Raw genomic sequence first — 222,109 nt, 5'->3', positions numbered from 1 at the left:
GTTGGTGTAGTTCCCTCCTGCGCCACGGTATTGCTGCGCTTCTGCTGCTGAGCTGCTGTGGTGTCCAGGCCGCCGAAACGGCGTCATGGATGTCGATGAACCTGCTGGCCCGGTCGGTCGACGAGTCGGTCAAGGTCCAGTTGGACGAGTCTGACTGGCAGTGGCTCAGAGGCAAGCGCACCCTGGTGCTGGGGATTACCGCGCCGGACTATGCACCATTCGACATCACCTTCAGCGGCACTGACCTTGAGGGCGTCACCGCGGACTACATCGGTTTGGTCGCCAACGCGCTCAATCTGCAAATCGAGGTGAGACGCTATGTTGACAGGGCATCTGCGGTCGAGGCTCTCCAGCGGGGGGAAATCGACCTGCTGAGCCGCTCTACGTTCTATGAGTCGAGCTTCCCCGGGGTTGTGCTGTCGTTGCCGTACTTTGCGAACCAGCCCATCGTGATCGGTCCCCAGGGCGTGCGCATGGACAGTAGCGACCAATTGGCCGGCAAGCGAATTTCGGTAGTCAGCGACTATTTTTCCAGCGATGAACTCGCCAAGCACTTTCCCAAGTCGTCGATCATGCCGTTCCAGTCCGTGCGGCAAGCGCTCGAGTCGGTTGCATTCGGGCAAGTGGACATATATGTCGGCGACTCGTTCAGTGCGCAGTACCTGATCAGCCAGGGTTATCTGGCGAATCTCAAGCCGCTCAATTTCGTTGGTTTCAATGGCGCCGGGTTCAGCTTTGCACTGAGAGATTCCGACAGCCCGCTGCTCAAGATCCTCAATAGCGTGCTGAGTGTCATTCCGCGGCAAACGGAAAATGCCATCCAGAGACGCTGGAGTTCCGGTGGCGCCTATGCCGTGGCCAACAAGCGGTTGATTCTCACGCCCCAGGAGCAGCGCTGGATGGAGCGCAATCCGCACCCGGTACTTGTCGTCGACCAGGCGCTGGCGCCGGTTTCCTTCTTCGATGCTCAAGGAAATTTCCGTGGGATCACGGCCGATCTGATGGACCTCATTCATGCCCGGACCGGCCTTGATTTCGAGGTTCGACCGAAGGCAAGCCTTGGCGAGATGTTCGACGAGGTGAAGAGTGGCAAGGCCAAGGCGATTGCGGCGCTGACACCGACGATGGGACGCGAGGAGTGGCTGGAGTTCACCCGCCCCTACATGACCGCCTCCTTCGTAGTAGTTGCCGGCAAGACAGACTGGTTTCACTCCCTTGCCGATCTTCGCGGCCGCCGGGTTGCGGTCACGAAGGACTCGGCTCTTGAGTCGTTCATGCGCGAGCACCATCCGGATGTCGATCTGGTTCCAGTAAAAAGCAGCGTCGACGATTTCTCGATGATCAGCGAGGGCAAAGTGGATGCCGGTATCCACCTATTGTCTTCGGCGAGCTATCTGATTCCGCGTTACTACCAGGGCCTGCATGTCATCGCCGCGCTGGACCGCGAGCCAGGACGCTTTTCGATCGCGGTATCACAAGCCGATCCCGAACTGCTGAGCATCCTGAACAAGGCGATTCTCGCGATCTCACCGGATGAAATGGCCAACATCGTCAGCCGCTGGTCGGCGAGCGCCGAGGCGCCCGACAGCATCTGGGAAGGATACCGCAGCCAGATACTGCAACTGATCTGGGGCGGATTGCTGTCGCTATGCGCCGTGCTGCTGTGGAACTGGCGGTTGCAGGTGAAAGTGCGTCGTCGTCGCCTCTCGGAGAAGGAGCTCAACTATCGGCTCGAGTTCAAGCGAGCCATGATCGACGGGATTCCACACCCGATTGCGGTCCGGGACCGGAAAGGACGTCTGCTGACGTGCAATCGAGCCCTGCTGGACGTCATGGAGACAACCCGGGAGGCAGTGCAGGGGAGTCGCGTTGTGGATTGCGACTGGTTACCGCCCAGCGAGGCGGCGGCGCTTCATGATGAATATCTTCGGATCATGGATCAGGGCATTCCGCTGGCTTCGGATCGTGTTCTCCAACTGCGTGGGCGAATGCTGGAGGTGTACCACTGGGCGACGCCGTACCGCGGCACCAACGGGGAAGTGCGTGGCATGGTCTGTGGATGGATCGACGTCACCGAGCGCGAGCGGCTGCACCACCAGTTGCAGGCAGCGAAGGACCTGGCTGAAGAAGCCAACCGGGCCAAGAGCACCTTCCTGGCTACGATGAGCCACGAAATTCGCACTCCGATGAACGCCGTTATCGGGATGCTCGAGCTGGCGCTTACCCGTGCCGGTCAGGGACATTGGGACCGCGAGCCGGTGGAGGTTGCCTATGAGTCCGCCAAGTCACTGCTGTTGCTGATCGGCGATATTCTGGACGTAGCAAAGATCGAGTCCGGACGTCTGACGCTGATGCCGGAGCGCGCTCAGTTGCGTGAGCTGGTGGAGTCCGTTGCCCGTGTCTTCGATGGGCTGGCGCGGCAGAAGGGACTGGAGTTGAAGCTGGGGATCGAGGCTGAAGCTGCCTGCGATGTATTCATCGATCCTCTGCGCTTCAAGCAGGTCCTGTCGAATCTGGTCAGCAATGCCATCAAGTTCACGGACAAGGGGCAGGTGTGGATCAGGATATCCGGGAAGCACTTGCCAGGGGACCGGATCGCACTGGATTTGGTGGTCGAAGACAGCGGCATCGGGATCTCCGCAAGCGACCAGGCCCAGTTGTTCGAGCCATTCAGCCAGGTCGCCAGGAACAGCCACGCCTCACGGGGCGGGACCGGCCTGGGGCTCACCATTTGCCGCAAGCTGGCAGCGATGATGGGCGGGACCGTGTGCCTGGAAAGCCAGCCAGGGAGCGGGACCCGTGTGGCGGTGAGTCTGTTGCTGCAGGCCCTGGAGCCATTGCCAGCCGAGCCGGTTGTGCCCAGGGTGGAAGTGGTGACCGATGCTCATGTGCTGAAGGTATTGGTCGTGGATGACCATGCCGCCAACCGAATGCTGTTGAGCCAGCAGCTCCAGCACCTCGGACATACCGTCGAAGTGGCAAGCGATGGCGCGCAAGCCCTGCAGAAATGGCATCCGGGTGATTTCGATCTGGTTATCACGGACTGCAACATGCCGGTACTTACCGGGTACGGGCTGGCTGGACGCATTCGGGAGCTGGAGAGCGAAATGGCTGTGAAGCCCTGTGTGATTTTCGGGTTCACTGCCAATGCGCAGCCTGACGAAGTGGAGAACTGTCGCCGTGCCGGCATGGACGATTGCCTGTTCAAACCCATCGGGCTGGAGAACCTGCGTATCCGTCTGGCGTCGGTGCCCTCGATTACCGCCGTGCCCGACAGTACTGATCGGCAAGTACTCGATATCCAGATGCTGGAGGAAATGATCGGGGGAAACCCAGCCTTGATTCGGCGATTGCTGGAGGAGCTGTATAGCAGCAACGACATCGATATCGGGCAGTTCGAGGCCTACTTGGTGGCTCAGGATTGGAATCAATTGTCGGAACTGGCGCACCGCATCAAGGGCGCCGCCCGCCTGGTCAATGCCGCCGCACTGCAGAGCGCCTGTTGCGAGCTGGAGGCCGCGAGTCGCGACAGTGCGGACGTGGACGAATTGCATTCCAAGGCTCGGGCCGTGATCGCGCAAATGGTGGAGTTGCAGCGCAGGCTGCAGGAAAGGCTGGCTGCCTCCGAGTGTGCGGTATGAGACTCATACAGGGCTTGAGCGCCCCGTCATCTCGCGGGCCATTTCCGTGGCGTAGCTGTCGGTCATACCGGCGATGAAGTCGATGACTCGCAGGAAGGAGCGATACAACGGCCAGCCTGGGTCGGGGGCGTTCTGCCCGAGCAGGTCGAGGATGCGTTGGTGCTTGAACGATGGTATCCGTCCTCCGTGTTGCTCCAGAGCAGCACCACAGAAAGAGTTCAGCAGGATTTCCAGCGTAGTGTAGGCACCTATCTCGTGAAGGGTCTTGCGCTTGTCCTGAAATATCTTCTCTCGTGCCATCGCTTTGGCTCTTTGCACACAGCGCTTGGCAGGTCCGTGCATGTGCTCCACGAGATCGCCCGTCAGTTGCCCGGCCAGCAGCGCTGGCTCCTGTTCCACGAAGGCGCGGGCGGCTGCGTTGGTCAGGTGCTCGATCGCTTTGCCGCGCAGGATCGCCAGCTTACGCCGCCGAGAGTCGAGCGGGCCTAGCTGGCGATAGGTTTCCGGAAGGTCATCGCCGACCAGGTCCAGAAGCAGAGCTTCGACCTCGGCGTAGTCGAGCAGCTCCATTTCCAGGCCGTCCTCGAGGTCGATCAGGCCGTAGCAGATATCGTCGGCTGCCTCCATCAGGTAGACCAGCGGGTGACGAGCCCAACGCTCCTGTTCGATCTGTGGCATTTCCAGCTTCTGGGCTATCTGCTCAAGTAGCGGCAGTTCGCTGCGATAACAGCCGAACTTGTGTTTCTTGTAGCCCAGGGAGTCGGCATGCCGTGCCGTCCACGGGTACTTGAGGTAGGTGCCCAGGGTTGCGTAGGTCAACCGAGTTCCGCCGTCGAACTGGTGGTACTCCAACTGAGTCAACACTCGGAACCCTTGCGCATTGCCTTCGAAGTGCAGGAAATCCGAGCGCTCGTCGTCGCTCATGGCATCCAGCCAGCCCCGCGATGCAGCCTGCTGGAACCAGTGTCGAATGGCGTCCTCCCCCGAATGGCCGAACGGTGGGTTGCCGATGTCGTGGGCCAGGCAGGCTGACTGCACGATCACGCCCAGGTCGGCCGGGTCGCACCACTCCGGAAGCTGGCTGCGAAGTATCTCCCCGACGCGCATGCCCAGCGACCTGCCGACGCAGCCCACTTCCAGAGAGTGTGTCAGGCGCGTGTGAATGTGGTCGTTACTGGAGACCGGGTGCACTTGAGTCTTGCGGCCCAGGCGCCGGAACGCTCCGGAGAAAATGATTCGGTCATGATCTTTGTGGAAGGCACTACGCCCGAGTTCGGCGTTGCTGTGCACTGATTTTCCAAGGCGCTCGCGGGGGAGCAGGGTGTGCCAGTCCATTCGCTCTCTAGCCATCGGCTCATGTTCAGACAACGCTAGCCTTTCGATGCGGCAATCTCAATCGGCAGTTGCCTGGGCCACATGCGAGATAGGTTGGAGCCCGCCCCGCTTCTACAGGCCTTCTGCGTCGATATCGATCAGCAGAAGCCGACGCCCCTGGTCGATGAATTGCCCGGCGGTCATGCAGTACTGGTTGGTGGTGGCGTCGCGATAGGTGTTGGAGAGCGTCAGCCGACGCTCCTCCCAGCCCTCGGCGAGCAGTTGGTAGAAATATGGTCGCCACGACCAGTTGTGGCCCAGGTAACGGCGGTCTTCCTTCCAGAACAGGCCGTTCCACTCCAGGTTTGGGGATGTCTGGGTTCCGTGGCGATCGCACTGGTAGATGCGCAGAAGTCGAGTGAACGATTCCGGCGCCGATGGCAAGCTGTTGAGAATCGCCCCTCCCTCCGCCCAGGGACGAAGCATGCTCATCAGTTCTGACAACTGCTGGCGCAGTTGAATGAGATCGGCGCGTTCCTGCAGCTTGCGTTTGACGTAGTGGTCGCGGCGCTGCGCAAAGGCATCGCGGAATGCATCGCTGGCGGGGAACTCCAGCGAGGGTTTGGCGAACAGGTAGCCCTGCACGTAGCGCGCTCCGCATTCGAGGGCGAAATCCATCTCCGCATTGGTTTCCACACCCTCGGCAATGATCCAGCAACCGGTCTTTTCTGCCATTTGTGCCAGGGCCTTCACCACCTCGCCGCTGGGTCCGCCACGGGCCGCTTCCTGGAACAGGCGCATGTCCAGCTTGAGGATGTCCGGTTGCAGGGCCAGCACGCGATCGAGCTGCGAATAGCCGGCGCCAAAGTCATCAATGGCAATGCGTGCGCCAGCTTCGCGATAGCGCGCCACGACGTCCGGCAGGCGTTGTTGTGCGCCACCCAATTCGGTGATTTCGAAGACGACCCGCTTGGGCGGTACGCCTTGCCGTTGCAATTGCTTGAGGCTCGGCAGCGGTTGGTTGGGGCGCAGGCGGCTGATCCAGCGCGGAGAGATGTTCAGGCTGAGGAACCATTCCGGCGGCGCTTCGTGGATACGCGCCAGCGCCGCATCGCGAATCTGTCGATCGAGTCTGCGCAGCTCGGAGAGGCGGACTTTCGGATTGAAGAACAGCGGTCCGACCGAGCGCAGCTCGCCGTCTGCCTGCCGCAGGCGCCCCAGGGCCTCGACGCCGGCGATCAGGCCAGTCGCGGTGTCGATGAAGGGCTGGAAGCAGGCGATCGGTTGTCCGTCGGTCACGGGGCACATCCTTGGTAGCGTGGCAGTGGGCGCCTTGGGCGCGGATGGCTGTCACGCTGCAAGAATGTGGCCAGGACTCAGAGGTGCGGCGAAGGCGGCGGTGGCGTCTTGTTGCGTGGCTTGCGCAGATGCAGCAGCAATGGGGCGAGCGCTAGGCCCAGGCGCAGCAGGCGTATCCAGCGCCGCTTGCGGCCGAAGAGCATTGCCAATGCGGCGGCACTGCCGGCTCCCGCCCACAATGGCGTGCTGCCGCGCAGGCCCTGGCTGAAGCTCTGGCCCAGGCTGCGTGCCTGCCTCAATGGTTGCAGGAGAAGCTCGCTTTCCCGCTTGAGTTGCTGGCGCTGCATTTCCAGACGCAGACGCACGATGGCCTTGCGCAGTTCAGCCCGCGACAGGTTGCGTGAAGGTTCCGGCAGTTCACTCATGGCAGCAGTCGCTCCCGGTCACGTGCCAGTTCGTCGAGCGTCGCGCTGAAGGGCGAGCCTTCATCGCTGGTCAGCAGGTACAGGCGCCACGCGCAGAACGCGCTGCCGGCAACGTAGAACAGGCACAGTCCAATGGCTGCCGATAGCCGATGGCTGTCCCAGAACAGCAGCAGGACCAACACCGACAGGCCGATCAGCAACAGTAGCGCGAACACCAGCGCAAGCCCCGCCAGCAGCAGGATCTGCAGCGTGCGCGATTTCTGTTCCTGCAACTCGATGCCGAACAGTTCGACATGCCCGTGCAGCAACCCGAGGAAGGCGGCGCCCAGGCGCCGCATGGAGGGAGAGTTGGCCTTGTCGGCGTCCATTCCGTCGCTCATCGATCAGCGCCGACTCACCAGCAGGCCCAGCAGGAAGCCGATGCCGGCGGCGATGCCGACGGCTTGCCAGGGGTGATCGCCCACGTAGTCCTCGGTGGCGTCTACTGCGGCCTTGCTCTGGTCGCGCAGGGCGTCCTTGGTCGAGTAGATCGCTTCGCGGGCACGCTTGAGGCTGGAGTGGATCTGTTCGCGCATCTCGTCGGCTTCGGCGCCAGCCAGGTCGGCGGAGCTTTGCAGGAGTTTCTCGGTATCGCTGACGAGAGCCTGGAATTCGGCCAGGAGTTCATCCTTGGCGGCGTTCACTGCGGTCTTGCGAGGCATGTGATGCTCCTTGATCGGGTTGAGGTTCCTAGAGTTCGAGCCCCATTGGCCTAGGAAGTTTCTCATAAGTTTCGCCCTGGCGATGGCAAAGGCGCGGGCTAAAGCCTAGTCGCGGATTGCCAAAGCGGCTGGTATGCCGCTTGCATTTCGCTGGTGCGCATGGAGAGCGAGATGCCCTATGGCAGGGCGCTTCCAGGTTGGAGAAACACCGGAGAAATCCGCTCAACTCACTGAAAAACCAAAAGAAGCATGGAAGGACTTCGAACCGTTCCGCTCGCCTGTGGGCGAATCTGGTTCGGGGTATGGCCCTCGCGTGGTGCATCGCCGCTTCAGAGTGGTGCGAATGCCGGGGCGTGCGAGCCTTTTTGGTGCTTCTCATTCGACGTTCGGGGCTGCCTGTAGCGATGGAAAACCTCAATAGCGCCGTGGATACCTTGGTCCACGGCTCCAATACGCTGTTCATCCTGATGGGCGCTGTCATGGTTCTGGCCATGCACGCCGGCTTCGCATTCCTGGAGGTCGGCACGGTTCGCCTGAAGAACCAGGTCAATGCGCTGTCGAAGATTCTTTCGGACTTCGCTATCTCGGCCCTGGCCTACTTCTTCGTCGGCTACTGGATCGCCTATGGCGTGAACTTCCTGCAGCCGGCTGCGGACCTGGCGACCGAGAACGGCTATGCACTGGTGAAGTTCTTCTTCCTGCTGACGTTCGCCGCGGCCATTCCCGCGATCATCTCCGGCGGTATTGCCGAGCGCGCCAGGTTCGGCCCGCAACTGTGCGCCACGGCTCTGATTGTGGCTTTCGTCTATCCGTTCTTCGAAGGCTTGGTGTGGAACGCCAACTTCGGCTTCCAGGACTGGCTGAAGGCCCAGTTCGGTGCAACCTTCCATGATTTTGCCGGCTCCGTCGTGGTGCATGCCTTCGGTGGTTGGCTGGCGCTGGCGGCGGTGTTGCTGCTGGGGCGCCGCAATGGGCGCTATCGCGACGGGCGCCTGGTGGCCTTCGCGCCCTCCAACATTCCGTTCCTGGCAGCCGGTTCCTGGACGCTAATCGTCGGCTGGTTCGGCTTCAACGTAATGAGTGCGCAAACGCTGGCAGGCGCCAGCGGGCTGGTGGCGGTGAATTCGCTGCTGGCGATGGTCGGCGGTACCGTGGCCGCGCTGCTGGTGGGGCGCAATGACCCAGGTTTCCTGCACAACGGCCCGCTGGCGGGGCTGGTGGCGATTTGCGCCGGATCCGACCTGATGCACCCGATCGGTGCGCTGGTGACTGGGATGGTTGCCGGGGCTCTGTTCGTCTGGGCGTTTACCGCTACTCAGGTGCGCTGGAAGATCGACGATGTCCTCGGCGTGTGGCCGCTGCATGGCCTTTGTGGCGCCTGGGGTGGTATCGCTTGCGGAATATTCGGCCAGCAGGCGATGGGCGGCATTGGTGGCGTGAGCCTCGCCAGCCAGGCGATCGGCACGTTGCTCGGTGTTGTGCTGGCGTTCGCTGGCGGCCTGCTGGTCTACGGGGCGATCAAGGCGGCGGTCGGTATTCGCCTGACCCAGGAGCAGGAGTACTACGGCGCCGATCTGTCGATCCACAAGATTGGCGCGATGAGCCACGACTGAGTTCGTCCGGGCAGAAAAAAGCCCGGCACATGCCGGGCTTCTTCATTGCGTTGATCGGTTACCAGAGCGGCATGGTATAGCTGACGATCAGACGGTTCTCGTCATAATCGTTGGTGTAGTTGGTGCGCATGGTTGCGTTACGCCACTTCACGCCCAGGTTCTTCAGCGGGCCGTCCTGGAAGACATAAGCGATGTCGGTGTCGCGCTCCCACTCCTTGCCTTCCTTGTCGCTGGTGAGCAGGTCGATGTTGTCGCCGTTCACGTAGCGGGTCATGAAGGTCAGGCCGGGGATGCCGAGGCCAGCGAAGTTGTAGTCGTAGCGCGCCTGCCAGGATTTCTCGTCCTTCATGGCGAAGTCGCCGATCTGGACGTAGTTCACCAGGTAGGGGTCGGTACCGTTGATGTAGGCGAAGCCGGTGTCGCCGCTCATCTTCTGGTAACCCAGGCCGAAGGCGTGGTAGCCCAGGGCGTAGGTGAACATGGCGTTGAACGCTTTGTTGTCGACGTTGCTGCCGCCATCGTCATTGGATTTGGCCCAGCGGATGTCGGACTTCAGCGACTGCTTGTCGGCGATCGGCAGCACGTGCACCAGGCCGAGATAGTGCTGCTTGTAGATGTTGTCCAGGCCGCCGTAGTGGTAGCTGGTGCTGAGCGAGTCGGTCCACTTGTAGGTCAGGCCGCCGAACAGGAATTCGTTGGTCTTGGTGGTATCGCCGAGCTTGATGTTGCGCTTGGCGCCGCTGGTGATGGTCATGTCCTCGTAGTCCGAGGAGTCGCGCTGGTTCACCTGGTAGAGGCGGCCGGCGTCGACGGTCAGGCCATCGATCTCCATCGAGTTCAGCGCCGCGCCGCTGAAGGTCTGCGGCAGCAGGCGGGTGTCGTTGTACTGTACGACCGGCATCTTCGGCAGCAGGGTGCCGGCCTTCAGGGTGCTCTTGGAAGCGCGCAGCTTGGCGGTGACGCCGAGGTCGCCATAGCTGTCCTCGGCGCGCTTGTCGCTGCTGGAGCGCTGCAGCAGGCCTGTACCGCTGCGGTCTGGCGACGAGTCGAGCTTCAGGCCCAGGGTGCCGAGCGCGTCGACACCGAAGCCGATGGTGCCGTCGGTGAAGCCGGATTCGTACTTGAGGATGAAGCCTTGAGCCCATTCCTCGGCCTTGTTCTGGGCCGGGGCAGGGGAATCCTGGCGGAAGTCGCGGTTGAAATAGAAGTTGCGCAGTTCAACGCTGGCTTTGCTGTCCTTGATGAAGTCAGCTTGGGCAATGGTCGGAACGGTAACACTGGTACCCAGCGCGGCCAAGGCCACGGCACGGGCGATCGGGGTGTTGCTCATTGTTATTGTCTCCTCGAGCGCTTGGGGCAGGTCGGTGATGCCGGATTGAGCCGGCATGTCGAACTGTTACAGCCTATCTACTAAATCATTACCGAATATTTACGACTCTTAGACATTAGTAGTTGATTCGTAAGCTGGCTATTGAACTGCCCGTTGGTTTATGCGCTTCGATCGAGGAAGGATTGGTAGCTGAAACAATGCTCTGCCCCGGCACTTATGCGCGAGACTACCCCTGCAAGCAGCGGAGATGCCTTATCAATTCATGCTTGGCAGGAATGGCGAGTACTGCAGTTGGGAGAATTCCAGCGGCAGGCGTGAACGGCGCAACTGCCAGATGCCCGGCTGCAGACTTAGCATTCGCTGTGCGCCGGTCGACCAGATGGGCGTTTCGTCACGGGGCCAGTGGATACGCGCGATGGCCTCCAGGTGCAGCAGGTCGCCACGTGCGAAATCGATGAACAGCAGTGCGCAGCGTGGTTCCAGCATCAGGTTGCCAAGAGTGTTGAATAGGTTGTTGCCGGAGTAGTCCGGCAGCCAGAGCTGGCCGTCGGCCAGTTGCAGGAACCCAGGTGGTCCTCCGCGATGGGAGATGTCGACACCACCGTTTTCCCCGGCGTAGCGGCTGGCGATGAACAGCGTGTCGCTTCGGGTCGCCAGTTCCAGCCACCGAACATCCGCCCCTGTGCCGCTCGTGCTCGGGCCGGCCGTACGCGGGTTGAATCGCCAGTGACGCGACTGGATGTACTTCGGGCAATTGCCAAAGGACTGCCGTGCGCGGATGCCAAAGCCTCCAGCGTCCATGCCTTCTACCACGCCATTGAGACGATTGCGTCGGCGCGTAGGCAGTTCGAGGCCGAGCAGCCCCAGTTGCGCGCCGTCGCGCAGGTTGGCGCGCAGTGGGTCGTCGGCTTCGGCCAGCGCGTCGACGCGCAGCAGATCCCGCTCCGGCGAGTGCGCGAACCCCGGCGTGCCCCAGAGCACCGATGCCTGGGGTTGGCCGTCCGCATCGACGCTGCCGACCAGCAGCCACGGCAACAGCGCGAAGAACTCGCGGTGCTGGTCTGGCATGAACGTGCGGATCGCGCGGCCACCGAAGTCGGCAACCTGTTCGCGCACTCCAGCCCGCTCCTGGATCTCCAGCTCACCGGGGTGGAAGGGCATGTCCATCGGTCATCTCCCTGCCTTACAGCCGAGGTTGCGGGACGTAGCCCGGCAGGGCGCGAATGCGGGCCAGCCAGGCCTGCACGTAGGGGTAGCCCGAAAGCTCCAGCCCACCTTCCTCTGCGAGCGTCACATAGGGATAGACGGCAACGTCGGCGATGGTCGGTTCGCTGGTCTGCGCCAGCCAGCGGTGTTCGGCGAGCGTGGTGTCGAGCAGCTCCAGTGCGTGGCGGCCCTTGGCCTGGGCGGAGGGCAGATCGCCGGGGCGCTTGAACAGCACGATGACCCGGGCCAGCGCGAGACCATGCTGTACTTCGTTGGCGGAAAAACTCAGCCAACTGGCGATGCGTCCCTGGGTTGCCGCGCCCAGGGGATTCCACTGCGGCGCGGCGTATTGCCGGGCGAGGTAGGTGAGGATGGCGTGAGAGTCGCCCAGTCGCAGTTCCCCGTCCTCCAGCGCCGGCACCTGGCCGCGCGGGTTGATCGCCAGGAAGGCTGGGCGTTTGTGCGCGCCGGCCAGCAGATCGACCGGAACCAGTTCGGCCGACCGGCCGATCAGCCCGAGGAACAGGCGAACCTTGTAGCAGTTACCGGAGAGCGGTACGTCGTGCAGCTTCATGGCGGTTTCCTTGGTTTTGTTCTGATGGCTGTGAATTGGATATTAGACAGACAGGTCTGTATAGTTCAAGCGAAAAGATCGCCCGCTGATCGCTCCCACCGCGGGTATGGCTCGCGCATAATGTCGGGTCAGGAGGTAACTTCATGGCATCCAGCAAACGCGAGCTATTGCTCAGCACCGCCCAGGACCTGTTCTACCGCGAGGGATACCACGCCACCGGCATTGATCGAATCCTCGCGGAGTCCGGCGTGGCGAAGATGACTCTGTACAAGCACTTCAAGTCGAAGGACGAGCTCATCATGGCCGCGTTGGAAGAGCGCCACGGCCGGATGGTCGCGCGCATGGAGGCCGCCGAACGGCACGTGGAGCCTCGCGCGGCGATCCTGGGGACTTTCGATGCCTTGCAGGAGTTTCTCCGTGCGGAAGACTTTTCCGGCTGTGCCTTCATTCACGCCGCCGCCGAGTTCCATGACCGCAACCACCCGATCCACGCCCAGGCCGCTGCGCACAAGGCCTACATCGAGCGCCACTACCTTTGCCAATTGCAGCGCCTCGGCGTCGCTCAGCCGGAGGTGCTGGCGCGGCAGTTGCAGTACCTGTTGGAAGGCGTGCTGGTGATGGCCCACATGCAGGGCCCGGCGCAGCAGGCACAGGAAGCTCGTGCGGCAGCCGATGTGCTGCTGCAACACGCCGGAGTCTGACTGATGGAGTCGAACATGCCCCCCCCATGCCAACTCTTCGGCACCCTCGGCTGTCACCTCTGCGAAGTGGCTGAAGGCGTGCTGATGCCCTTCGTCGAGCATGGCCTGCTGGTCGAGTTGGTGGATATCGTCGAGCGGGAAGAGTGGGTCGAGCGCTATGGCCTGAGCATCCCGGTGCTGCGCCGCTGCGATACCGGTGCGGAGCTCGACTGGCCCTTCGATCTGGATCAGGTCGCCCACTTCCTCAGTTGCTGACACCTTGGGTGGCGGTATCTGCGCGCTTTAACCGTAGCGGGGCTGCCACCTGCGAAGATCGGCATTCTCGGCTTGGGCGGCGCGGGCATCGCATCGAGCGATGTTTCGATCCGATGGCGATGCGCAGATCCGGGCAGCCTTGAGCCGGACATGAAAAAGCCCGTCGTGAGGACGGGCCTTCTGTGCACTGCCGGTAAACGCTGGCAATAAAAAACCCGCCGTTAGGCGGGTTTTTCGGGATTTGGTCGGAGCGACTGGATTCGAACCAGCGACCTTCTCGTCCCGAACGAGACGCGCTACCAAGCTGCGCTACGCTCCGTTTGATGGCGCGCATTCTACCGAAAAAGTTTTGGCGCACAAGGGGTTAGCGAAAAAAAATTCAGAATATCTTTTCTTCCCTCCTGAAAAGCGAACGCCCCGCAGACCCGATCGGGGCCTGCAGGGCGTCATCGCGCAGGAGGGACTTAGAGGTCTTTGACGGTCCGCACCTGATCCTTGTTCACGCGGGCCGTTTTGCCGTCCAGCTGTTCGAACTCATAGAAGCCCGACTCCTCGTCGTACTTTGGCTTGTCGACGGACTGAATCTCGCGGCCGTCGTTCAGCGTGATGACGGACGGTGTGGAACAACCTGCAAGCACTCCGAAGCCGAGGGCGAGCAGGAAGGCGGGAAGCATCCGTTTGGTCATTGGCAAATCTCCTAATGAGCGAACAAAAAGTTTTGTACGAAATTTCCGACCTGACGCTTTCCTGCAAAGTTCCCGAAATTTTTTTCAAAGCGACCGCTATCTGGCGCCGCAGAGCAGCTCCGGCGTATTCAGGTTGGCCAGCCTCGGATCATTGGCAGGACAGTCCACCGCTTGCAGCCCCAAGTGCGAGAAGACATGCCGCGGGCTACGCTCGCCGCGCCGCCAGGCATCCTCTATCGGGGAACGCAGGGCAACGGGGATCACGCTGAACAGCGGTTCCCACTGGTCGCCGCTGCGCAGCATCTGTACATCGTCGGGCGAAGCTGCCGCAGCACGCAGCAGACGCTCCAGCAGTTCGCCGTCGAGCATCGGAGCATCGCAGGGGAGCACCAGCAAATGCGAGTGGCGCGCAACGGAGAGGCCTGCACGGATGCCGGCCAGCGGACCGGGATAGTCCGGGCTGTCGTCATGCACCAGGCGGTCGGCGAAAAGTGCGTATTCGTCCGGATTGCGGTTGCAGGAAATGATCAGGTCGTCGCTCAGTGGACGGACTAGGGCGGCGGCGTAGCTCACCAGCGGTTGGCCGCGCCAGGGGATCAACCCCTTGTCCTGTCCGCCCATGCGTTGCCCGCGGCCTCCAGCGAGAATCAGCACGGAACAGGCGGGCAATGGGGCTTGTGGCATGTCAGGGGTCTCCGGGGCGGGCCTGTGATATAACACCGCGCATTCCAACCTCACAAGCAAGGGCCCTCATCATGAGCCACAAGGCCGAGCAGGCATTCGTCCCGCTGAACATCGCCGTCCTTACCGTCAGCGATACCCGTACCCTTGAAACCGACACCTCCGGCCAACTGTTCGTCGACCGCCTGAAGGCCGCCGGCCACACCCTCGCGGCCCGGGTCCTGCTCAAGGACGACCTCTACCGCATTCGTGCCCAGGTCGCGACCTGGATCGCTGAAGATGAGGTGCAGGTAGTGCTGATCACCGGCGGCACCGGCTTCACCGGCCGTGATAGCACGCCGGAGGCGGTGACCTGTCTGCTGGACAAGCAGGTCGACGGTTTCGGCGAGCTGTTCCGGCAGATTTCCGTAGCCGACATCGGCACCTCTACGATCCAGTCACGCGCGTTGGCCGGCATCTCCAACGGCACGCTGGTCTGCTGTCTGCCCGGCTCCACCAACGCCTGCCGCACGGCCTGGGACGGCATTCTCGGCGAGCAGCTCGATGCCCGTCATCGTCCGTGCAACTTCGTTCCGCACCTGAAGCAGGCCGCTCCCTGCGAGAGCCGCGGATGAGCTGCTGCGACAAGCCTGGCCTGCTGCCGGTCGAGGACGCCCTGGCGCGTCTGCTGACGCTGGCCGAGCAATCCCCCATCGACGAAACCGAGGTCCTGCCGCTGGGGGCGGTGGATGGCCGGGTTCTGGCCGAACCGCTGCTCGCCGGGCTGGACTTGCCGCCGTGGCCGAACAGCGCGATGGATGGCTATGCGCTGCGCCATGCCGACTGGCAGGGCGAGCCGCTGCCGGTGAGCCAGAAGATCTTCGCCGGCCAGGCCGGCGAGGCGCTTCAGCCGGGCACCTGCGCGCGCATTTTCACCGGCGCACCCGTGCCGGACTGCGCCGATTGCGTCGAGATGCAGGAAAACGCCGAAGTGCTTGCCGATGGCCGCGTGCGCTTCCTCGAACCCTTGCGCGTGGGGCAGCACGTCCGTCCGCGTGGCCAGGAAACCCGCCAGGGCGACTGCGTGCTGCCGGCGGGATCCCGCCTGGGGCCGATCGAGATCGGTCTGGCCGCGTCGCTGGGGCAGGCCGAGCTTAAGGTCCGCCGCCGTCCGCGCGTGGCTTTGCTTTCCACTGGCGACGAGTTGGTGGAGCCGGGCGCGCCTCTTGCCGCCGGGCAGATCTACAACAGCAATCGGCATCTGTTGCATGCCTGGTTGCAGCGCTTCGGTTGCGACGTGGTGGACGCCGGTATTCTGCCGGACGATCTGCCGCGTACCCGTGAGGCGCTGGCCGGGCTTTCCGGTGTCGACCTGATTCTCTCCACCGGCGGCGTGTCCGTCGGCGAGGCGGACTTCCTCGGCGCCGCGCTGCGCGAAGCCGGTGAGCTGGCGCTGTGGAAGCTGGCGATCAAGCCGGGCAAGCCGCTCACCGTCGGCCATTACCGGCAGGTGCCGGTGATCGGGCTGCCGGGCAATCCCGCGTCGACTCTGGTGACCTTCGCGCTGCTGGCGCGTCCCTATCTGATGCGCCGCCTCGGCATGCAGAACGTCGAGCCCTTGCGCATGCAGGTGCCAGCCGGGTTCGACTGGAGCAAGCCGGGCAACCGCCGCGAGTACTTGCGCGCGCGGCTGGAGAATGGTCGCGCGGTGCCCTACGCCAATCAGAGCTCCGGCGTGCTGCGCAGCGCGGCCTGGGCCGAAGGCTTGGCGGAAGTGCGTGAAGGTACGACGCTGAAAGAGGGTGACTGGCTGACCTTCATCCCATTCAGCGAACTGCTCGACTGAGGCTCACGGGCTGCCCCGGCTGGTCCGCAGGATGGCTCGGAGAGCGTCATGCGAGCCCGCTGACGTGGCCGCTCAGCCCAGGCTCGTCATCGGCCATTGCGCCGATGCCAGCCCTGGGAGTATGGGGCTCTCCACGATCCCGCATGAAAAACACCGGTCTCAGACCGGCGTTTTCTTGTGCTGCTGGCGGTACTCGCCGGGTGTCTGTCCGGTCCAGCCCTTGAAACTGCGGTGGAATGAGCGCGACTCGGTGAAGCCCAGGTACTGCGCGATGTCCTGAATCGGCAGGTCGCTATGCACCAGATAGTGCTCGGCCAGCTCCTGGCGCAGTTCGTCGAGGATCTGCTGGTAGCTGGTGCCGGCCTGCTGCAGGTGGCGCTGCAGGGTGCGCACGGTCATCTCGAAACGCTCCGCGACACGCTCCTTGCGCGGCAGCCCGTCCTTGAGCAGCAGGCGCAGTGCGTTCTTCACTCGCAGCGGCAAGGGCTCGTCGTCGTCCAGCTCGGCCATCATTGCCAGGGCGTGTTCTTCCAGGGTCCGCAACAGGTTGGCGTCGGCCTGGCGCAGCGGGTAGGCGAGCAGGGGCAGCGGCACCAGCAGCGCGCTGCATGGCTGTTCGAAACGTACTGGGCAGCCGAACAGTTGCTCGTATTCGGCGATGTCGGTGCCCTCGGGCTGCGCATGCTGGAACCAGACTTCCTTCGGCGAGCCATTGGTGTCGGCGATCCAGCGTGCGTAGAGCAGCCAGGAGGCCAGCACGTTCTCCACCATGTGCCGGCGGATCGGTTCGGCGTCGTGGCGGCAGTTCCAGATCAGCTTCACATGGTCGGCGGAGGTCTCGAGCTGGCTGGTGCCCATGTCGCCGACCAGCTTCTCGTAGGGAATGATGCGCCCCATCGCCTCGCCCAGGTTGGCGCAGTTCATGGTGATGTAACCCAGCACGCTCCACGAGCCCGGCTGCACGAAGCGCGCCGAGTGCAGGCCGAACAGTGGATCGTTGGAGTGCGCACAAAGGTGCTGCAGCAGGCGCTCGTGGGCCTCGCTGGGCAGGCGCTGGCTGTTGTCGTTCAACTGCGAGCGCTCAAGGCCGGCGGCCTGCAGGGCGACGTTGACATCCATGCCGAGATGTTCGGCATGGCGCAGGTACTTCAGTAGCGCGGGGACGGATGTATAGCCGAGGGAATGCATGGCGCTCGTTCTTGTTCTGGTGTCTCGATCGGCAACTGCGCCTGTCTTCATTCGACAGTGACAGGGCAGGGCGGCTGGCTAGTATAGGCAGCCATTACGCGGCATCGAAATAGCCAGGTGCCACGGGAGAAGTCTCGACGCATCGACGAGTCTGGTTGGCGGGGTAGCGGCTCATGTCGTTGCCCGCGTCTGTCTTGCCTCTGCTGCGTTCGATGGCACTTGAACTGACCCTGATTAAAAGGAACGGGCATGCGACGCTGGAACGGCTGGGGTGAGGAAACGACAGTAGTGGAACTGCCGGAAAATGGGCGCGGCTTTCTCGCCGAACTGGTCGGCCCGGGCCAGACGCTGCCGGACGCGACACTGGAGCAGGTGCTGGCGAAAGTCCCGGCATCGCGCTTGCCGGAACATCCGCTGGTAGTGCGCGAAGCGCGCGACCGCCTGCTGCATGCCCGTGGCCAGAGCCTGCCAGACTGGCTGGCGATGCGCGAAGGTGAGTTCGGCGTGTTCCCCGATGGCGTGGCCTACCCGCAGACCGCCGAGCAGATCCGTGAGCTGCTGCGCTTCGCCGAACTCTGGGACTGCCTGGTGATCCCTTATGGCGGCGGCACGTCGGTTGCCGGCCACATCAATCCGCCGGAGTCGGACAAGGCGGTGCTCACGGTTTCCCTGGAGCACATGAATCGCCTGCTGGACCTGGACGAACAGAGCCTGATCGCCACCTTCGGCCCCGGCGCCAACGGCCCGCAGGTGGAAAGCCAGCTTCGGGCCCGAGGCTACACCCTTGGGCATTTCCCCCAGTCCTGGGAGCTATCCACCCTCGGTGGCTGGGTCGCCAGTCGCTCCAGCGGCCAGCAGTCGCTGCGCTATGGGCGCATCGAGCAACTGTTCGCCGGCGGCACCCTGGAAACCTTCGCCGGCAGCCTGGAGATCCCGACCTTCCCGGCATCCTCCGCCGGCCCGGACCTGCGCGAAGTAGTAATGGGCTCCGAGGGGCGCTTCGGCATCCTGTCGTCGGTGAAGGTGCGCGTTTCGCGGATCGCCGCTGACGAGCGTTTCTACGCGGTGTTCCTCCCGTCCTGGGAGCAGGCGCTGGAAGGCATCCGCACGTTGGCCCAGGCACGGGTGCCGCTGTCTATGCTGCGCCTGTCCAACGCCGTCGAAACCCAGACCCAACTGGCGCTCGCCGGCCATCCGGGGCAGATCGCCTGGCTGGAGCGTTACCTGAAGATGCGTGGCGCGGGCGAGGGCAAGTGCATGCTGACCTTCGGCGTCACTGGCGATCGTGCGCAGAACGCCACCTCGCTGCGCGCGGCGCGGCGTCTGCTTAAGGGCTTTGGTGGCGTGTTCACCGGTACCCTGCTGGGCAGGAAGTGGGCGCAGAATCGCTTCCGCTTCCCCTATCTGCGCGAGGCGCTGTGGGAGAACGGCTATGTGGTCGACACGCTGGAGACTGCCACCGACTGGTCCAACGTCGACAATCTGCTGAACCGCATCGAAGCCAGCCTGCGCGACGGCCTGGCCGCGGAGGGCGAGCGCGTACACGTATTTACCCACCTGTCCCACGTCTATGGCGAAGGGTCGAGTATCTACACCACCTATGTGTTCCGTCCGGCCGGCAGCTACGCGGAAACCTTGGAACGCTGGAGCAAGCTCAAGCATGCCGCCAGCCAGACCATCGCCCAGAACCGCGGCACCATCAGCCACCAGCACGGTGTCGGCAAGGACCACGCGCCCTACCTGACGTTGGAAAAAGGCCCTCTGGGCATGGCGGCGATCAAGGCGCTGGCCGGGCATTTCGATCCCTCCGGCCGGCTCAACCCCGGCACCTTGCTGCAGGACTGAGCCCATGCCCGCATGGAACGCCGATTGGCGCGCCCGGGCGCTGCCGGAACTGGCGGCGCGCGACTGGGACCTGATCGTGGTAGGCGGCGGCATCAGCGGCGCCGGCATCCTGCGGGAAGCCGCGCGGCGCGGTTGGCGCTGCTTGCTGATCGAACAGCGCGATTTCGCCTGGGGCACTTCCAGTCGTTCGTCGAAGATGGTCCACGGTGGCTTGCGCTACATCGCCAAGGGCCAGTTCGGCCTGACCCGCGATTCGGTGCGCGAACGCCAGCGCCTGCTGGGCGAGGCGCCCGGGCTGGTCGATCCGCTTAGTTTCATCATGCCGCATTACCAGGGCGGCTTCCCCGGCCCGCGGGTGTTCGGTACGCTGCTGTCGCTGTACGACGCGCTGGCGGGGCGACGCAACCATCTCTTCTATCGCCTGGAGGAGCTGCGTTATCTGGCTCCGGGCTTGAAGGAGAATCGCCTGCTGGGTGGCACCCGCTTCCAGGATGCGGTAACCGACGATGCGCGGCTGGTCATGCGGGTGCTCGGCGAAGCGCGGGCCGAAGGCGGCGAAGCGCTGAACGGCTTGCGCGTGGTCGAGCTCGACCGCCGCGACGGCCGGGTGTGCGGGCTGGTCGCCGAGGACCGCGAAAGTGGTGCGCGTCTCACATTCCGCAGTCGCGCGGTGGCGCTGGCGACTGGCGCCTGGGCCGATGCGTTGCGCCACAAGCAGGGCAGCGAGCACATCCGCCCGTTGCGCGGCAGCCATCTGCTGCTGCCGGCCTGGCGCCTGCCGGTGGCCCACGCCTTCAGCTTCATGCACGGCGAAGACAAGCGCCCGGTGTTCGTTTTTCCCTGGGAAGGCGCCACAGTGGTCGGCACGACCGATCTGGACCACCGCGAGACGCTGGATGACGACGCGGCGATCAGTCGCGAGGAACTGGACTACCTGCTGGCCGCCTGCGCGCAGCAGTTCCCGTCGGCGCGGATCACCGCCGCCGACGTGCGCTCTACCTGGGCCGGTGTGCGGCCGGTGGTCAGCGATGGCGAGGCGTCGCTCAAGCCGTCGGACGAAAAGCGCGAACACGCACTATGGGTCGAGCCCGGCTGCGTGACGCTGGCCGGTGGCAAGCTCACCACCTTCCGCCTGCTGGCACTGGAGGTACTCGCAGCCTGTGCGCCGATGCTGCAGCGGCCGCTGGATGCGGCGGCGGAGAACGTCTTCAGTCCGGCTCCGGATGCCGCCTTGCCGGGGCTGACGCAAGGCCAGTCGCGCCGCCTGAGCGGTCGCTATGGCCGGGCTGTGCCGGAGTTGGCGCGGCTGCTGCGGACGGTGGGCGCCGCTCGCGTCGGCGATACCGATTGCCTCTGGGCGGAGCTGGCCTGGGCGGCGGAAGGCGAGCTGGTACTGCATCTGGACGACCTGCTGTTGCGCCGGACCCGCGTCGGCCTGCTGTTGGCCGACGGCGCCCGCGCCGAGCTACCGAAGATCCGCGCGCTGTGCCAGCCACGCCTGGGCTGGGACGACGCGCGCTGGAAGCGCGAAGAACAGGACTATCTGGCGCTCTGGCGGCGCAGCTACAGCCTGCCGGCAGCCGAATAACAACAAGAAGGATCGCACCTTGAGCGAACAGAACTATCTGCTGGCCATTGACAACGGCACCCAGAGCGTGCGAGCGCTGCTTTTCGACCTCGACGGCAATCTGCTGGGCAAGGGCAAGGTGGAGCTGGAAGCCTACTTCTCCGATAACCCCGGCTGGGCCGAACAGCACCCGGAGTACTACTGGGAGCAACTGGGCGAAGCCTGCCGTCGCCTGTGGGCGAGCGTCGATATCGACCGCAGCCGCATCCGCGGCGTGTCCCTGACCACCCAGCGTGGCACGGTGATCCATGTCGACGAAGCCGGGCAGGCACTGCGTCCGGCGATCATCTGGCTGGACCAGCGCCGCGCAGAGCTGGGCGACCCGATCCGCGGGCCGTGGGGCTGGCTGTTCAAGTTGGTGGGCGCGCAGGGCGCGGTGGACTACTTCCGCACCCAGGCCGAAGTGAACTGGGTCGCGCAGCAGCAGCCGGATATCCATCGACGCACCCACAAGGTGCTGCTGCTGTCCGGCTTCCTGACTCATCGCCTGTGCGGCCGCTATGTGGATTCGGTGGCATGCAGCGTTGCCTACCTGCCATTCGACTACAAGAAACTGCAATGGGCCGCGCCGCGCGACTGGAAATGGCAGGCGCTGGAGGTTCGCCGCGAGCAACTGCCGGAGCTGTACAAGCCCGGCGAGCGCCTGGGTGAGATCACCGCCGAGGCCAGCCGTCTCACGGGTATTCCCGAAGGGCTGCCGCTGATTGCCGCGGGGGCGGACAAGGCGTGCGAGGTGCTCGGTGCGGGCGCAATCGATCCCACGGTGGCCTGCCTGTCCTATGGCACCACCGCGACCATCAACACCACCCGCTCGCGCTACCTGGAGACCATCCCTCTGATCCCGCCCTATCCGGCGGCGATTCCCGACCACTTCAATACCGAGGTGATGATCTACCGCGGCTTCTGGATGGTCAGTTGGTTCAAGCGCGAGTTCGGCCTGCGCGAGATGCAGCGCGCCGCCGAGCTTGGGGTGGAACCGGAGAAGCTGTTCGACGACCTGGTCAACAGCGTTCCGGCCGGTTCGATGGGGCTGATGCTGCAGCCGTACTGGACGCCAGGCATCCGCGAGCCGGGCCTGGAAGCCAAGGGGTCGATCATCGGCTTTGGCGACGTGCACACCCGCGCGCACATCTACCGCGCGATTCTCGAAGGTCTGGCCTATGCGTTGCGCCAGGGCAAGGAGCGCATCGAGAAACGCTCGGGCACCCGCATCGAGCGCCTGCGGGTGGCGGGCGGCGGTTCGCAGAGTGACGCGGCGATGCAGCTTACCGCCGACATCTTCGGCCTGCCGGCAGAGCGCCCGCACGTCTACGAAGCGTCCGGGCTGGGCGCAGCCATCGATTGCGCGGTGGGGCTGAAACTGTATCCGGACTTCGCCAGCGCCATCTCCCGCATGACCCGCGTCGGCGATGTCTTCCATCCGCGCGCGGAAGCGCAGCGTACCTATGAGCGGCTCTACAACGAGGTCTACCAGCGCATGTACCGGCAGTTGAAACCGCTGTACCAGAGCATTCGTGAGATCACCGGATACCCGGCCTGAGTACTGGATCGAGGCTGGTGCAATTTCCGCCCGTTAATCTGGGTCCATCATAGTGAGTGGAACCATCGGGAGGAGACCGATCATGACGCGACCCAGGGCCATGCTGATTCTGCATGGCAAGCAGGCAGCCAACGACGAGGTGCGCGAGGCGGTGAAGGCTGCGCGCGCCTCGGGGCGCACGCTGGATGTTCGGGTTACCTGGGAGGGCGGTGACGCGCGGCGCATCGTCGGCGAGGCGCTGGCCACCGGCTACACCACGCTGCTAGCCGGGGGCGGCGACGGCACCGTGCGCGAGGTTGCCCAGGCATTGGTGCGCTCCGGCCAACCGGCCAGCCTGGCTATCCTGCCGCTGGGCACCGCCAACGACTTCGCCCGGGCTGCCGGAGTGCCGCTGGAGCCCGCAGCGGCGCTGGCTTTGCTGGATAAGCCGCCGCGCGCGGTCGATATCGGTGAGGTGAACGATCAGTTGTTCCTCAACATGGCCACCGGCGGGTTCGGTTCGAAGGTAACGGCCAATACCCCGGAGGACCTGAAGAAGTTGCTGGGCGGCGCGGCCTACCTGCTGACCGGCCTGACGCGCTTCTCCGAAGTGCACGCCGCGCGCGGGCGATTCCGGGGGCCGGATTTCCAGTGGGAAGGAGAGTTTCTTGCGCTGGGTATCGGCAATGGCCGTCAGGCGGGTGGCGGTCATGTGCTCTGTCCGGGGGCGCGAATCGACGATGGGCTGCTGGATGTCAGCATCCTGCCTGCCCCGCAGGACATGGTTGGCGCGCTCGGTGCGCTGCTGGGCAGTGGGCTTGGTGGCCAGGAGCCGTTCATCCGCGCACGCCTGCCGTGGCTGGAGGTCGATGCGGTCGAAGGGTTGGATGTGAATCTCGATGGCGAGCCGCTGGAGGGGCGGCACCTGCGCTTCGAGGTGCTACCGGCGGCTCTGTCCATGCACCTGCCCCAGGGGTCGCCGTTGCTTGGTAAGCCGCCTGCGACCCGCTGACCTGCACTGGTGGCGAGCGAGAGAGTCGGGCATGATGGCTCTCGGCCAGTATCTCGTTTGGCGATTTCCGGCCGATAGCGTTCCCGCACGACTCATTTCGAACCAGGAGCAGGCATGGCCGGCATTCTCGACAGCGTCGATTCACGTACTCAGCTGGTGGGACAGAACCGCCTGGAAATCCTCGTGTTCCGCCTCGCCGGGCGCCAGCAGTTCGCGATCAACGTGTTCAAGGTGCAGGAAGTCCTGCAGTTGCCGCGCCTGACGCTGATCCCGCAGCGGCACCCGATGATCTGCGGGGTGATCAACCTGCGCGGGCAGACGCTGCCGGTAATCGATCTGTCGCGGGCCATCGGTATGCGCGCGCTGACCCCGGATGCGAACAGCACCATCATCGTCACCGAGTACAACCGTTCGGTGCAGGCATTCCTGGTGGGGGGCGTGGAGCGCATCCTCAACCTCAACTGGGAAGCCGTGCAGCCGCCGCCCGGTGGGGCCGGACGCCAGCACTACCTGACAGCGATCACCAAGGTGGACGACCGCCTGGTGGAGATCATCGATGTCGAGAAGGTGCTGGCCGAGATCGTGCCGATGAACACCCGCGTATCCGCCGATCGCCTGGACGACCAGTTGCTTGAGCAGACCCGTGGGCGTGAGGTGCTTGTGGTGGACGACTCCAGCGTTGCCATCGCGCAGTTGCGCGACACCCTGGGCCAGCTCGGGCTGCGCCTGCATGTCGCTACCGATGGCCTGCGCGCCCTACAGCAGCTCAAGCGCTGGGCTGACGAGGGGCAGGACATGGAGCAGAAGCTGCTGATGATCTTCACCGATGCCGAGATGCCGGAAATGGACGGCTACCGGCTGACCACCGAGATCCGCAACGACCCGCGTCTGCGCGACCTCTACGTGGTGCTGCACACCTCGCTGTCGGGGAGCTTCAACGACGCGATGGTGCGCAAGGTCGGCTGCGACGATTTCCTTTCCAAGTTCCAGCCGGACCAGTTGGTGGAAGTGGTGCGCCGGCGACTGGAGAAAGTCCCCGCGTAACGTGATTCCGATTCTGTGGGGCGCGAACAGCGCGGCTCGCAGGGGCGGTGATCTCCATCCAGTCGCCATCCGGCCAGGCACGGCCCTGCACTCGTCTGCATCGCGCGGCTGCTTTGGCATTGCGAGCAGGGTGGCCCGCGCCGTATAAGGTCGCTTTGGCCTGAACGAAGAAAGGATGCCCCCCCGATGCTCACCCTTAGCGAGCTGTACCGCTACCCGGTCAAGTCCACCGCCAACGAGCCGTTGCAGTCGATCCGTCTGGATGCGCTAGGGCTGGAGGGTGACCGTCGCTGGATGGTGGTCGAGGCTGCCAACGGGCGCTTCCTGACTCAGCGTCTGCTGCCGCAGATGGGCCGCATCGAGGCGCGCTGGGAGGATGGCTTCGGCGCCCTGCGCCTGAGTGCGCCGGGGATGGACGATCTGGTCGTCGAGGTGCCGGGTCGCGACGACAATCTGCGTGGCGTGATCATCTGGCGCGATATGCTGCAGGTGCCGGACGCCGGTGATGCCGCCGCGCAGTGGTTGAGCACCTTCCTGGCACGCCCGGTGCGCCTGGTGCAGATGCCCGAGCAGCGCGCCCGGCAGGTCGACACCGCCTACGCGCAACCCGGCGAGCACGTGCACTTCGCCGATGGTTTTCCCTTGCTGCTGATCGGTCAGGGGTCGCTGGATGACCTGTCCGCCAAGGTTGGCCGGCCACTGGAAATGCTGCGTTTCCGCCCGAACCTGGTGGTGGCCGGTGCCGAGCCGTTCGCCGAGGACGGCTGGAAGCGCATCCGCATCGGCGATGTCATCTTCAAAGTGGCCAAGCCATGCTCGCGCTGCATCCTTACCACCATCGATCCGCGGACTGGCGAGCGAGACCCGGGCCGCGAGCCACTGGCTACCTTGCTGCAGTATCGCAATGTCGACGGTGAGGCGTTGTTCGGCCAGAACCTGCTGCCCGAGGGGGTAGGGGAACTGCGCGTCGGGATGCCGGTGGAAGTGCTGGAATAAGGCTGGCGCGCCTGGATGGCGTGGAATCTATAGCTTGCTGTCCACGCAGCCGGTGCTCTGGCACTCGCGCTCACGTTCGCGCAACACGCCCAGGCGCTCCTGGGTCTTGTCCACCGCGCATTGCAGGTTGACGAAGTAGCCGCCGTCGCGCTCGTAGCTGCACTGGGCATCGCGGTCCTTGATCCACGCGAGCTGGCTCTTCTTCAGCGCCGCTTTCTGGCTGTCGTTCAGCAGCTTGCGCAGGGTGCCGAACTCCTGGTTCAGCTCGCGATCGACCTGGGCGTACTCGGTACTCAGGCAGTACACGCTGTCGAAGGCATTGCGCGGCTTTTCGCAGGCGGCCAGGGTGAGGTCGGCGCAGAGCAGGCCGGCGGCCAGGGTGGCGCAGGCGAGGGGTGTCTTGAGCATGGGAATGTCCTTTTCCGAAGGGTGATGAAGAACCGCCCGGCGTAGGCCGGGCGGTGGGTTGGTCAGAGTTCGTCGAAGAAACGTTCGTGCCAGTCGACGATGGGTTGCGGGGCGTTGAGCTTCTGCCCGTAGATCACCGCGTAGGACAGCACGTTCTGCACGTAGGTGCGGGTCTCGTCGAACGGAATGGTCTCCACCCAGACGTCGAAGGCCAGATGGCGTGCATCCTTCAGCCAGGAGCGCACGCGGCCGGGGCCGGCGTTGTAGGCAGCGGTGGCGAGCACGCGGTTGCCGTTGAACTGGGCGTGTACCTGGCTCAGGTAGGCGGCGCCGAGCTGGATGTTGAGGTCCGGCACGATCAATTGCTGCGGCGAGGCCAGCGGAATACCAAACTTCTTCGAGGTTTCCTTGGCGGTGGCTGGCATCAGTTGCATGAGGCCGGTTGCGCCGACGCCCGAGCGTGCGTCGGACATGAAGGCGCTTTCCTGGCGGGTGATGGCGAACACCCAACTGGAGTGCAGGCCGCGGTTGCGCGCCTCACGTACCAGGGTATTGCGGTGCGCCATCGGGAAGCGGATGTCGAGGTCGTCCCAGTACTTGGCCTGGCTGATCGCGCGGATCGCGGGGAAGTACCACTGCATGTCGTAGGCGATCTTCGCCTGGGCCAGCAGTTCGTCATGGCTGAGCAGGCGTGCGGCGTGATACCACTCGCGGCGTGCATTGATGACTTCGCCTCGGGCGTAGAACTCCAGCGCGCGACGGGTGCTTGCGGCATTGCGCACGCGCTGCAGGGTGCGCGGGTCGGGCGATACCGGGCGGTTGTTCAACTGGTACGGCGCGTTTATCCGGTCTGCAGCGAGGAAGCCATAGAAATCACGCTCGCGGGCCACCGGCTGGTACAGGTTGAGCGCTTGCTTGTTCTGCGGTTCGGCCAGTTGCAGGGCGCGGGCCTGCCAGTACTTCCAGCGGTTGGTTTCCGCCAGTTCCGGCGGCAGGGCGCGGGTCAGCTGGTAGGCGTCCTCCCAGCGACCAAGGCGCAGCAGCAGGCGCAGCCGCCATTCGGTGACGGTGTTGTCGCGCAGTTGCGGGTCGTACTTTTCCATCAGCGGCAGCGCGCGCGAATCGTAGCGGCGCGCCAGGCTAAGGCCGATCTCTCGAGCGATGGAAACTTTCTCGTCGGTGGAGAAGGGCAGCACCGATTCGTAGTAGTCGAGCAGGCCGATGGCCTTTTCCGGATCCTGTCTGGCCAGGCGCCGCAGGCCCAGGCCGACCACGTCGGCGGTGGCGTGATCGCGTGAGGTGAAGCGGGTGGTCTGGCTGAGTTGCGTGGGATTCTGCGCCACGTTGACCATCAGCATGCCCTGGTTGCCGAGTGTCGGCAGGCGCTTCGACAGGGTCGTGGCGAGGCCATAGTTGCGCGCCTCGGCGGCGAGCTTAAGGCGTTTCCATACTTTTTCTTCGGTGAGCTGGCCGTCGGCCTGCCAGACCGAGAACAGCGTGTCGCAGGCGTCCGGCTGGGACTTGCCGACCAGCCAGAGCTTCTCGGTGGTGGCGTAGCCCTCGGCCTTCTTGCCGTGGCCGAGCTGGTACTGGCCGTAGAGGCAGTCCAGTTCGGTGAAGTTCATCTTCGGGTCGTAGTAATTGACGAAGGTATTCCAGTCGCCGCGATCGGCCAGTTGGCGCAGCCAGCGCAGTTTCAGCCAGTTGATCTGCGGGAGGTCGCCGTGATCGGTGATGAAGCGCTCGATCTCGCCGTTGCTGGCGCTCTTGAGGCGGTTGGTCAGCTCGTCGTAGGCCAGGTAGGGTTCCAGCGGATAATCGGCGAGCGCCGACTGGTAGCGGAAGTACGGGCCGCTGTCGCCACGGGCGAGGGCCTTCTGCGCCTCGTCGTACATCTGGCGCTGCTGGGGCAGGGACGCTGAATGGGCCGTCTGGGCAGACAGGCTGAGGAACAGGCAGGAAAGCAGTGTGAAAAGGCGACCGCGCATGGCACTTCCGGAAATATGAACGGAGGGCGCCCGATGGCTCGCGCCCGCTGCCGGTAGCTTAGCCGTTGCAGGGGAGTGGTGAAAGCGCCGCTGGTAGCCGTTGCGGCAAAGCACGACCGCCTTCTCGGCAGGCCCGATGACTTGCGAGGCTCTGACTTTTTCGCGCTTTCCCGTAAACTGCGCGCCCTGTTTGTGGAGATGGCTCATGACCCTGCTGAAGTTCACCGATGTGTCCCTTGCCTTTGGCACCACGCCGTTGCTGGACAAGGTGTCCTGGCAGATTGCCCGTGGCGAGCGGGTTTGCGTCATCGGCCGCAACGGCACGGGCAAGTCGAGCATGCTCAAGCTGGTCAAGGGTGAGCAGAAACCTGACGACGGCGACATCTGGCGCGCGCCTTCGCTGAAGATCGGCGAGTTGCCGCAGGAGCTGCCGCGAGCTGATGATCGCACCGTCTATGACGTGGTCGCCGAGGGGCTGGCTGAGGTGGGCGAGCTGCTGGCTCGCTATCACCACCTGAGCATGCACATCGAGTCCGAGGACGATCTGGCCAAGCTCGCCCGCGTCCAGCAGGAGCTGGAAGCCCGCGACGGCTGGCGCCTCGGCCAACTGGTGGACACCACGCTGAGCCGCCTGCAACTGCCGGCCGACAAGACCCTCGCCGAGCTCTCCGGTGGCTGGCGCCGCCGCGTGCTGCTGGCCCAGGCGCTGGTCGCCGAGCCCGACCTGCTGCTGCTGGACGAGCCGACCAACCACCTGGACATCGGCGCCATCGCCTGGCTGGAAAACGCCCTGGCGGACTTCCCCGGCGCCGTGCTGTTCATCACCCACGACCGCGCTTTCCTGCAGGCCGTGGCCACCCGCATTCTCGAACTGGACCGCGGCCACCTGATCGACTGGAATGGCGACTACGCCAGCTTCCTCGTTCATAAAGAGCAGGAACTGGCGGCGGAAGAGGCAGCCAACGCGCTGTTCGACAAGCGCCTGGCCCAGGAAGAAGTGTGGATCCGCCAGGGCATCAAGGCGCGCCGTACCCGTAACGAAGGCCGAGTGCGCGCGCTCAAGGCCATGCGCAACGAGCGCGCCGAGCGCCGCGAGCGCCAGGGCAAGGCCAGCTTCCAGCTGGAGACGGCGGAGAAGTCCGGCAAGCAGGTGATAGTCGTCGAGAACGCCAGCTTCGCCCATCCGGGAGGTCCAGCGCTGATCCGTGATTTTTCCCTGGTGCTACAGCGCGGCGACCGTATCGGCCTGCTGGGTGCCAACGGCACCGGCAAGACCACGCTGCTCAAGTTGCTGCTGGGCGACCTGCAGCCGACCTCCGGCAGCGTCAAGGAGGGTACCCGGCTTGAAGTGGCTTACTTCGACCAGTTGCGTCACCAACTGGAGCCGGAGAAGACCGTCATCGACAATATTTCCGAAGGTCGCGAATTCATCACGATCAACGGGCAGAATCGCCACGTCCTCAGCTACCTGGGCGACTTCCTGTTCTCCCCGCAGCGCGCCCGCACTCCGGTGAAGGCGCTCTCCGGCGGCGAGCGGGCACGCCTGTTGCTGGCAAAGCTGTTCAGCAAGCCGGCCAACCTGCTGGTGCTCGACGAGCCGACCAACGATCTGGACGTGGAAACCCTGGAGCTGCTGGAAGAGGTGCTGCTGAGCTTCGACGGCACCGTGCTGATGGTCAGCCACGACCGAGCCTTCCTCGATAACGTGGTCACCAGCACTCTGGTGTTCGAAGGCGAAGGGCGCGTGCGCGAATTCGTCGGCGGTTATCAGGACTGGCTGCGCCAGGGCGGTTCGCCCAAGTTGCTCGGCGTGGGGGAGGAGAAGGGCGACAAACCCGCTGCTGCGCCCGCTACCGAGCAGCCGTCGGCGGTGAGTGCACCAGTGGAGACGGCGCCGAAGAAGAAGCTGAGCTACAAGCTGCAACGCGAACTGGAAGCCATCCCCGGGCAGATCGACGCCCTGGAAGGCGAACTGGCAGCGCTGCAGGAAGAAACCGCATCGCCGGACTTCTACCAGCGCCCGCAGGGCGAAACCCAGGCTGCCCTGGCGCGCCTGGGTTCCCTGCAGGAAGAGCTGGACCGGTTGATCGAACGCTGGGCCGAACTGGAAGAATGATCCGTTCGGTTCTGTGATGTGTCTGTGAGTGCGTATCGCTGATCAAAGACTGCTAGAGCCTGTCCAGCTTCCCGCGAGTTGGAGCAGAACAAGGCAGAAGCAGCCGAGGAAGCGGATTTTGCGTGCTGTAATTGAGCACACCGAGCGTGTTTTCAACGCCGTTATGCCGACGCACAGCATATTTCGAACAGGTTCTTAGGGATGGCCGAATGGCAATCGAATACCGCATCACCCTGGATGATGAACACGAGTTCAATTACCGCATCGAGCTGGAGCGCGACTATGACCCGGATACCGCCGGACAGGCGCCGCGCTGGACGCGACTGGAGTACAACCAGTGCAGCAATTGCCCGCTGAGTCCGCAGCAACGCAGTCATTGCCCCGCTGCGGTGGACCTGCACCGCGTGATCGAGGACTTCCGCGGGCTGCCGGCCTTCAAGAAGGTCGAGGTTCAGGTACGTACGCCTGAGCGCGAGTACACCAAGCGAGCCGGTCTGGAAGAGGGTTTGCGCGCGCTGCTCGGGGTGATCATGGCTACCAGCGCCTGCCCGCTGCTGGGCAAGCTCAAGCCGATGGCGCAGCAACACCTGCCCTTTGCCAGCAACCAGGAGTTCATCCTGCGCGCGGTGTCGCTGTACCTGATGCGGCAGTATTTCAACTTCCGCGAAGGCCGGCATGCGGATTGGGAGCTGAAGGGGCTGGTGAGGCAGTTCCAGCAATTGCAACTGGTGAATCAGGCATTCTGGCAGCGCATCCACGAAACCTGCGACGGCGATTCCAACCTGAAGGCGTTCCTCAGTTTCTTCTCGATGGCGTCGAGCATGAGTTATTCGCTGGAGGCGCAGTTGCAGAAGGTGCGTCCGCTGCTGATGAGCGGCGACATGATCTGAGACTGTGACCGGCGGGCCCCTGGGGCCCGCCGGCCGCTTCAGGTGGTTTTCTGCAGGCGTACGGCGAGCACGTCGCAGGGCGCACCGTGCAGTACGTCATTGGCGGTCGAGCCGAGCAGCAGGGCGAGACCGTGTCGGCCGTGGCTGCCGACGACGATCAGGTCGCAGCCCTGCTCGTCGGCAAGGCGGTGAATTTCCTGGCGTGGCTGGCCGTAGACCAGATGGCACTGGGAGCCGGTGATCTGCGGGTAGGTCAGGGTGAACTGGTGAAGGCGCTCCTTGGCCTGGTCGAACTGCTGCTGCTGGAGCATCGAGAGGTCCATCGGCACGTCGCCGCCGAACGCCATCGCCATCGGTTCGACGACGTGCACCGCCGAGAGCCTGGCCTGGTTGGCGGTGGCCAGGGCGACGGCCCGTTTCATCACCGGATCGCATTCTTCGGTAAGGTCGACGGCGACCAGAATGTGTTGGTAGGGCATGAGCGTCTCCTCCGGGGGACTCGTTGATTATCAGTATGGCCCCAATGGCCGTGCTTGACCTGTTTGACCGGTATAACCGATATGACCACGTGGATGGTGATCCTGCTCATCGCATTGGTGCTGAGCCCCCTGACCTGGCTGATCCCCTCCCGAGGGCAGCGCGGCCAGATGGAGCTGCGCCTGCAGGCACGGCGCCTTGGCCTGGCCATGCAGATCGCGCGCCAGGAATGGCCGCACTGGATGGAGCGGCAGCCGCCACGCCAGTGCGCGCAGTACCATCGCGCGCGCGGCCGGAATCGTGACGTCTGGTGCTATTGGCAGAGCGCCCCGGGCGTCTGGCTCGATCGCTGGCGTGAGGCGAGCGCTCCGCAGGAGCTGGCCGATGCGCTTGCCAGTCTGCCGAGGGACGTCTACATGGTCGAGGCAACGCCCCAGTTCCTGGCGCTGTACTGGGGCGAGCGCGGCAATGGCGACGACCTGCAACGGGTTGCCGAATTCCTGAAGCGACATGCCTGAGCGCGCGCCGGCCGTCAGCTCTGTTGGGCGGCGTAGAGACCGGAGACTTCTTCCAGATCTTCGATGATGCGATCGGAGTATTTGTTTATCAGGAACGGCACGCTGTTCTGGTTGTAGTTCTGCAGCGATTTCTCGATGTAGTGCCACTTGATGGCTACCGAACGCAGCGCCTTGCCGATCTCGGGAGTGGTCTGCGGCGCCTGCTGCAGCTTCACCAGATTGATCGCGAAGCGGTTGGCCAGATCGTCCAGCGGGCGCTCTTCGCCGCCGCCGAAGAAGCTTGCTCCCACCGAAGCGTTGCGCGAGGCGTAGTCCACGGCGATGTCCTGCATCAACAGGCTTTGCTCGCGGGTCTGCTGGGTCAATGGTGGAACCTTGCTGCCACTTTCATCCTGGATTCTGGTGTAGAGCTGCTCGGCGGTGTTCAGCAGCTTGCGGTTCTGCGCGGCCAGGTCGGCCACGGGCTGGAGGTCGGTGTAGCCGCTCTTGTCGAGGGTCCCGGTCAGAGTTTGCAGTTGCGTCGCATAGCCTTTCCATTGCTCCTGCAGTTGGGCTTTCAGCTTCGCGGATTCGGTACCCGGCATCTCGCCGATCTTGCCCAGGGCATCACCGGCATTCTGAGACGAGGCGGCGACCAGCTTGGCGTACTTCTGGTCGCCCTCCATCGCATTGAACATGAAGAAATCGCCGAGGCTGCGTTGTGCGGCCAGGCGCATCTGGTGGAGGTTGAGCAAGTCCCCGGCGGTGTCGGCCGAAGCGAAGAGGGGGTAGACAGCAGTGAACGTGAGCGCAGCGAACGCAGACAGCAGACGTACAAGCGGACGGCTTGTCATCGTTCCATCTCCTTGGAGCCAGGGGCTTCTTGTTGTTGTGTTCCGCAGGTTCCAGGCGACCCGATAGGCTAACGGGCGGAATCCTTCCGTCCGATGGCTGGAGGCAGATCGCCATTGTCGTCGGACTCTAGCGCGCGTCCTGGCGTTTGAGAAGTTGCCGGTGCATTTTTCCGGTACGCAGGTCCCAGGTGGCAACCGTCATGATATGAGCGATGAATGGTGCATCAGGGATGTGCTGAATGCTCCGGCCCAGACGCCTCGGCCGCTTCGCGACTGTTACGTCTCGCCGATTGACAAGCATTGGCTTTTGCTAGAAGGTGGGCGCACCCAAATCAAACGGGCGTATGAATCGAGCGTTTGCCGTGTGTGAAGGCTCGAACATAACGCCCCGGCTATCGCGTCGGCGGGTGTGCCGCAAGCTTTGGGACTATCCTCGGCGACTGCCGGGCGGTCCTGATACACGGCGTCCGATGTGTGATTTCAAGCTTCCCTAGCGTGGAGATCAGTTGATGATTTACCAAGGTAAAGCCATCACGGTTAAGGCTCTTGAGAGCGGCATCGTCGAGCTGAATTTCGACCTCAAGGGCGAGTCCGTCAACAAGTTCAACCGACTCACCCTGAATGAGCTGCGTCAAGCAGTCGATACCATCAAGGCCGATGCGTCCGTCAAGGGCGTGATCGTGACCAGCGGCAAGGGCGTGTTCATCGTCGGCGCCGACATCACCGAGTTCGTCGACAACTTCAAACTGCCCGACGAAGAGCTGCTGGCCGGCAACCTCGAAGCCAACAAGATCTTCAGTGACTTCGAAGACCTGAACGTTCCGACCGTTGCCGCGATCAACGGCATCGCCCTGGGCGGCGGTCTGGAAATGTGCCTGGCCGCGGACTTCCGCGTAATGAGCGCTACCGCCAAGATCGGCCTGCCGGAAGTGAAGCTGGGCATCTACCCGGGCTTCGGCGGTACCGTGCGTCTGCCGCGCATCATCGGCTGCGACAACGCTGTCGAGTGGATCGCCTCGGGCAAGGAAAACAAGGCTGAGGACGCGCTGAAAGTAGGTGCCGTCGACGCTGTCGTGGCTCCTGAGCAACTGCAAGCCGCCGCTCTCGACCTGGTCAAGCGCGCCATCGCCGGTGAGCTGGATCACAAGGCCCGCCGCCAGCCGAAGCTGGAAAAGCTCAAGCTGAACGCCATCGAGCAGATGATGGCCTTCGAAACCGCCAAGGGCTTCGTTGCCGGCCAGGCTGGCCCGAACTACCCGGCACCGGTCGAAGCCATCAAGTCGATCCAGAAAGCCGCCAACTTCGGTCGCGACAAGGCGCTGGAAATCGAAGCCCAGGGCTTCGTGAAACTGGCCAAGACCTCGGTTGCGCAGAGCCTGATCGGCCTGTTCCTCAACGACCAGGACCTGAAGAAGAAGGCCAAGCAGCACGACGAAATCGCCAAGGACGTGAAACTGGCCGCCGTACTGGGCGCCGGCATCATGGGGGGCGGCATCGCCTACCAGTCCGCTTCCAAGGGCACTCCGATCCTGATGAAGGATATCCGCGAAGAGGGTATCCAGATGGGTCTGAACGAAGCCGCGAAGCTGCTGGGCAAGCGCGTCGAAAAAGGCCGCATGACCCCGGCCAAGATGGCCGAGGCGCTGAACGCCATTCGCCCAACCATGTCCTACGGCGACTTCGGCAACGTCGACATCGTTGTCGAGGCCGTGGTCGAGAATCCGAAGGTCAAGCAGATCGTTCTGGCAGAAGTTGAAGGCGTCGTGAAGGAAGATGCGGTCCTCGCATCCAACACCTCCACCATCTCCATCAACCTGCTGGCCAAGGCGCTCAAGCGTCCGCAGAACTTTGTCGGCATGCACTTCTTCAACCCGGTGCACATGATGCCGCTGGTGGAAGTGATCCGTGGCGAGAAGTCCAGCGACGTAGCCGTTGCTACCACCGTGGCCTACGCCAAGAAGATGGGCAAGAACCCGATCGTGGTGAATGACTGCCCCGGCTTCCTGGTCAACCGCGTGCTGTTCCCGTACTTCGGCGGTTTCTCCAAGCTGCTGGGCTTCGGTGTGGACTTCGTGCGCATCGACAAGATCATGGAGAAGTTCGGCTGGCCCATGGGCCCGGCCTATCTCTCCGACGTCGTCGGTATCGACACCGGCCACCACGGCCGTGATGTGATGGCCGAAGGCTTCCCGGATCGCATGGCAGTGGAAGGCAGGACCGCCGTTGACGTGATGTACGACGCCAACCGCCTGGGCCAGAAGAACGGCAAGGGCTTCTACGCCTACGAGACCGACAAGCGCGGCAAGCCGAAAAAGGTTTCCGATCCGGCCGCCTACGAACTGCTGAAGTCCATTGTGACCGAGCAGCGCGAGCTGACCGACGAAGACATCATCAACTACATGATGATCCCGCTGTGCCTGGAAACCGTACGCTGCCTGGAAGACGGCATCGTCGAGACCGCTGCCGAGGCTGACATGGGCCTGATCTATGGCATCGGCTTCCCTCCCTTCCGTGGCGGTGCCCTGCGTTACATCGACTCCATCGGTGTGGCCGAGTTCGTCGCCCTGGCCGACAAGTACGCCGATCTGGGTGCGCTGTACCACCCGACCGCGAAGCTGCGTGAAATGGCCAAGAACGGCCAGAAGTTCTTCGGTTGAGTGCGCAACGAATAGAGCGAGAGTGAATTTATGAGCCTGAATCCGAGAGATGCCGTCATTGTCGACTTCGGCCGCACCCCGATGGGCCGTTCGAAAGGTGGCATGCACCGCAACACCCGCGCGGAGAACATGTCCGCGCACCTGATCAGCAAGCTGCTCGAGCGCAATCCGAAGATCGACCCGGCGGAAGTCGAAGACGTGATCTGGGGCTGCGTGAACCAGACTCTGGAGCAGGGCTGGAACATCGCGCGCATGGCGTCGCTGATGACCCAGATCCCGCACACCAGCGCCGGCCAGACCGTCAGCCGTCTGTGCGGCTCGTCCATGAGCGCCCTGCACACTGCCGTACAGGCGATCCAGACCGGCAACGGTGACGTCTTCGTCATCGGCGGTGTGGAGCACATGGGCCACGTAGGCATGATGCACGGCGTCGATCCGAACCCGCACCTGTCGCTTTATGCCGCCAAGGCTTCCGGCATGATGGGCCTGACCGCCGAGATGCTGGGCAAGATGCACGGCATCACCCGCGAGGCGCAGGACAAGTTCGGCGTGCGTTCGCACCAACTGGCGTGGAAGGCTACCCAGGAAGGCAAGTTCAAGGACGAAATCATCCCGATGGAAGGGTATGACGAGAACGGCTTCCTGAAGGTCTTCGACTTCGACGAAACCATTCGTCCGGACACCACCCTGGAAAGCCTGGCCGCTCTGAAGCCGGCGTTCAACCCTAAAGGTGGCACCGTGACTGCGGGCACTTCCTCGCAGATCACCGACGGCGCTTCCTGCATGATCGTGATGAGCGCTCAGCGCGCCCAGGATCTGGGCATCCAGCCCATGGCCGTGGTTCGCGCCATGGCCGTGGCTGGCGTAGATCCGGCGATCATGGGTTACGGTCCGGTTCCCTCGACCAACAAGGCGCTCAAGCGAGCTGGTCTGACCATCAACGATATCGACTTCGTGGAGCTGAACGAAGCCTTCGCCGCACAGGCCCTGCCGGTGCTGAAGGACCTCAAGCTGCTCGACAAGATGGAGGAGAAGGTCAACCTGCACGGCGGCGCGATCGCTCTGGGCCACCCGTTCGGCTGCTCCGGTGCGCGTATCTCCGGCACCCTGCTGAATGTGATGAAGCAGAACGGCGGCACCCTGGGCGTGTCCACCATGTGCGTGGGCCTCGGTCAAGGCATCACCACCATCTTCGAACGCGTCTAAGCTTTCGCTGATGGACGAGCCGGGGCCTTGTGCCCCGGCTTTCGTTTTTCTGCCATGCCCAATGGGGATTGCCCCAGAGGGGGGCAACATGGACAATCGCGGCCTTTTTTCTGCCAGCGCAAGAGGGCGAGCCATGCAACTGCAGACCGGACTGTATCGGCACTACAAGGGGCAACAGTATCGTGTGCTCGGTGTGGCGCGACATTCCGAAACCGAAGAGGTGCTGGTCATCTACCAGGCGCTGTACGGTGAATTCGGCCTTTGGGTGCGCCCATTGAGCATGTTCACCGAGGCGGTGGAAGTGAATGGCGAGAATGTGCCGCGCTTCGCGCTGGTCGTTGCGGAAAACGATCCTCTGGGCCTCGACAGCGGCCCATCTGACGAATCCCAAGCTTGACCTTGGCGCGACCGCCACTATATATAGCGGTGCCGCTCCAAGCGCCTCCCTCCTTATAAATTCATATTTTCGACGCAGGAATCTTCTGATCCATGGGTAAATCGCTGGTCATCGTGGAATCACCGGCCAAGGCCAAGACCATCAACAAGTACCTGGGCAACCAGTACGTGGTGAAGTCGAGCATCGGCCACATCCGCGACCTGCCTACCAGTGGCTCCAGCGCATCGAAGGAGCCTGCGGCCAAAGGACGCAAGACCGCTGCCGAGTCACCGGCGCTGTCACCGAAGGAGAAGGCCAAGCGTCAGCTCTTCACTCGCATGGGTGTCGATCCGGAACATGGCTGGAAGGCCAAGTACGAGATCCTGCCCGGCAAGGAAAAGGTGATCGAGGAACTGCGCCGCCTGGCCAAGGATGCCGATACCATCTATCTCGCAACCGACTTGGATCGCGAAGGGGAGGCCATTGCCTGGCACCTGCGCGAGGCCATTGGCGGCGACGACTCGCGCTACAAGCGCGTGGTCTTCAACGAAATCACCAAGAAGGCCATCCAGGAAGCCTTCTCCCAGCCCGGCGAACTGGATATCAACCGCGTGAATGCGCAGCAGGCACGCCGCTTCCTCGACCGCGTGGTGGGCTACATGGTCTCGCCGCTGCTGTGGGCGAAGATCGCCCGCGGCCTGTCCGCCGGCCGCGTGCAATCGGTGGCGGTGAAGCTGGTGGTCGAGCGTGAGCGCGAAATCCGCGCCTTCATCCCGGAAGAATACTGGGAAGTGCACGCCGACCTGGCCACGCCAAAGAACGACAAGGTCCGCTTCGAAGTGGTCCGCGAGAAGGGCGAAGCCTTCAAGCCGCTGAACGAAGCCCAGGCCACCGCGGCGCTGGAGAAGCTCAAGGCTTCCAGCTACAGCATCGCCAAGCGCGAGGACAAGCCGACTTCCAGCAAGCCCTCTGCGCCCTTTATCACCTCCACCCTGCAGCAGGCCGCGAGCAACCGCCTGGGCTTCGGGGTGAAGAAGACCATGATGATGGCCCAGCGTCTCTACGAGGCGGGTTACATCACCTATATGCGTACCGACTCGACCAACCTGTCGGCCGACGCCATTGACATGGTGCGCGGCTTCATCGATAGCGAGTTCGGCAAGAAGTACCTGCCGGCCAAGCCGAACTTCTATTCCAGCAAGGAAGGCGCCCAGGAAGCGCACGAAGCGATTCGTCCGTCCGACGTCAATCTGCGTCCGGCCCAGCTATCGGGCATGGAACGCGATGCCGAGCGCTTGTACGACCTCATCTGGCGCCAGTTCGTGGCCTGCCAGATGCCGCCGGCCGAGTACCTGTCCACCACCGTCAGCGTTGCCGCGGGTGACTTCGAGTTGCGCGCCAAGGGCCGTATCCTCAAGTTTGACGGTTACACCAGGGTCCTGCCGCAGCAGAGCAAGCCGGGCGAGGATGACGTCCTGCCGGAAATGAATCAGGGTGAGGCGATGAAGCTGCTCAAGCTCGATCCGAGCCAGCACTTCACCAAGCCGCCGGCGCGCTTCTCCGAAGCCAGCCTGGTCAAGGAGCTGGAAAAGCGCGGCATTGGCCGTCCGTCCACCTATGCGGCAATCATCTCCACCATTCAGGAGCGCGGCTACGTCACGACCCATAACCGCCGCTTCTATGCGGAGAAAATGGGCGACATCGTCACCGACCGCCTCAACGAAAGCTTCTCCAACCTGATGGACTACGGCTTCACTGCCGGCATGGAGGAGCATCTCGACGACGTGGCACAGGGTGAGCGTGACTGGAAGAACCTGCTCGACGAGTTCTACGGCGATTTCCGCAAGAAGCTTGATCTGGCTGAGGCCGCCAACGACGGCATGCGGGCCAACCAGCCGACCCTGACTGACATCCCGTGCCGAGAATGCGGTCGGCCGATGATGATCCGTACTGCCTCCACCGGCGTGTTCCTCGGGTGCTCGGGGTACAGTCTGCCGCCGAAAGAGCGCTGCAAGGCGACCGTGAACCTGATTCCAGGCGATGAAATCGCCGCGGATGACGAAGGCGAATCCGAATCCCGGGTGCTGCGCGGCAAGCATCGTTGCCCGATCTGCAGTACAGCGATGGACGCCTACCTGGTCGACGATAAACGCAAGCTGCACATCTGTGGCAATAACCCGGATTGCGCCGGCTACGAGATCGAAGAAGGTCAGTACCGTATCAAGGGTTACGAAGGTCCAAGCCTGGAGTGCGACAAGTGCGGCAGTGAGATGCAGCTCAAGACTGGCCGCTTCGGCAAGTTCTTCGGTTGCACCAACCCGACCTGCAAGAATACCCGTAAGCTGCTGAAGAACGGCGAGCCCGCTCCGCCGAAGATGGACGCCATCCGCATGCCTGAGCTCAAGTGCGAGAAGGTGGACGACGTGTATGTGCTGCGTGACGGTGCGTCCGGCCTGTTCCTGGCCGCCAGCCAGTTCCCGAAGAATCGCGAGACTCGTGCTCCGTTGGTCAGTGAGCTGGTGCCGCACAAGGACGAGTTGGATCCGAAGTATCACTTCCTGCTTTCTGCGCCTCAGAAGGACTCGGAAGGTCGCCCGGCGGTGATTCGCTTCAGTCGCAAGACCAAGGAGCAGTACGTGCAGTCTGAGGTCGATGGCAAACCTACTGGATGGCGCGCGTTTTTCGACGGCGGCAAGTGGAAAGTAGAAGACAAGCAGCGCTGATGGACGGCGCGCCCCTGCTGACGCCGGGCGCGCATATACTGCCGACGTCGATTGCTGGAGGGCCTGGTCATGGCGAACGAACTCTATACCCGTACCAACCAGAAGCTGTTCTTCGCCGGCCTTGCCCTGGAGGCCTGGCGCAGCGCCGAGAGCACGCGAGCGATGAATGCCCAGGCGCGCATTCAGGCCGAGCGTGAAGCGGCACTGTTCCATCTCTATGGCGCGGTGCTGGGCATAGCCCATGAAATTGCCGGTTACTACCGGTTGCCCCAGGCCGGTGCGCCGCGTGTCGACATGCTGCTCAATGCGGATGTACTGGCCGCGGCACCGAGCCCGGAGCTCGCGGAAATGGTCGAACTCGCACAGTCTCCCGAGGCTTGGCTGGCCCGTTTGTTGGCTGCATACGCCGCGCTGTTCCAGCCGCCGAGCGAGCCGAAGAAGGCCAAGGTAGACCCGACGCAGCCGCTGATCCAGACGGTCAATGTAGGCGATGAAGTGCCTGTCGAGCTCGGCAATGACGAGCTGGAAGCCTGGCGTAAATCCTTGAAAGAACTGGTGCTGCGTTTCCGTGCGTCTTTGACCGAGCTCTGATTCATAATTCCGACCAACAGGCTGCCTAGGGGAACGTTGGGCTAGGGTGTAGCGGATGTGGCTGTTACACTACGCGTTCTGCTGTGGAGAACGTTCGCTATGCCAACCTCATTTCTGGAAATCGTAGAGCTGCCTGACGGGCGTATTGTGCTGCGTCGCGCGGACGAGGAAGAGGCATTGGTGACTCTGGAATTCTCCGCCGACGCGAAAGGCTTCCTGCAGGGGCAGCACATCGAGATCGCCAAAGCGATGTTCAACGTGGGTGTGCAGATGGCAGGTCGTCTCGCCGAGGGCGGTGATGTCGGCATGGACGAAGACCCTCGCGTCCTGCATTAAGCGCATGCCCCTGCTTCGCCGCATTCGCGACGAAGCTTTCATTACCCCAGACGAATATTCAGACTTTGCGCCTGACCGGTAACGGCTGCGCGGGATAGCTGCGCGCGCGCCTGGGAGCTGAGATTCAACCAGCTCACGACAGTGTGGCTGTTGCCCAGCCGGAGTGCTTCACAGGCGAGTGCCTGGGCGGCGGCTTGATCCTTGGCCGGCAGGAGCAGGATGCGCTCCCGATTCAGGCCGGCTTTGCGCAGCCAGTCTGGCGTAAGGCTGGAGGGCGGAGCGATCAAGGTCAGCCAGCGGGAATCGCTTTCCTCGCTAAGTTCACGCAGCATCGGTGCCAGAAGTGTCAGACATTGGCCGTGCAGGCCGCGAAGGACAATCTCGCTGAAGGCGCTGTCGGGGGTAGCAGGCTCTTCATCCATCAGCTCCGGGAGCAGGGAAGCAGTACCGCTTGCCCAGAGTGCCTCCTGGAACAGCGGAAGTTGCGGCAGGTTCAATGGCTGCGGGTACTGCATGGGTGCCTCCTGTTCAGCGGCGGATCACGCCGACACTCAAGCCTTCGATGACCAGTTCCTGTTCCTTGAGATCGACCTCGATGGGGGCGAACTCCGGGTTTTCGGCGATCAGCCAGACCTTGCTGCCCTCGCGCTTGAAGCGCTTCACGGTTACTTCCTCACCCAGGCGCGCAACCACGATCTGGCCGTTGCGGGCCTCGCGAGTGACGTGCACGGCCAGCAGGTCGCCGTCGAGGATGCCGACATCCTTCATGCTCTGGCCGCGCACGCGCAGCAGGTAGTTGGCCGGCGGATTGAAGAAGGTGGGATTGATGCGGCAGGTATCGTCGACGTTCTGTTCGGCAAGGATCGGTGCGCCGGCGGCGACACGGCCGATGATCGGCAGTTCGTCATCGTTTGCGGCAGCCTTGGGCTCGAAACCGGGGATGCGGATGCCGCGCGAGGCGCCAGGGGTCATTTCGATGGCGCCCTTGCGAGCAAGGGCCTTGAGATGTTCCTCGGCGGCATTGGGCGATTTGAAGCCGAGTTCCTGGGCGATTTCGGCGCGGGTGGGCGGGTAGCCGTTGTCTTCCAGGCAGCGTTTGATGAAGGAGAGGATCTCGGCTTGGCGCGGCGTCAGCTTCAGCATGTCCATACTCTGGCTTTTTATACAGTGACTGGAATTATATACAGTGATGGCCGCCTGGCAATGCTTTATTTCTGGTGGCTGTTGGCCGGGTATTCATCCATGTAACCTTTGCGTTCTGGGAAGCGTCTTGCTTTCAGGTGGGCTGTTCGTCGTATTGCCTACGTTTTTGTAAACAATTCTTCGCTTCCGGCTTGACAATGCGCGAGGCTGAAACGTATGTTTCAAACAAGTGTTTGTCAGGCGCGGAGTAGCCATGGCCCAGTCGGAAACCGTCGAACGCATCCTGGATGCTGCGGAACAGCTGTTCGCGGAGAAGGGCTTCGCCGAGACCTCGTTGCGTCTGATCACCAGCAAGGCTGGGGTGAACCTCGCGGCGGTGAATTATCACTTCGGCTCGAAGAAGGCGTTGATCCAGGCTGTCTTTTCGCGCTTCCTCGGCCCGTTCTGCGCCAGCCTCGAAAAGGAACTGGATCGTCGCCAGGCCAAGCCCGATTCGCCGCGTGCCTCGCTTGAGGAACTCCTCGAGTTGCTGGTCGTCCAGGCGATGGCGGTGAAGCCGCGCAGCGGCAATGACCTTTCTATCTTCATGCGCTTGCTCGGCCTTGCGTTCAGTCAGAGCCAGGGGCACTTGCGCAAGTATCTCGAAGAGGTCTACGGAAAGGTATTCCGCCGCTTCATGCTGTTGGTGAACGAGGCAGCGCCGCGTCTTCCGCCGCTTGAACTGTTCTGGCGCGTGCATTTCATGCTTGGCGCCGCGGCGTTCAGTATGTCCGGTATCAAGGCGCTGCGAGCGATGGCCGAAAACGATTTCGGCGTGAACACTTCCATCGAGCAGGTAATGCGTCTGATGGTGCCGTTCCTCGCCGCTGGCATGCGCGCGGACAGCGGTCTCAGCGATCCTTCGCTGGCTGGCGCGCAGCCCAAGCCTCGGGCCAAGACGTCTGCTTCGGCGCCTGCCAAGGTCTGACCCAGGCTGGGCTGCACTGGCTTGATCGGCTAAAGTAGCCGGTCATGGCTGACCTCGATCTCCTGCATGTTTCCCTTGCCGATCAGATGCTCTACGGCTTTGCCGCAGGGCGTCTGGTGCTGCGCCTGCAGATATCCTCGGCTGCAAAAGGGGCCGGGGAGCGCAATGGTTCTGGCTGCACGCCGCGTGGCGAGCATCAGGTACGCGCACGTATCGGGGATGGCCTGCCCCGGGGGGCGGTACTGAAGGGGCGGCGCTGGACCGGCGAAGTCTGGTCCGCGGAGCTGCACGAGGCATTTCCCAGGCGCGACTGGATCCTGTCTCGTATCCTCTGGCTCTGTGGGTCCGAGCCAGGGCGCAATCGAATGGGCGAGGTCGATACGTTCCGCCGCTACATCTATCTGCACGGTGCGCCGGACTGCGAGCCGGTGGGCGTGCCGGTCTCCCACGGTTGCATTCGCTTGCGCAATGATGACCTGCTGGAACTCTTTCCTCGCGTGCCTCTCCATTGCCGGGTTCGTATCGATGAAGCCGCCTGCCCTTATTGGCGGGCGGCGGGACTGAATTAAGGAAATGACATGCAAGGCTCTCTGATGCTCGATATCGGCGGTACCTGGCTGACCGCCGAGGACCGCCAGATCCTGCGCCACCCTGAAGTGGGCGGCCTGATCATCTTCGCTCGCAACATCGAATCGCCCCGTCAGGTGCGTGAGCTGTGCACGGCGGTCCGTGCCGTGCGTCCGGATCTTCTGCTTGCCGTCGATCAGGAAGGCGGGCGTGTTCAGCGACTGCGCCAGGGGTTCCTGCGGTTGCCGGCAATGCGTGCCTTGGGGGACAGTTCGAACGCCGAGCGTCTGGCCGAGCAGTGCGGCTGGCTGATGGCGACCGAAGTGCTGGCAGTGGGGTTGGATCTCAGCTTCGCTCCGGTGCTCGATCTTGATCACCAGCGCAGCGCTGTGGTCGGTAGCCGCGCCTTCGAGGGTGACGCCGAGCGCGCCACTGCGCTCGCTGGCGCATTCATTCGCGGCATGCACGATGCCGGCATGGCTGCGACTGGCAAGCACTTCCCTGGTCACGGCTGGGCCGAGGCGGACTCCCATGTAGCGATTCCCGAGGATGAGCGCAGTCTCGAGCAGATTCGCGCCAGCGATCTGCTCCCGTTCCAGCGCCTGTCTTCCGAACTGGATGCGTTGATGCCCGCCCATGTGATCTACCCGCAGGTCGACCCGAATCCCGCCGGCTTCTCGCGCCGCTGGCTGCAGGACATCCTGCGTGGCGAGCTGGGCTTCGACGGCGTGATCTTCAGTGATGATCTGTCGATGGCCGGCGCTCATGTGGTGGGAGATGCCGCAAACCGTATCGAGGCCGCGCTGAGTGCCGGTTGTGACATGGGGCTGGTATGCAATGATCGCGGTTCCGCCGAACTGGCCCTGGGCGCCCTCCAGCGTCTTAAGGTCAAGGTGCCCAAGCGCTTGCAACGCATGCGGGGCAGGGCTTGGCCGGGCGTCGAATACAAACAGTTGCCGCGCTGGCAGCAGGCCGTTGGCGAGTTGCGTGGCGCTCAACTGATCGACTGATTGCCGAGGCATTGCGGAGCGAGCCAGTCCGGCGCTCGTCGCGAGGGGATTGCAGATTCCGAAGTGCCGCCGGTGTTCTGCGCTGGGTCGCGAGATCGCAGCGGTCTACGAGGATGGAAAAATGACTGTCTACGCCATCATTGGCGGTACCGGCCTGACCCAACTGGAAGGCCTGACTCTGAAGGATGCCGTTGATCTGGACACCCCCTACGGCATGCCGTCGACTGCTGTGCAGCGTGGCGAGTTCGCCGGGCGCGAGGTGTTGTTCCTCGCCCGTCACGGACATCCGCATCGCATTCCACCGCATCAGGTGAACTATCGGGCCAATATATGGGCGCTGCAGCAGGCTGGTGCCGAGGCGGTCCTGGCGGTGAATGCAGTGGGTGGCATCCATGCGGCTATGGGCAGCGGGCATCTGTGCGTGCCGCACCAGATAGTCGATTACACCTGGGGGCGCGAGCACACCTATTTCGCTGACGATATCGAGCATGTCACGCATATCGACTTCAGCCATCCCTATGACGAAGCGCTGCGCCAGAAGCTGGTCGTGGCGCTGCAGGCACTCGGCTATCCGCATAGCAGTCATGGCGTATATGCCGCGACCCAGGGCCCGCGCCTGGAGACCGTGGCTGAAATCGCCAGGCTGGAGCGCGATGGTTGCGATATCGTCGGCATGACTGGCATGCCCGAAGCGGCGCTGGCTCGCGAGCTTGAGCTGCCGTATGCCTGCCTGTCGCTTGTGGTGAATCCGGCGGCCGGCAAGTCCAGCGGCATCATTACTATGGCTGAGATCGAAGAGGCGCTGCGCGACGGTATCGGTAAGGTGCGCGAAGTGCTGGGGCGCGTATTGATGAGCTGAATTCCAGCTCCAGGAAAACGAAAAAGGCCGCAGTGATGCGGCCTTTTTTCATTACTGCGCGGGTTGTGCCGGCGGAGGGGCGTCGAAGCCGCCGTCGCTCGGTGCGGCCGGTGCGGGTTGCTGCAGCGCGCCAGGGCCGGTGGGGGCCTCGTCTTCCATTCCGGGCGGCGGTGGTGAGGCCGGGCGGGCATTGAGCGGGCTGACTTTGATCAACATGCCCAGGCTTGGGTGGTCGAGGTAGGTCAGCACGCTGTTTTTAAGGCTGGCTTCCTGGACCATGTGCTGGCTGGCGGCGAGCAGGCCGTCATTGCCGAACTGGTTGATCCAGAAGTTGGTCTGGGTGTTCACAAAACGCTGCTGGCTGAGGGTGATCGTTCCTTCCACCGGGTAGTGTCCGTCACGTTTTTCGCCTTCGTTGAGGGCGATCTTCACCGGGTTGGCGTCGATGTCCTGGCGCCAGGCTTTGTGCATCAGTACCTGGAAGCCTTCATTCTGCCGCAGCTTCGCCACCTGCGCGTCGAGGGCGGTGGGGCGCTGGCTGTCCGCGCTTGGCGGCTGAGCGCCTTTGGCCCAGTCGTCGGGGGCGGACTGGCTGGCGAATACGGCATCGCCGGACTGCTGGAACAGAATCAGCTCCACCTGGTAGGGCTCGGCGAGGGCAGCCGGCGACAGCAGGGCCAGCGACAGCAGCAAGGGTTGGAACAGGCGCATTGCACGGGGTCCTTAGTGAGTCTGTGGCTTGAGGCGCTCGAGCAGCGCTTCCAGCGTGTTGAAGCGTTCTTCCGGGCGCTCCATCGGAACCTGGAACTTGAAGAGGGTCGCCCCTTCGAATTTGTACCGATTGGGTTGGCTCTGGATCATCTTGATCAGGACCAGCGGGTCGACGCAGGTATCGGCGGCGAATTCTACCCGTCCTCCCTGCGGCCCGGCATCAACCTTCACGATGCCAAGCTTTTCTGCCTGCAGTTTCAGTAAAGTCAGGCGCATGAGGTTCTTGGCCGGTTCAGGAAGCAGGCCGAAGCGGTCGATCATTTCCACCTGCAGTTCGCGCAGCCCGTCCTCGTCGACCGCGTTGGCGATACGCTTGTAGAGGATCAGGCGGCCGTGGACGTCCGGCAGGTAGTCTTCGGGGATCAGCGCCGGCACCCGCAGGTTGATGTCCGGACCGCCGCCCAGCGGTTGTTCCAGGTTCGGCTGCTCGCCTTTGCGGATGGCCTTCACCGCGCGTTCGAGCATTTCCATATAGAGGGTGAAGCCCACTGCCTGGATCTGTCCGCTCTGACCTTCGCCGAGCAGTTCGCCGGCGCCGCGGATTTCCAGGTCGTGGGTCGCCAGCACGAAGCCGGCGCCCAGGTCCTGGGCGTTGGCGATGGCTTCCAGGCGCTTTTCGGCGTCCGGGGTCATCTGCTTGCGAGGTGGGGTGAGCAGGTAGGCATAGGCCTGGTGGTGGCTGCGGCCTACGCGGCCGCGCAACTGGTGCAGTTGGGCCAGGCCGAACTTGTCGGCGCGCTCGATGAGGATGGTGTTGGCGCTGGGCACGTCGATGCCGGTTTCGATGATGGTCGAGGCTACTAGCACGTTGAAGCGCTTGTGGTAGAAGTCGCTCATCACCCGCTCCAGTTCGCGCTCGTTCATCTGCCCGTGGCCGATGCCGATGCGCGCTTCCGGGACCAGCTCCGCCAAGTCGCGGGCGCACTTCTCGATGGTCTTCACCTCATTGTGCAGGTAGTACACCTGGCCGCCGCGCAGCAGTTCGCGCAACAGGGCTTCCTTGATCACCGACTTCTGTTCTTCCATTACGAAGGTGCGCACGGAGAGGCGGCGCGCTGGCGGTGTGGCGATGATCGACAGGTCGCGCATGCCTGCCACGGCCATATTGAGCGTGCGGGGGATCGGCGTTGCGGTGAGGGTGAGGATGTCTACCTCGCTGCGCAGTGCCTTGAGTTGTTCCTTCTGGCGCACGCCGAAGCGGTGTTCCTCGTCGATGATGACCAGGCCGAGATTCTTGAACTTGACGTCGTCCTGCAGCAGCTTGTGGGTGCCGATGACGATATCCACCTTGCCTTCGGCCAGTTGTGCCACAGCGCCTTCGACCTCTTTGGTCGACTTGAAGCGGCTCATGACCTCGACTGTCACCGGCCAGTCCGCGAAGCGGTCGCGGAAGCTGTTGTAGTGCTGCTGGGCGAGGAGGGTGGTCGGTACGAGCACAGCGACCTGCTTGCCGCTGTGCACCGCGACGAACGCGGCGCGCATTGCCACCTCGGTTTTGCCGAAGCCCACGTCGCCGCAGACCAGGCGATCCATCGGCTTGTCGGCGAGCATGTCGGCCACGACGGCCTCGATGGCAGTCTGCTGGTCCGGGGTTTCCTCGAAGGGGAAGCCAGCGGAGAAGGTCGCGTAGTCCGCCTGCGGGTCTTTGAACGCGTAGCCCTTGCGCGCCGCACGGCGTGCATAGATGTCGAGCAGTTCGGCGGCGACGTCGCGGACCTGTTCGGCGGCCTTGCGCTTGGCCTTCTGCCAGGTTTCCGAGCCCAGCTTGTGCAGCGGCGCCAGGGCGTCGTCGCTGCCGGTGTAGCGGGCGATCAGGTGCAGGTTGGCCACTGGCACGTAGAGCTTGGCTTCGTCTGCGTATTCCAGGGCCAGGAACTCGGCGTTCTGGCCGTCGATCTCCAGGGTGATCAGGCCCATGTAGCGACCGACACCGTGGTCGATGTGCACCACCGGCGCACCCTCGCGCAGCTCGGTGAGGTTCTTGATGACATTCTCGCCGCCGTCGCGGGTCTTCTCCCGGCGGCGTCGTTGCATGACGCGCTGGCCGAACAGCGGGCTCTCGGCGACCAGGGCGATGCCGGGGCGGTGCTTCCCGGCCTCCAGCAGCAGGCCCTCGTCCATCGGAGCGATGGTGATCGCCAGGCGATCCTGATGATTGAGAAAGCCCGGCCATCCGTCGACTTCCACCGGGCGCAGCTTCAGCCGCGCCAGCAGTTCCAGCAGCACTTCGCGGCGTCCGGCGGATTCGGCGGCGAACAGGATGCGGCCGTCGAACTGTTCGATGAACTGGCGCAGGCGCGCCAGCGGTTCGCTGGCCTTGGCCTCGATGGCGAGTTCCGGCAGCGGCTCGGCGGAGAAGCGTTCGCGGCCGACGCCCGGCTCGATCGGTTCCGGGCTGACCACTACACGCGGCCAGTTCTTCAGGCGGGCGAAGCAGTCTTCCACCGGCAGGAATACTTCGGCGGGTGGCAGCAACGGACGTTCCGGGTCGTAGCGACGGTCCTCGTAGCGGTTGCGCACATCGGTCCAGAACTGCTCGGCGGCTGTCTCGATGCCCGGCAGGGAGAACACCTGGGTGTCCTGCGGCAGATAGTCGAACAGTGTGGAAGTCTCGCCCTCTTCGAAGAACAGCGGGATGTAGTACTCGATGCCGGCCGGTGTCAGGCCGCTGGCCAGGTCCTGGTAGATCGGGCAGCGCCGGTAGTCGACATCGAAGCGCTCGCGGAAGCGGCCACGGAAACCGGTCACCGCCTCCTTGCGCAGCGGGAACTCGCGAGCCGGCAGCAGGCGGATGCTGTCGACCTTGTCGATGGAACGCTGGGTTTCCGGGTCGAAGGTGCGCAGCGTCTCGATTTCATCGTCGAACAGGTCGATGCGGTAGGGCAGTTCGCTGCCCATCGGGAACAGGTCGATCAGCGCGCCGCGAACGGCGAACTCGCCATGCTCGTAGACGGTGTCAACGCAGCGGTAGCCGGCGGCCTCGAAGCGGCTGCGCATCTGCTCGACATCGAGCTTCTGGCCGACATCCAGGACCAGGCTGCTGCCTAGCAGGAACTTGGCTGGCGCCAGGCGGTGCAGGGCGGTAGTGATCGGTACTACCAGCACGCCGCGGCGCAGTTCGGGCAATTGATAAAGTGTGGCGACGCGCTGGGAAATGATGTCCTGGTGCGGCGAGAACACGTCGTAGGGGAGGGTTTCCCAGTCCGGTAGCTGCAGTACCGGCAGGTCCGGCGCAAAGAAGCGCAGTTCCTGCTCCAGGCGCTCGGCGCTCTGGCTGTCGGCGGTCAGCAACAGGGTGAAACGCTTTGCCGCTGTCGAGGCTTCGGCAACGGCAAGGCTCAGGGCGGCACCTGGCAGGTTGCCCCAGGATTGCTTGCCGGCGGCGGTCGGCAGCGTAGGAGTGCGCAATACGGACACGGGCGATCGTGGCTCCGGTCGAAGAAATGGACCGGTTGGATTGTAACTATCCCGATTGATGGATGTCAGTCATGCGACGGCTGCGGATTGCCGCCGGTTGTTCACGCCGTCATAATGTAGCCCCTTTTTTCTTCTCCTACATGTGGAAGGTATTGCCCGTGACCCAGAAGCCCGACCAGTGTCTCGGTGAGTGGATTGATCGTGAAGCCCTCGCGGAAGCCATGATTCCGCTGATCGGCCAGCTCTACCGTAACAACAACGTGGTGACCTCGATCTACGGCCGTGGCCTGATCAACCGTTCGGTGATCGCGATCCTCAAAGCGCACCGTTTCGCCCGTCACCGCCTGGCCGACGAAGCCGAGCTGTCGGTACACGACACCTTCCCGATCCTCAAGGCGATGAGCGAGCTCAAGGTGGGCGCCGCCTCCGTCGACCTGGGCAAGATGGTCGCCAAGTTCAAGGCTGAAGGTAACGGCCGCAGCATCGAGCAGTTCACCAAGGACGAACTGGCCGACGTGGTTGGCAAGCAGAACGGCGGCAAGCGCGAAGGCACCGACGTTGTCCTGTACGGTTTCGGTCGTATCGGTCGCCTGCTGGCACGCATCCTCATCGAGAAAACCGGTGGCGGTGACGGCCTGCGCCTGCGTGCCATCGTCGTCCGCAAGGGTGCCGAGAACGATCTGGTCAAGCGTGCCAGCCTGCTGCGCCGCGACTCCGTGCATGGTCCGTTCGATGGCACCATCACCATCGACGAAGAAAACAATACCATTACCGCCAACGGCAACCTGATCCAGGTTATCTACTCCAACGACCCGGCGTCGATCGACTACACCCAGTACGGCGTCAAGAACGCCCTGCTGGTCGACAACACCGGCAAGTGGCGTGATGCCGAGGGCCTGGGCCAGCACCTCAAGTGCGCCGGCATCTCCCGCGTGATCCTCACCGCTCCGGGCAAAGGCGCGCTGAAGAACATCGTGCACGGCATCAACCACGGCGAAATCAGCGCTGACGACAAGATCGTCTCCGCTGCTTCCTGCACTACTAACGCCATCGTTCCGGTGCTGAAGGCTGTCAACGACCAGTACGGTATCGTCAACGGCCACGTCGAAACCGTTCACTCGTACACCAACGACCAGAACCTGATCGACAACTTCCACAAGGGCAGCCGCCGTGGCCGCAGCGCTCCGCTGAACATGGTGATCACCGAGACCGGCGCCGCTACCGCCGCCGCCAAGGCCCTGCCGGTTCTGAAGGGCAAGCTGACCGGCAATGCGATCCGCGTTCCGACGCCGAACGTCTCGATGGCGATCCTGAACCTGAATCTGGAAAAATCCACCTCCCGCGAAGAGATCAACGAGTACCTGCGCCAGATGGCCATGCACTCGGACCTGCAGAAGCAGATCGATTTCGTCTCCTCGCAGGAAGTGGTTTCCACCGACTTCGTCGGCTCCCGCCATGCTGGCGTGGTCGATGCCGAGGCTACCATCTGCAACGACAATCGCGTCGTTCTGTACGTGTGGTACGACAACGAGTTCGGCTACAGCTGCCAGGTCGTGCGCGTGATGGAAGACATGGCTGGCGTGAATCCGCCGGCTTTCCCGCGCTGATAGAGGCGGTATAGAGAAACGGGAGCTCTCGGGCTCCCGTTTTTCGTTAGTGGCGTTTCCATACCAACGATAAAATCTGCCAATTCCCGAACCTGGAAAGACTTCAAATGGATGGACAACATCTGCATGAAGGCGAGCTGAAGCGCGGTCTCAAGAACCGCCATATCCAGCTTATCGCCCTCGGCGGCGCCATCGGCACCGGCCTGTTCCTCGGTTCTGCCGGGGTGCTGCAATCAGCCGGCCCGTCGATGATCCTCGGCTACGCCATCGGCGGCTTCATCGCCTTCCTGATCATGCGCCAGCTCGGCGAAATGATCGTCGAGGAGCCGGTGGCCGGTTCCTTCAGTCATTTTGCGCACAAGTACTGGGGCGGCTTTGCCGGCTTCATGTCGGGCTGGAACTATTGGGTGCTGTACATCCTGGTGGGGATGTCCGAGCTGACGGCGGTTGGAAAGTACATCCAGTTCTGGTGGCCCGACTTCCCGACCTGGGCCACGGCGGCGGTGTTCTTCGTCCTGATCAACACCATCAATCTGTTCAACGTGAAAGCGTTCGGCGAGACCGAGTTCTGGTTCGCGATCATCAAGGTTGTGGCCATCATCGGCATGATCCTGCTGGGCGTCTGGCTGCTGGTCAGCGGCACCGGCGGCCCGCAAGCCTCGGTGAGCAACCTGTGGGCCCACGGCGGCTTCTTCCCCAATGGCCTGAAGGGCCTGGTGATGGTCCTGGCGATCATCATGTTCTCCTTCGGCGGTCTGGAGCTGGTGGGTATTACCGCCGCCGAAGCCTCCGAGCCGAAGAAGGTGATCCCCAAGGCGATCAACCAGGTGATCTACCGCATCCTGATCTTCTACATCGGCGCCCTGGCGGTGTTGCTCTCGCTGTACCCGTGGGATGCCCTGCTGGAGAGCATCAACAGCGCCGGCGATGCCTATAGCGGCAGCCCGTTCGTGAAAGTCTTCTCGCTGCTGGGCAGCGATATGGCCGCCAACGTGCTGAATTTTGTGGTGCTCACTGCCGCGCTGTCGGTCTACAACAGCTGCGTGTACTGCAACAGCCGCATGCTCTACGGCCTGGCCGAACAGGGCGATGCCCCGCGTGCCTTCGCCAAGGTGGATAGCCGTGGTGTACCGCTGCTGGCCATTGGCGTATCGGCGTTCATCACCCTGGCCTGCGTAGTGGTCAACTATGTGATTCCGCACCAGGCTCTGGAGCTGCTGATGTCTCTGGTGGTTGCCGCTCTGGTAATCAACTGGGCAATGATCAGCCTGGCCCACATGAAGTTCCGCAAGGCCATGCAGGCCAAGGGCGTGCAGCCGTTCTTCCGCGCGCTGTGGTACCCCTTCGGCAACTGGCTGTGCCTGGCGTTCGTAGTGTTCATCCTCGGCATCATGCTGCAGATTCCGGGCATCGACGTCTCGGTGTACGCAATCCCGGTGTGGATCGTACTGATGGGGGGCTGCTACCTGATCAAGCAGTCCCGGGCCAGGGCCTGAGCAAGATGAAACGGGAGCTTCGGCTCCCGTTTTCTTTTGGTAACGCACCTTTGCCACAGCGGAAACAGTGGCACGGCGCGCTTGCGGTAGAATGCCCGGCGCCGCGCGCCTGGCGGCGAAGGAGTGAACCGGTGTCCTGTGCAAGATTGCTGATCGTACCGCTGATGGTCCTGCTTTCCATGACCGGACTGGGTGGTTGCGGGCAGTCGGTCGAGCGTTTCGGCGGGCCGACGATGGGCAGCAGCTACACCGTGCAGTTCGTGCCAGCCAACAACGTGCCGGACGCCGCGAAGCTCAAGGCTGAGGTCGATGCCATCCTGGCCGATCTGGATCAGCAGTTCTCCACGTATCGCGACGATTCCATCGTGTCACGCTTCAATGCTCTGCCGGCTGGTTCCTGCATGGCGTTGCCGGCGGACATGCTCAAGCTCTGGCGCTTCGGCGAGGCGCTGGCGCAGCAGAGCGACGGCGCGTTCGATCTCACTGTCGAGCCGTTGATGAACCTCTGGGGCTTCGGCCCGCAGTCGCGCCGCGAGCAGGTGCCGGACGCAGCGGCGCTGGAGCGCGAGCGTGCGCGCGTCGGTCACCGGCATCTGCGCCTGGAGGACGGGCGCCTTTGCAAGTCGGTGGACACGCAGCTCGATTTCGACAGCATTGTCGCTGGCTACGCGGTGGACAAGGTCAGTACGCGCCTGGCCGCGTTGGGGCTGAAGAATTTCCTGGTAGAGATCACCGGCGAGCTCAAGGCTGTTGGCCACAAGCCGGACGGCACGTCCTGGCGCGTGGCGCTGGAGGTACCCAGCGGCGAACGCGAGCGGCAGGTGGAGCGCTCGGTGGCGGTGGATGGCTTCGGATTGTCCACTTCCGGCGACTACCGCAACTATTTCGAGGAAGGTGGGCAGCGCTACTCGCACACCTTCGACCCGCGCAGCGGCATGCCGGTCAGGCATGCGCTGGCGGCGGTCACGGTGGCCGATGCGCAGGCGTTGCGGGCCGATGGCCTGTCGACCCTGCTGATGGTGCTGGGGCCGGAGGAGGGCTATACCTTTGCCGAGCGCAATGGTCTGGCGGCGTTCTTCATCGTGCGCCAGGGCGAGGGGTTCAGCACTCGCGCCACATCGCGCTTCGAGGAACTGTTCCCGGTGCCTGAGTGAAAGGTTCACCGGGCAAAATGAGCGTTGGAGCCGGCATGTAGTGATGGCAATGCTCGCCTACCTGCCGACCAAGCGCTAATGTGCAGCCTTTTGCCGCAGGGCTAAGCTGCGCCAATGTTTCGATCCGTCCCGGTGCATGTGGTGCCGGGGCTTTGCCGGGAGCGTCAGATGGGCGTCCCGGCCTGTTCTGAAGGAGTACGCATGGCTGTCTACAACTACGACGTGGTGATTCTCGGCACGGGCCCGGCAGGCGAGGGGGCAGCTATGAATGCCTCCAAGTACGGGCGCAAGCTGGCGGTGGTGGACAGCCGGCGCGTGGTCGGCGGCAACTGCACGCACCTGGGTACCATCCCGTCCAAGGCACTGCGTCACTCGGTGAAGCAGATCATCGAATTCAACACCAATCCGATGTTCCGCCAGATCGGCGAGCCGCGCTGGTTCTCCTTCCCTGACGTGCTGAAAAGCGCCGAGAAGGTCATCTCCAAGCAGGTCGCATCGCGCACCGGCTACTACGCGCGCAATCGAATCGACATGTTCAACGGCACCGCCAGCTTCGTCGATGAGCGCACCGTTGAGGTCGTGACTCCTAGCGGCGCCGTCGAGCGCCTGGTGGCCGACCAGTTCGTGATCGCCACCGGCTCGCGCCCGTATCGTCCGTCGGACATCAACTTCAACCACCCGCGTGTTTACGATAGCGACACCATCCTGTCGCTGAGCCATACCCCGCGCCGCCTGATCATCTACGGAGCTGGCGTGATCGGCTGCGAGTACGCCTCGATCTTCAGTGGCCTGGGCGTGCTGGTGGATCTGATCGATACCCGCGACCAGTTGCTGAGCTTCCTCGACGACGAAATCTCCGATGCCCTGAGCTACCACCTGCGCAACAACAACGTGCTGATTCGTCACAACGAAGAGTACGAACGCGTGGAAGGCCTGGATAACGGCGTGGTGCTGCACCTGAAGTCGGGCAAGAAGATCAAGGCCGACGCCCTGCTGTGGTGTAACGGCCGTACCGGCAACACCGACCGGCTGGGCCTGGAGAATATCGGCATCAAGGTCAACAGCCGTGGCCAGGTCGAGGTGGACGAGAACTATCGCACCTCGGTGTCGAACATCTATGCAGCGGGCGACGTGATCGGCTGGCCGAGCCTTGCCAGCGCTGCCTACGACCAGGGCCGTTCCGCTGCCGGCAACATCGTCGAGCACGATGGCTGGCGCTTCGTCAATGACGTGCCGACCGGCATCTACACGATTCCGGAGATCAGCTCCATCGGCAAGAACGAGCACGAACTGACCGCCGCGAAGATTCCCTATGAAGTGGGTAAGGCTTTCTTCAAGGGCATGGCGCGTGCGCAGATTTCCAACGAGCCGGTAGGGATGCTGAAGATCCTGTTCCACCGCGACACCCTGGAAATACTCGGTGTGCACTGTTTCGGCGACCAGGCTTCGGAGATCGTTCACATCGGCCAGGCAATCATGAATCAGCCGGGCGAACTGAACACCCTGAAGTACTTCGTCAACACCACCTTCAATTACCCTACGATGGCCGAAGCCTACCGCGTGGCGGCATTCGACGGCCTGAACCGGCTTTTTTGAAGTACTCCGACCGGCGGCCTGAGCCGGTCGGGGGGAATCTGCTCAGCGATTCCCGATCGTGGCAGTGGCCAAACCGGGAAAGTCTGTAATCAGGCTATCCACGCCAAAATCAGCGAGCCGGCGCATCAGTGCCGGCTCGTTGACCGTCCACACCGAGACATGCAGACCCTGCTTCTGCGCCTTGAGCAGCCGCTCCGGGGTGCACAGCATCCAGTTCAGTGCCAGCAGATCGCAGCCATAGTGCGCTGCCACCTTCAGCGGATCGAGCCAGGCGTATTCGGCGACCAGCCCGCGCGAAAGGTCCGGTGCCAGTTCTTCAAGTGCGCGCAATACGGTGCGTGAACTCGACGTCACCGTGACCCTCTTGTGAATCCCGAAGCGGCCGACCAGTTGGTGGATCGCCTGTACTGTGCGTGCGGCGCGGTCCTTCGAGGCGCTTTTCACCTCCAGTTGCCAGTGCTCGAACTCGCAGCGCTCGAACAGCTCCGACAGCCGCGGAATAGGACAGGGCCGCACCCAGCCCGGGCCGCCTTCGCGTGCGTCGAAGGTCACCAGGTCGTCCGCCAGTTGTTCGGAAACCTTGCCGCGCCGGCCGGTGGTGCGCTTGAGCGTCGGATCGTGAATGACCATCAGTTCGCCGTCGCGAGACAAGTGCAGATCCAGCTCGCAGCGCGTCACGCCGTGTTCCAGGCAGCGCTGGAAACTGGGCAGGGTGTTTTCCGGTACCTCGCCTTTGGCACCGCGATGTCCATAGATCAGAGTCACTTGGGCTCCTTGGGAGACTGATTCTGGGGAGGGAGGGTTCGGGAATGGTGCTGGCGTACCGCGTCCACGACGTGGCCGCTCTCGAAATAGACGCTGAACTCCCGATAGTCCCAGCGAGTGATTGGTGGCTTGCCTACCGGTGAGTGCTCATCGTCCGGCAGACCGAAGCGCTCCAGCACGGCTTTCTGGCTCTCGCCGTGAGTTGGCAGGGCGATGTGTGGATCGCCCTGGTCGCCAATCGGGATTTCGATGGTTTCGGCCAGAAGCGGCAGCGGTGCGGCCAGGCAGAGTAATAGAAGCAGGTGGCGCATGTATTTCCCTTTGCTCATTCGCTGCGGGCCTTGGCCAGGCGTCGTTCCAGGGCCTGGCGTTGGAGGATATGACGGGCCAGCAACTGACGCTGGGTATCGCTGAGAGTCTCGAATTCGGTACCGATCGCGTAGTCGCCTCCGTCCTGCTGCCGGCAGTGTGTGACCCGGGCGCGCAGCAGCAGGCCCAGGCCTTGCGGAAGCAGCACGATCTTCAGCGCGAGCCCCTGGCCTACCGGCATTGGCTGCGGGTCGCAGAAATCGATACCGCCCTCGGAGAGCGTGACTTTGCGCGACGGGCCGATCTCCCGCAGCACGCTCTGGGTCAGAGCCTGGGCGATCAGGTCGATGCGCTTGTTGATTACCTTCAGGTAGCTGGCCAGCGGCCGGTCGCGCTCGTTGATGTGGCGCAGCAGGTGCTGCGACTCGAAGTCCGCCAGGTGCAGATCGCTGAGCAGGTTGAATAGCGCGGAATCATCCTGAAGCACTTCTTCGGATCGGATTTCATCCCCACGCAGGGGGCGAAATTCCAATGCGAGCGTATCTTCAATACGATAGTATTCGCGGCGGTCATCCGCGTCTGGACTGGACATGGCGAACCCACGGCGGTAGTGATGGTCTGAGTGTAAAGCCGCCTGCCAAGCCTCGCCACACGGAAGTCAGCCTCCGGAAGGATTCAGTCATCAGGCGCACTTTTCATCTTCTCGATCGGTCCCCCATGTTCAGACCACTCTCCGTCTACATCGGAACGCGTTACACACGCGCCAAACGCCGCAGCCACTTCGTCTCCTTCATCTCCCTCACCTCCATGATCGGCCTCGCGCTGGGCGTGGTGGTGATGATCGTTGTGCTGTCGGTCATGAACGGCTTCGATCACGAGATGCGTACTCGCGTGCTGGGCATGGTGCCCCACGCCACGGTCGAGTCGTACCAGCCCATCAACGACTGGCGCGGCATCGCCGGGCAGATCAAGACACAGCATCCCAACGTCCTGGAGGTCGCGCCCTTCATCCAGATGCAGGGGTTGCTGAGCGCCGGCGGCGTGGTGCAGAAGGTGTTGATAAACGCGGTCGATCCGAATGAGGAGAGCAAGGTCTCGATCATTGGCGACTTCTTCAAGGAAGGCTCGCTGCAGAGCCTCAAGTCAGGCGAATTCGGCATCCTGATCGGCGACAAGGCCGCCGCCAACCTCGGCGTGAAGATCGGCGACAAGATCACCTTCATCGCCCCTGAAGTCTCGGTGACACCGGCGGGCATGTTCCCGCGCATGAAGCGCTTCACCGTGGCTGGCACCTTCCACGTCGGAGCCGGCGAGCTGGACGGCTATGTGGCGATGGTTCATATCGATGACGCCGCGCGCATGCGCCGCCTCAAGGAAGGCCAGGTCGAAGGCCTGCGCCTGAAGCTTGACGATCTGTTCCAGGCACCTCGCACCGCGTGGGAAATCGCCCGCACCCTGAAAGGCAACGACTACTTCGCCCGCGACTGGACTCGCAGCCACGGCAACCTGTACCAGGCGATCCGCATGGAGAAATCCATGATCGGCCTGCTGTTGTTGCTGATCGTCGCGGTCGCCGCGTTCAACATCATTTCCACCCTGGTGATGGTCGTGACCGACAAGAAGGCCGACATCGCCATCCTGCGCACGCTGGGGGCCACGCCCGGCCAGATCATGGCGACCTTCATGGTCCAGGGCACGGTGATCGGCGTCATTGGCACCTTCATCGGCGGTGTACTCGGCATCCTCGCGGCGCTCAACGTCAGCTCCGCCATCGCTCTGCTGGAGCGCCTGCTTGGCCACAAATTCCTCAACGCGGACGTGTACTTCATCGATTACCTGCCCTCGCAACTGATGAGCGAGGACGTGATCCTGGTGTGCAGCGCCGCGCTGATCCTGAGTTTCTTCGCCACCCTGTATCCGGCCTGGCGTGCGGCGCGCACCCAGCCCGCGGAGGCATTGCGTTATGAGTAAGCCGACCCCCCACGACCAGGCTGTCCTGAGCTGCCGCGACCTCGGCAAGCGCTATGAGGAAGGCCCGCAGTCGGTCGAGGTCCTCGCCGGCGTGCAACTGGAGCTGATGCCGGGCGAGCGTGTTGCCATCATCGGCAGCTCCGGTTCGGGCAAGAGCACCCTGCTGAACATGCTGGGCGGTCTGGACACGCCCAGCACCGGCAGCGTCTGGCTGGCCGGCGAGCAGTTGTCGGCGCTGAATGAAAAGCAGCGCGGCCTGCTGCGCAATCGCGCGCTGGGCTTCGTCTACCAGTTCCACCACCTGCTGCCGGAGTTCACTGCGCTGGAGAATGTCTGCATGCCATTGCTGATCGGCAAGACACCGATCCCGGAGGCACGCCAGCGCGCCACCGCGCTCCTCGAACGCGTGGGCCTGGGGCATCGTCTGAGCCACAAGCCGGCGGAGCTTTCCGGTGGTGAGCGTCAGCGTGTGGCCATCGCACGCGCCCTGGTGAACACGCCGCAACTGGTGCTGCTCGACGAGCCCACCGGCAACCTCGACCAGCACACCGCCCACGGTATCCAGGAACTGATGCTGGAGCTGTCGCAGTCTCTGCGTACCGCCTTCCTGGTGGTGACTCACGACACTCACCTCGCCCAGCAGATGGATCGCGTGCTGCGCCTGGAGGAGGGTCGGCTGGTCGCCGCCTGAGGGATACCCGAATGTTCAGACCCCTCTCTGTCTTCATCGGCACTCGCTACACCAGGGCCAAGAGACGCAATCACTACATCTCCTTCATCTCCCTGACTTCGATGATCGGCCTCGCCCTGGGTGTGCTGGCGATGATCGTGGTGCTCTCGGTAATGAACGGGTTCCAGAAGGAAATGCGTGCGCGCATCCTGGGCATGGTGCCGCACGCCGTGCTGCAGCCTGTCAGCGGCCCGCTGGATGACTGGCGCACGGTGGCCGATACGGCGAAGAAGAATCCGCAGGTGGTCGGCGCGGTGCCTTACACCGAAATCGACGGCATGCTTTCCTACAAGGGCATGATGCAGCCGATCGAGGTGGACGGTGTCGATCCGGCGCTGGAAACCCAGGTATCGATCATCGGCCAGCACATGATCCAGGGGCGCTTCGATGCGCTCAAGGCGGGCGAATTCGGCGTGGTCGTCGGCGATATCACCGCGCGGCGCTTCCATGTCGGTGTCGGGGACAGTCTGCTGCTGATCGTTCCGGAGCCCAGTTCCGCTCCGGGAGGCATCACACCGCGGATGCAGCGCCTGAATGTCGTTGGCGTGTTCAAGGTTGGCGCCGAGTTGGACAGTACCCTGGCGCTCATCCACGTTGACGACGCCGCGAGCCTGATGCGTTGGCAGCCGGGGCAGGTGCAAAGCGTGCGCATTGCCCTTAAGGATCTGTTCCAGGCACCGGATATCGGTGAGCGTATCGCCAGGCAACTGGGCGAAGGCTACCGTTCGGTGGACTGGACCCACACCCAGGGCAGCCTGTTCAGCGCGATGAAGATGGAAAAGACCATGATCGGCCTGCTGCTGCTGCTGATCGTCGCAGTCGCCGCCTTCAACATCATCGCGACCCTGATTATGGTGGTTGCAGACAAGCGCGCGGACATCGCCATCCTCCGTACCCTGGGCGCCACGCCGAAGCAGATCATGGCCATCTTCATGGTCCAGGGCACGGTGATCGGCCTGATCGGCACCGTCATTGGCTGCGTGCTCGGTGTGCTGGCGGCGTACAACGTAACGGCGATCGTTTCGACGCTGGAGCGAATTGCCGGTACCCACGTGTTCAACTCGGATATCTACTTCATCAACTACCTGCCGTCCGATCCGCAGATCGCCGATATCGTCCTGATCTGCGTGGCGGCGCTGTCAATGAGCTTCCTCGCCACGCTGTATCCGGCCTGGCGCGCGGCCTCGACCCAGCCTGCGGAGTCACTGCGCTACGAGTGATTCCCCGGCCCATGAAAAAAGCCGCCCTTGGGGCGGCTTTTTTGTGTTTGGGATTCATGGCATTGCAGGAACTGTACTTCAATGCTCGCGCTGCACATTGCGCAGTGCCTGGCGGCGGCGCCAGCTACGGCCGATCCACCAGCGCCAGTAGCCTTCGGTCAGGGCGAAGCCGATAGCTCCCACCACGACTCCGCAGATCACCGAGCCGAGCAGGAACGGCTGCCAGAGCAGTGACAGCTCGCTGCTGATCCACTCCCAGGTCAGGTGGTCGGGGAGTACGCGCGCCGGGATGTTCATGACCCAGGCGCCCATCTTGTAGGTGCAATAGAACACCGGTGGCATGGTGATCGGGTTGGTCAGCCAGACCAGGCCGACGGAGATCGGCAGGTTGGCCCGCACCCACACGGCCAGAGAGGCGGCCAACAGCATCTGCAGCGGGATGGGGATGAAAGCGGCGAACAGTCCCATGCCCATCGCCCGCGACACCGAGCGGCGGTTGAGATGCCAGAGGTTGGGCGAATGAACCAGTGGCCCCAGGAAGCGCAAGCCCTTGTGGTTCCGGATGGTTTCCGGATCAGGCATGTAGCGCTTGAAAATTCTGCGCGGCATGGGGGAAATCTCTGACAGACAGACGACGTCCCATTATGCCTAGCTAGGTGACAGTCTTTCGTTGCCAAGTATGTCCATGTGTAACCGTCACCCTTCGTACGTTGATGGTTGCGCGGGGCTTCAGGGAGGAGTCGATTGCCTCGTTCAGGGATGATCGCGCTGGCGTTGGGGATGCTGGCGCTACGGTGGGTGCCGACGCTGCCGCCGATCTGGCTGCTGCTGGTGCTGGTGTTTCTCGCCTTGCCGCTGCTATTGAGTCGCTTCTGTTTCGTCAGTCTGTGCCTGTTGGGGTTCGTCTGGGCCTGCCATTCGGCCCAGGGAGCGTTGGATGACCGGCTGCCCAGGGCGCTGGATGGGCGCACCCTCTGGCTGGAGGGGACGGTTGAGGGCTTGCCGGACCGTAGCGGACCGTCGGTGCGCTTCATTCTCGCCAACGTGTCCAGCCCGCGCATGAAGCTGCCGCAGCGCATGCGTTTGTCTTGGTTCGCGGGCCCTCCAGTGACGGGCGGCGAACGCTGGCGGCTGGCGGTCAAGCTCAAGCTGCCGCATGGTATGGCCAACGAGGCCGGGTTTGACTACGAGGCCTGGCTGACTGCGCAACGCATCGGGGCGACCGGCAGCGTAAAGGCCGGCGAGCGTCTGGCTGCGGCCAGCGGGCCGGCCGGCTGGCGAGAAGCCTGGCGACAGCGCTTGCTGTCGGTCGATGCCGACGGGAGATCCGGTGCCCTGGTGGCTCTCGTTCTGGGCGACGCGTCCGGACTGAGCAGCGTGGATTGGCAGGTGCTACAGGATACGGGGACCCTGCATCTGATGGTGATCTCCGGATCGCACGTCTCGCTGCTGGCCGGTCTGCTGTACCTGTTGGTCGCGGGGATGGCCAGGCGTGGAATCTGGCCGTCCCGGATTCCCTGGTTGCCCTGTGCGTGTCTGCTGGCGGCGGCTGTCGCCTGGTCGTATGGCCTGATGGCGGGTTTCGACGTTCCGGTGCGGCGCGCCTGTGTCATGGTCTCGATGGTGCTGCTCTGGCGTTTGTGCTATCGCCGTGCGGGCTTGTGGACGCCATTGCTCGGTGCGCTGCTGCTGGTGTTGTCGAGTGAGCCGTTGGTGGTCCTGTCGGCGGGGTTCTGGCTGTCATATTCGGCCGTTGCACTGCTCATCTTCGGTTTTGCCGGTCGTCTGGGCCGGTGGATGGCCTGGCTGACGTGGCTGCGGGCGCAGTGGGTCATGGCTCTCGGGTTGCTGCCGGCGTCGATGGCGCTGGGGTTGCCGCTCAGCATCAGTGGGATGCTGGCAAATCTTATCGCTGTGCCCTGGGTGGAACTGGCGGTGGTTCCGCTGGCGTTGATCGGCAGTCTGACGCTATGGGTGCCCTGGCTCGGCGAGTCGCTGCTGTGGCTGGCTGGTGCAGCGCTGGATGTACTGTTCCGATCGCTGGAGTGGATGGCTTCGCTCGCTCCAGCCTGGCAGCCGACCGCGGCGCCGGCCTGGGCTTTGCTGCTGGCTCTGGTCGGCGTCCTGCTGATACTGGCGCCTGCCGGTGTGCCGGGGCGGGCGCTGGGCGTCGCCATGTTGTTGCCCATGTTCTTTCCCCCATTGTCGGTGCCGGCGCCAGGGCTCGCCGAGGTGCGCGTGCTCGATGTGGGGCAGGGCTTGTCGGTACTGATTCGAACGCACTCGAGCGCCTGGCTCTACGACGCAGGACCACGCAGTGGCGACTTCGACGCAGGCGCCCGCGTGGTGGTGCCGGTCATGCGCAGCCTGGGGGTACGGCGCCTCGACATGCTGATGCTCAGCCACGCCGACAGCGATCATGCGGGCGGGGCGCTGGCGGTCAGCATGGCCATGCGGCCGCGAGAGACCGTCGGCGGCGAGGTGGAGCGCCTGCCCGCGGGGCTTGCTGCGAAGCCTTGCAGCGCTCGGGAGTGGATAGTCGACGGGGTACGACTTTCCAGTTGGGCGTGGTTGGCGGCACAGGACAGCAACGGACGATCCTGCGTGCTCAGGATCGAGGCGAATGGCGAGGTGTTGCTGCTGACGGGCGATCTGCCGCTGGTTGCGGAGTCGGCATGGTTGGCTGCGCACCCTCAGGCTCATGTCGATTGGTTGCTGGCAGGTCATCATGGCAGCCGGAGTTCTTCGGGCGCCTCGTTTCTGCGGGCGTTGAAACCCTCCGCGGCGTTGATATCCCGTGGTGCCAGCAATCCCTATGGGCATCCGCATCCGTCGGTCGTGCAGCGCTTTCGCGCACAGGGCATCGAGATTCACGATACGGCGGAGGAGGGCGCGCTACTGGTAATGCTGGGTGCACGTGAGCCGCTCCAGGGAGTGCGGCAGAGCGCACATTTCTGGCAGGAAAAATGAGAACGGTGGCGGTCGGCGCGGATCGGACCCTGTGCTAGAGTGGCGCCACTTTTTTCAGGGGGATTCACCACTGTGTGGGAACTGGTCAAAGCTGGCGGCTGGATGATGCTGCCGATCTTGCTGAGCTCCGTCGCTGCCATGGCGATCATCGCCGAACGTCTGTGGACTTTGCGCAAGAGCCGCGTGGCTCCGCCGCAACTGCTCGGCCAGGTGTGGAAGCAGATCAAGGACAAGAAGATGAACAGCCAGGCGCTCAAGGACCTGCGTGCATCGTCCCCTCTGGGTGAAATCCTGGCCGCCGGCCTGGCCAACTCCAAGCACGGTCGCGAGATCATGAAGGAGTGCATCGAAGAGGCCGCTTCCCGGGTCATCCATGAGCTCGAACGCTACCTCAACGCGCTGGGCACCATCGCCGCGATGGCGCCGCTGCTCGGCCTGCTGGGTACGGTGTTCGGAATGATCCAGATTTTCAGTGCCTTCATGGGCGATGGCATGGCCAATGCCCCGATGCTCGCTGGCGGTATCTCCAAGGCTCTGATCACCACCGCATCTGGCCTGGTCGTCGCTATTCCCGCCGTATTCTTCCACCGCTATCTGCTGCGTCGCGTCGACGAGCTGGTGATCGCTATGGAGCAGGAGGCGATCAAGCTGGTTGAAGTGGTCCAGGGCGACCGCGAAGTCGACTTCGTCGAGGAAGGCAAAGCGTGAAGTTCCGCCGTAGAGCGGGCGGCGCGGCTCGCGAGGACGTCTTCATCAACCTGGCGTCGCTGATCGACGTGATCTTTGTGCTGCTGCTGTTCTTCGTGGTCAGCACGTCGTTCACCAAGCCGTCGCAGCTCAAGGTCGAATTGCCCGAGGCGGTCAGCGGCACGCCGCCCGAGGCCACTGAAGTCAAGCAACTGGAGCTGGCCATCAGCGTCGAGGGCCACTATGCCCTGAACGGCCAGAGCCTGGCGCGGGACGACCTGGACAACCTGATGGCGGCCATGCAGCGGGAGTCCGGTGGGGACAATAGCCTTCCGGTGGTGATCACCGCCGATGGCAAGGTCAACTACCAATCCGTGGTCACCGCGATGGACGCGGCGGGCAAGCTGGGCTTCACCCACCTGCGCATCACCACCATCGAGGCCCATTCGGCCAAGCCCTGATGGCGTTCTCCGACCGTCTGCTCGAGGCCTGGTACAAGGGGCATCCGGCCCTGGTACTGTTGCGTCCGTTCGAGCTGCTGTACCGGCGCGTTGCCCGTGGCCGCCGTAAGGCCTTTCTTTCCGGCGCCAAGCCTGCCTACCGTGCTCCGGTCCCGGTCATCGTGGTTGGCAATATCACGGTGGGCGGCACCGGCAAGACGCCGATGATTCTCTGGCTGATCGAACATTGCCGCGCCCGTGGCCTCGAGGTCGGCGTGGTCAGCCGCGGCTATGGCGCCAAGCCACCACAGACGCCCTGGCGCGTCCGCGCCGAGCAGTCCGCGGCGGAGGCGGGAGACGAGCCGTTGATGATCGTCCGACGCAGTGGCGTTCCTCTGATGATCGACCCCGACCGTTCCAACGCCGTGCGTACGCTGCTTGCCGAAGAATCGCTGGACCTGATCCTCTGCGATGATGGACTGCAGCATTACCGTCTGGCCCGCGATCTGGAGCTGGTGCTGATCGACGCCGCACGTGGCCTGGGTAATCGCCGTTGCCTGCCAGCCGGTCCGTTGCGCGAGCCCGCCGAGCGCCTGGCCGATGTCGATGCTGTGCTGCACAACGGCGCGGCATCCGATCCGGCTGGTGCATTCTCCTTTGTCCTGCAGCCATCCGCCCTGGTCAACCTTGCCAGCGGCGAGCGTCGTGGCATCGAGCATTTTCCCGCCGGTCAGGCGCTCCACGCCCTGGCGGGGATCGGCAACCCCCAGCGTTTCTTCGCAACGCTCGAGGCGCTAAACTGGCGCCCGATTCCGCATCCCTTCCCCGACCATGCGGCCTACACCGCCGACCAGCTTCGGTTCAGCCCCGAACTGCCGCTGGTCATGACCGAGAAGGACGCGGTGAAATGCCGGGCCTTCGCTGCGCCAGACTGGTGGTATCTCGCCGTCGAGGCACAGCCTTCGCCGGCCTTCGTCGCCTGGTTCGACGCCCAGCTCGAGCGCTTGGTCGCCCGCTGATCCTTCGTCCTGCGCGACGTATGCACTCTATTCAAGTTCAAGGAACGCATCATGGACCCGAAACTCCTCGATATCCTCGCCTGTCCGCTGTGCAAGGGCCCGCTCAAGCTCACTGACGACAAGTCCGAGCTGATCTGCAAGGCCGACGGCCTGGCCTATCCGGTGCGCGATGGCATCCCGGTGATGCTCGAAGGCGAGGCACGTACCCTGAACGTCGACGAGCGTCTGGATAAGTAATCCCATGAGCCAGGCCGCCTATACCGTCGTCATTCCCGCCCGCTACGCATCCACCCGCCTGCCCGGCAAGCCGCTGCAGGTCATTGCCGGCAAGCCCATGATCCAGCATGTCTGGGCACAGGCGTGCAAGAGTTCCGCCACCCAGGTGGTGGTTGCTACCGACGATGCGCGTATCCTCGATGCCTGCCAGGGCTTCGGTGCCCAGGCGGTGCTGACTCGCGCCGATCACAACTCTGGCACCGACCGTCTGGCGGAGGTCGCGGACGCACTGGGACTCGCCGACGACGCCATCGTGGTCAACGTGCAGGGCGACGAGCCGCTGGTGCCGCCATCGATCATCGATCAGGTGGCGGCCAACCTCGCGGCTCATCCGGAAGCGGGTATCGCCACGCTATGCGAAGAGATCCACGATCCGGCGGCGCTGTTCAACCCGAACATCGTCAAGGTGGTCAGCGACAAGAATGGCTTGGCGCTGACGTTCAGCCGCGCCACGTTGCCCTGGGCGCGCGATGCCTTCGCAGTCGACCGCGAAAGCCTGCCGGCCAATGTGCCTTACCGTCGCCACATCGGCATCTATGCCTACCGCGCGCGCTTCCTCCGCGATTTCGTGGCGTGGGGGCCATGCTGGCTGGAAGACACCGAGTGCCTGGAACAGTTGCGCGCGCTCTGGCACGGCGTGCGCATTCACGTCGCGGATGCTCTGGAGGCACCGCAGGCTGGTGTCGATACGCCGGAGGATCTGGAGCGCGTTCGGCGCATCCTGGGGGCCTGATGCGGGTTCTGTTCGTATGTCTCGGCAATATCTGCCGTTCGCCGACGGCGGAAGGGATCTTCCGCCATAAGGTTCGCGAAGCGGGATTGGATGAGCATGTCGAGATCGATTCCGCCGGCACTGGCGACTGGCATGTTGGCAAGGCGCCGGACGCGCGCTCCCGCGCTGCCGCGTTGCGCCGGGGATATGACCTGTCGAGCTTGAGGGCTCGACAGGTGAGCGTGACGGATTTTTCCCGCTATGATCTGATCCTCGCGATGGATCACGCCAATTTGCGTGATCTGAAGCATTTGCGGGCGGGGAGTGGCACGGCGGAGCTGGACCTTTTCCTGCGCCGCTACGAACTGGAGGTCGACGAGGTTCCCGATCCGTACAGTGGTGGCGAAGATGGCTTCGAGCATGTGCTGGACCTGGTCGAGCAGGCCTGCGAAAGGCTGCTGGTGGAAGTGAAGGGGCGCTTGTGACGCTGCAATTGCAAGAAAATCTGTCCCTCAAGCCCTACAACACCTTCGGTGTGGAAGTATCTGCGCGCTGGTTCGCCCAGGCTCACGACGATGCCGAGGTGCGCGAGGGGCTCGCCACCGCTGCCGGCAAGGGCTTGCCGTTGATGGTGATCGGTGGTGGCAGCAATCTGTTGCTTACTCGTGATGTCGAGGCGCTGGTGCTGCGCATGGCCTCCCGCGGAGCCCGAATCCTGAGCGACGACGGTGTGCGCGTGGTGGTCGAGGCGGAGGCTGGCGAGGTCTGGGACGACTTCGTGCGCTGGACGCTCGAGCAGGGGTTGGGGGGGCTGGAAAACCTGAGTCTGATTCCCGGTACAGTGGGTGCTGCGCCCATGCAGAACATTGGCGCCTACGGCGTCGAAATCAAGGATGTGTTCGTCAGCCTCACCGCGCTTGACCGGCAGAGCGGCGAACTGCGCGAGTTCGACCTGGGTGAGTGCGCTTTCGCCTATCGTGAAAGCCGTTTCAAGCGTGAGCCGGAGCGCTGGCTGATCCTGCGAGTGCGTTTCAGCTTGAGTCGCGCGCCGCAGTTGCGCCTGGATTACGGTCCGGTGCGCCAACGGCTGGCGGAGGAGGGGGGCGATACTCCAACTCCAGCAGACGTCTCTCGTGTGATCCGTGCGATTCGTCGTGAGAAGCTGCCTGATCCCGCGATTCTCGGAAATGCCGGCAGCTTCTTCAAGAATCCCGTCGTTACCGCTGGGGAGGCGGATGCGCTGCGCGCGCGCTTCAGCGATCTGGTGGCCTATCCGCAGGGCGACGGCCAGGTAAAGCTGGCCGCGGGCTGGCTGATCGACCGGGCGGGTTGGAAGGGCTTCCGTGACGGTGCGGTGGGTGTGCACGCGCAGCAGGCTTTGGTGCTGGTGAACTACGGTGGTGCTACAGGCGCTCAGTTGTACGCGTTGGCAGGACGTATCCGCGAGGATATTCGGCAGCGCTTTGGTGTCGATCTGGAGATGGAGCCGAATCTCTACTGACACTTGCTGGATCGACAGAAAAGGGATGCTTTGGCATCCCTTTTTTGTGCCTCTCGTTTCGCTATGCGTGCGAGCAGTCTGCGTTGAGGTTGGTGGGGCGACTTTCCGCAGGCAATAAAAAAGGGGATGCAGAGGCATCCCCTTCTTCAAGTCAGGAAGCTATCAGTTGTGGTGTTTTTCCACCACAGTACCTTCCGTTTCCTCGGTCTTCTCAGCCAGATCGTCAGCCGGTTGCTTGGCTTGCTCTGCAACTTCGGCTTCGTTCACCACTTCAGTTGCGGCGGCTTCCGCAGCCGGCTCGACCACAACTTCGGCCTCAGCGGCTTTTTCGACCGCGACTTCGGCGACCGGAGCTTGCTCTACCTGCGGAGCGGCTGCGGCTGCGGCAGCTGCTTCACGGGCCAGACGCTCCTGGCGACGACGTTCACGCGGGTCGTTGGAGGCGCGGCCAGTAGCGTTGGCCGGGATGGCAGGTGCTGCTGCCTCTTCGGCAGCAGCGGCTGGTGCTTCGACTTCTGCAGGGGCTTCTACCTTGGGCTCTTCGACCGGCTGAGCGACGACGGTTTCGAGCACGGTTTCGGCGGCCGGGGCAGGTTCTTCAGCGGCAGCGGAAACTGCTTCAACCACGGTTTCGCTGGCCTCGACCTGCGCTACCGGCTCTACAGTCTCGGGCTTGGCCAGGAACTCGATGGTCTGTTCCAGGGCGCTCTCGGTGCGAACGGCTTCGACGACGCCCGACTCCAGCGGCTGGGCTTCAACCGCAGCTTCGACAGCAGGCTGCTGCTCGACGGTAGCTTCAGCAGCAACGGCGGCGGTTGCGGCAACGACTGCTACGGCGGCGGCCGTACCCTCGGTGCTCTGCTCGGTCTCGCTGCCTTCTTCGCCAGCTACGCCATCTACACCAGCCTCACGCTGACGTTCACGACGGTTGCTGCGGCGGCGCTGGCCACGGGAACGGCGGCGCGGACGCTCGCCATCGGCGCCTTCCTGCTCGTCCTGCTGGTCCAGCAGTTCCTCGTTCGGCAGTTCTTCGGCTTCCAAGGCGGCAGCATCGCGGGCCTGACGGTCCTCGCGCGGCTGGCGCTCTTCACGCGGCTGACGTTCGGCGCGCTCGCGGCGCTCCTCACGCGGCTGGCGCTCTTCGCGGGCAGGGCGCTCGCCACGCTCTTCACGCGGCTGGCGTTCTTCACGCGGTTGACGCTCGGCACGTTCTTCACGCGGCTGGCGCTCCTCGCGGGGCTGACGCTCGGCGCGCTCTTCACGCGGCTGGCGTTCTTCGCGCGGTTGACGCTCTGCACGCTCCTCGCGGGGCTGACGTTCTTCACGCGGTTGACGTTCTGCACGATCTTCACGCGGCTGGCGCTCTTCGCGGGCGGGACGCTCAGTACGTTCGCCACGCTCGTCACGGCGACGTTCGCCACGCTCCTTGCGCTCGTCATCGCGGCGACCACCGTCGCGACGACGGTTCTGCTGGCGGCCGTTGCGACGCTCGCCCTGGCCTTCGCTACGCTCGGTGGCGGGCTTCTCGGCGGCGGCTTGCGGCTGCTCCGGCTTGCTACCAGCGAACAAGCTGACCAGCGACTTCACCAAGCCCTGGAACAGGCTCGGTTCCGGCATCGGCTTGGGCGGCTCGACAGGCGCCGGAGCGGTCTGCTGGGGAGCGGGGGCTTGCGGAGAAACGGTCTTCACTGCCGCTTCCTGGCGAACCAGGGTTCGGGTGGAGCTGATCGGCTGGACTTCCTCGTGCTCGATGTGGGCCATCTCGTAGCTGGACTGGCCAGCCAGCAGCTCGGGGCTGTCGTCACGCAGGCGCTGTACTTCGAAGTGCGGAGTTTCCAGATGGTCGTCCGGCAGGATGAAGATGCGCGCGCGGGTGCGCAGCTCGATCTTGGTGATGGCGTTGCGCTTCTCGTTGAGCAGGAAGGCTGCCACCTGGAAAGGTACGCGGGCGCGAACTTCGGCGGTGCGATCCTTCAGGGCTTCTTCTTCGATCAGGCGCAGGATTGCCAGCGACAGGGATTCGACGTCGCGGATGATGCCTTGGCCGTTGCAGCGCGGGCAGACAATGCCGCTGGTCTCGCCGAGGGACGGACGCAGGCGCTGGCGGGACATTTCCAGCAGGCCGAAGCGAGAGATGCGGCCGACCTGGACGCGGGCGCGGTCAGCCTCGAGGGCTTCGCGAACGCGCTCTTCCACGGCGCGTTGGTTCTTCGCCGGGGTCATGTCGATGAAATCGATGACGATCAGGCCGCCGATGTCACGCAGGCGCAGTTGGCGGGCGATTTCCTCGGCCGCCTCCAGGTTGGTCTGCAGCGCGGTTTCCTCGATGTCGCCGCCTTTGGTGGCGCGGGCCGAGTTGATGTCGATGGAAACCAGGGCTTCGGTCGGGTCGATCACGATGGAGCCGCCGGACGGCAGCTTCACTTCGCGCTGGAAGGCGGTCTCGATCTGGCTCTCGATCTGGAAGCGATTGAACAGCGGCACGCTGTCCTGATAGAGCTTCACCTTGCTCGCGTATTGCGGCATGACCTGACGGATGAAGTTAAGGGCTTCTTCCTGGGCGTCGAGGCTGTCGATCAGTACTTCGCCGATGTCCTGGCGCAGGTAGTCGCGGATGGCGCGGATGATGACGTTGCTTTCCTGGTAGATCAGGAACGGACCGCTACGCTCGCCGGAGGCTTCCTTGATGGCGCCCCACAACTGCAGCAGGTAGTCCAGGTCCCATTGCAGCTCTTCGGAGCTGCGGCCCAGGCCGGCGGTGCGGACGATAAGGCCCATGTCGCCGGGAACGTTCAGGCCGTTGAGGGCCTCACGCAGTTCGTTACGCTCCTCGCCCTCGATGCGGCGGGAAATGCCGCCGGCACGAGGATTGTTCGGCATCAGCACCAGGTAACGGCCGGCGAGGCTGATGAAGGTGGTCAGGGCCGCGCCCTTATTGCCACGCTCCTCTTTCTCGACCTGGACGATGACTTCCTGTCCCTCGCTGAGCACATCCTTGATATTGATGCGGCCTTCGGGGTTCTTCTTGAAGTATTCGCGGGAGATTTCTTTGAGGGGGAGGAAGCCGTGGCGTTCGGCGCCGAAGTCGACGAACGCGGCTTCGAGGCTGGGTTCGATGCGGGTGATGCGGCCCTTGTAGATATTGGCCTTCTTCTGCTCGCGCGCGCCGGACTCGATGTCCAGGTCGAACAGGCGTTGGCCGTCTACCAGCGCTACACGCAACTCCTCGGGTTGAGTTGCGTTGATCAGCATTCTTTTCATGTAGTACCAATGGTTTCCGGGGCCGCCGGAAACGGCAATCGGCACACACGACTCTCACGGTCGGTGCTCAGGCACGTACTCAGAGATGGCGGACCATCCCCGTGTCCAGCGACAAACGGCGAAATCTGCCGTGCCGCGACTACGTTTCCTGCTTGTCGAGTTAAGAACAAGCACTCATCAGGAGGAGGAATCGACTGTCAGATGCGGACGATGAAGTGCGTCTACGTTCAAGGCATGAAAGCAACGCAATCTGACAGTTGTGCATCTCCGCCCTGCACATTTCCCTAAGAGCCGGGTGCCGCTCGCTGAATCCGGAAGCGGGGTTGGCTTTTATCACGACTACCTTGGTGGCCGTGGTCATGTCTCAAGGCCTGGGTTTCGAGGCGCTGTCGGCGGGAGAATCGCTCATGCCGTTGCAACGCTTCAGGGGACTGCCTCGTGTCCGTTCAATGTGTTTGCAGGCGGTTGGGGACGGCGATTACGCGATCATCCGCGGACCTGGCCACTTTTGGCGGCCTCCCGAATATAGCAGCAATGATTAAGTGCTTCAATTGAATGAAAAATTGTTATTATATTGGGATGACGAATCCCACCCCTCCGACTTCCGGCGTTCAACTGCTTGAGGTCGCGCCGGAGTATGCCGGCCAACGTATCGACAACTTCCTCCGCACCCAGCTCAAGGGGGCGCCCAAAACCCTGATTTACCGCATTCTTCGCAAAGGTGAGGTGCGGGTGAATAAAGGCCGCATCAAACCCGAGTACAAGCTGCAGGCCGGTGACGTGGTGCGTGTGCCGCCGCTGCGCCTGGCTGAGCGCGACGAGCCGGTGCCGCTGGCTCAGGGGTTGCTGGAGCGCCTTGAGGCGGCGATTGTCTTCGAGGACAAGGCGCTGATCGTGGTGAACAAGCCCGCCGGTATTGCCGTGCATGGTGGAAGTGGTCTGAACTACGGTGTCATCGAGGCATTCCGGCAGCTGCGCCCGGAATGCAAGGATCTGGAGCTGGTGCATCGTCTGGATCGCGACACTTCTGGTCTGCTGATGATCGCCAAGAAGCGCAGCATGCTGCGACACCTGCACGATGCCCTGCGTAGTGAGCGGGTGGTGGACAAGCGCTACCATGCGTTGGTGCGCGGCAATTGGCCTGCGGCGAAGAAGCAGGTTGCCGTTCCGTTGCTGAAGAACAACCTGCGCTCTGGCGAGCGTATGGTGGAAGTAAATCCCGAAGGCAAGGAGGCGCTGACCGAGTTCAAGGTGCTGCGCCGTTTCGGTGATTTCGCCACGCTGGTAGAGGCTCGGCCGATTACTGGTCGCACCCATCAGATTCGAGTGCATGCCAAGCATGCCGGTCACTCCATTGCCGGTGATCCGAAGTACGGCGACGAGGAGTTCTCTCGCGAGATTCGCGAGCTGGGCGGCAAGCGCCTGTTCCTGCATTCGGCGCACCTGCGCGTGCCGATGCCCGATGGCTCGGTGCTGGAGTTGGATGCGCAGGTCGATGAAGTCTGGCTGCGCACCCTGGAGCGTCTGGATGCGTGAGTACTCCCTGCTGATCTTCGATTGGGACGGCACGCTGGTGGATTCCATTGGCCGCATCGTCGAGGCGATGCGTGTCGCCGCGGCCAACTCCGGTCTTCCTGAGCGCAGCGATGCGGCCATCAAGGGCATAATCGGGCTTGGCTTGCCTGAGGCAATCCAGACCCTCTATCCCGAAGTGGAGGAAGGAGATCCGCTGGATCGCTTCCGGCGAGATTACGGGGAGCATTATCTGAGTCTGGAGGTGCGCCCCTCGCCGCTATTCCCTGGTGTTGCCGAGGCGATGGCTGAGTTCCGTGATGCTGGCTATCGGCTGGCGGTCGCTACCGGCAAGAACCGCCGAGGGCTTGACCGCGTGCTGGCCGGGCAGGGATGGACGGACTTCTTCGATATCACTCGTGCTGCTGATGAGTCGGCTAGCAAGCCGGATCCTCGAATGTTGCACGAGATACTCGGGCACTGTCGGGTCGATGCGCGAAACGCGCTGATGGTTGGGGATTCGCCATTCGATCTGGAAATGGCTCGTCGCGCCGGCATGGATTCGGTGGCGGTGGGTTATGGTGCGCAGTCTCTGGATGTGTTGCGAGATTATGCTCCGGCTCTGGAGGTCGAACATTTCAATGAGTTGCGCGCCTGGCTGGCTGCCGGTCGTGCTTCCGGGTCCTTGCTCGAGGTAGGTAACGATGTCGGATGAATGGAAGGCTGAGGAATCCAGGGTGGGTGACGACAAGAGCTGGAAGTTGCTGGAAAAGGCCGTGCTGGCTGGAGTTCAGGAGCAGCGTCGTGCGCGGCGCTGGGGGATTTTCTTCAAGCTGTTGACATTCCTTTACCTGTTCGTGGCGCTGGCGCTTTTCAGCCCGCTGAGCGGTTTGTCCAAGTCGGCGTCTCGTAGTGCCAGCCATACCGCGCTCATCGAGGTCAAAGGCATGATTGCCGATGATGAGCCGGCGAGTGCCGATAATGTGGTCGGCGCTTTGCGCAAGGCGTTCGAGGATGCGGGAACCAAGGGTATCGTGCTGCGAATCAATAGCCCTGGTGGCAGTCCTGTACAATCCGGCTATATCTACGATGAAATCAAGCGTCTGCGTGCTGAGCATCCGGATATCAAGGTTTATGCCGTAATTAGCGATCTGGGGGCTTCGGGGGCTTACTATATCGCCAGCGCTGCCGATCAGATCTACGCGGACAAGGCCAGTCTGGTCGGCTCCATTGGTGTCACTGCTGCGACCTTCGGGTTCGTCGGTACGATGGAGAAGCTGGGTGTGGATCGCCGTGTCTATACCTCGGGGGAGCACAAGGCTTTTCTCGATCCCTTCCAGCCGCAGAAGGCGGATGAGACCGCCTTCTGGCAGAACGTCTTGGATACGACTCACAAGCAGTTCATCGATAGCGTGAAGAAGGGGCGTGGTGATCGCCTGAAGGACAAGGATCACCCGGAATTGTTCTCCGGCTTGATCTGGTCTGGCGAGCAGGCTCTGCAGCTTGGGTTGATCGATGGGCTGGGTAGCTCCAGCTATGTGGCTCGTGAGGTGATCAAGGAGAAGGAGTTGGTGGATTACACCGTCCAGGAGACTCCGTTCGATCGCTTCGCCAAAAAGCTGGGGGCTAGTGTTGCCGAGCGCCTGGCGCTTTGGATGGGCTGGCAGGGGCCGGCACTGCGCTGAGCTCTCCCTCCTTTATATATCAAGAAAGCCCGGCAAACGCTGTCGGGCTTTTCTTTTCAGGGGATCAGTATCTGCTCGGCGAGCAGCATGTCGACCAGGCGTATCAGTGGGAGGCCTACCAGGCTGGTGGCGTCCTCGCCTTCGGTGGAGCGGAACAGGCTGACGCCCAGGCCTTCGGCCTTGAAACTGCCTGCGCAGTCGAAGGGTTGTTCTGCTTCCAGGTAGCGGCGGATGCGAGCGTCGTCCAGGGGGCGAAAATGTACGGTGAACGGCACATGATCGACCTGGCAGTGTCCGCTGCGGCTGTTCAGGACGCAGAGTCCAGTGAGGAAGCTGACGCTGCTGCCGCTGGCGGCTTTAAGTTGCTCGGTGGCGCGTTCTATGGTGTGTGGTTTTCCGAGAATCAGGCTTCCGTTCACTGCGGCTTGATCGGAGCCGATGATCAGGTGGTTGGGGTAGCGCCGGCTAAGTGCGCGAGCTTTGCTTTCTGCCAGACGGCAAACCAGTTGCTGGGCGCTCTCGCCGTCGAGCGGGCTTTCGTCGATGTCAGGGCTGGCGCATTCGAATGGCAGGCGCAGGCGCTGCAATAATTCTCGGCGGTAGGGTGAGCTGGATGCAAGGATCAGTGGCAGCATGGCGAACTCCTTCGGAAGGTCGCCGCGATTCTAGCGAAAAGGGCTGTCCATACAGCGGTTTATGGCTAATTTCCTTTGACAGCTTCGGGTGCATCCCTATAATGGCGCGCTTATGTTGAATGGACCGATACCACCTCACGTTGATCCGCGCAAACTTGTAGAGCGCGCCGCCACCCTCGAGGGTGAGCTGCCGATCGCCAGGATGCCCCGTCTCAACGAGCAACTGACCAGCAGTGATGGCGGCGTGCACGCGAAGTTTTCTTTCTTCCGTGACGAGCAGAAGCTGGCGGTCATGCACGTCGAACTCGACGCCGAGGTGAGCATGGTATGCCAGCGCTGCCTGGAGCCGGCCAACTTCCATGTGGGTGGTGAGTATGATTACGTCATCATCCCGGAAGGCAAGTCGATCGAGGACCTGCCCAGTGGCTACGATGCGCTGGAGGTGGGGGATGACCCCATCGACCTGACCTCGCTGGTCGAGGACGAGTTGCTGCTCGCCTTGCCCATCGTGCCGGTCCATGACCCTGAGGATTGCCAGCAGCCGGTGGGATACGCAACAGCGCCCGAACCGAGCGAGAACGTTGAAGAGCGGCCAAACCCCTTCAGTGTACTGGCGCAGTTGAAGCGTGACCCAAACGTTTAGGAGTTAATCAATCATGGCTGTTCAGCAGAACAAAAAATCCCGTTCCGCTCGTGACATGCGTCGTTCCCACGATGCTCTGGACGCAAGCGCTCTGTCCGTGGAAAAGAGCACCGGTGAAGTTCACCTGCGTCACCACGTCTCCCCGGACGGTTTCTATCGCGGCCGTAAGGTCGTAGACAAGGGCTCCGACGAGTAATCCTTGTCCGCGCCAATCATCGCGATTGATGCAATGGGTGGGGACTACGGTCCCCACTGCATTGTTCCGGCCTGTATTTCTTTTCTGGCCGAGTACTCCTCTCTTCAGCTGGTCCTTGTCGGCCAAGCTCCTCTGATCGAAGAACACCTGCGCGAACTGTCTCCAGTCGAGCGTCAGCGCGTACATGTTCACCATGCCAGCGAACTCATCACGATGGATGAGCGACCTTCACAGGCGCTGCGTGGCAAACCCGATTCGTCCATGCGCGTAGCCCTCGAACTGGTTCGGGATGGCAAGGCTGATGCCTGCGTCAGTGCTGGTAACACTGGTGCGCTGATGGCGCTTTCCCGTTATCTATTGAAGACATTGCCGGGGATCGATCGCCCTGCGATGGTTACGGCCGTGCCTACCCAGGCTGGCCATTGCCATCTGCTCGATCTGGGGGCGAATGTTGATTGCAGTGCCGAACACCTTTATCAGTTCGCCATCATGGGGGCCGTCGCTGCGGAGGCGCTCGGCAAGGAGCGGCCGCGAGTTGCCCTGTTGAATGTCGGAACCGAAGATGTCAAGGGTAACCAGCAGGTCAAGTTGGCGGCGAGTCTTCTTCAGCAGGCGCGTGGCGTGAACTACATCGGTTACATAGAGGGCGACGGCCTCTATCGCGGATTGGCGGATGTTGTTGTGTGCGACGGTTTTGTCGGCAATATCCTGCTCAAGTCCAGCGAGGGTCTGGCGGCTATGGTGGCGTCCCGTCTGGAGGAGCTTTTCTCGTCCAGCTTGCCGGCACGGGCGGTGGGGTTGATGGCGATGCCATTCCTTCGCCGCTTGCGTGCCGACCTTACGCCTTCGCAGCACAATGGTGCGAGTTTCCTGGGTTTGCAGGGGATCGTAGTGAAGAGTCACGGCAGTGCGAAGGAGGATGGAATCCAGAGCGCATTGCGCCGGGCGCTGCTTGAGGTTCGCGAAAATCTGCCCCAGCGGCTGCATGGCCGGCTGGAATATCTGCTCTGATAGGGGCGTCGATGTTGCGCATTGCGCGTAGCAATGCGCGAAGAAGACGTATTGGATAGACAGCATTCAATGTGTCTTGATGTGAAACGCCGCCGGATCCTGATGTGACCGCGGCTGTTGGGCCGTCATCCAACTGTCAGTTCAATGCGCCAGGCTCTCGCCGGCGTTATCCATTTGACGAAACAGACAAAAGGGACCTGTTGCAATGTCCGCATCCCTCGCCTTCGTATTTCCCGGTCAAGGTTCGCAATCCCTCGGCATGCTTGCCGAGCTGGGTGCGCAGCACGCCATCGTGCGTGAAACCTTTGCCGAAGCTTCCTCCGCCCTGGGGTATGACCTCTGGGTGCTGGTCCAGGATGGCCCTGAAGGGCGCCTGAACCAGACCGACAAGACCCAGCCGGCCATTCTGACCGCGTCCATCGCCTTGTGGCGTCTGTGGCAGGCGGAGGGTGGTGCGCAGCCAGCCTTTGTTGCGGGTCATAGCCTGGGCGAGTATTCCGCTCTTGTGGCTGCCGGCAGCCTTGCTTTCGTCGATGCGGTGAAGTTGGTGGAGCGCCGTGGCCAGTTGATGCAGGAAGCCGTCCCGGCCGGGACTGGTGGTATGGCGGCGATTCTTGGGCTGGAAGACGCCGATGTTCTGGCGGCCTGTGCCGAGGCTGCCCTGGGTGAAGTGGTGAGTGCCGTGAATTTCAACGCGCCGGGCCAGGTCGTTATCGCTGGCGCAGCCAAGGCGGTCGAGCGTGCGATCGAGGGCTGCAAGGCGCGTGGCGCCAAGCGTGCCGTGGCGCTGCCGGTTAGCGTGCCGTCGCACTGCGATCTGATGCGTCCAGCCGCCGAGCGGTTTGCCGAGGCTATCGACGCCGTGGAGTGGCACATACCGAAAATCGCCCTGGTGCAGAACGTGTCTGCCCAGGTTCCTGCCGATCTGGCAGCGCTGAAGCGTGACCTGCTGGCCCAGTTGTACAGCCCGGTTCGTTGGGTCGAGAGTGTCCAGCTGCTGGCCGAAAAGGGCGTCACCGATCTGGTTGAGTGCGGCCCGGGCAAGGTTCTTGCCGGTTTGAACAAGCGTTGCGCCAAGGGCGTGACCACCCACAATCTGGATTCCGCCGATGCCCTTGCGGCCACTCGCGCGGCGCTGGCTTGAACAGGAGATAACACATGAGTCTGCAAGGTAAGGTCGCACTGGTTACCGGTGCTAGCCGCGGCATCGGCCAGGCTATCGCCCTGGAGCTGGGTCGCATGGGGGCCACCGTGATCGGCACCGCCACCAGCGAATCCGGCGCGCAGAAGATTTCCGAGTATCTCAAGGCCAACGGCATTCAAGGATCGGGCATGGTGCTCGATGTATCCAATGACGAATCCGTGGCCAATACCCTTGAGGCCATTCAGAAAGAGGCTGGTGCTCCGCTGATCGTCGTCAATAATGCTGGTATCACTCGCGATAATCTGCTGATGCGGATGAAAGATGACGAGTGGTTCGATGTAGTGAACACCAACCTGAACAGCCTGTACCGTCTGTCGAAAGCAGTGCTGCGCGGCATGACCAAGGCTCGTTGGGGCCGCATCATCAGCATTGGATCGGTGGTCGGTGCGATGGGCAACGCCGGACAGACCAATTACGCCGCTGCGAAGGCCGGTCTTGAAGGCTTCACCCGCGCTCTGGCGCGCGAAGTAGGTTCCCGTGCTATCACTGTCAACGCGGTCGCTCCGGGCTTCATCGATACCGATATGACCCGTGAACTTCCGGAGGCTCAACGTGAAGCATTGCTCGGTCAGATTCCGCTGGGTCGACTGGGGCAAGCCGAAGAGATCGCCAAAGTGGTAGCATTCCTCGCTTCCGAGGGCGCAGCTTATGTAACGGGTGCCACGGTACCGGTGAATGGCGGAATGTACATGAGCTGATGTGACGTGATCCTTCGTGGCGATGTCATATGCGCTGTCTGAAGTTCTCCAAGCGTTGTGATGCTGGAATAGACAGAGCATCTGGATTGCCGGGATGGGGCGTCAGCGTTCAGCTTGAAATGCAGAAAACCCTTTCTATACACTTACCCGCAGCCCAGCTGTACGGATTGTCCATAGGAGTGAAAACAAGGTATGAGCACCATCGAAGAACGCGTCAAGAAGATCGTTGCTGAGCAACTCGGCGTTAAGGAAGAAGAAGTCACCAACAGCGCTTCCTTCGTCGAAGACCTGGGCGCCGACTCCCTTGACACCGTTGAGCTGGTGATGGCTCTGGAAGAGGAATTCGAGACCGAAATCCCCGACGAGCAAGCCGAAAAGATCACCACCGTTCAGGAAGCCATCGACTACATCGTTGCCCACCAGGCATAAGATGTAGTCGTCGGTTCCCCGACGAAAGAAGCCGCACGGCCTGCAAAGGCGTGCGGCTTTTCTTTAACGCCGGCCCCGAGCCGGCGTTATTGCCGTGAAACCGTTAAAGAGGAAGTCACAGTGTCGCGTAGACGCGTAGTCATCACCGGCATGGGCATGCTGTCGCCCTTGGGTGTGGATGTGCCGAGCAGTTGGGAGGGCATTCTCGCCGGGCGCAGTGGTATCGCCCCGATCGAACATATGGATTTGTCCGCCTTCTCTACCCGCTTCGGCGGCTCGGTGAAGGGGTTCGACGTCGAGCAGTACATGTCCGCCAAGGAAGCTCGCAAACTCGACCTGTTCATCCAGTATGGCCTGGCTGCCAGCTACCAGGCTGTGCGCGACTCCGGCCTGGAAGTCACCGACGCCAACCGTGAGCGCATTGGCGTAGCCATCGGCTCGGGCATCGGTGGTCTGACCAACATCGAAAACACCTGCCGTTCGCTGTTCGAGCAGGGCCCGCGGCGCATTTCGCCGTTCTTCGTGCCAGGCTCGGTCATCAACATGGTTTCCGGGTTCCTGTCGATCAACCTCGGTCTGCAGGGCCCTAACTACGCTATTACCACTGCCTGCACCACCGGCACCCACAATATCGGCATGGCTGCGCGCAATATCGCCTACGGCGATGCTGACGTGATGGTGGCCGGCGGGTCTGAAATGGCGGCTTGTGGTCTTGGTCTGGGCGGCTTCGGTGCCGCTCGTGCGCTATCCACCCGCAACGACGAGCCGACCAAGGCCAGTCGTCCGTGGGACCAGGATCGCGATGGCTTCGTGCTCTCCGACGGTGCCGGCGCACTGGTGCTGGAAGAATTGGAGCACGCCAAGGCTCGTGGCGCGCACATCTATGCGGAAATCGTGGGTTTCGGCATGAGCGGCGATGCGTTCCACATGACCGCTCCGCCGGAAGACGGTGCTGGTGCCGCGCGCTGCATGAAAGCTGCGCTGCGTGACGCGGGGCTGAATCCTGAGCAGGTCGACTACATCAATGCCCACGGTACTTCGACTCCAGCCGGCGACATCGCGGAGATATCCGCGGTGAAGTCGATCTTCGGCGACCACGCCTACAAGCTGTCGATGAGCTCCACCAAGTCCATGACCGGCCACCTGCTGGGCGCCGCCGGTGCGGTCGAGGCGATCTTCAGCGTGCTCGCGCTGCGCGATCAAGTGGCGCCGCCGACCATCAACCTGGATAACCCAAGTGAGGGCTGCGACCTCGACCTGGTCGCTCATCAGGCCAAGGAGCGTCCGATCGACGTCGCCCTGTCCAACTCCTTCGGCTTTGGTGGCACCAACGGTTCCCTGGTGTTCCGCCGGTTCCACGGCTGATGCTGAGCTGGATCGACGGCCAGAGCGCCGAGGCCCTGTCCGCGCGCGATCGCGGGCTGGCCTACGGCGATGGGCTGTTCGAGACCATCCGCGTGTCCGCAGGCCGTCCGCGTCTGCTGGCACGCCATCTTGCGAGGCTGGGGGAGGGTGTCCGGCGTCTCTGCTTGCCAGTATCTCTTGATCTCGTCGAAGACGAACTCCTTCGCTTCTCTGCTGCGCTCGGTGACGGCGTCGCCAAGCTGATGCTGACCCGTGGCGACGGCGCGCGCGGCTACGCGCCGCAGGCTGATGCCCGAGTGCGCCGCGTGCTGCTGGCCTCGCCGGTGCCGGCTTACCCAGATAAGAACCGCGAGGAGGGCGTCAAGCTTTTCCCCTGTGCCTCGCGGCTGGCCGAGCAACCCTTGCTTGCCGGCCTCAAGCACCTCAATCGCTTGGAGCAGGTCCTCGCGCGCGCCGAATGGAGCGACCCCGCGTTCGCGGAAGGATTGATGCGCGATGTTTCCGGTCGTGTCATCGAGGGCGTGTTCAGCAACCTGTTCCTTGTTCGTGGCGGCCAATTGATCACCGCCGAACTGACTCGTTGCGGCGTTGCCGGGGTAATGCGGGCTGAGCTGCTCGACCGCGCGCCGGAGCTGGGCATGCCGGTCATCGTTCGCGACATTGACTTCGCCGAACTGCAGCAGGCCGATGAGGTCTTTCTCTGCAACAGCCTCTACGGTATCTGGCCGGTGCGCAGTGCCGCTGGACATGCTTGGCCGGTCGGCCCGCTGACCCGTAAACTGCAAGGCCAACTTCGCGAACTTCTGGATTCCTGACACGTGATGCGCAAATTGCTGGTGCTGCTGGAAGGCGGCCTGCTGCTGGCCGGGCTCATGCTTGGCCTGGCTGCCTGGGAGCAGTATCGTGCGCTGCAACAGCCGCTCCAGCTCACCGAGGAACGCCTGCTCGACGCTCCTTCCGGCGCCACGCCGGGAGGTCTGCTGACTCGACTGCAGGACGAGGATGTACTGCACGGTGCCTTCTGGCTGCGCCTTTACTGGCGCTTCAATCTCTCCGGCGAAGCGCTGCACAGTGGCGAGTACCGTTTGAAACCGGGCATGACCGCATACGAGATGCTTGAGCTGTGGCGCGATGGCGAAGTCGTGCAGTACGGTCTGACTCTGGTGGAAGGCTGGACTTTCCGCCAGGTGCGCGAACTGCTCGCCCGCCAGCCCAAGCTCGACCAGACCCTGAACGGCCTCAGTGACGCCGATGTCATGGCCCGCCTGGGCAAGCCCGGCGTATTCCCGGAAGGCCGCTTCTTCCCCGATACCTATCGCTTCGTCCGTGGCACCAAGGACATCGATATCCTCAAGCATGCCTACCAGCGCATGGACAGCATTCTTGCGGAGGAGTGGAACAGGCGTGGCGACGATCTTCCGTACAAGGACTCCTATCAGGCGTTGATCATGGCCTCGCTGGTCGAGAAGGAAACCGGCGTACCGCAGGAGCGTGGGCAGATTGCCGGTGTCTTCGTCCGGCGCCTGCAGAAAAACATGCTGCTGCAGACCGACCCTACCGTCATCTACGGCATGGGCGAGCGGTATAGCGGCAAGATCACTCGCGCCGACCTGCGCGAGGCTACGCCCTACAACACCTACGTGGTTGCCGGCCTGCCGCCTACGCCCATCGCTCTGCCGGGACGTGAGGCGATCCACGCGGCGCTTAACCCGGTGCCGGGACAGAGCCTGTATTTCGTGGCGCGTGGTGACGGCAGCCATACATTCTCCGACAACCTCGACGACCATAACCGGGCTGTCCAACAGTTCCAGATCAAGCGCCGTGCCGATTACCGCTCCAGTCCGGCGCCAACTCCTACGCCGGCAGCGGATGCGCCCGCCGCGCAGTAGTCGTAACGACCAAGGAGAGCCGATTGACCGCTCCGTTCATCACCTGCGCTATCGCGCGTCGCCGTAAGCTGGAGCCTCTGCATGGCTGATATCTACCCCTGGCAGAAGGGCGTGTGGGCGCAGCTCAGCGGTCGCGCGCGGCACGCACACGCCTATCTTCTGCATGGTCCGGCTGGCATCGGCAAGCGCGTGCTGGCGGAAAACCTGGCGCATTTCCTGCTCTGCCAGAAGCCTTCGTCCGGTGTCGCCTGCGGTCAGTGCAAGGCTTGCCAATTACTCAGCGCAGGTACCCACCCGGACTATTTCCTGCTCGAACCGGAGGAGCCGGAGAAGCCCATTCGGGTCGACCAGGTTCGTGAGTTGGTCGATTTCGTGGTGCAGACTGCGCAGTTGGGGGGGCGCAAGGTGGTATTGCTGGAACCGGCGGAGGCGATGAACCTGAATGCCGCCAACGCGCTGCTCAAGAGCCTTGAGGAGCCGTCCGGCGACACCGTGCTGCTGCTGATCAGTCATCAGCCAAGCCGACTTCTGCCGACCATCAAGAGCCGCTGCGTCCAGCAGGCTTGTCCGCAGCCAAACGCCCAGCAGAGTCGCGACTGGCTGGCGAAGGCGCTGCCGGATGAGTCCGCGGAAATTCTTGATGAGTTGTTGGTTCTGGCTGGCGGCTCGCCGCTCACCGCGATGCGCCTGCACGGGCAGGGTGTGCGCGAACAGCGCGCGCAGGTGGTGGATGGGGTGAAAAAGCTGCTAAAGCAGCAGATTGCGCCAAGTCAGTTGGCCGAAAGCTGGAACGCGATACCTTTGCCCCTGTTGTTCGACTGGTTCTGTGACTGGGCGTTGTTGACCCTACGCTTCCAGTTGTCGCGTGACGAAGCTGGCCTCGGGCTGGTCGATATGCGCAAAGTGGTGCAGTACCTCGCCGAAAAATCCTCACAGCGCAAGGTGCTGGCCATCCAGGACTGGCTGCTCGCCCAGCGACAGAAAGTTCTAAACAAGGCCAATCTCAATCGTGGCTTGCTTCTCGAAGCCTTGCTCGTGCAGTGGGCAAGCCTCCCCGGGCCGGGCTAGAATCCGCCCATCGGATAACTGCTAGGACAGCTGAATGAGCTTGCCACCGAATCTGGGTCCGCGTAACGGAATTCTGTCCCTGACCATCAAGGACAAATCCGTGCTGTATGCCGCCTACATGCCGTTCATTCGCAACGGTGGGCTGTTCATTCCTACCAACAAGACCTACAAGCTGGGCGATGAAGTCTTCATGCTGCTCAATCTGATGGATGAGCCGGAGAAGATTCCTGTCGCCGGTAAGGTGGTCTGGATCACGCCAAAGGGCGCTCAGGGCAACCGTGCCGCGGGTATCGGCGTGCAGTTCAACGATGGCGACAACACCGCACGCAACAAGATAGAAACCTATCTGGCCGGTGCGCTGAAGTCGGATCGACCGACCCACACCATGTAGAATTCGCAAGCTGTAAAGGCTGCACGCACGAAGCGCCCGAAAGGGCGCTTCGTCATTTTCCGGAGAACGTTTCATGCTGGTCGATTCCCACTGCCACCTTGATCGCCTTGATCTCGCTGCCCACGACGGGTCGCTGGACGCCGCGCTGGACGCCGCCCGGGCGCGAGGTGTGAGCCAGTTCCTGTGCATCGGCGTCAGTGCGGACAATGCCAGGGCTGTGAAAGACCTGGCCGACCGTTATGCCGACGTTCACTGTTCGGTTGGCGTCCATCCGCTGGACCTCGAGCCGGGCAGTGCGCCCGCCCTGGACTGGCTGCTGAGCGAACTGAACCATCCGCGCGTGGTCGCCATTGGCGAAACTGGCCTGGACTATCACTACGAGCCGGAGGCCGCCGAGTTGCAGCAAGATGCATTCCGTCTGCATCTGGAGGCGGCGAAGGTCACCGGCAAACCGGTCATCGTGCACACTCGCGAGGCACGTACCGATACGCTGGCGCTGCTGCGTGAGGCCGCGTTGCCGCAGGCGGGCGTGCTGCACTGCTTCACCGAGGATTGGGAAATGGCCAAGGCTGCGCTGGATATCGGTTTCTACATCTCGCTGTCTGGTATCGTCACCTTCCGCAATGCCGAGCAATTGCGCGAGGTGGCCCGCCAGGTACCGGCGGATCGCCTGCTGGTGGAAACCGATTCTCCATACCTCGCGCCGGTGCCGCACCGTGGCAAGCCAAACCTGCCCGAGTACGTGCGCGATGTCGCCGAGTACCTGGCTGTGCTGCGTGGCGTGACGTTCGACACCCTGGCCGAGCAGACCACCGCAAACTTCCGCCGCCTGTTCCCACTGGCCAGTTGATTGCACTTGTCGACGGATTACAAAAATCACGCGCAAAAAAAACCCGGGTTCTGGGGGATGAATCCGGGTCAAGACCATTAGGAGTGTAACAATAAGGTACGCGATCCTCGGTACCTTCACCGGCAGGGCACTTGGGGGGAGATGCCGCGCACCGGTATCTACAAGTATTGGTCAAGATGCCGCGGCTGCCACAGAGCGCCGAGTGTTTTTTAAACGGATTTGGAATACATCACAGCTGGCTGAGCACCTGGGTTCATTCCCGCGCCAGATTGGCGATCAGCGCCAGGGTTTCGTCTATCACCGACGCCGGCGTGTAGAAATGGGGTGAGATGCGAATGCCGGCGCCACGCTGGATGCACACCACCTGCTCACGGCGCAGTCTTTCCAGGAGCCGCGCATTGTCCCATCCGTCGAGGCTGAAGGTCAGGATACCGGCTCGCCGTTCGGGATTCTGCGGGCTGTGCAGGCGGGCGGCGGAGATTCGGGTCAGGCCGTCCTGGAACTGCTGGACACGTTCCTCCACCAGGGTGCCGACCCTGTCCATGCCGACTTCTTCCAGCAGGCTCAGGCTGGCGTTCAGCGCTACGGCACCCAGCATGTTCGGACTGCCGCATTCGAAGCGGCGTGCGCTGCGCGCCGGCTGCCACTCGGCCAGGTCGTAGTTGCCGGCGTTTTCCAGCATGTGCCAGCCATATTCGTGCAGCGCCAGTTGCTCCCTTTCGGCGGCTCGGCAATAGAAGACTCCCAGGCCTTCCGGACCGAGCAACCACTTGTGACCGTCGGCCATTGCGAATGCGCAGTCGTAAGCCTGCACATCGAAGGGCTGGGCGCCGAGCTGCTGGATCGCGTCGATGCAGAACAGCACTCCACGCTTGCGACAGCCAGCGCCCAGGCGCTCAAGGTCCATGCGCAGGCCGCTGGCGTATTGCACGGCGCTGATAGATAGCAGGCGGGTACGCGGCGTGCAGGCGGCGAGCAGGTCGCCTTCAGGATTCTCGCCGTCCAGATTCACCTGCAGGATTTCGACTCCCCGCGGTTTCAGAGCCTCCCACACGACTCGGTTGGAGGGAAATTCCTGATCGCTGATTACTACTTGGTCTCCGGCTCGCCAGTCCAGACCAAAGGCCACGAAAGACAGGGCTTCAGAAGTGTTCTTTACCAGCGCGATGTCGCCAGTGGTCTGCGCGTTGAGCAGATGAGCCAGGCGTTCGCGCAGGCTCTTCTCTATGTTCAGCCATTGCGGGTAGTCGCGAGCGCCGATCTGGATGTTCTCCCTGGCGAATGCCGCAACGGCGTCCGCCGCGCGTTTCGGCCAGGGCGCCACGGCAGCGTGGTTGAGATAGCGCAGGCCGGTTTCGTGGGGAAATTCGTGAGAAAAGCTAATCATGTCGGATGATCCGTGCAATTTGGCGCTGAATAGGCATAATACGCGGCTTCGAATTTTGACTATTTTTGACCGAACAGTCTTTTTATGCAGAAAGAGCCGCGCAAGGTTCGCGAATTCCGCCGTCGCGAACAGGAAATCCTCGACACCGCCCTCAAACTGTTCCTGGAGCAGGGCGAAGACAGTGTCACGGTCGAAATGATCGCCGATGCCGTGGGCATCGGCAAAGGCACCATCTATAAGCATTTCAAGTCCAAGGCCGAGATCTACCTGCGGCTGATGCTGGACTACGAGCGCGACCTCGCCGCGCTGTTCCACTCCGAGGACGTCGCGCGAGACAAGGAACGCCTGTCGCGTGCGTATTTCGAGTTCCGCATGCGCGATCCGCAGCGCTACCGCCTGTTCGACCGTCTGGAGGAGAAGGTCGTGAAGACCAGTCAGGTCCCAGAGATGGTCGAGGAGCTGCACAAGATCCGCGAATCCAACTTCGAGCGCCTGAGCCAGTTGATCAAGGAGCGCATCGCGGCGGGCAAGTTGGAAGACGTCCCGGCGTATTTCCACTATTGCGCAGCCTGGGCGCTCGTGCATGGCGCCGTGGCCCTCTACCATTCGCCATTCTGGCGCGAGGTGCTCGAAGATCAGGAAGGCTTCTTCCAGTTCCTCATGGATATCGGCGTACGCATGGGCAACAAGCGCAAGCGCGAAGGCGATACCCCGGCGGGCTGAGCCCCGTTGTCATCGTCGCGGCGGGGCGTCAGCCGCAGGCGGAGATATACTTGCCAAGTAAACTCCGCCGGAGCCGCACATGATTGTCGACCGCCAAGGCAGGCGCTTCCGCAACCTGCGGGTCAGCCTGACCGCCGCTTGCAACTATGCCTGCACCTACTGCGTGCCGGACGGCAAGCGTTTGGTCGCCGCGCAGGATGAGCTGTCGGCCGACGCCTTGGTGCGCGGCGTCGCCTACCTGATTGAGGCCGCAGGTATCGAGCGGCTCCGCATTACCGGTGGCGAGCCGCTGGTCAGTCCCAAGCTGGATTCTTTCCTCCACGGCGTCAGTCGCCTGGGGCTGCGCGATATCAGCCTTACCTCCAACGGCCAACTGCTCTCGTGCAAGCTACCTCTATTGCTGGATTGCGGCATTCGCCGGCTGAACGTCTCGCTCGATACCCTGGATGCCGATGCATTCCGCAGAATTGCCCGTGGCGGTGATCTGGCGACGGTACTCAAAGGGCTAGACGAAGCGCGTTCCGCCGGCCTGAAGGTCAAGCTGAACATGGTGCCGTTGCGTGGGCAGAACCTTGATCAGGTCGTGCCGCTACTCGACTACTGCCTTGAGCACGGCTTCGAGCTGCGCTTCATCGAGTTGATGCGCATGGGGCACCTTGCCCGCGATCCGAATGGCTTCAGCCAGCAGTTCGTCAGTATGCCGGAGCTGCTCGAATTGATCGGCGAAGGGCACTCCTACGTGCAGGCCGATGCGCCGGTGGATGCCACCGCTTTGCGCTACGAGGTGCCTGGGCGGGGATTCTTCGGGATAATCGCCAACGAAAGCGTGCCGTTCTGCCGTACCTGTTCGAGGCTGCGCCTGTCGTCGACCGGCTGGCTGCACGGCTGTCTGTCGTCGAGCAACCGCCACTACGTCGGCGACCTGCTGGACAAGCCGCGCCATCAGGCGCTCCCGGCGCTGCAGCGGCTGCTGGTACGCGCACTGGCGGACAAGCAGGAGGTTGCCTTCTCCGGCGGCGTTACCATTATGAAGATCATCGGCGGCTGAGATTGCCCCCTAACCTGATTAGCCCATGCCCAACGAATTCCCCATTTCCTATATCGAGCCGGTATTCCGGCCGCCGAGCGAAGCGCATTCGCTGATTCTGCCGGTAACCAACGGTTGCTCCTGGAATCACTGCGGTTTCTGCGAGATGTACACGCAGCCGCAGAAGAAATTCCGGGCACGTGATGAGGCGCAAGTATTGGAGGAAATCCGTCGCTGTGGCGAGCAACTGATCGTTCAGCGGGTATTCCTGGCCGATGGCGATGCGCTGGTACTGCCGACGCGCAGGCTGCTTGACATCCTGTGCGCCATCCGCGAGCACATGCCAGGGGTAGAGCGGGTTTCCAGCTATTGTTTGCCACGCAATCTGCGCAGGAAGTCCGTCGAGGAGCTACGCGAGCTTGCGGATGCCGGTTTGCGGATGGCCTATGTAGGTGCCGAGTCCGGTGACGATGAAGTCCTGATGCGGGTGAACAAGGGCGAGACCTACGCTTCCACCCTCGATGCGCTGCAAAAATTGGGCGAGGCGGGGATCAAGCGCTCTGTGATGATTCTCAACGGCCTGGGTGGCAGCACATTGAGCGAACAGCATGCGGATAACTCGGCGCGCCTGATGAACGAGGCGCAGCCGGAATTCCTGTCGACGCTGGTAGTGAGTTTCCCGACTGGCGAGGCGCGCTTTCGTGAGGGCTTCCCTGACTTCCAGCCGTTGTCGCAGACCCAGCTATTCGTCGAGATCGAGCGCCTGTTGAGCGCGCTGGAACTGCGCGATACCGTGTTCCGCAGCGATCATGCCTCCAACTACCTTGTTCTCAAGGGGGTTCTGGGGGCGGACAAGGAGCGGCTGTTGGGCCAGGTTCGCCAGGCTATCGAGCAGCCGCAGCGCGCGCATCTGCGCCAGGAATGGCAGCGCGGCCTGTGATGGCGCGGAAGCTGCATTGCACGTCCGAATGCCGGTTTTTCGTCACCGGTCGTGGAGATTTTGCATGCGCTACCTGCTGTTGATCCTCGCAGCCGCCGCATTGGGCGGCTGCATGAACCCCAGCGATATGGCCAGCGGGACCGATTACTACCTGCGTGATTCGGGCTTCCTCGATCACAGCCAGACCCGCAGGACGGGGAACTGGCGCCTGCAGCCAGACTCATTCATCTATATCGCCCAAGGGCCGTTCGTGCCGCCAGGGCATCCTTATGCGCGACCCAACGTTGTCGCGGAAGAGGCCTTCAAGGGCTTCGTCGAGTACTTCCCGATGGTGCGCCGCGCCAAAACCCCGCTAGGGTTGGAGGGCGCCATGAAGGAGGCGAGGGCGGTGGGGGCCAATTATCTGCTCTACACCCGCTTTGCGCGCGGCGAGGACAACGTCGGCAACTACGAAGAGTACGAGGACACCGACAACGCTGTGGGGCGCGACCGTAGCGTGATACAGGTGATGCTCATCGAGACCGGCACCCGTTATCTGGTGGATAGCGCAACCGTCCGCAGCCGCGGCGGTTTTCTGACATTCTATGATGCCAGTCCCGACGACCTGATCGGGCCACCGCTGGAAGACTACGCCCGCAGCCTGCTGGGTGTGAAGACGCGTGAGGAGTACCAATGACCGATCCAGGCAAGGCCGGCGACCTGCTGGCGCAGATACCCGCCAGCAAGGACAAGGGGTTGCCGCCGGTGCACCTGTGGAACCCGGAATGTTGCGGTGACATCGACATGCGCATTGCCCGCGACGGCACCTGGTATTACCTGGGCACGCCGATCGGGCGCAAGCCAATGGTGCGGCTGTTCTCCACCATCATCCGCCGCGATGGCGACGACTATTTCCTGGTGACTCCTGTGGAGAAGTGCGGGATCACCGTCGATGACGCGCCCTTCGTCGCGGTGACCCTGGCAGTCGAAGGGAAGGGCGAGCAGCAGGTGCTGCGCTTTACCACTAACGTCGATGATGAAGTAGTGGCTGATGCCGGGCATCCGATTCGCGTCGAACTTGACCCGCAGACCCAGGAGCCGTCGCCTTACCTGTTGGTGCGAGTGAACCTGGAGGCGCTGATCCACCGCAATGTGTTCTACCAGTTGGTGGAACTGGCGGTTTCCCGTGAAATCGACGGGGTCGAGTGGCTGGGGGTCTGGAGTTCGGGAGAGTTCTTCCCCATCGCTCCGCAGCCGTGACTTGTGGGTCTGAACGCGTCCGGTAGTTCCTGTCTGGATTCGCTACAACTTTTTCGAACGTGCAAAAAAGGCTCCCGAGGGAGCCTTTTTCGTTACCGCCAATGTATTACATGTTGGGGTAGTTCGGACCGCCGGTACCTTCCGGTGCTACCCAGGTGATGTTCTGGGCCGGGTCCTTGATGTCGCAGGTCTTGCAGTGCACGCAGTTCTGCGCGTTGATCTGGAAGCGCTTGCTGCCGTCGTCGTTGCTCACTACTTCGTACACGCCGGCCGGGCAATAACGCTGCGCGGGCTCGTCGTAGAGCGGCAGGTTCTTGGCGATCGGGGTGCTCGGGTCGGTCAGCTTCAGGTGAATCGGCTGGTCTTCCTCGTGGTTGGTGTTGGAGAGGAACACCGAGGAGAGCTTGTCGAAGCTGATTTTGCCGTCCGGCTTCGGGTAGTCGATCTTCGGTGCTTCGCTGGCCTTCTTCAGGGTCGCGTAGTCCGGCGTCGTATCGTGCAGGGTGAACGGAATCTTGCCGCCGAAGATGTTCTGGTCGATGAAGTTGAAGGCACCGCCACCGATGGCGCCGAACTTGTGCATCGCCGGGCCGAAATTGCGGCTGCGGAACAGCTCGTCGTACAGCCAGCTGCCCTTGAACGCATCGACATAGTTGGTCAGCTCGTCACCGCCTTCACGGCCAGCGAACAGCGCTTCGGCAACCGAATCGGCGGCCAGCATGCCGGACTTCATGGCGGTGTGGCTGCCCTTGATCTTGGCGAAGTTCAGGGTGCCCAGGTCGCAACCGATCAGCGCGCCGCCAGGGAAGACCATCTTCGGCAGCGAATTCAGGCCGCCCTTGCAGATGGCGCGGGCGCCATAAGCGACGCGCTTGCCGCCTTCCAGGTATTGCTTGATCACCGGGTGGTGCTTGTAGCGCTGGAACTCGTCGAACGGCGACAGGTGCGGGTTGGTGTAGGACAGGTCGATGATCAGGCCAACCACCACCTGGTTATTTTCCAGGTGATAGAGGAAGGAACCGCCCGGGTTCTCGTCGTTCAGTGGCCAGCCGGCGGTGTGCACCACCAGGCCCTGCTCGTGCTTGGCCGGGTCGATGTCCCAGATTTCCTTGATGCCGATGCCGTAGTGCTGGGCGTCGGCTTCGCTGTCGAGCTTGTACTTTTTGATCAGCTGCTTGCCGATGTGGCCACGGCAGCCTTCGGCGAACAGGGTGTACTTGGCGCGCAGTTCCATGCCTGGGGTGTAGTAACCCTCTTTCGGATTGCCTTCGCGGTCGACGCCCAAATCACCGGTGACGATGCCGCGCACCACGCCATTTTCGTCGATCAGCGCTTCCTGGGCGGCGAAGCCCGGGTAGATCTCGACGCCCAGGCCTTCGGCCTGCTGGGCCAGCCAGCGGCACAGGTTGCCCAGGGAGATGATGTAGTTGCCTTCGTTGTGCATGGTCTTGGGCACGAAGAAGTTCGGCACCTTGGCCGCCGCTTCCGGGCTCTTCAGCACATAGATGTCGTCACGCTTGACCGGGGTGTTCAGCGGCGCTTCGAGCTCTTTCCAGTTGGGGAACAGCTCGTTGAGCGCGCGGGGCTCGAACACGGCGCCGGAGAGGATGTGGGCGCCCACTTCGGAACCCTTCTCGACCACACAGACGCTGATTTCCTGACCGGCGTCGGCGGCCTTCTGTTTCAGTCGGCAAGCGGCGGACAGACCGGCAGGGCCGGCGCCGACGATGACGACGTCGAATTCCATAAATTCGCGTTCCACTATCGATCTCTCCTGAATCAAGGCTCTGGGCATTTTGTAGGTATTGGGTTGGGCGTGCCCCCACCCAGTAAGAGCGGGGCGCATTATAGCTAGACCTGTTGCGATATCTAAACCCTTTATCGGTTGCAATACAAACGTTTGTTTGAAATGCGCGCAAGCCTGATAGAATCGGGGTCCGCGGCTTATGAAGGGGTATTTTCGTGTATTGACCAGCCAAGGCGATGCGGTCAAGATACCTGCGGTTTTGCGGTCGCGGTCTCGCTGGATGTAGTTGCAGATGGCGTGCACTACCGGCCAGGCCTGTCTGGCGACATTCCTATTCACCGGAGAATAACGAGGAATCCATGAAGGTTCTTGTAGCTGTCAAACGAGTGGTTGACTATAACGTCAAGGTCCGCGTCAAGGCGGATAACTCCGGCGTCGATCTCGCCAACGTCAAGATGTCCATGAACCCCTTCTGCGAAATCGCCGTGGAAGAAGCCGTTCGCCTGAAAGAGAAAGGCATCGCCACCGAGATCGTTGCGGTCTCCGTCGGCCCGAACGCCGCTCAGGAGCAACTGCGTACCGCGCTGGCGCTGGGTGCTGATCGCGCCATCCTCGTCGAGTCCAACGACGAACTGAATTCCCTGGCTGTCGCCAAGGCCCTGAAAGCCATCGTCGATAAAGAGCAACCGCAACTGGTCATTCTCGGCAAGCAGGCCATCGACAGCGACAACAACCAGACCGGCCAGATGCTGGCTGCGCTGACCGGCTACGCGCAGGGCACCTTCGCTTCCAAGGTGGAAGTGGCTGGCGACAAGGTCAACGTCACCCGTGAAATCGACGGCGGCCTGCAGACCGTTGCCCTGAACCTGCCGGCGATCGTCACCACCGACCTGCGCCTGAACGAGCCGCGCTACGCATCGCTGCCGAACATCATGAAGGCGAAGAAGAAGCCGCTGGACGTGGTGACCCCGGACGCCCTTGGCGTTTCCACCGCTTCCACCGTGAAGACCGTGAAAGTCGAAGCTCCGGCTGCCCGTAGCGCCGGCATCAAGGTCAAGTCCGTTGCTGAACTGGTCGAGAAACTGAAGAACGAGGCGAAAGTAATCTGATGGCTATCCTGGTAATCGCTGAGCACAACAACGGCGCACTGGGCGCTGCCACCCTGAACACCGTCGCTGCTGCGCAGAAGATCGGTGGCGACATCGTTGTTCTGGTCGCTGGCCAGAACGTTGGCAGTGTGGCCGAAGCCGCTGCCAAGATCGCAGGCGTTTCCAAGGTGCTGGTCGCCGACAACGCCGCTTACGCTCATCAACTGCCGGAGAACGTTGCTCCGCTGATCGCTGAGCTTGTGAAAGAGGAGGGGGGCAAGGGCTACAGCCACGTGCTGGCCGCCGCCACAACCAACGGCAAGAACTTCCTGCCGCGCGTCGCTGCTCTGCTGGACGTCGACCAGATCTCCGAGATCATCGAAGTCGTCAGCGCCGACACCTTCAAGCGCCCGATCTATGCCGGTAACGCCATCGCTACCGTGCAGTCCTCGGCTGCCGTCAAGGTCATCACCGTGCGTGGCACCGGCTTCGACGCCGCTGCCGCCGAAGGTGGCTCCGCCGCTGTCGAAGCGGTTTCCGGCCCGGCCGATGCCGGCAAGTCCGCCTTCGTTGGTGAAGAGCTGGCCAAGTCCGACCGTCCGGAGCTGACCGCTGCCAAGATCGTCGTTTCCGGCGGCCGCGGCATGGGCAATGGCGACAACTTCAAGATCCTCTACTCCCTGGCCGACAAGCTGGGCGCTGCCGTCGGCGCTTCTCGCGCTGCCGTTGACGCCGGCTTCGTGCCGAACGACATGCAGGTCGGCCAGACCGGCAAGATCGTCGCGCCGCAACTGTACGTGGCCGTTGGCATCTCCGGTGCCATCCAGCACCTGGCGGGCATGAAGGATTCGAAAGTGATCGTCGCGATCAACAAGGACGAAGAGGCGCCGATCTTCCAGGTTGCCGACTACGGCCTGGTCGCCGACCTGTTCGAAGCCGTACCGGAGCTGGAAAAGGCCGTCTAAGCCTGATCCGCTTGTTGAAGGAACCCGCTCCCGTAGCGGGTTCTTTCATTTCAGGCCCTTGATTTTCTTCTGGAAATGGCATTTTGCAGCGTTGCTGACCCATTGGTCACGAATCTTCGCCGATTAGTCCCTGGGCGAAGGTGTCTCATCTACAATGCGCGACGTCTCCAGTTCCTGAATGTGTTAATCGACACCTGGCTACCGAGGTTTTCATGATCATCAAACCGCGCGTGCGTGGCTTCATCTGCGTCACTACCCACCCGACCGGCTGTGAGGCCAACGTCAAGGAACAGATCGAATACGTCGAGGCGCACGGCCCCATCGCCAATGGTCCGAAAAAGGTCCTGGTGATCGGTTCGTCCACTGGCTACGGCCTGGCTGCGCGCATCAGTGCCGCCTTTGGCGCCGGCGCCGACACCCTGGGCGTGTTCTTCGAGCGTCCGGGGAGCGAGACCAAGGCAGGTACCGCCGGTTGGTACAACTCCGCCGCCTTCGAGAAGTTCGCCAAGGCCAAAGGCCTGTATGCGCGCAGCATCAATGGCGACGCCTTCTCCGATGAAGTGAAGAAAGTCACCATCGAGACCATCAAGCAGGACCTGGGCAAGGTCGATCTGGTGGTCTACAGTCTGGCTGCTCCGCGCCGTACCCATCCGAAGACCGGCGAGGTCTTCAACTCCGTGCTCAAACCGGTCGGCAAGACCGTCAACTTCCGCGGCCTGGACACCGACAAGGAAGTGATCAAGGAAAGCGTGATGGAGCCGGCCACCGAGGACGAGATTGCCAACACCGTGGCGGTGATGGGCGGCGAAGACTGGCAGATGTGGATCGATGCATTGCAGGACGCCGGTGTCCTGGCCGACGGTGCCAAGACCACCGCCTTCACCTATCTGGGCGAAGAGATTACCCACGATCTATACTGGAACGGCTCCATTGGCGCGGCAAAGAAGGACCTGGATCAGAAAGTCCTGGGTATTCGCGAGAAGCTGGCCGCCACCGGTGGTGACGCCCGCGTCTCAGTGCTCAAGGCGGTCGTGACCCAGGCCAGCTCGGCCATCCCGATGATGCCTTTGTACCTGTCGCTGCTATTCAAGGTGATGAAGGAGAAGGGTACCCACGAAGGTTGCATCGAGCAGGTGGACGGCCTGTTCCGCGACAGCCTGTACGGCGCCGAGCCGCATCTGGATGCCGACGGCCGTCTGCGCGCCGATTACAAGGAACTGCAGCCGGACGTGCAGAACCAGGTGAAGGACCTGTGGGACAAGGTGACAAACGAGAACCTTTACCAGCTTACCGATTTCACCGGCTACAAGACCGAGTTCCTGCGCCTGTTCGGTTTCGAGATCGCCGGCGTGGACTACGAGCAGGACGTCAATCCGGACGTGCGGATTCCGAATCTGATCCAGCTCTGAGTTTGCACAAACAGAAACGGCGCCTTCGGGCGCCGTTTCTGTTTTCCAGCCTGGGCTCAGTTCGACGCGGTCGCGGGGGCGTGGTTCTGCTGCAGGAAATCCAGGTAGAGGCGAGCGGTTTCTTCCGGGCGTTCGATCATCGGCACATGCCCGCAGTCGCGCAGAATGGCGACGCTGGGTTTCTTCAGCAGCGGTTTCATGACCTCGATACTGGAAACATCCAGTACCCGGTCCCGGTCACCCCACAGTAGCAGTGTGGGTGCGGTGATCTTCGGCAGCTCCGGCTCCAGCGGGATATAGCGCTCGCGCAACTGCTGGAAGACCATGCTGTTGAACGCGCTGCGCTCCAGCGAGCGTTCCGCCAGATAGTGCTGCAGCCGCGATGGCAGCGGTGGCGCCTGCACGAACACAAAGTCGATCAGGGCCGGGAAATCCTCAACCGAGCGCAACACCAGCGGGTTCTCTCCCTTGCTCAGCCGCTGGAACAGTTCACTCGGATGCGGCGCCACGACTCCCGCGTTGTCGAACAGGCCGACCGACAGTACTTCGTTCGGATGGCGCGCGGCGAGAAGAGCAGCGATGTGCCCGCCCATCGAGTTGCCGACTACATGGAAGCGGCCGATGCCCAGTTCGCCCATGAAGTCCGCCAGGCGCTCGGCCTGGGTACCCACGTCATAGCTGATGTTTTCGGGCCGGCTGCTGTCGCCGAAGCCCGGCAAGTCGACGGCGATGACATGGTAGCGGTCGGTGAGGAAGCGCGCGAAGCGCGGCCAGTTGCTCTTGTCCGCGCCGAAACCGTGGATCAGCAGGATGGTCTGCGCCTTGTCCGGGCCGCCTTCGTAATAGCGGATGTCCAGGTTGTCGACCCGCAGCGTGTTCACGCTCAGGCCAGCGCGGCTGCGCTCGACGAACTGGGCGCTGGCCAGCAGCGTAGAGGGGAAGGCATAGAGCGCGCCCGCCGTTGCGGCGAGCAGCAGGACGAGGACCAGAAGGGCTTTCTTCATGAGAAGTCCTTATTACCAAATGAGGGCTGTGTGCTTTACGCTAGCATTTTGCAGCTCTAAGCATGACCGTTCTTTCTTCTGGCGAGCGAGACTACCAATGCCCCAACGCCCCGCGATACTGCGCGCAACTCTTTTGCTGGTGACCCTTGCCGCGCCTCTTGCCAGCCTCGCAGCCGGCAAGTGCGAGCAACTGGTCGCCACCGGCAATCCGGAGTACCCGCCGTACCTGTGGCGAGATCCGGTCCACCCCGAGCGACTGATCGGCGCCAATGCCGACCTGCTGGAGCAGGTCGGCAAATCCATTGGCGTGAATATCCGCGTGCTCTACACCGGTTCCTGGGCGCGGGCCCAGGAAGAGGCGCGGCTGGGACGCGTCGATCTGCTCGCAGGCGCTTTCCTCACGCCCGAGCGGCTGGAGAGTATGGACTACATCCACCCGGCATTCCTCACCACGCAAGCCGTGGTCTGGGTGCGCAAGGATGCGCAATTTCCCTATGCGAGCCGCGACGACCTCAAGGGGCTGAAGGGCGGTACCCTGGTGAATAACAGCTTCGGCCAGGACTTCGACGCTTTCGCCGAACAGCAACTGACCCTGGAAGAAGTCCCCAGCCTGACCCAGGCCTTCCAGAAGCTGATGCTCAAGCGCTCCGACTACGTGCTCTACGAGCACTATCCCGGTCTGGCAGTGGCCGATACCCTCGGCCTGGCCGATGACCTGCAGCCGCTTGAGCCGTCGGTTTCCAGCGAAGGTCTGTACCTGACGCTGGCGCATAACTCAGCCTGCAACGATCCCTGGCTGCGCGGACAACTGGCGAAAAAAATGACAGAATTGTCGGCCGCCGGAGTCCCGCAGCACCTGCTGCAGGACAACCTGGCCCGCTGGAAGGCGCAGCAACTGCAGCCCGCCGGCACTTCCACCCAGTAGGACAACAGATTTCGTGATCAATCGACGGATGATGGCCGCCGGCCTGGCCATGTTTGCATTGGCTGGCTGTGCGACGAACGACCCGGCACCCACCGAGCAGATGCGTCTTGCCGAGCAGGCTCTGGAACAGGCCAAGGCCGTGGGCGCGACGGATGAAGTGGCCGAGCTGAAGCTGGCCGAGGACAAGTTCCAGGCCGCCAAGGGTGCCCTGGCAGTGGACTCGAACAAGAAGGCGCGGCAGCTTGCCGAGCAGGCCGAGCTCGACGCGCGCCTCGCCGAAGCCAAGGTGCTGACGCGCAAGAGCGCGGCGCAGTTGGCCGAGCAGGGCAAGAGCATCAATCGCCTGCGCAAACAGTTGGGGGAAGTGCAATGACTTCCCGGCAACTGTTGCGCTTCATGGTGCTGGGAACCGTCGTCGTGCTCGGCGGATGTGCCAACAGCCAGCTCAGCGAAAAATCCCTGGAACAGGCACGTACCCAGTTCCAGTCGGTTAAGGAAGATTCCGCTGTGCTGCGCAGCGCGCCCAAGGACGTCATCCGTGCCGGCGAGTCGCTGGCGCGCGCCGAGCGTCTGTCCAGCTACTGGGGCAGCAGCGACGACGTACTGCAGTACTCCTACCTGAGCCAGCGCTACAGCGAGATCGCCCGCGAGCACAGCAACTACGCGCTGAATCAGGAGCGTCTGGCCAAGCAGCAGATGGAGCGCGAGCGACTGCAACTGGCGATGCGCGAAGCGCGCCTGCTCAACGTGCAGGAGCAGAGCAAATGGCTGGAGCAGCAGATGGTCAGCCTGGCCACCAACGAAACCGAGCGTGGTCTTGTGCTGACGCTGGGCGACGTCCTGTTCGACAGCGGCGAGGCCGACCTGAAGCCGGCCGCCAATCGCACGGTGCTCAAGGTGGTGCAGTTCCTCCAGCTCAACCCGCGGCGCGTGCTGCGCATCGAGGGCTATACCGACAGCGAAGGCGACCAACAGCAGAACCTGAAGCTGTCCAGAGACCGCGCACAGGCGGTAGCCGACGCACTGACCGATTTGGGCGTGGATGACGAACGTATCCAGGTGAAGGGCTACGGCGAGGCTTTCCCTGTCTCGGACAACGCATCTTCCCTGGGGCGGGCGCAGAACCGCCGGGTCGAGATCGTCTTCTCCGATGAGAAAGGCCAATTGGGCGCCGAACGCTGAGCCTGAGCGACGTACTGGCAATACCCTCAAAACCCCGGGTCATCTGGCCCGGGGTTTTGTACTCAGGGATCTCGAAAATATTCGAGGGCTGCGTTGGCGAAAATATCCCGATGCAACTAATCCCCATGGTGGGGAGCCACCACCGAGAGAAATCAATGCCGTCCGAAGAGAAAACTCTGAACGTGATCGTGGCCGATGCCCAGCCGATGATCGGCTGGGGGCTGGAGCACTACCTGGCCGAACACTGCGACGCTCAGGTGAAAGCCTATGTCAGTGACACGGAGAACCTGCTGACCGCTTTGAGCGAATGGACCGATACCGACCTGCTGATCATGGAGATGGCCCTGCCGGGCGAACGGGGACGTGACGGGGTGCATCTCATTGAATGGCTGCGCCGCCACTACCCCAATGTACAGATCCTGGTTTACTCGCTGCTCGGGGCCCCGCTGATGGCGGCGTCCGTGGTGAAGTGCGGCGCTCTGGGCTACGTCTGCAAGCGCAGCGCCCTGAGCGTGCTCACCGATGCCATACAGCGCGTGCGCCACGGCGAAACCTACATCGACCCGAGCCTGCGCCAGCCACGCCACACCGGGCGGCCGCTGAGCCCGACCGAAATGGACATCATCCGTCGCCTGGCCCACGGAGCCACTGTTGGCGAGATCGCCGAGCGTACCAACCGCAGCGTTTCTACCATCAGTACCCACAAGCGCAACGCCATGCAGAAACTTGGCGTGACCAGTGATGCACAACTGGTCGCCTTCGGCGTGCTGGACTGGCTCGGCGAGTTCTGAAACCGATACAGCGCTGGTCGGAAGCAACTGTAACGGGCACAATCCCTGCTACTGTTCTGGAACAGTTTCGGCTTTTTAGCTACTGTTTCGGTCCAATGACCGAGGGATGGCCGTCATGACCAATCTGCTTCTGTACCAGCGTATCGCCCAGCAACTGGCCGAAGACATTCGGCGCGGTGTCTACCAGCCAGGCGAGCGCGTGCCATCCGTGCGCAAGTTGAGCACCCAGCTCAACGTCAGCCATGCGACGGTATTGCAGGCCTACGCCACCCTCGAGGATCAGGGGTTGATCCGCGCCAGGCCGCAGTCCGGCTACTACGTACACCGCACCCCGGCACTGACCGCCTCGACCCCGGAAATCGCCCGCGTCGAGCGCCCGGGCCTGGTCACCCGCAGCAGCATCATCAACCAGGTGCTTGCCGAGGCGCGCCGCGAGGGCGTATTCCCGCTGGGGGCTGCCGTGCCGCACGTGGATTACCTCCCGGTCCGCGCGTTGCACCAGCAACTGGCCAAGGTCACGCGTTTCTCCAGCCCGCGCGCCTTCAGCTACATGTTCAGCCCCGGCTACGAGCCGCTGCGCCGCCAGGTGGCGATTCGCATGCGCGACGCTGGCGTTGTGGTCGACCCAACCCAGGTGACAATCACCCACGGCTGCGTCGACGCCATCCATATGGCCCTGCGCGTGATGACTCGTCCGGGCGACCTGATCGCCACCGAATCGCCGAGCTATTACGGCCTGCTGCAACTGGCCGATATCCTCGGCCTGAAGGTCATCGAGATTCCCAGTGATCCGCTCACCGGCATCAGCCTGGAAGCCCTGCAACTGGCGGCCAACCAGTGGCCGATCAAGGCGCTGGTGCTGACCCCGCGCCTGAGCAACCCGCTGGGCGGCACCATTCCGGAAGACCGCCAGAAGCAACTGCTCAAGCTCACCGCCGACCACAACATCGGTGTGATCGAAGACGATATCTACGGCGAACTGATGTTCGACCAGGGGCAGACCAAGGCACTCAAGGCCCATGACCGCGATGGCCGCGTGGTGTACTGCTCCAGCTTCTCCAAGACCATTTCTCCCGGCGTGCGTATCGGCTGGATCATCGCCGAGCGCTACCAGGAGGAAATCCGCCGCCTGCAGACCTTCACCACCCACTCGGCGTGCACCGTCACCCAGATGGGCGTGGCGGCGTACCTGGAAAATGGTGGCTACGACCGACACCTGCGCTACATCCGCCAGGAGTACCGCAAGAACATGACGGCCTACCAACTGGCGGTGCAGCAGTACTTCCCCGAAGGCACGCAGATGACCCGGCCCAAGGGCGGCTTCATTCTCTGGGTCAGCCTGCCGGCCAAGGTCAATACCAAGGAGCTGCACGTACGCGCGCTGGAGCAAGGCATCAGCATCGCGCCAGGGCTGATCTTCAGTAACACCGAGCAGTTCAACAACTGCCTGCGCCTGACCTGCGGCATCCCCTGGGACCGCGAGGCGGAGCGGGCGATCATGACGCTCGGGATGCTGGCCTGCCAGCTCTGCCAGGAAGGGTTGATCGCCGCCTGACGAACGGTTCAACCCGTTTCCCCGTGTGGCCTCGTCCGAGGAGTCGAACTCCTCGACGAGACCTCCGCCATGCCGCTCCCCACTTGCCTTCTTCTTCCAGCCGCCCGGCGCATCGAGTGCCTGGCGTTTGGCGGGAGGCCGCCACATCGGCTGCTTCGATATCGGCGATACTGTGCCGCTGGCCAGGGCGGAGCGGGGCGATGATCGCGGCAGGCCGCTCGTCAGGCTGGCGCGGAGCCCGCGCACGCCAGTTACCGAACAGGCACGGATCGAATGACGTGAATACACCCTTCAGGGACGACAGCGACGCCGCCTTGCTGCGGCGCTACCGGAGCGGCGACGCCGATGCCTTCACCGAGCTCTACGCCCGCCATCGCCTCGGGTTGCACCGTTTTCTCTGCGGCCTGTGCGGCGATAGCGCGCAGGCCGAAGAGGTTTTCCAGGAGACCTGGCTGAGCTTGATCCGCAGCGATAGCCAGCCGTTCGGCCAGGCGAGCTTCAAGACCTGGCTGTACCAGATCGGCCGCAATCGGTTGATCGACCACTGGCGCAAGCATGGCCGGCGCCAGGACATCTATGACAGCTTCGACGAGCAGTTGCACGCAGACGCACTGCCGTCACCGGGCAACGAGCCTGAGCGCGAGTTGGCGCTGAGCCGCGACCGGCAGCGCCTGCAAGGTGCGTTGGAGCGGCTGCCCGAGGAACAGCGCGAAGTGTTCCTGCTGCGCGCCCACGGCGACCTGGATCTCACTGAAATTGCCGAGCTGACGCACACACCCGCGGAGACGGTGAAAAGCCGGCTGCGCTATGCGTTGCAGAAATTGCGTCGGTTGCTGTCCGATCCGGCGGCGACCGAGGAGGTAAGCCCATGAACCGCGATCCGCACGAGCAAACGCTGACCGAGCATTACCGCCGGCACAGCGACGAGCAGCCGTCGGCGCAAGTGGACGCGCGCATCCTGGCCGCCGCCCGCGCGGCGGTTCAGCCAAACGCTGGAAAGGCCGGCTGGGCAGGACGCCTGCGCCACTGGCTGCTGGGCGTTGGCGCTCCGCAGCGCTGGGGCGTGGCATTGGCGGGCCTGGCGACCCTTGGTGTCGGCCTGAGCCTTACCCTGCACACGTTCGAGCAGGCCCCACAGCAATTCGAAACGGCTGCCGCGCCGGCCATGATGCGTTCGGCACCGGCACCGGCACCGGCACCGGCACCGGCACCGGCACCGGCACCGGCACCGGCACCGGCACCGGCTGCCGCGATGGCGCCGCCCGTCGGATATGCCGAAGCCAAGCGCAAGGCCGAGGTCTCCGTGGCCGCTGTGGCCAGCAAGCCGCTCGCCGTCTCGCCCACGGCCCAGGCTGCCGGGGAGGAGGCCACCCAATCGGAAGCGCTGGCCGATGCAGTGGCGCCGCAAGAGCCTCAGGCCAGCCTGCTGCGGTTGCGGAACTTGCAGGAGCAGGGCGAGGACAAGGCCGCCCGCGATCTGCGCGAGGCTTTGCGCAAGCAGTATCCGAAGCTGGACATCGATGCCGCGCTCCGGGAGCTACCCGTCAAGCCTTGACTGATGACAGGCCTGGTTCAGGCAATCTCTGGCAGGCTGTCTGACGAATGTAGAGGCTTGTTACGGTAAGCCTCTTGCCCTGCAATGAGACTCGCGCCAGCATTGCGCGTTTTTTCCGCCGGCCTGCCCATGACTACCTGCCGAATTCTCATCGCTACCTGCCTGGCCCTGCTGCTCACCGCCTGTGGTGAGGAGCACAAGGACAAGGCGCCCGCCGCGTCGCCGGCGCCCGTGCCATCGTCCAGCGCTCCTGCAACGCCGCCGGCGCAGCCGCCCAAGGCTGCTGCCGAGCACCCGCGCGAGTCGGAAGCCGCTCCGGCGGCCGCAGCCGCGGTGGCGGCGGATTCCGCTCCCGCTGTCGAGAAGGCCGCCAAGCCTGAACCCAAAGCCGAAGCCAAGGCTCCCGCCAAACCACAGCCCAAGGCAGGGCACAAGGAAAAGCCGAACCACCAGGGTGCCCTCGATCCGGCCATCAAGAAACCTCTGCCGCATGTCCAGTTGGACCTGCGGCTACCCCGCGACCTCGTGCATCAGTTGCAGCCGGAGCGTCCGGTATCGGAGCTGGAAGACAAGCCGCTGCTGCCGCCGATGTTCGCTGAGAAGAACGAGGAAAGCCCGTTCCAGGTCGGTGGGCGGTTGATCCAGCGTGAGCACAACGAGCGCGAGCCCAGCGACGATAGCTGGCACTCGGATATCCGTGGCGCGGAGTTGCAGTTCCAGTTCCGCAACTGACCGCTGTTCCGCCGCCTGGCGCAAGCGCCAGGGCGATGACCGCCCCGTGCGCTCTTTCGTGCTCCATGCGGCGCCAGGGCCTGCTGACTCAGAAGCGATGTTCGCCGCGGCGGATTTCCTCGAACACGGCGCTATCCAGCGAGCGGTAGCCGGCATCGCCCGGTAGCCGGACGAACAGCGCCTCGCTCACCTGCGCCGGATCGTATGCGCTGCGCTTGAGGTCGGTCTTCTTGTACTTGAAGGTACCGGTGGTCTCCACCTGCTGCAGCAGCCGCAGGAACAGCGGGACCGCATAGGCGGGCAACTCACGGTCCAGGTGCTCGGCCAATTGCGCGGTATCCAGGCTCGCGCCGTCGGACAGGCGCAGCGCGGCCATGCCGCAACGGCCATTGGTGCCGGGAATCTCCACGCCGTATACCACCGCGTCTTCCACGCCGGGGAAGGCTCCCAGAGCGTTTTCCACCTCGGTGGTGGAGACGTTCTCACCCTTCCAGCGGAAGGTGTCACCCAGACGGTCGACGAACTGAGTGTGCTTGAAGCCGATGTCGCGCATCAGATCGCCAGTATTGAACCAGGCGTCGCCCTGCTTGAACACGTTGCGGAAGATCGCCGCCTCGCTCTTGGACGGGTCGGTGTAGCCGTCGAACGGCCACTTGTCGCTGATTTCGCTGATCAGCAGTCCGGCCTCGCCCTTGCCGACCTTCTCCATGAACCCTTTGCCGTCACGCACCGGCTGGTCGTTCTCCAGGTCGTAGCGGACGATGGCGTAGGTAGCTGGGGAGAAGCCCACGGTGTTGTCGAAGTTGAAGACGTTGGTGAAGCCGATATTGCCCTCGCTCGAAGCGTAGAACTCGGTGATCCGCTCAATACCGAAGCGGGCCTTGAAGTCGTTCCAGATCGACGGACGCAGACCATTGCCGATCATGCAGGTGAGGCTGTTGCCGCGTTCTTCCGGGCACTCTGGCTGGTTCAACAGATAGCGGCACAGTTCGCCAATGTAACCGAAGCAGGTGGCCTGGTAGGTTTGCACGTCCTTCCAGAAGGCGCTGGCGGAGAACTTGCGGCGCAGGGCGATGGCCGCGCCGCCGGCCAGGGCCGCGCTCCAGCACACGGTGACTGCATTGTTGTGGTAGCAGGGCAGAGTCAGGTACAGCACGTCGCTGTTGCTCAGGGCCAGGCCCGAATGGCCGAAGCCGCCGTAGGCCTTTATCCACTTGCCGTGGCTCATGATCGACGCCTTGGGCAGGCCGGTGGTGCCGGAGGTGTAGATGTAGAAGCAGGCATCCTTCAGGCGTACCTGGGCAGTTTCAGGCAGGTTGGTTGAGTTCTGCTCCTGGGCCATGCGCATCAGGTTGTACCAGCCGGCCGGTGGTTGGCTGGGTTCGCTCAGGGTGTCGCCGTCGGCGACCCAGTAGCAGCGGCCGCCGCTGTTTTCCAGCGCCGGGCGGACATCCTCGAACACCTCGCGCAGCTCCTCGCCGACCACGAAGTGACTGGGCCGCACGAGGTTCAGGCTATGGCTGAGCACCTGGCCGCGCTGGGTGGTATTGACCAGTGCGCCCACCGCCCCGACCTTGGCCAGTGCGGCGAGAATCACCATCAGCTCCGCACGGTTCTCCAGCATGATCGCCACGACGCTGCCGTGTCGCACGCCTTCGGCCTGCAGGGTCCGGGCTATGCGGTTGGCCCAGCCGTTGAAGAGGGCATAGGACAGGCGGCGGCGTTCGTCGATCAGTGCCGGGCTGTCCGGGTAAAGGCGCGCCGCGCGCTCCAGCGCCCAGCCCAGCGAAAGGTTCTTCTCGCGGTTGCGGATGCCGGTGTAGTAGAGCCCGCGCAGCATTCGCGGCACGCGGCCGAGCGTGGCCGGCAAGTGGGCCAGGAAGCGGGTAGGGGTGATCAGATCAGCATGGCTCATTGACGCGTGCCCTTATTGTCATTGTTGTCCGTGGCGTGCAGACGTTGCAGCGCGACTCTAGGCCGCTCCCTGGCTTGCGGCTATGACCGTGACGCGCGAAGCGCCGGGCAGATCGGCAAACCGGCCAGTGGAGTAATCAGGCAGTCTAGGAGGGTATGGGGGCACGGCCAGGGCGGGATTGTGTCGATTGGTAAATGCGGGCTTCCCGGAGCGGCCCGCGCGGTGACGGAGCGGTTAACCGCTAGCGGCGACTTGCCGTCGGCGAACCTGCGCTGAACGGCGGACAGGGCGTACCCCGATATCCGCCGCCGCGGCCTTCAGTCGAGGAACAGGTCCGGCACGAGACTGCCGCCGGTCGGGTCGTAGCGGTACTGCTCGAAGTCGGTCTGGCCCTGCTCGCGGAGGATTTCCTCGTCGATCAGCAGCCGCCCGCTGATGCTGCGTCCCTGGCTCGAAAGAATCGCACAGGCGGCGTCGGCCATGATCGCCGGAGTCCGGGCGCGCTTGAAGGCGTCGCGGCTGCCCAGCTCGAACTCGATGGCGGCGGTGGCGATCATCGTCTGTGGCCAGAGCGCATTGACGCTGATGCCGTAGCGCTTGAACTCCTCGTGCATGCCGAGGGTGAGCATGCTCATGCCGTACTTGGTGACGGTATAGGGACCGTGCTGGGCGAACCACTTGTTGGCGATATTGAGCGGCGGCGACAGGCTGAGGATATGGCCCTGACTCTGCTTGAGGTAGGGCAGCGCGGCCTGACTGCAGACCATCACGGCGCGGGTGTTGATCTGGTACATCAGGTCGAAGCGCTTCGGCTCCAGGCGCTCGACGCCGACCAGCTTGATCGCCCCGGCATTGTTCACCAGTGCGTCAATCCCGCCGAAATGCTCGGCGGCCTGGCGCATGGCATCGCGCACGGCGTTCTCGTCGCGTACGTCCAGTTGCAGGGCAAGCGCCTTGCCGCCAGCCGCCTCGACTTCCTCGGCGACGCTGAAAATGGTGCCTTCCAGCTTCGGATGCGGTTCGGCGCTCTTCGCCGCGATCACGATGCTGGCGCCGTCGCGGGCAGCGCGCAGGGCGATCTCGCGGCCGATGCCACGGCTGGCGCCGGTGATGAACAGGGTCTTGCCGGAAAGGGACATGTGGGTACTCCGTGTTCTTATCGTTGTGTTCGGGCGCGACTGTCCGGTGCGGCTAGGCCTCCTGGGCCTCGACTTCCACCAGCAATTGCCGCGATTTCACCTGTTCGCCCTTGCTCACCTGCACGCGGCGGATCACGCCGTCGACGCCGGCCTTGAGCGGGTGCTCCATCTTCATCGCCTCCAGCACCAGCAGTAGCTGGCCCTTGTTGACCCGCGCACCTTCAGTCACCAGTACGTCGACGATGGCGCCATCCATCGGCGCCTTCACCGTGCCGGATCCCGCGCCGGCTGAGGCGCCAGCCGGTTCGTGGGTGACGTCCAGCAGCTCCAGGTTGCCGTCCGCGCCATACAGCCACAGGCGCGCGCCATCGTGGTGGAAGGGCAGGCGGCGGCGGATGCCGTCGGCCTCGACGATGGCGTCGTGTTCCTCGATATCGAGCAGGCGCAGGGCGATCTCGCGATCGCCGATACGGGCCAGCAGCGCCGGCTGGCTGCCATGCTCGCGCACTTCCAGCTCGACGCCGTACTTCTCCTCGCCGTGCTTGAGGACGAAACGCCACGGCGCGCTGCCGGCGCTGCGCCAGCCGGAGAGAGCGGGCTGGTGGGCACGCCCCTGGGCACTGTGCTGATAGAGCAGCGCGGCCGCGCAGGCCAGCTCCAGCGGTTGCGGATGCCGCGGGGCCAGGCTCGGGTCGCTGGCGAACTGCTCGCCGATGAATGCGGTAGTGGCCTTGCCGGCGGCGAATTCCGGGTGCCTGAGCAGGTTGGCGAGGAAGCGCTGGTTACCGGTCACGCCCAGCAGCACACAGTCCTCCACGGCGCGTACCAGTTTGCGCCGGGCTTCGTCGCGGGTGGCGCCGTAGGCGATCACCTTGGCCAGCATCGGATCGTAGAAGGGCGTCACCGGCTGGCCTTCGCGCAGGCCGTGGTCGATACGGATGCCTTCCAGTTGCGGCGGCGTCCAGCGCAGTACCTGGCCGGTCTGTGGGAGGAAACCGTGGCCGGCATCCTCGGCGTACAGACGCACTTCGATGGCGTGGCCCCGGAGCTGGATTTCCTCCTGCGTCAGCGGCAGCGGGTGGCCTTCGGCAACGCGGATCTGCCAGGCTACCAGGTCCTGGCCGGTCACCAGCTCGGTGACCGGGTGTTCCACCTGCAGGCGGGTGTTCATTTCCAGGAAGTAGAAGGCTCCGCTGGCGTCGAGCAGGAACTCCACGGTGCCGGCGCCAAGGTAGTTCACCGACGCGGCGGCCTTCACGGCGGCGCGGCCCATCGCGCCGCGCAGCTCGTCGGTCATGACCGGGCAGGGCGCTTCTTCGATGACCTTCTGGTGGCGGCGCTGCACCGAACAGTCGCGTTCGCCCAGGTAGACGATATTGCCGTGGCTGTCGCCGAACACCTGGATCTCCACGTGGCGCGGCTGCATCACGGCTTTCTCCAGGATCAGCTCGCCGCTGCCGAAGGCGTTCTGCGCTTCCGAGCGCGCAGTGCGCAGTTGTTCGGCGAGGTCTTCGCCGCGCATCACCAGGCGCATGCCGCGACCGCCGCCACCGGCGCTGGCCTTGATCATCAGCGGGTAGCCGATGCGCTCTGCCTCGCGGGCAAGCGTGGCGTCGTCCTGCTCCGCGCCCTCGTAGCCGGGAATGCAGGGCACGCCGGCATCGAGCATGGCGATCTTCGACAGGCGCTTGCTGCCCATCAGGTGGATGGCTGCAACGCCCGGCCCGATGAAGACGATGCCGGCGGCCTCGCAGGCGCGGGCGAAGTCGGCGTTCTCCGAAAGGAAGCCATAACCGGGGTGGATCGCTCCCGCGCCGGTACGTTTCGCCGCGTCGAGGATCGCCTCGGGCTTGAGGTACGACTGGCCGACCGGGGCCGGGCCGATGCAGACCGCTTCGTCGGCCAGTTGCACGTGGCGTGCCTGGGCATCCGCGACGCTATACACGGCCACTGTGCGGTAGCCCAGGTCGTGGGCGGTGCGGATCACCCGGCAGGCGATCTCGCCGCGGTTGGCGATGAGGATCTTGTCGAAACTGGGCATGCTGGTTTCCTCGACGGGCTACTGCGCCCAGTTCGGTTTGCGTTTCTGCACGAAGGCCATCGTGCCCTCGGCGCCTTCAGCTCCGGTCACTGCGTCGGCGAACTGGCGGGCGGCGGCGTCCAGCAGCGGGCCGAGGGCTTCGCTCTCGGTGGCCAGCAACAGCGCCTTGGTCGCGGCATTGGCGCCCGGCGCGCAGCGGTGGACCTGTTCGAGACACTCCGCCAGCCGCTGCCCGAGGGCGGCGGCATCCGCTTCGCTGAAATGCACCAGACCCAGGCGCAGCGCCTGGTCGCCGTCGAAGCGCGCGGCGGTGAGGGCCAGGCGGCGGGCCTGGGTGAGGCCGATGCGCTTCACCACGAAGGGCGCGATCTGCGCCGGCAGGATGCCGAGGCTGGTTTCCGGCAGGCCGAACTGCGCGTCCGCCACTGCAATGGCGATGTCCGATACGCAGGCCAGGCCGAAACCGCCGCCGAGCACCGCGCCCTCCAGCACGGCCACCAGCACCTGCGGCTGTGCCTGGGCTTCTTCCAGCAAGCCGCCGAAGGCGCGGTTCAGCGCGGCGTAGGCATCAGGCCCGGCCGCGCGTGCGCCGGCCATGTCCTTGATATCGCCGCCAGCGCAGAAGTGCCCGCCAGCGCCGCGCAGGACGATGGCGCGCACACCACGGTCGTCGCGCACGGCGGCGAGCACCGCGCGCAGTTCGCCGACCATCGCCAGGCTCATGGCGTTGCGGCTGTCCGGGCGGTTCAGGGTGACGTGCAGTACGCCGCCGTCACGTTCCAGCAGCAGGGTGTCGCAATTCGGCAGGGTCATGGCGTCAGCCCTTCTTCTTGCCCGGCAGGATGCCCATCATTTTGCAGATGATGCCGAGCATGATTTCGTCGGCGCCGCCGCCGATGGATACCAGGCGGGTATCGCGGTAGGCGCGGGAAATCGGGTTCTCCCACATGAAGCCCTGGCCGCCCCAGTACTGCAGGCAGGCATCGGTGACTTCGCGGGCCAGGCGGCCGACCTTGAGCTTGGCCATCGAGGCCAGGCGGGTCACGTCCTTGCCCCGGATGTACTGCTCGGTGGCCTGGTAGGTGAGGGCGCGCAGACACTCGATTTCGGTCATCAGTTCGGCCATGCGGAAGTGGATGACCTGGTTGTCGATCAGCGCCTGGCCGAAGGTCTTGCGCTCCTTGCAGTACTCGATGGTGGCATTGACGCAGTACTCCATGCCCTTGATCCCGCTGGCGGCGCCGAACAGACGCTCCTCCTGGAACTGCAGCATCTGCATCATGAAGCCCGCGCCTTCGGCGCCGATGCGGTTGCGCTGCGGTACGCGCACGTCGTCGAAGAACACCTGGGCGGTCTCCGAGCTGCGCATGCCGAGCTTGTCCAGGTGCGGGCTGACGCTGATGCCCTTGGATTTCATCGGCACCATGATCAGGGACTTGTTGACGTGGGGCTTGTCGTCGGAGGTATTGGCCAGCAGGCAGATGAAGTCGGCGGACGGCGAGTTGGTGATCCACATCTTGCTGCCGTTGATGATGTAGTCGTCGCCATCCTTGCGCGCGGTGGTCTTCAGGCCGGCCACGTCGGAGCCTGCGCCCACTTCGGAAACGCCGATGCAGCCGACCATCTCGCCGGCGATGGCCGGGCGGAGGAATTCCTCGCGCAATTCGTCGGAGCCGAAGCGCGCCAGCGCCGGGGTACACATGTCGGTCTGTACGCCGAGGGCCATCGGCACGCCGCCGCAGTGGATAGTGCCGAACTCCTCGGCGGCGACCACCGAGTAGCTGTAGTCCAGGCCCATGCCGCCGAATTTCTCCGGCTTGGAAATGCCCAGCAGGCCCAGGTCACCGGCCTTCTTGAAGACTTCGTGGATGGGGAAGCGACCGGCCTTTTCCCATTCGTCGACGTAGGGGTTGATCTCGCGATCGACGAAGTTGCGCACGGTGCGGCGGAGTTCTTCGTGTTCCTGGGTGAAGATCATTTCTTGTTCTCCGTGGGATCTTTCAAGTCAGGTAGGGCGAATAAAGCGGAACGCTTTATCCGCCGGCTTGGCGGATGACGCCGGGGGCGTCATGCGCCCTACGGTCAAAATCGTGCAACGCCGAAACTGTTGTTCTTCAGCGGCCGCACGGCCGCCTCCGCGCAGATGTCCAGCAGGTAACCGAGCAGCGCGCGGGTGTCGCGCGGGTCGATCAGTCCGTCGTCCCACAGGCTCGCCGTGCCGTAGAGCGCGGTGGACTGGCCATCGAGCTTCTGCGCGGTCATCTGTTCGAGCATGTCGAGCATCTTCGGGTCGGCGTCCTTGCCCTCCTTGGCGTGCTTTTCCTCGGTGACGATGCGCAGCACCTTGCCGGCCTGGGCGCCGCCCATCACTGCGGTGCGGCTGTTGGGCCAGGCAAAGATGAAACGCGGGTCCAGGCCGCGTCCACACATGGCGTAGTTGCCGGCGCCGTACGACCCGCCCACGACGAGCGTGAGCTTGGGTACCGTGGCGTTGGCCACCGCCTGGATCATCTTCGAGCCGTGCTTGATCACGCCCAGGCGCTCGGACTCGGTGCCGACCATGAAGCCGGTGGTGTTGTGCAGGAACAGGATCGGCGTGTTGCTCTGCTCGCACAACTGGATGAACTGCGCCGCCTTGGCTGCACCCTGGGGAGTGATCGGGCCGTTGTTGCCGATCAGCCCGCAGGCATGACCTTCGATATGCAGGTGGCCGCAGACGGTCTGGCTGTCGAACTCGTTCTTGAACGCCAGAAAGCGTGAACCGTCGGCAATGCGCGCGACGATCTCGCGCACGTCGTAGGGCTTCTTGGCATCGGCCGGAACCACGCCGAGCAGTTCCTCTGCCGGGTACAGCGGGGCGTCCCATGCCTGTTTCGTGCGGGCCGGCAACTGCGAATTCCACGGCAGCGCGGCGAGAATCTCGCGGGCCAGGCGCACGCCGTCGGCGTCGTTCTCCGCCAGGTATTCGGCGGTCCCGGCTACCTGGGCGTGCAACTCGGCGCCGCCCAGTTCCTCATCGGTAGCGATCTCGCCAGTGGCCGCCTTGAGCAGCGGCGGGCCGGCGAGGAACATCTTGGCCTTGCCGCGCACCACCACCACGTAGTCCGACAGACCGGGCTGGTAGGCGCCGCCAGCGGTGGACGAGCCGTGCACCACGGTAATCTGCGGAATACCCGCCGCCGACATGCGCGCCTGGTTGGCGAAGCCGCGTGCGCCTTCGACGAAGATTTCCGCCGCATAGTTGAGGTTGGCGCCGCCGCTTTCGGTCAGCGCCACCACCGGCAGCTTGTTCTCGAAGGCGATCTGTTGCAGGCGCAGGGTCTTCTTCAGCCCGGTGGGTGAAATGGTGCCGCCCTTGATCGCGCTGTTGCTGGCAGTCACCAGGCAGCGTACCCCGGCGATGTAGCCGATGCCGGAGATGATCCCGCCGCCGGCCTGGGTACCGTCCTTGTCGTCGTGCAGCTTGTAGCCGGCCAGCGAGGAGATTTCGAGGAACGGCGCGCCGGCATCGAGCAGCAGGTTCAGGCGCTCGCGCGGCAGCAACTGGCCGCGTTTGTCGAACTTGGGCTTGGCCTCGGCGGCCTTGTCCAGCACCTTCTGCTCGACTTCGCGGAAGCTCGCCACGGCGGCCAGCATGGCCTCGCGGTTGCGGGCGAATTCTTCGCCCTGGGCGTCGATTTCCGAGACGATCACGGGCATCGCTTACTCCTGGTCCTTCAGCACGTCGGGCAGGTAGGCGCGGTGGAAGCCGTTATAGGAGCGGCTCTGCCCCGGCTTGCCTTTCGCCAGCGGGAAGGCGCGGCTGCCCTGGCTGGCGGCGCCATCGATGCGGATGGTGTTGCCGCTGATGAAAGCGGCGCCGGGGGAGAGCAGGAAGACGATGGCCGAGGCCACTTCCGACTCGGTGCCGATGCGCTTGAGCGGCACGTGTTCGCGCAGGGTCGGGATCACCGCCTTGAAGGCACCTTCGTAGGTGTCCATGCCGCTGGATGCGATCCAGCCCGGCGCCACGGCGTTGACCCGCACGCCGGCGTGGCCCCATTCGATGGCTGCGGTCTTGGTGAAGTTTTCCATGCCGGCGCGGGCGGCGCCGGAGTGGCCCATGCCGGGCATCCCGCCCCACATGTCGGCGAGCATGTTGACGATGCTGCCGCCGGTCCTGCTCAGGCTCTGGTTGAACACTTCGCGGGCCATCAGGAAGCCGCCGACCAGGTTGGTGCGTACCACGGCCTCGAAGCCCTTCAGGTTGATCGAGGCCAGCGGCGCGGGGTACTGGCCGCCGGCGTTGTTGACCAGGTGGTGAATCGGTCCGCGTTCGGCGATGACCTGTGCCACCAGCGCCTTCACCGCCTCTTCGTCGCGGATGTCGCAGCTGTACCAACTGACACTGCCGCCGTCCTCGATGATTTCACCGGCGGTCTTCTCCAGCTTCTCCGCCTTGCGGCCGACCAGTACCACATGGGCGCCGAGGGCCGCCAGCTCGTGTGCGGTGCAACGGCCGATACCGCTGCCGCCGCCGGTGACGATGATGGTCTGGCCGTCGAACAGGCCGGTTTTGAAGATCGAGTCGTAGCTCATTGTTGTTCTGACTCCGAGGTATCCCGTAGGGCGAATGAAGCGGAACGCTTCATCCGCCGTTTGCGATTGGCGGATAACGCCGGTGGCGTTATGCGCCCTACGTTCATTTCATTGGCGCGCGTTCACTTCATCGGCGATGTGCTGCGGCACCGCCACCGGGAATTCCAGCAACTGCTGGGCGAACGCCTTGCCCTGCGGGTCGATGCGCAGGCTGGCGACGCCGCCGCCGCCCAGGGCGTTTTCCAGCAGGAAATTCAGACTGTGCGTGCCCGGCAGATGCCAGCGGCTGACGCGGCCGAGCTGCGGATCGAGCACGTGCTGCATCCACTCCGCCACCGCACCCTCGCTCAGCGCCTCGGCGATCCACGGCAGGTAGTCGGGCTTGCGCGCCATGACGCCGATGTTGCTGTGGTTACCCTTGTCGCCGGAGCGCGCCACGGCCAGCTTCACCAGCGCCACGCTGGCCTGCGCCGGGCCTTGCGCGGCAGCAACGGGCAGGTCGTCGGCGAGTGCCTCCGGGCCGAAGGTATCGATGGCGGGCAGGGCGACACCCTGGCGCTTACCGCCGATCTCCACGGCCAGCTCGCAGGTGTCCTTGTCGACCAGAAAGGAGAACAGGCGGATCACCGGGTACACCGTGGGCCGGCCGCCGACGATGCCGGTGAGGCCCGGCGCCATGCCGGTGGCAGCCTGGGCGATCTCGCGGGAGAACAGCGCCAGCGCTTCCTTGCGGCTATGGCGCACGGCAAGCTTGACCACGATTTCGCGGTTGTCGCCACGGCGGCCATGCGGACCGTAGGTCGCTTCGCTGCCGAGCAGCTCGACGCTCACCTCGCGGTACGGGCCCCAGCCGCGTTCCATGATGATTTCCTCGGTCTTGGCGATGATCGCCTGGCTGACGCGCTCGGCCTTCTTCACCGCGTCGATGCCGGCGATCAGGCAACTGGCGGTGCAGCGGAAGCCGTCCGGGTAGGTGGCGCTGACCTTGTACTGCCCGGTGGGCGGCAGGCCGCGCGCGCCGCTGACGGCGACGCGGTTGTCGCCTACCTGGTCGAGACGCACCTGGGTGAAGTCGCAGATCACGTCCGGTAACAGGTAGGCGCGCGGGTCGCCGATCTCATAGAGCATCTGTTCGCCGACCGACAATCGCGTCACCAGGCCACCAGTGCCCTGCGGCTTGGTGACGACGAAGTCGCCGCAGGCCTGTACTTCGACGATGGGGAAACCGATGTGCTCGTAGTCCGGCACTTGCTCCCAATCGGTGAAGTTGCCGCCGGTACACTGCGCGCCGCATTCGATGATGTGCCCGGCCAGCGCGGCCTGGGCCAGCCGGTCATAGTCGTTCCAGGCCCAGCCGAATTCGTGGACCAGCGCGGCGCTGACCACGGCGCTGTCCACCACGCGGCCGGTGATGACGATATCGGCGCCGGCCTTCAGCGCTTCGACGATGCCCGGCGCGCCCAGGTAGGCGTTGAGCGAAACGCACATCGGTGGCAGCGGTGCGTCGCTGAACATCTCGCGGATGCCGGCCTTGGCCAGCTCGCCCAGGCGCGGTTGCAGATTGTCGCCGTGCACCACGGCGATCTTCAGCGCCACGCCAGCCTTCTCGCAGGCTGCAGCCAGCGCGGCGGCGCAAGCCTGCGGGTTCACGCCACCGGCGTTGCTGATGACGCGGATGCGCTTCGCTGCGATATCGCCCAGCAAGGGCGTCATCACTTCGACGAAGTCGGTGGCATAGCCTGCCTCCGGGTTCTTCAGTCGCGCGCCGGCCATGATCGACATGGTGATTTCGGCGAGGTAGTCGAACACCAGGTAGTCCAGTTCGGCGCCATGCACCAGTTGGGCGGCGGCGGTGGAGGTGTCGCCCCAGAAGGCGGAGGCGCAGCCGATACGTACGGTTCTGGTCATTGTTCTGCCCGTGACGTGGGTGATGGGTCGACATTACCAAGCAAGCGCTTGGTTGAAAAGGGGCGGCGACATCGACCCCAACCATTGGATGGCCAAGCGCTTGCTTGGTGGTCCCCGACGGGCTTACATTTCGTCAGACAACACAAGCACTTGCGCGGCGTTGCTATGAATCGCCGTGAGCAGATCGGCCTATGGTGGCCACATGGGGAGATAAGGCGTGGATGACCGCAAAGCTCGCGAAGTGATGCTGGAGCTGGTCGGGACCGGGCAGATCACCGACCCGGAGAGCGCCCGCGGCAAGCTGTTGCAGACCGCCGCGCACCTGTTCCGCAGCAAGGGCTACGAGCGCACGACGGTCCGCGACCTGGCGAGTGCGGTGGGCATACAGTCCGGCAGCATCTTTCACCACTTCAAGAGCAAGGACGAGATCCTGCGCTCGGTGATGGAGGAAACCATCCTCTACAACACCGCGTTGATGCGTGCCGCCCTGGCCGATGCCACGACGCTGCGCGAGCGGTTGCTGGCGCTGATCCGCTGTGAGCTGCAGTCGATCACTGGCGGTACCGGCGAGGCGATGGCGGTGCTGGTATACGAATGGCGTTCGTTATCGGAGGAGGGGCAGGCGTACATCCTCAGCCTGCGCGACATCTATGAACAGATGTGGCTGGAAGTGCTCGGGCAGGCGCGCGAGGCGGGCTACAGCCAGGGCGATCCGTTCATCCTGCGGCGCTTCCTCACCGGGGCGCTGTCCTGGTCGATCACCTGGTTCCGTCCCGACGGCAGCCTGACCCTGGACGAGTTGGCGGAGCAGGCTCTGCTGCTGGTTATGCGCGATTAGTTTCCGGCGTATGGTGCAGCGCTCTTCGTAGCGCGTAGGGCGAATAACGCGTCAGCGTTATCCGCCGCTATGGCGCCGGCGGATAACCCGTTCCGGGTTATGCGCCCTACAGGGATTTTGAGTGGCTCAGATGATCCGCAACGGATAGCTGAACAGCAGCAGGTGCAGGCAGTTCACCGCGGCGTGCAGCAGCACCGTCACCAGCAGACGGCCGCTGAAGTAGAAGGCCAGGCCATAGCCCAGGCCGGCGATGCCGGCGACCACCGCGAACAGCGGGTTGATCGGCCAGTGCACCAGACCGAACAGCAGGCTCGAAAGGGCCACCCCGAAGAACGCACCCAGGCGCCGTACCAGTTCGCTTTGCAGCAGGCCGCGGAAGAAGGCTTCCTCGGTCAGCGCGATAACGCCGACGTTGACTGCCATCCACAACCAGAAGCCCGGCGGCCATTTCGGGTTCCATACCACCAGGCCGCTCGCCACCGCTACCAGCGGCACGGCGAACAGGGTGGTGACGATGGCGATGGCGGCGAAGTCCGGCGAACGTTTCTCTGCCGGCACCGGTTCGCGGCGCAGCCACCAGACGAGCAGCGTGGCGCCGACCAGGGCTTTGTCCCAGGACAGCCGAAGGGCGTAGACGGGGGCGTCCGGGCTGAGCTGGCGCACTGGCCAGAGCGTCCATGAGGAGGTGCCGGGGAGCAGATGCGCCGCCAGTGCGATGCTGGCCACGAGGCACACCAGCCACCAGAGCAGGCGCGGCATGCGCGGCTCGCCGTAGAGCGTCCAGGCGACATAGGTGCCGCCGATCAGCAACCCCACTGGCTGGACGTAGCCCAGCGCGAATCCGCAGAGCAACAACACGACGGGCAGCAGCGGCAGGAGTGTCCTGAGCATTCATTCCTCCATCCAGGAGGGCGAAGTCTACTACGGCTTGGTTGGCGCCGATGCCAGTTATTGGCCGACACGTCAGGCACTTGCTGCGTTCAGCGCTTGTCGTCGGCGTCCTTGGCGTCCATTTCCGCATTGCGCTGATGGATGCGCTGCAGTTGCTCCTCGGTGAGCGGCAGTTTCTTCGCAGTATCGCGGAGCATCATCAGCGCGCCGACTATCGACCCCAGGGCAAGGGCCATGATCAACCAGGCATACCAGGGCATCGTCCGTCTCCGACAGTGGCAGGAGCGTTTACCTTAACCCTGTGCGACGAGCTTGTCAGGCTCGCGGCAATGCGTCCGGCTCCTGCACCTCGCTGTCGTCCTTCAGCCCGACGCCGGACAGGCGCAGGCGCAGCGCCTGTTGCAGCAGGTGCGCCAGCTTGTGCGCCGCCAGCCCGTACGGCAGCCCCTGGGGGCGTACGTTGGAGATGCAGTTGCGCTCGCTGTCCATGCGGCCTACGCGCGGCTGCCAGGTCAGGTAGAGGCCAAGACTGTCCGGGGAGCTTAGACCCGGGCGCTCGCCGATGAGCACCAGCGCGAGCTTCGCTCCCAGCGCTTCGCCGATGCCGTCGCCGATGGCCACGCGGCCCTGTTCGGCGAGCACCACAGGGATATTCGCCCAGTCACCGGGCAAGCGCTCGCGCAGTGCCAGCAGCAGAGGCAACGCGTGCTGCTGCACGGCCACCGAGGAAAGACCGTCGGCGATCACGATCACCAGTTCGGCGGCGGCCTTGCTGCCCTTGAGTTGCCACTGGCTGTCCGGGTGCAGCGCGCGGCCAAGATCGGGGCGCAGCAGGTAGGTGTGCCGGTCTGGCGCTTCGCTGCGCGCACGCAGGACGCGGAAGCCTTCATGTTCCAGGGCCTGCTGCAGCGCGGTGAAGTCCAGCGGGTGATGCACCGCGTCGCGCGCCTGGGCGTGGGCCAGGCCGAACTTCAGCACTTCGCGGGTGGGCAGGCTGGAGCCGACGCGGCCCAGCGCGATGCGTGCCGAGGTGTGCGCACGCAGCTCGTCCCAGGGGTCGCTCTGTACCAGTTCCATGATCGTCGCTCCTTGTTTCAGGCGTTGCCGGTGCGCGGCAGCGAGCGCAGCAGTTGATGGCCGTGACCGATCTGCCGCAGGCGTCCGGACGGTTCGGTGATGGCCATCCTTGCCAGCCAGGCGTCGAACTCCGGCGAGCGTTGCAGCCCCAGCGCGCTGCGCAGGTAGAGCGCGTCGTGGAACGAGGTGCTCTGGTAGTTGAGCATGATGTCGTCGGCGCCGGGGATGCCCATCACGAAGGTCACGCCGGCTGCGCCGAGCAGGGTCAGCAGGTTGTCCATGTCGTCCTGGTCGGCCTCGGCATGGTTGGTGTAGCAGACGTCGCAGCCCATCGGCACGCCGAGCAGCTTGGCGCAGAAGTGGTCCTCCAGCCCGGCGCGGATGATCTGCTTGCCGTCGTAGAGGTATTCCGGGCCGATGAAGCCGACCACCGTATTGGTCAGCAGCGGGCGGAACTCGCGGGCCACCGCGTAGGCGCGGGCCTCGCAGGTCTGCTGGTCGATGCCGTGGTGGCCGCCGGCGGACAGCGCGCTGCCCTGGCCGGTTTCGAAGTACATGACGTTGTCGCCCAGCGTGCCGCGCCCGAGCGACAGGGCCGCCTCGTGGGCTTCGCGCAGCAGCGCGAGGCTGATGCCGAAGCTCTCGTTGGTTTTCTGCGTGCCGGCGATGGACTGGAACACCAGGTCCACCGGCGCGCCGGCTTCGATGGCGCGGATCTGCGTGGTGACATGGGTGAGCACGCAGCTCTGCATAGGGATGTCGAAGCGCTGGCGCAGCTCGTCCAGCATCTGCCAGAGCTGCACCAGGGTGGGCAGCGAGTCGCTGGCCGGGTTGATGCCCACCACGGCGTCGCCCGCGCCATACAGCAGGCCGTCCAGCGTGCTGGCGGCGATGCCGCGCACGTCGTCGGTGGGGTGGTTGGGTTGCAGGCGCACCGAGAGGTGGCCAGGCAGGCCGATGGTATTGCGGAAGCGGGTGATCACCCTGCATTTCTTCGCCGCCAGGATCAGGTCCTGGTTGCGCATCAGCTTGCATACCGCGGCGGCCATCTCCGGTGTTATGCCTTTGGCGACGCTGCCGAGCGTGACGCTGTCGGTGCTGTCGAGCAGCAGCCAGTCGCGGAAGTCGCCGACGGTGAGGTGGCTGATTGGCGCGAAGGCCGTTGCGTCGTGGCCATCGATGATCAGCCGGGTGACTTCGTCTTGTTCGTAGGGAATCAGCGCCTCGTCGAGGAAGCGCTTGAGCGGTACGTCGGCGAGGGCGATCTTCGCCGCCATGCGCTCTTCGTAGCTGTCCGCGGCGAGCCCCGCGAGAGTGTCGCCGGAGCGTGCCGGGCTGGCCTTGGCGAGTAGGGTCTTCAGGTCGGCGAAGCGGTAGGTCAGGCTTCCGACCGAGGTTTGGTAGGACATGCTGGGCTTTCCGGTTATGCCGCGCCCATCGGTGGACGCGGCTCGCTGGCGATCAGACTCCGGTCAGCATAGCGTCTGCCGGGGCGCTGGCGCGATGTGCTGCGGTGAGTTGGAAGTAGATGAAGCCGACCAGCATGAACGCCAGGAAGATGCCGGCGATCTGCGGGTTGAACCACACCATCGCCGCCAGGCACAGCACGGCCAGCATCAGGGCGATGCCCGGCACCACCGGGAAGCCCGGCGCGCGGAAGCTGCGTTCCAGGTCCGGTTCGCTGCGGCGCAGCTTGAACAGGCTGAGCATGCTCATGATGTACATGACGATGGCGCCGAACACGCTCATGGTGATCATCGCCGCGGTCAGGCTCATGCCCTGCAGGGCGATCAGCCCGTCGCTGTAGATCGCCGCGATGCCCACCAGGCCGCCGGCAATGATCGCCCGGTGCGGCGTCCGGAAACGCGACAGCCTGGCCAGCCCGCGTGGCAGGTAGCCGGCGCGGGCGAGGGCGAAGAACTGCCGCGAGTAGCCCAGGATGATGCCGTGGAAGCTCGCCACCAGGCCGAACAGGCCGATCCATACCAGCATGTGCAGCCAGCCGGAGTTTTCGCCGACCACCATCTTCATTGCCTGTGGCAGCGGGTCGTTGATGCCTGACAGCGCCTTCCAGTCGCCGACGCCGCCGGCGAACAGCATCACGCCGATGGCCAGCACCACCAGGGTGAGAATGCCGCTGACGTAGGCTTTGGGGATGGTGCGCTTCGGATCCTTGGCTTCCTCGGCGGCCATCGCCGCGCCCTCGATGGCGAGGAAGAACCAGATGGCGAAGGGAATGGCGGCGAAGATCCCGCTGATCGCCGCGCCGCTGAAGCTGTCGGAGCCCGCCCAGCCGCCCAGCACGAAATTGCTGAAGCTGAAGCCCGGCGCGACCACGCCCATGAACACCAGCAGTTCGGCGACCGCGAGCACGGTGACGATCAGCTCGAAGGTGGCGGCGATGCTGACGCCGAGGATGTTCAGGGTCATGAAGATCAGGTATGCGCCGACCGCCGCGTGCCTGGGATCGAGCGAGGGGAACTGCACGTTGAGGTAGGCGCCGATGGCCATCGCGATGGCCGGCGGAGCGAAGACGAACTCGATTAGTGTGGCGAGACCGGCCACCAGTCCGCCTTTTTCGCCGAAGGCCCGGCGGCTGTAGGCGAAGGGGCCGCCAGCATGGGGGATGGCGGTGGTCAGTTCGGTGAAGCTGAAGATGAAGCAGGTGTACATGGCGGCCACCAGCAGGGTGGTGACCAGGAAACCGAGCGTGCCGGCCACGCCCCAGCCATAGCTCCAGCCGAAGTACTCACCGGAAATCACCAGGCCCACGGCGATGCCCCACAGGTGCAGGGTGCCGAGGGTGGGTTTGAGTTGCGTGTTCATGCGGGTTCTCCCAGGGGATGGATGACACGTCCCGGGTGGCAGTGCAGTGCCCGTGCCATGCCGTTGCTGCAGGTCGTAAAGCGCGGGATCGCGTCGTTTCGTGAACATTCGCCGCAAGAACCCGTGCGTCGAATGGGTGCGCCAGTGTTTCCGGCGAATCGTTTGGGTGCAGCGCGGCGCTTCTGTTGCAGGCCGATGACCGTGGGATGAATCTTCGCTTCGCCGCGATGGCTGTCACAGGATGGCAATCTGCCGCTGGTCTACTGCTGCCCATTCCAGCGACCGGAGATTCGCCAATGACCACCCGCGCTCTGCACGATTTGCTGCGCCAGGTAGCGCCATTGGCCCCGCAATTGAGCATCAGCGACGTCGCTGACCGCTTCCTGGCGGCCGAGCACCGGGCGTTTCTCTCGCTGCCGGTGGTGGACGCCGGTGGCCTGCCGCAGGGGCTGGTCAGCCGTTATGGCTTGCAGGACATCTTCATGCAGCGCTTCGGCCGTGACCTCTGGGGCCGCCGCCCGGCGCGCGACGTGATGAACCCCGAACCGCTGAAGATTCGCGCGGACCTGAGCCTGGAGGAAGCGGCGCAACAGGTCACCGCGCAACTGAGCTACCCGATCACCGAGGACTTCATTCTGGTGGACGAGCAGGGACGCTATCTCGGCCTCGGTACGGTGCTCGACCTGCTCAAGGCAATGGAGCAGCGCGTCGCCCAGCGCAACCGCGTGCTGCACAAGACGCTGCAGGACCTGCGCGAATCCCAGGCGCAACTGGTGCAGTCGGAGAAGATGGCGTCCCTCGGTCAGATGGTCGCTGGCGTCGCCCACGAGCTGAACACCCCGCTGGGTTACGTGAAAAACAACGTTGGCCTGCTGCGCGAGCTGCTGATTCCGCTTCTGAGCCTGGCCGAGACCCAGGCGCTGCTCAACGAATGCCTGGATGACCCGGCCTGCGACCCCGACTACCTGGCCCGCACCCGCGCCGCGTTCGAGCAGGCTCGTGAAGACGCCGCGCTGGAGCAACTGGTGGGCGACCTCGACCAGTTGTTCGGCGATACCGACTTCGGCCTCGCGCAGATCGGCGAGCTGGTCGGCGGCCTGAAGGACTTCGCCCGCCTGGACCGCGCCCGCAGCGAGGAAGTCGATCTCAACGACTGTGTGCGCAGTGCGCTGCTGATCGCCCGCAACAGCGTCAAGGAAAAGGCCGAGGTGGCAACCCAACTGGGCGCGCTGCCCAAGGTCGCCTGTGCGCCGAGCCAGATCAATCAGGTACTGCTCAACCTGTTCACCAACGCAGCGCAGGCGATGGAGGGCTTCGGACTGATCCAGGTGAAAACCTGGGCTGACGAGCAGAGCGTGCACATTTCGGTGCAGGACAACGGCAAGGGCATGACCGAAGAGGTTCGCGCACGCATCTTCGACCCGTTCTTCACCACCAAACCGGTGGGTCAGGGCACCGGGCTTGGCCTGTCGATCAGCTACAAGATCGTCCAGGACCACGGCGGCCGCATCCGCGTAGCGTCGGAGCCTGGGCGCGGCACGCGATTTCTCATCAGCCTGCCGCTGAGGCAGGACAACGAACTGAAACGGAGTGCCTGAAGATGAGCCAGCAGCCTGTCCGCATTCTTTTCGTCGACGACGAAGAGCGCATCCTGCGCAGCCTCGCGATGCAGTTCCGGCGCCATTATGAGGTGCTGGTGGAGAGTGACCCGCACAAGGCGCTGCAGCGCCTGCGCGAGGAGCGGGTGGACATCCTCGTCAGCGACCAGCGCATGCCGCAGATGACCGGCGCCGAGCTGCTGGCCCAGGCGCGGGAGATAGTCCCGGACACCCTGCGCATCCTGCTCACCGGTTATTCCGATCTCGACGCGGCGGTGGATGCGCTCAACAGCGGCGGCATCTTCCGTTACCTGACCAAGCCCTGGGACCCGCAGGAGATGGCCTTCACCTTGCGCCAGGCGGCGGAAATCGCCCAGCGCCAGGCTTCGTCGGCGCCGCTGGACCCGCAGGTCATCAGCCGCGTGGCCGCGCCGCTCAACGTGCTGCTGCTGGACGACGATGCGGAAACCCTGGCCTGCGTCGGCGAGTTCTGCAGCGCCGGCAATCATCAGTTGCACCGTGCGCGCAACCTGGCGGAGGCGATCCTGCGCCTGAACAGCGAGCCGATCGATGTGCTGGTCAGCGACCTCAAGCTCGCTGGCGAGGACACCGCGCCGCTGCTCAAGTCGTTGGCCCAGGCTCATCCGCGCCTGCTCAGCATTGTCGTCACGCCATTCCGCGACACCCAGGAACTGCTGGCGCTGATCAACCAGGCGCAGATCTTCCGCTACCTGCCCAAGCCGATTCGCCGTGGCCTGTTCGAGAAGGGCCTGAAAGCCGCCGCCGAGCAGGCGCTGCTATGGCGTGCCCAGCCCGCGCCCAGGGTGGCGCGGATCGCCGAAGTGCCGCGCGAGGAGCGTGAGCGGGAAAAGGTCGGCAGCCTGCTGGGAATGCTCGGTCGCCTGCGCGAACGCTTGAGCGCCTGAGCATTCCTGCCAGGCGGGCTACGGAAGTCGGCACGTTTCTGCGACAATGCGCGCCGATTTTTTCGATACCCGCGAGAGAGCCCATGTCCGCCTGCCAGACCCCGATCATCGTCGCCCTGGATTTCCCCACCCGCGAAGCCGCGCTGGCGCTGGCCGACCAGCTGGACCCGAAGCTGTGCCGGGTGAAGGTGGGCAAGGAGCTGTTCACCAGTTGCGCCGCCGGTATCGTCGAAACCCTGAACGGCCGTGGCTTCGAAGTCTTCCTCGACCTGAAATTCCACGACATTCCCAACACCACCGCGATGGCCGTGCGCGCCGCCGCCGAGATGGGCGTGTGGATGGTCAACGTGCACTGCTCCGGCGGCCTGCGCATGATGAGCGCCTGCCGCGAGACCCTCGAAGCCTTCAACGGCCCGAAGCCGCTGCTGATCGGCGTGACCGTGCTGACCAGCATGGAGCGCGAGGACCTGGCCGGCATCGGCCTGGACGTCGAGCCCCAGGAGCAGGTGCTGCGTCTGGCGGCACTGGCACAGAAGGCCGGCATGGACGGCCTGGTGTGCTCCGCCCAGGAAGCGCCGGCGCTCAAGGCCGCGCATCCGGCCCTGCAACTGGTCACCCCCGGCATTCGCCCGGCCGGCAGTGCCCAGGACGACCAGCGCCGCATCCTCACCCCGCGCCAGGCGCTGGACAACGGCTCCGACTACCTGGTGATCGGCCGTCCGATCAGCCAGGCCGCCGACCCGGGCAAGGCCCTGCGCGATATCGTCGCCAGCCTCGCCTGAACGCCACGCACGAAAACGACAAAGCCCGCTTGATGCGGGCTTTGTCGTTTCCGGAGGGCTGCTTTCTCAGGGTGGTGCAGCGCCAGGCCGTCGGCTTACTTCGCGGTGGCCGCGGCCGGCGCCGGCTCGAACCAGCGCGCCCGCAGCACGTCGTAGCTCCAGTTGAACACGATGGCGTAGGGCAGGAAGAACAGGATCAGGCCGATATCCAGGATGAATGCTTCCAGCAGGCTCACCGACAGCCACCAGGCAGCCAGCGGCACCAGCAGGAAGATCAGCCCCAGTTCGAACAGCGAGGCATGCAGCACGCGCACCGGCAGGGTGCGGCTGAAGCCCATGCGCCGCTGCGCCCGGTCGAAGCCTGCGTTGAAGAGCATGTTCCACAGGGTGGCGATGGCGGAGAACATCAGCGTCAGGGCACCCATGTGGCCCAACGGCCTATCCATCAGCCAGGCCAGCGTCGGCGCGCAGATGGCGACCGCAATGATTTCGAAGAGGAGGGCGTGGAACAGCCGCTCCTTCAGGGATTTGCTCGGGCTCACGGTTGATCTCCAGACACAGTGAAACAAGGCCGACTCCGTCGGTCCGTGGCTATTATCATCGGTCGACCGGTTAACTTTAAGTTGGCTACCATCGGGAAAACCGATGGAGGATGCTCATGCACTTTTCCCCCGAATCACTGCAGGCGTTCGCCGAGGCCGCCACGCTCGGCTCCTTCAGCGCCGCCGCGCGCAAGCTGGGCAAGAGCCAGTCCACCGTCAGCGAGGCCATCGCCCGCCTGGAGATCGATCTCGGCCTGCCGCTGTTCGACCGCACCTCCCGCCAGCCGCAACTCACCGAGGCCGGCAAGGCGTTGCTGGGGCGTGTGGAATAGGTGCTGATGGCCAACGATCGCCTCGGGCAGTTCGCCAACCTGCTGGTGGGCGGGCTGGAGTCGCGAGTGACGCTGGCCATGTCCGATACCTATCAGTCGGCTCAGTTCGAGGAGCGCCTGGCGGAGATCGACGCGCGCTTCCCCGAGCTGGAATTCGAATGGTTGATCGCCGAAGACAGCGACGTGCTCGACCTGGTGGTCCAGGGCCGCGCCAGCCTGGGCCTGCTGGCGGCGCAGCGCGAGTATCCGCCGGACATCGGCTCGGCGACCCTGAGCGAGCAGGCCGAGTTCGGCGTCTTCGTCAGCCACGGCCATCCGCTGGCCACCCAGGAGCGGGTAGAGCGCGAGGACTTGCTGGCCTGGCGCGCGCTGCGTCTTAACACCTATCTCGACGATGCCGCGCCGTCTCCCGGCGGACGCTGCTGGAGCGCGCCCAACTACCTGCTGTTGCTGGACATGGCGGTGCTCGGCTTCGGCTGGATCGAGCTGCCGAGCTGGATGGTCGGCCGCTTCGCCGCCGGCCGTATGCGGGAATTGAAGGTGGCTGGCTGGCCGCGTCGGGTGGCGGTGGATGTGATCTGGTCGCGGCAGCGCTCGCCCGGGCCGGCGGCCAGTTGGCTGGTGGAGCGCCTGCTGGGGCGCTGAATGCCAGCCAGGCAAGCGCTGGATCACAGATTGGGGACTAAATGTGTCCGAGCCTATGATGGCTAGCGTTGGGCCAGTAGGATCGGAGTTTTCCTAGAGCGAGAGGTCAGGATGCGCGCCAAGCTGGAGAATTGCCTGAAGGCTGTGGATCAGATTCTGTTGGGCAAGGAGGTCCAGGTGCGCCTGGCACTGACCTGCCTGCTGGCGCGCGGTCATCTGCTGATCGAAGACCTTCCCGGCATGGGCAAGACCACGCTCAGCCACGCTCTGGCGCGGGTGCTGGGGCTCAGCTTCCAGCGCATCCAGTTCACCTCCGACCTGTTGCCCGGCGACGTGCTGGGCACCTCGGTGTTCGACAAGGACACCGGGCAGTTCGTCTTCCACCCCGGGCCGATCTTCGCCGAGCTGGTGCTTGCCGATGAGATCAACCGCGCCACGCCCAAGAGCCAGAGCGCGCTGCTGGAGGCGATGGAGGAAGGACAGGTGACCATCGAGGGCGCGACCCGTCCGCTGCCCGAGCCATTCTTCGTCATCGCCACGCAGAACCCGGTGACCCAGGGCGGCACGTTCGCGCTGCCCGAGTCCCAGCTCGACCGCTTCCTCATGCGCCTGTCGCTCGGTTATCCGGGGCGCGCGGCGGAGAAGGCGCTGCTGCTGGGCGAGGCGCGCCGCGACCTGTTGCCGCGCCTGGAACCGATGCTCGACCCGCAGGAACTGGTGGCGTTGCAGGCCGAGGTGCTGCAAGTGCGCGCCAGCGACGCGCTGGTGGATTACGTGCTGCGCCTGGTCGAGGCCACGCGCAGCCAGCCGGCCTTCGCGCTCGGCCTGTCGCCGCGCGGTAGTCTGGGGCTGCTGGCCGCCGCTCGTGCCTGGGCGCTGCTGGCTGGCCGCGATTACGCGATTCCGGAGGATGTGCAGGCGGTCCTGCCGTCGGTGGCCGGCCACCGCTTGCGCGACCAGGCCGATCCGGCCGGGCATGGTGGTGGCGCACTGGTGCAGTGGTTGCTGCGCGAAGTGCCGGCGCTCTGAGGGCTTGCCATGCTGGTCAGGGTCAGGCCGCTGTGGCAGAGCTGGATCGCCAGGCGCATTCCGCCATCGACGTCACTGCAGCTCAACCAGCGGCGCATATTTATCATTCCCACGCGGCAGGGCGCGGCGTTTGGCGTTGCCCTGGCGCTGATGCTGCTCACCGCGATCAACTACCAGAACAGCCTGGCCTACGGGCTGACGTTCCTGCTGTTATCGATGTTCATCGTCGCCATCCTGCATACCTACCGCAACCTGGGTGGCCTGCGCCTCACTTCGCTGGGCGCGACGCCGGTGTTCGTCGGCGAGCAGGTCGGCTTCCGCGTGCGCCTGGAAGGCGAGGGGCGCGCCCGCCAGGCCATCGGCATCGGTTGGGCGCAGGATCAACTGCATTTCGCCGATGTGCGGGCCGACGGCGCCGAGGAGCTGCATCTGGCTGAGCCAGCGCAGCGCAGGGGCTGGCTGCGGCCCGGCCGGCTGCGGGTCGAAAGCCGATTCCCGTTGGGCCTGCTGGTGGCCTGGAGCTGGCTGGACCTGGATCAGGCCGGGCTGGTCTACCCGCGTCCACTGGCCAGCGATCTGCCGCTGGAGAGCGGGGTGGCTGACGATGAAGACGAAGGCATGCGTCCCAGTGGCCAGGGTGTCGATGATTTCCAGGGGCTGCGGCCTTACCAGCCCGGCGACTCGCGTCGACGCCTTCACTGGAAAGCCTACTCGCGAGGGCAGGGCTTGCTGGTGAAGGACTTTTCGGCGTTGTCCGGGCGCAACCTCTGGCTGGACTTCAATCTTCTTGGCGGGGATATCGAGGGGCGCCTGTCGCGCCTGTGCTACTGGGTGCTGCAGCTCTCGCTGCGCCAGCAGCCGTTCGGCCTGCGCCTGCCGGGCGTGCAATTGCCGGTGGCTACGGGCGATGCCCATCGCGACGCCTGCCTGCGCGCGCTCGCGCTATTCGGGGGGCGTACATGAGCGCCGCCCAGGGTATTCCACGGGTCGCGCTGACCTGGCTGCTGGTGGCCCAGGCGGTGGTGATCATTCCGCACCTGGGGCATCTGCCGCTGTGGATCGTCGGGCTGTGGCTGGGTTGCGCCTGGTGGCGCGTCCAGGTGTTCCGCATGCGCGCCAACTATCCCAACGGCGTTGCCAAGCTGGCGCTGGTGGCCGCTGCCGGGTTGGGCGTGTGGTACTCGCGCGGCTCGCTGATCGGGCTGGATGCCGGCGTGGTGCTGCTGATCGCCGCGTTCGTCATCAAGCTGGTCGAACTCAAGACCCGGCGCGATGCCTGGGTACTGATCCTGCTCGGGTTCTTCGCGGTGGTGACCAGCTACCTGTTCGAGGATGGCATCCTCGCCGCCGCCTTCAGCGTGCTGCCGGTGATGGCGCTGCTGGCGGCGCTGATTGGCCTGCAACAAAGCAGTTTCGCCACGCGCCCCGGTTCCACGCTGCGCCTTGCAGGTGCGCTGCTGTTGCAGGCGCTGCCGCTGATGTTGCTGTTGTTCGTGCTGTTCCCACGCATGGGGCCGCTGTGGTCGCTGCCGATGCCGAGCGGCAAGTCCATCACCGGGCTGAGCGATTCGATGTCGCCCGGCGACATGGTGGAGCTGAGCCAATCCACCGAGCTGGCGTTCCGTGTCGGCTTCGAGGGAACGACTCCGCCGCGCGCCCAGTTGTACTGGCGGGCGCTGACCCTGGAAAACTTCGATGGCGAGCGCTGGACTCAGGCTGTCCGCGCGAGCGGCAGCCGCGAGCCGCAGTGGCAGCGGCGCGGAACGCCGCTGAAGTATCAGGTGATCATGGAGCCGAGCGACCGCCGTTGGCTGTTCGCGCTGGACGTGGTGCAGAACGGGCCGGGCGATGCGCGGCTGATGGGTGACTTCCGCCTGGAACGTCGTGATCCGGTGCAGCAGAGCTATCTCTACAGCGCGACGTCGTGGCCGGCCGCGCTGCTCGAACCGGGTGACAGCCGGCGCGCCGGGCGCCTCAACCTGGGCTTGCCGCTCAGCGGCAATCCGCGCGCGCGGGCCTGGGCCAGGGAGCTGCGTGAGCACTATCCGCAGCCATCGGAGCTGGTGCAGGCCGTACTCCGCCAGTTCCGCGAGCAGCCCTACCGTTACACCCTCAAGCCGCCGGCCACCGGTGCGCAGCGGATCGACGGTTTCCTGTTCGACACTCGCAGCGGCTTCTGCGAGCACTATGCCGGGGCCACGGCGTTCGTCCTGCGGGCGGCGGGGATTCCGGCGCGGGTGGTGACTGGATACCAGGGCGGTGAGGTGAACCCTTCCGGCAATTACGTGCTGGTGCATCAGTTCGATGCCCACGCCTGGGTGGAGTACTGGCAGGCGGGTATCGGCTGGACCCGCGTGGATCCGACCGGCGCGGTGTCGCCTGAGCGCATCGAGCAGGGGCTGGAGCAGGCCATGAGTGCCGAGGGCAGTTTCCTCGCCGACAATCCGTTCTCGCCGCTGCGTTATCGCGGTGTCGGTCTGCTCAATGAGCTGCGCCTGGCCTGGGATCAGGTCAACTATGGTTGGCAGCGCTGGGTGCTGGGCTATCAGGGTGACCAGCAGGGCGAGTTGTTCCGACGCTGGTTCGGCGGCCTCGACAGCCCCTGGGTGGCGCTGTTGCTGGTCGGCGGCGGGGCGTTGCTGCTGGCGGGGCTGGCGCTGTGGTTGTTCAAGCCCTGGCGGCGCGATCGGGATGCCCAGCTACGCAGCTTCGAGCATTTCGAACGTCTGCTCGCGCCTCATGGGTTGCGACGTGACGCGGGCGAGGGGCACCGGGACTTCGCTCGGCGCGCCATGCTCGCACTGCCTGCGCAGGCCGAGCCGATCCGGCGGTATAGCGAGGCTTTCGAGAGGCAGCGCTATGCAGGCGAGGCGCCCGATCCGCCACGCTTGCGCGGGCACCTGGCACGGTTGCGGCGTGCATTGCCCTGGCGCTGGCGACGGCACTGAAGCATGACTTCGGACACTTGTCGCCACCCCCTCGGCAACTAACCTGAGAACTCACCCCTACCGCATGGAGCTTGCCGTGTCTTCTTTCAGCGATTACCTGGTGACCCATCTGATCGAGGAGGAAGTTGCGCTGTTCTCCGCCTCTGCCCGTTTGAGTGCCGGTTCCGATCCCGAAGCGCTGCACGATCTGCGCATCGCCGTGCGCCGCTTGCGCAGCCTGCTGCATGCGGTGCGCGGGATGCCGGGCATCGACGAGCTGGAAGAGTCGCTCGCTGACGTGGGGCGCCTGAGCGGTCCGTTGCGCGACCTGGAAGTGCTGCTGCCGGTGCTGGAAGCCGAAGGTTACGAGCACGCCGCGGCGTTGCGTCGTCCGGCGCTGCTGTCGGGTTACATCGCGCTGCTGGCCAGCCCGCAGTGGGAGCGCCTGCTGATGCGCCTGGACGGCTGGCCGCAATTGTGGCGCACGGCACAGCGGCATGGCGTGCTGGACGGTCTGCACGCGACGGTGCGCAAACGTCTGGCAAAGCAATGGCAAAGGCTGCGCGCGGCGTTGAAGGACCCAGCGCATGACCGTCATCGCCTGCGGTTGCTGATCAAGCGCGTGCGCTACTCCCTGGAGATGTACCCGAAGGAATCGGCGGTACCGCAGAGCCTGCTGGCTCCGCTGAAGGATGCGCAGTCCACGCTGGGCGACTGGCACGACTACGAGCAGTGGCTGATCCGCAGCGAGCGCGAGCTGGATCTGATGCCGCTGCAGCCGCACTGGAATGCTCGCCATGACCTCGCCGGGCGCCTGGCCGACGAGAGCCTCGACGCGTTGCAGAAGGCGTTGCGCTGAGCCCCATGCGGGGCGTTGATGGCGGGGCATTTTCCTTGGCGAGCAACGCTTTGGATGGTTTGCGTACACGCCTCGAGGACATAAGATCGCTGCCAATCCCACACTGGAAGCGATCCATGACTTTCACCGAAATGCTTCAGGCAGTGCGCGCCTCGCCGCGTTCCGTGGTCATTCCGACGATCTGGGCACAAGGACGGGCGAGCTTCGGCGGCCTGGTCGCCGCAGCGGCCTACGAGGCCATGCGCGCGGTGACCCATGACGGGCGCCCCGTGCGTTCGCTGGCGATCACCTTCGTCGGGCCGGTGGAGGTGGAAGTGCCGGTGAGCTTCGAGGCCGAGGCGCTGCGCGAGGGCAAGTCGGTGAGCCAGGTGTTCTGCCGCGTGGTGCAGAACGGCCAGGTGGTTGCGCTGGTGCAGGGCAGCTTCGGCGAGGCGCGGACATCCAGCGTCGCGGTGGAGAACCTGCCAGCCCCGTCGTTCAAACAGCCCGAGCACTGCCAGGAACTACCCTACATTCGCAAGGTTATGCCGGCGTTCACCCAGCATATCGCCATGCGCTGGGCGTTGGGGCACATGCCGTTTTCTTCCAGCCGCGAACTGGAAATGGGCGGCTGGATGCGCCTGCGCAGCGACGATGTGCGCGGTGAGCGGATGGACATCGCCCACCTGCTGGCGCTGATCGATGCCTGGCCGCCGGCGACGCTGCCGCACCTGAAGTCGCCGGCGCCATCCAGTTCGCTGACCTGGACCGTCGAATTCATCCAGCCCCAGGCTCAGATGCCGGCCGATGGCTGGTGCCAGTACCGGGCACTCATCGAGCACGCGCGCGACGGCTACGGCCACATCGCTGCCCAGTGCTGGGCGCCGGACGGCAATCTGCTGGCGATCAGCCGGCAGACGGTGACCATCTTCGGCTAGCTGGGCGCCTGTTCGGTGCGATTGCGCCCGCCAGCCTTGGCTCGGTAGAGCGCGCGATCGGCGCGGGCCAGCAGGTCCTCCAGGCGCACTTCGCCGGGCCGCCGCTCGGCCACCCCGATGCTCAGCGTCAGGTCCAGGCGGCTGCCGTCTTCACCGGTGAAAATCAGTGACTGCACGGCGGTGCGCAGCCGTTCGGCGACCTGCAGCGCCTGCTGCGGATCGGTTTCCGGGAGGATCGCGGCGAACTCCTCGCCGCCCAGCCGGCCGAGCAGGTCGACTTCGCGCAGTCCCTGGCTCAGCTCTGCGGCCACTGCCTTGAGTACGGCATCGCCGAAGGCATGGCCGTGAGTGTCGTTGATACGCTTGAAATGATCGATGTCCAACATCAGCGCCGAGCACTGGCGGTGATAGCGCTGGGCGCTCTTGAGCAGGCTGACGCCGCGCTTGACGAAGGCGTGGCGGTTCTGCAGGCCGGTCAGCGGGTCGGTGGTGGCGAGCAGGCGCAGTTCCTGCTCGATGGCCTTGCGCTGGTTGATGTCGAAGCTCCAGACCAGCGAGGCGGGCTGGCCCTCGACGTTCAGGCGCCGCGCCCAGACCACCGCCCAGTACGGTGGGTCGCCGGCCAGCCGGGTTTCCCAGCCATCCAGCCGGCCGAATTCATCCAGTGCCTGGAGGAAGCGGCTTTCCTCGTCGGGGTCGTTGAACAGCCGTGTGAGGTTGAAGCTTTCGTCGTCGGCCCCGGTGCGCTGCAGCAGGCGCGGGCTGACGTAGTGGGCGTGGCTGTCGCGGTCATTGAGCAACGCCACGTCGCTGGGGCTGGTATCGAGTATGTAGCGCAGCAGCGCCTTGCGCTCCGTCAGCTCCTGGGTGCGCTGTTCCACGCGCCGCTCCAGGGACTGGTTGAGATCGTTCAGGCGCTGTGTCAGCAGCAGCTTGCGCCGCGAATTGGCGATCACCCGCAAGGTCAGCAGTACGCAGCAGATGCCCAGCCCGGCGAGCACCCAGGCGAGCAGGACGAAGGCGTGCTGGAGATCCTGGCGCTCGTCGTCGAGCATGTTGGTCTGGGCGATGTGGGTGGCGACGATGATCTCGTGGGTCGGCTTGAGCAGCAGCGGCAACTGGCGGAGCATTTCTTCCGCGATATTGCGCGCTGCGGCTGGCTGCCCCCAGGGGGCGCGCTTGAGCCAGTCGCCACTGATGCGTTCGAGGCGATTCAGGGTTTCGTCGATCTCCGGGCGTGGTTCGGCGAGGTGGCTGAATACCGAGGTGGTGCGCAGCGGCGGCAGCAGGCTGGCCAGCACTTCGATGCGGGTGGCCAGGGCGTCGCTGTCGGCGCGCTCGTCGAGCACGGCCTGAGCGGTTTCCAGGGAGCGCTCCAGCTCGGCATGCAACTGGTACGCCTGCCACAGCTCGCTGTGGGTATTGGGGCGCGCCAGTTGGCGGGCGTGCTGGTTGACCATCAGCAGGGCGGCGCCGGCGCAGACCGTGAGGCCTGCTATCAGGCAGCAGAGCACGAGGAAGGTCAGTCGGCGCAGGCGCCGTCGTCTTGGATGGGGGGGCACGGCGATCACTCCAGGGTAATGCGGCTGACCTGCCAGACGGATCGGTTGAAGTAGAGCTGGGTGCACAACTCGGGATGTCGCACCTGCGGGTAGATGATGAACAACGGGCCGCGCTCACTGATGCCGATGTAGCGGTCGTCGCGGCGGTAGGCGAGGATTGGTTCGTAGGTAGTGAGGTCGTTCAGCGGGATCAGTGCCGAGAAGTCGTTCAGGGCTTCGACGCGCAGGCGTTTCGCACGGCTGAGCTGCGCTTCGTCGAACAGCAGGCTCAGCGGTACCCCCTGCCAGTGGGAGACGCTGCTTTCATCGTCCAGCACGGCGGAATAGGTCCGGTGCGGAAAGCGCTCGAGAGCGCTCAGCGACAGGCTTCGGCTCGCTTCGGGATAGCCGGCGACCACCAGTTCCAGGACCTTGCGCTCGGTGGTCCGCGGGGCGGGTTGGCTTGCCGACACCTGGCTGCCAATTATCAGGCAGGCCAAAAAGCCAAAAAAATGACGAAGAACCGACATCTCAACAGCTCGTGACGAAATCTCGACGATTATATCGGCGAACACCCTCCGGACTTGAATGGCCGAAATGCCGCGCCCCCTTTCAATGCCGCCGATTTCGCCAGGCGCGCCACCAGGCTCCGCTCAGGACGAAGCGGGGGAAAGTGATGAATTGTTCGGCGAGTAGCCTGCCGATAGCGTCCTTGCGGTCGGTGAACGGCTCCGGTGCCTGATCCTCCAGCTTGTGGCCGCGCCCCTGGATCGCAAGCGAGGCGACGATGCCGATCACGCCCAGGACGATGCCGCTCAAGCTCAGGCGGAACAGGCCGCCGACGAGGATCGGCACGGCGAGGATGAACAGCGGTACGGCGATGATGTGCAGTGCGAGGTTGGTGGCGTTGCGGTGGTTGGCTGCGTAACCCTGCCATTGCCAGGCGAGCAGGTTGGGTCGGCGTCTGGCCATGAGCGAGCTCCTGTGCAGATACGGACCCGCCAGTGCGGCGGGAGTCGTATCGGCAGTCTAGGCGCTGGCTGGAGCGCTGCTCCAATCGGTGCTGGCTATGCGCGCAATAGGATTTACAGGCGCAACTGGCCGATGGCCCGGCTCAGTTCGCCGGCCAGGTCGGCCAACTGATGGCTGGTGCTGGCCGATTCTACGGTTTGCTGGACGGTCAGTTCGGTGACATCGCGAATGCCCACCACCGAGCGGGTCATCTCTTCGGCGACCTGGCTCTGCTGTTCGGCGGCCACGGCGATCTGCGTGTTGCTTTCGCGCATCAGCGCCACTGCGCTGGCAATGGCGGCCAGCGCCTCGCCGGCTTCGCGTGCCTCCTCGACGCAGCCGTCGGCCTTGATCGAGCTTTCCTGCATGAACTCCACGGCATCACGGGTGCCGGATTGCAGGGCATTGATCATCTGGGTGATCTCGTCGGTGGAGTCCTGCACGCGTTTGGCCAGGTTGCGTACTTCGTCGGCCACCACGGCGAAGCCACGGCCCATTTCACCGGCGCGGGCGGCTTCGATGGCGGCGTTGAGGGCCAGCAGGTTGGTTTGTTCGGCAATGCCGTGGATGACGCTGACAACGCTGCTGATCTTGTGGCTGTCCTGGGCCAGTTGCTGGATCATTTCGGCGGTCTGCTGTACACCCTGGGACAGTCCCGCGATGGACTGGCCGACGCGGCCGACGACCTGCTGGCCATTGCCCGCCAGGCGGTCGGCTTCCTGCGACTGGTCGCGGGTATCGGCTGCGTGCTGGGCGATATGGTGGACGGTGGTGGACATCTCGTTGATGGCGGTAGCGGCCTGATCCGTCTCGCTCTGCTGGCCGAGCATGCCCTGGCGTACCTGGCCCATCGTGCTGGCGAGGCTGCGCGCACCTTCATCGAGGCGCCCGGCGGCCTGGGCGACGGTGCCGACCACGCGCTGGTAACCGGCCTGCATGGCGTTGAAGGCGGTGGCCATCTGGCCCACCTCGTCACGGCTGTCCAGTGGTACGCGGGCGGACAGGTCGCCGCTCTTCTCCACGTGCAGCATCACGTCGCGCAGGGTGAGCAGGTGAGTGAGGATGAAGCGGATCAGCAATTGCGAGGCGGCGAGCAGGGCCAGCATCAGGATCATCACGGCGCCGGCATAGGGCAGCGCGCGGTCTTCGAACACATTCCAGAAGCTGGTGCCGTAGGCAAGTATCGCGATGCGCTGGCCGTTGCCCATGTCCTGCACGTATGCGCCGGTCAGTGTGCCTGAGTGGGTCTCTGTTTCGGGCAGCTCGACCCAGCCACTGGCGCGGGACAGGACAGAGGCGTCGACGCCTGCGATCTGCGGAGCGCTGCCGGCAGCGAAGCTAACGAGGTGGGTGGCGCCCGGCAAGGGAGTGCCCGCCGGCCAGCTTTTGAGCAACTGGGCCTGGGCTTCGGCGCTCTGGCGGGCTTGCTGGTTGCGGGCGTCCAGCTCCTGGTGCATGGCGAACAGCACCAGCAGCAGGGTGGTAACGAAGGCGACCGCATTCACGGCCCAGAATTTGTACTTGAGGGAAATATCGCGGATCCAGGCGGCCATAGCTGTCTTCTTGTCGGTCGAATGGTGGCAAGGCGCCGCCATTGTCTTGAAAAGGATGAAGGCCGGTTATTGATAAGGATCAAGCCGCCTTCGACACCTGGGTTAACGGCCGCCGGGCCGCAATCTTGAGCGCGGCTTCACATCTCCGGCAGGCCGAAGAAATGCCGTGCGCAGTCGGTGGTGTGGGCCGCGACACACTCCTCGCTTTCGCCTCGATGCAGCGCTACGCAGGCCAGCACCTCGGGCAGGTAGGCCGGCTCGTTGCGGCCATGCTTGGGCTTGGGCCGCAGGGTCCGCGGCAGCAGGTAGGGAGCGTCGCTTTCCAGCATCAGCCGGCCCTCGGGAATCTCCTTCACCAGCTCCTGCAGATGGGTGCCGCGGCGTTCGTCGCAGATCCAGCCGGTGATGCCGATGTGCAGGTCCAGGTCGAGATAGTTGTAGAGCGTTCGGCGTTCGCCGGTGAAGCAGTGCACCACTGCGGCGGGCAGCCGGTCGCGGAAGTCCTTGACGATGGCCAGCAGCCGCTCGGCCGCATCGCGTTCATGGATGAAGACCGGGCGCTGCAGTTCCACGGCCAGGGCCAGTTGCTCCTCGAACGCCTTCTCTTGCAAAGGGCGCGGCGAGAAGTCGCGGTTGAAGTCCAGCCCGCACTCGCCGACTGCACGCACGCGCTCTTCCTTCAACAGGCCGCGCAGCGCCCGCGCGCTATCGCTTTTCCATTGACTCGCCTCATGGGGATGGAGGCCGGCGGTGCAGTAGAGTCGCTGGCCCTGGTCCAGTTGCCGGCACAGTTCCAGGGCTTGCTCGCTGTCTTCCAGGCTGGTGCCGGTCAGCACCAGTTGGGTAACGCCAGCATCGAAAGCCCGGGCGAGCAGGGCTTCACGTTCCGGAGCAAAGCTCGGGTGAGTGAGGTTGACGCCGATGTCGATCAGTTGCATGTTTCTTCCCTTGGTTCGGGCGAGCAGCATAGCAGAACCTCTGTTTTTCAATAAAAATCCCTCAAAAACAGATAGTTGAAGCCACTTCTGAAAGTGCTTCCGGAATTACGGGTTGGCATACGGTTCGTGCTGTGAGACTCTCGCGCGCCCTCGGCGGCCGGGAACTTGCGGCCAACGCCGCGCTCTGAACGGGCCGGTGCCGATGCGAGAACCCCCTGGAGAGCTGGATGACGCGACTGTTGCTGCTTACGCTGTGCCTGGTGGCCTTGATGCCGCTGCCGGCGTCCGCACGCCTGACGACCCAGCCGGAAAACTGGGAGCAGGACAGCGGTAGTACCCATGACCTGGCCGCCATTCGCTCCGGTGGCGTTCTCCGCGTTCTGGTCAACCAGAGCCGCAATAGCTCGGGCGAGATCAAGGGCGAGCCGATCGGCGTCGAATACCGTCGCCTGCGGGCCTTCGAGCAATACCTGAACGATACCGCGCCCGGCCGCAAACCCCTTTCTATCAAGTTCATTCCCAAGGCCAAGGATCAACTGCTCGGCGCCCTGCAGCGCGGCGAGGGTGATCTGGTAGCGCCCGGCGAGGTGCTGCTGGCACGCGAAGGCCAGAACCTCAGCGCCAGTCTGCCGTGGAAGGAAGACGTGCCCCTGGTGCTGGTCACCAGGCAAGGCAACCGCCGCTTCGTTCGGCTGGAGCAGCTTGCCGGTCGCACCATCACGCTGCCCGCCGGCAGTGCTGCCGGTGAGGCGGTGCGGCGGGTCAACGAGCGTCTGGCTCAACGCCGAATGGCGCCGCTGGTGCTGGAGTGGACCGATTCTTCGCTGGCCGTGGAGGACGTACTGGAGATGGTCCAGGCCGGCATCTACAGCTATACGGTCGTGGAGCAGCCGATCGCCGAACGCTGGGCCAAGGTCTTCACCAAGCTACGCATCGACCGGCACCTGGTGCTCGACAACAGCGAAAGCATGACCTGGTACGTGCGCCGCGATGCGCCGATGCTGCGTGCCAGCGTCAATCGCTTCCTCAAGGAGTACCGCGCGCCGGCCGATCAGGACAGCGCGTTCCAGCGTCTCTACCGGCGCGCCTACCAGGTGCGCAATCCGCTGGTGGCGCCTGACCGCAAGCGACTGGAGGCGGTGCGCCCGACGCTGCAGCGTTTCGCTGCGCAAAGCAGTCTCGACTGGCTGGCGCTGGCGGCGGTGGCTTTCAAGGAATCCAACCTCAATGCCGGCGCTCGTGGCTCCGGCGGCGCTACCGGGCTCATGCAGATCACGCCGGCGGCGGCACGCGCCGTGGGCGTGGACACGGTGCACCAGAAGGAAAGCAATGTGCAGGCTGCCAGCCGCTACATGGCGATGCTGCGCAAGCGCTTCTTCTCCAGCCCGCGGATCAGCGAGCGTGACCGCATGGCGTTCGTGCTGGCGGCCTACAACGCCGGCCCCGAGCGAGTCCAGAGCCTGCGCGCGGAGGCTCGGCGCCAGGGGTTGAACCCCAACCAGTGGTTCTTCCAGGTCGAGCGGGTGGCGGCCGAGCAGCTAGGCATGGGCGTGGTGAACTATGTCAGCAGCGTCAACAAGTACTATCTTGCCTATCAGCGTGAACGTGATGGCCTGGAGCCACGGGAGAGCGTGGCAGCGATCAAGAAGTGATTAAATAATTCGATAGTTATGAGTGCAAATTTGCGCTTTTTGTATCGGATAAATTGTCTATATTGATCCTCAAGCAACCACGGTTGCGGCCCACTATCCTCTGCACAAGGACTCACCATGAACTCGCTGATCAAATCCATCCTGTCCACCAATGCTGGCGCCGGTATCGCTGTTCTGCGCATTACCACCGGTCTGACTTTCATGGCTCATGGCTCGCAGAAGCTCTTCGGCGCATTCGGCGGTCCGGGTCTGCAGGGTATGGCAGGGTGGCTGGAGTCGCTGGGTGTGACTCCGGGATACCTGATGGCTGCCCTGGCGGGTAGTGCCGAGTTCTTCGGTGGTCTGGCGCTGGTGCTGGGTCTGCTGGTGCGCCTGGCGAGCATTCCGCTGATCGTCGCGATGCTGGTGGCGGTATTCAGCGTGCACCTGGCCAATGGCTTCTTCATCACCAACAACGGCTTCGAATACGCCTTCACGCTGATCATGATAAGCGTGGCGCTGCTGATCAGCGGGGCTGGTCCGTTCTCGCTGGACCGCAAGCTCTCCAGCTGATAGCCGGCCCTCGAGCGAAAAAGGGCGGACACCTTTGGTGTCCGCCCTTTTTCATTGCCCGTGCGTATCAGTGGAACAGGTACTGCACGCCGCCGTTGATCAGGCCGCCGCCAACCAACAGGAAGATGAACAGACCGGCGCCCAGCAGCAGCGGTTTCGGTCCTTCCTTGCGCAGGTCGCCCAGGCGGGTTGCCAGGCCCAGGGCGGCCATCGCCATGCCCAGCATCACGTCGTCGAGCTGCTGCAGCGGCGCCAGCCAGCTATGCGGCACCCAACCCAGCGAACGCAGACCGCTGACCAGCAGGAAGGCCACGGCGAAGCCGGGGATGTGCAGCTTGCGACGCTGGCCCGGTTCTGCGGCTGCGGTATTGCCAACACGGCCGAGAACCAGCAGGGCCGGGGCCAGGAGCAGGACACGCAGCATCTTGCTGATCAGTGCGGCGTCGGCGGCGGCAGGGTCCATTGCGCGGCCAGCGGCGACCACCTGCGCAACTTCATGGATGGTCGAGCCGGTGAAGACGCCGAAGGCTTGCTGGCTGCCGAACAGGTTCGGCAGTGCGGCATAGATCATCGGGTGCAGCAGCATTGCCAATGTGCCGAACAGTACGACAGTGGCGACCGCAACGGCGGTGTGTTCGGCGCGGGCCTTGAGCACCGGACTGCTGGCCATGACTGCCGCCGCGCCGCAGATGGCGCTGCCGGCGCCGATCAGCAGGGCGCTCTCCCGGGGCAGCTTCAGCAGGCGTTCGCCGATGAACCAGGCGATGCAGAGGGTACTGGTCACCATCAGGGTGTCGATCACCAGGGCTGCCGGGCCGAGTGCGGCGATGTCCTGGAACGTGAGGCGCAGGCCGTAGAGCACCACGCCCAGGCGCAGCAGTTGCTGGCGCGACAGGTCCACGCCGGGACGAATGTCGCCGAAGCGTGCCAGGCCGAGGTTGCCGGCCAGCAGGCCGATAAGGATGGCGAGGGTCAGGCTGCCCAGTCCGAGGTGCTGCAGTACGGGGATTTCCATCAGTTGGCGGGAGCCGAAGGCTATGGCCAGGCAAAGCAGGGCGCCGGGGAGGAGATAGGGCAGGCGGCGTAGGGCATTCATGACAGGCTCCTTGTGTAAGGTGATGTCATGGTGCTCCTGGCTTTCTTAGTGTAAAAACAGATTGTTCTTATTGGGTTGAACGGTTTTATCGATATGGCGCCGCGCATCACTCTTCGTCAATTGGCGACTTTCACGGCCATTGCTGAGCTGGGCAATGTCACGCAGGCAGCCACGCGCATCGCGCTGTCGCAATCGGCTGCGAGCCAGGCCCTGCAGGAACTGGAACGGGCGCTTGGTACGCGGCTGTTCGACCGCAGCGGCAAACGCCTGGCGCTGAACGACAATGGCCGGGCGTTCTATCCCAAGGCCAGCGCGCTGCTGGCGCAGAGTGCTGAACTGGAGAGCCTGTTCGAGTCGTCTCCGGTGCAGCTCAGTCTGGGCGCGAGCCGCAGCATCGGTGGTTATCTGCTGCCGCAGGTGATGGCCGGTTTTCTCGCCGAGCTGCCGGAAAGCCGCTTGCAGTTGCAGGTGGCCAACAGTCGCGACGTGATCGAGGCGCTGGCGGAGTTTCGTCTGGATGTCGCCTTCATAGAGGCGCCGATCCTGCATCCGCAGATCCAGCTCACTCCCTGGACTGACGATGAGCTGTTGCTGGTGGCGGCGGCAGACCATCCCCTGGCGCTGGCGGGGCAGGTGACCATCGAGGATCTGACGGCGGCGCGCTGGGTGTTGCGCGAATCGGGTTCGGGCACCCGCGTGACGTTCGAGCAGCAGGTACTGCCGCGCCTGGGTAGCGTCGATTCACCGCTGGAAATCAGTAACGCCGAGGCGATCAAGCATCTGGTCGGTCGGGGCGCGGGGATTACTTATCTGTCGCAACGGGTCGTGCAGGCGGAGCTGAAGCGCGGCGAGCTGGTGCGTCTGGACAGCCCTCTGGGGCCGCTGCGCCGCACCTTCTTCCTCGCGCTGCACATCGACAAGTATCCCACTGCCGGGCTGCGGCGCTTCCTCGACTATGCGCAGTCAGGCGTGGTCTAGCGGCCAGTTGCCGAGCGGACGATAGTGTACGCCGGCAGGGCTGTTCTCCGAGCTGTAGAGGGTGATGGCGCTGGCCGGCAGTTCGAACGCCGGTTGCGCGATGGGCAGCGTATGGGCGTGGCGGGCCAGGGTGAGGTGCGGGTGGAAGGGCCTCTGTTCCACTTCGAACCCGCCGGATTGCAAAGCGTCACGCAGCACTGTCACGAGGTGGTGAAGTTCGGCCGGGGTGTGGCTCGGCACGAGGTGCAGGATGCCGTTCTTCCAGCGTGCCAGGTGATCGAGACGCAGGATGAAGCTCTGGCGCGGCAGGCTCGCTCCGATGCCCAGCAGTTCTGCCTTGCGCCCGCGCGGTACGGCGCCGAGAAAGGCCAGGGTCAGGTGCAGGTTGCCCGGTGCGACGGGTTGGCCGTCCAGGTGCAAGGTGTCGCGCCAGGTACAGATCGCCTCGGTCAGGGGGGCTGGACAGGGCACGGCGAAAAACAGCCGTAACGGGGGAGTGCTCATCGTGGGGATACCTCGACCTCAGTTGCCTTGACAGTATTGCCGGGGCTTATCTAGGATGCCGCACAGCGCCGATTTAAGTAGCAACTTGCGGGGCGCGGATGCGGCGATGCCGACATCGAAATACCGCTAAAGCGCTGGTTTCGGTGTGCCTCTCGCCGCGTCCAGCAGGACCCAAGAGGCGGAGACATGACACCATGACCTGTCCCAACCCGCACGTGCGCCTGGCTCCCATCACCACCGGCCTGGTGCGCCGCAACCCGAAGATTCTCCTGGGCGGCAATCATCAGCCCACTCTCGTTCGCTATCTGGATGGCTGGCCCAAGCGCTGGAACGGTTCGCGTACCTTCCTTATCCAGTTCGCTGAGACCGTCGCCGACATAGCCCGTTTCCCCTCCGACAGCTTCGACTTCGCAGTCGTTCAGGCACCTGTCGCCGAGCAGCTTGAATCCACCGTCAGCGAACTGATCCGCGTGGCGCGGCAGGGGCTCATCACGCGTCGGCCACGGCCGCTCTGAAGTGCCCGGTGCCGGTCACGAACCACTGCGCGTGGCGCCGGTGAAGTCTGACGTAGAGCCTGTCCGCACGTAGCGTCGAGCAGCTACTGCGGCGGACGATCACGGATACTCGATTTCGATCACGAACCACATCTTCTCGCCGGCGGGGCTGCGCACCATCACTTCCGCATCCAGCTCCTTGCCGACCAGTGCGCGTGCGAGCGGTGAGTCGATGCTGATGTGGTTGTTGCGCAGGTCGAGTTCGTCCGGACCGACGATTCGGTAGCGGGCCTGCTCGCCTTCCTCGTCTTCCAGGGTGACCCAGGCGCCGAAGTAAACCTTGTTCGGATCGGCCGGTCGCTCGCTCACTACCTTGCAGTTTTCCAGGCGCTTGCGCAGGAAGCGCACGCGGCTGTCGATCTCGCGCAGCATCTTTTTCCCGTAGGTGTACTCGGCATTCTCCGAGCGGTCGCCCTGGGCGGCCGCTTCGCTGACCGACTGGGTCACCTGGGGACGGCGCACGTTCCACAGTTCGTGCAGTTCGGCACGCAGGCGCGCTTCGCCTTCGGGGGTAATCAGCGGTGTTCCGGCGGGACGGGGAGGACGATAACGGCTCATGGTTTCCGGGGTGCTGGATGTGATGGCGGGAGTCTACCCGATCAGCCTTCGCGCAGCAGGCGCAGAGGGCTGCTGTTCAGGGCGCGACGAGTACCGAGAAGTCCGGCGCCGCCGACGAGGAGCGCCCCCAGCAGCGGCAATGGCAGCAGCCAGGGATGCGGGCTCCACGGCAGGTCGAACACCAGACGGTAGAGCAGGTAGCTGATCAGCTCGCAACCGAGTGCCGCGAGCAGCCCGCTGACTGCGCCGAGCAAGGCGAACTCGCTACGCCGCGCGCGCATCAGCAGTTGGCGTTCGGCGCCCAGCGCGCGCAGCAGGGCGCCCTGGCGCAGGCGCTCGTCGAGGGTGGCTTGCAGGCCGGCGAACAGCACCACGAAGCCGGCGGCGAGCACGAATACCAGTACGTATTCGACGGCCAGCGTCACCTGGTCGAGGATGCTGCGCAGTTGCGACAGCAGGGCGTCGACCGGCAGCAGGGTGACGGTGGGAAAGGCTCGCGCCAGTTCGATCAGGTCGCGCTCCTGGCTGGCCGGCAGGTAGAAGCTGGTCAGGTAGGTCACCGGCAGATCGGTGAGGGTTCCGGGCTCGAAGACCATGAAGAAGTTCGGCTGGAAGTTGTCCCATTTCACCGAGCGCAGGCTGCGTACCTGCGCGTCACGGGTCTGGCCGGCGACGCTGAAGCTCAGGCGGTCGCCGACGTTCAGGCCGAGGTTGCCGGCGAGCTTTTCTTCCACCGATACGCCGGGCAGTGCGTTGCCTTCCCCTGCCTGCCACCACTGGCCGGCGACGATCTGATTGCCGGCGGGCAGGCGCGCCGACCAGGTCAGCCCGAGGTCACGCTGCAGGGCGCGCTCGCTGCGGATGTCCTCGTTCAGTGCGTGGACTGGCTGGCCGTTCACGGCCACCAGGCGGCCCGGAACCATCGGGTAGAGGTCCTCGGCATTGGGCGAGAGCTTCTTTACACGTTGTTCGAAACTGTCCTTTTCGGCGGGCAGGATGTTCAGTGCGAAATGATTGGGTGCGTTCGCCGGCAGTTGTGCGTGCCAGGTGTCCAGCAGTTCGCCTCGCAGCAGGGCGATAAGAGCCATTGCCAGCAGAATCAGCCCGAATGCCAGGCTTTGTCCGGCGGCGGCCAGCGGGTGGCGCAGCAACTGGCCGAGGCCAAGGCGCCAGGGCAGGCTGGCATTGCGCAGGCTCTGGCGCAGGCCACGCAGGGCGAGGAGCATCACCAGGCCCAGCACCAGCGCGGCGACGGCGCCGCCGACCAGCAGGGCGAGGGTCAGGCGTACGTCCAGGCTGAGGCGCCACATGATCAGGCCGAGGGCGAGCAGCGCACAGCCGTACGCCAGCCAGGTGCGCATCGGCACGGGCAGCAGGTCGCTGCGCAGTACCCGCAGCGGCGGCACTCGCCCCAGCGCGGCCAGCGGTGGCAGTGCAAAACCGGCCAGTGCGACCAGCCCGGTGGCCATGCCGGCCAGCGCGGGGACGATGCCGCCGCCAGGGATTTGCGGTGGCAGCAGGTTGCCCAGCAGTTTCACCAGCCCCAGTTGTGCGAGCCAGCCGAGCAGCGCGCCGCCCAGGCTGGCCAGCAGGCCAAGCGCCAGGAGCTGGGTGCCGTAGAGCAGCAGAGTCTGGCGGCGCGAGAGCCCCAGGCAACGCAGCAGGGCGCTGGAGTCGAAGCGGCGGGATGCGAAGCGATTGGCCGAGAGCGCCACGGCGACGCCAGCGAGCAGGACGGCGGCGAGGCTGGCGAGGTTCAGGTAGCGTTCGGCGCGGCCCAATGCATCGCCGATCTGCCGGTTGCCGTGGTGGGCATCCTGCAATTGCTGGTTGGCGGCGAGGTTGTCGTTCGTCGCCTGGCGGTAGGCTTGCAGCGCCTCCGGCGGGCCGCCCCACAGGTCGCGGTAGCGCACCCGGCTGCCGGGTTGCACGACGCCCGTGGCATCGAGGTCCTGCAGGTTCATCATTACGCGTGGCGTGAGGCTGTAGAAGTCGCCGGCGCGGTCCGGCTCGTAGGTCAGCACGCGGGCGATGCGCAGGCTTTTGCGGCCGATGTCGACGCTGTCGCCGACCTTAAGTTCCAGGCTGGCCAGCAGGCGCGACTCGACCCACAGCTCGCCCGGTTGCGGGCGACCGCCTTCGACCTCGGGTTGCTGGGGTTCCGGGGCGCTCTTGAGCTCGCCGCGCAGCGGATAGGTTTCGCCTACGGCCTTCACGCTGCTGAGCTGGATGCCCTGGTCGGTGGCGACGACACTGGAGAACTCGACGCTGCTCGCGTGCTGCAGGCCGAGCTTGAGGCCGCTGTCGATCTGGCGTTGTTCGGCGGGCTGGGTGCCACTCAGCACAAGGTCGGCGCCGAGGAATTCGGCGGCGCGTACCAGCATTGCAGCGTTCAGCCGGGCGCTGAAGTAGCCGATGGCCGAACTGGCTGCCACGGCGATAAGCAGGGCGAAGAACAGCACACGCAATTCGCCGCTGCGCCCTTCGCGCCATAACTGGCGTAGCGAAAGACGGAGCAGGTTGGACAGCGACAGTGACTTCATCGGCGGGCGTCCGTCAGGGTTCGACGTGATCGATCAGGTGGCCGCTTTCAAGGCGGATGATGCGCTGGCAGCGATGGGCGAGGCGCTCGTCGTGGGTCACGAGTACCAGGGTGGTTCCGCGCTCGCGATTGAGCTCGAACAGCAGCTCGCTGATGCGCTCGCCGGTGGTGGTGTCGAGATTGCCGGTGGGTTCGTCGGCGAACAGCACGTCCGGCTCGGCAGCGAAGGCGCGGGCGATGGCAACGCGCTGTTGTTCGCCGCCGGAGAGCTGGCGGGGGTAGTGGGTCAGGCGCTGGCCCAGGCCGACACGCTCCAGCAGGTCGCGGGCGCGTTGGCGGGCATCGGCGCGGCCATCGAGTTCAAGCGGCAGCATGACGTTTTCCAGCGCGTTGAGACTGTCGAGCAACTGGAACGATTGGAACACGAAGCCGACATGGGCGGCGCGCACCCGGGAGCGCTCGTCCTCGTCGAGGCTGCCCAGCGAGTGGCCGAGCAGGACGATCTCGCCGCCACTGGGCAGGTCGAGTCCGGCGAGCAGCCCTAGAAGCGTGGACTTCCCCGAGCCGGAGCTGCCGACGATGGCCAGGCTGTCGCCGCGGGAGAGGTCCAGGGAAAGGTCGTGAAGGATGGTCAGCTTGCCTTCCGCGCTGGAAACAACCTTGCTAAGGTTCCGCGCGGTGAGAATGCGTTCGCTCATGGAGAATCCGATGCGTACATGGCTATTGAGCGGCTGCCTGGCGTTGCTTCTGTTCACGCAGCAGGCCGCGGCGCAGACGCTGTTGGTCGTCGGCGATAGTATCAGCGCCGGTTTGGGGGTGGATACCAGTCACGGGTGGGTCAGCCTGCTGGACAAGCGCCTGCGTGAGCAGGGGTTCGACTACTCGGTAGTTAACGCGTCGATCAGTGGCGATACCTCCGCGGGAGGCCTCGCGCGGCTGCCGGCGCTGCTTTCGGAGCAGAAGCCGAAGCTGGTGGTGATCGAGCTGGGAGGCAATGATGGTCTGCGCGGAATGGCGCCGGCGCAATTGCAACAGAATCTTGCCTCTATGGTGGAGCAGTCCCGCAAGGCCGGGGCGAAGGTGCTGTTGCTGGGCATGAAGCTGCCGCCGAACTACGGTCAGCGTTACACCGATGCTTTTTCCAAAGTGTTCGAGACGGTTGCCCGGGAGCAGCAGATCGCTCTGGTGCCATTCTTCCTCGAAGGTGTCGGCGGGGTATCGGCAATGATGCAGGCCGACGGAATCCACCCGGCCACCGTCGCGCAGCCTAAACTGCTCGACAATGTCTGGCCGACGCTCAAGCCGTTACTCTGATAAACCGGTGCATCAAGGCTTCCCCGCGAACGGCCTTTCGGCTATGTTTGCGCACCCTTCTGGAACCCCCTATGCCGCGCCCCGCCTGGACTCACTTCGCTTACCAGTTGATCGAACCCGATGAGCAACTGGATCTGTTCGCCTGCCGCGAGGTCCGGGTGCATCTTGTTGCGCGCCAACTGGAGCTGGGCACGCCTGCCGACCGCACGCTCTGCGGCAGCCTGTTGCCCGCCCAGCCGCTCTGGCGATGCCTCGAGAAGCCGCTGTTGCGTGATCGTCGTATTTGCAGCGCTTGTCTGAAACAACTGGAACAGGAAAAGCGCGGCGCGCGGGCCTCCTGGCTCGTCTGATATCTCCCAGTGACGCAGTTCGCAGTGGTAAACTGATTCACCTTTGCCCATTGCACTCGTCAAGGATCCTCGGATGTTGTCGCGCGTTATTGCCGCCTGCTCGCTGTCGTTAGCCGCGCTGCTCTCGGTCGGCCCAGTTTCTGCCATTGAATTGCCGTTGCCGCCCCCGGGCGACGATATCGTCGGCCAGGTTCAGGTGATCAAGGCCAAGTACGAAGACACCTTCGCCGACCTTGGCGAGAAGTACGGCCTCGGCTATTCGGAGATGATCGCCGCAAACCCTGGCGTCGATGCCTGGCTGCCGGGTGTGGGTACCGAAGTCATCATTCCGACCCGTTTCATTCTTCCGCCGGGGCCGCGTGATGGCGTGGTGATAAACCTTGCCGAGTACCGTCTCTATTACTACCCGAAGGGCAAGAACGTGGTTTACACCTATGCCCTGGGTATTGGTCGTGAGGGTTGGGGGTCGCCGATCGGCAGCACCAGTGTGATTGCCAAGACCAAGGATCCGGCCTGGTACCCTCCGGCATCGATCCGTGCCGAGCACGCAGCCGATGGCGATCCGCTGCCGTCCGTAGTGCCGCCGGGGCCGGATAACCCGCTGGGTCCCTACAAGATGAGCCTGGGCTTCCACGGCTACCTGATCCACGGTTCGAACAAGAAGTTCGGTATCGGTACCCGGACCAGTCATGGCTGCTTCCGCATGTACAACTGGGATGTGACTCAGCTGTTCTCGATGATTCCCGTGGGTACTCCGGTGCGTATCATCAACGAGCCGTACAAGTTCGGCCGCAGCGAAGGCAAGATCTATCTGGAGGCCCATGCACCTATCGATGACAACGGCGATCCGTCCGTGGTCGATAAGCACACTGCGGTGATCAATGCGTTGCTCAAGCGCGAGGACATCGCCAGCCAGATGCAGATGGACTGGAACGTGGTGCGCGAAGTGGTTGCCGCCGAAGATGGTCTGCCGGTTGCCATCGCCCAGCCGCAAGAGCAGGGGCATGGCGCTCCGGTTGCTGCGACTGTCGATCAGGACTCGATGCCGCTGCAGTAACTTCCCGGCATGTCGAAAGAGCCCGCTTCGTGCGGGCTTTTTCTTGCCCGGTGTTTTCTTCGGGCATAAAAAAACCGACCCCGAAGGGTCGGTTTTTCGAACAGATCCGAAGATCTATTACTTGCGGCTGGCTTTGTCCAGCATACGCAGGGCGCGCTCGTTAGCCTCGTCAGCGGTCTGCTGGGCTTTCTGAGCAGCGGCCAGAGCTTCATCAGCCTTGCGATAGGCTTCATCGGCACGGGCTTGAGCACGAGCAGCAGCGTCTTCAGTAGCGGTCAGACGAGCTTCGGTTTCTTTCGAGTGGCTGCTGCAACCGGTGGCCAGAACAGCAGCCAGAGCCAGAGCAGAGAATTTCAGAACGTTGTTCATCGTGTTCCCCTTAAGGTGGACATTTCCATTAAAAGCAATCTCCCATGACTGGGAAATTAGCCGGACTACATAGTACTCATTACTTGTAGTAAGTAAACTGACCGAACGCAAGTACGGCACTTTTTTTTCATGTTAGCCCGCTATTTGCAGTTGCCAGAGGCGGATTTGGGCAAAAACTGTCCAATCTGGCAAAGACGTGTTTCCAAAGAGTGTCAGGCCGACGGGTAGGCTGTTTCCGGAAGGGGGAGGTAGACCGTCAGATGCCAGTCGTCAATGATCGAACAACTGTTTAATCGCCGTTCTGCATTTGTCGAAGTGGCAACTTGCAGCAGGTGAGGAAAGTGTGAAGGCAAAACGAAAAAGCCCGGCTAATTGCTTAGCCGGGCTTCTTCATGATCTGGCGGTGAGGGAGGGATTCGAACCCTCGATACGGTTTCCCGTATACACACTTTCCAGGCGTGCTCCTTCAACCACTCGGACACCTCACCAGATTGTTTCGACAGCGCTGTGTCTGTCGAGGCGCGCACTTTACTCAAAGGTTTTCCCAAACGCAAATGTTTTTTCAACGGATTCATCGGCTTAAGGTGAAAAGGGTGTCTCGCGGGTACACTGGCGCCTTTCCAACCTGAGCGGACGCGAATGGCGAGCTGGGATGTTTTCTGCAGCGTGGTCGACAACTATGGCGACATCGGCGTCACCTGGCGCCTGGCTCGCCAGTTGGCGCTTGAGCATGGGCAACGGGTACGTCTGTGGGTCGACGACCAGCATGCTCTCGCACGCATCTGTCCGGAGACGGACCCGAATGCCCTGTCGCAGGTGCACTCCGGCGTCGAGATTCGTCATTGGGCCGGGGACTGGCGCGCGACCGAGGTGGCGGACGTGGTGATCGAAGCGTTCGCATGCACGCTGCCGGAACCTTATGTGGCCGCGATGTGCGAGCGGAGCATCGCGCCGCTCTGGCTGAATCTCGAATATCTCAGCGCCGAGTCCTGGGTGGACTCCTGTCATGCGCTGCCGTCCCTGCAGCCGAATGGCTTGCAAAAGTTCTTCTATTTTCCGGGTTTCAGACCGTCCACCGGTGGGTTGTTGCGTGAGTCCGGCCTGATCGAGCGGCGCGACGCGTTTCAAGCCGACCCTGCGGCGCAGGCGCGATTCCTGGCGACACTGGGAGTGCAGGCGCAGTCAGGCGAGCGTCTCGTCTCTCTATTTGCCTACGAGATGGCAGCGCTGCCGACGTGGCTCGATGCGCTGGCCGGTGCTCTGTCGCCCACGCTTTTACTGGTGCCCGAAGGTCGTGTACTGAGTGACGTGGCGCGCTGGGCGGGACGTGGGCAGCAGGTTGGCGATACGTTCGTGCGCGATGCGCTGCGGGTGCAGGTGCTGCCGTTCGTCCGGCAGGAGGACTACGACCACCTGCTCTGGTGCTGCAACATCAATGCCGTGCGTGGGGAGGATTCCTTCGTGCGAGCCCAGTGGGCGGGGCGGCCTTTCATCTGGCACATCTACCGGCAGGATGACGACGCGCATCTCGACAAGCTCGAAGCATTCCTGGCGTTGCAGGGGGAGGCGCTTGACGAACCGCTGCGTTCGACCCTGCGTGACTTCTGGTTGGCCTGGAATGGTCGCGGCGACCTGGGCGAATCCTGGAAGCGCCTCGACGGGATGCTGCCGCAGTGGTCGGCGCAGATTAGCAATTGGCAGCGGCGGTTGAGTGAACAAACCGATCTTGCTGCGGGGCTGGTGCGTTTTTATACAAATTGGCTATGATATGGCCCCTGTTTTTTGTCTCCAATCCAATCGGATAATCGTATGAAAACCGCACAAGAGTTCCGCGCCGGCCAGGTTGCCAACATCAACGGCGCCCCCTGGGTGATCCAGAAGGCCGAGTTCAACAAATCCGGCCGTAACTCCGCGGTCGTCAAGATGAAGCTGAAGAACCTGCTGACCGGTGCTGGCACCGAGACCGTGTTCAAGGCCGACGACAAGCTGGAACCGATCATCCTCGATCGCAAGGAAGTGACCTACTCCTACTTCGCGGACCCGCTGTATGTCTTCATGGACACCGAGTTCAACCAGTACGAGATCGAGAAAGACGACCTGGAAGGCGTGCTGACCTTCATCGAAGACGGCATGACCGACGTTTGCGAAGCAGTGTTCTACAACGAGAAGGTGATCTCCGTCGAACTGCCGACCACCATCGTTCGCGAAATCGTCTACACCGAGCCGGCTGTCCGTGGCGACACCTCCGGCAAAGTGATGAAGACCGCTCGCCTGAAGAACGGTGCAGAGCTGCAGGTTTCCGCCTTCTGCGAAATCGGCGACTCGATCGAAATCGATACCCGCACTGGCGAGTACAAGTCCCGCGTCAAGGCCTGAGCCTGAACCGAGACAAGAAAGAGCCCGGCATTTGCCGGGCTCTTTCGTTTCTGCCGTCGACACTCAGACGCTGACGTTCAGCCGTACATCGATGTTGCCGCGAGTGGCGTTGGAGTAGGGGCATACCTGGTGGGCCCGGGCGACCAGGTCTTCGGCCTCGGCGTGGTCCAGGCCTGGCAGGTTGATGTTCAGCTCCACTTCCAGGCCGAAGCCGCCGGGGATCTGGCCGATGCCAACCTTGCCGGTGATCGAGGCGTCAGCCGGGATCTGCTTCTTGCTTTGGCTGGCGACGAACTTGATGGCGCCAATGAAGCAGGCCGAGTAGCCGGCGGCGAACAGTTGCTCGGGGTTGGTGGCGTCGCCACCCTGGCCGCCCAGTTCGCGCGGGGTGGTCAGTTTCACATCCAGATTGCCATCCGAGGAAATGGCACGGCCGTCGCGGCCTCCAGTAGCGGTGGCGGTAGCGGTGTAGAGGGCTTTGATGGTTTGCATGGTGATGTCTCCGGTTGTCTGGTTGGTTAATATCTTGTGCGCTAATGAGTTCGTAGAGATAAAGTTAGTTCTATTTAATTTAGTGCGCAAGATAAATCATGGAAGATTTCCTGCTAATTAATCCCTCGGAATGGCATAAGCCCCGATCTACGGGGCTTGCAACTGATCGCGCAGCGCTACGAGCTCGCTCTGCAGGTGCTGGATCCCCTCCAACGTTAGCCCGCTGCTGGCCAGGATGCAGGCCGGAATGGCTTCCGCCTGTCGACGCAGGTCGCGGCCCTTGTCGGTCAGGCGCAGTTGCACTACGCGCTCGTCGGCCTGGCTGCGGGTGCGGGTGATCAAACCTTCCGCTTCCAGCCGCTTGAGCAGGGGAGTGAGCGAGCCGGGATCGGTGAGCATGCGCGCGCTGATTTCGCCAACGGTGATGTCATCGCCTTCCCACAGCACCAGCATGGCGATGTATTGCGGATAGGTGAGTCCCAGGTTCTGCAGCAGCGGTTTGTAAACCTTGGTCATTTGCAGGGAGGTGGAATAGAGGGCGAAGCACAGTTGGTTGTCGAGTTTGAGTGCTTCGCAGGCCGGGTCCGAAGTAGTCATCGCATTCTCCAGGATGAGCGCTCGAGGCGAACAAGTGATTACGCATTAATTTAGCGCGATGGATATTTGTTGAATAGACATACCAGCAGCGCCGCGCGGTGCGTCTCAGGCGCGGAAGCCTTCGACGATGTACTCCGCCAGCTTGTCAGTCACCGGGGTCATCTTCTGTCCGCGCAGCAGCACGATGCTGGCGTTGGGCAGCAGTGGCAGGCCCTCTTCGTCGCCGATGATGCGCAGGTTGCCGGTCAGCAGGCTGCGCAGTTGCGCGGTAACCGCGAGTCCGGCGCTGGCGACGGCGAACAGTGCCGACAGGCTGGGGCTGCTATAGGCGATGCGGTAGTCGATCTCCATCGCCTCCAGGGCATTGCAGGCCCAGGCGCGGCAGAAGCAGGCGCTATTGAACATCGCCAGGGGAAGAGGGCGCTGGTCCTGCGGGCAGAAGCTCTCCGCGGCCATCCAGACGAAAGGTTCCTGACGCAGCAACTGGCCGATCTCGGTGCCCGGTTCGCGGGTCACGATGGACAGGTCGAGGTCGTTGCGCATCAACAACTGCGATGACGAGTCGCAATGCACTTCCACCTGGACCAATGGGTAGGCCTGGGCGAAGCGCGAGAGGATTTCCGGCAGGAAACGCATTACGTAGTCGTCCGGCGTGCCAATCTTCACCGCGCCGACCATGTGCGGTTGGCGCAGCGTGTTGAACACCTCGCCCTGCAGCCGCAGGATCCGCCGCGCGTAGCCGAGCAATACCTGGCCTTCCGGCGTGAGCCGCACCTGGCGCCCGTCGCGCTCGAACAGAGAGCGCTCCAGTACGTCCTCTTCCAGACGCTTCATCTGCATGCTGACTGCCGACTGGGTACGGTTGACCACCTCGGCGGCACGGGTGAATCCGCCGTGATCGGCGATGGCGACGAAGGTGCGCAGGAGTTCGCTGTCGATACTGGGGAAACTGCTCATTCATCAAACTCCGAGATGGGTTGCATAAGAATGATTCGTTGGATTGATCTTAGCGCTGGCTGGAAACTCTATCCAGGCCCACACGGAGGGAAGCGCGATGAAAGGTCAACTGGGTTTCGTATCGATGTCCTGCCACTTCCACAAGGTGCCAGCAGCACCGCTGTGGAGACGTGTACTGCAACGAGTTCTGCGCTGGCGCGAGCTGGCCCGTCAGCGCCGCCTGCTGGCTACGATGAGCGATGAAGCGCTCAAGGACATCGGCTTGAGTCGTGCCGATGTCCAGGAGGAAAGCGAGCGCCCGTTCTGGATGGACAATATGGGTCGTTGAGCGTACGGGCGGCCCTTCTCGTGCCGCCCGCCGCTGTGCGGGTTACTTCAACTTGCCAGGGAATGCCCATGTCTTCGAACTATCATCTTGCCCAGGTCAACATCGCCAAGGCCCGAGCCCCACTGGACCACCCCCGGATGAAAGGCTTCGTCGATCAACTGGACCACATCAATCGCTTGGCGGAGGCCAGCCCTGGCTTCGTCTGGCGGCTGCAGACCGACGAGGGCGATGCCACTGCGATCCGCGCGTTCGATGATCCGCTGGTCATCGTCAACCTGTCGGTCTGGGAGTCGATGGAGGCGCTACGTGATTACGTTTACTGCGGCGAGCATCTGAAAGTGCTGCGCAGCAAGCGCGATTGGATGGAGAAATTACCCACCCCGAGCCTGGCGCTCTGGTGGTTGCCGGTCGGCCAGTTGCCCGATGTGCTGATGGCAAGGCAGAAGCTGGAGCTATTGCAGGAGCGGGGTGCCTCGGCGGACGCCTTCACCTTCGCCCGGCCCAGCCCGATGCCGAAGCAACTCGCCGTACCGGCCTGAACGACGGTGGCAGTCGTGCGTGGCGAATGGCGCTAGGCTCCATGGCCTGTCCGGTCATGGAGTGTGTCGATGTCGATTGTTCCGTCGCTGTCTCTCAAACAGGCGCGCCGCCTGGCGCTGGCCGCCCAGGGGTTCACGCTGCGGCGTCCTTCCGGCGAATTCCAGCGCCGCCATCTCCGCGCCATGCTGGAGCGTCTGGGTGTCCTGCAGATCGACTCGGTGAACGCCCTCGTGCGTTCCCATTACCTTCCCTTGTTCTCGCGCCTTGGAGCCTACCCACAGGGCTTGTTGGAGGAGGCGGCGTGGAGCGGCGGTCGTCATCGCCGGCTGTTCGAATACTGGGGGCACGAGGCGTCGCTGTTGCCGCTGGAGTTGTATCCGCTGATGCGCTGGAGGATGCGCAGGGCATCCGAAGGGCGCGGCATATACCGGCAGTTGGCGCGTTTCGGTCGGGAACAGCAGCCGGTGATCCGACGTGTGCTGGATGCGGTGCGCGACCAGGGAGCGCTGGGCGCCGGAGCCTTGAGCACTCGCGAGGAGCGTGCCGGTCCCTGGTGGGACTGGAGCGCGGAAAAGCACGCGCTGGAATGGCTGTTCGCTGCCGGCGAAGTTACGGTCGCCGGGCGGCGCGGTTTCGAGCGCCTGTACGACCTGCCCGGACGGGTGTTGCCGGCGTCCATGTTCGATGCCCCCGAACTGGATGAGCCGGAAGCCCAGCGCCGGCTGCTGCTGCATTCGGCTCGTGCGCTTGGCGTAGGGACGGAGAAGGACCTGCGCGACTACTTTCGCCTGGACCCGGCCGACAGCAAGGCGCGTCTGGCCGAACTGGTGGAGGCCGGCGAGCTGGTTGCCGTTCAGGTGCAGGGCTGGCAGGCATCCGCCTACTGCGTGGCGGACCCGGTCATTCCGCGCAAGGTACACGCCAGCGCGCTGTTGTCGCCGTTCGATTCACTGGTATGGGAACGCGCGCGAACCGAGCGCCTGTTCGATTTCCGCTACCGGCTTGAGATCTACACGCCCCAGCACAAGCGGATCTACGGCTATTACGTGCTGCCGTTCCTGTTCGGCGATCGTCTGGTGGCCCGGGTTGACCTGCGCGCGCAGCGGACGGCCAGCCAACTGGTGGTGCACGCCGTGCACGAGGAAGAGCAAGGGATGGCGGAAGAGGGCTGGAGTGCGTTGGCGTTGCAATTGCGCGAGATGGCCGGCTGGCTGGGACTGGAGCGCGTAACGGTGCATTGCCGGAGGGCGTCCGGCATTCGCCTGAAGGCGCTGCTGGGCGCTCCCTGAAAGAAACGGCGAGCCTCGTGGGAGCGAGACTCGCCGGGAGATCACTTGCTGTTGGCGATGCGCTGGCGGATGTGATCGGCACGTTCCTTCGAACCAGGGTGATCGCTGAACATGCTGCTGCCACCGCCGTCCAGCTTCGCCAGTTTGTCGAAGGCTGTGGCCAGACCGTCGGTCTTGATACCGCGCTTTTTCAGCAGGTCAAAGGAGAAGTCGTCGGCGTCGGACTCCTGGGATTGAGAGAATTGTGCGTTGATCAGTGCCTGGCCGATGTCGCCGAGTTGCGATTGCGACAGCGCCGCAACCGCGCCGTTGCTCGATGAGGCTGCGGCGGTACGCGCTGCGGCAGTGGCGTAGGCTGTCTGAGTGGCCTTCTTGATGTGACCCAGGGCGACATGGCCCATCTCGTGGCCGAGCACGCCTTCCACTTCGTTGTCGTTCATCATGTCCATCAGCCCGCTGTAAACGCGAACGCAGCCGTTGGCCATCGCCCAGGCATTGACGTCCTTGGTCAGGTAGACCTTGTAGTTCACTGGCATGCCATCGATCTGGTTGCCCAGGGCACCGGCAATCTTGTTCAGACGCTTGGTGTAGGGGCTGGAAGCGGGAGCGATGCTCGACTGTGCATCGGCCTGTGCACAGGACTCGTCAGCGACCTGTTTGAGCTCCGCGTCGCTGAGGGTGGCGGCCTTGGCCATCATCAGCCCGGACTGAACCAGCCCGTCGGTGGACATGTTCTGGCAGCCGGAGAGCAGGGCACCGGCTCCAATCGCCAGTATGAGCAGGGTGGAATTGCGTTTCATTGGGACTTCCTTGCAGGGATTGACGGATTGGCGCGCACTCGGTCGCGCTGGTGCCACACAGTGTGTGACGCCAGGATGAGCGTCAATTTGCAGAAGCGCGTTTCGGAAAAATCGGTAGAGGCTTGGGATTTTGCTATCGGAATACCTGCCGCCCTGCTAGCGGCGCACCTGCTTCAGCGTTTCCGCGATGAGGAACGCCAGTTCCAGGGACTGGTCGGCGTTCAGGCGCGGGTCGCAGTGAGTGTGGTAGCGGTCGCTCAGGCCTGCTTCGGTGATCGGCCGCGCACCGCCGATGCACTCGGTGACGTTCTGTCCGGTCATCTCGATGTGGATGCCGCCGGCGTAGCTGCCCTCGGCCTGATGCACCTCGAAGAACTGCCGCACTTCGGTGAGGACGCGCGCGAAATCGCGGGTCTTGTAGCCGGTGGATGCCTTGATGGTGTTGCCGTGCATCGGGTCGGAGCTCCACAGCACCTGCTTGCCTTCGCGCTGCACGGTCTGGATCAGGCGTGGCAGGCCGTCGCCGACCTTGTCGGCGCCCATGCGCACGATCAGGTTGAGGCGGCCCGGATCGTTGTCCGGATTGAGGATGTCGATCAGGCGGATCAGCTCGTCGCTGGCCATGCTCGGGCCGACTTTCACGCCAATCGGGTTGCCCACGCCGCGGAGCATTTCCACGTGGGCACCGTCGAGCTGGCGGGTGCGGTCGCCGATCCACAGCATGTGCGCCGAGCAGTCGTACCAGCCGCCGGTGAGGCTGTCGCGGCGGATGAAGGCTTCCTCGTAGTTCAGCAGCAGTGCTTCATGGGCGGTGAAGAAGCTGGTTTCGCGCAGTTGCGGTGCGGTGTCGAGGCCGCATGCGCGCATGAAGGCAAGGGTTTCGTCGATACGGTCGGCGAGTTGCTGATAACGCTCGGACAGCGCCGAGTTGGCGATGAAATCCAGGTTCCACTGATGCACCTGGTGCAGGTCGGCGAAGCCGCCACCGGCGAACGCGCGCAGCAGGTTCAGCGAGGCGGTGGACTGGTGGTAGGCCTGGAGCAGGCGCTCCGGGTCCGGTACGCGGCTCTTCTCGTCGAAGCCGATGCCATTGACGATGTCGCCGCGGTAGGCCGGCAGGGTCACGCCGTCGATGGTTTCCTCGCCGGAGGAGCGCGGCTTGGCGAACTGTCCGGCCATGCGCCCGACTTTCACTACCGGGCAGCCGGCGGCGAAGGTCATCACCACTGCCATCTGCAGCAGCACCTTGAAGGTGTCGCGGATCTTCGCCGCGGAGAACTCGGCGAAGCTCTCCGCACAATCGCCGCCCTGCAGCAGGAAGGCGCGTCCGGCGGTGACTTCGGCGAACTGCCGCCGCAACTCGCGGGCCTCACCAGCGAACACCAGCGGCGGATAGCCGGCCAGGCTGCGTTCGACCTCGCTCAGGCGAGCGGCGTCGGGGTAGACAGGTTGTTGCTGGATCGGCTTGCTTCTCCAGCTATCGGGACTCCAGGGCAGGCTCATCGATGACTCGTTCGCGGCTGTGGGCGTGATGCCCAATGGTATCAGCTCGCCCCACGCACAGCGCGCCCTCAGTGTGCCGCCAGGGGCGCGAGTGGGGCGGTTCGCGGCAAGTCGCGGCGCAGGTCGGCGATGTGCTCGTGCAGGGCGCGGCGGTAGCTGTCCTTGTGTACGTAGTGCGCCATGCGGTCGAGCGGCAGGTAGCGGTAGCCGCCGTCGATACGCTGCTGCGCGTGGGTCTTCTTCAGTTGCCGGAGGCGCTCTGCGGCGGGGTTGCCGGCCGCCAGTTGGCGGATGTAGAGGGCGACCAGTTCGGCCTGCTCGGCGCGCCCCTGCCAGCCGAGGCCGGATGCTTCGACCATGCCGAGCATGAACAGGTCGTCGTGCTGCGGATGGAACATATTGAGATAGAGCTGCGGCGCGGGCTGGTTCTTCGGCCAGTTGAGCTGGGCGCGATCGATGAAGGGGTAGTCCAGGTGATAGCCGGTGGCGAAAAGGATCAGGTCGTAGTCGGCGCGCTCGCCGTCGCTGAACGCCACGCGCTGCCCGTCCACGCTGCGCACGTTGCGGCGGGCGCGGATATCGCCGTGGGCGAGGTGGTGCAGCACCAGCGAATTCACCACGGGGTGCGACTCGTACAGGCGATGATCGGGATCGGGCAGACCGTAGTCCGATGGACGCCCGAGCAGCAGACGCACGAACGCCGCGTCGAGCCGCTGCTTGAGCGGACGCGGCAGGCGGATCATGCCGCCGAAGGTGTCGATCGGCCTGCCCATGCAGAACTTGGGCAGGAAGTGATAGCCGCGCCGTACCGAGATATCCACCGAGCGCGCACGGTGCACGGCGTCCACGGCGATATCGCAGGCAGAGTTGCCGCAACCGACGATCAGGACGCGCTTGCCGTCGAAGCACTCGGCACCGCGGTACTGGCTGGAATGGAGCACCTCGCCGTCGAAGGCGCCTGGCAGGTGCGGCAGGTTGGGGGTGTGCAACGTGCCGTTGGCGATCAATACGCCATCGAACAGCCCTTCATGCACTTCGCCGTTGCGTTCGCAGCGCAGTTTCCAGCCGTGGTCCTGGCGCAGCAGGGCGATGACCCGGGTGTTGAAACGGTAGTGCTCGCGCAGGCCGTAGTGTTGGGCGTAGCCACGAAAATAGCGCAGGACCTGCGAATGATGCGGATAAGGGGGGACATCCATGTCCATGGGGAACTCGTCGAACTGCGTCGTGCCTTTGGAGGAAATCAGGTGCGCCGAGCGGTAGAGCGTGCTGTGCGGATTGTCGATGTCCCACAGGCCGCCGACATCGCCGTGCAAGTCGAAGCCGGTGAAGGGAATACCGTATTTTTGCAGTTGGCGGGCGGCTGCGAGGCCGGACGGGCCTGCGCCGATGATGGCGTGCATGCTGGGCTGTGCCTCTTGGGCTGTTATTCTTGTGGCTTTCCGAGCCTGGCGGCCACTCCTGGCTGCTCAGGTGATTCAACGCCTGCTTCGAAGGATTATCACGTGCCTCAGCCCTTGCTGTTCAATGGCAATCCGCGCCGTCTGTTCGCCGTGGCGGACCGCAATGTCACAGTCTCGCTTCGCGAGCGCAGCGTATGAGCGAGGAGCAACAGATCGACGAGCGCCTGATCGTCGAAGAGCGCGATGCGTTCGGGGTGATCCGGGTAGTGGAGTGCGGCAATTTCCGTTACCTGGAGTTCGGCGACGAGGTCGAGCAGAGCTGCGTGCTGGTGCAGGACCCCAGTTGGCTGGAATACGACTATTCACGCGCCATGCTGCTGGGCGCGCTGTGTCACTCGCGGCCGCGACGGGCACTGTTCCTCGGATTCGGTGCCGGCAGTCTGACCCAGGCCTGCCTGAAGCATCTGGCGCTGGAAGAGGTGGAGGCCATCGAGTTGCGCCCCTCGATCCCGCGCCTGGCCCGCGACCATCTCGGGTTGACCGATGACCCGCGCCTGAACCTGCGTATCGGTGATGCGGTGGAGGAACTGGAGCGCTGCGAGCCGGCTGACCTGATCTTCCTTGACCTCTACACCGATACCGGCCCCGCGCCGGCGCATATCGCCTGGAATTTCCTCGGTACCTGCCGGGAGCGCCTGCGGCCGGGCGGCTGGCTGGTGATTAACCAGTGGAGTACCGATGACGGGCGACCACTGGGCGCCGCACTGCTTCGCGGGCGCTTCCACAGGCATTACTGGGAGTGCCCGGTGCCAGAGGGCAACGTGATCGTCTTCGTGCCAGCGGACCTGGACCAGGAGCTCAACCTGCGTGCCTTGAAGAAGCGCGTCGGGGCCCTGGAGCCGAAACTCGGCTACTCGCTGCGCGGCTACATCGACTCGCTGCGCCCTGCGCAATGAAAAAGGGGCCACCGGCCCCTTTTTCGCGAGCGGGAGAACCTACGGAATCTGGTAGCTGAACGCGAAGTTGATCCGCGGGCTGCGCTCGTTGTTGTCCAGCGCGCGGTCGCCGAAGGGCTTGGCGATTTCCGCCGAGACCAGGTAGTGCTTGCGATTCGACAGGCGCAGGCCGATGGCCGCGGAGCCGAGCTGGGCGTTGGGCAGACCGTCCTGGATGTAGTGGGTGCGGGCGGTATCTACCACCGCGTAAGGCTGGATCTGGTTGAGCACCACGCTTTGCCGCAGGAAGGAGTAGTTCACCTCGTAGGAGGCGCCCCAGCCTTTGTCACCACTGGCCTGGTCGTCCGGATAGCCACGGCCGAAGTTGCTGCCGCCGTAGGTGACCTGCTCCGAATCGGGCAGCACGTCGTCGGTCCACTGGAATCCGGCGGTGGCGACGCCCTGCCAGCTTTCACCGAACTGGTCCTGTTGCGCGCCGTAACCCAGTACGCGGGTGAAGTTCTTGCGGATCGGCTCTTCCGTTTCCGCCCCCATGCCGTTCAGACCCTGGTAGACCGCCAGGCTGCCGACGCGCACGCGCTTGGTGGCGAACTGCTGGACCAGGGTGTCCACGCCAACGACGCGCAGGGTGCTTTTCTGCTCGACGCGATAAGGGATGTTGGGTTTGACCAGGTCGTAGCGGCTGGTGTCGTTCACCGTATAGGCACGCAGGTTGACGTCCCAGGTGAGGTCGCGGCGTAGCAGTAGCGGAATGCCGAGGCCGGCGCTGACCCGTTCGTTCTCCCGCTTGCGGGCGAACTCCAGGCCGTTGGCCAGGCGCAGGCGGTCGTCCGGGCTGGAATTGTAATGGCTGTAGCCAGTGGTCAGTTGCAGGCCGTTGTCGCCCAGCAACTGGCTGTAGTTCCAGGCTCGGTAGTACTCGTTGTCCTGGCCGGGCGGGTAGAGGTAGCTGAACTGCAATTGCTCGCCCCAACCGAGCATGGACATCACTTCGGCGGAGAGCAGGCCGCGCTGTTCGCCACGGCGCGAGTCGAGGTTAGCGCTGGTATCGAAACGTTTGCGTTGCCCTGCCAGCTCCAGCACGGCGCCGCCGTCGCTGGTGGTGGGCGGGTTGAGCGCCATTGCCAGTTGCAGGCCCGGCACGCGGCTCATCAGCACGCTGAAGCGCTCGAAGCTCTCGCGGGTGAGCGGCTTTTCGGACTTCAACCGGGCGATCCAGCGGTCCACCCGCGCCTGGTGCGCGCCCAGGTCGCCGCTGCTGCGCACCTCGCGGATATGGCCTTCGACCAGCACGATGCGGCCCACGCCGCCGCGGAAGTCCTGGTTGGGCACGTAGGCGAAGGAGATGAAAAAGCCATCGTCCTGGTAGCGCTGGGTGATGGTCTTGGCCGCCGCTACCAGTTCGCTGACCTGGATGGTGCGCTGGGTCAGCGGTTCCAGCAGCGGGCGCCAGGTGTCGAGCGGGTAGTGCCCGCCGCCGGCGATTTCGATGCGCTTGAGTCTGATGGATTGCTGCAGGATCTGCCCGGGCTGCTCGGCGGACGGCGCCGGGGCAGTGACCTTGGGTGCGGTCGGGCGGAGTTCTCCGCCGGGCAGGTTGGGACGCGGAAGCGTCTGTTCGATATCGGACCCGGGGAGCTGGATCGGGCGTTCTGCCCAGACGAAGGGACTTGCCAGCACCAGGGTCAGGGTAGCGAGTTTGCGCATCTGGCTCCTCCATGAGTCCGACTTCAGCGAAGGCCAGGAGCCGTTAATGGCTCCTGGCTACCACAGTATGGGCGATATCTGGATTATTTCCGGGTGGCTCCCACGCCCACCCCCAGACCTGCGCCCAGGCCGCCGGTTACACCGCCCAGCGCTCCGCCTACGGCTCCGAGGGTGTTGCCCAGCAGGCCTCCCTGGCCTTGCCCGCCGCTGGTGCTGGTAGCAACGCCAGCACCTGCTCCGACACCCGCTCCCTGGCTGCTGACACCTGCGCCGATACCGGCCCCGGCCACCAGGCCTCCCGCACCCAGCGCGCTGGTGACGCCACCGACCGCACCAGTGACCCCGTTGACCAGCCCGCCTACCGGGTTGCTGGCGCCGGCTGCGCCACCCAGGCCGCCGGTGATCCCACCAACCGCGCCGGTCACTCCGTTGACCAGTCCTCCCACCGGGTTGCTGCCGCCGGCCGCGCCACCGAGACCGCCAGTGATGCCGCCGACCGCACCGGTCAGTCCGCCGACAAGGCCGCCAACCGGATTACTGCCGCCGGCTGCGCCACCCAGGCTGCCGGTCACGTTGCCAAGAAGGCCGCCGCCAGGATTGCTGCCATTGACCAAGCCGCCGGCTGCGCTGACTGCCTGACCCGCATTGCTGACGATTCCGCCGACCGGGGCCAGCGCCGGATTCTGGCTGGCCACCTGGTTGCCTGTCTGGGTCACTACGCCGCCGACGGTGGTCAACAGGTTGTTCACCGGCGCTCCCAGGCCGGTGGTTGCTCCGAGGCTCCGGGTGGTGCCTTCCACCGTCTTCACCACGCCTGCGGTGGTGCCGCTGAGCTGCGTGGTCAACTGGCTGAGCGGGCCGCTGGTAACCGCTCCGCTGAGGGAGTCGCCGAGCATGGTGATCTTGTTGCCCACACCGTCGACCACACCGCCCAGTTGGCCAGTCACGCCGTTGAGCGGGGTGCTGGCCAGCAGCGGGCCGTCGCCGATGGCTGCAACGGTGTCGCCAAGACTGCTGACCGCGCCACCGGTATGGGCGACCAGACCGCCCGCGCCGGCCACGGTGGTGCCGATGGCGTTCGGGTTGCTGGCGAGTTTGCCGAGGCCGTTGGTGACGCCGCTGCCGACGCTGTCCACGCCGGCGCCCACTTGCTGGACCAGGTTGCCGGCGTTGTCGGTGACACCGCTGCCAACCAGCGGGATATCGACGGTCTTGACCACGGCACCTACGGTGCTGACGGTGTCGCCGACGCTGGAGACTGCCTGTCCGGTGGCGCTCAGTACGTTGCCAGTGCTGCTGGTGGGCGTGGTGCCGCCGTTGCCACCGTTATCGCCGCCACCATTGTCGCCACCACCGGTACCGCCGGTACCGCCAGTGCCACCCGAACCGCCACCAGTGCCGCCGCTGCCACTGCCGCCCGAACCGCTGTCACCGGAGCCTTCGCCCTGGGTGCTGCCGCTGTCGCCGGATTTGTGATGACTGCTGCCGCCGTTACTGCTGCATCCTTGCAGCGACAGGGCAACGACCAGGAGAGAAAGTGCGAAGATGCGAATAGGGGCTGACATACGAGTTCCTCCATGAAGGATGTGATCCAGCGGAGGCTCGGGCGGTCTTCCCGGCGAGTCACTGCGCTGCACTCGATGTCAGTTTTAGAGACTTGTTTTTGAACGCGAAATTGGAACTTGTATATAGTCGTTTTGTTGTTATCAAGATATTGATTCTAAAGGGAAAACTTTAGGATTAAGCGCGAATTCCTGGCGTTTTTAATACCTTGGATATAGTGCTTTTAGCACGATGGTTCGAGGTTTTTTCCGGCAGGTGTTCATTTGCCCCGGAATTGACCGTCGCGTTTCTCCTGCATCGCCTTGAAACCTTCCTTGGCGTCTTCGCTGGAAAGCAGTTGGCTGGCCATCGCCGGCAGGTCGAGGGCGGCTGCCAGTTCGCCTTCGTCCAGGCACTTGCGAGCCGAGGCAAGGGTGGCGCGGATGCCGAGCGGCGCCTGGGCGGCGACGCGCTGGGCCATCCACAGTGCGCGGGGCATCAGCTCTTCCGGCGCGGTAACTTCCTGCACCAGTCCCAACCGGCAGGCTTCGTGGGCATCGAACTGGTCGCCGGTCAGCAGCCAGCGCATGGCGTTGCCCCAGCCGGCGACCTGGTGCAGACGCAACGTCGCGCCGCCGAACGGAAAGATGCCGCGCTGCACTTCCATCTGGGCGAAGCGCGCGTTGCTGGCGCAGAGATTGATATCCGCGGCGAGCATCAGTTCGATGCCGAGGGTGAAGCAGTAGCCTTGCGCGGCGACCAGCAATGGCTTGGTCAGCCGCGGACCGCCGAATGTGCCCCACGGGTCTGCCGCGCCGGCGGGCATTTGCCAGCCGTTACGGAAGGTCTCGGCGACACTGCCCAGGTCGAGGCCTGCGGTGAAATGCTCGCCGTGGGCGAACACCAGGGCGCAGCGCAGATGGTCGTCACGCTCGTACTCGCCCAGGGCCAGCACCAGTTGATTGAGCATGTCCATGTCGAACGCGTTGCGCTTGTCCGCCCGGTTCAGGCCAAGCAGCAGGACGTGGTCGTGGCGTTCACGGGTGACGCGTGGCTCGCTGCTGGGCTTCATCGGTGAGCTCCGGAAGGGAAGGGCTTGCTCGGTATAGTCGCCCCCGCCAGGCTAGTCCAGGCGCCGACCGTTCGCCGGAGGTTGTCTGAAAAGCCGTACATGACGGACGATTTTCCGGTATCATGCGCGCCGGCCAAGCTAAGGCCCCGTTTTGGACCCGCATTTTTCAGAGCCTTGCGCTTTGTCCATGCGTCCGCTGTGCGGACTTCCTTGACGTATTCTTCCAATTTTCATTTCGCAAATCCCCGCTTCCAGCTGCCTGGGTGACTTCACTGTCGTACAGGGCATGCGCAGCTCGGCTATTGGGTCTTTGCGGATGTATGTAGAGGCAAAACCCATGACCCAGGAAACCGGCGGCTTCGCCGCGCTCGGTATTCACTCCAATATCCTCGCGGCCATCGCCGCCGTCGGCTACGAAGAACCGTCGCCGATCCAGGCCCAGTCGATCCCGGTGATCCTCGACGGCCACGACATGATCGGCCAGGCCCAGACCGGCACCGGCAAGACCGCCGCTTTCGCCCTGCCGCTGCTGTCGAAGATCGATCCGAGCCGCCGTGTACCGCAGGTACTGGTGCTGGTGCCAACTCGCGAACTGGCCCTGCAGGTGGCTACCGCCTGCGAAACCTACTCCAAGCAGATGCCGGGCGTTGGCGTCGTGGCCGTCTACGGCGGAGCTCCGATGGGGCCGCAGCTCAAGGCTCTGCGCCAGGGCGCGCAAGTCCTGGTGGCGACCCCGGGCCGCCTGTGCGACCACCTGCGCCGTGACGCCAACCTGCTGTCCACCGTCGAGCGCCTGGTCCTCGACGAAGCGGACGAGATGCTCAAGCTCGGCTTCATGGATGACCTCGAAGTGATCTTCGAAGCCATTCCGGCAACCCGCCAGACCGTGCTGTTTTCCGCGACCCTGCCTGCCTCGATCCGCAGCATCGCCGAACGTCACCTGAAAGAGCCCAAGCACGTTCGCATCGCCGCCAAGACCCAGACCGTCGCCCGCATCGAGCAGGTGCACCTGATGGTCCACGCCGACCAGAAGCCGGCTTCGATCCTTCGTCTGCTGGAAGTCGAGCAGTTCGATGCGCTGATCGGGTTCGTGCGTACCAAGCAGGCTACCCTGGACATCGCCGAGTTGCTCGAGCGCCAGGGCTACCGTGCCGCCGCGCTGAACGGCGACATGCCGCAGGCCCAGCGCGAGCGCGTGATCGAGTCGCTCAAGGACGGCTCGCTGGACATCGTCATCGCCACCGACGTCGCCGCTCGCGGTCTGGACGTGGCACGCATCACCCATGTACTGAACGTGGACATGCCGTACGATCCGGAATCCTACGTGCACCGCATCGGTCGTACCGGCCGTGCCGGTCGTGAAGGCCGTGCGCTGCTGCTGGTGACCCCGCGCGAGCGCCGCATGCTTCAGGTGATCGAGCGTGTGACCGGGCAGAAGGTCGGAGAAGTTCGCCTGCCGGATGCCGACACCGTCCTGGAAGCTCGTCTGAGCCGCCTGGCCAACAGCCTGCAACCGCTGCTGGGCAACGCCGTTGCCAGCCGCGGCGCCGTACGTGACGAGCTTTGCCGTCGCCTGGGTACCGACATGGAAACCCTGGCCGCCGTGCTGCTGGCCAAGCTGACCGAAGGCAAGGCGCTGGACCTGGAGTCCGTGCGTCGCGAGCAACCGCTGACCCCGGCCGCCCCGCGCGAGCGCAGCGATCGTTATGAGCGTGGCGAGCGCCCCGAGCGCGGGGATCGTCCGGAGCGCAGCGGCGAGCGCCGCCCGATGGCCCCGCCGTCGGAAGGCAAGTCCCGCTGCCGCACCGCCCTGGGGGCCCGCGACGGCGTACAGGCGAAGAACCTGCTTGGCGCCATCCTCAACGAGGGCGGCCTGTCTCGCGAGGCCATCGGCCGTATCCAGATTCGCGAAACCTTCAGCCTGATCGAGCTGCCGGAAGAGAACCTGGATCGCCTGCTGACCAAGCTCAAGGACACCCGCGTCGCCGGCAAGGCTCTGCGCCTGCGCCGCTACCGCGAAGACTGATCGCAAGATCAGCGAGCATGGAAAGCCCCGCCTTGGCGGGGCTTTTTCATTTCGGAGTGATTGAGCGCCTGTGCCGCTGTCTCTTGCAGGAACGAGCGCCGTGAGCGGTTTCGCAGGATGGCGCGCGTAACCGTGTCGATGGCAATCGCAAGCTCTACCCGTCCTGCTGCGAGCCCCGGTTCTGGCGGATGATGCCTCCGCGGGAGCGGTGCAAGCCCGATTCGAGGAACAACCGCCCTGGCAGGTTCATGGAATGGGTGGAGCGAAGCGATGCTATGTGATGGGTGCAGCAGGCTCCGATCATCCTGCCGCTGGCTTCGATTGCGCTGCGAGATCAGGAGCCGGTAGTGGCCCTCAGCCGAATCGATAGATATCCATCCCTAGCGCGCCGAGGGTGAATCCTGCGTGCTCCACCGTCATGGGAGCGCCACCGGCAGCGCGGGCGAAGTACAGCGGCAGCAGGTGCTCGTCGGTTGGGTGGTTGCGCACGGCCCAGGGGGCCTGTCGGCGGTAGTCGAGCAGCGCCGTTTCGTCGTCGGCGGTGAGGTGTTCGGCCATCCAGTCGCGGAATGCCTTGGCCCAGGGCTCGATGACATCCGGTCCGGCGCGCCAGTCCAGCTCGCCCAGGTTGTGGGTGATGCTGCCGGAGCCGATCAGCAGGACGCCTTCCTCGCGCAGCGTGCGCAGGGCCTTGCCGATACGGTCCTGCATCTGCGGGCCGAGGCGGCTGGGCAGCGAGAGCTGCACTACCGGAATGTCCGCCTGAGGATACATCAGGCTCAGCGGCACCCAGGCGCCGTGATCCAGCGGGCGTTCAGCATCCTGAGTAACCGGCAGGCCGTCAGTGGCGAGCAGCTCGGCAACCCGTGCCGCCAGGTGCGGCGAGCCGGGGGCGGGGTACTGCACGGCGTAGAGCGGCGCCGGGAAGCCATAGAAGTCGTGCCAGGTCTCCGGGTGCGGGGCAGCAGTGACGCGCAGGTCCGGGGTTTCCCAGTGAGCGGAGACCACCAGGATCGCGTTGGGACGCGGCAGCTCTCGGGCCAGGCGCTTGAGCGGCGCGTCACTGGCGCCGGGTTCGAGGGCCAGCATGGGAGAGCCGTGGGAAATGAACAGGGTAGGGAGCATGATGCACCTCGCTACTGGAATGCCTCTATGTTCTCCCTCGGATAGATCGAAAACCAGTATGGGTTTTTGACAATTCCAATCGATCTGGTGGATGTCTTAACTGTCCAGCAATTGCACTGCGGCTGGCAGTGCGTTGCTGGATTGGGGATCATTGCCGGCATCGGCGCAGCGCGCCCTCGACTGGATCATTTCCATGCAACACGACTTCTGGCAGGCGCGCTGGGCGCGTAACGAGATCGGCTTCCACCAGGGGCAGGTGAACCCCGGCCTTGCTCGTCACTGGCCGACGCTGCAGTTGGCGCCGGATACCCAGGTGCTGGTGCCGTTGTGCGGCAAGAGCCTGGATATGCTCTGGCTGGCGGAGCAGGGTTACCGGGTATTGGGCGTCGAACTGGCAGAGCGGGCGGTGGTGGATTTCTTCGCTTCCCTGGGTGTCGAGCCGTCGATCACCGAAGAAGGCCCGATGCGCCGCTATTGCCACGAGCGGCTGGAGATTCTCCAGGGCGATTTCTTCGACACCGCCGCCGAGCATCTGGCTGGCTGTGCGGCGCTGTACGACCGCGCGGCTCTGATCGCATTGCCCCATGACATGCGCGTGGCCTATGCGGCGCACCTGCAGCGCACGTTGCCGTCGACGCTGGCAGGGCTGCTGGTGACTCTCGAATATCCGCAGGCAGAGATGGATGGCCCGCCGTTCGCGGTACCCGCCGACGAGGTGCGGCGGCACTTCGTGGAACCCTGGCAGGTGGACGAGGTAGAGCGCCTGGACGTGCTGGCGGAGAATCCGAAGTTCCTCAAGCGGGGCGTCAGCCGGCTGGATGAGGTGGTGTTCAGGTTGCGGCGCGGTTGAATTGCGGACATGAAAAAGGGCGACTCAAGAGTCGCCCTTTTTCCTGCCTCGTATGCCTTAGCGAGCAGCGGCGCTGCGCAGGGCTTCGATGCGCTCTTCCAGCGGCGGGTGGCTCATGAACAGGCCGGCGAGGCCGTGCTTGAGGTTGCCGTTGATGCCGAAGGCCTGCAGGGTGTCGGGCATTTGCACCGGCACGCCCTGCTCGGCGCGCAGGCGCTGCAATGCGGCGATCATTGCGCCGGTCCCGGCCAGGTGGGCGCCTGCGGCGTCGGCGCGGTATTCGCGTTTGCGCGAGAACCACATGACGATGATGCTGGCGAGAATGCCCAGGACCAGTTCGGCGAAGATAGTCGCGATGAAGTAGCCGATGCCCGGGCCGTCTTCGTTCTTCAGGATCGCCTTGTCGACGAAGTTGCCGAAGATGCGAGCGAAGAACATCACGAAGGTGTTCACCACGCCCTGGATCAGTGCCAGGGTGACCATGTCGCCATTGGCCACGTGGCCGATCTCGTGGGCCAGCACGGCGCGCACTTCCTCGGGAGAGAAGCGCTCCAGCAGGCCCTGGCTTACGGCGACCAGTGCGTCGTTCTTGTTCCAGCCGGTGGCGAAGGCGTTGGCCTCGTAGGCGGGGAAGATACCGACTTCCGGCATCTTGATGCCGGCTTCGCGGGACAGTTCTTCCACGGTCTGCAGCAGCCACTGTTCGTGGCGGGTGCGCGGTTGGCTGATGATCTCGGTACCGGTACTCATCTTCGCCATCCACTTGGAGATGAACAGCGAGACCAGTGAGCCGGCAAAGCCGAAGACGGCACAGAAGATCAGAAGGCTACCGTAATTCTGGCCAGTGAAACGGTCCACGCCGAGCAGTTTCAGGGTGATGCTGGCGATCACCAGAACTGCCAGGTTGGTGGCCACGAACAACAGGATGCGCATCATGGCGTAAAGCTTCTCCTCACGGCTGAATAGTGGAAAACCGTCTGGGAGCGCGGCTTTCCGGATCGCCGGGCACGGGGTGGCCCAGGATCGCTGAATAGTATGCGGGGTATATACGGTTGGCCCCGAGGTGATTCAACTCGGGGACTATTTCAAACTGTGTCGCCTGGCCGCCCGAGGTCGCTCTCGAAGAGTAGACGGGTAAGGCGCGCGATGCGCTCGCCGTGACGACTGGCCAAGGCGTCGCGAAGCTGGTTGGCCAGGGTGGCCTGGGCGCGGCGCACGCTGGGCGGGAGGTCTTCATCCGGGCGCACTGCATGGGGCACCACGCGCGTCAGGCGCAGGAAGGCCTTTTCGCTGAGCACCGCCTGGTCCAGCGCTTCGTAACGAATGGTTGCTTCGAAGCGCAGGTAGCCTTCCTCGGCGAGCCAGAGGAGGGCGCCCAGGCAGCTTTGGTGACGCTGGCTGGGAAGGCCGAACTCGTCTGGTTCTTCCCGCCCGATCAGGTCTTCGATGTACAGGCCGATCTTGCGCGGGAAGGCCTGGTAGAGCGTCAGCAGGCCCGCCGCGGCGTCCTTGTAGAAGTCGTCGATCTGGAGATCCATGAATTACTGGCGATAGGTTTTCAGGAAATTGCCGATTCGTCCGATGGCCTGTTCCAGGTCATCGACACGCGGCAGGGTAACCACCCTGAAGTGATCCGGCCAGGGCCAGTTGAAGGCGGTGCCCTGAACGATCAGCAGTTTCTCGGAAAGCAGCAGGTCAAGGACGAACTTCTCGTCGTTGTGGATCGGGCAGACTTTCGGGTCGATGCGCGGGAAGGCGTAGAGCGCGCCCATCGGCTTCACGCAACTGACACCGGGTATGTCGTTGAGCAGTTCCCAGGCGCGGTTGCGCTGTTCCAGCAGGCGGCCGCCGGGCAGTACCAGGTCGTTGATGCTCTGGTAGCCACCCAGTGCGGTCTGGATTGCATGCTGGCTCGGCACGTTGGCGCACAGGCGCATGTTGGCCAGGATGTCGAGGCCCTCGATGTAGCTCTGCGCCTTGTGCTTGGGCCCGGAAATGGCGATCCAGCCGGAGCGGAAACCTGCCACGCGGTAGGACTTGGACAGGCCGTTGAAGGTCAGGCAGAGCACGTCCGGCGCCAGGGAGGCGGTGGAGATGTGCTGGGCTTCGTCGTAGAGGATCTTGTCGTAGATCTCGTCGGAGAAGATCACCAGGTTGTGCTGGCGCGCCAGTTCGACGATGTCCAGCAGGACTTCCTTCGAATAGACCGCGCCGGTGGGGTTGTTCGGGTTGATCAGCACCAGGGCCTTGGTGTTGCTGGTGATCTTCGCGCGCATGTCGGCGATGTCGGGGAACCAGCCGGCCTGTTCGTCGCACAGGTAGTGCACCGGTTTGCCGCCGGCGAGGGATACCGAGGCGGTCCATAGCGGGTAGTCAGGGGCCGGGATCAGCACTTCGTCGCCATTGTTGAGCAGGGCCTGCAGGGCCATCACGATCAGCTCGGAGACGCCGTTGCCCAGGTAGATGTCCTCGATGCCGATGCCTTCCACCTGCTTCTGCTGGTAGTACTGCATCACTGCCTTGCGCGCGCTGAACAGGCCCTTGGAGTCGCTGTAGCCCTGGGCGGTGGGCAGGTTGCGGATGACGTCCTGGAGGATTTCGTCCGGTGCCTCGAAACCGAACGGCGCCGGGTTGCCGATGTTCAGCTTGAGGATGCGGTGGCCTTCCTCTTCCAGGCGTTTGGCGTGCTTGAGCACTGGCCCGCGAATGTCGTAGCAGACGTTGGCGAGCTTGTTCGATTTGGTGACCTGCATGATCTGGGATTCCGAAATTGTCCGCGGCAGTGCGAAGAGCGCGGCTGGCGCTCGACTTGGCAGGCTGTAACGCGGGTGACAGACTGGCGTCAAATGGTGGGTTCGGAAGTGCTTTTCACTGGCGTCTGCACTGAAAATCGGCAGTAAAACAGTGGATTGTTCGAAAAAGTAGCGATTTTAAGGCTTTTTTATCGTGACAATGCTTCTGTGCGGCAGATTCTGAACCTGGCTTTAACCACGCGCATCATACGTGCGGCCCGATTCCCGGAAAAGGGACAGGTCGGGCTTTTTTCCGTTTGTGGAGGCAGATCGATGGAAAAACAGAACAAGCCCCTTGAGTCCTGGCGTGAAGAACTCACCGACGAGCAGTTCCATATCTGTCGCCTGGGTGGTACCGAGCGTGCCTTCACCGGCGAATATCACGACACCAAGACACCCGGCATCTACCACTGCGTGTGCTGCGGCACCGCGCTGTTCGATTCGGATGCCAAGTACGATTCCGGCAGTGGCTGGCCCAGTTACTTCCAGCCAGTGAATGGCGAGGTCATCAAGGAGCTGGAAGACTTCAGCCACGGCATGCACCGAATCGAAGTGCGCTGCCAGAATTGCGATGCGCACCTTGGCCATGTATTTCCCGACGGCCCGCGTCCAACTGGCTTGCGCTATTGCATCAACTCGGCATCGCTGAAGCTGGTGCCCAAGGCGTGATTCGAAGGCCCGCACCGCGCGGGCCTTTTCTTTTGCAGCTTGCGCTGATGCGCCCAGGGCTCGGATTGCTGGAAACTTGCATCAAATTGAATTGCGTGCAATTTAATTGATGACTATCTTGTCTCTTCCCACTTCCCCCGGAGCCATGTCCGATGAGCGATGCACTGCTGAATATTCCCGTGACCACCATCAAGGGCGAACAGAAGACCCTCGCCGATTTCGGCGGCAAGGCCCTGCTGGTGGTCAACACCGCCAGCCAGTGCGGCTTTACCCCCCAGTACAAGGGCCTGGAGTCGCTGTGGCGCGCATACAAGGACAAGGGCCTGGTGGTGCTGGGCTTCCCCTGCAACCAGTTCGGTAAGCAGGAGCCCGGCAACGAGGGGGAGATTTCGCAGTTCTGCGAGCTGAACTTCGGCGTCAGCTTCCCGCTGTTCAAGAAGATCGACGTCAACGGAGCCGGTGCCCATCCGCTCTACGTGCAACTGAAGAAGCGTGCGCCGGGCCTGCTCGGTAGCCAGGGTATCAAGTGGAACTTCACCAAGTTCCTGATCGGCAAGGATGGCAAGGTGGTCAAGCGCTTCGCTCCGACTACCAAGCCGGAACAACTGTCTGCCGAGATCGAAGCGCTGCTGTGATGAAGGATTCGGCTGTTCTGCCGGCGGAACTGCAACTGGATAACCAGTTGTGCTTCCGTCTGTATGCGGTTTCCCGAGCGGTGATCCGTGGCTACCGGCCGATGCTCGATGCCCTTGGCCTGACCTATCCGCAGTACCTGGTGATGCTGGTGCTCTGGGAATGGCGGGCCGAGCCGCCGGAGCAGCCGTCGGTGAAAGCGCTGGGCGAACGCCTGATGCTCGACTCCGGCACACTGACGCCCTTGCTCAAGCGGCTGGAGCAGCTCGGCCTGGTGGAGCGTCGCCGCGCCCGGCACGACGAGCGGGAAGTGCATCTCGGGTTGACGTCCACTGGCGCGGAACTGCGTGACAAGGTGCTGCCGTTGCGGGAAGACCTTCTGTGCCGCAGTGGCCTGGACCTCGGCGCTACGGACGGATTGCGCGAGCGGCTGGATGCCTTGCTGCTGCAGTTGGCCAGGCTGGATGTCTGACTTCAGCGCGGACGGTGATCCACCCAGCGTTCGAGGATCGCCGCCAGTTCGTCGCGGTGGAACGGCTTGGCGAGGTAGTCGTCCATGCCGGCGGCGCGGCAGCGCTCGCGTTCGTCCGGCAGGGCGTTGGCGGTCAGTGCGATCACCGGCAGCCCCGGCCAGCGCCCGCTTTCACGGATCGCCTGGGTGGCCTGGTAGCCGTCCATCACCGGCATGTTGCAGTCCATCAGCACCATATCGAACGAGCCGTCGTCCAACTGGCTGAGCGCCTCTTCGCCATTGCCGGCGACAGTGACGACACAGCCGAGCTTCTGCAACAGTCCCTTGGCCACCAATTGGTTGACCGGGTTGTCTTCCACCAGCAGCACCCGCGCGGAGAACTGTTCCGCCTGTGCTCCGCCCGGGCTGGAGGACGCCGGCAGTGGCTGGTGCTCGAAGGCTTGCTTGAGCGCCTGGTAGAGCACCGCCCGCGATAGCGGTCTGGCCAGTTGGCGAAGCGGCGCCAGGCGTTGTGCTAGCGGTGGCTCGAGGAAGTTGCCGTAGGCGGTGACCAGCAGAACCGGCTTGTCCAGGTGCTGGCGCAAGCCGATCAGGCAATCCGGGCAATCCGACAGCAGTGCATCCAGCTCCATGCCGGCGAGGCTGGCGTCGATGTCCAGGCGCCGGTACTCGACATTCCACAATGGCAGCCAGTTCGCCAGTAACGCGGCCAGCCCGCTGCTGGCCGCGCATTGCACGATCAGCCGACCTTCCAGCGGTTGCAGTTGCACCGCAGGTTCGAGCGGCTGCAGGGGCAGGGTGGCGATGAACTCACTGCCCAGGCCCGGCTCGGATTTCACCTCCAGTTCGCCCTTCATCGCCTCGCACAGCTTGCGCGTCAGCGCCAGGCCGAGGCCCGTGCCGCCATACTGGCGGGCGATGCCTGCGTCGGCCTGGGCGAAGGGTTGGAATATCTTCTGCAAGGCTTCCGGGGCGATACCGATGCCGGTGTCGCGTACGCTGATGCGCACGCCATGTTCCAGCGGCTCTACGCGCACATCGACACGGCCCAGGCGGGTGAACTTGAGTGCATTGGAAAGCAGGTTGCTGACCACCTGGCGCACCCGCGTGGGGTCGCCGGAGAGCTGCGCCGGAAGTTGCGGGCTGATCAGGCAGGTCAGCTCCACCGCCGGGCCGGCGTTCTGTGAAAGCAGGCTGGCGGTGTCTTCCACGAGGGTGCCGAGGTCGAAGGGAATCTGCTCGAGCTCCAGTTGGCCGGCCTCGAACTTGGACAGGTCCAGCACGTCGTTGAGCAGCTCCATCAGCACCTTGCCGGAGTCATGGGCGATGGATAGCTGCTGGCGCTGTTCGGTGGTCAGCGGGCCGTCGAGTGCCAGGCCGAGCATACCCAGCAGCCCGTTGAGCGGCGTGCGGATCTCATGGCTCATGTTGGCCAGGAAGCTGCCGCGCGCCTGGGCCATGCCCAGCGCGGTCTGGCGCGCCTGCTCCAGTTCCTGGTTGGAGAGGGTTAGGCGCGCGTTGGCGGCCTTCAGTTCGGCGGTGCGGGCGGCGACGATGCTCTCCAGCTCCTCCAGGTACTGGGTCAGCCGATCCTCGGCTTCGCGGCGCTGCTCCATCTCCACCGAGATGCGGTTGAGCTGGCGATTGGTGACTTCCACCAGCACGCCGATCTCGTCGCGCTCATGACCGCGCGGACAGGGCAGGCGCAAGCGCGAGGGCGAACGCGGATCGTGGCGGCTGAGGGCGTCGATCAGGCTTACCAGCGGCTTGGTCAGCAGGGCATAGAACAACACCAGCAGAATCAGCGACATCAGCAGGCTGCGGATGAAGCCGGAAATGAAGGTCATGCCGGCGCGACGCAAGAAGTCGTTGCCGAAGACGAAGGTGTCGATCTCCAGGCGCAGTACGCCGAGTGATTCGGCGGGGGCGTGCTCGACGAACAACGGCTCCTCGTAGGTGCGTTGTTCGCCGAAGAGGAAGTCGCTGAGACCGCGCAGATGACTCTCCGCCTGCGGTCGGTTGGCGGTCGCCAGCGGTACGCCGGCGTTGTCGATGATCTCGGCGCGGATCACCGCCGGCGAGCGCAGCAGGCCGACGACCAGTTCCTGGGCCAGTTCGGCGTCGATGTTGTAGGCAATGCGGGCGGCGGGATTGTGGCTGACGTCCAGCAGCGCGCGCACTTCGCGGTTGATGGAGGCGTCCTGGCTGGCATAATCGACGGCAACCTGGATAAGGCTCAGCAGCGTACCCAGCAGGAATGCAACCAGCACTGTCAGGCTGGCCTGCTTGAACGAGAGGCGATGTGTGAGCGCAATATCCATAGAGTGCGGAGCGTCGCCTCGCAAGAGCTTTCCTGCCGCGTAGCATAGCCCATCCCGACCGTCTGTCGGGATAGCCTGCGGCCGAACTTCAATCGATCTGTGGAGACAAGCGTGGATTCGCGTCTGAACGATTTTCTTGCCCGTGCCGAATCGGTGCTGGCGCGCCTGGAACCCCTGCTGCCCGCCGTGCGCCAGCCGATCGACTGGCAGCACAGTCTGGCCGCGCGCTGGCACCGTGATGGGCGCAGCGGCTATCTGCAGCCGCTGGAGGTCAGCCTGGACCTGCGCCTGGATGACCTGCTCGGTGTCGACAAGCAGCGCGATCAACTGGCGCGCAACACCCGTCAGTTCGTCGCCGGTAAGCCGGCCAACCACGCCCTGCTGTGGGGCGCGCGTGGCACCGGCAAATCCTCGCTGGTGCGCGCGCTGCTGGCCGAACTAGCCGGCGAAGGGCTGCGCCTGATCGAGATCGAGCGTGATCACCTGGCGGACCTGCCGCGTGTGGTCGAGCAGTTGCAGGGCCAGCCGCAACGCTTCGTGCTGTTCTGCGATGACCTGTCGTTCGACGCCGGCGAGGGCGATTACCGCGTCCTCAAGAGCGTGCTCGACGGTTCGCTGGAGCAGGCGCCGGACAATGTGCTGCTATACGCCACCTCGAACCGCCGACACCTGGTCTCGGAAAAACAGAGCGACAACGAAAACTGGCAGATGGTCGATGGGGAGCTGCATCCCAACGAGGCGGTGGAGGACAAGATCGCGCTGTCCGATCGCTTCGGCCTCTGGCTGTCCTTCTATCCCTTCACCCAGGAGCACTTCCTCAGCGTGGTGCGTCATTGGGTCGAGGTGCTGGCGCGCAAGTCCGGCCTGAACGCCTGGAGCTGGGACGAAGCACTGGAGAAGGAAGCCATCCGCTGGGCTCTCGGGCGCGGCAACCGCAACGGCCGTTGCGCCTACCAATTCGCCCGCTACTGGGTGGGCCGCCAACTGCTGGAAGGAGATACCCCATGATCGATCTGCAACAGGCTGGTGCCGGCCTGGACGGCTATGAGCTGCTGGCCGCGCAGGCGGAGTCTTTGTTCGCCGATGAGCACGACTTCGTCGCCAACGCCGCGCAGTTCTCGGCATTACTGTTCAACGAGTTGCCCGATCTGAACTGGGCCGGCTTTTACCTCAATCGCAACGAGGAGCTGGTGCTGGGCCCGTTCCAGGGCAAGGTCGCCTGCGTGCGCATACCGTTCAGCAAGGGCGTCTGCGGTGCGGCCGCGCGTACCCGCGAGACCCAGCGGGTCGAGGATGTGCATGCGTTTCCCGGCCATATCGCCTGCGACAGCGCATCGAACAGCGAACTGGTGGTGCCGCTGGTGAAGGACGGCCGCCTGATCGGCGTGCTCGATCTCGACAGTCCCAGCGTCGGCCGCTTCAGCGAAGCCGACCAGCGCGGCATCGAGCGTCTTGCCGCGATCTTCCTGCGGCTGACCGACTGCTGATCGGCACACCATGAAAAAGCCCCGCAGGAGCGGGGCTTTTTCGTTTCCGGTGATCAGCGCTTGGCGAGGATCTTCGAGATGATCTGCTGCTCGCCCTGGAGAATCTCCGCGAGGGCCGGCCGCGTGGCGATACGCTGGAAATGTGCTGCCAGTGCTGGCCAGCGCTGTGCATCCAACTCCTCGCCGCCGTGGCGCATGTTCACCAGTTGGCAGGTGAGGGCGATGTCGGCGAGGCTGAAACGGTTGTCGACGAAGTAATCGCTGCCGCCCAGGCACTTCTCCAGATAGTCGAAGTGCTCCGGCAGCTTCTCCTGCATCGCCCCCTTGACCGCGGCTTCGTCGCAGACCTTGCCCATCAGTGGCTTGAGCAGGCGGTTGCGGAATACGGTAAAGGTCGCCAGCGGCGCGACTTCGTAGTCGGCGTACTTTTCCAGCCAGCGGATACGCGCCCTGGACTGCGCGTTGTCGCCGCACAGCGATGGACGCTGCGGGTCGCGCTCTTCCAGGTACTGGCAGATGACGCTGGAGTCGGCGAGGGTGAAGTCACCGTCGCGGATCGCCGGCACGCGGCGCAGCGGGTTCAGCTCGCGGTACCAGTCCGGCTGATTGAACGGGTTGACGTTCTCCAACTGGTATTCGAGGCCCTTCTCGGCACTGAACAGTCGGACCTTGCGGACGAAGGGAGAGAGCGGGGCGCCGAAGACTACGAGGCTCATTGGGTGCTCCAGGGGCGAGTGGGGTGGAGATTCGACGCGTCAGTCGTCGTAAAGGTTCTTCTTCTTCCACAGATCGTCGTCGTCCAGCGCCTTGAGACCATCGTTCAGTTCGCTGTTCTCGTCGGTGGCGGGCTGGGCTGTTTCCAGCACCATCGAGTTGGCGCGTGCCAGTTGGTTCTCCATCTGTTGCAGCTGCGCCTGGTAGCGGCCGGCGTCCGCCTGCTTGCGCATGTACTGTACGCCGCGCTCGAAGGCCAGGCGCGCCTGGCGCGGTTGGCCCTGCTGCAGCGCCTGCTGGCCGAGGTTACCGAAGAAGTCGATATGCAGAAGGGTAAGCAGGTGGCGGATTTCCTTCACCCACTGCTGGGCTTCGTTGCGCGGCAGCATGCCGTCCTGCGTGCAGCGGGTCAGTTGGGCGTGCAGCGCTTCGAAGAGGAAACGTACTTCCTTGGCCTTGGCCTCGGTGAGAATTGCCTGCGGTGCGTTGCGCACGGGAATGGAGTCGCCCTGGGCGACCAGCGGACGCAGTTCGGCGACGCGCTCCTTTATCTGCGCATTCTGTTTGTCGACGGCCAGCAGGCGCTCTCCGAGAGCCAGTTCGAAGCGGCTGAGCAGCAGCTTCAGCGCCGGTGACATGAACTGACCCGGCATGGACTCGGAAATATCGGAACAGCGCCGGCAGCGGTCGAGCAGATCGGCCCTCTGCCGAGCCTGTTCCAGCTTGCGGTTCTCGACCAGGTGGTTGATGTAGCCAATGGCAACCAGCAGGGCGATGCCGACGAGGACCAGGACGGTAATGACGAGTGGCGACACCGTGAAACGCTCCCGAAGGTTTTTCCGCGAGTGTAATGTCTTAGTGCTACCGCTGATAGCAGCAGATCAGTTTTTACTCAGAAGTCTTTGATTTAAAAAAATTTTCTTTGAAGGGTTGACGCCTCACCAAAGGCTCCATAGAATGCGCGCCACTTCGACGCGAAACGCGGAAACGCAAGCGGAGAAGTCGGAAAGATGTTGTAAGTTCCGGGCCGCGTCCCCTTCGTCTAGTGGCCTAGGACACCGCCCTTTCACGGCGGTAACAGGGGTTCGAGTCCCCTAGGGGACGCCATTGCGGGAATAGCTCAGTTGGTAGAGCACGACCTTGCCAAGGTCGGGGTCGCGAGTTCGAGTCTCGTTTCCCGCTCCAAATTCTCGCTCATCGCCACCGGCGGTGAGCGAAAGATGAAATGGCGTTACCCTTCGGCGAAAGCTGAAGGTTGCAAAGAGTTGCTGCGGGAATAGCTCAGTTGGTAGAGCACGACCTTGCCAAGGTCGGGGTCGCGAGTTCGAGTCTCGTTTCCCGCTCCAAAATCGAAACGCCGCCCATACGGGCGGCGTTTTCGTTTGTGCGGCAGAAATGTTCGCCATTCATGAAAAAGCCCGCTGCGAGCGGGCTTTTGCGTTTCCGGGATTCAGCCGAAGTAGCGCTGGCAGAAGTCTTCGATGGCGGCGACGACCTCCGCCTTGTCCGGTGCCTGGCGGTCGATGAAGGGAAAGCACTTCTCTTCCTTGCGGAACCAGTTGTAGCCAAGCGGGCCGTCGCAATTCTCCAGGCGCGCGTACGAGACTCGGAAACTGTCGTTGCCAGCACTCTCGTCATAGGCCCAGCCGAATTCCACGGCGCCGGAGAGGGTGAAGAAGCTTTTGGTTTTCGATAGCTGGAGGCTGTGTGGTGGCATCCAGCCTTCGTGGGTGCCGTACAGGCGGGTCGCGAGGTCGCTCGCCAGGATGTATTCGAGGATCGCGCCGGTGAATGCCTTGGCCTCGATGGAGCCCTTGCCGTACCAGGTCGATGCGTCGTGCTTCTTCTGTACCTTCGCCCAAGACTGCTGTTGCGCGACGCCCGCGGTAGCGGTGGGGCGAGCCGCACGGGGTTGCGCGGTGTGGGTTGGCAACGCTTCGACCTGGGCCTGCCAGGCGCTGCTGGCGAACAGCCGCACGTCGTCATGGGTCAGCCTCTGGCGAGCGGCGAGGGCGCCGGCCAGTTCGGCGGCGATATCGAAGTTGTTCTTGGATGCAGCGATTCGCAACGCGGTTCTGCGGCGTTTGTTGATGGTTGCGGGATCTGCGCCCAGTGCCAGCAAGCGACGGGTGACTTCCAGCGGATCGCCACGCCTGCACCACGCGCAGGAGATACCGGCGGTGCTGCTGTCGAGCAGGTCCACGTCGCCGGCGGCGTACATCAGGGCCGTCGAGCCGTCGCGGTTGGTGATGTTCGGGTTGGTGCCCAGTTCCAGCAAGTCGTCGAACAGGCGGACATCACCCAGATAGGCCGCCATGATCAACGGGTTGTACAGCCCGCGGGGTTCGAAGGCGTCCAGGTCGGCGCCGGCTTGCTTGAGACGGCTGAGCAGGGCCTTCAGGTCGTCGTGGCTGCCTTCTTCAGGGCCGAAGATTTCCCCGCGCAGGGTGCCCAGGCCGATGGCCAGGCATGCTGGCGGAACCTTGCTGAGGTTCGGATCGGCGCCAGCGTCGAGCAGGACGCCGATCAGCCGGACGATCTCGGCCTTGTCGCTGAGGTGCCAGAAGGCGTGCGCGAACTGGCTGAGTGGCGTGCTGCCATTGCGTTCGCGTTTGTTGACCTGGCCACGTGCGACCAGTTGTTCGATCTGCGCTGCGTTGATGCGCATGTTCATGGGCTCGGTTCCTTCGGCTGTCTGTTCCCTGCGCACCTTTGTGCCACACCCGGGAGGCCCGGGTGCGAGGCGAATTTCCGCCTGGAAGTGGTGGCCGCGTCAAGCGGCGGCTGCTGCTTCTTCGCGCGGTACGAACAGCTTTCGCGTGGCCAGTAGGTGCACGATGAAACCGAGCAACGCGCCGCCGAGCGTGCCGACACTCAGCCGCTGGATCAGCCCGCCGAGGCCGATCTGGCCTTCCAGGCGCTCCAGGCGATCGAAGCTCCTGGGGTCGCTATTGGAATAGGCGATCTTCAGCAGACGGCCTTCCGGATAGCGGTCGGCGTTGCTGGAGGCGACGTCGAAGCGGCCGATTTAGGGCTGTCCCTTCACCTCGAACCGATAGGTGAAGTGCATCATTTCCTTGGTTCGACCGCGCCGGCCGCGTTCTTCGGTGACGTTATCCAGGTGCACGGGGGCTTCGATCACTGTGTGGTCGGCGAGAATGCGCTTGGCGCGCAAGTGGCTGGCGATGCCGCTGAGCAGGAGCAGAAGGATGAAGCAGATGGTCAGCGTGGTGCAGACGATGGTGGAAACCAGGCGGACTTTCCGATGGGTCTCTTGCGAGATCTTGAAGCTGAGCATGACGTTCCCTGCCTTGAGTCGGTTGAAGTGGTGAACTCAGGCTAAGGGCGCGACGGCAGGCCGTCCTTGTCAGTTTGTCAACCGTGCGGGGAGGGACACTTGACAGGGGTGGCGCGGCATTCGACTGCCGCGCCGGGGAGGGATCAGTGCTTCTGCGTGTCGTCCGGCAGGGCGAGCATCTGCTTTTCGCGGTTCCAGTCGAAGGCTTCGCCGCGCTCTTCTGCATCGAAGCGGCGCTCGTCGAGCTGCTGGTAAATCTCCAGTTCTTCGTCGGGCATGAAGTGCAGGCAGTCGCCGCCGAAGAACCACAGCAGGTCGCGTGGCACCAGATGGGCGATCTGCGGATAGCGGTGGAATACCTGGCTGATCAGATCCTGGCCCAGGTACTGGGCGCCTTCCGGGTCGCGCGGCAGTTCGGACAGTAGCTCGTCGAAGCGTTCGAGGAACAGGCCGTGGTTGTCTTCCGGTACCTGCTCGGCTTCACCCAGGGCGCCGAGAATGGTGCGCAGGTGGTTGAGCAGAGCAAGGTGGTGGTCGAGATAGGCGTTGGCCATGATGCTTCCTCTGGGACAGCGTTGAAACGGCTGCGAAGTATATCGGGTTACGGGCGGAACGGTTGCGACTGGATCTGCCGGCGGCGGTTGTCGATCTGTTGCTGCTGTTGGTCGAGCAGGCGCTGCTGTTGTTGCAGTTGCTGTTGCTGCAGGTCGCTTTTCTGCCGTTGGATCATCTGGTCGCTCTGCCTGCGCTGCTGGTCGCGCAGGCGTTGGCTGTCCTGCTGGCGCTTGAGGTTCTCCTGCTGCAATTGCAGGCGCTGGCTGTCGTACTGCAGGCGCTGGCGGTCCAGTTCGTTCTGGCGCATCTCGGACTGCCGGCGCAGGGTTTCCTGCTGTTGCTGGAGCGGGTCGATGACCGGCGTTGGCGCTGGCGCGGGCCTGGGGCGGCTCGGGTACAGCCAGGGGTCGGCCTGGGCCGCGCTGGCGAGGAGTATCGCCAGCAGCAGGGCAGTGAGGCGGCGCATGCTGCGTTCTCCATGTCGTGGATTCTTTCAGTGTGCACCTTGTGAGGGTAGTCGGCACTGCTGTGCGTCGGTAAAGCCGTGAACGACGAGGGCGCCCGCAGGCGCCCTCGCAGTGCTGGCGTTCGCCTCAGGGCGCGCCGGCCAGCTCTTCCTTGGAAAAATCGTCTACATCGATCACCGCGCGCCGCGCGCGCTCGGCTTCGTGCAGGGTTTGCGCCTCGTTCGCGTCGAGTACGCCCGCTTCACGCGCGGCGTCGATCGGCGACTGTCCGGGTTTGGGCGTGACGCGCTCCTCGCGCAGCGCCTGGTGCAGTTTCTTCTGCAGCGGTGCGGCTTCGGCGAGTTTGTCGTAGGCATGGCCGAGCTTGCCGATCGGGTCTTGCGGATTGTCGGGCAGGAAGGCGCCGGCAAGGATGGCCTGTAGCGCAGGGTCACCCTGTGGGCGCGCGAGGATGCCGGCGATCTCGGCGTCCAGTGCATCCCCGGGGCCGCGGTGGCGACGCCCCAGCGGCAGCACCAGGATGCGCAGCAGGCAGGCGAACGGACGATTGGGGAAGTTGTCGATCAGCCCGGCCAGGGCCGACTCGGCCTTTTCCAGGTTCTCCTCCATCGCCCAGCGCAGCAGCGGTTGCAGATGCTCCGGGTTGTCCTGATCGTGGTAGCGCTTGAGCGCCGCCGAGCCGAGGTAGAGATGGCTGAGCGCGTCACCCAGGCGTGCGGAAAGGCGCTCGCGACGCTTCAACTCGCCGCCGAGCATCATCATGCTGAAGTCGGCCAGCAGCGCGAAGGCCGCGGCCAGCCGATTGAGCGCTCGGTAGTAAGGCCGGCTGACACGATCGCCGGGCACCTGGTCGAAGCTGCCAAGGCCCAATCCCAGCAGCAGGCTGCTGGCGGCGTTGCTCACGGCGAAGCCGATATGATCCAGCAGCAGTTCGTCGAACTCGCGCTCCGCCTGTTCCTGGTCATCGCGGCGGGCCAGTTCCATCTCTTTGAGCACATATGGATGGCAGCGGATGGCGCCCTGGCCGAAGATCATCAGGTTGCGCGAGAGGATGTTGGCGCCCTCTACCGTGATGAAGATCGGTGCGGCCTGCCAGGAGCGGCCCAGGTAGTTGTTCGGGCCCATGATGATGCCCTTGCCGCCGTGGATGTCCATCGCATGGGCGATGGACTCGCGGCCGCGCTCGGTGAGGTGATACTTGAGGATCGCCGAGAGCACCGAGGGTTTTTCCCCCAGGTCCACCGCGTTGGCGGTGAGGATGCGTGCGCTGTCCATCATCCAGGCGTTGCCGCCGATGCGTGCCAGCGCTTCCTGGATGCCTTCGAAGGCCGCCAGCGGAACGTTGAATTGTTCGCGGACCTGGGCGTAGCGCCCGCTGACGTAGCTGCCGACCTTGGCTGCGCTGGTTCCTACGGCTGGCAGGGAGATCGAGCGGCCCACCGACAGGCAGTTCATCAGCATCATCCAGCCTTTGCCGATCATTTCCTGGCCGCCGATGATGACGTTCAGCGGCACGAACACGTCCTTGCCGGAGTTCGGCCCGTTCATGAAGGCGGCGCCCAACGGCACATGACGGCGCCCGATCTCGACGCCGGGAGTGTCGGTGGGGATCAAGGCGAGGGTGATGCCGAGGTCTTCTTCCTCGCCCAGCAGATGGTCCGGGTCGTGGCACTTGAAAGCTAGTCCGAGCAGCGTAGCGACTGGGCCGAGGGTGATGTAGCGCTTTTCCCAGGTCAGGCGCAGGCCGAGCACCTCCTCGCCGTTCCACTGGCCCTTGCAGACCACGCCGATGTCGGTCATGCCGCCAGCGTCGGAGCCGGCCTGCGGGCTGGTGAGGGCGAAGCAGGGGATTTCGTCGCCCGTGGCCAGGCGCGGCAGGTAGCGCTGGCGTTGCTCATCGGTGCCGTAGTGGAGCAGCAGTTCAGCCGGGCCGAGCGAGTTGGGCACCATCACGGTGGAAGCGAGATCGCCGCTACGGCTCGCGAGCTTCATCACCACCTGGGAGTGGGCGAAGGCGGAGAAGCCCTTGCCGCCATATTCCTTGGGAATGATCAGGCCGAAGAAGCCCTGTTCCTTGATGAAGGCCCAGGCTTCCGGCGGCAGGTCCATGCGCTGGCCGATGTCCCAGTCGTTGACCAGGGCGCAGAGCTGCTCGGTTGGACCGTCGACGAACGCCTGCTCCTCTTCGGTCAGTTGTGCGCGGGGATAGCCGAGCAGCGTGCTCCAGTCGGGACGGCCGCTGAACAGTTGGCCATCCCACCACACGGTGCCGGCCTCGATGGCTTCGCGTTCGGTTTCGGACATCGGCGGCAGGGTCTTCTTGAACCAGGCGAACAGCCGCGAGGTGAACAGGCTGCGGCGCAGGTCGGTGGCGAGGATGGTCGTCGCGGCTACCGCCCATAACAGCCACAGCAGCACCATCCAGCCGTGCGCATGGCTGAACAGACTCATCAGGACGAGATAGACGGCGACGATGCCCAGCGCCTTGAGCGGCGCGGCGCGGCGGTGCGCGAGCCAGGCGACGACAAGGACCAGGACGAGTAACCAGAGCAACAGCATGCGGATTCCTCCATGACAGCCCGGGGCGGCGACAACGGGCCTCCGCGGGCTTGATGACGAACGTTGCGCGAGTGGCGCGACGGCTCCAGAAGCTTAGCTGGCTGCACATGACCAATGGCCGCATGGCCGGACAGCTTGGCCGGATCGCCGTGTCGGACGGGCACTCCGTCTGGTTAGACTGCCCCCATGACCAAGGAGGATGCGCCGTGCAGGTATACCTGAAACCCAGCCGCTTCGTGGATAGTGACCACCCTGCGGTAGTCGAGTTCGCAGAAAATCACCGTGGCGCGGGAGCGACGCCGCTGGCGCAGGCGGTAGCGCTCTATTACGCGGTGCGCGACGGAGTTCGCTACAACCCCTACGTGTTCAGCCGCGACCCGCACACGCTGCGGGGCAGCCATGCGCTGGAGTCCGGGCAGTCCTACTGCGTGCCCAAGGCTACTTTGCTGGCGGCCTGCGCCCGGCATTGCGGGATTCCGGCGCGGATCGGCCTGGCCGATGTGAAGAATCACCTGGCCACGCCTCGCCTGCTGGAGCTGCTGCGCAGCGAGATATTCGCCATGCACGGCTACACCGAGCTGTATCTGGAAGGGCGCTGGGTGAAGGCCACGCCGGCTTTCGATCTCGGTCTGTGTGAAGCCTTTGGTGTGCTGCCATTGGAGTTCGACGGGCGCACGGACAGCGTATTCCACCCATTCAACCGCGAGGGCGAACGGCATATGGAATATCTGCGTGACCACGGCCAGTTCGCCGACGTGCCCGAGGAGTTCTTCTTCGGCTACCTGCAGCAGTGCTATCCACACCTGTTCGCCGAGGCGACGCCGCCGCTGGCCGGCGATATGCGCGCCGAAGCGGCGAAGCATGAAAGCAATCGATAGTCACCATCAGCGCATGCGTCTTTTTTCCTGGCGCCCAAGCCGGTAGGGTGCCGTCATCCGAAGTTGTGTCCAGCGGACGCGACTCCATCGAATGACAACAAGAGAGGCGCAGCATGCTCAAGATCTGGGGCAGGAAGAATTCCTCCAACGTACGCAAGGCGCTGTGGTGCGCAGAGGAGGCGGGCCTTGCCTATGAGCGGATCGACGCCGGCGGCGCGTTCGGCGTGGTCGACGGCGCGGCGTACCGCGCATTGAATCCCAACGGCGTGGTGCCGACCCTCGACGATGACGGCTTCATCCTCTGGGAATCCAACGCCATCGTCCGCTACCTCGCCGCCCGTTACGCACCGGCGCTGTATGCGCAGGATCCGCAGGCGCGTGCCATCGCCGACAAATGGATGGACTGGACCACGTCGACCTTCGCCGGGCCGTTCCGCACGCTGTTCTGGGGCACCCTGCGCACGCCGCCCGGGCAGCGTGACCACGCGGCCATCCAGGTGGCGCTCGATACCTGCGCACGCCTGCTGGAAATCCCCGAGCAGGCCCTGGCCAGACAGCCGTATCTCTCCGGCGCGCAGTTCGGCATGGGCGACATCCCGCTCGGCAGCTTCATCTATGCTTGGTTCGAAATGCCCATCGAGCGCCCGCCGCAGCCGCACCTGTCGGCCTGGTACGAGCGCCTGAAGACGCGCCCGGCCTACCGTGAAGCAGTGATGACCGACCTGACCTGATGTGTCCTTGCGTGCCGCAGAGGTTGCAATCCTCGCGGCGGACCATTATCAAGCAGGCCTTTTTCCAGCAGACCTTTTCCGGGAATCCCCCATGAGTTCCGCGCTGTCCATCCGTCAACTGACGAAAACCTACGGCAACGGTTTCCAGGCCCTCAAGGGCATCGACCTGGACGTCGCCGAGGGCGACTTCTTCGCCCTGCTCGGCCCCAACGGCGCCGGCAAGTCCACCACCATCGGCATCCTTTCCACCCTGGTGAACAAGACCAGCGGCACGGTCAACGTCTTCGGCCACGACCTCGACAAGGATCCATACGGCCTCAAGCGCTGCCTGGGCGTGGTGCCCCAGGAGTTCAACTTCAACCAGTTCGAGAAGGTGTTCGACATTGTCGTCACCCAGGCCGGCTATTACGGCATCCCGATGAGTGTGGCCAAGGGGCGTGCGGAGAAGTACCTGACCCAGCTTGGCCTGTGGGACAAGCGCAACTCGGCCTCCCGCGAGCTGTCCGGCGGCATGAAGCGGCGGCTGATGATCGCCCGCGCGCTGGTCCACGAGCCGCGCCTCCTGATCCTCGACGAGCCTACCGCCGGCGTGGACATCGAGCTGCGCCGCTCGATGTGGAACTTCCTCACCGAACTCAACCAGGAAGGCATCAGCATCATCCTCACCACACATTATCTGGAAGAGGCCGAGCAGCTCTGCCGCAACATCGCGATCATCGACCACGGCACCATCGTGGAGAACACCAGCATGCGCAAGCTGCTGAGCAAGCTGCACGTGGAGACCTTCTTCCTGGACCTGCAGGGCACCCTGGCCGAGGCGCCGAAGCTCGACGGCTACCCGGCGCGCCTGGTGGATGACCACACGCTGGAGGTCCAGGTGGACAAGTCCAGGGGCATCAACGGGCTGTTCGTCCAGCTCAATGCCCAGGGCCTGCAGGTGTTGAGCCTGCGTAACAAGAGCAACAGGCTGGAGGAACTGTTCGTGTCGCTGGTGGAGAAGAATCTGTCGAAGGTGGCCGTATGAACAGCGAACTGCGCGCCAACTGGGTCGCCCTCAACACCATCGTCTACCGCGAAGTCCGCCGCTTCCTGCGCATCTGGCCGCAGACCCTGCTGCCGCCGGCGATCACCATGGTTCTGTACTTCGTGATCTTCGGCAACCTGATCGGCCGGCAGATCGGCGACATGGGTGGCTTTACCTACATGCAGTACATCGTGCCCGGCCTGATCATGATGTCGGTGATCACCAACTCCTACGGCAATGTGGTGTCGAGCTTCTTCGGCAGCAAGTTCCAGCGCAACATCGAGGAGCTGCTGGTATCGCCGGTATCGCCGCACACCATCCTGCTCGGCTTCGTCTGCGGCGGCGTGCTGCGCGGGCTGGCGGTGGGGCTGATCGTCACTGTGCTGTCGCTGTTCTTCACCAGCCTGCAGATCCACCACATCGGCATCACCGTGCTGGTGGTGGTGTTGACAGCGGCGATCTTCTCGATGGGCGGTTTCATCAACGCCGTGTTCGCGCGCAACTTCGACGACATATCGATCATCCCGACCTTCGTGCTGACGCCGCTGACCTACCTGGGCGGGGTCTTCTACTCGATCTCGCTGCTGCCACCGTTCTGGCAGACCGTGTCGCTGGCCAACCCCATCCTGCACATGGTCAATGCCTTCCGCTACGGCATCCTCGGCGTGTCGGACATCCGCATCGGTGTCGCGGTGATTTTCATGCTGGTGGCAACCGTCGTGCTCTATGTTTTCTGCGTGCGCCTGCTGGTGAGCGGGCGTGGCATGCGCCAGTGATCCGTTTCTCGCAGCGATGAAAGAAGGCCCCTCTCGGGGCCTTTTTCCTTTCAGGCGCCGGCGTTTCGCCTTCGGCCTCAGGCGCGAAACTCGATGATGAATCGCGTCCAGCCATCCGCCGACTCGCAGCGAATCTCACCACCGTGGGCGCGGACGATGGAGCGGCAGATGGCCAGGCCCAGCCCGGCGTGTTCGCCCTGGCCTTCGCGGCGGGCCGGATCGGCGCGGTAGAAGCGGTCGAACAGGCGCGACAGGCGCTCGGCGGGAATCTCGTGTCCGGGGTTTTCCACGGTGAGGCGTCCGGGTTCCAGGAGGACGCGGATGGCACCGCCCTCGGCGGTGAAGCGCAGGGCGTTGTCCAGCAGGTTGGCCAGCACGCGGCGCAGCAGCGGGCGATCGCCGCGCACCTGCAGGTTGCCCAACCGTTCGAGACGTATATCGCGCTCCTCGGCCAGCGGCGCGTAGAACTCCAGCAGTTCGTCCACTTCCTCGGCCATAGCCAGCGGTTGCCGGTTGGGCGCGAGCAGGCCGTGGTCGGCCTTGGCCAGGAACAGCATGTCGTTGACCATCGCGGTCAGCCGTTCCAGCTCCTCCAGGTTGCCGTGCAGCGCTTCGCGGTAGTCCTCCAGCGTGCGCGAGCGGGACAACACTACCTGGGTCTGGGTGAGCAGCCCTGTGAGTGGCGTACGCAGCTCGTGGGCGATGTCGGCGGAGAACGCGGACAGACGCTGGAACGCTTCCTCCAGCCGGGCCAGCATGGCGTTCAGCTCGCCGGCCAGGCCGCGCAGCTCCTGCGGCATCTGGCTCGCATCCAGGCGGGTCGTCAGCGAGTGTGCCGAAACCCTGGCGGCGACTTCGCTCATGCGCCGCAGTGGCGCCAGGCTGCTGCGTGCGGCCCAGGCGCCGAGCAGCGCGGTGGCCAGCGCCGACAGGCTCATGGTCAGCCAGATCAGTCGCTGCATACGTTGCAGGAAGTGCTGGTGATGGGTGATGTCGAGCACCAGCGTCAGTTGCCGGCCGTTGGGCGCAGCCGGGTCCAGCGGCGCCCGCAGCTCGCGGAAGGCGGGTTCCTCGCCGGGCATGATCATCGCCGGACGCTGCTCGAACCAGACCTGGCCGTCGGCCCCCTGGAGCTTCAGGCCAAGGTCGGGGTGGCGTTCCAGCTCCCGGCCCAGTTCGGCGGCGTGGGGTTGCAACTGGACGGGGTTGGCGACGCCAGCGAGGATGTCGCGGAAGATTGCCAGCTTGCCGTCCATCACCTGGAGGTCGAGTTCGACGAAGTGCGCCTCGCTGGCGCGGCTGAACACGATGCCGGCCAGCAGCGAGACGGCGGCGGTGCAGGCGGCGAACAGCAGGCTCAGGCGAACGCCCAGCGGGAGGCGGGCGCTCAGCATGCGTCGCGCTCTTCGAGCACGTAGCCCATGCCCCGCACGGTGTGGATCAGGCGTTGCGGGAATTCGTCGTCGACCTTGGCGCGCAGGCGGCGGATAGCGACTTCGATGACGTTGGTGTCACTGTCGAAGTTCATATCCCACACTTGCGAAGCGATCAGCGACTTGGGCAACACCTCGCCACTGCGGCGCAGGAGCAGCTCCAGCAGGGCGAACTCCTTGGCTGTCAGGTCGATGCGTTTGCCGGCGCGTTGCACGCGGCGGCGCAGCAGGTCGAGTTCCAGGTCGGCCAGTTGCAGGGTGGTTTCCTGCAATTGCTGGCCGCCGCGGCGCAACAGGGTGCGTACGCGGGCCAGCAGCTCGACGAAGGCGAAGGGCTTTACCAGGTAATCGTCTGCGCCCTGCTCCAGGCCGCGCACGCGATCTTCCACCGCATCGCGCGCGGTGAGAAACAGCACTGGCACCGCGCTGCCGGTCTGTCGCACCGCCTGGAGGATCTGCCAGCCATCGCGGCCCGGCAGCATCACATCGAGGATCAGCAGGTCGTGTTCACCGCTGAGCGCCAGTTGCATGCCTTCATTGCCGTCCTGGCAGAGATCCACGGCGAAGCCGGCTTCGGTAAGGCCCTGCTGCAGGTATTGGCCGATACGGGGTTCGTCTTCGACGATGAGGAGTTTCATCCGGTTTTCCATTCACGCGCCCAGGGCGCAGCTTTCGATAGGGTAATCAGTAGGTCAGCCGGCTGACAGCCTGGGCGGTGCAGACTGCAAGCGAATCCTCCAGGGAGACCCGCCATGCACCTGCTCATCGCCACACTGTTCTCGGTCCTGCTGTTTCCCTTCGCGCCGGCGATGGCCGACAGCGGAGGGGACATCGTCTTCCAGGCCATGCAGGAGCGCACAGCCAGCGCGACGCGCCACTGCTGAGCCTCATTCATCGTGATGCCCTTGCCCGCCACCTGGCGGGCTTTTTTTCATGGTCTTTATAAACCCTGGCGCGGCGGCGGTCGCGAAGCTGACATAACTGTAATGTTCCCGACAGCCAGCCGGCAGGCGCTGGAAGCGAGGATGAGGCCAACCAAATAGAGGAGTACTGCCATGTCCCTGCGTCATCTGTTCTGCGCTTCCGCCCTGGCCATCGCCGTGGCATTCAGCCTGCCGGTGCTTGCCGATGCCGGCCACGGCTATGACTTCGGCAAGCCGGCCAAAGCCGACCAGGCCACTCGCACGGTGGAAATCAACCTCGGCGAAATGTATTTCGAGCCCGAGTCGCTGGACATCAAGGCGGGCGAGACCGTGCGCTTCGTGATCCACAACAAGGGCAGCCTGCTGCACGAATTCAACCTGGGCAGCGCGGCGATGCACGCCGGCCACCAGAAGGAAATGCAGCAGATGATGGACTCCGGGATGCTCACTCCTACTGGCATGCAGCACGACATGAGCAAGATGGATCACAGCAAGATGGGCCACGGCAACATGCCGATGGGTCAGATGATGAAGCACGATGACCCGAACAGCGTGCTGGTCGAGCCGGGCAAGACTGCCGAGCTGACCTGGACCTTCAACAAGGCCACCAGCCTGGAATTCGCCTGCAACGTGCCGGGCCACTACCAGGCCGGCATGGTCGGCAAGCTGAACGTCAAGCCCTGAACGGGAGAGCCGACATGAGCCGAGCAAGGATGTGGCCGCGCCTGGCACTGGGCGCGATGCTGCTGGCACCGTTCGCCCAGGCGCTGGCGGGTGTTTATGAGCTGACTATCGGCGAGGGCCGCCTGCAGCTCTCCGACGGTGCGCGCAAGGCACTGACGGTGAACGGGCAGACACCCGCGCCGGAGTTGCGCTTCAAGGAGGGTGAGGATGTCGAGTTGCGCGTCACCAATACCCTCGACCGCGATACCTCGCTGCACTGGCACGGGCTGATCCTGCCCTATACCCAGGACGGTGTGCCGGGCATCAGCTTCCCCGGGATCAAGCCAGGCGAGACTTTCACCTACCGCTTCACGGTGAAGCAGTCCGGCACCTACTGGTATCACGCGCACAGTGATTTCCAAGAAATCGAGGGGCTGTACGGCCCGCTGGTGATCGAGCCGAAACAGCGCGAACCGTACCGCTACGACCGCGAATACACGCTGTTGCTGGCCGACTGGCACGACACTAAACCGGAAACCGTGTTCGCCAACCTGAAGAAGCAGAGCGACTACTACAACAGCAACCAGCGCACCCTGGGCGACTTCATCGCCGACTCCAGCGCCAATGGCTTCATGGCGACCCTGCGCGACCGCCTGGACTGGGGAAGCATGCGCATGACGCCGACCGATATCGCCGATATCGCCGGCTTCCGCTTCCTCGTCAATGGCCGGGACGCCGAGCAGAACTGGAGTGGGCTGTTCAAACCGGGCGAGCGCTTGCGCCTGCGCATCATCAACGGGTCTGGCATGAGCTATTTCGATCTGCGTATCCCCGGCCTGAAGATGACTGTGGTGCAGGCCGACGGCAACGATGTGCAGCCGGTGACGGTGGACGAGCTGCGCATTGCGGTGGCCGAGACCTATGACGTCATCGTGCAGCCGCAGGATGACCGCGCCTACACCTTCTTCGCCGAGGCAATGGACCGCAGCGGCTACGCCCGCGCCACGCTGGCACCGCGCGCCGGCATGCAGGGTGAAATCCCGCCGCTGCGCGAACGGCCGCTGCTGAGCATGGCCGACATGGGCATGGCGCATGGCGGCATGGACCACGGCGGCATGGCGATGCCGAAGCAGGGTGAAAGTTCCGATATGGCCGGGATGGACCATTCGTCCATGCAGGGCATGGATCACTCCAGCATGGCTGGCATGGACCACTCCTCGATGCAGGGCATGGATCATTCCGCGATGGGCGGTGCCGCGGCGTCGAAGTCCGACTACGCCCCCGGCAGCGGTCTCACCCCGCAGCCGGCCGAACCGGGCAATCGCTTGCTGGTTTACTCCGATCTCAAGGCCATGCGCCCCTACGCGGACTATCGCGCACCGGATCGCACCATCGAGTTCCGCCTGACGGGCAACATGGAGCGCTATTTCTGGTCCATCGACGGCAAGAAGTACTCCGAGGCCGAGCCGATCCGCCTGACCTACGGCGAGCGGGTACGCATCCGCTTCATCAACGACACCATGATGACCCACCCGATGCACCTGCACGGCATGTGGATGCAGTTGGACAAGGGCAACGGCCGCTTCAACCCGCTCAAGCACGTGGTCAGCGTGGCGCCCGGCAGCACCCTGGACGTCGACGTTCCGGCCGATGCCCTGGGCGAATGGGCCTTCCACTGCCACCTGATCTACCACATGGCCGCCGGCATGTTCCGCAAGGTCATCGTCGAACCGGCCCCCGCCAGCGCCGCTCTCTGAGGAGTCGCCATGAAACGCATAGCAACGGTCGCCTGCGCGGCGGCCCTGGGCCTGGCGCTGCCTGTGGAAAGCGCCGAGATGGACGATATGCCGATGGGCTCGCTACTGATCCAGCGCCTTGAAAGCCGCTTCCACGGCAACGACCAGAGCCTGGGCTGGGAAGCCCAGGGCTGGTACGGCACCGATTACCAGAAGCTGCGCCTGAAGCTGGAGGGCGAACGCGATGCCGGCGGGCCGACCACCGACAACGAAATGCAGTTGCTCTACCAGCGCATGGTTGCCGATTTCTGGGACCTGCAGGCCGGCGTGCGCTACGACGACCAGCCGGGGCCGTCGCGCACTTACGCGGTGTTCGGTATCCAGGGCCTGGCGCCGCAGTGGTTCGAGGTGGATGCCAACCTGTTCCTCAGCGAGCGCGGCGACCCGTCGTTGCGCCTGGAGACCGAGTACGAACTGCTGCTGACCCAGCGGCTGATCCTTGAGCCGGCGCTGGAGTACAACCTGGCTCTGGCGGATGACCGCGATATCGGTGTAGGGGCGGGCGGTAGCGAACTGGAGGTCGGGTTGCGCCTGCGTTACGAGGTGCGCCGCGAGTTCGCGCCGTACTTCGGTTATGTCTGGAACAAGTCCTATGGGCGCAATGGCGACATTGCCCGCGCCGAGGGCGAGGATGACGAGGAAGGCTACTGGGTCGCCGGCGTGCGGATGTGGTTCTGATGTGCTTTTTGCAGGATAGGGTGGAGCGCTACCCATCCTGCAAAGACGCCTGCTGACTGCGTCGGGGCCTCCGGCTCGTCCGCCGGAGGCTGAAAGAGGTGGCGAGTTTGTATACACTCGCCGCCTCGTGCCACCGCCCGCATCGCCGATCCAGCAGGTCCCCCACATGCACCATCCCGCCGAACACTCGCCGCTGGGCAAATCCAGCGAATACGTCTCCACCTATACCCCGGAACTGCTGTTCCCGATCTCGCGGGCGACCAAGTGGGCCGAACTGGGGCTGACCGCGCAGACCCTGCCGTACCAGGGCGTGGACATCTGGAACTGCTACGAGTTGTCGTGGCTGACCGCTTCGGGCAAGCCGGTGGTGGCGATCGGCGAGTTCGCCATCCCCGCCAACTCGCCGAACATCATCGAGTCCAAGTCCTTCAAGCTCTACCTCAACTCGCTGAACCAGAGCGTCTTCGACAGCGCCAACGCGGTGTGCGAGATGATGCAGCGTGACCTGTCCGCCGCCGCTGGCGCGCCAGTGGGTGTGCGGGTGCGCAGCCTGGATGAGGTGGCGCGCGAAGGGATTGCGTCGCTCGATGGTATCTGTGTCGATGATCTGGACGTGGCGGTGGACGGTTACGGCCATCCGCGTCCCGAACTGTTGCGTTGCGACGATACCCGCCGGGTGGACGAGGTTCTTTATAGCCACCTGCTGAAATCCAACTGCCCGGTCACCGGCCAGCCGGACTGGGGCACCCTGGTGGTGGACTACAGCGGCCCTGCGCTGGATGCGGCCAGCCTGCTGGCCTACGTGGTGTCGTTCCGTCAGCATCAGGACTTCCACGAGCAGTGCGTCGAGCGCATTTACCTTGATCTGCAACGCCTGTTGCAACCGGCGCGCCTGACTGTATATGCGCGCTATGTGCGCCGTGGTGGACTCGATATCAACCCTTACCGCAGCAGCGAGGCGGTGCTGCCGGCTAATCGCCGGCTGGTTCGCCAGTAAGGCGTGGATTCGAAAAACCCGGCCTTGGCCGGGTTTTTCTTTTTGCTGACACGGTTCAGATGCCCATGTTCGCCAGGCTCTGCATGATCGAGCGGAGGGTGCCGGCCAGCATCGGATGGCTCGCTTCGAAGCGCTCTACGGCGAGGTTGATGCTGTCGGTCAGTGTCTCATCGGCCAGCGCCTCTTCGGTGGCCATCTGCATTTCGATGTCCTTGATCAGGGCTTGCAGCGACTCGCGCTCTTCCGTGTTGAGCGGTGGCTGGCGCTCCAACTGGTCGCGCAGGGCCTGGAGTTCTTCCTGGAGGCGTTGTGTCGGCATGGTGGTGTCCTTCTGCGGTGCGTACCCAAGATGGACCGCGCCCGCTGGGCAAAAGGTCCATCGCCATGCCTTTGAGCTTAACCCGCGACGCGCAGGCTTGCCTGATGCCGATCAAGTCGCAGCATGCGTCCGAGCAGCGGGAAGAAGTGCTCCAGCTCCAGCGTGCGCATGGCCGGGTCCTTGCCCAGGTCGTCCAGGCGCCGCAGGGTGATGGCGTCCTGCGCGTAGGGCGCGCTGAGGAAGGCTGCCGCCCCCCGCGCATCGAACGGGCCGCCCTGCAGCGCCAGGCTCTGCCGCGAGGCCCAGGACAGGCTCGCGTGGTAGGCCTGGTCGACGGCGCAGAGGTAACGCTTGGCCGCCACGTGCAGGCGTACCGGCTGCCAGACCGATTCGGGCAGCAGCTCGCGCAACAGGTTGGCGCCGAACTCTTCGTGGCGCAGGTCCTGGGTGTCGAGGAACGCCGGGTCTTCGTACAAATGGCCGATGTCGTGGAGCAGGGCGGCGATTACCAGGCTGTCGGAACAGCCGGCGCGTTCGGCCAGCGTCGCGCATTGCAGCGCGTGCTCGGCCTGGCTGATGGCTTCGCCGTAGGGTTCCGCTCCGTGGCTGGCGAAGCGTTCGGCCAACTCGTCGATGAAGTGGTGGCGAGCGGAGGTCATGGCTTTTCTCCTTTGAGGCGGCGGGTGGCGATGTCCTGCAGGCAGGAGTCCAGCTCACCCAGGTGATCGATGACCGAATGCACGCCCAGCCGGTAGAGGCCTAGGGTGGCCTGAGAGCGCCGGCGGTCGCGCTGTGGCATGTCCAGGGCGTCCCAGTCGCCGGGCGCGAGCCCGCAGAGCGGGCCGCTGGCGGCCAGGCCGATGGTCCACAGCCCGGCATTCAGCCCGGCCTGCAGCAGGCGTGGCTGGCCGCTCACCAGTACGCAGCCGTCCAGACGAGGGCTGCCAAGCTGTATCAGTGCCTGCCAGCAGGCGTCTGGCGCAGGCCAGCGGCGGCCATCGGTTGTGAATCCGCCGGCAAGCTGCTGGCCGAGATGAGTGGCCAGGGTCTGCGCCGTGGCGCCAGGCAGTTCTTCCAGCCATGCGCAGGGAATGCCGCGCTCGCGCAGCCCTTGCAGGACGTCGAGGGCGCCGGGCGTGGGTTCGGCGTGGTCGCGGGCCGCATGTTCGAGAGCGTCGCGCAAGCGTTCCCGCTCGCGCTCGTCGGCGTAGCGCTCGAGCGCGTGCTCAAGGGCTGCGTCGGACGGCAGGGTCAGGGCGTTGGCCAGGCGTTCCGGCGGACAATCGGGACAGACGCGCTGCAGGGCTACCGGCAGCGTCCTTGCGCCGAAATCCACCAGATCACCGGACAGTCCGAACAGCAGGGTCGTGAAGCGCGGAAGGTCGGCGGATGTGGACATGGTGGGGTGTCTGGTCAATGGTCTAGGCCAGATTAGAGAGGCAATATGACGGTCCGGTGAAAACCGCCTGTGCGTCGTTATAATCGCCGCGCAGTGGCCTGAGAGAGCAACATGGCGATCGATCCCATTCCCCAATACCTGCGTATCCGCGAACAGTTGCTGCGCGACATTGCCAGCGCCGCGCTGAGCCGGCGGCTGCCGGCCGAGCGTGAGCTGGCCGAGCGGTTCGGCTGCACGCGCATCACCCTGCGCGAAGCGTTGCAGCAACTGGAGACTGAGGGCGTGCTGTACCGCGAGAACCGTCGAGGCTGGTTCGTGTCGCCGCCGCGCATCCGCTACAACCCGACCCGTACCACCGGTTTCATGGATTACGTGCAGACCCAGGGCCGTGCGCCGCGCACCGAGGTGCTTGCCGCCGAGCGCCGCCAGGCTGGCGCCGCGCTGGCCCGGCGCATGGGGCTGGCGGACGATGCCGAGGTGTTCTGGATCCGCCGCCGACGCTGGGTCGACGAGCGCCCGGTGATGCTTGAGGAGATCACCCTGGATGCCGGCTGGTGTCCGGGCCTGCTGGACGAAGCGCTCGATACGTCCCTGACCCGCGTGTTGCGGGAGCGGCTGGGGCTGAGCCTGTCGCGCTGCGAGCTGGCGATGCATCCCACCGCGCTGGACGACCAGCAGGCCGCGCCGCTGCAGCTCACACCGGGTTCTCCCGGCCTGTTTGTCGGGCGCGCGAGCTATGTGGCGGGAGGGCGGCTGGTGGAGTTCGACCGGGAGTTCTGGCGCTCGGATGCACTGGAAATAGTCATCGAAGCGCGCTATCCGGACTGAAGTAGCACTATGCTCTATTGGTGAGAGTTCCTGCGGATGATGTACCGCCTGGGGCACTCCCACGGTGGCGTCATGTTCGAAGTCCGGCGATGGCGCTTCTAGTCACCAAAACGCTCGCGGATCTATATACTTCGCCCGCGTAGCGGGCCTGCCTGGCGGGCCCGGAAAGTCATTCACTGGAGAATCACCGATGCGCCCACTAGGCGTCCAATGGACGAAACGTTGCCTCAGCCTGCTCGCCGCCACCGGTCTGGCGATGATTCCTTTCCTGGCCCAGGCCGCGAGCGAGGATGACCCGTGGGAGAGCATCAACCGTCCCATCTTCACCTTCAACGACACGCTCGATACCTACGCGCTGAAGCCGCTGGCGCAGGGCTACCAGAAGGTGACGCCGAATTTCGTCCAGGACGGCGTACACAACTTCTTCAGCAACATCGGTGACGTCCGCAACCTGGTCAACGACCTGCTGCAGTTGAAGGTCCGCGACGCCGGCGTCGATACCAGCCGCCTGCTGTTCAACACCACCTTCGGCCTGGCCGGTTTCATCGACGTCGCCACCCACATGGGGCTGCGCCGCAACGACGAGGACTTCGGTCAGACGCTCGGTGCCTGGGGCGTAGGCAGCGGCCCGTACGTGATGCTGCCGCTGCTCGGCCCGAGCACCCTGCGCGACGCCCCGTCGCTGATCCCGGATGCCTACACCGGCGCCTATCCGTACATTGATAATGTATCGGTGCGTAACAGCATTCACGGCGTGGACATCATCGATACCCGCGCCGACCTGCTGAAGTCCGAGAAGCTGATCAGCGGCGACAAGTACAACTTCATCCGCAACGCCTACCTGCAGAACCGCGAGTTCAAGGTCAAGGACGGTCAGGTCGAAGACGACTTCTGATTCGGGCCTCGCGCACTCTCCCTGTATCGCCCCCGCATCCGGCATTTCCGGTCGCGGGTGGCGCGTGCTTGAACCGTCGAGCGGATGGGAGTAGTGTCTGCGCCTTGTCGAACCCGACCCGCGCCGTTGTTCCCTGAACTGAGCGCCATCACTACCACCTCCGGCGCCGTTTGCCTGGATGACCCATGCACAAACCCAGTGCCTCGCTGCTGATCATCGATGACGACGATGTCGTTCGCGAAAGCCTCGCCGCCTACCTGGAAGACAGCGGATTCAAAGTCCTGCAGGCCACCAATGGTCAGCAGGGCCTGCAGGTGTTCGAGCACGAACTGCCCGACCTTGTGATCTGCGATCTGCGCATGCCGCAGATGGATGGTCTGGAACTCATTCGTCGCGTCAGCGAGATGGCGGTGGAAACCCCGGTCATCGTGCTGTCGGGAGCCGGTGTCATGAGCGATGCGGTCGAGGCCCTTCGCCTTGGTGCCGCCGACTACCTGATCAAGCCGCTGGAAGATCTTGCCGTTCTGGAACACTCGGTACGCCGGGCGCTGGACCGCGCCTTCCTGCGTTCGGAAAACCGCCGCTACCGCGAGAAGCTGGAAACCGCCAACCGCGAGCTGCAGGCCAGCCTGAACCTGCTCCAGGAAGACCAGAACGCCGGTCGTCAGGTGCAGATGAACATGCTGCCGGAGACACCGTGGGAATCCGAAGGCATGACCTTCTCCCACCAGATCATCCCGTCGCTGTACCTGTCGGGTGATTTCGTCGATTACTTCCGCGTGGATGCCCGTCGCATCGGATTCTATCTGGCCGACGTTTCCGGGCACGGCGCCTCGTCGGCATTCGTCACTGTGCTGCTGAAGTTCATGACCACGCGTCTGCTGTACGAATCCAGGCGCAACGACATGTTGCCGGAGTTCAAGCCGTCGGATGTCCTCGGCCATATCAACCGTGGGCTGATCAACTGCAATCTGGGCAAGCACGTGACCATGCTCGGTGGCGTGATCGACCTGGAGACCGACCGTCTGACCTACAGCATCGGCGGCCATTTGCCGCTGCCGGTGCTCTATGTCGACGGCGAAGCCCGCTATCTGGAAGGCCGCGGCCTGCCGGTAGGGCTGTTCGACGAAGCGGCTTACGAGGATCATGTCCTTGATCTTCCCAAGTCATTCAGTCTCTCCTTGTTCTCGGATGGCATCCTCGACGTGCTGCCGGGGTCTACCCTGAAGGAAAAGGAGACGGCTCTGCCACAGCAGGTCGTCGCCGCCGGCGGAACGCTGGATGGCTTGCGTCAGGTCTTCGGGCTGGCCAAGTTATCCGAGATGCCGGATGATATTGCCTTGCTGGTGTTGAGCAGGAACCTTGCATGAGTACCGGTAAAATCCAGTTCGCCGAGCAGGATGGCTCATTCGTCCTGAAGTTCGTGGGCGAAGTCCGACTGACCCTGTGTTCGGCGCTGGATGCCACCATTGAAAAAATCTTCGCTGCGTTGAATTTCTCGGCGATCATCATCGATCTCACGGAAACCCAGAGCATCGACAGCACGACATTGGGCCTTTTGGCCAAGCTGTCCATTCTCTCGCGGCAGAAGGTGGGGTTGCTTCCTACGCTGGTAACGACCAACCCGGATATCACGCGGCTGCTGCAGTCGATGGGCTTCGATCAGGTGTTCAATATCGTCGACCGTCCGATTCCGTGTACGGATTGCCTTACCGATCTGCCGCCACAGGACCAGTCCGAAGACGTGGTGCGCAGCAAAGTTCTGGAGGCCCACCGCATCCTGATGGGGCTCAACGAATCCAACCGTGAAGCCTTCCACGATCTGGTGAGTGCGCTAGAGCGTCACTGAGCCAATGCTTTCCAATGAAAACCGGCGCCCCTGGGCGCCGGTTTTCATTCGTCCGCGCCTGCCTCAGCGGCCAGCGAGCAGGGCTTCGAGCTTCTCCTGGTCGCGGGCGAACAGGCGGATGCCTTCCGCCAGCTTCTCGGTGCCCATCGCGTCTTCGTTCATCTGCCAGCGGAAAGTGCTTTCGTCCAGTACCTGGCGCGCCTCGCCGCCGCCGGGTTGGAGGGCGCGCGGAAGCTCGCCCTGGGCGTCGGCCAGTTGTTGCAGCAGATCGGGGCTGATGGTCAGGCGATCGCAGCCGGCCAGTTGCTCGATCTGGCCGAGGTTGCGGAAGCTGGCGCCCATCACCACGGTTTCGTAGCCGTTGGCCTTGTAGTAGCGGTAGATACGCGATACCGATTGCACGCCGGGGTCTTCGGCGCCAACGTAGTCGCGGTTGTTGGCCTTCTTGTACCAGTCATAGATACGGCCGACGAAGGGCGAGATCAGGAATACGCCGGCGTCGGCGCAGGCTGCGGCCTGGGCAAAGGAGAACAGCAGGGTCAGGTTGGTCTGGATGCCTTCGCGCTCCAGTCGTTCGGCGGCGCGGATGCCTTCCCAGGTGGAGGCGATCTTGATCAGCACGCGGTCGCGGCCTACACCCTGCTGGTCGTACAGGTCGATCAGGCGGTGGGCGCGCTGCAGTGTGGCTTCGCTGTCGAACGACAGGCGCGCGTCCACTTCAGTGGAAATGCGGCCCGGAATCACGCCAAGGATGTCCTTGCCCACTGCCACCGCGAAGCGGTCGCAAGCCAGGCCGGCGTCGCCCTGGCTTCCTTCGGTGGCGCGCGCCAGGTGTTCGGCGTAGCGGGGGAGTGTGGCGGCTTTCAGCAGGAGCGACGGGTTGGTGGTGGCATCCACCGGCTTCAGGCGGGCAATTGCGTCGAAATCGCCAGTATCGGCGACGACCGTGGTGTACTGCTTGAGTTGTTCCAGCTTGGAGGTCATGGCGAGTCTTCCGTTTGCGGTGCATCGACCTTACCCGAGGCCGATGCGCCGCTCAACGGGACTCAATGGCCTTCGAGAAGTTCGCCTGCCTGATCGAACAGTGCCAACGGATCGGCGGCCTTGTGCACGTCCACCGAAAGCAGTTGGCGGAAGCGCCGCGCCCCCGGGAATCCTTGCGCCAGGCCGAGGATATGGCGGGTCACATGGTGCATGGCGCCACCTTCGGCAATATGGCGCTCGATATACGGGCGCAGGCGGCGTAGCGCATCCGCACGGCTGATGGTCGGGGTAGCCGAGCCATACAGCGTGGCGTCCACCTGGGCCAGCAGGTAGGGGTTGTGGTAGGCCTCGCGACCGAGCATCACGCCGTCGAACACCTGTAGGTGCTCGCGGCATTCCTCCAGTGTCTTGATGCCGCCGTTGAGGATGATCTCCAGCTCTGGGAAATCACGCTTGAGTTGCGCGGCGATGTCGTAACGCAGTGGCGGAATCTCGCGGTTTTCCTTGGGCGACAGGCCTTCGAGGATGGCGATCCGCGCATGTACGGTGAAACTCTGGCAGCCTGCGTCGCGCACCTGGCCGACGAAATCGCACAGCTCTTCGTAGCTGTCCCGCCCATTGATACCGATGCGGTGCTTGACTGTCACCGGGATGGATACCGCATCGAGCATGGCCTTTACACAATCGGCCACCAGTGCCGGATGCCTCATCAGGCAGGCGCCGATCATGTTGTTCTGCACGCGGTCGCTGGGGCAGCCGACGTTCAGGTTCACCTCGTCGTAACCGGCCCGCTCAGCCAGCTTCGCCGCGGCGGCCAGGTCTGCCGGCACGCTGCCACCCAGTTGCAGGGCGAGCGGGTGCTCGCACTCGTCATGGCGCAGGAAACGATGGCTATCCCCGTGGAGCAGAGCGCCTGTGGTGACCATTTCGGTATAGAGCAGCGCGTGGCGCGAGAGCTGGCGCAGGAAGAAGCGGCAGTGGCGATCGGTCCAATCCATCATCGGCGCCACGGAGAAGCGGCGGGAGAGGGCGGCAGGGGCGGCGGTCGGTTCTGGGAGCATCGGGAGTTCGGCAAGGGGAGTGAAGCAGGGAGGGGATTTTATCAGGGGATGGCGCTGGATGGGGATGTTGCGGGCGTATGGCGTCTGGAAAGCCTGTTTCCGAGGCTGAGGACGTCATCGAAAGAGAACTGGGCTGCCTGAAGAGTTTGAGTTTCTGCGGGGAGTTCAAGGCTGGTCGATGTGAGAACTCCGGCTGAGCTCTCCCATGAATATCTGCACAGGATAATTATTCATGGTCTTTGTGTAGCTATGAGGCCGCAGGATGGTCTACGGAGTTGCATTTAACTTTCGTATTCAAAGAGACCGGCTGGTCTCGTACGGACTGTGGAGCTACTGCGGTTTTCTTTCCCGGCGGAATAGCCTGCGTATCTACGAAGTTCTTTGGGCGCCGGATGTTCAACAGCGATTGTGGAAATGGCCCCAAGTGTCATTGACAGGTAATGGCGCATTGATACTATTCGCAACTCTTTCTGGCATAGGGATATCTGGCGTGAGCAGTGGCGAAGTCTATTACCCCTTCCGCTTTCAAAGCTTCACCAGGGCTGTCATTGCCTTTGCAATCTTTTCTGTGATTGCAGATGTCGGCTTCGGAATGTCGCGCTCTCCTGTCGCGGATCGCTGGCAGGGCAATATGGATGTGAACAAGCAGCTCTTCGCGAATGGCGGGACGGATGATATCCGGCTCGACTTCGACTTGGTCACGAGCGGCTACATCTATGACAAGAGGCCGGTGGACTATAAGGGACTCGGGTTCCATCTGGCCTTTTCGGGAAAGGATGTGCAGAAACTTAGAGGTGCCGGTGTGCCGGAGCGGTTCATTTCCGCCGTTGGAGACGGGTACGAAAAAGGCTTTTGCAGAATCCAGGGGGAAACCGAGTTTTCCAGATCGCTGATTGGAAAGTCATCAGGTGTCAATGTGTTCCAGGGGGAGGGCGACTGCCCTCGGTTCAGGCTGGATTTCCAGAACTTTGACAGGGTTCTGCTGACGGTCGAGGGAGCCAGTGCAGGAAAGAAATACAAGATTTCCGGCTTCCTGGATCGGGACTCGAGAATTCCGGCCATCCAGCGCCTTGTCATGAAAGCGAGAACCTGAGGGCGGGATATGAAGAAGATTTATCTGCTGTGCTGGCCGCTGTTCATGTTTCTCGTCGTGGCTCCCGCCATCTTCATCGCTTCGGGGACGGAGGGGGCGACCTGGCGGGAAGTTTATCTTGGCGTTGTCGGGATCTATGAGAGTTTCTGGATGCCCAGATTGCTGGCAGGCCTGCTGGCACTTCCTACCGCGATACTTGCCTTCATCATCCCGTCCAGCCTTTCGGTCATTCCGATGGTGCTGAAGATCCTGACTCCGGGGCCGGATATTCTCTGGGTGGCTTTGTACCTGATGATCCTGACACTGATCCCGGCGCCGTTCGCCCGCAAAATCAGAGCTGGTATTCGCGCCAGGCAAGAGAAGAGTCAGGAGCAGGCCGCATAGCGCAGAAGCTGCGGAGGGATATCGGTTTGGTGACTATATGGCTACTATGCGGCCGCACCAATTGCTCAATAACTCACTGATAGCAGGACAGGGATTTCAATGATGCAGTTCTGTAAGGTCGCGCTGATCGCTTCGTTCCTGGCGCTGGGCGCTTGTGGCGAGTCCAAGGTAACCGCCATCGATGGCACCAGCCCATCCACCGCCAAGGCTTCAATCACCCAGATCAAGATGAGCCTCAAGGGGGCTGAGCGCGACACTTTCGAAGCCGACCTTATCCGCATCCAGAAGCAGTACAAGAATCCTGCCGAGTTCGCCAAAGCCCTCGATGGCAAAGACGTCGCTGGCGTGCATGAAGTCGGCAAGGGCTCTTGGAAGTACCTGCTGGACAAGAGCCGCGCGGTTCAGACCGCTGATATCGAAAAGAGCCGTGACGAGGCGAAGGAGAAGGTTGATTACCTGCTCAAGAATGACCCGCGCGGCGAGCAAGCCCCTTTGTACGGCGTCCTCAAGCCGAGGCTGGATATGTACGAAGCCAAACTGGCAGAGATGAAGGGACTGTCTGACGAAGAGTTCGTGAAGAAATACGATCTCGATTTCTGACGGAAATCGCCACCCACAAAAAAGCCGGTCCTGCCGGCTTTTTTATTTCTGCCTGCCGGGGAGCGGAGCTGTGCTGGCACTGCGCAACGGGCGCGGCGCGTCCACTGCCCGGGCTGCGCTGGGGACCGTGGCCCAAGGGCCTGTATCTGGCGAAGAGTGGGCCTGGTGGTGGCATTGTGCTCGAGCCGGCTGGCGTCGTCCCGACGGGTATCGATGTGCTCTGAGTCACGAAAGTCGTACGTTCATCGCCTCTCCACTGGGTGCTTAGTGGCGCGTAGGTTGTGCGTGTATAGTGCGCGTCGACCTGATGGGGCGTATGGGCGAGATATGCAATCCAGTAAATATGCAGATTGGCTGAAAGCGGCAGGCATCGTTCTAGGGACGGCGACATTGATCTGCTTGTTGGTGGGGCGCTTCTGGTGGCCGACGGAGTCGGGTAACTGGGAGAAGACGCTGCGTCTGCTCTGCGGATTGTCGCTGCTGGTGCTGACGGTTCAGTTGTTCCGCGAGCGCGCCCGGCTGTTGAGCGCGACGTTCGTGGTGTTCGTGCTGTTCTGGGTGGGATTGCAGGCGAACGCTATCGCCGCGGACTCCTACAGTTCGGTCCGGCAGTTGCTGCTGCTGCTGGTGTTCACCCTTATGGTGATGGTTCTGGGCGGCCAGGACAGTCGCACCTGGCGGATCGTACTGGGCATTGGAGTCCTGTCAGGGGCCGGGTTTGCCGGGTTCTCTCTGGTGCACAAGGTGCTGACCGGTGAGTTCGCACTCGGTTACCGGGTGATGGGCCTCCATAATTCCGGCGTGCCGGGGGTTGCCGATTTCGGCATCACCATCGAGGCGGGCATGCACTATGCCTTCAGCTTCGTTGTGGGTGTCTGGCTGCTGTTGCGCAGCCGGAAACCCGCGCTGGTCTCGCTGTGGATCGTGTGCGTGCTGGTCCTGGGCGTGTATCTGTACTTCACCTTCTCCCGTGCGGCCTGGGTGGCCGCGCTGGCGGGGGCGGTTCTGCTGGTGCTGAGCGTGGCCAGGGGGCGGATGCGCCTGGCGGCGTTCGCAGTACTGGCGCTGGGCGCGCTGGCGGCGGTCGTAGGCGGGTATCGCCAGTTGGCATACGAGTTCGGCTCTCGCGGGCTGACCTACCGGGATGAAGTCTGGCGCGCTGTATTCGATCGGGTTGGCGAGAACTGGTGGTTCGGCCACGGCGCACATACCGAGCTTGGCGAAGTGGTGCTGAGTACGGGGCAGGTCGTGCATAACCCGCACAGCCTTTATCTGGAGGTGCTCTATCAGTTCGGCGTGTTTGGCCTGGCCTCGATGATCATCGTGCTGGCAGTCTGCCTGTGGGCTCTGTGGCGCAGCAGTGCTCCACTGGCGCGCCTGTGGTTCGCTCTGTTGGCGTCGGCATCGGTGGTGTTCGCCGTCGAGCTGCACTTCTTCGTTGCGGCGCCGAACGTGGTCTGGATGTGGTTCTGGCTGCCCCTGGCGGGGGCGCTGGCGGCAACCACTTCACCGCCGTCGGCCTCGCGGCCACAAGCGCCCGGCCAATCCATGCTGGGCGCTCAGCCGGCCTGATCAGGCCCGGGACAGCAGGCGGCGCCAGCCTTTGGCGCCGTCGCGGAGCTTCTCCTCGCGCGCCTGGTTCTGCCGAACCGGCTCGAAGACGACGTTGAACAACCGACGGTAGCGGCCTTCCGGGCAAGTCAGCTTCTCGACGCCATGCCAGGCGTTTTCGGTGTTCTTGAACAGGAAGCTGCGGTTGTCGCGGATATCGCAGCCCCGGACGCTCTCGAAGTCGCTCAGGTCCGGGTTGTCCTGCGGTACCTTCTTGCCATCGAGCACGAGGATCGAGCCTCCCCATTCCGGTTGCCAGTCTTCGCTGGTATTGAAGTAGAAGATGTGGGTGCCGAGCTTGGTGTGGCTGTCGCGATGGGGCGACACCTCCGACCCATTCACCCCGACGTGCCAGGCGAAGCGCACGACGAAGTCGTCCACCCCCAGCATGCGCCTGGCGAATGCCGCGTATTCCGAGTTGCCCTGTACTTCCAGCATGAATTGTTGCCAGACCACTGGCAGGTCGCCGAGGGCGACAACGCCTTCCGAACCCGCCTCGCGGTCGTTGTAGATCGAGCGCTCGTAGGCCAGGTAGTAGCGGTTGTGGGGACGCTGGCCATAGGCGCGGGTGATGCCGTTGTGGCGCTCGAACAGTTCCAGGCTGGGGAACTCCCGGTACAGCGCCTCGAAGGCTTCGGGACGAAGGACGTCCTGGAAGGAGTACCAGGGGAATGGTCGCTGGCTGGCGAAGTCTTCCGTGGCGAAATCGCGCAACAGGCGATCATTCAGGAACAGTGACATTGGGGCAGGCCTTGAAAAGGGCGGGAGCGGGAGGTGCGCGCAAGTGCCTTTCCGAGGTAGGCTGGCCTTGCGCCATGCGGCATTTTAGTTGTAACGGGAAATGTCGGTCTAGATGAGCGTGCGCTTCGTCGGCGGTTTCATTGATCCGGACGCCATAAATGCCCGTACCAACCTTCCAGCGTGCGCAAGAAGGAACACCTTCATGAAACCAGTGGCCATGTTATTGCTGTGTGCCGGTCTGGCTGCGTGCAGTTCCCCCGGTCTGCTGAAGGAAAACGCACCGGCTACCCGGTTGGCGACAGCAAGGTCGCCATCTACCTACATGACCTGTCTGCTGCCGCAATGGCAGTCCTATCGCGCCACGGCGTCGGTCAGAGAAATTCGCTTCGGCTATCGCCTGTTGATGCCGGGTGCTGCCGGACAGGCGCCCGAGGCGCTGCTGGAGGTAACGGCGAACGATGCCGGCAGCGACGTGGTGCTCCATCGATACTCAGCGACCACGCCCGGCGACACTATTGCCCGCGCTGTGCGGGGCTGCCTCTAGCGCCTGGCGTCTACCACTAAGGAACGATAGCCGGAGGGTGGTACAGGCGGCCTAATGGCCCTGACAAGAACAATCAGGGCTTCGGCCGCTTCAGCGTTGTTTCGCTGCGGCCAGCCTGCAAGAAGAGAGCTGCCGACATGGATACCGCGCGTCCGCGTATCGTCCTTACCCTTTCCCTGCAGACTTCCGGACTGGTGCTGCTGTTCATCGCCCAGGCTCTTGGCGGCTGGCCCTTGTCGCTGTGCCTGTTGCTGGGCGCGGCGCTGCTCTGGGTGCCGTGGTTCCTGCATTGGCGTCCGGCCTTGCCGGGCGAGCCGGCGCACTTGCCTGACATCGCCGAACTGACCCGTGAGCTGTCGCGCGGAACCAGTCGCAATGCCTTGTCTGCCGCCGGCGTCTCCTATTCGGTGCAACGCCTGGTGGAGCGCCTCGAATCCCAATTGGCGGCCGCGGAGCAGATAGTCGGCAGCGCCGAGGTGATGATCCACACCGAACGCGCAACCTCCAATCTGGCGCGCCAGGCAATGGACGCCGCTGCCCGTGCGCGCGCTGGAAGCGATGCGGGGCGCGGGGAGTTGCAGGCTGCCATCGACTGCATGCACCAGTTGAGCGACCGCGCCAATGCCAGCCGTGCGCTGATCGAGACGCTCAACCAGCGCAGCGAGGACATCCAGAGGGTCACTCAGGTGATCCAGTCGATCGCCAGCCAGACCAACCTGCTGGCGCTCAACGCCGCGATCGAGGCGGCCCGTGCCGGCGAGCACGGGCGCGGTTTCGCGGTTGTGGCGGAAGAGGTGCGCGGCCTTGCCGGGCGTACCGCTGAAGCCACCGACGAGGTCGGCCAGATGATCGAAGACATCCAGCGCCAGACCGGCGAAGTAGTGGAGCAGATCCGCCAGTTGGCCGACGACCTGGTGCAGGGCGTGGGGCAGGTGGAAAGCACCGGACGGCAGTTGCAGAACATCGCCGGCCTGGCCGCCACGGTGGAAACCCAGATCACCGAGATCGCCGAAGGCGCTGAAATCAACCGCAGCCAGTTGGACAGCCTGTTCGCGGCGGTCGAGCAGGTTCGCGGCGACTTGCGAGTCAGCGACGAGCAGACCCATCGCCTGGCAGAGGCGGCCATCCAGTTGGAGGCGCAGGCCGAGGCGGTCAGCGAACGCCTGGCCCAGGTCGCGCTGGACGACTACCACCAGCGCGCCTATGACCTGGCCCGTGAGGGCGCGCAGGCGATCGGTGCGCGTTTCGAGGCGGATATCGAGGACGGACGCATCACGGCGCAAGACCTGTTCGACCGGGACTACCAGCCGTTGCCGGGCACTCATCCGCAGAAGTACCGGACCCGCTTCGACCGCTACACCGACGAAGTCCTGCCGCGTATCCAGGAGGACCTGCTGCAGCGTCACGAAGGGCTGGTCTTCGCCATCGCCTGCACGGCCGAAGGTTACGTGCCGACGCACAACCAGGCGTTCAACCACCCGCCGTGCGGCGATGCCCAGGTGGACATGCTCAAGAGCCGCGGCAAGCGCCTGTTCAACGACCGCACCGGCCTGCGCTGCGGCAGCCATGCCCAGCCGATGCTGCTGCAGACGTACTGCCGGGATACCGGCGAGCTGATGCACGACCTCTCGGTGCCGATCTTCGTCGGTGGCAGGCAGTGGGGCGGGTTGCGCCTGGGCTATCGCCCCGAAGCGTAACGGGCAGACGAAAAAAAGCCGCGAAGGAGTGTACGCGGCTTTGAAACGAGCGCTCGGGAAGCGCCCGTGAAAGGGGACTCAGTGATGCCCGCAGAGGGCGTCGCGGCCCTGCTCGCCGAGGATGTTGAACAGGATGTTCAGTACCACGGCCCAGATCGCGGTCATCGCGATGCCGCTGTGAGTGATTGGCTCCATCCACTGGGGCAGTGCGGCGAAGAAGTCCGGGCGTACCACCGGAACCATCCCCATGCCGATGCTCACCGCCACCAGCAACTGGTTGCGGCGGTCGACGATGTCCGCTTCGTGGAGGATGCGGATGCCGCTGGCAGCGACCATGCCGAACATCGCGATGCCCGCGCCACCCAGTACCGCCGGCGGAATCGAGGCGACCAGGAAAGCGGCCTTGGGCAGCAGGCTCAGGGCGATCAGGAAGAACGCGGCGGCGGCGGTGACGTAGCGGCTGCGCACACCGGTCATTTGCACCAGGCCGATATTCTGGGCGAACGAGGAATGGGTAAAGGTATTCATGAAGCCGGCGACGAACGATGCGCTGGCATCGCACAGCAGGCCGCGGCGCAGGCGGTTGGGGCAGATTTCAGTCTCGGTGATCTTGCCCAGGGCGAGGAACATGCCAGTGGACTCGACGAAGATGATCACCACCACCAGGCACATGGACAGCACGGGCGCCAGGTGAAACTCCGGCGTGCCGAAGTGCAGCGGCGTAACCACGTCGAACCACGGGCGCTGCTCGATACCATCCAGGCTGACCATGCCCATGCTGGCGCCGATGATGTAGCCCAGCAGCATGCCGATCAGTACCGAGACGTTGACCCAGAAGCCTTTCAGGAAACGGTTGATCAGCAGGATCACTGCCAGTACGAAGGAAGACAGCGCCAGGTATTCGATGGCGCCGAAGTTGACAGCGCCCTTGCCGCCGCCAGCCCAGTTGATGGCCACCGGGAACAGGCACATGCCGATGGAGGTGATTACGGTACCGGTCACCAGCGGCGGGAAGAAGCGCACGATGCGGCTCATGAATGGCGCGATCAGCATGCCGAAGAAGCCGGCGGCGATGGTGGCGCCGAAGATCCCGGTCATGCCGACACCTGGCATCCCGGCCATCGCCACCATGCTGCCGACGGCGGCGAAACTCGCCCCCATCATGACCGGCATACGGATACCCACCGGGCCGATGCCCAGCGATTGCACGAGCGTGGCGATGCCGGCGACCAGCAGGTCGGCATTGATCAGAAAGGCGATTTCTTCGCGGGACAGGCCGGCGGCCTGGCCGACGATCAGCGGAACGGCGACGGCGCCGCCATACATCAGGAGAACGTGCTGGAATCCGACCAGCAGCAGTTGCAGCAAGGGCAAACGCTGGTCGACAGGCGAGCCGGGAATGCGGCGCTCAGTTACCACGGACATGCAACACCTCAGTTTTTATTGTTGTCAGTCGCTGGCTGCCAGATTGGACGTGGCAGACGGGAAATACTGGCCATCATTCACCCCCGGGGCCGAGCGGGTGAAGCGGTGCGGGACTTTATAACTTCGATGTGTATCGTGTTCAATCGTTTTTTGTATACAACTGGCTGGTCACGTTGTGTCTCTTGAGTGCTGCATAGCTCTAGGCCGCGTGTTGCGGGGCTCTCAGCTTCGTGTAGCCATTTGTCGAATGGACTACATTTTTTGTTTCAACGGCATTTGCGCGTGCATAACGCAGTGTGGACAAGATCCGCTGCTGCGAGGTGGCGCCGAGCTGTCCGCAGGAGCGGCTCGGCGCGGTCATCCTCTGGTTCCGATCCCGGCGTGCGATGTTCTCGCTGGAGCAACTGACCTGATGCGTGCGGCGCTGCCCGGGTTGGCAGGCATAAAAAAACCGCACCCGAAGGTGCGGTCTTTCTGGCCGTGCCGCAGGCTCAATTAACCTGGGCGCCTTTGGAAATCCAGTCTCCCACGAGCTTGCGCTCTTCCGGGGTCATCTGGGTGATGTTACCCAGCGGCATTACCTGCGAAGCCACCGCCTGCGCCTGGATGCGCGGGGCGAGTTGCTGGATCTGCTGCGGGGTGTCGAACATCACGCCGGCTGGCGCAGTGCTGAACATGTTGCTGGTCGGCTTGGCCGAGTGGCACACGGCGCAGCGCTCCTGGATGACATGGTGGACCTTGTCGAAGTTCGTGTCGGGAGCGGCGGCGGAAGCCTGGGCCGGAGCCGGCTCGGCGGCGGGTTTGGCAGCTTCTTCCTTGGCGCGTTCGGCGGCAGTCTTGCCACCGATGGCGGTTTCCGGCAGCGGCTGGTATTCGACCTTGGCGGCCTGGGCGCCGGCGGCGTTATCGCTGCTCGGCCAGTTCGGGCCGGTGACGAATGCCAGGGCGATCATGCCGACGGCGCCGGCGGGCAGGGCCCACGCCATGCCGTTGCCTTCGTGGCGGGTGTTGAAGTAGTGACGCACGATTACCGCCAGCGCCGCGATGCACGCCAGGATCAGCCAGTTGTAGTGGCTGCCGTAGGTGCTCGGGAAGTGGTTGCTGATCATGATGAACAGCACCGGCAGGGTGAAGTAGTTGTTGTGGCGCGAACGCAGCAGGCCCTTGGCCGGCAGTACCGGGTCGGGCTCGCGGTTTTCTTCGATGGCCTTAACCAGCGCGCGCTGGGCCGGCATGATCACGCGGAACACGTTGCCCACCATGATGGTGCCGATGATGGCGCCCACGTGCAGGTACGCACCGCGACCGCTGAACACCTGGCTGAGCAGGTAGGCGGCGAGCACCAGCAGGGCGAACAGGATGGCGCCGAGCAGGGCAGGGGTCTTGCCCAGCGGCGAGTCGCACAGGGTGGAGTAGATGAACCAGCCGGCGATCAGCGAGCCGATGCCGATGGCAATGGCGGCGGCCGGAGCGAGGTCGCTACCGGGGGCGATCAGGTAGAGGGTCGGGTTCAGGTAGAACACAATGGTCAGCAGGCAGACACCCGACAGCCAGGTCGAGTAGGCTTCCCATTTGAACCAGTGCAGGTTGTCCGGCATTTTCGGCGGGGCGAGCTTGTACTTCTCCAGGTGGTAGATACCGCCACCGTGGATCGCCCAGAGGTCACCGGAAAGCCCCTCGCGCGGGTTGGCGCGGTTGAGGTTGTTTTCCAGCCAGACGAAGTAGAACGAGGCGCCGATCCACGCGATACCCACGATCATGTGGATCCAGCGGACGAGCAGGTTCAGCCATTCGATGAGATGTGCTTCCACAGTTTTTTACCTCTTGCCCGGACTTTGCCGTCGCAATGCGCGGGCCTCTCTTATTAGTTCAGTTTCCACCTGTGCGTGTCTGCGTGCTGATGATGCTGCGTTGAAAGCCGGCCCGGAATGCTCATTTACAATCGCAAACTGCGCTTGCCTCGCCGGCTTTCGCCTTGCCTCATCGTCACTCGACGACGCTCAGTCGGAACCTCATTGGGGGTCGAGGAGGAGCTGTTCGTCCTCGGTGAAGAAATGCTCGTCGCAGTTGTTGCCAGAACCGCTGCGATCGACCACCAGGAAGTCATCCCGCTTTTCGATCGTCAGCACCGGGTGGTGCCAGACGCCGCGGTGGTAATTGACGCCCTGCTTGCCGTTGGACAGGAAAGCGCGGACGAGGCCCGATACAGGTACATCGCCAAGTGGCGCGACCACGATCAGAAAGGGGTTGCCGAGCAGCGGTATGAACGCCTGGCTGCCCTGCGGATGGCGTTCCAGCATGCGGATGCGCAAGGGCATCTCCAGTGACTCGGCGCTGAAGATGCTGATGATCGCCTTGTCATCGGGCTGCGCCGTTTCGACGGTGGCGAGCTTGTGATAACGGCGGGTTGAGCCGTTGTTGATCATGAAGAAATCGCTGCCTTCGGTCTCGATGACATCACCGAACGGGGCGAAGGCTTCCTTGGTCAACGGCTCGATCTTCAGGGTACGCATGGCTGGTCTTCTTATATCGTTGTTCGCTTGGGTCCCTTCGAGGAGAAGGGCGTGAAGGTCCGCTCGCTCAGAGCTGCTGCAGGCGGAACATCGCGATCTTGTTGATCTCCGCTAGGGCGGTCTGGAACTCCTGCTCCGGCGTGTTGTGGATGCGCTCTTCGAACGCAGCCAGGATCTGGTGACGATTGCTTCCCTTCACTGCCTTGATGAAGGGGAAGCCGAATTTGGCCTTGTAGGCGTCGTTCAACTGCGTGAAGCGGGCGAACTCCTCGGCGGTGCAGTCCTGAATGCCGGCGCCGGCCTGTTCGGCGGTGCTGGAGGCGGTCAGCTCGCCACGAATCGCTGCCTTGCCGGCGAGGTCCGGGTGCGCGTTGATCAATGCCAACTGGGCTTCGCGGCTGGCGGACAGAAGGATGTCGGCCATGCGCTGCTGCAGCAGCTCGATGTCGTTCAGGCTGTCGTCGACACCCAGGTCATAGGCCTTCTCGGCGACCCACGGGGAGTGCTCGTAGATGTCGGCGAAAGCGGCGACGAAGGCGGCGCGGTCAAGGCTGGCCGGGGTCAGGGTCTGGAAGCGGCTCATGCCTTGTTCTCCTGCGCTTTGAACGGGTGGTTCTCGTACCAGTGCCTGGCGATGTCGACGCGGCGGGTGATCCACACTTTCTCGTGACCTTTAACGTACTGGATGAAACGCTCCAGCGAAGCCATACGCGCCGGACGGCCCAGCAGGCGGCAGTGCATGCCGATGGAAAGCATCTTCGGCGCACCCTCGGCGCCCTCGGCGTAAAGCACGTCGAAGGCGTCCTTGAGGTACTCGAAGAAGTCATCGCCCTTGTTGAAGCCCTGCACCTGGGTGAAGCGCATGTCGTTGGTATCCAGGGTGTAGGGGATTACCAGGTGCGGCTTCTCGGCGGTGCTGGCCGGGTCCCAGTAGGGCAGGTCGTCGTCGTAGGTGTCGGAGTCGTAGAGGAAGTTGCCGTCCTCGCGCACGATGCGGCGGGTGTTCGGGCCCAGGCGGCCGGTGTACCAGCCTTGCGGGCGCTGGCCGGTCAGCTCGGTGAGAATGCGCACGGCCTCGAACATGTGCTCGCGCTCCTGCGCTTCGTCCATGTACTGGTAGTCGATCCAGCGGTAGCCGTGGCTGCAGATCTCGTGGCCGTCGGCGACCATCTGGCGGATTGCCTCGGGGTGGCGCTGGGCGGCCATTGCCACGGCGAACACGGTCAGCGGCAGGTCGTACTTCCTGAACAGCTTGAGCAAGCGCCATACACCGGCACGGCTGCCGTACTCGTACAGCGACTCCATGCACATGTTGCGTTCGCCCTTGAGCGGCTGGGCGGCGACCATCTCGGAGAGGAAGGCTTCGGATTCGGCATCACCGTGCAGGATGTTGCGCTCGCCGCCTTCCTCATAGTTGAGGACGAAGGACAGGGCGATGCGGGCGTCGTTCGGCCAGTGCGGGTGGGGGATGTTATTGCCGTAACCGATCAGGTCGCGTGGGTAGTCAGCGCTCACTGCAGTGTTCCTTCTTGTGGTTGGCGGTCTGCGCGGTGTCGGTAGACTGGCGCGGCCGTTGATGGGCGTATTGTATACAAATTGTTTGGCAATCTGTAAATACAATCCGATCGCCAGTTTTTCTTCTTCCTCTTATGGCCGCTGTCGTCGCTGTCAGCAACGATCTGTCCCGCTCCAATGCGCCCAGAGCCTGCCATTTCTCCGGCGTGGTTCTTTGAATGGTTGGGCGCGATGAAGTCTTTTCGGCTGACTGGAAGATTTTTTTGTATACAATCGGTCGGGTGGCTGGTTATATTCGGTTCCGCACAAACGCACTTGCCGGCTGTCCGAAGGTCAGCCCGCCGAATTCGAATCAACCCGATACAGGAGGAAGATGTCGGCCGGTTCCGCCGGAGACATCGAAGAGCTCATGGGACGCTTGACCACTCACGTACTGGATTCCGCCCACGGCTGCCCCGGCCACGGCATCAAGATCGAGCTATACCGCGTGGAAGGCCAGCAATTGGAGCTGGTCGCCACCCGTGTGACCAATGACGACGGACGTTGCGACGAACCGCTGTTGCAGGGCGAGGATTTCCGCGCCGGCGTCTATCAACTGTTGTTCAATGCCGGCGACTACTACCGTGCCCGCGGCGTCGCGCTGCCGCAACCGGCGTTCCTCGACCAGGTCGTGCTGCGTTTCGGCATCGCTTCCGAGGCCGATCACTACCACGTGCCACTGTTGATTTCCCCCTACAGCTACTCGACCTATCGCGGTAGCTAGCCCCTGCGCAGGATTCTTCCCGGACTCTTCGTGGAGTCTTCCTCAGCCCGCCCACACTGCGGGCTTTTTTTTGCCCGCGCACCGCGGCGTGCAAGGGTGGCAAGACGTTCTAGGCTTTGCTGAATCGCGGAGATTCCGGGAAGTACAGCATGGGCAGGATCCTGATCGTCGACGAGCAGCCGGTGACCCGGCAGGCGCTGAGGCAAATAGTTGAGAGCGAGGGGCTGGAGGTCATCGCCGAGGCAGACAACGGAATGGATGCCCTGCAACAGGCCCGCCAGCATCGACCCGACCTGATGATCCTCGAACTGTCCATTCCGCGCCTCGGTGGTCTCGAAGTATTGCAGCGCATGGCCGTTCAGCAGTCGCCGGTGCGTGTGCTGGTGCTCACGTCGCAGGATTCGGAGTACTTCGCTGGCCGTTGCCTGAGCGCCGGGGCGTCCGGGTTCGTCAGCAAGCACCAGGATGGAGAAGTGGTGCGCGAGGCGCTCAGGGCGATCCTGCAGGGCCACAGCTTCTTCCCGGCCCATGCCCTGGGCAGCGTGAACAGTACCGAGGCGGGGGGGGCGGAGGATCTGCACAGAGGGCTTTCGGTGCGTGAGGTCACGGTCCTGCAGATGCTTGCCCGAGGCCTGAGCAACATCGCTATCGCCGAGCAACTGTCCCTCAGCGACAAGACCGTCAGCACCTACAAGGTCCGGCTGATGCAGAAACTGCACGCCAAGTCGCTGGTGGAACTGATCGATATCGGTCGACGGCACGGTGTGCTGGCCGGTGGAGCGGGAGAGGGTACCGCCGGCGGTCCCCAGGGGCTGGACGACGAGCAGCTCAGCGAGCTGGAGCGGCTGCGCAAGATGATCGAAGCGATGCCGGACCCGATGACCATCCGCACACTGGATACGCGCATCCTCTATTCCAATCGCGCTTTCCAGGAAATGGTCGGGCTGAAGGCCGACAGCCTGATCGGCCTGCGCATGACCGATATTCCGGGGCTGCTGGACGAAGAGGAGGCCCCGGTGATCCAGCGCCTGCACAGCGAGGCGATCGGCAGGGGCGAGCCCTACGAGATCGACCTGCTGCTCAGGCTGAAGTCCGGGCCGCGTTTCATTCACCACTGGGGGCGGCCGTACTACGGCAGCAACGGCCAGTTGATCGGCGCGATCTGCGGCTCGATGGACGTGACCGAGCGGGATCGCCTGCTCGCCGACCTGCGCAATGCCCACCAGCGCGCCGAGGCAGCCAACCGCAGCAAGATCCAGTTCCTCACGAGCATGGGCAATGAGCTGTCGTCGCTGCTGCAAAGCATCGTCTCGATGGTCGATCTCTCGCTGGCGCAGGACGACCCGGCTCAGCGGCGCGAACCGCTCCACGTGGCGCGTGCCGCCGCGAGCAACCTGCTGGGTATGCTGGACGATCTGCAGCAGCTCAATCGCCTGGAGAGCAAGGCCATTCGCCTGGCGCCGGAAGTGACCGACCTGCGCGCGCTGGTCGAGCAGCAGTTGGGCGTGGTGCGCGAATCGGCGTGGGCCAAGGGCCTGGCGCTGGAAACCGACTTCAGTATGTGCCAGAGCTCCAGGGTCTGGGTCGATCCGCTACGTATGCGGCAGATTCTGCGCAACCTGCTGGATAACGCGGTCAGGTACACCGACCAGGGGTTCGTCCGCGTCGTGCTGAGCGCCCGCGCTGGAGGAACCGGGATGGTCGAGGTCAAACTCGAAGTGGAGGATTCCGGGATCGGCGTGGCGGCGGACGATCACGCGCGGATCTTCGAACCATTCTCCCAGGCGCTGGATGCCAACCGTGTGCGGCGTGGCGGGACGGGCCTGGGGCTGGCCCTGTGCAAGGGGCTGGTCGACCTGATGGGCGGGGGAATCAGCCTGCAAAGTCAGGTGGGTGTGGGAACCCGTGTAGCCGTCATGCTGGTGCTGACCAGCGCGCAAGCCTGAGCTTCGGCCGAAGGCCCTGCACAAAGAAACGACCCCGGCGAGCGCCGGGGTCCTTGTATTGCGGGTGCCGTATCGGCTCAGAGGAAGATGAACTTGGCCACGAAAATGGCACACAGCGCATACAGGCTCAGGGTCACGTCCTTGTGGCGGCCAGTGAAGACCTTCATCGCCACATAGGTTACGAAGCCCAGTGCGATACCGTCGGCGACCGAGAAGGTCAGCGGCATCATGATGACGGTGACGATCGCCGGAATGGTTTCGGTGTGCTCGTTCCAGTCGATGTGGGCCATGCCGCCCATCATCAGCATGGCGACATAGATCAGCGCGCCGGCGGTGGCATAGGCGGGGATCATCCCGGCCAGCGGGGCGAAGAACATGGCCGCGACGAACAGCAGGCCGACGACAACGGCGGTCAGGCCGGTGCGGCCGCCCGCGGCTACACCTGCGGCGCTTTCCACATAGCTGGTGACCGGCGGCACGCCTAGCACCGCGCCGACGGCGCTGGAGGTGCTGTCAGCCTTCATGGCCTTGGACAGGTTCTCGATGCGGCCGTCCTCGCGGACCAGGTGCGCGCGCTGCGCCACGCCCATCAGGGTGCCGGCGGTGTCGAACATGTGCACGAAGAGGAAGGCCAGGATCACACTGATCATGGTCACGTTGAACGCCCCGGCGATATCCATCGCCATGAAGGTCGGCGCCAGGCTGGGAGGCATGGAGAACACGCCGCCGAACTTGACGATGCCCAGGACGATGCCGATCACGGTGACGGTCAGGATGCTGATCAGGATGCCACCGAACACGCGGCGGTATTCCAGCACCGCGATCATCAGGAAGCAGATCGCGGCCAGCAGCGGACCGGCGCTGGTCAGGTCGCCCAGGTGCACCAGGGTGGCCGGGCTCGCGACCACGATGCCGGCGGTCTTCAGGCCGATCAGGCCGAGGAACAGCCCGACGCCGGCTCCCATCGCGAAGCGCAGGCTGACCGGGATACTGTTGAGCAGCCATTCGCGCACGCGGGAGAAGGTGAGGATCATGAACGCGATGCCGGAGATGAACACCGCGCCCAGCGCGATCTCCCAGCTGTAGTTCATGGTCTTGACCACGGTGTAGGTGAAGAAGGCGTTGAGGCCCATGCCCGGCGCGAGACCCACCGGCCAGTTGGCGTACAGCCCCATCAGGAAGCAGCCCAGCGCAGCGGCCAGGCAGGTCGCGACGAACGCGGCGCCGTGGTTGATGCCGGCGTCGGCCATGATGTTGGGGTTGACGAAGATGATGTAGGCCATCGTGATGAAAGTGGTGAGGCCGGCGGCGAGTTCGGTCTTCACCGTAGTGCCATGCTGGCTGAGCTTGAACAGGCGTTCGAGCAGGCCGGTGGCGGGGGGGCTGGCTGAATAGGCTTGTTGTTCTTGTTTGGTGCTTTCCACAGCGGTACTCCTCAACGCTCTTGTTGTTGGTCCCTTGCCGTCGGCTGGTTCACCTGCGTCCCTTGCGCTAACGGAAAGAGTTGTGAGGGTGTGAATGTTGACCTTTGGGTCAGGAAGTCACGCCGCGATTATGCAGTTGTGTACAAAAACTTCAAATAATGTTTCGTGCCCTGCTGAAAGATTTTTACAAGCAAAGCATCGGAATGGTCGCAGGCTGATTGTCGCCATGTTCCTTCGCCGCGCGGCATTGGCGCCGATGGCGAGTCGCGCGCGACGGCTGCACGATAGTGGCCACTTTGTGTACACTGTCGCCCATGCCTGGCCGCGGCCAGCTCTACTTCAGCCCCCACGGATTTCGCGCCGGTTCACTCCGGCTGAGCAGGGTTCGACTCCGATGACCGACCAGTTGCAACAGATCAGGAAGCAGCCGCGCAATGGCAAGAGCCGCAGCGGCACTCAGGACGAGATCGTCTACGCGCACATCTTCGATGCCATTCTCGAGCAGCGCCTGGCACCCGGTACCAAGCTGAGCGAAGAAGCCCTCGGCGAAATCTTCGGGGTGAGCCGCACCATCATCCGTCGCGCGTTGTCGCGCCTGGCCCACGAACAGGTCGTGCTGCTGCGACCCAACCGTGGCGCGGTGGTGGCCAGCCCGAGCATCGACGAAGCCCGGCAGATCCTCTTCGCCCGCCGCACCGTCGAGCGCGCGATCACTGAGCTGGCGGTAGACAACGCCAGCAGCGATACCCTCGCCGAGCTGCGCGACATGGTGAAGCAGGAGCAATCCAGCTTCGCCCGTGGCGACCGTGGCGCCGGTATCCGCCTCTCCGGCGAATTCCACCTCAAGCTCGCCGAGATGGCGAAGAACGCGCCGCTGGTCAGCTTCCAGCGCAGCCTGGTCTCGCAGACCTCGCTGATCATCGCCCAGTATGAAAGCGGCGGCCGCTCGCACTGCTCGTTCGACGAGCACAACGAGATCCTCGATGCCATCGAGAAGGGCGACAAGGAAAAGGCGGTGACGCTGATGATGCACCACATGGCGCACATCGACGACAAGCTGAACCTGGATGTCGATGGCGCCTCCGGCGACCTGCACGCGGTGTTCTCGCACCTGCTGGCAGGCAAGAAGAAGCCGCGCCGCAGCAAGGCCGACGCCGATTCCGCGGCCTGATCGCCAGGCAGAAAAAAGCCCCGCAAATGCGGGGCTTTTTCATTCCGGCGTCGTCAGTTCTTGAACGCCGAATGCTTGCCGCCCTGATCGAACGACGCGGCGATCACCAGGGTCACTGCGGCAACGAAGAGGATCGCGATCACCCCGGTCGTGGAGTGGGTCGGCGACGATGCCACCAGCGATAGCGCGCCCAGCGGCGCCAGGCCGCCCGCCACCGCGGTGCCGATCTCGCGGCCGGTGCCCACGCCGGAAGAGCGGGTGTGGGTGGGGAACTGGCGGCTGAGGAAGGAGCCCTGCGGAGCGAACATCATCGGCGCGAGGATGCCGGTGCCGATGCCCAGCGCCACGTAGATCCACAGGCTCTCGCCGGTTTCCAGCAGCGCCATGAACGGGTAAGCGCAAATTGCCGAGAGTATGCCGCCGGCGATCAGCACCTGCTTGCTGCTGTAGCGGTCGCACAGGCGGCCGAACAGCGGCACGGCGAAAATGGCGATGAAGCTGGCGATGGTTACCGACAGCGACGTGACGTTGGCCGTGACGTGCTTGTACTGGGTCAGATAGGCCAGGGAGAAGGTCTTGAAGATGTAGCTCAGCGCGTTGTAGCCGATGGCCACGAAGAACACCACCAGCAGCCCCTTCAGGTCGTTGCGGAACAGTGCCAGCAGCGGGACTTTCTGTACGCTGTGCTCGTCGTGGCTGACCAGTTCGCCGGCCTTGGCTTCGTGCAGTTCGCTGTATTCCGGGGTTTCCGGGATACTGCTGCGTACCCATAGGCCCACGCCCACCAGCACGATGCTGGCGATGAACGGGATGCGCCAGCCGCCATCGAGCAGGAACTGGTCGCCGTTGAGGGTCAGCGCATACACGGTGAGCGAAGACAGCAGCAGGCCGAGGTTCAGGCCCAGCGCCGGCCAGGCGCCCTGGCTGCCACGCTTGCTTTCGGAGGCGTGTTCGTAGGAGGTCACCGCGGCCGCGGCCAGTTCGGCGCCGGCGCCCAGGCCCTGAACGATGCGGATCGCCACCAGCAGGATCGGTGCCCAGATGCCGATGGTGTCGTAGTTGGGAATCAGGCCGATCAGCGTGGTGCACACACCCATCAGCACGAAGGTCACCACCAGCATCTGCTTGCGGCCGAACTTGTCGCCCATGTGACCGAACAGCATGCCGCCGAATGGGCGGGCGATGAAGCCGATGGCGAAGGTGGAGAATGCCAGCAGTGTCGCCGTTTGCGGGTTGCTCGGGTCGAAGAAGATCTTGGCGAAGACGATCGCGGCCATCGTCGCGTAGAGGTAGAAGTCATACCACTCGAGCATGGAACCGACGATGGTGGCGGCGGCTACCTTGCGCAGACGGGTCTTTTCCTGGGCAGGCGTTTCCCGCAAGGACGCGGGCCTTGTTGCAGTCATCTGTTGTTTTCCTTGTGTGAATGACGAAGTCGGGCGTTGGCTCAGGCCTGTTGCAGCAGGCGGTCGGCGATCATTTCGCCGATGGGGATGGCCGAGGTGGCGGCCGGCGAGGGCGCGTTGCAGACATGCAGCATGCGTGCTGTTTCGAGGAACAGGAAGTCATGCACCAGCGTGCCGTCACGCATCACCGCCTGGGCACGGATGCCGGCCTCGATGGGCTGCAGGTCATCCAGGCGCAGGGACGGGCAATACTTGCGGCACTGCTCCAGGTAACCGGCCTTGAACAACGAGTTCTTCATCTCGGCCAGGCCCGAGCGCAGGTTGGCGCCGATGGTTTTCCAGAAGCCGGGGAAGCGTGCGTACTCCATTACGTCGGCGAGCTGCATGGAGAACTTCGGATAGCCCTCGCGGGCGAAGCCGAGCACTGCGTTGGGGCCGACGGTGACGCTGCCGTCGATCATCCGCGTGAGGTGGATGCCGAGGAACGGCAGTTCCGGGTCCGGGATCGGGTAGATCAGATGCTTGACGATGTCGCTCTTGCTCGCCGGCAGGCGGTAGTACTCGCCGCGGAACGGGATGATCTGATGCTGCGTCTCGATACCCGCCAGGCGCGCCAGTCGGTCTGACTGCAGGCCGGCGCAGGCCACCAGCTGCCGTGCCGTCCAGCTCTGGTCGCCAGCGCGGATGTGGACGCTGTCGCCGCCCTCGCGGATCGCATCGACCTTCACGCCCAGGCGGACTTCGCCGCCGCTGCGCTCGATGACTTTCGCCATCGCCTGGCAGACCTGGCGGTAGTCGACGATGCCGGTGGTGGAGAGGAACAGGCCGCCGAGCCCGACGATGTTCGGCTCGCGCTCGCGCAATTCGCCGGCTTCCACACGCTTGACGTCCAGGCCGTTGAGCTTCGAGCGTTCCAGCAGGGCGTCCATGCGTTGCAGTTCGAGGGTGCTGGATGCCACCAGGAGCTTGCCGCAGACGTCGTACGCGATGCCGTGCTCGTCGCAGAAGTCCTTGGTGGCCTGGGCGCCGCGCTTGCAAAGGTCTGCCTTCAGGCTGCCCGGCGCGTAGTAGATGCCTGCATGGATGACGCCGCTGTTGTGGCCGGTCTGGTGGCGGGCGAGGCTGTCTTCCTTTTCCAGCAGGAGCAGCGATGCACCGGGGCGCACCTGCAGCAGGCGCATGGCCGTGGCCAGGCCGACGATGCCGCCGCCGATGATGCAGAAGTCGTAAGTCATTGTTGTTTCTCTTGTACTGCGGTCGGGTTGTCAGACTTTTATATCTAGGTCAGGTTGTCTGACAAATTGAGCTGGTGGTGATTAAATCAGGTTGTCAGACAAATTTCGAGTCCGACTTATGGATGAATTTGTTTCAGTGGGGCAGGGGCGCCAGTTCTATTCCCAGGCGCTTGGCCGAGGTGCGCAGGTGGTTCTCGGCGCAGTTCGCGGCGGCGTCCGCATCGCCGGCGGCGATGGCTTCGTAGAGCGCGCGGTGCTCGTTCTGCGCAGGAGACGAGCCGCCCTTGAGGCTGGCGGAGTTCTCCCAGGCGGTACGCCGGGTGTGCGCCAGCTGGCCGCCGAGGAAGTCGTGGAAGGCCACGAAGTAGTCGTTCTTGCAGGCCGCGGCGATGGCTTTGTGGAACTCCACGTCGGCACCGCCGGAGCGGTCGAAGTCGGCGCGGTGCTCGTCCATCACCTTCAGTGCCTCGGCCATGCGCGCCAGGTCGGCGGCGCTGCGGCGCTGGGCGGCGATGCGGGCGGCCTGGATCTCGATCCATAGGCGCATCTCGAACAGTTGCGCCAGCCCTTGGCCGCCATCGTTGCGTCCGGGCAGTCGAAACACCGTGCCGCCGGGCGTGCCGGAGATGAACGACCCGCTGCCCCGGCGACTGACCAGTACGCCGTCGGCCTTGAGCTGGGCCACCGCTTCGCGCACCACCGAACGGCTGACGTTCAATTGTTCGGCGAGCTGGAACTCCGTGGGCAGGCGCGAGCCGGCGGGCAGGCGGCCGGAATCGATTTCACGGCGCAGGGAGGCGACCACGCGCTCCACCAGGGAGTCGGGGCGTTCGAGTTCGATCATGGAATTCATCAGGTTGTCGGACTGGATGACATATAGCGTGGCTGATCGACGCACGCCAGGCAACCGCCGCGTCAGCAGCGGCGGACGGTGGTGTGCAAGCGGGCGCTCACTGCGCCGCCAGCTTCTGCTCGCCGGACACCGCGCTATGGGTGTCGATGCGGGCGATCACCGACATGCCCACCCGCAGTTTCTCGCGTAGCGGCTGATCGGCTTCGAGGATGATCTTCACCGGGATGCGCTGGACGATCTTGGTGAAGTTGCCGGTGGCGTTGTCCGGGGCGATGGGCGCGAAACTCAGGCCGGTGGCCGGGGCGATGCTGTGGACGTGGCCGCGCAGGGTCTCGCCGGGGAAGGTGTCGATGCTGATCGCCACGGCCTGGCCGGGGTGCACCTCGGTCAACTGGGTCTCCTGGAAGTTGCCCACCACGTAGGCGTCCTGCAGCGGCACCACTGCCAGCAGGGCGTTGCCCGGCGTGGTGTAGGCGCCCACGCGCACCGCGCGGCGGCCAACCATGCCGTCGAAGGGCGCGCGGATTTCGCAGTACGACAGGTTCAACTGTGCCTGCTGCAATTGCGCCTCGCCGCGTTTCAGCGCGCCGAGGGTCTCGGCCTGCTGCGCCAGCAGCACGTCGAGCTGCCTGCGGGCGGCGAGGGCGGCGGCCTTGTCCTTCTCCAGCACGGCTTTCGAGGAGTCCACGCGCGAGCGTGCCTGCTGGGCGTTCTGCAACGTGCCGGCGCCCTGGTTGGCGAGATGGTCGTAGCGTTGCAGTTCCTGCCGGGCGAAGGTCAGCGCGGCCTGGTCGGCCTCAACCTGTGCGGCGCTCTGGGCGATCACCGCCTGCTGGCGTTCGAGGTCGGCGGCGACATGCTGGTGGCGAGCCTGCGCCGCCAGCACATCGGCCTCGGCGGCGGCCAGCGCGGCGCGGTAGTCGCGGGCATCGATGCGTGCCAGGACCTGGCCGGCCTTCACCGGCTGGTTGTCGTCCACCAGTACTTCCTCGATGAAACCGGCGACCTTGGGCGCCACCAGTGTGAAGTCGGCGTGGACATAGGCGTCGTCGGTGCTCTGCTCGCGCGCCGGGCCGAGCAGGCGCAGCAGCAGGTAGACGACAAGGGCGAACAGCAGCACGGCGACCAGGGCCAGGCTGCCGCGGCGGGAGGCGATTTTCGACATGGGCAGACCTTCGAATCAGTGGGTGGGAA

The 222,109-nt window shown here is 63.9% G+C and carries 214 protein-coding genes, 5 tRNA genes and 2 pseudogenes (1 of these 221 only partly in view); 126 read left to right on the top strand and 95 right to left on the bottom strand.

From position 1 onward, the window contains the following. The first annotated feature begins 89 nt into the window (after window positions 1-89). Window positions 90-3,641: a transporter substrate-binding domain-containing protein gene (locus tag OU419_RS19780; protein WP_254474923.1), complete on the top strand. Its 3,552-nt coding sequence runs from the start codon at window positions 90-92 to the stop codon at window positions 3,639-3,641. A 3-nt stretch (window positions 3,642-3,644) separates the two neighbouring features. Here the strand turns inward: OU419_RS19780 and OU419_RS19775 are convergent, their stop codons facing one another. From OU419_RS19775 to OU419_RS19755, 5 genes are all read right to left on the bottom strand, one after another. Then, window positions 3,645-4,976: a deoxyguanosinetriphosphate triphosphohydrolase gene (locus OU419_RS19775; protein WP_254474924.1), complete on the bottom strand. Its 1,332-nt coding sequence runs from the start codon at window positions 4,974-4,976 to the stop codon at window positions 3,645-3,647. A 111-nt stretch (window positions 4,977-5,087) separates the two neighbouring features. Continuing rightward, window positions 5,088-6,254: an EAL domain-containing protein gene (locus OU419_RS19770; RefSeq protein ID WP_254474925.1), complete on the bottom strand. Its 1,167-nt coding sequence runs from the start codon at window positions 6,252-6,254 to the stop codon at window positions 5,088-5,090. A gap of 77 nt (window positions 6,255-6,331) precedes the next feature. Next, on the bottom strand, window positions 6,332-6,679 hold the full coding sequence (locus OU419_RS19765) for a hypothetical protein (RefSeq protein WP_254474927.1): 348 nt from the start codon (window positions 6,677-6,679) through the stop codon (window positions 6,332-6,334). Further along, window positions 6,676-7,059, bottom strand: coding sequence for a phage holin family protein (locus OU419_RS19760; RefSeq protein WP_254474929.1), 384 nt, complete (start codon window positions 7,057-7,059; stop codon window positions 6,676-6,678). Before OU419_RS19760 ends, OU419_RS19765 begins: the two co-directional genes overlap by 4 nt. A gap of 3 nt (window positions 7,060-7,062) precedes the next feature. Then, the gene (locus tag OU419_RS19755) at window positions 7,063-7,380 is read right to left on the bottom strand and encodes a DUF883 family protein (protein ID WP_254474930.1); all 318 of its coding nucleotides are present in this window, start codon (window positions 7,378-7,380) and stop codon (window positions 7,063-7,065) included. A 404-nt stretch (window positions 7,381-7,784) separates the two neighbouring features. Here OU419_RS19755 and OU419_RS19750 point away from each other — a divergent pair, with 404 nt between their 5' ends. Next, complete coding sequence (locus OU419_RS19750; RefSeq protein ID WP_254475132.1) at window positions 7,785-8,993, top strand: ammonium transporter; 1,209 nt, start codon at window positions 7,785-7,787, stop codon at window positions 8,991-8,993. A gap of 58 nt (window positions 8,994-9,051) precedes the next feature. Here OU419_RS19750 and OU419_RS19745 read toward each other — a convergent pair whose 3' ends face one another. The 3 genes from OU419_RS19745 to OU419_RS19735 form a co-directional block, all read right to left on the bottom strand. Next, window positions 9,052-10,323 carry an OprD family porin gene (locus OU419_RS19745; protein ID WP_254474931.1) on the bottom strand — a complete coding sequence of 424 codons (1,272 nt, stop codon included), beginning with the start codon at window positions 10,321-10,323 and terminating at the stop codon, window positions 9,052-9,054. Window positions 10,324-10,578: 255 nt separating this feature from the next. Beyond that, complete coding sequence (locus OU419_RS19740; protein ID WP_254474937.1) at window positions 10,579-11,490, bottom strand: pyridoxamine 5'-phosphate oxidase family protein; 912 nt, start codon at window positions 11,488-11,490, stop codon at window positions 10,579-10,581. A gap of 16 nt (window positions 11,491-11,506) precedes the next feature. Beyond that, window positions 11,507-12,103: a glutathione S-transferase family protein gene (locus OU419_RS19735; RefSeq protein ID WP_254474938.1), complete on the bottom strand. Its 597-nt coding sequence runs from the start codon at window positions 12,101-12,103 to the stop codon at window positions 11,507-11,509. A gap of 143 nt (window positions 12,104-12,246) precedes the next feature. Here OU419_RS19735 and OU419_RS19730 point away from each other — a divergent pair, with 143 nt between their 5' ends. Continuing rightward, a complete protein-coding gene (locus OU419_RS19730) occupies window positions 12,247-12,804 on the top strand; it encodes a TetR/AcrR family transcriptional regulator (protein WP_254474940.1) in 558 nt (185 codons plus the stop codon). A 15-nt stretch (window positions 12,805-12,819) separates the two neighbouring features. Then, window positions 12,820-13,059 carry a glutaredoxin family protein gene (locus tag OU419_RS19725; RefSeq protein ID WP_302329053.1) on the top strand — a complete coding sequence of 80 codons (240 nt, stop codon included), beginning with the start codon at window positions 12,820-12,822 and terminating at the stop codon, window positions 13,057-13,059. Between the two features lie 242 nt (window positions 13,060-13,301). On the opposite strand, the gene OU419_RS19720 is transcribed toward OU419_RS19725, so the two are convergent. The 3 genes from OU419_RS19720 to mobA all read right to left on the bottom strand — a co-directional run bounded on the left by OU419_RS19720 (window position 13,302) and on the right by mobA (window position 14,429). Further along, a tRNA-Pro gene (locus OU419_RS19720) sits at window positions 13,302-13,378 on the bottom strand. 145 nt (window positions 13,379-13,523) lie between these two features. After that, complete coding sequence (locus OU419_RS19715) at window positions 13,524-13,745, bottom strand: YgdI/YgdR family lipoprotein (protein ID WP_254474945.1); 222 nt, start codon at window positions 13,743-13,745, stop codon at window positions 13,524-13,526. Window positions 13,746-13,841: 96 nt separating this feature from the next. Continuing rightward, window positions 13,842-14,429, bottom strand: coding sequence for a molybdenum cofactor guanylyltransferase MobA (gene mobA / locus OU419_RS19710; protein ID WP_254474947.1), 588 nt, complete (start codon window positions 14,427-14,429; stop codon window positions 13,842-13,844). 71 nt (window positions 14,430-14,500) lie between these two features. Here mobA and moaB point away from each other — a divergent pair, with 71 nt between their 5' ends. Both moaB and OU419_RS19700 read left to right on the top strand, forming a co-directional pair. Beyond that, the gene (gene moaB / locus OU419_RS19705; RefSeq protein ID WP_254474948.1) at window positions 14,501-15,040 is read left to right on the top strand and encodes a molybdenum cofactor biosynthesis protein B; all 540 of its coding nucleotides are present in this window, start codon (window positions 14,501-14,503) and stop codon (window positions 15,038-15,040) included. After that, window positions 15,037-16,251, top strand: coding sequence for a molybdopterin molybdotransferase MoeA (locus OU419_RS19700; RefSeq protein WP_254474949.1), 1,215 nt, complete (start codon window positions 15,037-15,039; stop codon window positions 16,249-16,251). The genes moaB and OU419_RS19700 overlap by 4 nt, the downstream gene beginning before the upstream one ends. A 159-nt stretch (window positions 16,252-16,410) precedes the next feature. On the opposite strand, the gene gliR is transcribed toward OU419_RS19700, so the two are convergent. Next, window positions 16,411-17,439: an AraC family transcriptional regulator GliR gene (gene gliR, locus OU419_RS19695; protein WP_254474953.1), complete on the bottom strand. Its 1,029-nt coding sequence runs from the start codon at window positions 17,437-17,439 to the stop codon at window positions 16,411-16,413. Window positions 17,440-17,688: 249 nt separating this feature from the next. On the opposite strand from gliR, the gene OU419_RS19690 reads away from it, so the two are divergent. The 6 genes from OU419_RS19690 (at window position 17,689) to OU419_RS19665 (ending at window position 25,482) form a co-directional block, all read left to right on the top strand. After that, window positions 17,689-19,284, top strand: coding sequence for an FAD-binding oxidoreductase (locus OU419_RS19690; protein WP_254474955.1), 1,596 nt, complete (start codon window positions 17,689-17,691; stop codon window positions 19,282-19,284). Window positions 19,285-19,288: 4 nt separating this feature from the next. After that, window positions 19,289-20,872 (top strand): glycerol-3-phosphate dehydrogenase/oxidase, encoded by a 1,584-nt coding sequence (locus OU419_RS19685; RefSeq protein ID WP_254474957.1) that lies wholly within the window; start codon window positions 19,289-19,291, stop codon window positions 20,870-20,872. Window positions 20,873-20,891: 19 nt separating this feature from the next. Next, a complete protein-coding gene (locus OU419_RS19680) occupies window positions 20,892-22,451 on the top strand; it encodes an FGGY-family carbohydrate kinase (RefSeq protein WP_254474959.1) in 1,560 nt (519 codons plus the stop codon). An 82-nt stretch (window positions 22,452-22,533) separates the two neighbouring features. Beyond that, a complete protein-coding gene (gene yegS, locus OU419_RS19675; protein ID WP_254474978.1) occupies window positions 22,534-23,442 on the top strand; it encodes a lipid kinase YegS in 909 nt (302 codons plus the stop codon). A 114-nt stretch (window positions 23,443-23,556) separates the two neighbouring features. Beyond that, entirely contained in the window at window positions 23,557-24,486 is a 930-nt protein-coding gene (locus OU419_RS19670; protein WP_254474980.1) for a chemotaxis protein CheV, read from the top strand. A 186-nt stretch (window positions 24,487-24,672) separates the two neighbouring features. Then, window positions 24,673-25,482, top strand: a complete 810-nt coding sequence (locus tag OU419_RS19665) for an MOSC domain-containing protein (RefSeq protein WP_254474982.1) — start codon at window positions 24,673-24,675, stop codon at window positions 25,480-25,482. 27 nt (window positions 25,483-25,509) lie between these two features. Here the strand turns inward: OU419_RS19665 and OU419_RS19660 are convergent, their stop codons facing one another. Continuing rightward, window positions 25,510-25,890 carry a lysozyme inhibitor LprI family protein gene (locus OU419_RS19660; protein WP_254474991.1) on the bottom strand — a complete coding sequence of 127 codons (381 nt, stop codon included), beginning with the start codon at window positions 25,888-25,890 and terminating at the stop codon, window positions 25,510-25,512. A gap of 62 nt (window positions 25,891-25,952) precedes the next feature. Next, a complete protein-coding gene (locus tag OU419_RS19655; protein ID WP_254474994.1) occupies window positions 25,953-27,878 on the bottom strand; it encodes a transglycosylase SLT domain-containing protein in 1,926 nt (641 codons plus the stop codon). A 205-nt stretch (window positions 27,879-28,083) separates the two neighbouring features. Here OU419_RS19655 and OU419_RS19650 point away from each other — a divergent pair, with 205 nt between their 5' ends. Continuing rightward, entirely contained in the window at window positions 28,084-29,994 is a 1,911-nt protein-coding gene (locus OU419_RS19650) for an ATP-binding cassette domain-containing protein (protein ID WP_254474996.1), read from the top strand. A gap of 209 nt (window positions 29,995-30,203) precedes the next feature. Beyond that, window positions 30,204-30,884, top strand: a complete 681-nt coding sequence (locus OU419_RS19645) for a DUF6901 family protein (RefSeq protein WP_254474998.1) — start codon at window positions 30,204-30,206, stop codon at window positions 30,882-30,884. Window positions 30,885-30,922: 38 nt separating this feature from the next. Here OU419_RS19645 and OU419_RS19640 read toward each other — a convergent pair whose 3' ends face one another. Continuing rightward, a complete protein-coding gene (locus tag OU419_RS19640; protein ID WP_254475000.1) occupies window positions 30,923-31,363 on the bottom strand; it encodes a universal stress protein in 441 nt (146 codons plus the stop codon). Window positions 31,364-31,444: 81 nt separating this feature from the next. Here OU419_RS19640 and OU419_RS19635 point away from each other — a divergent pair, with 81 nt between their 5' ends. Beyond that, the gene (locus OU419_RS19635; protein WP_254475002.1) at window positions 31,445-31,879 is read left to right on the top strand and encodes a hypothetical protein; all 435 of its coding nucleotides are present in this window, start codon (window positions 31,445-31,447) and stop codon (window positions 31,877-31,879) included. Window positions 31,880-31,893: 14 nt separating this feature from the next. Here OU419_RS19635 and OU419_RS19630 read toward each other — a convergent pair whose 3' ends face one another. Continuing rightward, entirely contained in the window at window positions 31,894-32,712 is an 819-nt protein-coding gene (locus tag OU419_RS19630) for a hypothetical protein (RefSeq protein ID WP_254475004.1), read from the bottom strand. A 509-nt stretch (window positions 32,713-33,221) separates the two neighbouring features. Between OU419_RS19630 and fadB the strand changes: the two genes are divergently transcribed. The 6 genes from fadB (at window position 33,222) to OU419_RS19600 (ending at window position 40,601) form a co-directional block, all read left to right on the top strand. Further along, on the top strand, window positions 33,222-35,369 hold the full coding sequence (gene fadB / locus OU419_RS19625; protein WP_254475006.1) for a fatty acid oxidation complex subunit alpha FadB: 2,148 nt from the start codon (window positions 33,222-33,224) through the stop codon (window positions 35,367-35,369). Window positions 35,370-35,399: 30 nt separating this feature from the next. Then, the gene (gene fadA / locus OU419_RS19620; protein WP_254475008.1) at window positions 35,400-36,575 is read left to right on the top strand and encodes an acetyl-CoA C-acyltransferase FadA; all 1,176 of its coding nucleotides are present in this window, start codon (window positions 35,400-35,402) and stop codon (window positions 36,573-36,575) included. Between the two features lie 133 nt (window positions 36,576-36,708). Then, the gene (locus OU419_RS19615) at window positions 36,709-36,972 is read left to right on the top strand and encodes a DUF1653 domain-containing protein (RefSeq protein WP_254475010.1); all 264 of its coding nucleotides are present in this window, start codon (window positions 36,709-36,711) and stop codon (window positions 36,970-36,972) included. 92 nt (window positions 36,973-37,064) lie between these two features. Beyond that, window positions 37,065-39,674: a type I DNA topoisomerase gene (gene topA / locus OU419_RS19610; RefSeq protein ID WP_254475011.1), complete on the top strand. Its 2,610-nt coding sequence runs from the start codon at window positions 37,065-37,067 to the stop codon at window positions 39,672-39,674. Window positions 39,675-39,743: 69 nt separating this feature from the next. Beyond that, window positions 39,744-40,265: a DUF6586 family protein gene (locus OU419_RS19605; RefSeq protein ID WP_254475012.1), complete on the top strand. Its 522-nt coding sequence runs from the start codon at window positions 39,744-39,746 to the stop codon at window positions 40,263-40,265. A gap of 99 nt (window positions 40,266-40,364) precedes the next feature. After that, window positions 40,365-40,601 carry a hypothetical protein gene (locus OU419_RS19600; RefSeq protein ID WP_254475013.1) on the top strand — a complete coding sequence of 79 codons (237 nt, stop codon included), beginning with the start codon at window positions 40,365-40,367 and terminating at the stop codon, window positions 40,599-40,601. A 41-nt stretch (window positions 40,602-40,642) separates the two neighbouring features. Here OU419_RS19600 and sulA read toward each other — a convergent pair whose 3' ends face one another. Further along, window positions 40,643-41,116 (bottom strand): SOS-induced cell division inhibitor SulA, encoded by a 474-nt coding sequence (gene sulA / locus OU419_RS19595; RefSeq protein ID WP_254475014.1) that lies wholly within the window; start codon window positions 41,114-41,116, stop codon window positions 40,643-40,645. A gap of 13 nt (window positions 41,117-41,129) precedes the next feature. Then, window positions 41,130-41,744 carry a transcriptional repressor LexA gene (lexA, locus tag OU419_RS19590; RefSeq protein WP_254475015.1) on the bottom strand — a complete coding sequence of 205 codons (615 nt, stop codon included), beginning with the start codon at window positions 41,742-41,744 and terminating at the stop codon, window positions 41,130-41,132. Between the two features lie 253 nt (window positions 41,745-41,997). Here lexA and OU419_RS19585 point away from each other — a divergent pair, with 253 nt between their 5' ends. The 4 genes from OU419_RS19585 (at window position 41,998) to OU419_RS19570 (ending at window position 45,147) form a co-directional block, all read left to right on the top strand. Beyond that, entirely contained in the window at window positions 41,998-42,711 is a 714-nt protein-coding gene (locus OU419_RS19585) for a TetR/AcrR family transcriptional regulator (RefSeq protein WP_254475016.1), read from the top strand. Between the two features lie 44 nt (window positions 42,712-42,755). After that, complete coding sequence (locus OU419_RS19580) at window positions 42,756-43,280, top strand: L,D-transpeptidase (protein ID WP_254475017.1); 525 nt, start codon at window positions 42,756-42,758, stop codon at window positions 43,278-43,280. Window positions 43,281-43,289: 9 nt separating this feature from the next. Continuing rightward, complete coding sequence (gene nagZ, locus OU419_RS19575) at window positions 43,290-44,288, top strand: beta-N-acetylhexosaminidase (RefSeq protein ID WP_254475027.1); 999 nt, start codon at window positions 43,290-43,292, stop codon at window positions 44,286-44,288. A 121-nt stretch (window positions 44,289-44,409) separates the two neighbouring features. After that, window positions 44,410-45,147, top strand: a complete 738-nt coding sequence (locus OU419_RS19570) for an S-methyl-5'-thioinosine phosphorylase (RefSeq protein WP_254475028.1) — start codon at window positions 44,410-44,412, stop codon at window positions 45,145-45,147. Between the two features lie 51 nt (window positions 45,148-45,198). Here OU419_RS19570 and OU419_RS19565 read toward each other — a convergent pair whose 3' ends face one another. Together OU419_RS19565 and mfd are read right to left on the bottom strand one after the other, a co-directional pair. Beyond that, the gene (locus OU419_RS19565; protein ID WP_254475029.1) at window positions 45,199-45,858 is read right to left on the bottom strand and encodes a CsiV family protein; all 660 of its coding nucleotides are present in this window, start codon (window positions 45,856-45,858) and stop codon (window positions 45,199-45,201) included. A 12-nt stretch (window positions 45,859-45,870) separates the two neighbouring features. Next, on the bottom strand, window positions 45,871-49,335 hold the full coding sequence (gene mfd, locus OU419_RS19560; protein WP_254475030.1) for a transcription-repair coupling factor: 3,465 nt from the start codon (window positions 49,333-49,335) through the stop codon (window positions 45,871-45,873). 140 nt (window positions 49,336-49,475) lie between these two features. Here mfd and OU419_RS19555 point away from each other — a divergent pair, with 140 nt between their 5' ends. The 4 genes from OU419_RS19555 (at window position 49,476) to sthA (ending at window position 55,188) form a co-directional block, all read left to right on the top strand. Continuing rightward, window positions 49,476-50,942: a glyceraldehyde-3-phosphate dehydrogenase gene (locus tag OU419_RS19555; protein WP_254475031.1), complete on the top strand. Its 1,467-nt coding sequence runs from the start codon at window positions 49,476-49,478 to the stop codon at window positions 50,940-50,942. 107 nt (window positions 50,943-51,049) lie between these two features. Then, window positions 51,050-52,438, top strand: coding sequence for an amino acid permease (locus OU419_RS19550; RefSeq protein ID WP_254475033.1), 1,389 nt, complete (start codon window positions 51,050-51,052; stop codon window positions 52,436-52,438). A 164-nt stretch (window positions 52,439-52,602) separates the two neighbouring features. Further along, window positions 52,603-53,592, top strand: coding sequence for an FAD:protein FMN transferase (locus tag OU419_RS19545; RefSeq protein ID WP_254475134.1), 990 nt, complete (start codon window positions 52,603-52,605; stop codon window positions 53,590-53,592). Window positions 53,593-53,793: 201 nt separating this feature from the next. Continuing rightward, window positions 53,794-55,188 (top strand): Si-specific NAD(P)(+) transhydrogenase, encoded by a 1,395-nt coding sequence (gene sthA / locus OU419_RS19540; protein ID WP_254475035.1) that lies wholly within the window; start codon window positions 53,794-53,796, stop codon window positions 55,186-55,188. A gap of 42 nt (window positions 55,189-55,230) precedes the next feature. On the opposite strand, the gene OU419_RS19535 is transcribed toward sthA, so the two are convergent. The 3 genes from OU419_RS19535 to OU419_RS19525 are packed head-to-tail and all read right to left on the bottom strand — an operon-like array spanning window position 55,231 to window position 56,854. Beyond that, window positions 55,231-55,953, bottom strand: a complete 723-nt coding sequence (locus tag OU419_RS19535; RefSeq protein ID WP_254475037.1) for a glycerophosphodiester phosphodiesterase — start codon at window positions 55,951-55,953, stop codon at window positions 55,231-55,233. Further along, window positions 55,950-56,264 (bottom strand): phosphodiesterase, encoded by a 315-nt coding sequence (locus OU419_RS19530; RefSeq protein WP_254475039.1) that lies wholly within the window; start codon window positions 56,262-56,264, stop codon window positions 55,950-55,952. Before OU419_RS19530 ends, OU419_RS19535 begins: the two co-directional genes overlap by 4 nt. A gap of 14 nt (window positions 56,265-56,278) precedes the next feature. Then, complete coding sequence (locus tag OU419_RS19525) at window positions 56,279-56,854, bottom strand: PilZ domain-containing protein (protein ID WP_254475041.1); 576 nt, start codon at window positions 56,852-56,854, stop codon at window positions 56,279-56,281. A 125-nt stretch (window positions 56,855-56,979) separates the two neighbouring features. Between OU419_RS19525 and OU419_RS19520 the strand changes: the two genes are divergently transcribed. Genes OU419_RS19520 through OU419_RS19510 form a run of 3 tightly spaced genes read left to right on the top strand, consistent with a single transcriptional unit; the run spans window position 56,980 to window position 60,183 of the window. After that, window positions 56,980-58,233 carry a lipoprotein-releasing ABC transporter permease subunit gene (locus tag OU419_RS19520; protein WP_254475054.1) on the top strand — a complete coding sequence of 418 codons (1,254 nt, stop codon included), beginning with the start codon at window positions 56,980-56,982 and terminating at the stop codon, window positions 58,231-58,233. After that, window positions 58,226-58,924, top strand: coding sequence for a lipoprotein-releasing ABC transporter ATP-binding protein LolD (lolD, locus tag OU419_RS19515; protein ID WP_254475056.1), 699 nt, complete (start codon window positions 58,226-58,228; stop codon window positions 58,922-58,924). The genes OU419_RS19520 and lolD overlap by 8 nt, the downstream gene beginning before the upstream one ends. A gap of 11 nt (window positions 58,925-58,935) precedes the next feature. Next, window positions 58,936-60,183: a lipoprotein-releasing ABC transporter permease subunit gene (locus tag OU419_RS19510; RefSeq protein ID WP_254475060.1), complete on the top strand. Its 1,248-nt coding sequence runs from the start codon at window positions 58,936-58,938 to the stop codon at window positions 60,181-60,183. A gap of 78 nt (window positions 60,184-60,261) precedes the next feature. Here OU419_RS19510 and OU419_RS19505 read toward each other — a convergent pair whose 3' ends face one another. Beyond that, a complete protein-coding gene (locus tag OU419_RS19505; protein WP_254475062.1) occupies window positions 60,262-60,792 on the bottom strand; it encodes a DUF2062 domain-containing protein in 531 nt (176 codons plus the stop codon). Between the two features lie 150 nt (window positions 60,793-60,942). Between OU419_RS19505 and OU419_RS19500 the strand changes: the two genes are divergently transcribed. The 8 genes from OU419_RS19500 (at window position 60,943) to murB (ending at window position 67,788) form a co-directional block, all read left to right on the top strand. Next, on the top strand, window positions 60,943-63,153 hold the full coding sequence (locus tag OU419_RS19500) for a DNA internalization-related competence protein ComEC/Rec2 (RefSeq protein WP_254475064.1): 2,211 nt from the start codon (window positions 60,943-60,945) through the stop codon (window positions 63,151-63,153). 72 nt (window positions 63,154-63,225) lie between these two features. Then, complete coding sequence (locus tag OU419_RS19495; RefSeq protein WP_254475066.1) at window positions 63,226-63,861, top strand: MotA/TolQ/ExbB proton channel family protein; 636 nt, start codon at window positions 63,226-63,228, stop codon at window positions 63,859-63,861. Continuing rightward, the gene (locus tag OU419_RS19490) at window positions 63,858-64,301 is read left to right on the top strand and encodes an ExbD/TolR family protein (protein WP_254475068.1); all 444 of its coding nucleotides are present in this window, start codon (window positions 63,858-63,860) and stop codon (window positions 64,299-64,301) included. The genes OU419_RS19495 and OU419_RS19490 overlap by 4 nt, the downstream gene beginning before the upstream one ends. Further along, complete coding sequence (lpxK, locus tag OU419_RS19485) at window positions 64,301-65,299, top strand: tetraacyldisaccharide 4'-kinase (protein ID WP_254475070.1); 999 nt, start codon at window positions 64,301-64,303, stop codon at window positions 65,297-65,299. The genes OU419_RS19490 and lpxK overlap by 1 nt, the downstream gene beginning before the upstream one ends. A gap of 51 nt (window positions 65,300-65,350) precedes the next feature. Next, window positions 65,351-65,536: a Trm112 family protein gene (locus OU419_RS19480; RefSeq protein WP_009621404.1), complete on the top strand. Its 186-nt coding sequence runs from the start codon at window positions 65,351-65,353 to the stop codon at window positions 65,534-65,536. Window positions 65,537-65,540: 4 nt separating this feature from the next. After that, entirely contained in the window at window positions 65,541-66,308 is a 768-nt protein-coding gene (gene kdsB / locus OU419_RS19475) for a 3-deoxy-manno-octulosonate cytidylyltransferase (RefSeq protein ID WP_254475072.1), read from the top strand. Then, window positions 66,308-66,772 carry a low molecular weight protein-tyrosine-phosphatase gene (locus OU419_RS19470; RefSeq protein WP_254475074.1) on the top strand — a complete coding sequence of 155 codons (465 nt, stop codon included), beginning with the start codon at window positions 66,308-66,310 and terminating at the stop codon, window positions 66,770-66,772. Before kdsB ends, OU419_RS19470 begins: the two co-directional genes overlap by 1 nt. After that, entirely contained in the window at window positions 66,769-67,788 is a 1,020-nt protein-coding gene (gene murB / locus OU419_RS19465) for a UDP-N-acetylmuramate dehydrogenase (protein ID WP_254475076.1), read from the top strand. Before OU419_RS19470 ends, murB begins: the two co-directional genes overlap by 4 nt. Window positions 67,789-67,950: 162 nt before the next feature. Here murB and rne read toward each other — a convergent pair whose 3' ends face one another. Further along, window positions 67,951-71,049, bottom strand: a complete 3,099-nt coding sequence (gene rne, locus OU419_RS19460; protein WP_254475078.1) for a ribonuclease E — start codon at window positions 71,047-71,049, stop codon at window positions 67,951-67,953. A gap of 579 nt (window positions 71,050-71,628) precedes the next feature. On the opposite strand from rne, the gene rluC reads away from it, so the two are divergent. The 3 genes from rluC to sppA are packed head-to-tail and all read left to right on the top strand — an operon-like array spanning window position 71,629 to window position 74,246. Beyond that, window positions 71,629-72,585 (top strand): 23S rRNA pseudouridine(955/2504/2580) synthase RluC, encoded by a 957-nt coding sequence (gene rluC / locus OU419_RS19455; protein ID WP_254475080.1) that lies wholly within the window; start codon window positions 71,629-71,631, stop codon window positions 72,583-72,585. Continuing rightward, on the top strand, window positions 72,578-73,276 hold the full coding sequence (locus tag OU419_RS19450; protein ID WP_254475082.1) for an HAD-IIIA family hydrolase: 699 nt from the start codon (window positions 72,578-72,580) through the stop codon (window positions 73,274-73,276). Before rluC ends, OU419_RS19450 begins: the two co-directional genes overlap by 8 nt. Next, a complete protein-coding gene (sppA, locus tag OU419_RS19445) occupies window positions 73,266-74,246 on the top strand; it encodes a signal peptide peptidase SppA (protein ID WP_254475084.1) in 981 nt (326 codons plus the stop codon). The genes OU419_RS19450 and sppA overlap by 11 nt, the downstream gene beginning before the upstream one ends. 56 nt (window positions 74,247-74,302) lie before the next feature. Here sppA and OU419_RS19440 read toward each other — a convergent pair whose 3' ends face one another. Continuing rightward, window positions 74,303-74,881: a Maf family protein gene (locus OU419_RS19440; protein WP_254475086.1), complete on the bottom strand. Its 579-nt coding sequence runs from the start codon at window positions 74,879-74,881 to the stop codon at window positions 74,303-74,305. Window positions 74,882-74,993: 112 nt separating this feature from the next. On the opposite strand from OU419_RS19440, the gene OU419_RS19435 reads away from it, so the two are divergent. The 12 genes from OU419_RS19435 to OU419_RS19380 all read left to right on the top strand — a co-directional run bounded on the left by OU419_RS19435 (window position 74,994) and on the right by OU419_RS19380 (window position 84,625). Further along, window positions 74,994-75,524 carry a YceD family protein gene (locus OU419_RS19435; protein WP_254475088.1) on the top strand — a complete coding sequence of 177 codons (531 nt, stop codon included), beginning with the start codon at window positions 74,994-74,996 and terminating at the stop codon, window positions 75,522-75,524. 13 nt (window positions 75,525-75,537) lie between these two features. Beyond that, entirely contained in the window at window positions 75,538-75,720 is a 183-nt protein-coding gene (rpmF, locus tag OU419_RS19430; protein WP_184586892.1) for a 50S ribosomal protein L32, read from the top strand. 3 nt (window positions 75,721-75,723) lie between these two features. Further along, window positions 75,724-76,731 carry a phosphate acyltransferase PlsX gene (gene plsX, locus OU419_RS19425; RefSeq protein WP_302329055.1) on the top strand — a complete coding sequence of 336 codons (1,008 nt, stop codon included), beginning with the start codon at window positions 75,724-75,726 and terminating at the stop codon, window positions 76,729-76,731. A gap of 205 nt (window positions 76,732-76,936) precedes the next feature. After that, window positions 76,937-77,875, top strand: coding sequence for an ACP S-malonyltransferase (gene fabD, locus OU419_RS19420; RefSeq protein WP_254475090.1), 939 nt, complete (start codon window positions 76,937-76,939; stop codon window positions 77,873-77,875). A 14-nt stretch (window positions 77,876-77,889) separates the two neighbouring features. Further along, the gene (fabG, locus tag OU419_RS19415; RefSeq protein ID WP_254475091.1) at window positions 77,890-78,633 is read left to right on the top strand and encodes a 3-oxoacyl-ACP reductase FabG; all 744 of its coding nucleotides are present in this window, start codon (window positions 77,890-77,892) and stop codon (window positions 78,631-78,633) included. 192 nt (window positions 78,634-78,825) lie between these two features. Further along, the gene (acpP, locus tag OU419_RS19410) at window positions 78,826-79,062 is read left to right on the top strand and encodes an acyl carrier protein (protein WP_015477931.1); all 237 of its coding nucleotides are present in this window, start codon (window positions 78,826-78,828) and stop codon (window positions 79,060-79,062) included. A 120-nt stretch (window positions 79,063-79,182) separates the two neighbouring features. Beyond that, complete coding sequence (fabF, locus tag OU419_RS19405; protein ID WP_254475093.1) at window positions 79,183-80,427, top strand: beta-ketoacyl-ACP synthase II; 1,245 nt, start codon at window positions 79,183-79,185, stop codon at window positions 80,425-80,427. Next, window positions 80,427-81,242 (top strand): aminodeoxychorismate lyase, encoded by an 816-nt coding sequence (pabC, locus tag OU419_RS19400; RefSeq protein WP_254475095.1) that lies wholly within the window; start codon window positions 80,427-80,429, stop codon window positions 81,240-81,242. Before fabF ends, pabC begins: the two co-directional genes overlap by 1 nt. A 6-nt stretch (window positions 81,243-81,248) precedes the next feature. Further along, a complete protein-coding gene (mltG, locus tag OU419_RS19395; protein WP_254475138.1) occupies window positions 81,249-82,316 on the top strand; it encodes an endolytic transglycosylase MltG in 1,068 nt (355 codons plus the stop codon). 81 nt (window positions 82,317-82,397) lie between these two features. Next, window positions 82,398-83,384, top strand: coding sequence for a DNA polymerase III subunit delta' (locus OU419_RS19390; RefSeq protein ID WP_254475098.1), 987 nt, complete (start codon window positions 82,398-82,400; stop codon window positions 83,382-83,384). Window positions 83,385-83,418: 34 nt separating this feature from the next. Next, window positions 83,419-83,775: a PilZ domain-containing protein gene (locus OU419_RS19385; protein ID WP_009621447.1), complete on the top strand. Its 357-nt coding sequence runs from the start codon at window positions 83,419-83,421 to the stop codon at window positions 83,773-83,775. A gap of 73 nt (window positions 83,776-83,848) precedes the next feature. Beyond that, on the top strand, window positions 83,849-84,625 hold the full coding sequence (locus OU419_RS19380) for a TatD family hydrolase (RefSeq protein WP_254475100.1): 777 nt from the start codon (window positions 83,849-83,851) through the stop codon (window positions 84,623-84,625). A gap of 253 nt (window positions 84,626-84,878) precedes the next feature. On the opposite strand, the gene OU419_RS19375 is transcribed toward OU419_RS19380, so the two are convergent. Further along, the gene (locus tag OU419_RS19375; RefSeq protein WP_254475102.1) at window positions 84,879-86,012 is read right to left on the bottom strand and encodes an aminotransferase class V-fold PLP-dependent enzyme; all 1,134 of its coding nucleotides are present in this window, start codon (window positions 86,010-86,012) and stop codon (window positions 84,879-84,881) included. A gap of 84 nt (window positions 86,013-86,096) precedes the next feature. Between OU419_RS19375 and OU419_RS19370 the strand changes: the two genes are divergently transcribed. From OU419_RS19370 to OU419_RS19350, 5 genes are all read left to right on the top strand, one after another. Beyond that, window positions 86,097-86,735: a TetR/AcrR family transcriptional regulator gene (locus OU419_RS19370; RefSeq protein WP_254475104.1), complete on the top strand. Its 639-nt coding sequence runs from the start codon at window positions 86,097-86,099 to the stop codon at window positions 86,733-86,735. Window positions 86,736-86,814: 79 nt separating this feature from the next. Then, complete coding sequence (locus tag OU419_RS19365; RefSeq protein WP_254475106.1) at window positions 86,815-87,783, top strand: GTP 3',8-cyclase MoaA; 969 nt, start codon at window positions 86,815-86,817, stop codon at window positions 87,781-87,783. Between the two features lie 25 nt (window positions 87,784-87,808). Next, window positions 87,809-88,702, top strand: a complete 894-nt coding sequence (locus OU419_RS19360) for a radical SAM protein (protein WP_254475108.1) — start codon at window positions 87,809-87,811, stop codon at window positions 88,700-88,702. A 64-nt stretch (window positions 88,703-88,766) separates the two neighbouring features. Then, window positions 88,767-89,378: a DUF4823 domain-containing protein gene (locus OU419_RS19355; RefSeq protein ID WP_254475110.1), complete on the top strand. Its 612-nt coding sequence runs from the start codon at window positions 88,767-88,769 to the stop codon at window positions 89,376-89,378. Beyond that, on the top strand, window positions 89,375-89,941 hold the full coding sequence (locus OU419_RS19350; protein WP_254475112.1) for a DUF1285 domain-containing protein: 567 nt from the start codon (window positions 89,375-89,377) through the stop codon (window positions 89,939-89,941). Before OU419_RS19355 ends, OU419_RS19350 begins: the two co-directional genes overlap by 4 nt. Before the next feature lie 106 nt (window positions 89,942-90,047). Here the strand turns inward: OU419_RS19350 and OU419_RS19345 are convergent, their stop codons facing one another. Next, on the bottom strand, window positions 90,048-91,703 hold the full coding sequence (locus tag OU419_RS19345) for an electron transfer flavoprotein-ubiquinone oxidoreductase (RefSeq protein WP_254475114.1): 1,656 nt from the start codon (window positions 91,701-91,703) through the stop codon (window positions 90,048-90,050). Between the two features lie 344 nt (window positions 91,704-92,047). Between OU419_RS19345 and OU419_RS19340 the strand changes: the two genes are divergently transcribed. From OU419_RS19340 to fabV, 3 genes are all read left to right on the top strand, one after another. Beyond that, complete coding sequence (locus OU419_RS19340) at window positions 92,048-92,797, top strand: electron transfer flavoprotein subunit beta/FixA family protein (protein WP_268171991.1); 750 nt, start codon at window positions 92,048-92,050, stop codon at window positions 92,795-92,797. Continuing rightward, entirely contained in the window at window positions 92,797-93,741 is a 945-nt protein-coding gene (locus OU419_RS19335; protein ID WP_268171988.1) for an electron transfer flavoprotein subunit alpha/FixB family protein, read from the top strand. Before OU419_RS19340 ends, OU419_RS19335 begins: the two co-directional genes overlap by 1 nt. 212 nt (window positions 93,742-93,953) lie before the next feature. Beyond that, entirely contained in the window at window positions 93,954-95,150 is a 1,197-nt protein-coding gene (gene fabV / locus OU419_RS19330) for an enoyl-ACP reductase FabV (RefSeq protein WP_254476089.1), read from the top strand. Window positions 95,151-95,206: 56 nt separating this feature from the next. On the opposite strand, the gene OU419_RS19325 is transcribed toward fabV, so the two are convergent. Continuing rightward, window positions 95,207-96,154, bottom strand: coding sequence for an alpha/beta fold hydrolase (locus OU419_RS19325; RefSeq protein WP_254476087.1), 948 nt, complete (start codon window positions 96,152-96,154; stop codon window positions 95,207-95,209). 97 nt (window positions 96,155-96,251) lie between these two features. On the opposite strand from OU419_RS19325, the gene OU419_RS19320 reads away from it, so the two are divergent. The 8 genes from OU419_RS19320 to OU419_RS19285 all read left to right on the top strand — a co-directional run bounded on the left by OU419_RS19320 (window position 96,252) and on the right by OU419_RS19285 (window position 102,894). Then, window positions 96,252-97,079 (top strand): substrate-binding periplasmic protein, encoded by an 828-nt coding sequence (locus OU419_RS19320; protein WP_254476085.1) that lies wholly within the window; start codon window positions 96,252-96,254, stop codon window positions 97,077-97,079. Between the two features lie 28 nt (window positions 97,080-97,107). After that, a complete protein-coding gene (locus OU419_RS19315) occupies window positions 97,108-97,452 on the top strand; it encodes a DUF4398 domain-containing protein (RefSeq protein ID WP_302329104.1) in 345 nt (114 codons plus the stop codon). Further along, window positions 97,449-98,261, top strand: coding sequence for an OmpA family protein (locus tag OU419_RS19310; RefSeq protein ID WP_254476081.1), 813 nt, complete (start codon window positions 97,449-97,451; stop codon window positions 98,259-98,261). Before OU419_RS19315 ends, OU419_RS19310 begins: the two co-directional genes overlap by 4 nt. Before the next feature lie 155 nt (window positions 98,262-98,416). Beyond that, window positions 98,417-99,052, top strand: a complete 636-nt coding sequence (locus OU419_RS19305) for a response regulator transcription factor (protein ID WP_254476079.1) — start codon at window positions 98,417-98,419, stop codon at window positions 99,050-99,052. A gap of 115 nt (window positions 99,053-99,167) precedes the next feature. Continuing rightward, a complete protein-coding gene (locus OU419_RS19300; RefSeq protein WP_254476077.1) occupies window positions 99,168-100,607 on the top strand; it encodes an aminotransferase-like domain-containing protein in 1,440 nt (479 codons plus the stop codon). A 278-nt stretch (window positions 100,608-100,885) separates the two neighbouring features. After that, window positions 100,886-101,479, top strand: coding sequence for an RNA polymerase sigma factor (locus OU419_RS19295; RefSeq protein ID WP_254476075.1), 594 nt, complete (start codon window positions 100,886-100,888; stop codon window positions 101,477-101,479). Further along, complete coding sequence (locus tag OU419_RS19290) at window positions 101,476-102,162, top strand: hypothetical protein (protein ID WP_254476073.1); 687 nt, start codon at window positions 101,476-101,478, stop codon at window positions 102,160-102,162. The genes OU419_RS19295 and OU419_RS19290 overlap by 4 nt, the downstream gene beginning before the upstream one ends. A gap of 129 nt (window positions 102,163-102,291) precedes the next feature. Continuing rightward, window positions 102,292-102,894, top strand: coding sequence for a hypothetical protein (locus OU419_RS19285; RefSeq protein ID WP_254476071.1), 603 nt, complete (start codon window positions 102,292-102,294; stop codon window positions 102,892-102,894). 88 nt (window positions 102,895-102,982) lie between these two features. Here the strand turns inward: OU419_RS19285 and OU419_RS19280 are convergent, their stop codons facing one another. From OU419_RS19280 to OU419_RS19245, 8 genes are all read right to left on the bottom strand, one after another. After that, window positions 102,983-104,809, bottom strand: a complete 1,827-nt coding sequence (locus OU419_RS19280) for a long-chain-acyl-CoA synthetase (protein WP_254476069.1) — start codon at window positions 104,807-104,809, stop codon at window positions 102,983-102,985. Window positions 104,810-105,126: 317 nt separating this feature from the next. Beyond that, window positions 105,127-105,948: an SDR family oxidoreductase gene (locus OU419_RS19275; protein WP_254476067.1), complete on the bottom strand. Its 822-nt coding sequence runs from the start codon at window positions 105,946-105,948 to the stop codon at window positions 105,127-105,129. Window positions 105,949-106,000: 52 nt separating this feature from the next. Then, window positions 106,001-107,989 carry a geranyl-CoA carboxylase subunit apha gene (atuF, locus tag OU419_RS19270; protein ID WP_254476065.1) on the bottom strand — a complete coding sequence of 663 codons (1,989 nt, stop codon included), beginning with the start codon at window positions 107,987-107,989 and terminating at the stop codon, window positions 106,001-106,003. Between the two features lie 18 nt (window positions 107,990-108,007). Next, window positions 108,008-108,802 (bottom strand): isohexenylglutaconyl-CoA hydratase, encoded by a 795-nt coding sequence (gene atuE / locus OU419_RS19265; RefSeq protein ID WP_254476063.1) that lies wholly within the window; start codon window positions 108,800-108,802, stop codon window positions 108,008-108,010. 4 nt (window positions 108,803-108,806) lie between these two features. Beyond that, a complete protein-coding gene (atuD, locus tag OU419_RS19260; protein ID WP_254476061.1) occupies window positions 108,807-109,967 on the bottom strand; it encodes a citronellyl-CoA dehydrogenase in 1,161 nt (386 codons plus the stop codon). A 104-nt stretch (window positions 109,968-110,071) separates the two neighbouring features. After that, complete coding sequence (atuC, locus tag OU419_RS19255) at window positions 110,072-111,688, bottom strand: geranyl-CoA carboxylase subunit beta (protein ID WP_254476059.1); 1,617 nt, start codon at window positions 111,686-111,688, stop codon at window positions 110,072-110,074. Between the two features lie 3 nt (window positions 111,689-111,691). Beyond that, a complete protein-coding gene (locus OU419_RS19250) occupies window positions 111,692-112,567 on the bottom strand; it encodes an SDR family oxidoreductase (protein WP_254476057.1) in 876 nt (291 codons plus the stop codon). A gap of 108 nt (window positions 112,568-112,675) precedes the next feature. Continuing rightward, a complete protein-coding gene (locus OU419_RS19245) occupies window positions 112,676-114,475 on the bottom strand; it encodes an acyclic terpene utilization AtuA family protein (RefSeq protein WP_254476050.1) in 1,800 nt (599 codons plus the stop codon). A gap of 217 nt (window positions 114,476-114,692) precedes the next feature. Between OU419_RS19245 and OU419_RS19240 the strand changes: the two genes are divergently transcribed. Next, window positions 114,693-115,313 carry a TetR/AcrR family transcriptional regulator gene (locus OU419_RS19240; RefSeq protein ID WP_254476048.1) on the top strand — a complete coding sequence of 207 codons (621 nt, stop codon included), beginning with the start codon at window positions 114,693-114,695 and terminating at the stop codon, window positions 115,311-115,313. A gap of 126 nt (window positions 115,314-115,439) precedes the next feature. On the opposite strand, the gene OU419_RS19235 is transcribed toward OU419_RS19240, so the two are convergent. The 5 genes from OU419_RS19235 to eat form a co-directional block, all read right to left on the bottom strand. Beyond that, the gene (locus OU419_RS19235; RefSeq protein WP_254476046.1) at window positions 115,440-116,204 is read right to left on the bottom strand and encodes a CPBP family intramembrane glutamic endopeptidase; all 765 of its coding nucleotides are present in this window, start codon (window positions 116,202-116,204) and stop codon (window positions 115,440-115,442) included. Window positions 116,205-116,293: 89 nt separating this feature from the next. Continuing rightward, on the bottom strand, window positions 116,294-116,464 hold the full coding sequence (locus OU419_RS19230; protein WP_254476044.1) for a DUF2897 family protein: 171 nt from the start codon (window positions 116,462-116,464) through the stop codon (window positions 116,294-116,296). Window positions 116,465-116,519: 55 nt separating this feature from the next. After that, on the bottom strand, window positions 116,520-117,281 hold the full coding sequence (gene eutC, locus OU419_RS19225; RefSeq protein ID WP_254476043.1) for an ethanolamine ammonia-lyase subunit EutC: 762 nt from the start codon (window positions 117,279-117,281) through the stop codon (window positions 116,520-116,522). A gap of 17 nt (window positions 117,282-117,298) precedes the next feature. Further along, complete coding sequence (locus tag OU419_RS19220; RefSeq protein ID WP_254476041.1) at window positions 117,299-118,690, bottom strand: ethanolamine ammonia-lyase subunit EutB; 1,392 nt, start codon at window positions 118,688-118,690, stop codon at window positions 117,299-117,301. A 52-nt stretch (window positions 118,691-118,742) separates the two neighbouring features. After that, the gene (gene eat / locus OU419_RS19215; protein ID WP_254476039.1) at window positions 118,743-120,107 is read right to left on the bottom strand and encodes an ethanolamine permease; all 1,365 of its coding nucleotides are present in this window, start codon (window positions 120,105-120,107) and stop codon (window positions 118,743-118,745) included. A 482-nt stretch (window positions 120,108-120,589) separates the two neighbouring features. Here eat and OU419_RS19210 point away from each other — a divergent pair, with 482 nt between their 5' ends. From OU419_RS19210 to pyrF, 3 genes are all read left to right on the top strand, one after another. Further along, on the top strand, window positions 120,590-121,705 hold the full coding sequence (locus OU419_RS19210) for a sensor histidine kinase (protein WP_254476103.1): 1,116 nt from the start codon (window positions 120,590-120,592) through the stop codon (window positions 121,703-121,705). Between the two features lie 2 nt (window positions 121,706-121,707). Then, window positions 121,708-122,631 carry a response regulator gene (locus OU419_RS19205; protein WP_254476037.1) on the top strand — a complete coding sequence of 308 codons (924 nt, stop codon included), beginning with the start codon at window positions 121,708-121,710 and terminating at the stop codon, window positions 122,629-122,631. Window positions 122,632-122,714: 83 nt separating this feature from the next. Further along, the gene (gene pyrF / locus OU419_RS19200; protein WP_254476035.1) at window positions 122,715-123,413 is read left to right on the top strand and encodes an orotidine-5'-phosphate decarboxylase; all 699 of its coding nucleotides are present in this window, start codon (window positions 122,715-122,717) and stop codon (window positions 123,411-123,413) included. 95 nt (window positions 123,414-123,508) lie between these two features. On the opposite strand, the gene OU419_RS19195 is transcribed toward pyrF, so the two are convergent. Continuing rightward, on the bottom strand, window positions 123,509-123,955 hold the full coding sequence (locus OU419_RS19195; RefSeq protein ID WP_254476034.1) for a multidrug/biocide efflux PACE transporter: 447 nt from the start codon (window positions 123,953-123,955) through the stop codon (window positions 123,509-123,511). Window positions 123,956-124,071: 116 nt separating this feature from the next. Between OU419_RS19195 and OU419_RS19190 the strand changes: the two are divergent. From OU419_RS19190 to OU419_RS19165, 6 genes and pseudogenes are all read left to right on the top strand, one after another. Next, window positions 124,072-124,932 (top strand): annotated as a pseudogene (locus tag OU419_RS19190) (LysR family transcriptional regulator). Window positions 124,933-125,043: 111 nt separating this feature from the next. Then, window positions 125,044-125,961, top strand: coding sequence for an AAA family ATPase (locus tag OU419_RS19185; protein WP_254476033.1), 918 nt, complete (start codon window positions 125,044-125,046; stop codon window positions 125,959-125,961). Between the two features lie 9 nt (window positions 125,962-125,970). Continuing rightward, window positions 125,971-126,924, top strand: coding sequence for a DUF58 domain-containing protein (locus OU419_RS19180; protein ID WP_254476032.1), 954 nt, complete (start codon window positions 125,971-125,973; stop codon window positions 126,922-126,924). After that, window positions 126,921-128,909: a transglutaminase TgpA family protein gene (locus OU419_RS19175; RefSeq protein ID WP_254476031.1), complete on the top strand. Its 1,989-nt coding sequence runs from the start codon at window positions 126,921-126,923 to the stop codon at window positions 128,907-128,909. Before OU419_RS19180 ends, OU419_RS19175 begins: the two co-directional genes overlap by 4 nt. 76 nt (window positions 128,910-128,985) lie before the next feature. Beyond that, on the top strand, window positions 128,986-129,747 hold the full coding sequence (locus tag OU419_RS19170; protein WP_254476030.1) for a CHAD domain-containing protein: 762 nt from the start codon (window positions 128,986-128,988) through the stop codon (window positions 129,745-129,747). A gap of 116 nt (window positions 129,748-129,863) precedes the next feature. Further along, complete coding sequence (locus OU419_RS19165; RefSeq protein WP_254476028.1) at window positions 129,864-130,664, top strand: acyl-CoA thioesterase; 801 nt, start codon at window positions 129,864-129,866, stop codon at window positions 130,662-130,664. On the opposite strand, the gene OU419_RS19160 is transcribed toward OU419_RS19165, so the two are convergent. From OU419_RS19160 to OU419_RS19140, 5 genes are all read right to left on the bottom strand, one after another. Then, the gene (locus OU419_RS19160; protein WP_408004959.1) at window positions 130,661-132,232 is read right to left on the bottom strand and encodes a GGDEF domain-containing protein; all 1,572 of its coding nucleotides are present in this window, start codon (window positions 132,230-132,232) and stop codon (window positions 130,661-130,663) included. The genes OU419_RS19165 and OU419_RS19160 overlap by 4 nt on opposite strands. Further along, entirely contained in the window at window positions 132,232-132,735 is a 504-nt protein-coding gene (locus OU419_RS19155; protein ID WP_254476024.1) for a molybdopterin-dependent oxidoreductase, read from the bottom strand. Before OU419_RS19155 ends, OU419_RS19160 begins: the two co-directional genes overlap by 1 nt. Before the next feature lie 82 nt (window positions 132,736-132,817). Then, window positions 132,818-133,177 (bottom strand): Mpo1-like protein, encoded by a 360-nt coding sequence (locus tag OU419_RS19150; protein ID WP_254476022.1) that lies wholly within the window; start codon window positions 133,175-133,177, stop codon window positions 132,818-132,820. Between the two features lie 113 nt (window positions 133,178-133,290). Continuing rightward, window positions 133,291-134,769, bottom strand: coding sequence for a methyl-accepting chemotaxis protein (locus tag OU419_RS19145; RefSeq protein WP_254476020.1), 1,479 nt, complete (start codon window positions 134,767-134,769; stop codon window positions 133,291-133,293). Between the two features lie 137 nt (window positions 134,770-134,906). Continuing rightward, the gene (locus OU419_RS19140; protein ID WP_254476018.1) at window positions 134,907-135,707 is read right to left on the bottom strand and encodes a TatD family hydrolase; all 801 of its coding nucleotides are present in this window, start codon (window positions 135,705-135,707) and stop codon (window positions 134,907-134,909) included. Between the two features lie 227 nt (window positions 135,708-135,934). On the opposite strand from OU419_RS19140, the gene OU419_RS19135 reads away from it, so the two are divergent. Next, window positions 135,935-137,359, top strand: a complete 1,425-nt coding sequence (locus OU419_RS19135; protein WP_254476016.1) for an MltF family protein — start codon at window positions 135,935-135,937, stop codon at window positions 137,357-137,359. A gap of 117 nt (window positions 137,360-137,476) precedes the next feature. After that, the gene (locus OU419_RS19130) at window positions 137,477-137,911 is read left to right on the top strand and encodes a DoxX family protein (protein WP_254476014.1); all 435 of its coding nucleotides are present in this window, start codon (window positions 137,477-137,479) and stop codon (window positions 137,909-137,911) included. Window positions 137,912-137,978: 67 nt separating this feature from the next. Here the strand turns inward: OU419_RS19130 and OU419_RS19125 are convergent, their stop codons facing one another. After that, window positions 137,979-139,007 carry a YeiH family protein gene (locus OU419_RS19125; protein ID WP_254476012.1) on the bottom strand — a complete coding sequence of 343 codons (1,029 nt, stop codon included), beginning with the start codon at window positions 139,005-139,007 and terminating at the stop codon, window positions 137,979-137,981. Between the two features lie 93 nt (window positions 139,008-139,100). Here OU419_RS19125 and OU419_RS19120 point away from each other — a divergent pair, with 93 nt between their 5' ends. Beyond that, window positions 139,101-139,985, top strand: coding sequence for a LysR family transcriptional regulator (locus OU419_RS19120; protein WP_254476010.1), 885 nt, complete (start codon window positions 139,101-139,103; stop codon window positions 139,983-139,985). On the opposite strand, the gene thpR is transcribed toward OU419_RS19120, so the two are convergent. After that, on the bottom strand, window positions 139,971-140,489 hold the full coding sequence (gene thpR / locus OU419_RS19115) for an RNA 2',3'-cyclic phosphodiesterase (RefSeq protein WP_254476003.1): 519 nt from the start codon (window positions 140,487-140,489) through the stop codon (window positions 139,971-139,973). The two genes, OU419_RS19120 and thpR, sit on opposite strands and share 15 nt — an antisense overlap. A gap of 194 nt (window positions 140,490-140,683) precedes the next feature. Here thpR and OU419_RS19110 point away from each other — a divergent pair, with 194 nt between their 5' ends. Further along, window positions 140,684-141,004 carry a hypothetical protein gene (locus OU419_RS19110; RefSeq protein ID WP_302329094.1) on the top strand — a complete coding sequence of 107 codons (321 nt, stop codon included), beginning with the start codon at window positions 140,684-140,686 and terminating at the stop codon, window positions 141,002-141,004. 99 nt (window positions 141,005-141,103) lie between these two features. Here OU419_RS19110 and greB read toward each other — a convergent pair whose 3' ends face one another. The 3 genes from greB to OU419_RS19095 are packed head-to-tail and all read right to left on the bottom strand — an operon-like array spanning window position 141,104 to window position 144,841. Continuing rightward, on the bottom strand, window positions 141,104-141,601 hold the full coding sequence (gene greB, locus OU419_RS19105; protein WP_254476001.1) for a transcription elongation factor GreB: 498 nt from the start codon (window positions 141,599-141,601) through the stop codon (window positions 141,104-141,106). 41 nt (window positions 141,602-141,642) lie between these two features. Next, window positions 141,643-144,135, bottom strand: a complete 2,493-nt coding sequence (locus tag OU419_RS19100; RefSeq protein ID WP_254476101.1) for an ABC transporter permease — start codon at window positions 144,133-144,135, stop codon at window positions 141,643-141,645. Between the two features lie 22 nt (window positions 144,136-144,157). Further along, window positions 144,158-144,841, bottom strand: coding sequence for an ABC transporter ATP-binding protein (locus OU419_RS19095; RefSeq protein ID WP_254475999.1), 684 nt, complete (start codon window positions 144,839-144,841; stop codon window positions 144,158-144,160). A gap of 10 nt (window positions 144,842-144,851) precedes the next feature. Between OU419_RS19095 and OU419_RS19090 the strand changes: the two genes are divergently transcribed. The 3 genes from OU419_RS19090 (at window position 144,852) to OU419_RS19080 (ending at window position 146,864) form a co-directional block, all read left to right on the top strand. After that, window positions 144,852-145,457 (top strand): arylesterase, encoded by a 606-nt coding sequence (locus tag OU419_RS19090; protein ID WP_254475997.1) that lies wholly within the window; start codon window positions 144,852-144,854, stop codon window positions 145,455-145,457. 71 nt (window positions 145,458-145,528) lie between these two features. Next, window positions 145,529-145,807 carry a hypothetical protein gene (locus tag OU419_RS19085; RefSeq protein ID WP_254475995.1) on the top strand — a complete coding sequence of 93 codons (279 nt, stop codon included), beginning with the start codon at window positions 145,529-145,531 and terminating at the stop codon, window positions 145,805-145,807. Between the two features lie 73 nt (window positions 145,808-145,880). After that, the gene (locus tag OU419_RS19080) at window positions 145,881-146,864 is read left to right on the top strand and encodes a L,D-transpeptidase family protein (protein ID WP_254475993.1); all 984 of its coding nucleotides are present in this window, start codon (window positions 145,881-145,883) and stop codon (window positions 146,862-146,864) included. Window positions 146,865-146,981: 117 nt separating this feature from the next. Here OU419_RS19080 and oprI read toward each other — a convergent pair whose 3' ends face one another. Both oprI and OU419_RS19070 read right to left on the bottom strand, forming a co-directional pair. After that, entirely contained in the window at window positions 146,982-147,233 is a 252-nt protein-coding gene (oprI, locus tag OU419_RS19075) for an outer membrane lipoprotei OprI (RefSeq protein ID WP_017517003.1), read from the bottom strand. A 398-nt stretch (window positions 147,234-147,631) separates the two neighbouring features. Further along, window positions 147,632-147,721, bottom strand: a tRNA-Ser gene (locus OU419_RS19070). A 151-nt stretch (window positions 147,722-147,872) separates the two neighbouring features. Between OU419_RS19070 and earP the strand changes: the two genes are divergently transcribed. Continuing rightward, window positions 147,873-149,000 carry an elongation factor P maturation arginine rhamnosyltransferase EarP gene (earP, locus tag OU419_RS19065; RefSeq protein ID WP_254475991.1) on the top strand — a complete coding sequence of 376 codons (1,128 nt, stop codon included), beginning with the start codon at window positions 147,873-147,875 and terminating at the stop codon, window positions 148,998-149,000. A gap of 42 nt (window positions 149,001-149,042) precedes the next feature. Beyond that, window positions 149,043-149,609 carry an elongation factor P gene (gene efp / locus OU419_RS19060; protein WP_254475989.1) on the top strand — a complete coding sequence of 189 codons (567 nt, stop codon included), beginning with the start codon at window positions 149,043-149,045 and terminating at the stop codon, window positions 149,607-149,609. A gap of 63 nt (window positions 149,610-149,672) precedes the next feature. Here efp and OU419_RS19055 read toward each other — a convergent pair whose 3' ends face one another. From OU419_RS19055 to OU419_RS19045, 3 genes are all read right to left on the bottom strand, one after another. Continuing rightward, window positions 149,673-150,101 carry an organic hydroperoxide resistance protein gene (locus OU419_RS19055; RefSeq protein WP_254475987.1) on the bottom strand — a complete coding sequence of 143 codons (429 nt, stop codon included), beginning with the start codon at window positions 150,099-150,101 and terminating at the stop codon, window positions 149,673-149,675. A 147-nt stretch (window positions 150,102-150,248) separates the two neighbouring features. After that, window positions 150,249-150,698, bottom strand: coding sequence for a MarR family winged helix-turn-helix transcriptional regulator (locus tag OU419_RS19050; protein ID WP_254475985.1), 450 nt, complete (start codon window positions 150,696-150,698; stop codon window positions 150,249-150,251). A 105-nt stretch (window positions 150,699-150,803) separates the two neighbouring features. Continuing rightward, window positions 150,804-151,655 (bottom strand): LysR substrate-binding domain-containing protein, encoded by an 852-nt coding sequence (locus tag OU419_RS19045; RefSeq protein ID WP_254475983.1) that lies wholly within the window; start codon window positions 151,653-151,655, stop codon window positions 150,804-150,806. Between the two features lie 97 nt (window positions 151,656-151,752). Here OU419_RS19045 and OU419_RS19040 point away from each other — a divergent pair, with 97 nt between their 5' ends. The 3 genes from OU419_RS19040 (at window position 151,753) to OU419_RS19030 (ending at window position 153,812) form a co-directional block, all read left to right on the top strand. Next, window positions 151,753-151,983 (top strand): DUF1127 domain-containing protein, encoded by a 231-nt coding sequence (locus OU419_RS19040; RefSeq protein ID WP_254475981.1) that lies wholly within the window; start codon window positions 151,753-151,755, stop codon window positions 151,981-151,983. 68 nt (window positions 151,984-152,051) lie between these two features. Then, window positions 152,052-152,522, top strand: coding sequence for a DUF3291 domain-containing protein (locus OU419_RS19035; RefSeq protein WP_254475979.1), 471 nt, complete (start codon window positions 152,052-152,054; stop codon window positions 152,520-152,522). 69 nt (window positions 152,523-152,591) lie between these two features. Continuing rightward, window positions 152,592-153,812 (top strand): winged helix-turn-helix domain-containing protein, encoded by a 1,221-nt coding sequence (locus OU419_RS19030; RefSeq protein ID WP_254475977.1) that lies wholly within the window; start codon window positions 152,592-152,594, stop codon window positions 153,810-153,812. Between the two features lie 41 nt (window positions 153,813-153,853). Here OU419_RS19030 and loiP read toward each other — a convergent pair whose 3' ends face one another. The 3 genes from loiP to OU419_RS19015 form a co-directional block, all read right to left on the bottom strand. Beyond that, on the bottom strand, window positions 153,854-154,612 hold the full coding sequence (loiP, locus tag OU419_RS19025; RefSeq protein WP_254475975.1) for a metalloprotease LoiP: 759 nt from the start codon (window positions 154,610-154,612) through the stop codon (window positions 153,854-153,856). Window positions 154,613-154,768: 156 nt separating this feature from the next. Next, the gene (locus tag OU419_RS19020) at window positions 154,769-156,115 is read right to left on the bottom strand and encodes a class II 3-deoxy-7-phosphoheptulonate synthase (RefSeq protein WP_254475973.1); all 1,347 of its coding nucleotides are present in this window, start codon (window positions 156,113-156,115) and stop codon (window positions 154,769-154,771) included. A 68-nt stretch (window positions 156,116-156,183) separates the two neighbouring features. Beyond that, window positions 156,184-157,515, bottom strand: a complete 1,332-nt coding sequence (locus OU419_RS19015; protein WP_254475971.1) for a flavin-containing monooxygenase — start codon at window positions 157,513-157,515, stop codon at window positions 156,184-156,186. Between the two features lie 194 nt (window positions 157,516-157,709). Between OU419_RS19015 and OU419_RS19010 the strand changes: the two genes are divergently transcribed. After that, window positions 157,710-158,471: a spermidine synthase gene (locus tag OU419_RS19010; protein ID WP_254475970.1), complete on the top strand. Its 762-nt coding sequence runs from the start codon at window positions 157,710-157,712 to the stop codon at window positions 158,469-158,471. 39 nt (window positions 158,472-158,510) lie between these two features. Here OU419_RS19010 and OU419_RS19005 read toward each other — a convergent pair whose 3' ends face one another. The 3 genes from OU419_RS19005 to OU419_RS18995 all read right to left on the bottom strand — a co-directional run bounded on the left by OU419_RS19005 (window position 158,511) and on the right by OU419_RS18995 (window position 162,792). Next, complete coding sequence (locus OU419_RS19005) at window positions 158,511-160,178, bottom strand: ShlB/FhaC/HecB family hemolysin secretion/activation protein (RefSeq protein ID WP_254475969.1); 1,668 nt, start codon at window positions 160,176-160,178, stop codon at window positions 158,511-158,513. Window positions 160,179-160,261: 83 nt separating this feature from the next. Further along, window positions 160,262-161,743, bottom strand: a complete 1,482-nt coding sequence (locus OU419_RS19000; RefSeq protein ID WP_268171961.1) for a collagen-like triple helix repeat-containing protein — start codon at window positions 161,741-161,743, stop codon at window positions 160,262-160,264. Between the two features lie 257 nt (window positions 161,744-162,000). After that, the gene (locus OU419_RS18995) at window positions 162,001-162,792 is read right to left on the bottom strand and encodes a crotonase/enoyl-CoA hydratase family protein (RefSeq protein WP_254475968.1); all 792 of its coding nucleotides are present in this window, start codon (window positions 162,790-162,792) and stop codon (window positions 162,001-162,003) included. Window positions 162,793-163,094: 302 nt separating this feature from the next. Between OU419_RS18995 and OU419_RS18990 the strand changes: the two are divergent. Beyond that, window positions 163,095-164,818 (top strand): annotated as a pseudogene (locus tag OU419_RS18990) (DEAD/DEAH box helicase). A gap of 354 nt (window positions 164,819-165,172) precedes the next feature. On the opposite strand, the gene OU419_RS18985 reads toward OU419_RS18990, so the two are convergent. Then, on the bottom strand, window positions 165,173-165,943 hold the full coding sequence (locus tag OU419_RS18985) for a DODA-type extradiol aromatic ring-opening family dioxygenase (protein WP_254475967.1): 771 nt from the start codon (window positions 165,941-165,943) through the stop codon (window positions 165,173-165,175). Between the two features lie 193 nt (window positions 165,944-166,136). Between OU419_RS18985 and OU419_RS18980 the strand changes: the two genes are divergently transcribed. After that, window positions 166,137-166,793 (top strand): thiopurine S-methyltransferase, encoded by a 657-nt coding sequence (locus OU419_RS18980; protein ID WP_254475965.1) that lies wholly within the window; start codon window positions 166,137-166,139, stop codon window positions 166,791-166,793. Between the two features lie 57 nt (window positions 166,794-166,850). On the opposite strand, the gene htpX is transcribed toward OU419_RS18980, so the two are convergent. From htpX to OU419_RS18965, 3 genes are all read right to left on the bottom strand, one after another. Continuing rightward, on the bottom strand, window positions 166,851-167,729 hold the full coding sequence (htpX, locus tag OU419_RS18975) for a protease HtpX (protein WP_254475964.1): 879 nt from the start codon (window positions 167,727-167,729) through the stop codon (window positions 166,851-166,853). A gap of 149 nt (window positions 167,730-167,878) precedes the next feature. After that, a complete protein-coding gene (locus OU419_RS18970) occupies window positions 167,879-168,331 on the bottom strand; it encodes a hypothetical protein (RefSeq protein WP_254475962.1) in 453 nt (150 codons plus the stop codon). A gap of 3 nt (window positions 168,332-168,334) precedes the next feature. Next, window positions 168,335-169,546, bottom strand: a complete 1,212-nt coding sequence (locus OU419_RS18965; RefSeq protein WP_254475960.1) for a pyridoxal phosphate-dependent aminotransferase — start codon at window positions 169,544-169,546, stop codon at window positions 168,335-168,337. A 312-nt stretch (window positions 169,547-169,858) separates the two neighbouring features. On the opposite strand from OU419_RS18965, the gene msrB reads away from it, so the two are divergent. From msrB to OU419_RS18950, 3 genes are all read left to right on the top strand, one after another. Continuing rightward, window positions 169,859-170,254, top strand: coding sequence for a peptide-methionine (R)-S-oxide reductase MsrB (gene msrB / locus OU419_RS18960; RefSeq protein ID WP_254475957.1), 396 nt, complete (start codon window positions 169,859-169,861; stop codon window positions 170,252-170,254). A gap of 152 nt (window positions 170,255-170,406) precedes the next feature. After that, complete coding sequence (locus OU419_RS18955; protein ID WP_254475955.1) at window positions 170,407-170,889, top strand: glutathione peroxidase; 483 nt, start codon at window positions 170,407-170,409, stop codon at window positions 170,887-170,889. Continuing rightward, the gene (locus tag OU419_RS18950) at window positions 170,889-171,359 is read left to right on the top strand and encodes a MarR family winged helix-turn-helix transcriptional regulator (protein WP_254475953.1); all 471 of its coding nucleotides are present in this window, start codon (window positions 170,889-170,891) and stop codon (window positions 171,357-171,359) included. The genes OU419_RS18955 and OU419_RS18950 overlap by 1 nt, the downstream gene beginning before the upstream one ends. 2 nt (window positions 171,360-171,361) lie before the next feature. On the opposite strand, the gene OU419_RS18945 is transcribed toward OU419_RS18950, so the two are convergent. Beyond that, window positions 171,362-173,680 carry an ATP-binding protein gene (locus OU419_RS18945; protein ID WP_254475952.1) on the bottom strand — a complete coding sequence of 773 codons (2,319 nt, stop codon included), beginning with the start codon at window positions 173,678-173,680 and terminating at the stop codon, window positions 171,362-171,364. Between the two features lie 111 nt (window positions 173,681-173,791). Here OU419_RS18945 and OU419_RS18940 point away from each other — a divergent pair, with 111 nt between their 5' ends. Then, a complete protein-coding gene (locus tag OU419_RS18940) occupies window positions 173,792-174,688 on the top strand; it encodes an ATP-binding protein (protein ID WP_254475949.1) in 897 nt (298 codons plus the stop codon). Beyond that, window positions 174,685-175,167, top strand: coding sequence for a GAF domain-containing protein (locus OU419_RS18935; RefSeq protein ID WP_254475947.1), 483 nt, complete (start codon window positions 174,685-174,687; stop codon window positions 175,165-175,167). The genes OU419_RS18940 and OU419_RS18935 overlap by 4 nt, the downstream gene beginning before the upstream one ends. 53 nt (window positions 175,168-175,220) lie before the next feature. Here OU419_RS18935 and OU419_RS18930 read toward each other — a convergent pair whose 3' ends face one another. After that, the gene (locus OU419_RS18930; protein ID WP_254475945.1) at window positions 175,221-175,883 is read right to left on the bottom strand and encodes a glutathione S-transferase family protein; all 663 of its coding nucleotides are present in this window, start codon (window positions 175,881-175,883) and stop codon (window positions 175,221-175,223) included. A 39-nt stretch (window positions 175,884-175,922) separates the two neighbouring features. After that, window positions 175,923-176,696 carry a hypothetical protein gene (locus tag OU419_RS18925; RefSeq protein WP_254475943.1) on the bottom strand — a complete coding sequence of 258 codons (774 nt, stop codon included), beginning with the start codon at window positions 176,694-176,696 and terminating at the stop codon, window positions 175,923-175,925. 216 nt (window positions 176,697-176,912) lie between these two features. Here OU419_RS18925 and OU419_RS18920 point away from each other — a divergent pair. From OU419_RS18920 to OU419_RS18910, 3 genes are all read left to right on the top strand, one after another. Beyond that, window positions 176,913-176,988, top strand: a tRNA-Glu gene (locus OU419_RS18920). A gap of 2 nt (window positions 176,989-176,990) precedes the next feature. Next, a tRNA-Gly gene (locus OU419_RS18915) sits at window positions 176,991-177,066 on the top strand. Window positions 177,067-177,151: 85 nt separating this feature from the next. Continuing rightward, window positions 177,152-177,227 (top strand) — tRNA-Gly (locus tag OU419_RS18910). 104 nt (window positions 177,228-177,331) lie between these two features. Here OU419_RS18910 and OU419_RS18905 read toward each other — a convergent pair. From OU419_RS18905 to OU419_RS18885, 5 genes are all read right to left on the bottom strand, one after another. Continuing rightward, on the bottom strand, window positions 177,332-178,555 hold the full coding sequence (locus OU419_RS18905) for an ankyrin repeat domain-containing protein (RefSeq protein ID WP_254475941.1): 1,224 nt from the start codon (window positions 178,553-178,555) through the stop codon (window positions 177,332-177,334). 354 nt (window positions 178,556-178,909) lie between these two features. Next, complete coding sequence (locus tag OU419_RS18900) at window positions 178,910-179,179, bottom strand: hypothetical protein (protein ID WP_254475939.1); 270 nt, start codon at window positions 179,177-179,179, stop codon at window positions 178,910-178,912. A gap of 143 nt (window positions 179,180-179,322) precedes the next feature. Continuing rightward, on the bottom strand, window positions 179,323-179,733 hold the full coding sequence (locus OU419_RS18895) for a PA2817 family protein (protein ID WP_254475937.1): 411 nt from the start codon (window positions 179,731-179,733) through the stop codon (window positions 179,323-179,325). Between the two features lie 47 nt (window positions 179,734-179,780). After that, window positions 179,781-180,200 carry a PA2816 family glutamine-rich protein gene (locus tag OU419_RS18890; RefSeq protein WP_254475935.1) on the bottom strand — a complete coding sequence of 140 codons (420 nt, stop codon included), beginning with the start codon at window positions 180,198-180,200 and terminating at the stop codon, window positions 179,781-179,783. 127 nt (window positions 180,201-180,327) lie between these two features. Beyond that, window positions 180,328-182,760, bottom strand: coding sequence for an acyl-CoA dehydrogenase (locus tag OU419_RS18885; protein WP_254475933.1), 2,433 nt, complete (start codon window positions 182,758-182,760; stop codon window positions 180,328-180,330). A gap of 206 nt (window positions 182,761-182,966) precedes the next feature. Between OU419_RS18885 and OU419_RS18880 the strand changes: the two genes are divergently transcribed. The 4 genes from OU419_RS18880 to OU419_RS18865 all read left to right on the top strand — a co-directional run bounded on the left by OU419_RS18880 (window position 182,967) and on the right by OU419_RS18865 (window position 186,169). Beyond that, window positions 182,967-183,638: a transglutaminase-like domain-containing protein gene (locus tag OU419_RS18880; RefSeq protein ID WP_254475931.1), complete on the top strand. Its 672-nt coding sequence runs from the start codon at window positions 182,967-182,969 to the stop codon at window positions 183,636-183,638. Between the two features lie 113 nt (window positions 183,639-183,751). Then, entirely contained in the window at window positions 183,752-184,369 is a 618-nt protein-coding gene (locus tag OU419_RS18875; protein WP_254475929.1) for a glutathione S-transferase, read from the top strand. A gap of 91 nt (window positions 184,370-184,460) precedes the next feature. Continuing rightward, entirely contained in the window at window positions 184,461-185,393 is a 933-nt protein-coding gene (locus OU419_RS18870) for an ABC transporter ATP-binding protein (protein WP_254475927.1), read from the top strand. Next, window positions 185,390-186,169, top strand: a complete 780-nt coding sequence (locus OU419_RS18865; RefSeq protein ID WP_254475925.1) for an ABC transporter permease — start codon at window positions 185,390-185,392, stop codon at window positions 186,167-186,169. Before OU419_RS18870 ends, OU419_RS18865 begins: the two co-directional genes overlap by 4 nt. 77 nt (window positions 186,170-186,246) lie before the next feature. Here the strand turns inward: OU419_RS18865 and OU419_RS18860 are convergent, their stop codons facing one another. Both OU419_RS18860 and OU419_RS18855 read right to left on the bottom strand, forming a co-directional pair. Continuing rightward, window positions 186,247-187,563 carry a heavy metal sensor histidine kinase gene (locus OU419_RS18860; protein ID WP_254475923.1) on the bottom strand — a complete coding sequence of 439 codons (1,317 nt, stop codon included), beginning with the start codon at window positions 187,561-187,563 and terminating at the stop codon, window positions 186,247-186,249. Next, entirely contained in the window at window positions 187,557-188,240 is a 684-nt protein-coding gene (locus OU419_RS18855; protein ID WP_254475921.1) for a heavy metal response regulator transcription factor, read from the bottom strand. The genes OU419_RS18860 and OU419_RS18855 overlap by 7 nt, the downstream gene beginning before the upstream one ends. A 114-nt stretch (window positions 188,241-188,354) precedes the next feature. On the opposite strand from OU419_RS18855, the gene OU419_RS18850 reads away from it, so the two are divergent. The 5 genes from OU419_RS18850 to queF all read left to right on the top strand — a co-directional run bounded on the left by OU419_RS18850 (window position 188,355) and on the right by queF (window position 192,659). Continuing rightward, window positions 188,355-188,486, top strand: coding sequence for a hypothetical protein (locus OU419_RS18850; protein ID WP_268171951.1), 132 nt, complete (start codon window positions 188,355-188,357; stop codon window positions 188,484-188,486). Between the two features lie 171 nt (window positions 188,487-188,657). Further along, window positions 188,658-189,209, top strand: a complete 552-nt coding sequence (gene copI, locus OU419_RS18845) for a copper-resistant cuproprotein CopI (protein ID WP_254475919.1) — start codon at window positions 188,658-188,660, stop codon at window positions 189,207-189,209. A gap of 14 nt (window positions 189,210-189,223) precedes the next feature. Then, window positions 189,224-190,945 carry a copper resistance system multicopper oxidase gene (locus OU419_RS18840; RefSeq protein WP_254475917.1) on the top strand — a complete coding sequence of 574 codons (1,722 nt, stop codon included), beginning with the start codon at window positions 189,224-189,226 and terminating at the stop codon, window positions 190,943-190,945. Between the two features lie 9 nt (window positions 190,946-190,954). Then, window positions 190,955-191,662: a copper resistance protein B gene (locus OU419_RS18835; RefSeq protein WP_254475916.1), complete on the top strand. Its 708-nt coding sequence runs from the start codon at window positions 190,955-190,957 to the stop codon at window positions 191,660-191,662. 166 nt (window positions 191,663-191,828) lie between these two features. Further along, window positions 191,829-192,659: an NADPH-dependent 7-cyano-7-deazaguanine reductase QueF gene (queF, locus tag OU419_RS18830; protein ID WP_254475914.1), complete on the top strand. Its 831-nt coding sequence runs from the start codon at window positions 191,829-191,831 to the stop codon at window positions 192,657-192,659. Between the two features lie 55 nt (window positions 192,660-192,714). On the opposite strand, the gene OU419_RS18825 is transcribed toward queF, so the two are convergent. The 3 genes from OU419_RS18825 to OU419_RS18815 form a co-directional block, all read right to left on the bottom strand. Then, on the bottom strand, window positions 192,715-192,978 hold the full coding sequence (locus OU419_RS18825) for a DUF4404 family protein (RefSeq protein WP_254475912.1): 264 nt from the start codon (window positions 192,976-192,978) through the stop codon (window positions 192,715-192,717). 77 nt (window positions 192,979-193,055) lie between these two features. After that, the gene (locus OU419_RS18820; RefSeq protein ID WP_254475910.1) at window positions 193,056-193,637 is read right to left on the bottom strand and encodes a phosphonate degradation HD-domain oxygenase; all 582 of its coding nucleotides are present in this window, start codon (window positions 193,635-193,637) and stop codon (window positions 193,056-193,058) included. Beyond that, the gene (locus OU419_RS18815) at window positions 193,634-194,377 is read right to left on the bottom strand and encodes an HAD family phosphatase (RefSeq protein ID WP_254475908.1); all 744 of its coding nucleotides are present in this window, start codon (window positions 194,375-194,377) and stop codon (window positions 193,634-193,636) included. The genes OU419_RS18820 and OU419_RS18815 overlap by 4 nt, the downstream gene beginning before the upstream one ends. A 111-nt stretch (window positions 194,378-194,488) precedes the next feature. Here OU419_RS18815 and OU419_RS18810 point away from each other — a divergent pair, with 111 nt between their 5' ends. From OU419_RS18810 to rssC, 4 genes are all read left to right on the top strand, one after another. Beyond that, entirely contained in the window at window positions 194,489-195,205 is a 717-nt protein-coding gene (locus tag OU419_RS18810; protein WP_254475906.1) for a UTRA domain-containing protein, read from the top strand. Window positions 195,206-195,395: 190 nt separating this feature from the next. Beyond that, window positions 195,396-196,100: an MlaA family lipoprotein gene (locus OU419_RS18805; protein WP_254475904.1), complete on the top strand. Its 705-nt coding sequence runs from the start codon at window positions 195,396-195,398 to the stop codon at window positions 196,098-196,100. Window positions 196,101-196,285: 185 nt separating this feature from the next. After that, window positions 196,286-197,470 (top strand): two-component system response regulator RssB, encoded by a 1,185-nt coding sequence (gene rssB / locus OU419_RS18800; RefSeq protein ID WP_254475902.1) that lies wholly within the window; start codon window positions 196,286-196,288, stop codon window positions 197,468-197,470. After that, window positions 197,467-197,949 carry an anti-sigma factor antagonist RssC gene (rssC, locus tag OU419_RS18795; RefSeq protein WP_207886472.1) on the top strand — a complete coding sequence of 161 codons (483 nt, stop codon included), beginning with the start codon at window positions 197,467-197,469 and terminating at the stop codon, window positions 197,947-197,949. The genes rssB and rssC overlap by 4 nt, the downstream gene beginning before the upstream one ends. 63 nt (window positions 197,950-198,012) lie before the next feature. Here rssC and tal read toward each other — a convergent pair whose 3' ends face one another. Continuing rightward, on the bottom strand, window positions 198,013-198,933 hold the full coding sequence (gene tal, locus OU419_RS18790; RefSeq protein WP_254475900.1) for a transaldolase: 921 nt from the start codon (window positions 198,931-198,933) through the stop codon (window positions 198,013-198,015). Between the two features lie 62 nt (window positions 198,934-198,995). Continuing rightward, window positions 198,996-199,994: a tRNA dihydrouridine(20/20a) synthase DusA gene (gene dusA, locus OU419_RS18785; protein ID WP_254475898.1), complete on the bottom strand. Its 999-nt coding sequence runs from the start codon at window positions 199,992-199,994 to the stop codon at window positions 198,996-198,998. A 490-nt stretch (window positions 199,995-200,484) separates the two neighbouring features. On the opposite strand from dusA, the gene OU419_RS18780 reads away from it, so the two are divergent. The 4 genes from OU419_RS18780 (at window position 200,485) to OU419_RS18765 (ending at window position 203,643) form a co-directional block, all read left to right on the top strand. Continuing rightward, a complete protein-coding gene (locus OU419_RS18780; RefSeq protein ID WP_254475896.1) occupies window positions 200,485-201,087 on the top strand; it encodes a hypothetical protein in 603 nt (200 codons plus the stop codon). A 9-nt stretch (window positions 201,088-201,096) separates the two neighbouring features. Then, complete coding sequence (locus OU419_RS18775; protein ID WP_254475894.1) at window positions 201,097-201,471, top strand: hypothetical protein; 375 nt, start codon at window positions 201,097-201,099, stop codon at window positions 201,469-201,471. 99 nt (window positions 201,472-201,570) lie between these two features. Next, window positions 201,571-202,071, top strand: coding sequence for a hypothetical protein (locus tag OU419_RS18770; protein ID WP_254475892.1), 501 nt, complete (start codon window positions 201,571-201,573; stop codon window positions 202,069-202,071). 390 nt (window positions 202,072-202,461) lie between these two features. Beyond that, window positions 202,462-203,643 (top strand): O-antigen ligase family protein, encoded by a 1,182-nt coding sequence (locus OU419_RS18765; protein WP_254475890.1) that lies wholly within the window; start codon window positions 202,462-202,464, stop codon window positions 203,641-203,643. Here the strand turns inward: OU419_RS18765 and OU419_RS18760 are convergent, their stop codons facing one another. Next, window positions 203,644-204,423, bottom strand: a complete 780-nt coding sequence (locus OU419_RS18760; protein WP_254475888.1) for a 2OG-Fe(II) oxygenase — start codon at window positions 204,421-204,423, stop codon at window positions 203,644-203,646. Window positions 204,424-204,535: 112 nt separating this feature from the next. Here OU419_RS18760 and OU419_RS18755 point away from each other — a divergent pair, with 112 nt between their 5' ends. Together OU419_RS18755 and OU419_RS18750 are read left to right on the top strand one after the other, a co-directional pair. Beyond that, the gene (locus tag OU419_RS18755) at window positions 204,536-204,967 is read left to right on the top strand and encodes a hypothetical protein (protein ID WP_254475886.1); all 432 of its coding nucleotides are present in this window, start codon (window positions 204,536-204,538) and stop codon (window positions 204,965-204,967) included. 137 nt (window positions 204,968-205,104) lie between these two features. Further along, entirely contained in the window at window positions 205,105-206,664 is a 1,560-nt protein-coding gene (locus OU419_RS18750; protein WP_254475884.1) for a methyl-accepting chemotaxis protein, read from the top strand. Between the two features lie 78 nt (window positions 206,665-206,742). Here the strand turns inward: OU419_RS18750 and OU419_RS18745 are convergent, their stop codons facing one another. From OU419_RS18745 to puuE, 5 genes are all read right to left on the bottom strand, one after another. Continuing rightward, window positions 206,743-208,089 carry a nucleobase:cation symporter-2 family protein gene (locus OU419_RS18745; protein ID WP_254475882.1) on the bottom strand — a complete coding sequence of 449 codons (1,347 nt, stop codon included), beginning with the start codon at window positions 208,087-208,089 and terminating at the stop codon, window positions 206,743-206,745. A 491-nt stretch (window positions 208,090-208,580) separates the two neighbouring features. Beyond that, window positions 208,581-209,900, bottom strand: a complete 1,320-nt coding sequence (locus tag OU419_RS18740) for a urate hydroxylase PuuD (protein WP_254475880.1) — start codon at window positions 209,898-209,900, stop codon at window positions 208,581-208,583. 201 nt (window positions 209,901-210,101) lie between these two features. Further along, window positions 210,102-210,602, bottom strand: a complete 501-nt coding sequence (locus OU419_RS18735; protein ID WP_254475879.1) for an ureidoglycolate lyase — start codon at window positions 210,600-210,602, stop codon at window positions 210,102-210,104. A 67-nt stretch (window positions 210,603-210,669) separates the two neighbouring features. Next, window positions 210,670-211,185: a 2-oxo-4-hydroxy-4-carboxy-5-ureidoimidazoline decarboxylase gene (gene uraD / locus OU419_RS18730; RefSeq protein WP_254475877.1), complete on the bottom strand. Its 516-nt coding sequence runs from the start codon at window positions 211,183-211,185 to the stop codon at window positions 210,670-210,672. Beyond that, window positions 211,182-212,117, bottom strand: coding sequence for an allantoinase PuuE (gene puuE / locus OU419_RS18725; RefSeq protein ID WP_254475875.1), 936 nt, complete (start codon window positions 212,115-212,117; stop codon window positions 211,182-211,184). Before puuE ends, uraD begins: the two co-directional genes overlap by 4 nt. Window positions 212,118-212,526: 409 nt before the next feature. Here puuE and uraH point away from each other — a divergent pair, with 409 nt between their 5' ends. Together uraH and OU419_RS18715 are read left to right on the top strand one after the other, a co-directional pair. Beyond that, complete coding sequence (uraH, locus tag OU419_RS18720; protein ID WP_254476098.1) at window positions 212,527-212,880, top strand: hydroxyisourate hydrolase; 354 nt, start codon at window positions 212,527-212,529, stop codon at window positions 212,878-212,880. Between the two features lie 149 nt (window positions 212,881-213,029). After that, window positions 213,030-214,826, top strand: coding sequence for an ATP-binding protein (locus OU419_RS18715; protein ID WP_254475873.1), 1,797 nt, complete (start codon window positions 213,030-213,032; stop codon window positions 214,824-214,826). A gap of 77 nt (window positions 214,827-214,903) precedes the next feature. Here the strand turns inward: OU419_RS18715 and OU419_RS18710 are convergent, their stop codons facing one another. After that, complete coding sequence (locus tag OU419_RS18710; RefSeq protein ID WP_254475871.1) at window positions 214,904-216,250, bottom strand: NCS2 family permease; 1,347 nt, start codon at window positions 216,248-216,250, stop codon at window positions 214,904-214,906. A 394-nt stretch (window positions 216,251-216,644) separates the two neighbouring features. Between OU419_RS18710 and OU419_RS18705 the strand changes: the two genes are divergently transcribed. Then, window positions 216,645-217,421, top strand: a complete 777-nt coding sequence (locus OU419_RS18705) for a GntR family transcriptional regulator (RefSeq protein ID WP_254475870.1) — start codon at window positions 216,645-216,647, stop codon at window positions 217,419-217,421. A gap of 53 nt (window positions 217,422-217,474) precedes the next feature. On the opposite strand, the gene OU419_RS18700 is transcribed toward OU419_RS18705, so the two are convergent. The 5 genes from OU419_RS18700 to OU419_RS18680 all read right to left on the bottom strand — a co-directional run. After that, window positions 217,475-218,827: an MFS transporter gene (locus tag OU419_RS18700; protein ID WP_254475868.1), complete on the bottom strand. Its 1,353-nt coding sequence runs from the start codon at window positions 218,825-218,827 to the stop codon at window positions 217,475-217,477. 41 nt (window positions 218,828-218,868) lie between these two features. After that, complete coding sequence (lhgO, locus tag OU419_RS18695; RefSeq protein WP_254475867.1) at window positions 218,869-220,062, bottom strand: L-2-hydroxyglutarate oxidase; 1,194 nt, start codon at window positions 220,060-220,062, stop codon at window positions 218,869-218,871. Between the two features lie 133 nt (window positions 220,063-220,195). Continuing rightward, window positions 220,196-220,906 carry a FadR/GntR family transcriptional regulator gene (locus OU419_RS18690; RefSeq protein WP_254476097.1) on the bottom strand — a complete coding sequence of 237 codons (711 nt, stop codon included), beginning with the start codon at window positions 220,904-220,906 and terminating at the stop codon, window positions 220,196-220,198. A gap of 106 nt (window positions 220,907-221,012) precedes the next feature. Next, window positions 221,013-222,080 carry an HlyD family secretion protein gene (locus tag OU419_RS18685; RefSeq protein ID WP_254475866.1) on the bottom strand — a complete coding sequence of 356 codons (1,068 nt, stop codon included), beginning with the start codon at window positions 222,078-222,080 and terminating at the stop codon, window positions 221,013-221,015. A gap of 15 nt (window positions 222,081-222,095) precedes the next feature. Further along, a protein-coding gene (locus tag OU419_RS18680) for an MFS transporter (RefSeq protein ID WP_254475865.1) crosses the window boundary here: on the bottom strand, window positions 222,096-222,109 show its 3' portion. The gene runs 1,552 nt beyond the window's last position; only the last 14 of its 1,566 coding nucleotides appear in the window; its start codon lies beyond the right edge, outside the window; the stop codon is at window positions 222,096-222,098.

The organism is Pseudomonas triclosanedens (genome assembly GCF_026686735.1).
Taxonomy (GTDB): Bacteria; Pseudomonadota; Gammaproteobacteria; order Pseudomonadales; family Pseudomonadaceae; genus Pseudomonas; species Pseudomonas triclosanedens.
This window is presented reverse-complemented; position numbering and strand designations above follow the sequence as displayed.

Excerpts from the sequence above, each read along its gene's own strand:
- OU419_RS19780 (WP_254474923.1), top strand. The coding sequence starts at position 90 with ATGTCGATGAACCTGCTGGCCCGGTCGGTCGACGAGTCGGTCAAGGTC.
- OU419_RS19775 (WP_254474924.1), bottom strand. The coding sequence starts at position 4,976 with ATGGACTGGCACACCCTGCTCCCCCGCGAGCGCCTTGGAAAATCAGTG.
- OU419_RS19765 (WP_254474927.1), bottom strand. The coding sequence starts at position 6,679 with ATGAGTGAACTGCCGGAACCTTCACGCAACCTGTCGCGGGCTGAACTG.
- OU419_RS19760 (WP_254474929.1), bottom strand. The coding sequence starts at position 7,059 with ATGAGCGACGGAATGGACGCCGACAAGGCCAACTCTCCCTCCATGCGG.
- OU419_RS19755 (WP_254474930.1), bottom strand. The coding sequence starts at position 7,380 with ATGCCTCGCAAGACCGCAGTGAACGCCGCCAAGGATGAACTCCTGGCC.
- OU419_RS19750 (WP_254475132.1), top strand. The coding sequence starts at position 7,785 with ATGGAAAACCTCAATAGCGCCGTGGATACCTTGGTCCACGGCTCCAAT.
- OU419_RS19745 (WP_254474931.1), bottom strand. The coding sequence starts at position 10,323 with ATGAGCAACACCCCGATCGCCCGTGCCGTGGCCTTGGCCGCGCTGGGT.
- OU419_RS19740 (WP_254474937.1), bottom strand. The coding sequence starts at position 11,490 with ATGGACATGCCCTTCCACCCCGGTGAGCTGGAGATCCAGGAGCGGGCT.
- OU419_RS19735 (WP_254474938.1), bottom strand. The coding sequence starts at position 12,103 with ATGAAGCTGCACGACGTACCGCTCTCCGGTAACTGCTACAAGGTTCGC.
- OU419_RS19730 (WP_254474940.1), top strand. The coding sequence starts at position 12,247 with ATGGCATCCAGCAAACGCGAGCTATTGCTCAGCACCGCCCAGGACCTG.
- OU419_RS19725 (WP_302329053.1), top strand. The coding sequence starts at position 12,820 with ATGCCCCCCCCATGCCAACTCTTCGGCACCCTCGGCTGTCACCTCTGC.
- OU419_RS19715 (WP_254474945.1), bottom strand. The coding sequence starts at position 13,745 with ATGACCAAACGGATGCTTCCCGCCTTCCTGCTCGCCCTCGGCTTCGGA.
- mobA (WP_254474947.1), bottom strand. The coding sequence starts at position 14,429 with ATGCCACAAGCCCCATTGCCCGCCTGTTCCGTGCTGATTCTCGCTGGA.
- moaB (WP_254474948.1), top strand. The coding sequence starts at position 14,501 with ATGAGCCACAAGGCCGAGCAGGCATTCGTCCCGCTGAACATCGCCGTC.
- OU419_RS19700 (WP_254474949.1), top strand. The coding sequence starts at position 15,037 with ATGAGCTGCTGCGACAAGCCTGGCCTGCTGCCGGTCGAGGACGCCCTG.
- gliR (WP_254474953.1), bottom strand. The coding sequence starts at position 17,439 with ATGCATTCCCTCGGCTATACATCCGTCCCCGCGCTACTGAAGTACCTG.
- OU419_RS19690 (WP_254474955.1), top strand. The coding sequence starts at position 17,689 with ATGCGACGCTGGAACGGCTGGGGTGAGGAAACGACAGTAGTGGAACTG.
- OU419_RS19685 (WP_254474957.1), top strand. The coding sequence starts at position 19,289 with ATGCCCGCATGGAACGCCGATTGGCGCGCCCGGGCGCTGCCGGAACTG.
- yegS (WP_254474978.1), top strand. The coding sequence starts at position 22,534 with ATGACGCGACCCAGGGCCATGCTGATTCTGCATGGCAAGCAGGCAGCC.
- OU419_RS19670 (WP_254474980.1), top strand. The coding sequence starts at position 23,557 with ATGGCCGGCATTCTCGACAGCGTCGATTCACGTACTCAGCTGGTGGGA.
- OU419_RS19665 (WP_254474982.1), top strand. The coding sequence starts at position 24,673 with ATGCTCACCCTTAGCGAGCTGTACCGCTACCCGGTCAAGTCCACCGCC.
- OU419_RS19660 (WP_254474991.1), bottom strand. The coding sequence starts at position 25,890 with ATGCTCAAGACACCCCTCGCCTGCGCCACCCTGGCCGCCGGCCTGCTC.
- OU419_RS19655 (WP_254474994.1), bottom strand. The coding sequence starts at position 27,878 with ATGCGCGGTCGCCTTTTCACACTGCTTTCCTGCCTGTTCCTCAGCCTG.
- OU419_RS19650 (WP_254474996.1), top strand. The coding sequence starts at position 28,084 with ATGACCCTGCTGAAGTTCACCGATGTGTCCCTTGCCTTTGGCACCACG.
- OU419_RS19645 (WP_254474998.1), top strand. The coding sequence starts at position 30,204 with ATGGCAATCGAATACCGCATCACCCTGGATGATGAACACGAGTTCAAT.
- OU419_RS19640 (WP_254475000.1), bottom strand. The coding sequence starts at position 31,363 with ATGCCCTACCAACACATTCTGGTCGCCGTCGACCTTACCGAAGAATGC.
- OU419_RS19635 (WP_254475002.1), top strand. The coding sequence starts at position 31,445 with ATGACCACGTGGATGGTGATCCTGCTCATCGCATTGGTGCTGAGCCCC.
- OU419_RS19630 (WP_254475004.1), bottom strand. The coding sequence starts at position 32,712 with ATGACAAGCCGTCCGCTTGTACGTCTGCTGTCTGCGTTCGCTGCGCTC.
- fadB (WP_254475006.1), top strand. The coding sequence starts at position 33,222 with ATGATTTACCAAGGTAAAGCCATCACGGTTAAGGCTCTTGAGAGCGGC.
- fadA (WP_254475008.1), top strand. The coding sequence starts at position 35,400 with ATGAGCCTGAATCCGAGAGATGCCGTCATTGTCGACTTCGGCCGCACC.
- OU419_RS19615 (WP_254475010.1), top strand. The coding sequence starts at position 36,709 with ATGCAACTGCAGACCGGACTGTATCGGCACTACAAGGGGCAACAGTAT.
- topA (WP_254475011.1), top strand. The coding sequence starts at position 37,065 with ATGGGTAAATCGCTGGTCATCGTGGAATCACCGGCCAAGGCCAAGACC.
- OU419_RS19605 (WP_254475012.1), top strand. The coding sequence starts at position 39,744 with ATGGCGAACGAACTCTATACCCGTACCAACCAGAAGCTGTTCTTCGCC.
- OU419_RS19600 (WP_254475013.1), top strand. The coding sequence starts at position 40,365 with ATGCCAACCTCATTTCTGGAAATCGTAGAGCTGCCTGACGGGCGTATT.
- sulA (WP_254475014.1), bottom strand. The coding sequence starts at position 41,116 with ATGCAGTACCCGCAGCCATTGAACCTGCCGCAACTTCCGCTGTTCCAG.
- lexA (WP_254475015.1), bottom strand. The coding sequence starts at position 41,744 with ATGCTGAAGCTGACGCCGCGCCAAGCCGAGATCCTCTCCTTCATCAAA.
- OU419_RS19585 (WP_254475016.1), top strand. The coding sequence starts at position 41,998 with ATGGCCCAGTCGGAAACCGTCGAACGCATCCTGGATGCTGCGGAACAG.
- OU419_RS19580 (WP_254475017.1), top strand. The coding sequence starts at position 42,756 with ATGGCTGACCTCGATCTCCTGCATGTTTCCCTTGCCGATCAGATGCTC.
- nagZ (WP_254475027.1), top strand. The coding sequence starts at position 43,290 with ATGCAAGGCTCTCTGATGCTCGATATCGGCGGTACCTGGCTGACCGCC.
- OU419_RS19570 (WP_254475028.1), top strand. The coding sequence starts at position 44,410 with ATGACTGTCTACGCCATCATTGGCGGTACCGGCCTGACCCAACTGGAA.
- OU419_RS19565 (WP_254475029.1), bottom strand. The coding sequence starts at position 45,858 with ATGCGCCTGTTCCAACCCTTGCTGCTGTCGCTGGCCCTGCTGTCGCCG.
- OU419_RS19555 (WP_254475031.1), top strand. The coding sequence starts at position 49,476 with ATGTGGAAGGTATTGCCCGTGACCCAGAAGCCCGACCAGTGTCTCGGT.
- OU419_RS19550 (WP_254475033.1), top strand. The coding sequence starts at position 51,050 with ATGGATGGACAACATCTGCATGAAGGCGAGCTGAAGCGCGGTCTCAAG.
- OU419_RS19545 (WP_254475134.1), top strand. The coding sequence starts at position 52,603 with ATGGTCCTGCTTTCCATGACCGGACTGGGTGGTTGCGGGCAGTCGGTC.
- sthA (WP_254475035.1), top strand. The coding sequence starts at position 53,794 with ATGGCTGTCTACAACTACGACGTGGTGATTCTCGGCACGGGCCCGGCA.
- OU419_RS19530 (WP_254475039.1), bottom strand. The coding sequence starts at position 56,264 with ATGCGCCACCTGCTTCTATTACTCTGCCTGGCCGCACCGCTGCCGCTT.
- OU419_RS19525 (WP_254475041.1), bottom strand. The coding sequence starts at position 56,854 with ATGTCCAGTCCAGACGCGGATGACCGCCGCGAATACTATCGTATTGAA.
- OU419_RS19520 (WP_254475054.1), top strand. The coding sequence starts at position 56,980 with ATGTTCAGACCACTCTCCGTCTACATCGGAACGCGTTACACACGCGCC.
- lolD (WP_254475056.1), top strand. The coding sequence starts at position 58,226 with ATGAGTAAGCCGACCCCCCACGACCAGGCTGTCCTGAGCTGCCGCGAC.
- OU419_RS19510 (WP_254475060.1), top strand. The coding sequence starts at position 58,936 with ATGTTCAGACCCCTCTCTGTCTTCATCGGCACTCGCTACACCAGGGCC.
- OU419_RS19505 (WP_254475062.1), bottom strand. The coding sequence starts at position 60,792 with ATGCCGCGCAGAATTTTCAAGCGCTACATGCCTGATCCGGAAACCATC.
- OU419_RS19500 (WP_254475064.1), top strand. The coding sequence starts at position 60,943 with ATGATCGCGCTGGCGTTGGGGATGCTGGCGCTACGGTGGGTGCCGACG.
- lpxK (WP_254475070.1), top strand. The coding sequence starts at position 64,301 with ATGGCGTTCTCCGACCGTCTGCTCGAGGCCTGGTACAAGGGGCATCCG.
- OU419_RS19480 (WP_009621404.1), top strand. The coding sequence starts at position 65,351 with ATGGACCCGAAACTCCTCGATATCCTCGCCTGTCCGCTGTGCAAGGGC.
- kdsB (WP_254475072.1), top strand. The coding sequence starts at position 65,541 with ATGAGCCAGGCCGCCTATACCGTCGTCATTCCCGCCCGCTACGCATCC.
- OU419_RS19470 (WP_254475074.1), top strand. The coding sequence starts at position 66,308 with ATGCGGGTTCTGTTCGTATGTCTCGGCAATATCTGCCGTTCGCCGACG.
- rne (WP_254475078.1), bottom strand. The coding sequence starts at position 71,049 with ATGAAAAGAATGCTGATCAACGCAACTCAACCCGAGGAGTTGCGTGTA.
- rluC (WP_254475080.1), top strand. The coding sequence starts at position 71,629 with ATGACGAATCCCACCCCTCCGACTTCCGGCGTTCAACTGCTTGAGGTC.
- OU419_RS19450 (WP_254475082.1), top strand. The coding sequence starts at position 72,578 with ATGCGTGAGTACTCCCTGCTGATCTTCGATTGGGACGGCACGCTGGTG.
- sppA (WP_254475084.1), top strand. The coding sequence starts at position 73,266 with ATGTCGGATGAATGGAAGGCTGAGGAATCCAGGGTGGGTGACGACAAG.
- OU419_RS19440 (WP_254475086.1), bottom strand. The coding sequence starts at position 74,881 with ATGCTGCCACTGATCCTTGCATCCAGCTCACCCTACCGCCGAGAATTA.
- OU419_RS19435 (WP_254475088.1), top strand. The coding sequence starts at position 74,994 with ATGTTGAATGGACCGATACCACCTCACGTTGATCCGCGCAAACTTGTA.
- rpmF (WP_184586892.1), top strand. The coding sequence starts at position 75,538 with ATGGCTGTTCAGCAGAACAAAAAATCCCGTTCCGCTCGTGACATGCGT.
- fabD (WP_254475090.1), top strand. The coding sequence starts at position 76,937 with ATGTCCGCATCCCTCGCCTTCGTATTTCCCGGTCAAGGTTCGCAATCC.
- fabG (WP_254475091.1), top strand. The coding sequence starts at position 77,890 with ATGAGTCTGCAAGGTAAGGTCGCACTGGTTACCGGTGCTAGCCGCGGC.
- acpP (WP_015477931.1), top strand. The coding sequence starts at position 78,826 with ATGAGCACCATCGAAGAACGCGTCAAGAAGATCGTTGCTGAGCAACTC.
- pabC (WP_254475095.1), top strand. The coding sequence starts at position 80,427 with ATGCTGAGCTGGATCGACGGCCAGAGCGCCGAGGCCCTGTCCGCGCGC.
- mltG (WP_254475138.1), top strand. The coding sequence starts at position 81,249 with ATGCGCAAATTGCTGGTGCTGCTGGAAGGCGGCCTGCTGCTGGCCGGG.
- OU419_RS19390 (WP_254475098.1), top strand. The coding sequence starts at position 82,398 with ATGGCTGATATCTACCCCTGGCAGAAGGGCGTGTGGGCGCAGCTCAGC.
- OU419_RS19385 (WP_009621447.1), top strand. The coding sequence starts at position 83,419 with ATGAGCTTGCCACCGAATCTGGGTCCGCGTAACGGAATTCTGTCCCTG.
- OU419_RS19380 (WP_254475100.1), top strand. The coding sequence starts at position 83,849 with ATGCTGGTCGATTCCCACTGCCACCTTGATCGCCTTGATCTCGCTGCC.
- OU419_RS19375 (WP_254475102.1), bottom strand. The coding sequence starts at position 86,012 with ATGATTAGCTTTTCTCACGAATTTCCCCACGAAACCGGCCTGCGCTAT.
- OU419_RS19370 (WP_254475104.1), top strand. The coding sequence starts at position 86,097 with ATGCAGAAAGAGCCGCGCAAGGTTCGCGAATTCCGCCGTCGCGAACAG.
- OU419_RS19365 (WP_254475106.1), top strand. The coding sequence starts at position 86,815 with ATGATTGTCGACCGCCAAGGCAGGCGCTTCCGCAACCTGCGGGTCAGC.
- OU419_RS19360 (WP_254475108.1), top strand. The coding sequence starts at position 87,809 with ATGCCCAACGAATTCCCCATTTCCTATATCGAGCCGGTATTCCGGCCG.
- OU419_RS19355 (WP_254475110.1), top strand. The coding sequence starts at position 88,767 with ATGCGCTACCTGCTGTTGATCCTCGCAGCCGCCGCATTGGGCGGCTGC.
- OU419_RS19350 (WP_254475112.1), top strand. The coding sequence starts at position 89,375 with ATGACCGATCCAGGCAAGGCCGGCGACCTGCTGGCGCAGATACCCGCC.
- OU419_RS19340 (WP_268171991.1), top strand. The coding sequence starts at position 92,048 with ATGAAGGTTCTTGTAGCTGTCAAACGAGTGGTTGACTATAACGTCAAG.
- OU419_RS19335 (WP_268171988.1), top strand. The coding sequence starts at position 92,797 with ATGGCTATCCTGGTAATCGCTGAGCACAACAACGGCGCACTGGGCGCT.
- fabV (WP_254476089.1), top strand. The coding sequence starts at position 93,954 with ATGATCATCAAACCGCGCGTGCGTGGCTTCATCTGCGTCACTACCCAC.
- OU419_RS19325 (WP_254476087.1), bottom strand. The coding sequence starts at position 96,154 with ATGAAGAAAGCCCTTCTGGTCCTCGTCCTGCTGCTCGCCGCAACGGCG.
- OU419_RS19320 (WP_254476085.1), top strand. The coding sequence starts at position 96,252 with ATGCCCCAACGCCCCGCGATACTGCGCGCAACTCTTTTGCTGGTGACC.
- OU419_RS19315 (WP_302329104.1), top strand. The coding sequence starts at position 97,108 with ATGATGGCCGCCGGCCTGGCCATGTTTGCATTGGCTGGCTGTGCGACG.
- OU419_RS19310 (WP_254476081.1), top strand. The coding sequence starts at position 97,449 with ATGACTTCCCGGCAACTGTTGCGCTTCATGGTGCTGGGAACCGTCGTC.
- OU419_RS19305 (WP_254476079.1), top strand. The coding sequence starts at position 98,417 with ATGCCGTCCGAAGAGAAAACTCTGAACGTGATCGTGGCCGATGCCCAG.
- OU419_RS19300 (WP_254476077.1), top strand. The coding sequence starts at position 99,168 with ATGACCAATCTGCTTCTGTACCAGCGTATCGCCCAGCAACTGGCCGAA.
- OU419_RS19290 (WP_254476073.1), top strand. The coding sequence starts at position 101,476 with ATGAACCGCGATCCGCACGAGCAAACGCTGACCGAGCATTACCGCCGG.
- OU419_RS19285 (WP_254476071.1), top strand. The coding sequence starts at position 102,292 with ATGACTACCTGCCGAATTCTCATCGCTACCTGCCTGGCCCTGCTGCTC.
- OU419_RS19280 (WP_254476069.1), bottom strand. The coding sequence starts at position 104,809 with ATGAGCCATGCTGATCTGATCACCCCTACCCGCTTCCTGGCCCACTTG.
- OU419_RS19275 (WP_254476067.1), bottom strand. The coding sequence starts at position 105,948 with ATGTCCCTTTCCGGCAAGACCCTGTTCATCACCGGCGCCAGCCGTGGC.
- atuF (WP_254476065.1), bottom strand. The coding sequence starts at position 107,989 with ATGCCCAGTTTCGACAAGATCCTCATCGCCAACCGCGGCGAGATCGCC.
- atuE (WP_254476063.1), bottom strand. The coding sequence starts at position 108,802 with ATGACCCTGCCGAATTGCGACACCCTGCTGCTGGAACGTGACGGCGGC.
- atuD (WP_254476061.1), bottom strand. The coding sequence starts at position 109,967 with ATGATCTTCACCCAGGAACACGAAGAACTCCGCCGCACCGTGCGCAAC.
- atuC (WP_254476059.1), bottom strand. The coding sequence starts at position 111,688 with ATGCCCGTGATCGTCTCGGAAATCGACGCCCAGGGCGAAGAATTCGCC.
- OU419_RS19250 (WP_254476057.1), bottom strand. The coding sequence starts at position 112,567 with ATGAGCTACGACTCGATCTTCAAAACCGGCCTGTTCGACGGCCAGACC.
- OU419_RS19245 (WP_254476050.1), bottom strand. The coding sequence starts at position 114,475 with ATGACCAGAACCGTACGTATCGGCTGCGCCTCCGCCTTCTGGGGCGAC.
- OU419_RS19235 (WP_254476046.1), bottom strand. The coding sequence starts at position 116,204 with ATGCTCAGGACACTCCTGCCGCTGCTGCCCGTCGTGTTGTTGCTCTGC.
- OU419_RS19230 (WP_254476044.1), bottom strand. The coding sequence starts at position 116,464 with ATGCCCTGGTATGCCTGGTTGATCATGGCCCTTGCCCTGGGGTCGATA.
- eutC (WP_254476043.1), bottom strand. The coding sequence starts at position 117,281 with ATGGAACTGGTACAGAGCGACCCCTGGGACGAGCTGCGTGCGCACACC.
- OU419_RS19220 (WP_254476041.1), bottom strand. The coding sequence starts at position 118,690 with ATGTCCTACCAAACCTCGGTCGGAAGCCTGACCTACCGCTTCGCCGAC.
- eat (WP_254476039.1), bottom strand. The coding sequence starts at position 120,107 with ATGAACACGCAACTCAAACCCACCCTCGGCACCCTGCACCTGTGGGGC.
- OU419_RS19210 (WP_254476103.1), top strand. The coding sequence starts at position 120,590 with ATGCAGCGCTTCGGCCGTGACCTCTGGGGCCGCCGCCCGGCGCGCGAC.
- OU419_RS19205 (WP_254476037.1), top strand. The coding sequence starts at position 121,708 with ATGAGCCAGCAGCCTGTCCGCATTCTTTTCGTCGACGACGAAGAGCGC.
- pyrF (WP_254476035.1), top strand. The coding sequence starts at position 122,715 with ATGTCCGCCTGCCAGACCCCGATCATCGTCGCCCTGGATTTCCCCACC.
- OU419_RS19185 (WP_254476033.1), top strand. The coding sequence starts at position 125,044 with ATGCGCGCCAAGCTGGAGAATTGCCTGAAGGCTGTGGATCAGATTCTG.
- OU419_RS19180 (WP_254476032.1), top strand. The coding sequence starts at position 125,971 with ATGCTGGTCAGGGTCAGGCCGCTGTGGCAGAGCTGGATCGCCAGGCGC.
- OU419_RS19175 (WP_254476031.1), top strand. The coding sequence starts at position 126,921 with ATGAGCGCCGCCCAGGGTATTCCACGGGTCGCGCTGACCTGGCTGCTG.
- OU419_RS19165 (WP_254476028.1), top strand. The coding sequence starts at position 129,864 with ATGACTTTCACCGAAATGCTTCAGGCAGTGCGCGCCTCGCCGCGTTCC.
- OU419_RS19155 (WP_254476024.1), bottom strand. The coding sequence starts at position 132,735 with ATGTCGGTTCTTCGTCATTTTTTTGGCTTTTTGGCCTGCCTGATAATT.
- OU419_RS19150 (WP_254476022.1), bottom strand. The coding sequence starts at position 133,177 with ATGGCCAGACGCCGACCCAACCTGCTCGCCTGGCAATGGCAGGGTTAC.
- OU419_RS19145 (WP_254476020.1), bottom strand. The coding sequence starts at position 134,769 with ATGGCCGCCTGGATCCGCGATATTTCCCTCAAGTACAAATTCTGGGCC.
- OU419_RS19140 (WP_254476018.1), bottom strand. The coding sequence starts at position 135,707 with ATGCAACTGATCGACATCGGCGTCAACCTCACTCACCCGAGCTTTGCT.
- OU419_RS19135 (WP_254476016.1), top strand. The coding sequence starts at position 135,935 with ATGACGCGACTGTTGCTGCTTACGCTGTGCCTGGTGGCCTTGATGCCG.
- OU419_RS19130 (WP_254476014.1), top strand. The coding sequence starts at position 137,477 with ATGAACTCGCTGATCAAATCCATCCTGTCCACCAATGCTGGCGCCGGT.
- OU419_RS19125 (WP_254476012.1), bottom strand. The coding sequence starts at position 139,007 with ATGAATGCCCTACGCCGCCTGCCCTATCTCCTCCCCGGCGCCCTGCTT.
- OU419_RS19120 (WP_254476010.1), top strand. The coding sequence starts at position 139,101 with ATGGCGCCGCGCATCACTCTTCGTCAATTGGCGACTTTCACGGCCATT.
- thpR (WP_254476003.1), bottom strand. The coding sequence starts at position 140,489 with ATGAGCACTCCCCCGTTACGGCTGTTTTTCGCCGTGCCCTGTCCAGCC.
- OU419_RS19110 (WP_302329094.1), top strand. The coding sequence starts at position 140,684 with ATGACCTGTCCCAACCCGCACGTGCGCCTGGCTCCCATCACCACCGGC.
- greB (WP_254476001.1), bottom strand. The coding sequence starts at position 141,601 with ATGAGCCGTTATCGTCCTCCCCGTCCCGCCGGAACACCGCTGATTACC.
- OU419_RS19095 (WP_254475999.1), bottom strand. The coding sequence starts at position 144,841 with ATGAGCGAACGCATTCTCACCGCGCGGAACCTTAGCAAGGTTGTTTCC.
- OU419_RS19090 (WP_254475997.1), top strand. The coding sequence starts at position 144,852 with ATGCGTACATGGCTATTGAGCGGCTGCCTGGCGTTGCTTCTGTTCACG.
- OU419_RS19085 (WP_254475995.1), top strand. The coding sequence starts at position 145,529 with ATGCCGCGCCCCGCCTGGACTCACTTCGCTTACCAGTTGATCGAACCC.
- OU419_RS19080 (WP_254475993.1), top strand. The coding sequence starts at position 145,881 with ATGTTGTCGCGCGTTATTGCCGCCTGCTCGCTGTCGTTAGCCGCGCTG.
- oprI (WP_017517003.1), bottom strand. The coding sequence starts at position 147,233 with ATGAACAACGTTCTGAAATTCTCTGCTCTGGCTCTGGCTGCTGTTCTG.
- earP (WP_254475991.1), top strand. The coding sequence starts at position 147,873 with ATGGCGAGCTGGGATGTTTTCTGCAGCGTGGTCGACAACTATGGCGAC.
- efp (WP_254475989.1), top strand. The coding sequence starts at position 149,043 with ATGAAAACCGCACAAGAGTTCCGCGCCGGCCAGGTTGCCAACATCAAC.
- OU419_RS19055 (WP_254475987.1), bottom strand. The coding sequence starts at position 150,101 with ATGCAAACCATCAAAGCCCTCTACACCGCTACCGCCACCGCTACTGGA.
- OU419_RS19050 (WP_254475985.1), bottom strand. The coding sequence starts at position 150,698 with ATGACTACTTCGGACCCGGCCTGCGAAGCACTCAAACTCGACAACCAA.
- OU419_RS19045 (WP_254475983.1), bottom strand. The coding sequence starts at position 151,655 with ATGAGCAGTTTCCCCAGTATCGACAGCGAACTCCTGCGCACCTTCGTC.
- OU419_RS19040 (WP_254475981.1), top strand. The coding sequence starts at position 151,753 with ATGAAAGGTCAACTGGGTTTCGTATCGATGTCCTGCCACTTCCACAAG.
- OU419_RS19035 (WP_254475979.1), top strand. The coding sequence starts at position 152,052 with ATGTCTTCGAACTATCATCTTGCCCAGGTCAACATCGCCAAGGCCCGA.
- OU419_RS19030 (WP_254475977.1), top strand. The coding sequence starts at position 152,592 with ATGTCGATTGTTCCGTCGCTGTCTCTCAAACAGGCGCGCCGCCTGGCG.
- loiP (WP_254475975.1), bottom strand. The coding sequence starts at position 154,612 with ATGAAACGCAATTCCACCCTGCTCATACTGGCGATTGGAGCCGGTGCC.
- OU419_RS19020 (WP_254475973.1), bottom strand. The coding sequence starts at position 156,115 with ATGAGCCTGCCCTGGAGTCCCGATAGCTGGAGAAGCAAGCCGATCCAG.
- OU419_RS19015 (WP_254475971.1), bottom strand. The coding sequence starts at position 157,515 with ATGCACGCCATCATCGGCGCAGGCCCGTCCGGCCTCGCAGCCGCCCGC.
- OU419_RS19010 (WP_254475970.1), top strand. The coding sequence starts at position 157,710 with ATGAGCGAGGAGCAACAGATCGACGAGCGCCTGATCGTCGAAGAGCGC.
- OU419_RS19005 (WP_254475969.1), bottom strand. The coding sequence starts at position 160,178 with ATGCGCAAACTCGCTACCCTGACCCTGGTGCTGGCAAGTCCCTTCGTC.
- OU419_RS19000 (WP_268171961.1), bottom strand. The coding sequence starts at position 161,743 with ATGTCAGCCCCTATTCGCATCTTCGCACTTTCTCTCCTGGTCGTTGCC.
- OU419_RS18995 (WP_254475968.1), bottom strand. The coding sequence starts at position 162,792 with ATGAAGCCCAGCAGCGAGCCACGCGTCACCCGTGAACGCCACGACCAC.
- OU419_RS18985 (WP_254475967.1), bottom strand. The coding sequence starts at position 165,943 with ATGCTCCCTACCCTGTTCATTTCCCACGGCTCTCCCATGCTGGCCCTC.
- OU419_RS18980 (WP_254475965.1), top strand. The coding sequence starts at position 166,137 with ATGCAACACGACTTCTGGCAGGCGCGCTGGGCGCGTAACGAGATCGGC.
- htpX (WP_254475964.1), bottom strand. The coding sequence starts at position 167,729 with ATGATGCGCATCCTGTTGTTCGTGGCCACCAACCTGGCAGTTCTGGTG.
- OU419_RS18970 (WP_254475962.1), bottom strand. The coding sequence starts at position 168,331 with ATGGATCTCCAGATCGACGACTTCTACAAGGACGCCGCGGCGGGCCTG.
- OU419_RS18965 (WP_254475960.1), bottom strand. The coding sequence starts at position 169,546 with ATGCAGGTCACCAAATCGAACAAGCTCGCCAACGTCTGCTACGACATT.
- msrB (WP_254475957.1), top strand. The coding sequence starts at position 169,859 with ATGGAAAAACAGAACAAGCCCCTTGAGTCCTGGCGTGAAGAACTCACC.
- OU419_RS18955 (WP_254475955.1), top strand. The coding sequence starts at position 170,407 with ATGAGCGATGCACTGCTGAATATTCCCGTGACCACCATCAAGGGCGAA.
- OU419_RS18950 (WP_254475953.1), top strand. The coding sequence starts at position 170,889 with ATGAAGGATTCGGCTGTTCTGCCGGCGGAACTGCAACTGGATAACCAG.
- OU419_RS18945 (WP_254475952.1), bottom strand. The coding sequence starts at position 173,680 with ATGGATATTGCGCTCACACATCGCCTCTCGTTCAAGCAGGCCAGCCTG.
- OU419_RS18935 (WP_254475947.1), top strand. The coding sequence starts at position 174,685 with ATGATCGATCTGCAACAGGCTGGTGCCGGCCTGGACGGCTATGAGCTG.
- OU419_RS18930 (WP_254475945.1), bottom strand. The coding sequence starts at position 175,883 with ATGAGCCTCGTAGTCTTCGGCGCCCCGCTCTCTCCCTTCGTCCGCAAG.
- OU419_RS18905 (WP_254475941.1), bottom strand. The coding sequence starts at position 178,555 with ATGAACATGCGCATCAACGCAGCGCAGATCGAACAACTGGTCGCACGT.
- OU419_RS18900 (WP_254475939.1), bottom strand. The coding sequence starts at position 179,179 with ATGCTCAGCTTCAAGATCTCGCAAGAGACCCATCGGAAAGTCCGCCTG.
- OU419_RS18895 (WP_254475937.1), bottom strand. The coding sequence starts at position 179,733 with ATGGCCAACGCCTATCTCGACCACCACCTTGCTCTGCTCAACCACCTG.
- OU419_RS18890 (WP_254475935.1), bottom strand. The coding sequence starts at position 180,200 with ATGCGCCGCCTCACTGCCCTGCTGCTGGCGATACTCCTCGCCAGCGCG.
- OU419_RS18885 (WP_254475933.1), bottom strand. The coding sequence starts at position 182,760 with ATGCTGTTGCTCTGGTTACTCGTCCTGGTCCTTGTCGTCGCCTGGCTC.
- OU419_RS18875 (WP_254475929.1), top strand. The coding sequence starts at position 183,752 with ATGCTCAAGATCTGGGGCAGGAAGAATTCCTCCAACGTACGCAAGGCG.
- OU419_RS18870 (WP_254475927.1), top strand. The coding sequence starts at position 184,461 with ATGAGTTCCGCGCTGTCCATCCGTCAACTGACGAAAACCTACGGCAAC.
- OU419_RS18865 (WP_254475925.1), top strand. The coding sequence starts at position 185,390 with ATGAACAGCGAACTGCGCGCCAACTGGGTCGCCCTCAACACCATCGTC.
- OU419_RS18860 (WP_254475923.1), bottom strand. The coding sequence starts at position 187,563 with ATGCTGAGCGCCCGCCTCCCGCTGGGCGTTCGCCTGAGCCTGCTGTTC.
- OU419_RS18855 (WP_254475921.1), bottom strand. The coding sequence starts at position 188,240 with ATGAAACTCCTCATCGTCGAAGACGAACCCCGTATCGGCCAATACCTG.
- OU419_RS18850 (WP_268171951.1), top strand. The coding sequence starts at position 188,355 with ATGCACCTGCTCATCGCCACACTGTTCTCGGTCCTGCTGTTTCCCTTC.
- copI (WP_254475919.1), top strand. The coding sequence starts at position 188,658 with ATGTCCCTGCGTCATCTGTTCTGCGCTTCCGCCCTGGCCATCGCCGTG.
- OU419_RS18840 (WP_254475917.1), top strand. The coding sequence starts at position 189,224 with ATGAGCCGAGCAAGGATGTGGCCGCGCCTGGCACTGGGCGCGATGCTG.
- OU419_RS18835 (WP_254475916.1), top strand. The coding sequence starts at position 190,955 with ATGAAACGCATAGCAACGGTCGCCTGCGCGGCGGCCCTGGGCCTGGCG.
- queF (WP_254475914.1), top strand. The coding sequence starts at position 191,829 with ATGCACCATCCCGCCGAACACTCGCCGCTGGGCAAATCCAGCGAATAC.
- OU419_RS18825 (WP_254475912.1), bottom strand. The coding sequence starts at position 192,978 with ATGCCGACACAACGCCTCCAGGAAGAACTCCAGGCCCTGCGCGACCAG.
- OU419_RS18820 (WP_254475910.1), bottom strand. The coding sequence starts at position 193,637 with ATGACCTCCGCTCGCCACCACTTCATCGACGAGTTGGCCGAACGCTTC.
- OU419_RS18815 (WP_254475908.1), bottom strand. The coding sequence starts at position 194,377 with ATGTCCACATCCGCCGACCTTCCGCGCTTCACGACCCTGCTGTTCGGA.
- OU419_RS18810 (WP_254475906.1), top strand. The coding sequence starts at position 194,489 with ATGGCGATCGATCCCATTCCCCAATACCTGCGTATCCGCGAACAGTTG.
- OU419_RS18805 (WP_254475904.1), top strand. The coding sequence starts at position 195,396 with ATGCGCCCACTAGGCGTCCAATGGACGAAACGTTGCCTCAGCCTGCTC.
- rssB (WP_254475902.1), top strand. The coding sequence starts at position 196,286 with ATGCACAAACCCAGTGCCTCGCTGCTGATCATCGATGACGACGATGTC.
- rssC (WP_207886472.1), top strand. The coding sequence starts at position 197,467 with ATGAGTACCGGTAAAATCCAGTTCGCCGAGCAGGATGGCTCATTCGTC.
- tal (WP_254475900.1), bottom strand. The coding sequence starts at position 198,933 with ATGACCTCCAAGCTGGAACAACTCAAGCAGTACACCACGGTCGTCGCC.
- dusA (WP_254475898.1), bottom strand. The coding sequence starts at position 199,994 with ATGCTCCCAGAACCGACCGCCGCCCCTGCCGCCCTCTCCCGCCGCTTC.
- OU419_RS18775 (WP_254475894.1), top strand. The coding sequence starts at position 201,097 with ATGAAGAAGATTTATCTGCTGTGCTGGCCGCTGTTCATGTTTCTCGTC.
- OU419_RS18770 (WP_254475892.1), top strand. The coding sequence starts at position 201,571 with ATGATGCAGTTCTGTAAGGTCGCGCTGATCGCTTCGTTCCTGGCGCTG.
- OU419_RS18760 (WP_254475888.1), bottom strand. The coding sequence starts at position 204,423 with ATGTCACTGTTCCTGAATGATCGCCTGTTGCGCGATTTCGCCACGGAA.
- OU419_RS18755 (WP_254475886.1), top strand. The coding sequence starts at position 204,536 with ATGAGCGTGCGCTTCGTCGGCGGTTTCATTGATCCGGACGCCATAAAT.
- OU419_RS18750 (WP_254475884.1), top strand. The coding sequence starts at position 205,105 with ATGGATACCGCGCGTCCGCGTATCGTCCTTACCCTTTCCCTGCAGACT.
- OU419_RS18745 (WP_254475882.1), bottom strand. The coding sequence starts at position 208,089 with ATGTCCGTGGTAACTGAGCGCCGCATTCCCGGCTCGCCTGTCGACCAG.
- OU419_RS18735 (WP_254475879.1), bottom strand. The coding sequence starts at position 210,602 with ATGCGTACCCTGAAGATCGAGCCGTTGACCAAGGAAGCCTTCGCCCCG.
- uraD (WP_254475877.1), bottom strand. The coding sequence starts at position 211,185 with ATGAGCCGCTTCCAGACCCTGACCCCGGCCAGCCTTGACCGCGCCGCC.
- uraH (WP_254476098.1), top strand. The coding sequence starts at position 212,527 with ATGGGACGCTTGACCACTCACGTACTGGATTCCGCCCACGGCTGCCCC.
- OU419_RS18715 (WP_254475873.1), top strand. The coding sequence starts at position 213,030 with ATGGGCAGGATCCTGATCGTCGACGAGCAGCCGGTGACCCGGCAGGCG.
- OU419_RS18705 (WP_254475870.1), top strand. The coding sequence starts at position 216,645 with ATGACCGACCAGTTGCAACAGATCAGGAAGCAGCCGCGCAATGGCAAG.
- OU419_RS18700 (WP_254475868.1), bottom strand. The coding sequence starts at position 218,827 with ATGACTGCAACAAGGCCCGCGTCCTTGCGGGAAACGCCTGCCCAGGAA.
- lhgO (WP_254475867.1), bottom strand. The coding sequence starts at position 220,062 with ATGACTTACGACTTCTGCATCATCGGCGGCGGCATCGTCGGCCTGGCC.
- OU419_RS18690 (WP_254476097.1), bottom strand. The coding sequence starts at position 220,906 with ATGATCGAACTCGAACGCCCCGACTCCCTGGTGGAGCGCGTGGTCGCC.
- OU419_RS18685 (WP_254475866.1), bottom strand. The coding sequence starts at position 222,080 with ATGTCGAAAATCGCCTCCCGCCGCGGCAGCCTGGCCCTGGTCGCCGTG.